The sequence below is a fragment of the Pseudoalteromonas sp. APC 3495 genome (genome assembly GCF_030407645.1).
In the GTDB taxonomy this organism is placed as follows: domain Bacteria; phylum Pseudomonadota; class Gammaproteobacteria; order Enterobacterales; family Alteromonadaceae; genus Pseudoalteromonas; species Pseudoalteromonas tetraodonis.
In genome coordinates this window covers 1-194,214 of sequence record NZ_JASDDA010000001.1, presented here as the reverse complement: position 1 = coordinate 194,214, position 194,214 = coordinate 1, and the positions used below count along the sequence as shown (strand labels likewise).

At 39.9% G+C, this 194,214-nt stretch carries 170 protein-coding genes, 1 tRNA gene, 1 pseudogene and 1 riboswitch; of the genes and pseudogenes, 75 read left to right on the top strand and 97 right to left on the bottom strand.

The window, feature by feature from the left end; translation table 11 throughout:
- The first annotated feature begins 137 nt into the window (after nucleotides 1-137).
- The 3 genes from QL984_RS00865 to QL984_RS00855 all read left to right on the top strand — a co-directional run bounded on the left by QL984_RS00865 (nucleotide 138) and on the right by QL984_RS00855 (nucleotide 3,191).
- Nucleotides 138-1,424 carry a citrate synthase gene (locus QL984_RS00865; RefSeq protein WP_013465014.1) on the top strand — a complete coding sequence of 429 codons (1,287 nt, stop codon included), beginning with the start codon at nucleotides 138-140 and terminating at the stop codon, nucleotides 1,422-1,424.
- A 111-nt stretch (nucleotides 1,425-1,535) separates the two neighbouring features.
- A complete protein-coding gene (locus QL984_RS00860) occupies nucleotides 1,536-2,762 on the top strand; it encodes a SufS family cysteine desulfurase (RefSeq protein ID WP_013465015.1) in 1,227 nt (408 codons plus the stop codon).
- A 12-nt stretch (nucleotides 2,763-2,774) separates the two neighbouring features.
- Nucleotides 2,775-3,191, top strand: a complete 417-nt coding sequence (locus QL984_RS00855; RefSeq protein WP_013465016.1) for a SufE family protein — start codon at nucleotides 2,775-2,777, stop codon at nucleotides 3,189-3,191.
- 36 nt (nucleotides 3,192-3,227) lie between these two features.
- Here QL984_RS00855 and tcdA read toward each other — a convergent pair whose 3' ends face one another.
- The 7 genes from tcdA to QL984_RS00820 are packed head-to-tail and all read right to left on the bottom strand — an operon-like array spanning nucleotide 3,228 to nucleotide 10,688.
- Nucleotides 3,228-4,025 (bottom strand): tRNA cyclic N6-threonylcarbamoyladenosine(37) synthase TcdA, encoded by a 798-nt coding sequence (tcdA, locus tag QL984_RS00850; protein WP_128583837.1) that lies wholly within the window; start codon nucleotides 4,023-4,025, stop codon nucleotides 3,228-3,230.
- Nucleotides 4,026-4,706: a TIGR01621 family pseudouridine synthase gene (locus QL984_RS00845; RefSeq protein WP_016900375.1), complete on the bottom strand. Its 681-nt coding sequence runs from the start codon at nucleotides 4,704-4,706 to the stop codon at nucleotides 4,026-4,028. It lies immediately after the preceding gene.
- Nucleotides 4,699-5,463: a 3-deoxy-manno-octulosonate cytidylyltransferase gene (kdsB, locus tag QL984_RS00840; RefSeq protein ID WP_013465019.1), complete on the bottom strand. Its 765-nt coding sequence runs from the start codon at nucleotides 5,461-5,463 to the stop codon at nucleotides 4,699-4,701. The genes QL984_RS00845 and kdsB overlap by 8 nt, the downstream gene beginning before the upstream one ends.
- Nucleotides 5,451-5,648, bottom strand: a complete 198-nt coding sequence (locus QL984_RS00835; RefSeq protein ID WP_290171870.1) for a Trm112 family protein — start codon at nucleotides 5,646-5,648, stop codon at nucleotides 5,451-5,453. The genes kdsB and QL984_RS00835 overlap by 13 nt, the downstream gene beginning before the upstream one ends.
- Nucleotides 5,638-6,618: a tetraacyldisaccharide 4'-kinase gene (lpxK, locus tag QL984_RS00830; RefSeq protein WP_128583839.1), complete on the bottom strand. Its 981-nt coding sequence runs from the start codon at nucleotides 6,616-6,618 to the stop codon at nucleotides 5,638-5,640. The genes QL984_RS00835 and lpxK overlap by 11 nt, the downstream gene beginning before the upstream one ends.
- Nucleotides 6,615-8,360 carry a lipid A export permease/ATP-binding protein MsbA gene (gene msbA / locus QL984_RS00825; RefSeq protein ID WP_013465021.1) on the bottom strand — a complete coding sequence of 582 codons (1,746 nt, stop codon included), beginning with the start codon at nucleotides 8,358-8,360 and terminating at the stop codon, nucleotides 6,615-6,617. The genes lpxK and msbA overlap by 4 nt, the downstream gene beginning before the upstream one ends.
- Nucleotides 8,361-8,420: 60 nt before the next feature.
- Complete coding sequence (locus QL984_RS00820; RefSeq protein ID WP_013465023.1) at nucleotides 8,421-10,688, bottom strand: DNA internalization-related competence protein ComEC/Rec2; 2,268 nt, start codon at nucleotides 10,686-10,688, stop codon at nucleotides 8,421-8,423.
- Between QL984_RS00820 and QL984_RS00815 the strand changes: the two genes are divergently transcribed.
- Nucleotides 10,668-11,174, top strand: coding sequence for a DUF2062 domain-containing protein (locus tag QL984_RS00815; RefSeq protein ID WP_013465022.1), 507 nt, complete (start codon nucleotides 10,668-10,670; stop codon nucleotides 11,172-11,174). The genes QL984_RS00820 and QL984_RS00815 overlap by 21 nt on opposite strands.
- 97 nt (nucleotides 11,175-11,271) lie before the next feature.
- Here the strand turns inward: QL984_RS00815 and QL984_RS00810 are convergent, their stop codons facing one another.
- The 20 genes from QL984_RS00810 to QL984_RS00715 all read right to left on the bottom strand — a co-directional run bounded on the left by QL984_RS00810 (nucleotide 11,272) and on the right by QL984_RS00715 (nucleotide 40,122).
- Nucleotides 11,272-13,011, bottom strand: a complete 1,740-nt coding sequence (locus tag QL984_RS00810) for a DUF3466 family protein (protein WP_013465024.1) — start codon at nucleotides 13,009-13,011, stop codon at nucleotides 11,272-11,274.
- Nucleotides 13,012-13,022: 11 nt separating this feature from the next.
- Nucleotides 13,023-14,936 (bottom strand): ABC transporter ATP-binding protein, encoded by a 1,914-nt coding sequence (locus QL984_RS00805; RefSeq protein WP_013465025.1) that lies wholly within the window; start codon nucleotides 14,934-14,936, stop codon nucleotides 13,023-13,025.
- A 15-nt stretch (nucleotides 14,937-14,951) separates the two neighbouring features.
- A complete protein-coding gene (locus QL984_RS00800; protein WP_016900376.1) occupies nucleotides 14,952-15,191 on the bottom strand; it encodes a glutaredoxin family protein in 240 nt (79 codons plus the stop codon).
- On the bottom strand, nucleotides 15,184-17,301 hold the full coding sequence (rlmKL, locus tag QL984_RS00795) for a bifunctional 23S rRNA (guanine(2069)-N(7))-methyltransferase RlmK/23S rRNA (guanine(2445)-N(2))-methyltransferase RlmL (protein WP_013465027.1): 2,118 nt from the start codon (nucleotides 17,299-17,301) through the stop codon (nucleotides 15,184-15,186). Before rlmKL ends, QL984_RS00800 begins: the two co-directional genes overlap by 8 nt.
- A 90-nt stretch (nucleotides 17,302-17,391) precedes the next feature.
- Entirely contained in the window at nucleotides 17,392-17,922 is a 531-nt protein-coding gene (locus tag QL984_RS00790) for a cell division protein ZapC (protein WP_013465028.1), read from the bottom strand.
- Nucleotides 17,923-18,053: 131 nt separating this feature from the next.
- Nucleotides 18,054-19,064 carry a quinone-dependent dihydroorotate dehydrogenase gene (gene pyrD / locus QL984_RS00785; RefSeq protein WP_013465029.1) on the bottom strand — a complete coding sequence of 337 codons (1,011 nt, stop codon included), beginning with the start codon at nucleotides 19,062-19,064 and terminating at the stop codon, nucleotides 18,054-18,056.
- Between the two features lie 106 nt (nucleotides 19,065-19,170).
- Nucleotides 19,171-24,012 (bottom strand): NAD-glutamate dehydrogenase, encoded by a 4,842-nt coding sequence (locus tag QL984_RS00780; protein ID WP_013465030.1) that lies wholly within the window; start codon nucleotides 24,010-24,012, stop codon nucleotides 19,171-19,173.
- A 210-nt stretch (nucleotides 24,013-24,222) separates the two neighbouring features.
- The gene (locus QL984_RS00775) at nucleotides 24,223-26,544 is read right to left on the bottom strand and encodes an MMPL family transporter (protein WP_036954630.1); all 2,322 of its coding nucleotides are present in this window, start codon (nucleotides 26,542-26,544) and stop codon (nucleotides 24,223-24,225) included.
- Nucleotides 26,544-27,539, bottom strand: coding sequence for a YCF48-related protein (locus QL984_RS00770; RefSeq protein ID WP_036954627.1), 996 nt, complete (start codon nucleotides 27,537-27,539; stop codon nucleotides 26,544-26,546). Before QL984_RS00770 ends, QL984_RS00775 begins: the two co-directional genes overlap by 1 nt.
- 124 nt (nucleotides 27,540-27,663) lie before the next feature.
- A complete protein-coding gene (locus tag QL984_RS00765; protein ID WP_008112052.1) occupies nucleotides 27,664-29,028 on the bottom strand; it encodes a DUF1329 domain-containing protein in 1,365 nt (454 codons plus the stop codon).
- 13 nt (nucleotides 29,029-29,041) lie between these two features.
- Nucleotides 29,042-31,138 (bottom strand): DUF1302 domain-containing protein, encoded by a 2,097-nt coding sequence (locus QL984_RS00760; protein ID WP_128583844.1) that lies wholly within the window; start codon nucleotides 31,136-31,138, stop codon nucleotides 29,042-29,044.
- A gap of 253 nt (nucleotides 31,139-31,391) precedes the next feature.
- Nucleotides 31,392-31,613, bottom strand: coding sequence for a DUF2835 family protein (locus tag QL984_RS00755; RefSeq protein ID WP_016900377.1), 222 nt, complete (start codon nucleotides 31,611-31,613; stop codon nucleotides 31,392-31,394).
- A 3-nt stretch (nucleotides 31,614-31,616) separates the two neighbouring features.
- Nucleotides 31,617-34,211 (bottom strand): aminopeptidase N, encoded by a 2,595-nt coding sequence (gene pepN, locus QL984_RS00750; RefSeq protein WP_138764348.1) that lies wholly within the window; start codon nucleotides 34,209-34,211, stop codon nucleotides 31,617-31,619.
- 50 nt (nucleotides 34,212-34,261) lie between these two features.
- Nucleotides 34,262-35,725 (bottom strand): Na+/H+ antiporter NhaC, encoded by a 1,464-nt coding sequence (gene nhaC, locus QL984_RS00745; protein WP_171046538.1) that lies wholly within the window; start codon nucleotides 35,723-35,725, stop codon nucleotides 34,262-34,264.
- Nucleotides 35,726-35,904: 179 nt separating this feature from the next.
- Nucleotides 35,905-37,929 (bottom strand): carboxy terminal-processing peptidase, encoded by a 2,025-nt coding sequence (gene prc, locus QL984_RS00740; protein ID WP_138764347.1) that lies wholly within the window; start codon nucleotides 37,927-37,929, stop codon nucleotides 35,905-35,907.
- A 27-nt stretch (nucleotides 37,930-37,956) separates the two neighbouring features.
- Nucleotides 37,957-38,595 (bottom strand): RNA chaperone ProQ, encoded by a 639-nt coding sequence (gene proQ, locus QL984_RS00735; RefSeq protein ID WP_090492478.1) that lies wholly within the window; start codon nucleotides 38,593-38,595, stop codon nucleotides 37,957-37,959.
- Nucleotides 38,596-38,611: 16 nt separating this feature from the next.
- Nucleotides 38,612-38,890 carry a hypothetical protein gene (locus tag QL984_RS00730; protein ID WP_008112039.1) on the bottom strand — a complete coding sequence of 93 codons (279 nt, stop codon included), beginning with the start codon at nucleotides 38,888-38,890 and terminating at the stop codon, nucleotides 38,612-38,614.
- The gene (locus QL984_RS00725) at nucleotides 38,890-39,348 is read right to left on the bottom strand and encodes a GAF domain-containing protein (RefSeq protein WP_008112037.1); all 459 of its coding nucleotides are present in this window, start codon (nucleotides 39,346-39,348) and stop codon (nucleotides 38,890-38,892) included. Before QL984_RS00725 ends, QL984_RS00730 begins: the two co-directional genes overlap by 1 nt.
- 128 nt (nucleotides 39,349-39,476) lie before the next feature.
- Nucleotides 39,477-39,857, bottom strand: coding sequence for a hypothetical protein (locus tag QL984_RS00720; RefSeq protein WP_008112036.1), 381 nt, complete (start codon nucleotides 39,855-39,857; stop codon nucleotides 39,477-39,479).
- Nucleotides 39,858-40,031: 174 nt separating this feature from the next.
- Nucleotides 40,032-40,122, bottom strand: a tRNA-Ser gene (locus QL984_RS00715).
- Between the two features lie 252 nt (nucleotides 40,123-40,374).
- On the opposite strand from QL984_RS00715, the gene QL984_RS00710 reads away from it, so the two are divergent.
- Genes QL984_RS00710 through QL984_RS00685 form a run of 6 tightly spaced genes read left to right on the top strand, consistent with a single transcriptional unit; the run spans nucleotide 40,375 to nucleotide 43,075 of the window.
- The gene (locus QL984_RS00710) at nucleotides 40,375-41,040 is read left to right on the top strand and encodes a Bax inhibitor-1/YccA family protein (RefSeq protein ID WP_128583846.1); all 666 of its coding nucleotides are present in this window, start codon (nucleotides 40,375-40,377) and stop codon (nucleotides 41,038-41,040) included.
- Between the two features lie 55 nt (nucleotides 41,041-41,095).
- A complete protein-coding gene (gene tusD, locus QL984_RS00705; protein WP_036954613.1) occupies nucleotides 41,096-41,449 on the top strand; it encodes a sulfurtransferase complex subunit TusD in 354 nt (117 codons plus the stop codon).
- Entirely contained in the window at nucleotides 41,446-41,802 is a 357-nt protein-coding gene (gene tusC, locus QL984_RS00700) for a sulfurtransferase complex subunit TusC (protein WP_008112028.1), read from the top strand. Before tusD ends, tusC begins: the two co-directional genes overlap by 4 nt.
- Entirely contained in the window at nucleotides 41,799-42,065 is a 267-nt protein-coding gene (locus QL984_RS00695) for a DsrH/TusB family sulfur metabolism protein (RefSeq protein ID WP_028835169.1), read from the top strand. The genes tusC and QL984_RS00695 overlap by 4 nt, the downstream gene beginning before the upstream one ends.
- Nucleotides 42,066-42,068: 3 nt before the next feature.
- Nucleotides 42,069-42,398, top strand: coding sequence for a TusE/DsrC/DsvC family sulfur relay protein (locus tag QL984_RS00690; RefSeq protein ID WP_008112024.1), 330 nt, complete (start codon nucleotides 42,069-42,071; stop codon nucleotides 42,396-42,398).
- Entirely contained in the window at nucleotides 42,398-43,075 is a 678-nt protein-coding gene (locus tag QL984_RS00685) for an rRNA large subunit pseudouridine synthase E (protein ID WP_036954610.1), read from the top strand. Before QL984_RS00690 ends, QL984_RS00685 begins: the two co-directional genes overlap by 1 nt.
- A gap of 57 nt (nucleotides 43,076-43,132) precedes the next feature.
- Here QL984_RS00685 and QL984_RS00680 read toward each other — a convergent pair whose 3' ends face one another.
- Nucleotides 43,133-44,407, bottom strand: coding sequence for a diguanylate cyclase (locus QL984_RS00680; protein ID WP_036954606.1), 1,275 nt, complete (start codon nucleotides 44,405-44,407; stop codon nucleotides 43,133-43,135).
- Between the two features lie 467 nt (nucleotides 44,408-44,874).
- Here QL984_RS00680 and mnmA point away from each other — a divergent pair, with 467 nt between their 5' ends.
- The 5 genes from mnmA (at nucleotide 44,875) to QL984_RS00655 (ending at nucleotide 49,670) form a co-directional block, all read left to right on the top strand.
- The gene (gene mnmA, locus QL984_RS00675; RefSeq protein WP_008113585.1) at nucleotides 44,875-45,975 is read left to right on the top strand and encodes a tRNA 2-thiouridine(34) synthase MnmA; all 1,101 of its coding nucleotides are present in this window, start codon (nucleotides 44,875-44,877) and stop codon (nucleotides 45,973-45,975) included.
- Complete coding sequence (hflD, locus tag QL984_RS00670) at nucleotides 45,975-46,577, top strand: high frequency lysogenization protein HflD (RefSeq protein ID WP_008113587.1); 603 nt, start codon at nucleotides 45,975-45,977, stop codon at nucleotides 46,575-46,577. The genes mnmA and hflD overlap by 1 nt, the downstream gene beginning before the upstream one ends.
- 31 nt (nucleotides 46,578-46,608) lie before the next feature.
- Nucleotides 46,609-47,979, top strand: coding sequence for an adenylosuccinate lyase (purB, locus tag QL984_RS00665; RefSeq protein WP_024603065.1), 1,371 nt, complete (start codon nucleotides 46,609-46,611; stop codon nucleotides 47,977-47,979).
- Between the two features lie 80 nt (nucleotides 47,980-48,059).
- Complete coding sequence (locus QL984_RS00660) at nucleotides 48,060-49,202, top strand: cupin domain-containing protein (protein ID WP_036954602.1); 1,143 nt, start codon at nucleotides 48,060-48,062, stop codon at nucleotides 49,200-49,202.
- A 9-nt stretch (nucleotides 49,203-49,211) separates the two neighbouring features.
- A complete protein-coding gene (locus tag QL984_RS00655) occupies nucleotides 49,212-49,670 on the top strand; it encodes a GNAT family N-acetyltransferase (protein WP_036954600.1) in 459 nt (152 codons plus the stop codon).
- 33 nt (nucleotides 49,671-49,703) lie between these two features.
- On the opposite strand, the gene QL984_RS00650 is transcribed toward QL984_RS00655, so the two are convergent.
- Together QL984_RS00650 and QL984_RS00645 are read right to left on the bottom strand one after the other, a co-directional pair.
- Entirely contained in the window at nucleotides 49,704-50,921 is a 1,218-nt protein-coding gene (locus tag QL984_RS00650; protein WP_016900382.1) for a pyridoxal phosphate-dependent aminotransferase, read from the bottom strand.
- Nucleotides 50,922-51,049: 128 nt separating this feature from the next.
- Entirely contained in the window at nucleotides 51,050-51,394 is a 345-nt protein-coding gene (locus tag QL984_RS00645; protein WP_013465049.1) for an Hpt domain-containing protein, read from the bottom strand.
- A gap of 132 nt (nucleotides 51,395-51,526) precedes the next feature.
- Here QL984_RS00645 and QL984_RS00640 point away from each other — a divergent pair, with 132 nt between their 5' ends.
- Both QL984_RS00640 and QL984_RS00635 read left to right on the top strand, forming a co-directional pair.
- Nucleotides 51,527-52,120, top strand: coding sequence for a tRNA-uridine aminocarboxypropyltransferase (locus QL984_RS00640; protein ID WP_028835164.1), 594 nt, complete (start codon nucleotides 51,527-51,529; stop codon nucleotides 52,118-52,120).
- 25 nt (nucleotides 52,121-52,145) lie between these two features.
- Nucleotides 52,146-52,931: a CLCA_X family protein gene (locus tag QL984_RS00635; protein ID WP_290171869.1), complete on the top strand. Its 786-nt coding sequence runs from the start codon at nucleotides 52,146-52,148 to the stop codon at nucleotides 52,929-52,931.
- A gap of 17 nt (nucleotides 52,932-52,948) precedes the next feature.
- On the opposite strand, the gene dcd is transcribed toward QL984_RS00635, so the two are convergent.
- Both dcd and apbC read right to left on the bottom strand, forming a co-directional pair.
- A complete protein-coding gene (gene dcd / locus QL984_RS00630) occupies nucleotides 52,949-53,533 on the bottom strand; it encodes a dCTP deaminase (protein WP_013465052.1) in 585 nt (194 codons plus the stop codon).
- A gap of 2 nt (nucleotides 53,534-53,535) precedes the next feature.
- Entirely contained in the window at nucleotides 53,536-54,612 is a 1,077-nt protein-coding gene (gene apbC, locus QL984_RS00625) for an iron-sulfur cluster carrier protein ApbC (RefSeq protein WP_290171868.1), read from the bottom strand.
- 177 nt (nucleotides 54,613-54,789) lie between these two features.
- Here apbC and metG point away from each other — a divergent pair, with 177 nt between their 5' ends.
- Nucleotides 54,790-56,814, top strand: coding sequence for a methionine--tRNA ligase (gene metG / locus QL984_RS00620; protein WP_290171867.1), 2,025 nt, complete (start codon nucleotides 54,790-54,792; stop codon nucleotides 56,812-56,814).
- Nucleotides 56,815-56,926: 112 nt separating this feature from the next.
- Here metG and QL984_RS00615 read toward each other — a convergent pair whose 3' ends face one another.
- Nucleotides 56,927-57,568: a hypothetical protein gene (locus QL984_RS00615; protein ID WP_290171866.1), complete on the bottom strand. Its 642-nt coding sequence runs from the start codon at nucleotides 57,566-57,568 to the stop codon at nucleotides 56,927-56,929.
- 224 nt (nucleotides 57,569-57,792) lie between these two features.
- Entirely contained in the window at nucleotides 57,793-57,966 is a 174-nt protein-coding gene (locus QL984_RS00610; protein WP_167380510.1) for a hypothetical protein, read from the bottom strand.
- Between the two features lie 134 nt (nucleotides 57,967-58,100).
- Here QL984_RS00610 and QL984_RS00605 point away from each other — a divergent pair, with 134 nt between their 5' ends.
- Nucleotides 58,101-58,643: a DUF3365 domain-containing protein gene (locus QL984_RS00605; protein ID WP_290171865.1), complete on the top strand. Its 543-nt coding sequence runs from the start codon at nucleotides 58,101-58,103 to the stop codon at nucleotides 58,641-58,643.
- A 14-nt stretch (nucleotides 58,644-58,657) separates the two neighbouring features.
- Here the strand turns inward: QL984_RS00605 and QL984_RS00600 are convergent, their stop codons facing one another.
- The 3 genes from QL984_RS00600 to QL984_RS00590 all read right to left on the bottom strand — a co-directional run bounded on the left by QL984_RS00600 (nucleotide 58,658) and on the right by QL984_RS00590 (nucleotide 60,336).
- Nucleotides 58,658-59,179 carry a DUF2937 family protein gene (locus QL984_RS00600; protein WP_090492458.1) on the bottom strand — a complete coding sequence of 174 codons (522 nt, stop codon included), beginning with the start codon at nucleotides 59,177-59,179 and terminating at the stop codon, nucleotides 58,658-58,660.
- Nucleotides 59,180-59,270: 91 nt separating this feature from the next.
- On the bottom strand, nucleotides 59,271-59,747 hold the full coding sequence (locus QL984_RS00595; protein ID WP_290171864.1) for a nucleoside deaminase: 477 nt from the start codon (nucleotides 59,745-59,747) through the stop codon (nucleotides 59,271-59,273).
- Between the two features lie 58 nt (nucleotides 59,748-59,805).
- Complete coding sequence (locus QL984_RS00590; RefSeq protein WP_290171863.1) at nucleotides 59,806-60,336, bottom strand: heme-binding protein; 531 nt, start codon at nucleotides 60,334-60,336, stop codon at nucleotides 59,806-59,808.
- A 241-nt stretch (nucleotides 60,337-60,577) separates the two neighbouring features.
- On the opposite strand from QL984_RS00590, the gene QL984_RS00585 reads away from it, so the two are divergent.
- Together QL984_RS00585 and QL984_RS00580 are read left to right on the top strand one after the other, a co-directional pair.
- On the top strand, nucleotides 60,578-61,078 hold the full coding sequence (locus tag QL984_RS00585) for a fasciclin domain-containing protein (protein WP_290171862.1): 501 nt from the start codon (nucleotides 60,578-60,580) through the stop codon (nucleotides 61,076-61,078).
- Nucleotides 61,079-61,233: 155 nt separating this feature from the next.
- Nucleotides 61,234-61,947: a flagellar brake protein gene (locus QL984_RS00580; protein ID WP_013465062.1), complete on the top strand. Its 714-nt coding sequence runs from the start codon at nucleotides 61,234-61,236 to the stop codon at nucleotides 61,945-61,947.
- Between the two features lie 74 nt (nucleotides 61,948-62,021).
- Here the strand turns inward: QL984_RS00580 and lepB are convergent.
- The 4 genes and pseudogenes from lepB to aceK form a co-directional block, all read right to left on the bottom strand.
- Nucleotides 62,022-62,630 (bottom strand): annotated as a pseudogene (gene lepB, locus QL984_RS00575) (signal peptidase I).
- Nucleotides 62,631-63,060: 430 nt separating this feature from the next.
- Nucleotides 63,061-63,315: a DUF2999 family protein gene (locus tag QL984_RS00570; protein WP_008113615.1), complete on the bottom strand. Its 255-nt coding sequence runs from the start codon at nucleotides 63,313-63,315 to the stop codon at nucleotides 63,061-63,063.
- 86 nt (nucleotides 63,316-63,401) lie between these two features.
- Nucleotides 63,402-64,364: a zinc-binding dehydrogenase gene (locus tag QL984_RS00565; RefSeq protein ID WP_028835153.1), complete on the bottom strand. Its 963-nt coding sequence runs from the start codon at nucleotides 64,362-64,364 to the stop codon at nucleotides 63,402-63,404.
- Nucleotides 64,365-64,759: 395 nt separating this feature from the next.
- Nucleotides 64,760-66,541, bottom strand: a complete 1,782-nt coding sequence (aceK, locus tag QL984_RS00560; RefSeq protein ID WP_290171861.1) for a bifunctional isocitrate dehydrogenase kinase/phosphatase — start codon at nucleotides 66,539-66,541, stop codon at nucleotides 64,760-64,762.
- A 117-nt stretch (nucleotides 66,542-66,658) separates the two neighbouring features.
- Between aceK and QL984_RS00555 the strand changes: the two genes are divergently transcribed.
- Together QL984_RS00555 and QL984_RS00550 are read left to right on the top strand one after the other, a co-directional pair.
- A complete protein-coding gene (locus QL984_RS00555) occupies nucleotides 66,659-67,606 on the top strand; it encodes a LysR family transcriptional regulator (RefSeq protein WP_290171860.1) in 948 nt (315 codons plus the stop codon).
- A 109-nt stretch (nucleotides 67,607-67,715) separates the two neighbouring features.
- A complete protein-coding gene (locus QL984_RS00550) occupies nucleotides 67,716-68,162 on the top strand; it encodes a hypothetical protein (RefSeq protein WP_013465068.1) in 447 nt (148 codons plus the stop codon).
- 11 nt (nucleotides 68,163-68,173) lie between these two features.
- Here QL984_RS00550 and icd read toward each other — a convergent pair whose 3' ends face one another.
- The 6 genes from icd to QL984_RS00520 form a co-directional block, all read right to left on the bottom strand.
- Entirely contained in the window at nucleotides 68,174-69,424 is a 1,251-nt protein-coding gene (icd, locus tag QL984_RS00545) for an NADP-dependent isocitrate dehydrogenase (protein WP_290171859.1), read from the bottom strand.
- Nucleotides 69,425-69,687: 263 nt separating this feature from the next.
- The gene (locus tag QL984_RS00540) at nucleotides 69,688-70,428 is read right to left on the bottom strand and encodes a glycosyltransferase family 2 protein (protein ID WP_290171858.1); all 741 of its coding nucleotides are present in this window, start codon (nucleotides 70,426-70,428) and stop codon (nucleotides 69,688-69,690) included.
- A 98-nt stretch (nucleotides 70,429-70,526) separates the two neighbouring features.
- Nucleotides 70,527-73,211, bottom strand: coding sequence for a 7TM diverse intracellular signaling domain-containing protein (locus QL984_RS00535; protein ID WP_290171857.1), 2,685 nt, complete (start codon nucleotides 73,209-73,211; stop codon nucleotides 70,527-70,529).
- Nucleotides 73,212-73,226: 15 nt separating this feature from the next.
- Nucleotides 73,227-75,497 carry a TonB-dependent receptor gene (locus tag QL984_RS00530; RefSeq protein ID WP_290171856.1) on the bottom strand — a complete coding sequence of 757 codons (2,271 nt, stop codon included), beginning with the start codon at nucleotides 75,495-75,497 and terminating at the stop codon, nucleotides 73,227-73,229.
- 87 nt (nucleotides 75,498-75,584) lie between these two features.
- Nucleotides 75,585-77,834, bottom strand: coding sequence for an NAD(P)-binding protein (locus QL984_RS00525; protein WP_290171855.1), 2,250 nt, complete (start codon nucleotides 77,832-77,834; stop codon nucleotides 75,585-75,587).
- Nucleotides 77,835-77,854: 20 nt separating this feature from the next.
- A complete protein-coding gene (locus QL984_RS00520; RefSeq protein WP_290171854.1) occupies nucleotides 77,855-78,790 on the bottom strand; it encodes an acetoacetate decarboxylase in 936 nt (311 codons plus the stop codon).
- A gap of 437 nt (nucleotides 78,791-79,227) precedes the next feature.
- Between QL984_RS00520 and QL984_RS00515 the strand changes: the two genes are divergently transcribed.
- A complete protein-coding gene (locus tag QL984_RS00515) occupies nucleotides 79,228-79,371 on the top strand; it encodes a hypothetical protein (RefSeq protein WP_008113633.1) in 144 nt (47 codons plus the stop codon).
- A gap of 122 nt (nucleotides 79,372-79,493) precedes the next feature.
- Entirely contained in the window at nucleotides 79,494-80,327 is an 834-nt protein-coding gene (locus QL984_RS00510; RefSeq protein ID WP_290171853.1) for a transporter substrate-binding domain-containing protein, read from the top strand.
- Between the two features lie 50 nt (nucleotides 80,328-80,377).
- On the opposite strand, the gene QL984_RS00505 is transcribed toward QL984_RS00510, so the two are convergent.
- The 5 genes from QL984_RS00505 to QL984_RS00485 all read right to left on the bottom strand — a co-directional run bounded on the left by QL984_RS00505 (nucleotide 80,378) and on the right by QL984_RS00485 (nucleotide 83,976).
- Nucleotides 80,378-80,959, bottom strand: coding sequence for a YceI family protein (locus tag QL984_RS00505; protein ID WP_013465075.1), 582 nt, complete (start codon nucleotides 80,957-80,959; stop codon nucleotides 80,378-80,380).
- A 1-nt stretch (nucleotide 80,960) separates the two neighbouring features.
- Nucleotides 80,961-81,512: a cytochrome b gene (locus tag QL984_RS00500; protein WP_058154732.1), complete on the bottom strand. Its 552-nt coding sequence runs from the start codon at nucleotides 81,510-81,512 to the stop codon at nucleotides 80,961-80,963.
- A gap of 147 nt (nucleotides 81,513-81,659) precedes the next feature.
- Complete coding sequence (locus tag QL984_RS00495; RefSeq protein ID WP_290171852.1) at nucleotides 81,660-82,502, bottom strand: ScpA family protein; 843 nt, start codon at nucleotides 82,500-82,502, stop codon at nucleotides 81,660-81,662.
- A gap of 2 nt (nucleotides 82,503-82,504) precedes the next feature.
- Nucleotides 82,505-83,125 (bottom strand): L-threonylcarbamoyladenylate synthase, encoded by a 621-nt coding sequence (locus tag QL984_RS00490; protein WP_013465078.1) that lies wholly within the window; start codon nucleotides 83,123-83,125, stop codon nucleotides 82,505-82,507.
- Complete coding sequence (locus QL984_RS00485) at nucleotides 83,122-83,976, bottom strand: PHP domain-containing protein (RefSeq protein WP_290171851.1); 855 nt, start codon at nucleotides 83,974-83,976, stop codon at nucleotides 83,122-83,124. Before QL984_RS00485 ends, QL984_RS00490 begins: the two co-directional genes overlap by 4 nt.
- Nucleotides 83,977-84,421: 445 nt before the next feature.
- Here QL984_RS00485 and QL984_RS00480 point away from each other — a divergent pair, with 445 nt between their 5' ends.
- From QL984_RS00480 to trpA, 6 genes are read left to right on the top strand one after another with little or no spacing between them, the layout of a single operon-like run.
- Entirely contained in the window at nucleotides 84,422-85,990 is a 1,569-nt protein-coding gene (locus QL984_RS00480) for an anthranilate synthase component 1 (protein ID WP_290171850.1), read from the top strand.
- Between the two features lies 1 nt (nucleotide 85,991).
- Nucleotides 85,992-86,594: an aminodeoxychorismate/anthranilate synthase component II gene (locus QL984_RS00475; RefSeq protein WP_058154735.1), complete on the top strand. Its 603-nt coding sequence runs from the start codon at nucleotides 85,992-85,994 to the stop codon at nucleotides 86,592-86,594.
- Between the two features lie 10 nt (nucleotides 86,595-86,604).
- Nucleotides 86,605-87,642, top strand: a complete 1,038-nt coding sequence (gene trpD, locus QL984_RS00470) for an anthranilate phosphoribosyltransferase (RefSeq protein WP_033103348.1) — start codon at nucleotides 86,605-86,607, stop codon at nucleotides 87,640-87,642.
- Nucleotides 87,635-88,999 carry a bifunctional indole-3-glycerol-phosphate synthase TrpC/phosphoribosylanthranilate isomerase TrpF gene (trpCF, locus tag QL984_RS00465; protein ID WP_290171849.1) on the top strand — a complete coding sequence of 455 codons (1,365 nt, stop codon included), beginning with the start codon at nucleotides 87,635-87,637 and terminating at the stop codon, nucleotides 88,997-88,999. Before trpD ends, trpCF begins: the two co-directional genes overlap by 8 nt.
- Nucleotides 89,000-89,006: 7 nt before the next feature.
- Nucleotides 89,007-90,191, top strand: coding sequence for a tryptophan synthase subunit beta (gene trpB / locus QL984_RS00460; protein ID WP_010390233.1), 1,185 nt, complete (start codon nucleotides 89,007-89,009; stop codon nucleotides 90,189-90,191).
- Entirely contained in the window at nucleotides 90,188-91,009 is an 822-nt protein-coding gene (trpA, locus tag QL984_RS00455; protein WP_028835137.1) for a tryptophan synthase subunit alpha, read from the top strand. Before trpB ends, trpA begins: the two co-directional genes overlap by 4 nt.
- A gap of 73 nt (nucleotides 91,010-91,082) precedes the next feature.
- Here trpA and QL984_RS00450 read toward each other — a convergent pair whose 3' ends face one another.
- Nucleotides 91,083-91,661: a type 1 glutamine amidotransferase domain-containing protein gene (locus QL984_RS00450; RefSeq protein WP_024603095.1), complete on the bottom strand. Its 579-nt coding sequence runs from the start codon at nucleotides 91,659-91,661 to the stop codon at nucleotides 91,083-91,085.
- Nucleotides 91,662-91,883: 222 nt separating this feature from the next.
- Nucleotides 91,884-92,153, bottom strand: coding sequence for an HU family DNA-binding protein (locus tag QL984_RS00445; protein WP_290171848.1), 270 nt, complete (start codon nucleotides 92,151-92,153; stop codon nucleotides 91,884-91,886).
- 231 nt (nucleotides 92,154-92,384) lie between these two features.
- On the opposite strand from QL984_RS00445, the gene QL984_RS00440 reads away from it, so the two are divergent.
- Entirely contained in the window at nucleotides 92,385-93,026 is a 642-nt protein-coding gene (locus tag QL984_RS00440; protein WP_290171847.1) for a CPBP family intramembrane glutamic endopeptidase, read from the top strand.
- Nucleotides 93,027-93,080: 54 nt separating this feature from the next.
- Here QL984_RS00440 and QL984_RS00435 read toward each other — a convergent pair whose 3' ends face one another.
- Entirely contained in the window at nucleotides 93,081-94,505 is a 1,425-nt protein-coding gene (locus tag QL984_RS00435) for a sodium-dependent transporter (protein WP_290171846.1), read from the bottom strand.
- 188 nt (nucleotides 94,506-94,693) lie between these two features.
- Between QL984_RS00435 and QL984_RS00430 the strand changes: the two genes are divergently transcribed.
- The 5 genes from QL984_RS00430 to QL984_RS00410 all read left to right on the top strand — a co-directional run bounded on the left by QL984_RS00430 (nucleotide 94,694) and on the right by QL984_RS00410 (nucleotide 97,829).
- The gene (locus QL984_RS00430) at nucleotides 94,694-94,996 is read left to right on the top strand and encodes a YciI family protein (protein WP_016900387.1); all 303 of its coding nucleotides are present in this window, start codon (nucleotides 94,694-94,696) and stop codon (nucleotides 94,994-94,996) included.
- Nucleotides 94,997-95,159: 163 nt separating this feature from the next.
- Nucleotides 95,160-95,420 carry a PepSY domain-containing protein gene (locus QL984_RS00425; RefSeq protein WP_016900388.1) on the top strand — a complete coding sequence of 87 codons (261 nt, stop codon included), beginning with the start codon at nucleotides 95,160-95,162 and terminating at the stop codon, nucleotides 95,418-95,420.
- 3 nt (nucleotides 95,421-95,423) lie between these two features.
- A complete protein-coding gene (locus tag QL984_RS00420) occupies nucleotides 95,424-96,098 on the top strand; it encodes a response regulator transcription factor (RefSeq protein WP_008109187.1) in 675 nt (224 codons plus the stop codon).
- Nucleotides 96,092-97,429 carry an ATP-binding protein gene (locus QL984_RS00415; RefSeq protein ID WP_028835133.1) on the top strand — a complete coding sequence of 446 codons (1,338 nt, stop codon included), beginning with the start codon at nucleotides 96,092-96,094 and terminating at the stop codon, nucleotides 97,427-97,429. The genes QL984_RS00420 and QL984_RS00415 overlap by 7 nt, the downstream gene beginning before the upstream one ends.
- A complete protein-coding gene (locus QL984_RS00410) occupies nucleotides 97,416-97,829 on the top strand; it encodes a hypothetical protein (protein WP_290171845.1) in 414 nt (137 codons plus the stop codon). The genes QL984_RS00415 and QL984_RS00410 overlap by 14 nt, the downstream gene beginning before the upstream one ends.
- 121 nt (nucleotides 97,830-97,950) lie before the next feature.
- Here QL984_RS00410 and QL984_RS00405 read toward each other — a convergent pair whose 3' ends face one another.
- A complete protein-coding gene (locus tag QL984_RS00405; protein WP_013465093.1) occupies nucleotides 97,951-98,301 on the bottom strand; it encodes a VOC family protein in 351 nt (116 codons plus the stop codon).
- Nucleotides 98,302-99,748: 1,447 nt separating this feature from the next.
- Nucleotides 99,749-100,093, bottom strand: a complete 345-nt coding sequence (locus QL984_RS00400; RefSeq protein WP_036954510.1) for a lactoylglutathione lyase — start codon at nucleotides 100,091-100,093, stop codon at nucleotides 99,749-99,751.
- A 297-nt stretch (nucleotides 100,094-100,390) separates the two neighbouring features.
- Here QL984_RS00400 and QL984_RS00395 point away from each other — a divergent pair, with 297 nt between their 5' ends.
- On the top strand, nucleotides 100,391-101,473 hold the full coding sequence (locus tag QL984_RS00395; RefSeq protein ID WP_290171844.1) for an FAD-dependent oxidoreductase: 1,083 nt from the start codon (nucleotides 100,391-100,393) through the stop codon (nucleotides 101,471-101,473).
- Between the two features lie 39 nt (nucleotides 101,474-101,512).
- On the opposite strand, the gene QL984_RS00390 is transcribed toward QL984_RS00395, so the two are convergent.
- Entirely contained in the window at nucleotides 101,513-102,556 is a 1,044-nt protein-coding gene (locus tag QL984_RS00390; protein WP_013465095.1) for an AI-2E family transporter, read from the bottom strand.
- A 168-nt stretch (nucleotides 102,557-102,724) separates the two neighbouring features.
- Here QL984_RS00390 and QL984_RS00385 point away from each other — a divergent pair, with 168 nt between their 5' ends.
- Nucleotides 102,725-103,615 (top strand): TIGR01777 family oxidoreductase, encoded by an 891-nt coding sequence (locus QL984_RS00385; RefSeq protein WP_290171843.1) that lies wholly within the window; start codon nucleotides 102,725-102,727, stop codon nucleotides 103,613-103,615.
- Between the two features lie 135 nt (nucleotides 103,616-103,750).
- Nucleotides 103,751-104,929, top strand: a complete 1,179-nt coding sequence (locus QL984_RS00380; protein WP_138764320.1) for a GGDEF domain-containing protein — start codon at nucleotides 103,751-103,753, stop codon at nucleotides 104,927-104,929.
- A 62-nt stretch (nucleotides 104,930-104,991) separates the two neighbouring features.
- On the opposite strand, the gene QL984_RS00375 is transcribed toward QL984_RS00380, so the two are convergent.
- Together QL984_RS00375 and QL984_RS00370 are read right to left on the bottom strand one after the other, a co-directional pair.
- The gene (locus QL984_RS00375; protein WP_036954503.1) at nucleotides 104,992-105,660 is read right to left on the bottom strand and encodes a DUF2987 domain-containing protein; all 669 of its coding nucleotides are present in this window, start codon (nucleotides 105,658-105,660) and stop codon (nucleotides 104,992-104,994) included.
- Nucleotides 105,653-106,462 (bottom strand): glucosaminidase domain-containing protein, encoded by an 810-nt coding sequence (locus QL984_RS00370; RefSeq protein WP_013465099.1) that lies wholly within the window; start codon nucleotides 106,460-106,462, stop codon nucleotides 105,653-105,655. Before QL984_RS00370 ends, QL984_RS00375 begins: the two co-directional genes overlap by 8 nt.
- 181 nt (nucleotides 106,463-106,643) lie before the next feature.
- Between QL984_RS00370 and QL984_RS00365 the strand changes: the two genes are divergently transcribed.
- On the top strand, nucleotides 106,644-107,936 hold the full coding sequence (locus QL984_RS00365) for an anti-phage deoxyguanosine triphosphatase (RefSeq protein WP_024603109.1): 1,293 nt from the start codon (nucleotides 106,644-106,646) through the stop codon (nucleotides 107,934-107,936).
- A 68-nt stretch (nucleotides 107,937-108,004) separates the two neighbouring features.
- Here the strand turns inward: QL984_RS00365 and QL984_RS00360 are convergent, their stop codons facing one another.
- Nucleotides 108,005-110,161: a prolyl oligopeptidase family serine peptidase gene (locus QL984_RS00360; RefSeq protein ID WP_290171842.1), complete on the bottom strand. Its 2,157-nt coding sequence runs from the start codon at nucleotides 110,159-110,161 to the stop codon at nucleotides 108,005-108,007.
- A gap of 157 nt (nucleotides 110,162-110,318) precedes the next feature.
- Between QL984_RS00360 and QL984_RS00355 the strand changes: the two genes are divergently transcribed.
- Together QL984_RS00355 and QL984_RS00350 are read left to right on the top strand one after the other, a co-directional pair.
- Complete coding sequence (locus QL984_RS00355; RefSeq protein WP_013465102.1) at nucleotides 110,319-110,630, top strand: DUF962 domain-containing protein; 312 nt, start codon at nucleotides 110,319-110,321, stop codon at nucleotides 110,628-110,630.
- A gap of 177 nt (nucleotides 110,631-110,807) precedes the next feature.
- Nucleotides 110,808-113,363: a TonB-dependent receptor gene (locus QL984_RS00350; protein ID WP_096038494.1), complete on the top strand. Its 2,556-nt coding sequence runs from the start codon at nucleotides 110,808-110,810 to the stop codon at nucleotides 113,361-113,363.
- A gap of 328 nt (nucleotides 113,364-113,691) precedes the next feature.
- Here the strand turns inward: QL984_RS00350 and QL984_RS00345 are convergent, their stop codons facing one another.
- The 3 genes from QL984_RS00345 to QL984_RS00335 form a co-directional block, all read right to left on the bottom strand.
- Nucleotides 113,692-114,693: a branched-chain amino acid aminotransferase gene (locus QL984_RS00345; RefSeq protein WP_288369064.1), complete on the bottom strand. Its 1,002-nt coding sequence runs from the start codon at nucleotides 114,691-114,693 to the stop codon at nucleotides 113,692-113,694.
- A 225-nt stretch (nucleotides 114,694-114,918) separates the two neighbouring features.
- Nucleotides 114,919-115,971, bottom strand: coding sequence for an acyl-CoA desaturase (locus QL984_RS00340; RefSeq protein WP_036954487.1), 1,053 nt, complete (start codon nucleotides 115,969-115,971; stop codon nucleotides 114,919-114,921).
- Nucleotides 115,968-117,011 carry an FAD-binding oxidoreductase gene (locus QL984_RS00335; RefSeq protein ID WP_036954485.1) on the bottom strand — a complete coding sequence of 348 codons (1,044 nt, stop codon included), beginning with the start codon at nucleotides 117,009-117,011 and terminating at the stop codon, nucleotides 115,968-115,970. Before QL984_RS00335 ends, QL984_RS00340 begins: the two co-directional genes overlap by 4 nt.
- A 366-nt stretch (nucleotides 117,012-117,377) precedes the next feature.
- On the opposite strand from QL984_RS00335, the gene QL984_RS00330 reads away from it, so the two are divergent.
- The 4 genes from QL984_RS00330 to QL984_RS00315 all read left to right on the top strand — a co-directional run bounded on the left by QL984_RS00330 (nucleotide 117,378) and on the right by QL984_RS00315 (nucleotide 120,049).
- Nucleotides 117,378-118,538: a PQQ-dependent sugar dehydrogenase gene (locus QL984_RS00330; RefSeq protein WP_036954482.1), complete on the top strand. Its 1,161-nt coding sequence runs from the start codon at nucleotides 117,378-117,380 to the stop codon at nucleotides 118,536-118,538.
- Nucleotides 118,539-118,629: 91 nt separating this feature from the next.
- The gene (locus tag QL984_RS00325; protein ID WP_010390276.1) at nucleotides 118,630-118,809 is read left to right on the top strand and encodes a DUF6435 family protein; all 180 of its coding nucleotides are present in this window, start codon (nucleotides 118,630-118,632) and stop codon (nucleotides 118,807-118,809) included.
- A 416-nt stretch (nucleotides 118,810-119,225) separates the two neighbouring features.
- Complete coding sequence (locus QL984_RS00320; protein ID WP_013465110.1) at nucleotides 119,226-119,633, top strand: GFA family protein; 408 nt, start codon at nucleotides 119,226-119,228, stop codon at nucleotides 119,631-119,633.
- Between the two features lie 41 nt (nucleotides 119,634-119,674).
- Nucleotides 119,675-120,049: a VOC family protein gene (locus tag QL984_RS00315; protein ID WP_013465111.1), complete on the top strand. Its 375-nt coding sequence runs from the start codon at nucleotides 119,675-119,677 to the stop codon at nucleotides 120,047-120,049.
- Between the two features lie 68 nt (nucleotides 120,050-120,117).
- Here the strand turns inward: QL984_RS00315 and QL984_RS00310 are convergent, their stop codons facing one another.
- Both QL984_RS00310 and QL984_RS00305 read right to left on the bottom strand, forming a co-directional pair.
- Nucleotides 120,118-120,909, bottom strand: coding sequence for an SDR family oxidoreductase (locus QL984_RS00310; RefSeq protein WP_013465112.1), 792 nt, complete (start codon nucleotides 120,907-120,909; stop codon nucleotides 120,118-120,120).
- A gap of 25 nt (nucleotides 120,910-120,934) precedes the next feature.
- Entirely contained in the window at nucleotides 120,935-121,438 is a 504-nt protein-coding gene (locus QL984_RS00305; protein ID WP_290171841.1) for an Mpo1-like protein, read from the bottom strand.
- A gap of 181 nt (nucleotides 121,439-121,619) precedes the next feature.
- On the opposite strand from QL984_RS00305, the gene QL984_RS00300 reads away from it, so the two are divergent.
- Nucleotides 121,620-122,018, top strand: a complete 399-nt coding sequence (locus QL984_RS00300) for a hypothetical protein (RefSeq protein WP_128583787.1) — start codon at nucleotides 121,620-121,622, stop codon at nucleotides 122,016-122,018.
- Between the two features lie 339 nt (nucleotides 122,019-122,357).
- Here QL984_RS00300 and QL984_RS00295 read toward each other — a convergent pair whose 3' ends face one another.
- Complete coding sequence (locus tag QL984_RS00295; protein WP_290171840.1) at nucleotides 122,358-122,774, bottom strand: hypothetical protein; 417 nt, start codon at nucleotides 122,772-122,774, stop codon at nucleotides 122,358-122,360.
- Nucleotides 122,775-122,899: 125 nt separating this feature from the next.
- Nucleotides 122,900-123,844, bottom strand: coding sequence for a LysR family transcriptional regulator (locus QL984_RS00290; protein WP_290171839.1), 945 nt, complete (start codon nucleotides 123,842-123,844; stop codon nucleotides 122,900-122,902).
- 124 nt (nucleotides 123,845-123,968) lie between these two features.
- Here QL984_RS00290 and QL984_RS00285 point away from each other — a divergent pair, with 124 nt between their 5' ends.
- Nucleotides 123,969-124,916, top strand: coding sequence for a sodium-dependent bicarbonate transport family permease (locus tag QL984_RS00285; RefSeq protein WP_058154774.1), 948 nt, complete (start codon nucleotides 123,969-123,971; stop codon nucleotides 124,914-124,916).
- 317 nt (nucleotides 124,917-125,233) lie between these two features.
- On the top strand, nucleotides 125,234-126,403 hold the full coding sequence (locus tag QL984_RS00280; RefSeq protein ID WP_290171838.1) for an MFS transporter: 1,170 nt from the start codon (nucleotides 125,234-125,236) through the stop codon (nucleotides 126,401-126,403).
- 46 nt (nucleotides 126,404-126,449) lie between these two features.
- Here the strand turns inward: QL984_RS00280 and helD are convergent, their stop codons facing one another.
- Complete coding sequence (gene helD, locus QL984_RS00275) at nucleotides 126,450-128,573, bottom strand: DNA helicase IV (RefSeq protein WP_290171837.1); 2,124 nt, start codon at nucleotides 128,571-128,573, stop codon at nucleotides 126,450-126,452.
- Between the two features lie 206 nt (nucleotides 128,574-128,779).
- Here helD and QL984_RS00270 point away from each other — a divergent pair, with 206 nt between their 5' ends.
- Nucleotides 128,780-130,822, top strand: coding sequence for a methyl-accepting chemotaxis protein (locus tag QL984_RS00270; RefSeq protein WP_290171836.1), 2,043 nt, complete (start codon nucleotides 128,780-128,782; stop codon nucleotides 130,820-130,822).
- A 72-nt stretch (nucleotides 130,823-130,894) separates the two neighbouring features.
- On the opposite strand, the gene QL984_RS00265 is transcribed toward QL984_RS00270, so the two are convergent.
- The 3 genes from QL984_RS00265 to QL984_RS00255 all read right to left on the bottom strand — a co-directional run bounded on the left by QL984_RS00265 (nucleotide 130,895) and on the right by QL984_RS00255 (nucleotide 133,113).
- Nucleotides 130,895-131,602: a pirin-like bicupin family protein gene (locus QL984_RS00265; protein ID WP_290171835.1), complete on the bottom strand. Its 708-nt coding sequence runs from the start codon at nucleotides 131,600-131,602 to the stop codon at nucleotides 130,895-130,897.
- Nucleotides 131,603-131,631: 29 nt separating this feature from the next.
- The gene (locus QL984_RS00260) at nucleotides 131,632-132,582 is read right to left on the bottom strand and encodes a glutathione S-transferase family protein (protein ID WP_290171834.1); all 951 of its coding nucleotides are present in this window, start codon (nucleotides 132,580-132,582) and stop codon (nucleotides 131,632-131,634) included.
- A gap of 78 nt (nucleotides 132,583-132,660) precedes the next feature.
- Nucleotides 132,661-133,113, bottom strand: a complete 453-nt coding sequence (locus QL984_RS00255) for a DoxX family protein (protein WP_290171833.1) — start codon at nucleotides 133,111-133,113, stop codon at nucleotides 132,661-132,663.
- A gap of 124 nt (nucleotides 133,114-133,237) precedes the next feature.
- Between QL984_RS00255 and QL984_RS00250 the strand changes: the two genes are divergently transcribed.
- Entirely contained in the window at nucleotides 133,238-134,137 is a 900-nt protein-coding gene (locus QL984_RS00250) for a LysR substrate-binding domain-containing protein (RefSeq protein ID WP_024601610.1), read from the top strand.
- Nucleotides 134,138-134,211: 74 nt separating this feature from the next.
- Here QL984_RS00250 and QL984_RS00245 read toward each other — a convergent pair whose 3' ends face one another.
- From QL984_RS00245 to QL984_RS00235, 3 genes are all read right to left on the bottom strand, one after another.
- Nucleotides 134,212-134,622, bottom strand: a complete 411-nt coding sequence (locus QL984_RS00245; protein WP_013465125.1) for a hypothetical protein — start codon at nucleotides 134,620-134,622, stop codon at nucleotides 134,212-134,214.
- A gap of 207 nt (nucleotides 134,623-134,829) precedes the next feature.
- A complete protein-coding gene (locus tag QL984_RS00240) occupies nucleotides 134,830-135,675 on the bottom strand; it encodes an HDOD domain-containing protein (RefSeq protein WP_290171832.1) in 846 nt (281 codons plus the stop codon).
- Between the two features lie 179 nt (nucleotides 135,676-135,854).
- On the bottom strand, nucleotides 135,855-137,153 hold the full coding sequence (locus tag QL984_RS00235) for a porin (RefSeq protein WP_013465127.1): 1,299 nt from the start codon (nucleotides 137,151-137,153) through the stop codon (nucleotides 135,855-135,857).
- A gap of 348 nt (nucleotides 137,154-137,501) precedes the next feature.
- Here QL984_RS00235 and QL984_RS00230 point away from each other — a divergent pair, with 348 nt between their 5' ends.
- Entirely contained in the window at nucleotides 137,502-137,747 is a 246-nt protein-coding gene (locus QL984_RS00230) for a hypothetical protein (protein ID WP_290171831.1), read from the top strand.
- 76 nt (nucleotides 137,748-137,823) lie between these two features.
- Here QL984_RS00230 and QL984_RS00225 read toward each other — a convergent pair whose 3' ends face one another.
- From QL984_RS00225 to QL984_RS00205, 4 genes are all read right to left on the bottom strand, one after another.
- Complete coding sequence (locus QL984_RS00225) at nucleotides 137,824-139,167, bottom strand: SPFH domain-containing protein (RefSeq protein ID WP_036954443.1); 1,344 nt, start codon at nucleotides 139,165-139,167, stop codon at nucleotides 137,824-137,826.
- Nucleotides 139,160-139,498 (bottom strand): methanolan biosynthesis protein EpsI, encoded by a 339-nt coding sequence (locus QL984_RS00220; protein WP_290171830.1) that lies wholly within the window; start codon nucleotides 139,496-139,498, stop codon nucleotides 139,160-139,162. The genes QL984_RS00225 and QL984_RS00220 overlap by 8 nt, the downstream gene beginning before the upstream one ends.
- Before the next feature lie 145 nt (nucleotides 139,499-139,643).
- The gene (locus QL984_RS00215) at nucleotides 139,644-140,456 is read right to left on the bottom strand and encodes an alpha/beta hydrolase (protein ID WP_290171829.1); all 813 of its coding nucleotides are present in this window, start codon (nucleotides 140,454-140,456) and stop codon (nucleotides 139,644-139,646) included.
- A gap of 327 nt (nucleotides 140,457-140,783) precedes the next feature.
- Entirely contained in the window at nucleotides 140,784-140,987 is a 204-nt protein-coding gene (locus tag QL984_RS00205; protein WP_138764970.1) for a hypothetical protein, read from the bottom strand.
- A gap of 168 nt (nucleotides 140,988-141,155) precedes the next feature.
- Here QL984_RS00205 and QL984_RS00200 point away from each other — a divergent pair, with 168 nt between their 5' ends.
- Nucleotides 141,156-141,410 carry an ogr/Delta-like zinc finger family protein gene (locus QL984_RS00200; protein WP_256872082.1) on the top strand — a complete coding sequence of 85 codons (255 nt, stop codon included), beginning with the start codon at nucleotides 141,156-141,158 and terminating at the stop codon, nucleotides 141,408-141,410.
- A gap of 663 nt (nucleotides 141,411-142,073) precedes the next feature.
- Here QL984_RS00200 and QL984_RS00195 read toward each other — a convergent pair.
- On the bottom strand, nucleotides 142,074-142,244 hold the full coding sequence (locus QL984_RS00195) for a hypothetical protein (RefSeq protein ID WP_290171828.1): 171 nt from the start codon (nucleotides 142,242-142,244) through the stop codon (nucleotides 142,074-142,076).
- Between the two features lie 330 nt (nucleotides 142,245-142,574).
- On the opposite strand from QL984_RS00195, the gene sbcB reads away from it, so the two are divergent.
- The gene (sbcB, locus tag QL984_RS00190) at nucleotides 142,575-144,026 is read left to right on the top strand and encodes an exodeoxyribonuclease I (protein WP_138764969.1); all 1,452 of its coding nucleotides are present in this window, start codon (nucleotides 142,575-142,577) and stop codon (nucleotides 144,024-144,026) included.
- Between the two features lie 212 nt (nucleotides 144,027-144,238).
- Here sbcB and QL984_RS00185 read toward each other — a convergent pair whose 3' ends face one another.
- Nucleotides 144,239-145,120 (bottom strand): NAD(P)-dependent oxidoreductase, encoded by an 882-nt coding sequence (locus tag QL984_RS00185; protein ID WP_028835102.1) that lies wholly within the window; start codon nucleotides 145,118-145,120, stop codon nucleotides 144,239-144,241.
- Between the two features lie 120 nt (nucleotides 145,121-145,240).
- Here QL984_RS00185 and QL984_RS00180 point away from each other — a divergent pair, with 120 nt between their 5' ends.
- Both QL984_RS00180 and QL984_RS00175 read left to right on the top strand, forming a co-directional pair.
- The gene (locus QL984_RS00180) at nucleotides 145,241-145,783 is read left to right on the top strand and encodes a glutathione peroxidase (RefSeq protein ID WP_028835101.1); all 543 of its coding nucleotides are present in this window, start codon (nucleotides 145,241-145,243) and stop codon (nucleotides 145,781-145,783) included.
- Between the two features lie 88 nt (nucleotides 145,784-145,871).
- Nucleotides 145,872-146,852: a 2-hydroxyacid dehydrogenase gene (locus tag QL984_RS00175; protein WP_290171827.1), complete on the top strand. Its 981-nt coding sequence runs from the start codon at nucleotides 145,872-145,874 to the stop codon at nucleotides 146,850-146,852.
- An 84-nt stretch (nucleotides 146,853-146,936) separates the two neighbouring features.
- Here the strand turns inward: QL984_RS00175 and QL984_RS00170 are convergent, their stop codons facing one another.
- Nucleotides 146,937-148,259, bottom strand: a complete 1,323-nt coding sequence (locus QL984_RS00170; RefSeq protein WP_290171826.1) for a sodium-dependent transporter — start codon at nucleotides 148,257-148,259, stop codon at nucleotides 146,937-146,939.
- A 166-nt stretch (nucleotides 148,260-148,425) separates the two neighbouring features.
- Here QL984_RS00170 and QL984_RS00165 point away from each other — a divergent pair, with 166 nt between their 5' ends.
- A complete protein-coding gene (locus tag QL984_RS00165) occupies nucleotides 148,426-149,184 on the top strand; it encodes a 4'-phosphopantetheinyl transferase superfamily protein (protein WP_290171871.1) in 759 nt (252 codons plus the stop codon).
- Here the strand turns inward: QL984_RS00165 and lysC are convergent.
- Nucleotides 149,161-150,552 (bottom strand): lysine-sensitive aspartokinase 3, encoded by a 1,392-nt coding sequence (gene lysC / locus QL984_RS00160; protein WP_290171825.1) that lies wholly within the window; start codon nucleotides 150,550-150,552, stop codon nucleotides 149,161-149,163. The two genes, QL984_RS00165 and lysC, sit on opposite strands and share 24 nt — an antisense overlap.
- A gap of 75 nt (nucleotides 150,553-150,627) precedes the next feature.
- Nucleotides 150,628-150,800, bottom strand: a riboswitch (Lysine riboswitch).
- Nucleotides 150,801-150,898: 98 nt separating this feature from the next.
- Complete coding sequence (gene nhaD, locus QL984_RS00155; RefSeq protein WP_013465139.1) at nucleotides 150,899-152,146, bottom strand: sodium:proton antiporter NhaD; 1,248 nt, start codon at nucleotides 152,144-152,146, stop codon at nucleotides 150,899-150,901.
- Nucleotides 152,147-152,342: 196 nt separating this feature from the next.
- Between nhaD and QL984_RS00150 the strand changes: the two genes are divergently transcribed.
- The 5 genes from QL984_RS00150 to QL984_RS00130 all read left to right on the top strand — a co-directional run bounded on the left by QL984_RS00150 (nucleotide 152,343) and on the right by QL984_RS00130 (nucleotide 158,113).
- The gene (locus QL984_RS00150) at nucleotides 152,343-153,614 is read left to right on the top strand and encodes a hypothetical protein (protein WP_096038509.1); all 1,272 of its coding nucleotides are present in this window, start codon (nucleotides 152,343-152,345) and stop codon (nucleotides 153,612-153,614) included.
- A 5-nt stretch (nucleotides 153,615-153,619) separates the two neighbouring features.
- Nucleotides 153,620-154,168, top strand: a complete 549-nt coding sequence (locus tag QL984_RS00145) for a hypothetical protein (RefSeq protein ID WP_290171824.1) — start codon at nucleotides 153,620-153,622, stop codon at nucleotides 154,166-154,168.
- Complete coding sequence (locus QL984_RS00140; RefSeq protein ID WP_290171823.1) at nucleotides 154,165-156,957, top strand: ATPase; 2,793 nt, start codon at nucleotides 154,165-154,167, stop codon at nucleotides 156,955-156,957. Before QL984_RS00145 ends, QL984_RS00140 begins: the two co-directional genes overlap by 4 nt.
- Nucleotides 156,958-157,061: 104 nt before the next feature.
- Nucleotides 157,062-157,613: a DUF4136 domain-containing protein gene (locus QL984_RS00135; protein ID WP_013465143.1), complete on the top strand. Its 552-nt coding sequence runs from the start codon at nucleotides 157,062-157,064 to the stop codon at nucleotides 157,611-157,613.
- Nucleotides 157,614-157,813: 200 nt separating this feature from the next.
- The gene (locus QL984_RS00130; protein ID WP_029750492.1) at nucleotides 157,814-158,113 is read left to right on the top strand and encodes a hypothetical protein; all 300 of its coding nucleotides are present in this window, start codon (nucleotides 157,814-157,816) and stop codon (nucleotides 158,111-158,113) included.
- A gap of 395 nt (nucleotides 158,114-158,508) precedes the next feature.
- Here QL984_RS00130 and QL984_RS00125 read toward each other — a convergent pair whose 3' ends face one another.
- Nucleotides 158,509-159,012, bottom strand: coding sequence for a peptide-methionine (S)-S-oxide reductase (locus QL984_RS00125; protein WP_024602958.1), 504 nt, complete (start codon nucleotides 159,010-159,012; stop codon nucleotides 158,509-158,511).
- A gap of 202 nt (nucleotides 159,013-159,214) precedes the next feature.
- On the opposite strand from QL984_RS00125, the gene QL984_RS00120 reads away from it, so the two are divergent.
- Nucleotides 159,215-161,068 (top strand): TonB-dependent receptor, encoded by a 1,854-nt coding sequence (locus QL984_RS00120; protein WP_024602957.1) that lies wholly within the window; start codon nucleotides 159,215-159,217, stop codon nucleotides 161,066-161,068.
- A gap of 371 nt (nucleotides 161,069-161,439) precedes the next feature.
- Here QL984_RS00120 and QL984_RS00115 read toward each other — a convergent pair whose 3' ends face one another.
- On the bottom strand, nucleotides 161,440-161,703 hold the full coding sequence (locus QL984_RS00115) for a YkgJ family cysteine cluster protein (protein ID WP_008109286.1): 264 nt from the start codon (nucleotides 161,701-161,703) through the stop codon (nucleotides 161,440-161,442).
- A 171-nt stretch (nucleotides 161,704-161,874) separates the two neighbouring features.
- On the opposite strand from QL984_RS00115, the gene QL984_RS00110 reads away from it, so the two are divergent.
- The 3 genes from QL984_RS00110 (at nucleotide 161,875) to QL984_RS00100 (ending at nucleotide 167,855) form a co-directional block, all read left to right on the top strand.
- Nucleotides 161,875-163,050: an efflux RND transporter periplasmic adaptor subunit gene (locus QL984_RS00110; RefSeq protein WP_024602956.1), complete on the top strand. Its 1,176-nt coding sequence runs from the start codon at nucleotides 161,875-161,877 to the stop codon at nucleotides 163,048-163,050.
- A gap of 3 nt (nucleotides 163,051-163,053) precedes the next feature.
- Entirely contained in the window at nucleotides 163,054-166,227 is a 3,174-nt protein-coding gene (locus QL984_RS00105) for an efflux RND transporter permease subunit (protein WP_024602955.1), read from the top strand.
- A gap of 173 nt (nucleotides 166,228-166,400) precedes the next feature.
- Nucleotides 166,401-167,855 carry a serine hydrolase gene (locus QL984_RS00100; protein WP_024602954.1) on the top strand — a complete coding sequence of 485 codons (1,455 nt, stop codon included), beginning with the start codon at nucleotides 166,401-166,403 and terminating at the stop codon, nucleotides 167,853-167,855.
- 27 nt (nucleotides 167,856-167,882) lie between these two features.
- Here QL984_RS00100 and QL984_RS00095 read toward each other — a convergent pair whose 3' ends face one another.
- On the bottom strand, nucleotides 167,883-168,818 hold the full coding sequence (locus tag QL984_RS00095; RefSeq protein ID WP_024602953.1) for a LysR family transcriptional regulator: 936 nt from the start codon (nucleotides 168,816-168,818) through the stop codon (nucleotides 167,883-167,885).
- 127 nt (nucleotides 168,819-168,945) lie between these two features.
- Here QL984_RS00095 and QL984_RS00090 point away from each other — a divergent pair, with 127 nt between their 5' ends.
- Nucleotides 168,946-169,602, top strand: coding sequence for a nitroreductase family protein (locus QL984_RS00090; protein ID WP_008109298.1), 657 nt, complete (start codon nucleotides 168,946-168,948; stop codon nucleotides 169,600-169,602).
- Between the two features lie 44 nt (nucleotides 169,603-169,646).
- Here QL984_RS00090 and QL984_RS00085 read toward each other — a convergent pair whose 3' ends face one another.
- From QL984_RS00085 to dapB, 5 genes are all read right to left on the bottom strand, one after another.
- Complete coding sequence (locus tag QL984_RS00085; protein ID WP_013465157.1) at nucleotides 169,647-170,705, bottom strand: S66 peptidase family protein; 1,059 nt, start codon at nucleotides 170,703-170,705, stop codon at nucleotides 169,647-169,649.
- Nucleotides 170,706-170,875: 170 nt separating this feature from the next.
- On the bottom strand, nucleotides 170,876-171,352 hold the full coding sequence (gene greA, locus QL984_RS00080; RefSeq protein WP_010388635.1) for a transcription elongation factor GreA: 477 nt from the start codon (nucleotides 171,350-171,352) through the stop codon (nucleotides 170,876-170,878).
- Between the two features lie 50 nt (nucleotides 171,353-171,402).
- Nucleotides 171,403-174,621 (bottom strand): carbamoyl-phosphate synthase large subunit, encoded by a 3,219-nt coding sequence (gene carB, locus QL984_RS00075; RefSeq protein ID WP_138764355.1) that lies wholly within the window; start codon nucleotides 174,619-174,621, stop codon nucleotides 171,403-171,405.
- Between the two features lie 16 nt (nucleotides 174,622-174,637).
- Nucleotides 174,638-175,774, bottom strand: coding sequence for a glutamine-hydrolyzing carbamoyl-phosphate synthase small subunit (carA, locus tag QL984_RS00070; RefSeq protein WP_016900401.1), 1,137 nt, complete (start codon nucleotides 175,772-175,774; stop codon nucleotides 174,638-174,640).
- Nucleotides 175,775-176,136: 362 nt separating this feature from the next.
- On the bottom strand, nucleotides 176,137-176,934 hold the full coding sequence (gene dapB, locus QL984_RS00065; protein WP_008463955.1) for a 4-hydroxy-tetrahydrodipicolinate reductase: 798 nt from the start codon (nucleotides 176,932-176,934) through the stop codon (nucleotides 176,137-176,139).
- Between the two features lie 571 nt (nucleotides 176,935-177,505).
- On the opposite strand from dapB, the gene QL984_RS00060 reads away from it, so the two are divergent.
- Together QL984_RS00060 and QL984_RS00055 are read left to right on the top strand one after the other, a co-directional pair.
- Nucleotides 177,506-178,819: a Na+/H+ antiporter NhaC family protein gene (locus QL984_RS00060; RefSeq protein WP_013465160.1), complete on the top strand. Its 1,314-nt coding sequence runs from the start codon at nucleotides 177,506-177,508 to the stop codon at nucleotides 178,817-178,819.
- A 118-nt stretch (nucleotides 178,820-178,937) separates the two neighbouring features.
- On the top strand, nucleotides 178,938-179,726 hold the full coding sequence (locus tag QL984_RS00055; RefSeq protein ID WP_024602952.1) for a nucleoside-binding outer membrane protein: 789 nt from the start codon (nucleotides 178,938-178,940) through the stop codon (nucleotides 179,724-179,726).
- Between the two features lie 66 nt (nucleotides 179,727-179,792).
- Here QL984_RS00055 and QL984_RS00050 read toward each other — a convergent pair whose 3' ends face one another.
- The gene (locus QL984_RS00050) at nucleotides 179,793-180,590 is read right to left on the bottom strand and encodes a M48 family metallopeptidase (RefSeq protein ID WP_013465162.1); all 798 of its coding nucleotides are present in this window, start codon (nucleotides 180,588-180,590) and stop codon (nucleotides 179,793-179,795) included.
- A 170-nt stretch (nucleotides 180,591-180,760) separates the two neighbouring features.
- Between QL984_RS00050 and QL984_RS00045 the strand changes: the two genes are divergently transcribed.
- Complete coding sequence (locus QL984_RS00045; protein ID WP_013465163.1) at nucleotides 180,761-181,960, top strand: Bcr/CflA family efflux MFS transporter; 1,200 nt, start codon at nucleotides 180,761-180,763, stop codon at nucleotides 181,958-181,960.
- Between the two features lie 27 nt (nucleotides 181,961-181,987).
- On the opposite strand, the gene grpE is transcribed toward QL984_RS00045, so the two are convergent.
- Entirely contained in the window at nucleotides 181,988-182,599 is a 612-nt protein-coding gene (grpE, locus tag QL984_RS00040) for a nucleotide exchange factor GrpE (RefSeq protein ID WP_013465165.1), read from the bottom strand.
- A gap of 58 nt (nucleotides 182,600-182,657) precedes the next feature.
- On the bottom strand, nucleotides 182,658-183,623 hold the full coding sequence (locus tag QL984_RS00035; RefSeq protein ID WP_016900402.1) for an HrcA family transcriptional regulator: 966 nt from the start codon (nucleotides 183,621-183,623) through the stop codon (nucleotides 182,658-182,660).
- A 338-nt stretch (nucleotides 183,624-183,961) separates the two neighbouring features.
- On the opposite strand from QL984_RS00035, the gene nadK reads away from it, so the two are divergent.
- From nadK to QL984_RS00015, 4 genes are all read left to right on the top strand, one after another.
- Nucleotides 183,962-184,846 (top strand): NAD(+) kinase, encoded by an 885-nt coding sequence (gene nadK, locus QL984_RS00030; protein WP_024602951.1) that lies wholly within the window; start codon nucleotides 183,962-183,964, stop codon nucleotides 184,844-184,846.
- Nucleotides 184,847-185,121: 275 nt separating this feature from the next.
- Complete coding sequence (locus QL984_RS00025) at nucleotides 185,122-185,679, top strand: hypothetical protein (protein ID WP_013465168.1); 558 nt, start codon at nucleotides 185,122-185,124, stop codon at nucleotides 185,677-185,679.
- A gap of 75 nt (nucleotides 185,680-185,754) precedes the next feature.
- A complete protein-coding gene (gene recN / locus QL984_RS00020; protein ID WP_013465169.1) occupies nucleotides 185,755-187,428 on the top strand; it encodes a DNA repair protein RecN in 1,674 nt (557 codons plus the stop codon).
- Between the two features lie 48 nt (nucleotides 187,429-187,476).
- Entirely contained in the window at nucleotides 187,477-187,794 is a 318-nt protein-coding gene (locus QL984_RS00015; RefSeq protein WP_024602950.1) for a hypothetical protein, read from the top strand.
- 222 nt (nucleotides 187,795-188,016) lie between these two features.
- Here the strand turns inward: QL984_RS00015 and QL984_RS00010 are convergent, their stop codons facing one another.
- Both QL984_RS00010 and gltB read right to left on the bottom strand, forming a co-directional pair.
- Nucleotides 188,017-189,432: an FAD-dependent oxidoreductase gene (locus QL984_RS00010; RefSeq protein WP_013465171.1), complete on the bottom strand. Its 1,416-nt coding sequence runs from the start codon at nucleotides 189,430-189,432 to the stop codon at nucleotides 188,017-188,019.
- Between the two features lie 9 nt (nucleotides 189,433-189,441).
- Entirely contained in the window at nucleotides 189,442-193,899 is a 4,458-nt protein-coding gene (gene gltB / locus QL984_RS00005) for a glutamate synthase large subunit (RefSeq protein ID WP_290171822.1), read from the bottom strand.
- Nucleotides 193,900-194,214: the final 315 nt, after the last annotated feature.

The following is a 194,214-nucleotide window of genomic DNA, read 5'->3' as shown; positions in this document are numbered from 1 at the left end:
TATTTATTATACATATGTGCATAATACTTATAAAAATTGACTTTATACCCCTCTTTCACGTTAAAATGTAAAGATGTGCTTAGAATAGATTTTAGAATATAAAAATCAGAATAGTTATCTTAATAGGAGATACATAGATGGCAGATAAGAAAGCCACAGTCCATATTGATGGGCTAGATCCAATCGAACTTCCAATTTATCAAGGTACTGCTGGCCAAGATGTAATTGACGTACGTACACTCGGCTCACATGGTCACTTTACTTATGACCCAGGTTTCATGTCGACTGGTTCTTGTGAATCTACCATCACTTACATCGATGGTGGCAAGGGTGTTTTATTACACCGTGGTTACCCAATCGAACAGTTAGCAGAAAGCTCTAACTACGTTGAGTTATGCTACTTACTATTAAATGGTGAGTTACCAACTAAAGAGCAATACGATGATTTCGCTACAAAAATCACTCGTAGCACTATGCTAGATGAAAAAATCGCAAACTTCTTCCAAGGTTTCCGTTTTGACGCTCACCCTATGGCGATGCTATGTGGTGTGGTTGGTGCTTTATCTTCTTTCTACCATGAAGATCTGGATATCACTGATGCAGTTCAACGTAAAACAAGCGCTATTAAATTAGTTGCTAAGTTACCAACAATTGCAGCAATGGCGTACAAAACAAACATCGGTCAACCATTTGTATACCCACGCAATGACTTAAGCTATGCAGAAAACTTCTTACACATGATGTTCTCTGTGCCTGCTGAAGAATACAAAGTAAACCCTGTCACAGCTAAAGCAATGGATAAAATCTTCATGCTTCATGCTGACCATGAGCAAAATGCATCAACGTCTACAGTACGTTTAGCAGGTTCTTCTGGTGCTAACCCTTATGCATGTATTGCTGCTGGTATTGCATCACTTTGGGGCCCTGCTCACGGCGGTGCTAACGAAGCATGTTTAAACATGTTAGAAGAAATTGGCTCAGTTGATCGCATTGACGAATACGTAGCAAAAGCAAAAGATAAAGCGGACCCGTTCCGTCTTATGGGCTTTGGACACCGTGTTTACAAAAACTTCGATCCTCGTGCAACAGTAATGCGTCAAACATGTCATGAAGTGTTAGCAGAGCTAAACATTCAAGATCCATTACTTGATATCGCAATGAAACTAGAGCAAATTGCACTTGAAGACCCGTACTTTGTTGAGAAGAAACTTTACCCTAATGTAGATTTCTACTCAGGTATTATCTTAAAAGCAATCGGCATCCCTACCAGCATGTTCACTGTAATCTTTGCAATGGCACGTACTGTAGGTTGGATCTCACACTGGGACGAGATGCTTTCTCAACCTGGCCACAAGATCAGCCGTCCACGTCAGCTTTACACAGGTGAAACACACCGTGATTATAAAGCAACTGACAAGCGCTAAGCATTAAGTTAGTTTAAAAGGCCGCCTCTGCGGCCTTTTTTATTACATGTTACTTGAGAATTATCTTAAACAGATTACAATTCCTGCCCACTTGATTAACTTTATGAGCCTATGTCTGTGTCCTCGTTTGATCCTAAAAAAATCCGTAATGACTTTCCTACTCTAAATCAGACAATCAATGGCTACCCTTTGGTTTATTTAGACTCAGCAGCAACAACACAAAAACCACAATGCGTGATTGACGCTACCACAGAGTTTTACACCTTACAGAATGCAAATGTTCATCGCGGACGTCATACGCTGAGTGAGCAAGCTACAGCGGCTTATGAGCAAGTACGTCAACGCGTTGCCGATTATTTTCAGGTAACCAGTAGCGAAATTGTCTGGACCAAAGGCGCCACTGAAGCGATTAACTTAGTTGCTCATGGTTTAAGAAATACATTAACAGCTGCTGACACTATTTTAATTAGCCCAATCGAACACCACGCTAATATCGTGCCGTGGCAAGAACTGGCAGCGCAAACCGGGGCAACATTAAAAACTTTACCACTTAACGCAGATGCTACATTTGATATAGCACAGTGTTGTGAAGTGATTAAGCGCACCAACCCTGCACTACTGGCTATTACTCACGCCTCTAATGCACTAGGCAATATTACTGATTTAGCCCCCTTAATAGCCTCAGCGAAGGCGGTAGGTGCGCTAACCTTAGTGGATGGCGCACAAGGGGCGCTGCATTTAAGACCGGATTTAAAAAAGCTCGATTGTGATTTTTACGTGTTTTCTGCTCATAAAATGGTGGGGCCAACAGGGCTAGGCGGTTTATATGGCCGTTATACAACCCTAAATGCACTATCGCCTTATCAAACAGGCGGTGAAATGATTGAGAAAGTAACCTTAACGCACAGTACTTATCGTGACGCTCCTGCTAAATTTGAAGCAGGAACGCCAAATATAGCCGGCGTTTTAGGTTTTGGCGCTGCACTTGAGTATTTAATGGCGCTTGATCTGCAAACATTACAGCACTATGAACAGCAGTTGTTTATTTATGCAGCGAACGCATTGAGCAAAATAGACGGTATTATTATCTACAGCAATCTCAAATCGAATATTGGCACACTTTGCTTTAATTATAAAAATGAACATCCTTATGATCTGTCAACTTTACTTGACGGCTATGGTGTTGCTGTACGAAGTGGTCATCATTGTACCCAACCTTTAATGAGTCATTTAGACCTAAATGGCTCACTGAGAGCGAGTTTTGCTTTTTATAATACGACTAAAGATGTAGACCAATTTATTGCCGCACTCAAAGAATGCATTGCTTTATTAGACTAATTTGGATAAATAATGACACACACATATCAACTCGTAACTAAAAGTATTCAAAGCAGTAGTAGCTGGCAACAAAAGTACCGTGAAATTATGTTACTCGGTAAAACGCTGCCACCTTTAGCCAATATATTAAAAACAGATGATGCGTTAGTGCCAGGCTGTGAGAGTAAAGTATGGATGTTTGTCGAGTTTGACCTAACCGAGAATGCACTGGTTGTAATTGGAGACTCTGATACTCGCATAGTAAAAGGATTATTAGCGTTAATTTTAGCCCTGTATAACGGTTTAACACCCGAAGAAGTGTTAGCAGTAAATGCTTATGATGAATTTGAAAAGCTTGGCTTAATCAGTCATTTGAGTGCGTCAAGGGGTAATGGAGTAAAAGCCATGGTTGAAACAATACAAACCATGGCCAAACAAAAAGCGCTTTAAGCGCTTTTTAAATACTATTAAACCAAAACACTTTATCTAAGTATTTAGACGCGCACGCTTGTCTAAGTATTTTCGAACCGCTTTAGCGGCAACAAAAAAACCAAAACTACCGGTGATCATCGTCACTGAGCCAAAGCCATTATTACAATCCATATTCATACTGCCATCTGCATTTTGTTTCGCATGGCACACACTGCCATCACTGCCAGGATAAACAAGCTGCTCTGTTGAATACACACAGTCAATATTAAATTTACGTTTTGGATTAGAGCTGAAATTATACTGCTTACGCAAAATATAGCGCACCTTTGCAAGCAATGGATCTTGAGTCGTTTTTGCCACATCTCCAAATGTAATTTGACTTGGATCAGTTTGCCCACCTGCACCGCCCGTGGTAATTATAGGCATTTTATTACGCTTACAGTGCGCGATTAACGCCGCTTTTTCTTTTACAGCATCTATACAATCTATTAAATAATCAAAACCTTGAATATGTTCTTGAATATTATCAAGGGTAATAAAGTCATCAATAACATTAACTATACACTCAGGGTTGATAAGCTCGCAGCGTGCCTTCATGGCGTCCACTTTTGCTTCCCCAATAGTGCCTGTTAACGCATGAATTTGACGATTAACATTGGTTGCGCATATATCATCTAAATCTATTAGAGTAATTTTGCCCACGCCGGTGCGCGCTAATGCTTCTGCAGTCCAGCTGCCTACGCCACCTAAACCAACAACACAGAAATGTGCCTGTTGTAACCATTCAAATTGCTGTTGACCATATAGTCGTTTAATACCACCAAAGCGGATATCAGTTACTTGTTCACTCATTTACCAATCCAATTTCCAAGGCGTTTGCCAAGAATCAAAATCTTGATGTTTAATTAATTGCGCATATTCCACTCCACACTCTGGCAACAGAGTGTGTTGTATTTGTTCCCCAGCCCACTCAAAGTCCAACGCAAATGCATGCAAATAGGTGCGATCAGCGGCACTCCCAGAATAACTAGCATCGCCTAATATAGCGGCACCTATACTCTTTAATGCCACCCTAAGCTGATGGGTTTTTCCCGAATAGGGTTTTAATAGGTAAGCTCTAAAACCGCTTTTAAAGCTAAACGAATAAAAACGTGTAATAGCGGGGTTACTCTGTGAGTTTAATAATTTATACGTGCCACGGCGAGACTTAGCCATATCACCTTTAACCCAGCCTTGCTTTTTTTTAGGCTTAGAATCACTTACAGCTAAATAAAATTTATTAATAGTATGCTCAGTAAACATCTGGGTAAACTTTGCCGCAGCGTCTTTATGCCGCGCTAATATGATCAGCCCTGAAGTCACTTTGTCTAGACGATGAACCGCAAACAATTTTTCGTTTAGTTGTTGCTCAGCAAGAAACACAAAACCAGGGCTTTCTTCTGAATGAAAATTAAGCCCTGCAGGTTTAGTTATAATATAAAAATCATCGTGCGTGTATTGCACCTTTAACACAGGCGTATCTGCTTTATTCACGCGCTTTACTTTGAATATGCGCAACGACTTTAGCTAAATCCTCTGGTGTATCAACCCCAGCATGAGGGGTCACCAGCGTTTGCTCTATTTTAATCGCATAGCCATGGTAAAGCACCCTTAGCTGCTCTAGTGATTCTAAAACTTCTAATGGTGATACCGATAATTGAATATATTGCTTTATAAACCCTGCGCGATACGCGTAAATACCCACATGGCGTTGAAAAGGCGCTAAATTAAGTGGTTGCTGCTCTGCCATCATAGCACTTCTATCAAATGGAATGCTGGCTCTTGAAAAGTACAAAGCATTTTTATTAATATCGCTGACCACTTTAACCGCGTTAGGGTTAAACACCTCATCACGCTCTTCAATGGCAACACTTAGGGTTGCCATAGGCGCGGTTGATTGCGCTAATAATGTAGCCACTTGTGACACGTTATCAGGGGATAATAATGGTTCATCGCCCTGCACATTAACTACGATAGTATCTTCTGATAAATTTAGTAAATCAACGACTTCTGCTAACCGTTCAGTCCCTGATTGATGATCCTCTCGAGTCATCAATACATCATTGGTAAAGTGTTTAGCCGCATCAAATACTTTTTGATGATCGGTGGCAATAACCACTTTACTCGCTCCCGACAAACACGCTTTTTCATAGACATGTTGGATCATTGGCTTGCCACAAATATCAGCAAGTGGCTTACCTGGCAAACGAGTAGAAGCGTAACGCGCAGGAATAACTACTACGAATTCCACTTTTCTACCTCTTCAAGAGACAATTCTCGGGCTTCATTTTCAAGTAATACTGGAATATCATTGCGTACAGGATAAGCAAGCTTTGCAGCTGTACTTATCAGCTCTTGGTTTTCTTTATCAAAGCGCAACTTACCTTTACACACGGGGCAAGCAATAATTTCGAGTAACTTCGTATCAAAGGCCATGATGGATCCCTTTTTCTTTTAATAGTAAATTTAATGTACTTATTACCGCCGCTGTTGGTTGAGCATCAACAGGCAGGTAATACCAATTAGGCTTTGCAAAATCACGGCATTTAACCGCATCTTTTTCTGTCATTAATACACAGTCATCGCCAAATTGAGCGAAATCATCAGCGCTATAAGCATAATGATCGCGAAAATGATGTGTAGACAGTAATTTAATACCTTGTGCTTGCAGTGAAGCCTCAAAACGACCTGGGTTACCAATAGCACTCACCGCATGCGCAGCCTTTAAAGGCGTCGTTATATCCGTGTTATCGGCAACGCGTTTAATAACCGATGGCTGCAAGCGATAACTAAACTCACCCTCAGAGCCATTTTCAATTACTACGTCTACGCTCTTTAATCGAGAGACGGTTTCGCGCAGTGGCCCTGCGGGCATTAGCAAACCATTACCAAATTTTCTTTCGCTATCAACAATACAACATTCTATGCTGCGTGCCATTTTGTAATGCTGCATGCCATCATCAGAAATGATCACATCAAGCTTAAAGTTTGCGTTGAGCTTTTCTATATTGTGTTGCCTATTAGGGCCAACCACTAATGGGCACTGTAAACGGTTAAATAAAAGCACCGGCTCATCACCAGCCTCTCGTGTAGTCGTTTGTGCAGTAACCAATAACGGGTAATGAGTTGCTTGCCCGCCGTAACCTCGACTAATTAAACCAACGGATAAACCTTGGGCGATTAAGTGATCATGCAGCCATAATACAAATGGGGTTTTACCATTACCGCCAACGCTTATATTACCAACCACAATAACCGGTGTTTTGCTGATAAACGATTTAAAAATGCCAAACTTATAGCAATATCTACGCAGCAAAGAAATACAGCCAAAAATAGCGGACAGTGGTAATAGCAATAACGTAATTAAGCTAAAAGGTTTATACCAGCTTTGCTCTATTTTACTCACCCTTGCTCACCAAACTGCATTTTGCATAACGCAGAATAAGTGCCATCGTTAGCAAGTAAATCTGTATGGGTACCACTTTCAATAACTTGACCACTGTCTATTACATAAATGCGGTCACTATTTTCAATAGTCGATAACCTATGCGCAATTACAATAGACGTTTTGTCTTTCATTAATGTATCGAGGGCATGTTGAATGAGTTTTTCTGATTCAGTATCCAGCGCCGAGGTCGCTTCATCTAAAATTAAAATTGGTGCATCTTTTAATATTGCGCGAGCAATCGCGATACGTTGACGCTGACCACCTGAAAGCATCACCCCATTTTCACCAACCATAGTGTTAAGTTGCTCCGGTAAATCTTTAACAAACTCCCACACATGAGCTTGTTTAGCCACAGCATGAAGCTCTTCCATCGATACATCGCGTTGGAGGCCATAACAAATATTATTTGCAATCGTGTCATTAAAAAGCACCACTTGCTGCGATACTAAAGCAAATTGACGACGTAAATCGGTGAGCTTATATTCATTTAAAGCAATACCATCCAGTAATATTTCACTGGGCGCTTCTAAATCATAATAGCGAGGTAATAAGTTTGATATGGTGGATTTACCCGAGCCTGAGCGGCCAACAAGCGCAATGCTCTCGCCCGCTTTAATAGTCATAGACAAATTATTTAATACCGGCTCGTCTTTGGTTGGGTATTTAAAGGTGACATTTTTTACCTCAATATGACCTTTAACTTTATCAACCGATAAGGTGCCCGTGTCTTTTTCTATTTCTTCATCTAGCACTAAAAATACACTCTGCGCAGCTGAAATACCGCGTTGTAAATCGCTGTTCACATTGGCAAGCTGTTTTAACGGGCGTAGTAACATCATCATCGAAGAAATGAGCACTACAAAATCCCCAGAGCTAATACTGTCTATCATTGAGGGCATAGACACCACCCATAAAATAACGGCCATTGCACTGGCGGCTAAAATTTGAATGATAGAGACACTTAACGCCTTAGTCGCATCCATTTTGATACGTTGCTGGCGATTATGATTATTAATTTTAGAAAATTGATCGATTTCTTGAGTTTGACCACCAAAGCCGTGGATCACTTTGTGACCACTGAGCATTTGCTCTGAGCTGCGGGTAACTTGCCCCATCGCAGACTGAATATTTTTAGATATATGACGAAAACGTTTAGATACCACCGCCACTATAATAGCCACTAATGGAATAATAACTAAAAAGATTAACGATAATTGCCAGCTGGTATAAAACATAACTGCAAGTAAAAACACCACAAAAGCGCCTTCACGAACTACAATAAGCAATGCTTTGGTAATCGCTTGCTGTACTTGCTCTGTATCAAAGGTAATTTTTGAAATAAGGTCGCCAGTCGAGTTTTTATCATGAAACGATACTGGCAAATGTAATATATGCTCAAATAGTTCTTGGCGAAGCGCACGCACTACCTGCGAACCAACATAGCTTAAACAGTACGATGACATAAAATTAAATACGCCACGCCCGATCACCAACGCAATAACCACAAATGGCGCATAAGTAAGTACCTGACTATTACGCTCATTTAAACCTTCATCGATAAACGGCTTCATCAGTTGGATAAATAATGCATCCATACCTGAATAACCTATCATTCCAATAATTGCGACGATGGCAACCGACTTATAGGCACCAACGTAAGAAACAAGCCGTTTATAAATTTGTGTAGTACTTTGATCCATAACACTCTCTAAAACCACTGACAGCCTCTATTGTATCCTTAGCAACAGCAAAACAAAACGTCAATCTTTGATAAACCAATAACTTTCCTGCGCCCTCGCTGTAGTAAGCTCAAGGTGCTTAGCATAAAAATCAACTCTAACTTGTCCTACATCACCGGTGCTATATTGTTTGGCGTTTATTTTATTGTAACGCTCAACTACCGCTTTACTTGGAAATTGCCACTGACCTTGATAGGCACTTGAATGAATCACAATCGTTGGGTTTACTGCCTTAATAAACTCGTCACTCGAGGAGCTGTCACTGCCGTGGTGTGGGCTTATCAAAACGGTACTTTGTAAATCATCTTCCTTTTTAATTAATTGAGACTCTCGCGTCTTTGATATGTCACCGGTAAGTAGCACACTATAGTTTGCAGCTGAGATTTTAACGATACAGGAATTATCATTACTATTATTAAATTCCTCTTTAGTAAAGGTTTTAATACTCAACCCATGAAAATCGCGTGTTGTTGCTATACAGTCGTTATATACACCATTTGGATGAAAATAATCAAAACTCCATGCATAACCGGCCGCTTTAAAATGCGCAACACCTCCGGCATGATCGTTATCTTGATGACTGACAATCGCGGTACTTACCGTTAGATTATGGGCGTCAATATAGGGTAGTAATACACTAGGCACACGACTAAAGCGATTAAAGTAACTCGGGCCAAAATCATAAATAAACGCATGTTTGTCTTTTTTTATCAGTACCATTAGGCCATGGCCTACATCAAATACGTTCAACTGCCAAAGACTAGATTGCGTAAAATAATAATTAGACAGTAAAGTCAAAAGCGGAATACACGCCAGTACGCGAAGCTCAATAAAATAAAGTAAAGGAACGACACTATAAAGCAGCACCACAGTGGTTATACTTACCTGACCAACATTAAGCCAACGTATGTGCTGCGGTATTGCCAGCAACATTTGATAAATATAGGTCAGTGGAAAATCATACAACACAATAAACGCATGCCAGTCGGTTAATAACCCCAGCAACACACTTAAAAATAAAGCAGGCATTAATACAAAAGATAAAATGGGAATAGCGACAAGATTTAAAACTAAACCTGCTAAACTCACGCCATTAAAAAAGTATAATGACAGCGGTAATAAGCCAATAAATAATCCCAGTTGAATAATAAAAAGAGTGCGAATATTGGCTAACAATGAATGACCTCGCAGCGGAAACTGTTTTAAAACCATAAAAATAATACATACCGCTAAAAAGGAAAAATACAGGCCAGGATTAAGCAAACTAAATGGATTAACCGCTAGAATAATAACCAACGCATATAAAATACTTCGCCATCTAAGCGCTTGCTTCGCTAAATAATAAAGCAACAAATAACAACCCAACATAATTAAGGCGCGGGTTGCCGAAATAATGAAATCACTCAAGTAAACATAAATAAAAGCGGCAACAAAGCCAGCAGCGCTATAAAAAATAGCAATATTTAATGATTGATTTAGTTCAGGCTTAATCAACTTAAGTAAACAGCGCACTGCAAAATAACAAAAGCCGAAAACCAAAGAGATATGCAATCCAGAAATAGCCAGTAAATGACTTAACCCAAGACTTTGCATTAATTGTTTATGCTCAAAGGTCATTAACGACTTGTCTCCAGTTAAGAGCACATAATATAGCCAATTAAGTTCAGCACTACTTACGAGCTTTTTGACATAAGTCCGGTAAGCCGCGATATGATTATTTTGTGGACGGTTGTAAATCGCTAACTGCTTATTTAATACTGTACCTTTAAACGCTATTTTTTGTGTAAAGGCATAGAGTTGACTGTCGAACACAGTAAAATTTTTAATCCCCCTAAAATTTTTTAACCTAACTTGAGCAGTAAAAGCATCACCTGGCTGAATAGGTTGTGTTGAATTAATACTTAATAAGGCATTAGGTGCTCTAAACTGACTATATTCGCTATCTTCCAAACGGGTTATTTTCACTTTTACGTATTGTGGAGGGGTTGAAGAAATGACCTCTTCGACAACAACATTGACAGAATATGCGTATTTTTCGTGCTGATTAGGTAATTCAAATGAATAAAACAAGATAAAATGTGCTGCTACACAGCAAATACCGAAAATAAAGCCTAACAATACAGTTAAAAACGGCTTAAAATACGTGCTCACAATGAGGATTGAAATTGTGATAACTGTAAATTCAAGGGTTTGGTAATAAAATACGGTAACAACAACTCCGATAACAAACCCAAGACTCATCCACACAGAAGTAAATGGTTGCTTTAAATGGCTAAAAAAACGATCCAACGGTTTTTACCCGATCCAAATAAAATTAGACATCACAAATCGCTAAGAATATTTGGCCGTCTTTTACATGATGCTAACCTTTGGCATTTAAATAGACGTTCGGCACGAGGTGCTTTTGCTGTTGGGCTCTTTTTTGCTTTCATCCCTGTTCCTTTTCAAATGGTGCTCGCGGCTGCCGCAGCGATAATTTTGAGAGTTAATTTACCCATTTCTGTTGCGCTAGTTTGGATCACTAATCCACTGACTATGCCGCCAATTTTTTACGGCTCCTACCTTGTTGGTACATTAGTACTTAATCAACCAGAACAACACTTTGCGTTCGAAGCCAGTTGGGCATGGTTTATAGAAAGCTTAACGACAATTGGCCCTGCATTCTTAGTCGGTTCTTTGGTATGCGCCTCTATCGCCAGTGTCATTGGCTACTTTGGAATAGATCTAATTTGGCGCCGCTCTGTAAGGCGGGCATGGGGAATGAGAAATAATTAGCCTCTCTTCCTTTAAATGCTTACATTACTATAGACAAAAAAAACCCAACTTAACAAGTTGGGTTTTTTAGTCGTTCTGTTTAACGATTTAAGCTCATTTAAAATCTAAATACACGTCTTAAACCAACAAGTGGTAGTAATAATAAACCAAACCAAGAAAAGCTCGCAGAACTGCGTTCGTAAAATTCAGCATCTGGGGCTTTACAATTCTCAACTTCACCATTAGGGATAGGCGAAAGTTTTACCGCAACGGCTACACTTTCATACTCAATATTACCATTTACATCGGTAACAACTCCGCCCAATGAATTTCGTTTTTCAACTGTTTTAGTTGCAACACCAAATACTTCGTTGTTTTCATTAATCGATTTAGCTTCTACCATTTTATAGCTGAAACTGGTTTCACCATCACTGTCATAACAAGGCAGCAATTTATTTAGGTTAGTGATCTTGTCATCGCCAATTTTATAAATGAAGGCTTCTGAACGACGAGTGTTCTCAGATTCACCAATTTCACCTTCACCAACAATGTAACCTTGATTATTAATGTCATTTGCATATGAGCTTGAGCTTATAAAGTAACCTTCAGGAAACACGGTCGTGTTTGTATTTATATCATGGTAAAAAAGTTTGTTTCTTAGCGTGCCTTCTATTCGCTTGGTCGCATAACCTACAACAATATCGTTATCGTTGATAGCAAATGCTTTACCACTTTGCCAGTCATCTCTTTGTTCAATAAAATCAACCACTTCACCATCTTTAAAGTAAACTGGCATCGTTAAAATTGTGGAATCTCTATCAAAGTAACGGGTATTAGAAAAACCGGCCGCAACGCCATTTTTATTAACCGCTAATGCATTACTAATAAATGGGTTACTGTCTTCATCTTCTTTTGGTGTCAGCGCTAAACCTAACAATTCTGTTGAGGTTACATTATAGGCACTATCTAATGTCCACTTAACCGCTGTTTTATTAAATAAACCACGTGTGTTACGACTATTAATTGATTCAATACACGTCATTACAGGTTCATCAAGACCATCACAATTATCAGCAATTAAGGTTTGTCTCTCTGTAGGGATACTCACTGATACATTACCAACAACAACGTAACCCGTGTCAGTGGCAACAATATCAGACGCTTTACTCGTCCCACCATGTTCAGTAAATTCTGGAACAAGCGGCACTTCTACACCGCCTTCAGAAATTAAAATACCACGTTCTATAAACTCTCGGGTAAACCAAGTTTCTTCTTCAGTTTCACCATCTGGTGTAAAAGTGATTTTATCAAACGGTGCACTGCCCCAACCTACGGTCGTACCGTCCTGTGCAACAGCATTATAAAAGTTGCTGGTCGATCGCGTTAATCCATCATAATCAACCGAAGCCACATCAAACAAAGATTGCTCTGTAATTACACCACTGTTGTAATTTGTAGCAACAATTGAGCTAATTTTTTGATATTCAAAGTTAGCAGATAAGTTTGACAAGAAACGAACCATAAAAGTATGCGCATCAGCATTGGTATAAATAGCGTCGTTGTTTTCGATGTCATCAAGTGTAAACGTAATTTCTTTGTCACTTAGTTCAAATGAATTTACTTCATTAGTATAAGCGTTCTTAATTAAACTATCGGTAAAATCAATATAACTAATATCAATTGGGATATTGTATAAGCCATTAGCAAGCCCAATGACATGTCCGTTTTCACTCACATCGGTAACATAAGTATGTTTTGCGTTTTCAAAGTTACCTAACTCCGTTAACGCATAGGTAGCACTTAATGCCGATGTACTCAGTGTTGCTAAAACACTGGCCGCGAGTAATTTATATTTCATTTTATTCCTTACTACTGATTCTTTAATTCTTCAAGTTCTTCCCAACGCTCAAAAGCGGCTTCAAGGTCAGACTCAAGTTGGGCTAAATGGTTCAATTCCTTAGCTGTTACATCACTGTCTTGCTTGAAAAAGTCTTCGTGACTTACTCGTTCTTGTTGTTTTTCAAGCTCAGCTTCAAGTTGTTCCATTTTATTAGGTAGTTGCTCTAGTTCAAGTTTTAATTTGTAAGAGAGTTTATTTGCTTTGTTATTACTTTTAACTGGCGTTGGCTCTGTTTTTTCAACTTTTTTGACTGGCTGCTTTTGCAACTCTTTGTGCTGCTCCGCCAAATAGTTGGTATACGCTTCATAATCACTGTAGCCACCAACTATATCAGTGACTTTGCCGTTACCTTCAAATGCCCATACACTCGAACACGTATTATCAATAAACTCACGGTCATGGCTAACTATCAGCACAGTACCTTGGTATTGATTGATGATATCTTCTAGTAACTCTAACGTTTCTATGTCTAAGTCGTTGGTAGGCTCATCAAGAACCAATATATTGGATGGCTTTAAGAATAACTTAGCCAGAAGTAATCTATTTTTTTCACCACCTGAGAGCGCTTTTACGGGGGTACGAGCACGTGCTGGCGGGAACAAAAAGTCTTGTAAATAACCTAATACATGGCGAGAACGCCCGCCCATCATGACCTCTTGCTTACCCTCAGCTACGTTATCTTGAACGGTCGCTTCTTCATCGAGCTTTTCACGGTATTGATCAAAATAAGCAAATTCTAAATTAACACCTTGCTTTATTTCGCCACTGTCAGCTTTTAAATCACCAAATAGTAATTTTAATAGTGTTGTTTTACCAATGCCGTTAGGGCCGACTAACCCAATACGGTCACCACGCATAACCAAAGTAGAGAAGTCATCAGCAATGATTTTATCTTTAAATGCATGGTGTAAGTGTTTCGCTTCAAACACTAATTTACCTGAACGATCAGCCGTTTCAATATTGAAATCGGTTTTGCCTACTTGATCAACACGCTTTTTACGCTCATTACGTAATTGTTTAAGCTCACGAACACGCCCTTCGTTACGCGTACGACGCGCTTTAACACCTTGGCGGATCCACGCTTCTTCTTCCGCTAAACGCTTATCGAACAATGCATTTTGCGTTTCTTCCACTTTTAAATCATGCGCTTTTTGTTCTAAGTAAGTGGCATAATCACCTGGATAAGAAATTAGTTTACCGCGATCTAAATCTAAAATACGTGTTGCAACGGCGCGAATAAAAGCACGGTCATGCGATATAAATACAATCCCGCCTTTAAACTCTTTTAAAAATTGCTCTAACCACATTACACTTGTCATATCTAAGTGGTTGGTAGGCTCATCGAGTAATAATAAATCAGGCTCGCTCACTAGCGCACGCGCAAGTGCAACTTTACGTAACCAACCACCAGAAAGTGATTCTAGTTTTGCATCGGGGGTTAATTCTAGTTGGGTTAAAACCAGTTGAATACGGCTATCAAAACGCCAGCCATCAGCTGCTTCTAACTTATTTGATAAGCGCTCTAGTTTGTTGAGTAACTGATCAGTACAATCTGTTTGCAATTGTGTACTTACATGATGAAAATCAATCAGTAAGTTAGCAATTTCAGGCATACCTTGGGCAACATAATCAAATACAGTGCCGCTTGCGCCTTTAGGCGGATCTTGTTCTAAACGCGATATTTTTAAACTACCGACTTGGTTTATTTCGCCGTCATCGAGTATTACTTGGCCATCTAAGACTTTCAGAAGCGTTGATTTTCCTGCACCGTTACGCCCTACAATACACACACGTTCACCGCTTTCTATAACCGCATCGGCATTATCTAATAATGGGTGCGTACCGTAGGCTAATTGTGCTTTTGAAATTCTAATTAAATCCATAATTAATCTTTACTCTTATTCTGCTTGCGCTAAAAACTGCTGCGCCTGAGGTGCAGTAAATGGCCAAAACAATTGCTGACCTTGTTGATTTTTTAAAACCGGAATACTGATTTGATACTCTAAAATTAATGAGTCATCGCTCATAATATCAATAAGTTGTAATTCATCAGCTGATGAAAGTAACGGCTTTAACAGTTGCTCTGCTTGCTCACACAAGTGGCAACCGTCTGTGTGATATAAAACCCACTTAGCCATGTTTAATTAACCAGCTATTATGAATTTTTTTATTACGTTTAAAATCGGGAGATAAGGTTTTTTCTGAAATATTTTCCGCTTTTAAGCCTAAGCCCATTAACCCTACTTCGTCCATCACAAAGCCGCGTTTATTGTTAGAAAATATAAGCGTACCCGATGGGCTCAATATTTTTTTAACCCAAGTTAACAGCTTAATGTGATCATTTTGTACATCAAACGCATCTTTCATTCGCTTAGAGTTAGAGAATGTTGGAGGGTCTAAAAAGATCAAGTCGTATTGTCCTTGTGCATGCTCTAGCCATTTTAAACAGTCGGCTTGCTCAAACCGATAACGCGTATTGCTAATATCGTTAAGCGCAAAGTTATCTTGCCCCCATTTTAGGTAGGTTTTAGATAAATCAACGGTAGTAATTGCTTTTGCACCGCCTAATGCAGCATGAACCGACGCTGTTCCCGTGTAGGCAAACAAATTTAAAAAGCGTTTATCTTTTGCATTTTCTTGAATGTAACGACGCGCAAGACGGTGATCTAAAAATAGTCCGGTGTCTAAGTAATCAAATAAGTTAACTTTAAACTTAGCACCAAACTCCTCTACCACCATGGTTCTGTTTTGCTTAGCCATCGGGGTATATTGTTCTTCACCTTTTTGCTTTTTACGTACTTTTACCGCAATGTTTTCAGGTGCAATATCCAGTTGTTGCGCTGTTAAGCTAATAACATCTTGCAAGCGTTTTTCTGAGGTTTTTTCATCAATTTCTTTTGGTGCTGCGTATTCAAAAATAACCGCTGAATCACCATAAATATCAACCGCAACGTTATATTCAGGAATATCTGCATCATACACGCGATAGGCATGTACTTGATTTTGCTTAAGCCAATTTTTTAAGCCTTGCTTATTCTTTTTCAAGCGATTAGCAAAAGCCATTGAGCCTTCAAAGTTTAAAGCCGGTTTGTCATCCGTGGTAAGACTCACTTGCTTGTCATCAAGTTGATACAAGTTTAATTCAACATCAAGTGGACCATTTTTAAATTTATAACGTTTTTGCTTCACCAATTTAAGCAGTTTAAACAAGCTTTCATCCATGCCTAATAAAGCTAGTTTCCAGTGGTTGAAGTGTTTTTTAAAGCCAACACCTAAACTACGATGTAAGTTAACCAGCTCAGCCATAGAGCCAATTCGCTCACCATAAGGTAAGTTAGAAATAACAACACCCGGCAATTTAGCAACCGCAGTCAATTTAGTTGCATCGCTTTGTTTAAACTTAATTACCGTATCAAGTTCTGCGCGCTGCGCATTGGCAATGGCTTTATCAAGGACATTTGCGTCGTAATCATGGCCAATTAGCCATAATTTAGGAACAGTAATATTCGCTAAAAGCTGCTCTTTAAGTTCTTTGAATTTTGCCACTCTAAAGCTTGGTAAACGTTCAAACGCAAAGCCTTCACGAAATAGACCTGGCGCTTCATTACGCGCCATTCCAGCGGCTTCAATTAAAATAGTACCAGCACCACAACATGGATCAAATAAAGGCTGATTAACATTTTCAAGCCAGCCACTGCGCTTAATAATCGCTGCAGCTAAATGTTCTTTAATTGGTGCTTTACCTTGACCTTGACGGTAACCACGCTCTGATAAACGCGGGCCTGAGTAATCAATATAAAGAGAAACACCATGGCGATTTAAACGTGCAACCACTCGCACATTGGCATCTTGCTTATCAACATTTGGGCGCTGTTCATACAGATCATTAAAATAATCAACAATCGCATCTTTAATCACTAACCCTGAAAACTGGGTATTTTTAAGCGAGTCGTTTGTGCCATTAAAGTCAACAGCAAAGGTTTGCGTAGGCCCAAACCACTCTTGCCAAGGTTGTAAGCGTGCAAATTTATACAAGCTGTCTTTGTCATTTACGCCTTCTTTTTCTTCAATAAGCATAAGTACACGCGTAGCAAAGCGTGTTGATAAACACACCTTTTGCGCTAGCAATGAGTCAGCCTCAAAGCGAACAGAACCCACAGTTTGTTTTGACACCGTAGCGCCAAGCTCTGTAAGTTCATCAACCAATAAATTTTCGATTCCGATAGAAGTAAGTGCGATAAATTGCAAAGTAAAAACCCTTAATAGCTAATTGCGCGGGATTATAACATAGGTTTGCGTACAAATACGCCATAAACACGGTGGGAAAACTAAATTAGATTAAGCGGTTTGACTATCGTACTGTGAGATAATAAGCGGGTGAACACGGTTGTTTAATACGCGGATCACTTCAAACTGTGAGAGTGATAAATTATCGTCAAGCGCAAAGGTTTCGCTTAAATTAATACACACAGAAGCATCAGGGCAATGCTCCACAATTAAAAACTCGCCAGTTTGAGATTCAGAGCTCAAGTTGATAACGGCTTCAGTACTAGGTGTTGTACCCGTGTAGGGTTTAAAAAACCAACTCTTAGCTAAAACGGGCTTTAATTGAAACTTAACCGCGGTGGCATTGAGCGCTATTTGACATAATTGCGCAGGATTCCATAAGTTAAACTGCTCGAGGTAATAATATACCTGCTCATAAAAAGCGGCGTCTTCTAAACTAAAGTAAGGGTTTTTAAAGGTGCAATCTGTTAATTGCCTTAGTTTATAAGGGGTGCATAGTTGCATATCGTCATTTAAATCAAGCAGTAAGCGGTTTTTTTCAGCACACGCTATCCACTGCCATTGCTTTGACGCTTGTAACATTTGCTCCTCCCTACTTAGTACTTAAAAAAATAAAATAAGACAATAAGCTTAGAGTATAGCTGCTTTTGACCATTTTTAAAACGTCTTTTTAGAACATTTATCGAACGATCAAAAGCTTACATAACTGATCCTTATAAGTCGTTAATGATCGACTTGACCAATTGTGGTCCTTTATAAATAAATCCAGTGTAAACTTGAATCAAATCAGCCCCTGCGTTCATCTTCTCTTTAGCCGATTGAACGTCATCAATACCGCCTACACCAATGATAGGTAATTGATTATTAGTTAAACGTTTTAGTTCAGAAACAATATGAGTTGAACGCTCTCTAACCGGAGCACCCGATAACCCTCCTGCTTCATCAGCATACTGCTGACCTTGCACTAGGCTACGCTCAAGGGTGGTATTTGTGGCAATCACACCATCAATTTTATTCGTTAATAGTGATTCGCTCACTTGTTCAATTTGAATAGGATCTAAGTCTGGCGCAATTTTAACCAGCATAGGTACATTTTTATTATGCTTGGCAATTAAATCTAACTGCTCATTTTTTAAACTTTGCAATAGGTCATCTAATGCTGCGCCATATTGTAAGTCACGCAATCCTGGTGTATTCGGCGATGAAATATTGACGGTTATGTAAGATGCATACTCAAACACTTTTCGCATACAGTGAATGTAATCATCTTTGCCTTGTTCATTCAGCGTATCTTTATTTTTACCAATATTAATACCTAAAATGCCATCATACTTTGCTGCTTTTACGTTATTTACTAGATTATCAACGCCTTTATTATTAAAGCCCATGCGATTAATAATTGCATTCGACTGTGGCAATCTAAACATACGAGGCTTATCGTTACCTGCTTGTGGACGCGGTGTTACTGTGCCTACTTCGACAAAACCAAACCCCATTTGGGCGAATGCATCAATACACTCGGCATTTTTATCAAGACCAGCGGCAAGCCCTACGGGATTTTTAAATTCGAGGCCTAAAAAGTTCACAGGCTTATTTGCCACGCTTTGTGACCACGCGGCACTTAACGGTGTATTAGCAAAGCGACGTAAGTTATTAAGAGCAAAATCATGGGCCCACTCCGCATCACGGGTAAACATAAAACGGCGAGCTAAATCGTAAAACATGAATATAATCCTCTTAAAGTTGTAGACAAAAAAATACCTCAGACAAGGCTGAGGTATTATATAACAAAAAACTGTTTAACGATTAATTTTAATCAGTTGCAGTTTATTACTTTGCAGAGGTATCACAGTTGTGGCCTAGTAACATAAGCTCTCTAAGTGCAACTGAGAATTTTGCAAAGTCATGACTTTGCGATGTTTTAAATTCAGTTAGCATTTGTTTCCAGCGCTGTAACAACAGATCTTGGCTATCCATCCACTGTTCAATTTGGCCATCAACATCACTACTATCACCTTCAAAGCTGTTTAACACTACTTCAGATAATGTACGTTGTTGCCAATCTAACTCTTCACGATATGAAGCACGCGCAAGTGCTTGCCAATGGTTTGAAACAGGTTGATTAGTAATTTGGTCTAAGAACCAATGTAGCCCCATTTGCGCACCAAGTTTGAAGTAAGTGTGCGATACCATATCGATTTTACGATTAGAGTTTTGCGCAATTTGTGTCAAGTCCATTACAGAGAACAAGCTTGATAACGATACAATACGCTGAGCAATCTCAACCGGAACACCGCTTTGCGTTAGCTCTTCACGTGCACTTTCTATACGATCGCTTTCTGTTTTCACGATGTATTTAGTTAAGTTTTCACTTAAATCGGCAAACGTTGGTGCAAATGCTTCAATTGATTGCTCAATGGTTTGTGCTTTCGTACGATGACGTAAGAACCAACGAGTTGCACGACGAACAGTACGACGTAACTGGTACAACATTTCTGTTTGTACGTTAGACGGTATCTTGTTATCTAAATCACTAATCGATAACCAAGTGTCACGCATTTGGAATATTTCACTTGCGATTGAATAACATAATGCAATCTCAGCTTCGTTTGCACCTGTTTCTTCATTCATACGCACCATAAAGTTTAAGCCCATATCGTTAACAATATTATTTGCTAACTTAGTGGCAATGATCTCTTTGCGTAGTGGGTGATTATTCATAGCATCGTTAAACTTCTCACGTAATGGACGTGGGAATGATTTAACCAATAACTGACGATAGTAAGGGTTTTCGGTAATTTCGTCGGTTACTAATGACTCTTTAAGAACCATTTTCGCATAAGAGACCAACACTGAAAGCTCAGGACGTGTTAAATCTCTGCCTGCGGCAGCACGCTCTGCTAACTCCTCATCCGTCGGAATAAACTCAATCGTACGGTCTAATTTGCCCTCTTTTTCAAGCGCATGAATAAAACGAATTTTTTCTTTAAGCGTTGAAGTCCCTTTTGATTGGGTAATCGATAAAGTGTGTGTTTGACGATAACAGTCTTTAAGCACTAATTCAGATACTTCGTCGGTCATTGAGTAAAGTAACTCATCACGTTGCTTACGTGTTAAATCACCTTCGGCAACTAAACCATTAAGTAAGATTTTAATGTTTACTTCGTTATCTGAACACGCAACACCGCCTACGTTATCGATAAAGTCAGTATTAACACGGCCACCTTTAGCTGCAAATTCAATACGACCTAACTGGGTTGCCCCTAAGTTACCGCCTTCGCCAAAGACTTTAGCGCCAAGGTCTTTACCATTAATGCGCAGTGCATCGTTTGCACGGTCCCCTACATCCGCATCTGTTTCTTTAGAGTGCTTAATGTATGTACCAATACCGCCATTCCACAATAAATCAAACTCCATCATAAGTGAGGCTTTGATCAATTCATTAGGCGTCATGCTGGCTTTTTTAGTGCCCAACATTTTTTTCATTTCTGGGCTTAGCGTAATCGACTTGGCTGCACGAGAGAACACACCACCGCCGCTTGAAATTAACTCTTTGTTGTAATCTTCCCATGATGAACGTGGCAAATTAAATAAACGCTCGCGCTCTGGGTAAGAAGCAGCTGCATTAGGGTTTGGATCCACAAAAATATGTAAGTGGTTAAACGCCACTTGCAAACGAATGTGCTTTGATAACAACATACCATTACCAAATACATCACCGGCCATGTCACCAATGGCAACGGCAGTAAAGTCTGTGGTTTGACAGTTAATATCCATTTCACGGAAATGACGCTTAACAGACTCCCATGCACCACGCGCAGTAATACCCATTTTCTTATGGTCGTAACCTACTGAACCACCTGATGCAAACGCATCACCTAGCCAGAAGTTATATTCGATTGCGATACCGTTCGCAATATCAGAGAAAGTCGCAGTTCCTTTGTCCGCTGCAACCACTAGGTATGCATCGTCTTCATCATGACGAGTAACATCAACAGCAGGTACAACTTCGCCGCGCTCAATATTATCTGTGATATCTAATAAGCCACGAATGAAGATTTTGTAACATTCTTGGCCTTCTTTGATAAACGCTTCGCGCTCACTAGGCAGTTGTTTACATACAAAGCCACCTTTTGAACCAACCGGTACAATTACGGTGTTTTTAACCTGCTGCGCTTTTACCAAGCCCAAAACTTCAGTACGGAAGTCTTCACGACGGTCTGACCAACGTAGGCCACCACGCGCAACTTTACCAAAGCGTAAATGCACACCTTCAACACGCGGCGAGTAAACGAAAATCTCAAACGCAGGCACAGGCAGTGGTACTTCTGGAATTAAACTTGGTTGAATTTTAAGTGAAATGTATGACTTAAACTTACCTTCAGCATCTTTTTGGAAGTAGTTTGTACGCAGCGTTGCAACAATCATATCAACGTATAAACGGATAATACGGTCATCATCAAGATTCGCTACGTTTTCTAACTCTGCATAAATTTCTAAGCCTAGTTTTTCAAGTGTTTTAGCACTTGCAGGACTTTTAACTGAGAATTTTTTAGCAAATAAATTAACGATTTTAGCCGCGATGTGTGGGTAATTAGCAAAGGTACTTTCGATGTACGTTTGCGAGAAAGTAACCCCAATTTGGCGCATGTATTTAGCGTACGCACGTAAAATTGATGCTTCGCGACCGGTTAACCCACCCATTAACACTAAACGGTTAAAACCATCGTTTTCTAAACGATTTGCCCACACACTGGTTAGTGCGGCACGAAAACGTGCGGAAATTTTATCAAAATCGGCCATCCCTTTGCTATCAATCAGCATTGAGAAGTCCATGATCCAATTAATGCCACCATCACTGGTTTTAACTGAGTAAGGTGTTTCACCTACAACACGTAAACCAAAGTTTTCCAGCATTGGCATCACATCTGATAAGTGAATTGGCTCATCTTTGTGGAATAAGCTTAAACGAACAATATTGCTGCTCGCCTCTTCTTGTGGACGATAAAACAACATCTCAAGTTTGTTGTCATCGTTTAGCATTTCTAGCTTTTCAATATCAACAACAGCGGCACTTGGTAGTACTTCTTCTTTGTATGAACGTGCAAAAGCGTTGCAGTATTTACGGTTTAATTCGTTACCACGTGCTTCACCAGCAGATTCGAGTAAGGCTGATTGGAGTTTATCTTCCCAGGTACGAGCGGCTTCAATTAGATTATTTTCTATGTCTTTCACGTTATATTCAATATTGTTATCGGTCACACGAACGGTGTAATGAGTACGCGCCAGTGTTGACTCTGAGAAATAGGTAGTAAATTCGACTTTAACGTCAGAATTAAATGCATTCGCTAAAATAGCCTGCGTTTCGCGGCGCAGCGCCGTGTTATAACGTTCACGTGGTACATACACCATACAAGATAGGAAGCGACCGTATGCATCTTTGCGAACAAATAAACGACACATGTCGCGTTCTTGAATTTGTAACACGCCCATAGCAACTTCAAGTAGCTCATGTTCGCGAGCTTGCACTAATTCGTCACGTGGGTAGGTTTCTAAGATGTTTAATACCGCTTTGTATGCATGTGTACCCTTAGCAAAATCACACATATCCATAATGCGATTAATCTTGCTTTTAAGAACCGGGACATCAGCAGCGCTGTTGTTATAAAAGTTAGATGAGAATAAACCTATAAAACGGTCTTCACCAATCACATTACCTTTGTCATCAAAACGCTTAACACCCACATAATCAATATAGGCTGGGCGATGAACTCGAGATAATGAATTGGTTTTTGTTAAAATTAATAAGTTACTACTACGTGCTTCTTGACGAGCCACTTCAGGTAACTCAGAAAGCAAACGTGTATGCTCAGCATCTGAGTTTTTCATTAACCCTAAGCTGGTATCCATTTTACCTTTTAATTGATAATCACCTTGGACTGGCGAAAGCTCATATTGGCGGTAACCCATTAATGTAAAGTTGTCTTTTACTAGCCAATCTAAGAACTCAACGGTTTCATTTATTTCGTTATCATTTTTATCTTTGTGGCTTTTAGGTAAGCTTTTGCTAACTGCGATTAGTTTTTCGCGAATAGGCTGCCAATCTTCAACCGCAACCGATACATCAACGAGTACAGATTCAAGTTCTTTTTTGAAAGACTCAATAACAGTAGCATCTGTTTGACGGTCAATTTCTATGAAGAATACTGTTTTTGTTGATGTTGATTCTTGCTCTGCTTTTAAGCTTGATAACCCTGATATTTTATCGTTTTTATCACGTTGAATTTTCAGTGGGCTATGTAGAAGTAAGTGAGAGGCAATGTTTTCTCGTGTCATGGCCATACGCACAGAGTCAACTAAAAATGGCATATCTTTAGCAATGATCTCTACAATGGTATGCGATGACTGCCAGCCATCTTTTGCCACTTCAGGGTTGAAAACGCGAATAACTGCGTCATCTGATGTATTTTTTTCTAGCGAATTCCAAAGGCTAAGTGCAGCACCATATAAGTCACTGTCGTTGCGATTTGCCAAATCCTCTTTAGACATATTGCTGTACAAGGCTTTGGCGAATTTCTCAACGAGTAACACATTATCAGCGCGAACTTTTTTCTGGATAAGCTTACAGACGTTATCTAAAATAACCGAGGCTTGGCCTTCATTTCGTGTCATTGTATGTTCCTTAATCTATCACTGCTAGTTTAGCAGAGTATTTGTACAGCCATTTATTAGCGTGGAGTCAGTTAAATTCTAACCCTTTTGAAACTAATAAACAGCCTTTTCGATGAAAACATTTTAAGCATTTCAGCTATTTGGTCATCTATTCACAAAATATAGATATAAATGGCCATTACTGGCCATTTTGGAGCAAATTTATTCACCTTATTTTTTCTGGTCAGTCCAGAGCAAGCTGCCAATTGCAGGTAAAAGTAACACTGCGCCCAACATATTTACTAAAAACATGAAGGTAAGCAGAATTCCCATATCAACTTGGAACTTCAAATCAGAAAAAATCCACGTACTTACACCAATCGCTAATGTAATACCGGTAAATAACACCGCACTACCACGTTCAACTAATGCATTACGATAAGCAATACTCAATGGTACGTTTTGTTTTAACTGCCCCATCATCGATGACAAAATATAAATACCGTAATCAACACCAATACCTACACCCAGAGCAATCACTGGTAACGTTGAAACAGTCAGACCAATCTCAAGCTGTACCATCAGTGCTTGTGCAAGGGTTGATACTATGTACAAGGGTAATACCACCGCAATTGTTGCTTTTACACTCTTAAAACTAAGTAAGCATAAAATAATAACCGCACCGTATACATACAACATCATAGGTATTTGCGCTGCTGAAACAGACTCATTCGTTGCAGCCATAACACCAACTGGCCCTGACGCTAATTTAAAGGCAAGTTTATCTGTGCCCTCTTCATCAGCAAATTGTTTTACTTTTGCAATCACGTTATCAATTGTTTGTGCTTTGTGATCGTCTAAAAATATAATCACCGGCATTACCGAGCAATCACCGTTTAATAACCCTGTGCTTGTTTCCACACGCGACGTTGATTGCACTAAACTGGCAGAATTGCGCGGCAAACTTTGCCACTTTAAATTGCCCTCGTTGTACCCGGCATTGACTGATTGTGCCACTGAACTCAGGCTCACTGCTGACTGCACACCTGCTAAGTTTTCGACTTTATATTGAAAACGCGATATACGTTCCATTACATCATGCTCTGTACAGGCCGCAGGGTATGCTTCCACAATCACTTTTAAAATATCAGACGAAATGGTGTATTTGTCCGATATTAAAAAGGTATCTTGGTTGTAACGTGCATCTTGGTGCAACGATGGCGCACCCGCGTGTAAATCACCAATACGCATTTTATCTGCTTGCCAATAACCTAATGCAAATAAAACCAAGGTGAAACCTATGATCATTTTTGCTGTTTTAGGCTCGGTTGCTTTAACTAATAAATCGCGCATTGCATCGAGTATATTCGGTTTGTTGGCATCACCCGATTGAATATGGATGCTGTTTTCAAAACGCATATACGATGCCCATACAGGCAATAAAATAAGGTTAGTAAATATAATAACAGCCACCCCTAAACTTGCTGTAATAGCCAGTTCACGAATGATGCCGATATCTATGGTTAAAAGTGTTAAAAAGCCAACCGTATCTGATAACAACGCAATCCCACCTGGTACCAGCAAAGCTCTAAAGCTAGATTGACAACACACGGCGGTCGCTTTGCCCTCAGTGACTTTTTTACCAATGGCGTTGATCATCTGCACACCGTGGCTTACACCAATTGCAAAGACTAAAAAAGGAACTAAAATTGACATCGGATCAAGGCCAAAGCCTAAACTAGACAATAAGCCTAACTGCCAAATAACGGCAATAATAGAACACACAATTGGTAAAATAGTGAGTTTCAAGCTGCCACAAAATAGCCATACCATGACGAATGTAAACGCAATCGCGATGGCAAAAAATAAAACAACCCCTTTTGCACCTTCAGCGATATCGCCAGCCATTTTTGCAAAACCGATAATATGAATACTGATATTATCAGTACTTAAAGGTTCACGAATTTCGGTTTCTAATTTTTTTGCAAACGCAAGGGTGTCTAATTTTTCTTGTGTTTGCGGATCAGTCTCTAACAGTTGGGCGGTGACCATGGCACACGAATAATCGCTTGCTATCATACGACCAACTACTTTTGCCTTTTCAATATTTTCTTTTACAACGCCTAACCCTTGCTTGTCTGCTTTAAAGTTAGCTGGAATGATAGGGCCACCGGCAAAACCGTCTTCAACGACTTCAACAAAACGGGCACTGGGTGAAAAGATAGAATTTACTAAAGGACGATTTACCCCAGGAATAAAATAAAGCTGATCGTGCACTGCTTTTAATTGGGTAAAAAATTCAGGATTGAAAATATCTCCGCTGTCGTCACATACAGAAATTAAAATACTATTTGCACCACCGAACTGTTTCTCATGTTTAGTGTATACCTTCATGTATTCATGATTGAGCGGGATATTTTTATTAAATGACGCATCAAGTTGAATCTGTGTTGCTTTAAAAACCAACAAACAGGTAATTAGCACAAAACTTATGAGTACTACTGTGCGGTGCCTAAAAATCGCTTTTTCTAAGAAATCTAAAATTGCTTGCATTAAGGGGTCAACTCCTTCACTTTAATGCCATTTTCTGTCGCCATAATAAGTCTATCTTTAACAATTACACCATCAAGTATTGCTTTACCATCGGCCAATTGCTCGTATGACAGCTCATCACCTTTTAGATGAAAAATAACACCGCTATTAGCCAGTAATAGCCATTGTTTATTGTTGTAGTTGATAATGCTATTAATAGTGGCGGTTTTGTCATTTTCTAAATGCTGCCATTGTCCACTGTCGGTTTTATTTACGAAAATATTACCGCGTAGCCCCGCGACGATTTGTTGCGATGAATCAGAAGCAAAACCAAAAAACGAGCCAGGATAAATTTCATCTATCCGTTGCCATGTTTGGCCATCGTCATCACTTTTTGCCATTAAGCCCATCTCTCCCACTAGTATTAAACCCGTACTAGTCGGTTCTATGCGGTTAAAATGTGGCAAAATAGACGAGGTTTCTATTTCATACCCTTCGGGATCGGTTTCTTTTAAATCGTTTAAGTACGCTCTATCTTCACTAAATAACAGTGAATCTAAAAACCGTTTTTGCCAATGTTCGCCGCCATCACTGGTTTGATAAAACATACCGTAGGCGCCCACGGCATAACCATGTAAATCGTCTTTAAAATAAATATCTAAACAGGGTTTATCAAGTGAGGGCTTTGCTTGTTGTAACTGCCAGTTTTCACCACCGTCGGTGGTATTTATAATTGTGGCGTCATGTCCACATGCCCAGCCGAGAGAATCATTAGTAAATTCAACCGCCGTTAGTAATACTTGTGTAGGCACTGATTGTGCTTGTTGCCAATTGTTACCATCAACACTTTTAATTACCGTACCGTGCTTACCCACAGCAATGAGCCCTGCTGAGGTTTGTGTGATATCGGTAAGGAGTGTTTTATCTGCATTAATCGCGCTAATCGCACTTAAAGGTGCGTCTTGTGCAAAACTCGCACCGCTTAGGATCAGGCTGGCATAAACCAAATACTTCATAAATTAAATTCGCCTTGAACTGAGGATTTGTTTGTCTGTTATAAAGAGGAAAACCTGTGCGTTAATAGACAAACGCGATGTGAAAGAAAAAAGGCACCTAGGAAACTAGGTGCCTGCTTTTATACTATCTACCAGCGCGACGTAAAGCGCTCGATGTGAACTCATTATCATTAAATGACTGAGAAAAATCATACATCTTTTCTTGATTATCTAAACCAATGGCTAAGTAACGACGTGAGTTAAGGTCGTGGTATACCTCAAGCGTACTCCACTGAGTCGGTACTTCGTAGTAGTTAAGGCCATAAGCCATTGCTACACGATACAGTTGGTCGCGATTATCGTATATATCGGTAACATGTACTTGCCAGCTGTCTTCATCAATGTAGAACACACGTTTTTTATAAATATGGCGCGTGTCATCTTTTAAGTTCGCTTCAACAACCCACACACGGTGTTTTTCATAACGTGTATGCTCTGGGTTGATGTGGCCCGGCTTTAAAATATCATCATAGGTTAGCTTATCACTATGAAGCTTGTAGCTATTGTATGGGATGTAAAGCTCTTGCTTGCCTTTTAGCGTCCAGTTATAACGATTTGGTGAGCCGTTAAACATGTCAAAATCATCGGTAGTACGTAAGCTATCTGCTGCTGTACCCGGAGCATCATACGCTACATTAGGTGCACGACGAACACGACGCTGACCTGAATTATACGTCCACGCTTGACGTGGTGTTAATATTTGATCCATGGTTTCATGTACTAACAATGCCGTACCTGCCAAACGTGCTGGCTCTGTCACTTGCTGTTTAAACTTAAACAAAATATTAGAGTCTTGTAGTTCAGCCGGCGTTGCACTTGGATCAGAATATTTAACTAATAGTTGCTCATCAAAGCCAACATAGTTGTACGACCCCGATGCTGTTGGCGCTGCTTGACCACCGAAGCGCTCAATTGATTGACCACGATAGCGAAGTAAATGGTTCCAAATTGCTTCTAAACCCGTTTTAGGAATTGGAAATGGAATACCAATTGCTGTGTTCTTAATCCCGTTACCACCTTCAACTAATTCAGCTGTAGTAGCAAATTTCTTTGTCGCATCGTATACAAACTGTGGGTATGACGCTGAACGACGTGTTTTGTAAATAGGCATTTTAAACGTATCTGGGTACGCTTCAAATAATGCTATTTGCCCTGGGCTTAAATTTTCTTTGTACTTATCAATATTGCTTTTATCTATAGTAAACAATACTTCATCAGTTGCGTAAGGGTCTAAGTGGTGCATACCCGGCTCATAACCTGCTGGTGCAGCAGTAATACCGCCGTTCCACGCTGGGATTGAACCATCTGCATTAGCTGCTTTTTCTGCCCCAATTGGGCTTAGGTCTTTACCTAGACGCGCAGCTTCTTCTGGACTAATTTTAGCCAGTGCTGTGTGACTTGCAAACAAACTACAAAACGCTGTAGCAATGAGGGTAGGTTTTTTAATCATAATAATGTTACCCCTAGATAGAATATTTTAAGTTAAAAGAAACGTAATCTCGGTCAGAGAAAGTGTTGGTGTCGCCACCACCCCAAAATGAGTTGTAACTTACATCTAAAGACCATGCATTTTGGTAATTAAAGCTCATAGTAGCACCGAGTGACTTACGATCTTCAATGAATAAGAACATTGGATCAGGCGTATTACCATTAACATCATGCGAGAACACAAAACGAGGTGAGAAGTTAATACCATTGTAAATATTAAAGTAATCACCTTTGGCAATTAAGCGATAACCCCAAGACGACGCCGTAGCAAACGATTTTTGCTCAGGACCATTTGATAAAGCCACATGCAATGCAGAATAGTCTGAACTACCTGGGCCTTGCATAATACCGCTTCGACCAGTACCAGAAACATTTAAACGCATTTCATCGTATTCAGGCATATTGTTGATGCGAACACCACCAATTTCACCGACAACTGCCCAGCTATCAGCACCTAATGAAGGGCCGAATAAATGCGTTGCCGTAAACTGTAGTTGTGAAGTATTACGTTCAATGTAACCTTTAGCTAGCTCGCCTGGACCTACAACACTTGCAGCATCACCTTTACTCATTTGCGAAATACCCGCAAATTCAGGGCGTAAGCCGGCAATCGCTAATTGCTCAGGCATAGCTGCATAAAGTAATTCTACGTCATCGATTTGCAGTGGTTCGTCTTCACGGAAAGTGAATTCACCTGCAAACGCGGTTTCACCCAGCGAGGTATTAAAACTCAAACCATATAGTTTAATATCTTCAGGGTATTCGTTTGTCGCTTTAGCAAATGCTTTTAAGTCAGAGACGTTATCAGAGGTAATTTCAGTGGTGGCAATCATCGCTAAATCTTGTTGCAATGATGCTTGCGTGAAATTAGATACGCGGCCCGAAATAAGTGGACGGCGGCTGTGATAATTTACATGATAAAGTGCCACTTCTGTATCGTTCCACTCTGGTAAAAACATACCTAAGCGCAGACCATATTGACCGCCATCATCAGGTTCGGTTTTTCCATCATAGCCTTTACCTTTAAGGGCAACCTTAGTTGGGTACGCTAAGTACATATTGGCCAGTAATTGTTGTCCAGCTGCACTTGAAGGGTCAATACCTTGGCTCGCAGCCACTTGGCCATAAGTTGCCATCAGGTTATTCAAGTTATCTGTTAAAAACGCTAAGTCAATATCAGGATTTGAGGTAAAACCAAGCTGTACATTTTGTTGATAACCGTTTTCAGCCGCAAAATCATTGGTAGAAAAATAAGTCCCTGCTGCAGGTAAACGTGTTTCATGCCATTGATACTGATAAAAGCCCTCTAAGGTCATGTTTTCTGTAAGCCCTAATGAGGCCCACAACATACCAACCGGAATAAACGCTTCTTTTAGTTCAGCACCAGGTGCTTTTAATCGGTCAATATCAACCGGGTTTACGTTAATACCATGAGAGATTAATGTACTTTCCCCCCAGTTAACCACTTGTTGACCAACTCGAATAGAAAGCGGGTTTTTGCCTTCATTTAAATCAAAGTTTGCCCACACATACGCATCAAGTAAACGAATGTCAGCACAGCTTTGCTCTTTAGTATCATCATCATCACACGGATCTACACCCTGACCAGATGTTGGATTAACGTAGGCACGATCGCCGTCCATTAATTCAAAATCATAAAAATACATAAAACGAGTAAATAAGCCGTAGTTATCTTTACTTATTGATAGGTCATGCGTGCCTTTTAATAGCTTTGAAAAAGTTTCGCCGCTATCAAAGTTTAAATCGCCTGCATCACCATTATTTGAGTAAGAGCCCGGTTGAGCCCAGACATCTTGAGATGAATAAATTGTATTGATTGCTGGGTTATAACCTGTCCAATCAAATGATGGGTTATTACTTTTACCAATGAGGTTAAAGTCACGGTCTTCTACGCGAATACTTTGCCCATAAGAAAAAGTAGAGTCGAAAGCGATATCAAAACCGCCTACCTCAAATGTTGCAGCCTGTGTCTGTGCTGCTGATAAACCGATAGCCGCAGCTGTTAAGCCGAGTACTATTTTATTTTTAACAAAAAGCGATCTTCTTATCATTTTGGTTCCCCCCTGTCGCGGGTATTTTTTGTGTGATCAAGTTATTGTTTTTAGTGTAATCGTAACGATAGAAGCGAATTAAACAAATTACAAATGGTCGCCTTCAATCAGTTATAAGTTTTTTATTTGTTTAACGTTTACGTATTGGTAAGACGTCATACCAGATAATTTATACACGTAAATTAACAATAGAACAAATCGAAATTAACAAAAAGGCAATATTTGTGTATATCTATATCACAAAAAACAACAGCTAGGCTACTCGTTCGAGACGGATGAACTTGTTTTCATTACTTAAAATAAGTCTAAACCGACCACGAATACCTAAACTAGACATGAAGGGCCGAAGATAATGCGCAGCAAAACGAATTGTTTTGCCGCTATCAGCTGTTACTTGAATTGAGCTATACCGGCCATGGTAATAATCCATGCACTCGTTATAGCTCAAATTTATATAAAAATAATGTTCTATCATGATTTATTGTAAAGCTTTTTCAACCTTTTCAAATAAATCATCGCTTAACCCTTCTAAATTCGAAAGGCGCTCTAATTGCGCTTTCATTGCACTGGCACGGGTTTCATCATAGCGACGCCATGACATAAACGGCGTTAACATACGTGATGCATTTTGCGGGTTAATCGCATTAAGCTTAATTAATAAATCGCCAAGTAATGTATAACCTTGACCATCTAGACGATGAAATTGTGCGGTATTAAAGTGCGAAAAACTCCCCACTAATGCACGAACTCGATTCGGATTTGAAAAATCAAAACATGGATGTGTATACAAGGCCTTAATTTTCTCAATGGCATCATCAGCGCTATTCATTGCTTGTAAAGCAAACCATTTATCCATTACGAGTACATCATGGCGCCATTGGCTGTCAAAATGCGCAAGTAATTGATTTGATAATGGGTGCGCAGCTTTAACTACACTACTCAAAGCGCCAAGCACATTAGTCATATTTGTTGATGCTGCTGCCTGCTCAATTAAGCTTGCCGCCTTAGCACTGTCTGTTTTTGCTAAATAGTGCAAGCAAAGTTGTTTTAAAGCGCGAATAGCCACCGCTTTGGCACTCACACTACCATCATCGGTGATTGCCTGATAACAACTTAAAAACTCAGTATGTAGTTGTTTGGCAATTTGTTGTTCGAATAGCTCAATATTGGCAATAATGTCATCAACCGGAATAACGTCAAACTCCGCAGCTAAAGTATCAAAACTAGGCAGTTTTAAGAGTTCAGCAATCAGCGCTAAATCACCCTCTCGTTGCGATATTAGCACCCTAAGTGCATCAATAACGGCATCGCTTAGTGGTGCATTACTAGCTGAAATAACGTTTGCCTTGAGTGCATTAATAAACAATTGTTGTTGTGCATCCCAGCGTGAAAAGTCACTGCGTGCAAAACGCATAATATGTAATAAATCAGCTTCAGTGATCTGTTGATTCAAAATACACGGTGCTGAAAAATCTTCTAGCAATACGGCGGTTGGACTGTGTTCAATATTATCAAAATGAAATGTTTGTTTAGCTTGAGTAACATTTAATACGCTATCAACCTTTTTACCTTGGTATTGCAATGCAATACTTTGGCCTTGCTGATCTAAAAGTTCAATCGCAAAAGGAATATGTAACATCGCATTATCAGGCTGATTCAGGGGCGCAAGTTGCTCTATAGTGAGCGTGAAGATTTGTGCACTTTCATCATACGCTTTGGTAACGTTTAAACGTGGTGTCCCACACTGATTATACCAACGCTTAAATTGTGATAAATCAATTGATGATGCATCACTCATTGCCGCAACAAAATCATCGCAGGTAACCGCTTGGCCATCATGACGCTGAAAATACAGTGTCATGCCTTTTTGAAAATTTTCCTCACCCAACAATGTATGCATCATACGAATAACTTCAGCCCCTTTGTCATACACTGTAACGGTGTAAAAGTTATTCATTTCGATGACTTTTTCTGGGCGTATTGGGTGTGCCATTGGGCCGGCATCTTCGCTAAATTGATGAGTGCGCATCACTTTTACCGCGTCAATTCTATTTAGCGCACGAGAGCCTAAATCACTGCTAAACTCTTGATCTCTAAATACCGTTAAACCTTCTTTTAAAGACAGCTGAAACCAATCACGACAAGTTACACGATTTCCGGTCCAGTTATGAAAGTACTCGTGGCCAACAATAGACTCAATGGTGTGGTAATCTTTATCGGTTGCCGTTTCTTGATTTGCCAGCACACATTTGCTGTTGAAAATGTTTAACCCTTTATTTTCCATTGCTCCCATATTGAAGAAATCAACGGCAACAATCATATAAATATCAAGGTCATACTCTAAATTAAAACGTGACTCATCCCAAGCCATCGCTTTTTTAAGCGACGTCATAGCATGCTCTGTTTTAGGTAAGTTTCCTTTATCGACAAATAACGCTAGGGTGACATCCTTACCACTGCGGGTAGTGTATTTATCGTGTAAAACATCAAAGTCCCCTGCCACTAGAGCAAACAAATAACTCGGCTTTTTGAACGGATCTTGCCATTTTACAAAATGGCGTCCATCTTGCGTTTCACCACTGTCCACTTGGTTACCATTAGAGAGCAAATGCGGAAATGCCGTATCGGCAATAATAGTGACATCAAAAGTTGAAAGTACATCAGGACGATCCATGTAGTAGGTTATTTTTCTAAACCCTTGCGCTTCACATTGAGTACAATAAGCGCCTCCCGATAAGTACAATCCCTCAAGTGATGTGTTTGTTTGCGGTGAAGTTTGCGTCACTATGCTTAACTGACATTCATCAGGCAGATTATTAATGATTAATTGCTGATTTATTATTTTATAATCTGTGAGCTCTGCACCGTCAATAGATAAAGAGATCAAAGTTAAGTCAATGCCATCTAATACCAGGGGGGCATTTGAATCACCCACGCGTTTAAGCGTTAATAAAGCATTTACTTGAGTCGTTAATGGCTGTAAGTCGAAAGTCAGCTCAGTATGCTCGATTGAAAAATCGGGGGCTTTATAGTCTTTTAAATATTCTGCTTGAGGTTTTTGTAGTTCAGTCATGATCACTCCAAAAAAATAGCCCCTTTTAGTTATAAAAGGAGCTACTTAAATTAAGCCGTTTGCTTAGGCTTGATACGCAGTATCTTAATACCTAAGTAAGCATAAATAACGGCTAAGAAAGGATTTATAAGGTTGAAAAATGCATAAAGTGCATAATCAAACGGATTGATTAATAGGACACTTTGCATATACGCACCACAGGTATTCCATGGTATGAGCGGGCTGGTAATTGTGCCACCATCTTCTAGTGTGCGTGACAAATTAACTGGCTTTAACCCGCGCTTTTTATATTCTTCTTTAAACATTCGCCCAGGTACAACAATAGCAATATACTGATCGGCTGCGATAATATTGGTACCAATACAGGTAGCAATAGTTGAAGCAATTAATGAACCGGTACTTTTTGCGATTTTAAGAATACTTTTAACAAATATATCAAGTAGACCCGTTTTTTCCATAATCGCACCAAACATAAGTGCCGTCATGATCAACCATGTGGTTGTTAGCATGCCTGACATGCCACCGCCACTGAGCAACGAGTCCATTTTTTCATCACCGGTACTAATAATAAAACCGTCAAAAAAGGTGGTCCAAACCAGTTTAAAGTAACCAACAAACTCGCCTTGAGTCATATCTATTTGGTTAGCAATTAAATCAGATTGAAATAACAATGCCCATACAGCCCCTATTACAGCACCAATAGAAATAGCCGGAAACGCTGGCATTTTTCTTATTGCTAAAACTAGTAACACGATTAAAGGCACCAACATTTCTAAACCAATATTAAAGTTTTGTTGAAGAATTGATGTTATTTCATCAATTTGACCCGACTCGCCTGCCGCGGTGGCATTGAACCCCATAAATACAAAAATGATTAATGCAATCACAAAGCTTGGAACAGTTGTCCATAACATATGATGAATGTGTTCAAATAAATCAGCGCCAGCAACAGCCGGTGCTAAATTGGTTGTTTCTGACAATGGGCTAAGCTTGTCGCCAAAGTAAGCGCCTGATATAACTGCACCGGCGGTAACCGTCGGCTCTAGGCCAAGTCCAGAAGCAACGCCAAGTAATGCGACACCTATGGTCGCTGCCGTGGTCCACGAACTACCAATACTCATTGCTACAATGCCACAAATTAAACAACTCGCGGCGTAAAACCAGCTAGGGTTGATAATTTGTAAGCCGTAATAAATTAAGGTCGGAACCGTTCCTGATAATAACCATGTTCCGATAAGTGCCCCCACCATGAGTAAAATTAAAATAGCGCTAAGAGATAAGGTAATTCCCTCAATCATTGCATCTTCTAATTTTTTCCATGTGTAGCCATTTTTTAAACCAATCAGTGCTGCAGCAAAAGTTGCAAACAGTAATGCAATTTGATTCGGGCCTGATGATGAATCATCGCCAAATAGGTACACGGCGGCACCTAACAAACAAATTAATACAGCAATTGGAATGAGTGCATCAAAAAGTGTGGCACTTTTAAGTGGTTTTTCTTCAATGGGCTTCAAAATATAGACTCCTACACACATTCGATGCATGTTGATTATTTTTATTAGCACGTACGCGCATTTATTGAGCAGTGTTGATCTAGCTCAACTTTTGGTAATCTGCGATTATAACAATTTAGCAAATTATCGATAGTAAAAAAGGCGCCTAAGCGCCTTTTTTTTAACGAGCAAAGCCTTAATTAGCGCTTAGCCATACGACCGTATCTAATATAATCTTGCGTTATTAGTGCCGCTTCTTCAAGGAATGGGTCGAGCTTTTCAATCACCTCTGGTACATCGTCAAGGTTTTCTACTGGCTCTTTACCTAAACGTTTTAAACGCTCGTTAGTACGAGCTAATGCACGTGCCTCATTTTCTTCTTTTTCTTTAATACGTTTTTTCTCAACTAAAGAAATCGTTTTACGATCTTTTTCTTCGTTGTAACGGGTAATATCTTCAAATACATAATTAAATTCAGGCTCTGTTTTAATTCGCTCATCATGTTGTTTTTCAAGATGACTGATGACCGGATCTAAACGCCCTATTTGTTTATACTGTGCTTGTACTATGCTATCCCATGGCAATGCATTGTCTTGTTTGCTTTCGCCCCACTCAGCTGGGTCAATGGCAGATGGGAACGTAATATCTGGGATCACACCTTTATGCTGCGTACTGCCGCCGTTAATACGGTAAAACTTAGCAATGGTGTATTGCACACTGCCTAGTGGGTTATCGTATAAATCATAAGCGCGTGCGAGGCCTTTATGCTGCTGCACAGTGCCTTTACCAAAGGTTTGTTCACCAATAATAACTGCGCGGCCATAGTCTTGCATTGCCGCTGCAAATATTTCAGATGCAGACGCGCTGTATCTATCAACAAGTACCGTCAGTGGGCCATCGTAATAGGTAATGCCATCACGGTCTTTTTGCTCTTCAATGCGATTATTTAATGTATGAATTTGTACCACTGGGCCTTGATCAAAAAACAAGCCTGACAATTGCGTCGCTTCATATAGCGAACCACCGCCGTTTTGACGTAGGTCTATAATAATACCGTCAACTTTTTGCTCTTTTAATTTAGCAAGTTCTACTTTTACATCTTTAGAAAGGTTGTTGTAAAAGCCAGGGATTTCGATTACCCCTATTTTACTAGTCAGATCTGAATAGCTGGCTTCAAATACTTCTGATTTTGCTGCTCGGTCTTCCAGACGAATTTTATCACGGGTTATCTCAACTACCTTTGGCGTACCGTGAGCATCTGCACCCTTTAAATATTGTAAACGTACTTTAGTGCCTTTAGGGCCTTTTATAAGATCAACCACGTCATCTAAACGCCAACCAATAACATCAACAAACTCTTCGCCCTCTTGAGCCACACCAATAATGCGATCATCGGCTTTAATCTGCTCAGATTTGTCTGCAGGGCCTCCTGGAACTAGACTACGAATAACCGTGTAGTCTTCATCAGGCGTTAATACTGCGCCAATCCCCTCAAGCTCTAAGTCCATGTCCATTTTAAATTGTTCAGCACGACGAGGTGACAAGTATGAAGTATGCGCTTCAATACTGCGTGCTAGCGAGTTCATTACAATTTGAAATGCGTCTTCAGATTTTGACTGAACAAGTCGTTTTTCTGCGTTTTTATAGCGCTTAGTCAACACCTCTTTAATGCCTGGCCAATCTTTGCCAGTCATTTTTAAACGCAGTGCATCATATTTTACCCGTTCGCGCCAAATTTCATCAAGCTCAGCTTGGGTAGTTGCCCACGGCGCATCTTCGCGGTCATAAAAATATTCATCTTCTTCGTCAAACGTCATTTCGTTTTCAAGTAGCGACAGTGAAAATTCATAACGTTCAAAACGACGTTTAAGGCTTAAGTTGAAAATATCAAACGTAAACCCTAACTGGCCGCTAAGCAGCGCGTTATCAAAACGGTTACGATATTGCTCAAATGAGTCTACATCGCTTTTTAAAAACACGCTTTTATTAAAATCAAGGGATTCGATGTAACGATCAAATACTTTACTCGAAAGCTCATCGTTAAATCGAACGGGTGTGTAATGTGAACGAGTAAATAGATTAGCCACTCGTTTGCTGGCTGTACCGTGCTGACTTTCTTGTTTTAACAAGGGTAAGTCTTCTAATGTTACCGGCTCTACTGCAGCAAATAACGAACCTGAAAACAGCGCAGCAACTAACGGAATGAGCGTAAACTTTTTACTCATACACAACTCCTTAATTTTTTTCGCAACTTAAATAATGTATAAGCTGTCGGCTTTGGTTTTTACTTGCATACCTGTCACTAGTTCAACGTGAACATCGTCTTTGTTTACTTCAGTGATTACTGCATTAACAAGTGCTTGGCCAAGTTTAACTTTAACCTTGTTATTAACCTTGACCTCGCCTGCAGGTAAAGGTTCAACTTTTCCTGAACGCTTAGGCGCAGCGGCTTTGGTAGGTTTTGCTGCAGCTGATGGATTTTTAGCTGAATGCGCTGGCTTCTTCTTAAAAGATTTTGCATCTGAGTCTTGACGTGGGCGTTGCTGCTTTTTGCGCTTTGCCATTTTAGCACGGCTTTCTTCCAACGCTTTTTGTGCGTGGTCGATATGCTCTTGCTCAACTTTCTCGCCTTGATTTCCGTCAAGATCAATACGGAACTCAGATTTAGTAACCGCTTCAAGATAGCGCCAGTTAGATGTGTATTTTCTAAGTGCTTGGCGTACTTGTGTTTTACTAACTTTTTCAGACCCTTCAATACGCTCAGCGATATCTTTAAAGATACCTACTTTAAGCGGCTGAATGCCTTCTTTTTGTTTAAAACATTGTGGAAATTCTTGGTATAAGAACTCCAATACTTCATTAATATCTTTTAGCTTGTTTGTGGTTTCCATTTTAGAACCTATTTAATCACATCTTTTCATCAAGGGCAGAATCAACATAGTGGATGCTCCAATCAACTAACTCTTCAAAGTCAGTTTCAATCACAGCCATATCACCACGTAAATGTTCCCAAATACCATTTATAATTTCATCAATTGAATCACAGTCTAAATCATCAGGTAGACGATCCCAGGCCATGTGAATCAAATCATTGAGCGTTTCCGCTACATGTTCTTCTTCACCTTCCCAATCACCTACATCTTGAACGGCGAATAGGTAATCTTGAACATTTAGCAAATCTTTCATTACAGGCTAGCCTCTAAGCATTTTACAAGTGCTTCAAGCCCTGCTTGGTCATCAGTATCAAATCGGCCAATACTTGGGCTATCTATATCAAGTACCGCAAATACACGGCCGTTTTTCATGATAGGTACAACTATCTCAGAATTTGACGCCGCATCACAGGCTATATGACCGTCAAACGCATGCACATCTGAAATTAACTGGGTTTGCTCGGTTGCCGCAGCAGTGCCACATACCCCTTTCCCTACCGGAATACGAATACAAGCTGGATTGCCTTGAAATGGACCAAGTACCAATTCTGTCGGTGAATCCATAAAATAAAAGCCCGCCCAATTCACATCTTCTAAAGAAGTAAATAACAGCGCGCTAATATTTGCCATATTGGCAATTATGTTTGATTCACCGCCTATCAGCGATTCAGTTTGCTTAACTAATGACTGGTAAAAATCGTGCTTTTGCATACCAAACTACTTCTTATTAAACATACAGTAGCTAAAGGTACTCTTTGTCACTAAAAATTGAAACCTTTTGCGGGTAAAAAAAAGGAAATTACATGGTTTTACGACACACTTGATTAAATATTCTGCAATTAGCTTTGTACCGATTTACGCAAGCCAAATAAAAACAGTCCTGCAGCAAATCCCGACATCACACTATTGATTAAAAATATCTCGCCAGTAGTCGCACTAAGCAGATAGCTAAAAATAGCGCCACCCAGTAAGCCAAGAGTTAATACCCCAGAATAATTCACCTTAGAATACTTAAACATAAGTAAGTAGCCTGGCACCACAAACGCAGCCATTGTTAACCCTACTATGTGGGCATTAGCAATGGCCGTCATCAATAGTCCTAAAAAGATAGACACCGCGTCACCACGCATAGTCAATGCGTAATATATTCCTAGCATACTGCCGATAATAACAGGAGATAATAATGAAAGTGCGACGCTTTTAGCAAGTTGATGTTTCATAGTAAGAACCTTAAATACACAAGCATAAATCTTATTTCTTAGCATGCCCTAAGAGCTGTAGCTTATAAATAGAGACTATGGTCGTATTTTTTAACTAAATATACTTGGTTTTGAGGTTAGGTATAGCGAAAATTAGACACAAAAAAGCCCGCTAATAAGCGGGCTTTAATATAATGGTGGAGAGATAGGGATTTGAACCCTAGAGGGGCTATAAACCCCTGCCGGTTTTCAAGACCGGTGCATTCGACCACTCTGCCATCTCTCCGCACGGCCTGAATAATAGGGAAACCCATGGGCTTTGTGAAGCTTTTTTTTCAATTATTTGTTCAAGTGATTAAAAAACAACTAATTTGTTTAAACATAAAGCAAAAAGGGCGATTCCTATACGCCGAGTGAACTTTTATTTAAATTTAGTTGTCTATTGATCTACAAAGGTTTGCCCAAACATATAAGAGTTGGTAATCTAATTTTAGTTAAATTACAGGAACTACTTAGTTTCACTTACAGGAGCTCTACAATGGCATTTAATCAATCGTACAATACTGCAAAGCCGGTAATGTCGACCATTGAAACAAACAAAGTGCTTAAAAACACTTATTTTCTACTTGCAATGACACTTGCATTTAGTGCCGTCACCGCCGGCATTTCAATGGCACTGCAATTACCTTATTTCATGGGACTAGTGTTCACTCTGGTTTCGTTTGGCCTTCTTTTTGTTGTAAACAAAAAAGCCGACACAGCATCTGGTGTATTTTGGGTGTTTGCGTTTACAGGATTAATGGGAGCTGGTTTAGGCCCACTCCTTAATCACTATGCACAATTACCTAATGGCCCTATGCTAATTATGCAAGCGCTAGGTTCTACGGCGTTAATCTTCTTTGGTTTATCTGCTTATGCACTTAACACTAAAAAAGATTTCTCGTTTATGGGTGGTTTTTTAACTGTGGGCTTAATTGTGGTTATCGTGGCAAGTATTGTAAATATTTTCCTAGGTAGCTCTTTAATGTTTATTGTACTAAACGCAGCTGTGGTATTAATCATGTCTGGCCTAATTTTGTTCGATACGAGCAGAATCATCAATGGCGGCGAAACGAATTATATCCGCGCAACGGTTTCTTTATACCTGAGCGTTTATAACTTATTTACGTCTTTACTTGCGTTACTTGGCGCAAATAATGACTAATTAAATAGTTCTGTTAAAATAGCCCCTTTATTGGGGCTTTTTTATTGGAATAGTTTTGGCACGCTTTGTACTTTCTTTACATACTCCACCATCGGATCACGATACCACACAGCGAATTGTTAAATTTGCTCACGCCTGTTTAGCACAAGGGCATAGTGTTGATGCAATATTTTTATACCAAGATGGTATCTATCATGCTTCAACGCATTTTGAACTTGCCTCAGATGAGCTCAATTTATCCTCACTTTGGCAGCAGCTAGCCGACAAAAATATTAATTTAATGCTGTGCGTTACCGCAGCTGAAAAGCGTGGCTTAGATATGCAAAATACTGGTGTATTCGCTGTAGCAGGCCTCGCTGAATTTGCTATGTTAGCCAGTGAAGCAGATAAATGGATACAATTTAAATGATTAATGTACTCGTTATTAGTCAATCAAGTCCATTTGATGACATGCATATTCGCGATGCACTCGATATGACGCTTATTTTTGCCGCAGTTGATCAAAATATAAGTTGGTTGTTTAGCGGCCCTGCGGTGTTAGCTCTTAAAAAAAATCAAAGCCCGAATAGTTTGGGACTTAAAGATTTTTTTAAAAATATTAAAACCCTAGAAATATATGATGTTGACAATATCTACGTGTGTGAGAAGTCACTCATTGACTACGGTTTAAGTAAAAATGAGCTACTTATTGAAGTAAAAACCGTTAACTTTAATGCCCAAAAACAGTTAATTCAAAATCAGCAGCACGTGGTAACGCTATGAGCACTTTACATATATTTTCAAAACCGCTGAATTACTACAGTGCAAACAGTCTCGATAATCTGATTATGCTAACAGACTCGGTTTTATTAGTGGGTGATGCCTGTTTTGCTAAAGGGCAATACAGGCAATTTGCCGATTCGCTTTATATTTTAAAGGACGATGCAGCGGCGCGTGGTATCTCTTTAAATTTGAATGATAAAGCGATTAGCTATGATGAGTTCGTTACCCTAAGTTTATCATCTAAACAATCAATTACTTGGTGATTTATGCTTGAATTTAATAATCAAACAATAGACACAGATAAGCAAGGTTACCTGCTAGATCATACTGATTGGTCTAAAGAATTGGCCGATGTTATTGCACAACATGAAAGCATTATATTAACCGAGCAGCATTGGGAAGTTGTTAACTTTGTGCGCGCATTTTATCTTGAATACAACACCAGTCCAGCCATTAGAATGTTAGTCAAAGCGATGGCTAAAGCGCTCGGTGAGGATAAAGGTAATAGCATGTACTTGTATAAACTTTTTCCAAAGGGACCGGCCAAACAAGCCACTAAAATTGCGGGCTTACCTAAACCTGCACGGTGTATTTAATGAAACAAAAAGCTAAAAACACGTCATCTTCAACAAGTAAACGCAATACAGGTCGTACATATTCGCGCAGTGCTGTAAAAAAGAGCCCGATAAAAAGAGCAATTAAGCCGCAGATAGCCCAAAGCGATAAAAAAGTTATTTTATTTAACAAACCTTATGATGTCCTTTGCCAATTCACAGACGAGCAAAATAGACAAACACTGGCTAATTTTATTCCTATTAAAGATGTTTATGCTGCGGGTCGCTTAGACAGAGACAGTGAAGGCTTGTTATTATTGACCAATTGCGGGAAATTACAAAATACCTTAACCGCTCCTGGTAAAAAAACCAACAAAACGTACTGGGTACAAGTTGAGGGGGTGCCTACAGAAGCATCTATTGATGCGCTCAGTCAAGGGGTCGAACTCAAAGATGGATTAACCTTACCTGCACAGGTAAAGTTAATCGATGAACCAGCGCTTTGGCCACGCACTCCCCCAGTGAGAGAACGTAAATCAATTCCTACATCTTGGTTGAGTATCACTATAAACGAGGGGAAGAACCGTCAAGTTCGACGAATGACCGCACACATTGGCCACCCAACGTTACGGTTAATTCGCTATAGTATTGGTAAATACACACTCGATGGAATTGAAACAGGTCAATATAAAACCAGTGGACCACCAACCAACAGTTAATACTTTACGTTAGCCTTTGCTTATCTGGTATTAAAAGCAAAGGTTAAACATGCTGTGTTATTCATGCCTTCCTAAGGCAATACAATTTCTGCCCTGCCTTTTTGCATAATACAGCGCACTATCCGTTGCTTTAAAGAAATCGACATGGTTAGTTTTTTCGCCATGTTTTACCGTATGAACTCCCATACTCACAGAGAGAAAGCCAGTAAAACTATCTTCATGAGCTATCGCTAAATCTTCAATAGATTTTTGTATTTGTTCTGCAATAAAGAGTGCACCTTGATTATCTGTTTGTGGGAGTAAAACAACAAACTCTTCTCCGCCATAGCGCGCTACAAAGTCCTCAGGACGACTGACTGTTTCTGCTAGTTTTTGCGCTACGCTATGTAAACACTTATCCCCGGCAATATGACCATACCTATCATTAAATTTTTTGAAATTATCTATATCAATAATGATCATAGAAAGTTGAGTATTTACTTTTATCAGTTTTTTAAATTCAGCATGTAATTTTTCGTCAAAACGGCGTCTGTTGGCAATTTTAGTCAATGAGTCTAAAAAGGCCATATCGCTGAGTATCTCTTGAGTTTTCAAACGCTCCGTCGCATCGTTAAATACAGCAATAAATTCACTTTCTACACTAATACCTGACACTTGCATTATCACTTTTGAGCCATCTTTACATACAATTTGATAGTCATTAGCAGGAATATCGTCATTATTTTTATTTGCCTGCGCTAAAGACTCACCCCACATCGTTTGAGCCGACTCTCTATAACTAGGCTCAGGATACGCGGCTTTCCACCACTGTTTTAAATTAGGGATATCATCAATTGTATAGCCAAATACATCTACAAAGCGTTGATTAAGCTTTAAAATATCGCCGGTTACCATACAAACATTACACACGGGCAAAGGCAAAATAGTAAATAATTTTGCATAATGGCTCAGCTCATGTTTTCGCATTGGATGTTCAGTTGCACTACTAACAAAACGCTGCTGTTCAACGTGTTTCATTTCAAGAGAAGCATTCATAGTGGCAACAAAATGCCATTCTAACCACCACTTTTCTAGCTGCTTTAAAATGACTTGTTGAAAGGGATTAATAAAGTCTAAAGAATGTTCAATGAGTCTAAATAGCGCTGAAATAGGGTTGGGTTCTTCAAAGCGGTAAGGACGAGGAACCCTAATGGTTTGATAAAACAGTTGGTAAGCTGATTCTTTAACGTTATGTGGTAATTGTTCTGCTACTAAGCAATCATCGCGTTGTAACTTTGTTGATAACTCAACAACGTAAGATTTTACCTTTTGTGCTTGAGAAGCATAATTCATATATTCATTCCATTGACTATATTATAAATACTTATTTGAGTGTTTATTCAATTTAAACTCATCTAAAGGTATTGCATAATCATTTGGTTGTAAAGGTTTGTTAATGAACAATAATAAATATATTCTTTGATATTCTATAAACAGTACTAACACCTTAAATAAACAACATTTACTCATCATTTATAACTTAAATGAGTGTTTATAATTTAATGGCCTGACATCTTGGACCTGTTGTTCTTTGCAAATTAAAATGTGTTCAAACAAAGGGGCTATAATAGCACCGCAAAATGTGTAATCTAATCGACTAAGTAAAAATCGACTAACAAGGAGTAAATCATCCCTAACCAACATAAAAAAAAGCAACAAAATCTATTCAATAGCCCTTCCTCTCTTTAAGCACTTACAAAATACATGCTATAATCGCGGCCTTTCCAAGTTAACAGTAATCTGTATAAGCGAAATTATTCATGAGCGAAAATAGTCACATTAAAGTCATCGTTGGTATGTCCGGCGGTGTTGATTCTTCTGTATCTGCATATTTATTAAAACAACAAGGCTACCAAGTAGAAGGCTTGTTTATGAAGAACTGGGAAGAAGATGACAATGATGAATATTGCGCTGCCGCTGAAGATTTAAAAGATGCCCAAGCTGTCTGTGACAAATTAGGTATTGAACTTCATACCGTTAACTTTGCAGCGGAATACTGGGACAACGTATTCGAATACTTTTTAGCTGAGTACAAAGCTGGTCGCACACCTAACCCAGACATCATGTGTAACAAAGAAATTAAATTTAAAGCCTTTTTAGAATTTGCGGCTCAAGCACTTGGTGCTGACTTTATAGCAACGGGCCACTACGTGCGTCGTGAGCTCAGAGATGATAAATATGTTATGTGCCGTGGCCTAGATGATAATAAAGACCAAAGCTACTTTTTGTACACATTGAGTCATGAACATATCGCGCAAACGCTGTTCCCTGTCGGAGATATTGCCAAGCCAGAAGTGCGCCGTATTGCTGAAGAGCAAGATTTAATTACCCACGATAAAAAAGACAGTACTGGTATTTGTTTTATTGGTGAGCGTAAATTTAAAGATTTCTTACAAAAATTCTTACCTGCCCAACCTGGTGTTATTGAAGACACAGATGGTAACAACGTTGGTGAACATGAAGGTTTAATGTACCACACCTTAGGTCAGCGCAAAGGCTTGTTAATTGGTGGTATGAAAGAAGGCTCAGGCGAACCTTGGTATGTTGTAGACAAAGATGTTGAACGCAATGTATTGATTGTGGGTCAAGGTAAAAATCACCCTCGCCTTTACAGTAATGGCCTAAATGCCAACCAATTACACTGGGTAGATCGTGTCGGTCCTCAAGGTACTACTCGTTGCACCGTAAAAACACGCTACCGTCAAGAAGACCTAAGCTGTACCTTGTTAGTTGGTGAAGATGGTATGGCACGCGTATTATTTGATGAGCCACAAAAAGCGGTAACCCCAGGACAATCTGCCGTATTTTACGCTAATGAAGTGTGTTTAGGTGGTGGTATTATTGACTCGGTGATCAAATAATGAATCAACATCAAGTCATGGCGCTTGCTGCCATGTGCCAAGTGGCTAAGCAAGTTCAGAAGGTTGCCCAATATGGCCGCGCTGATGAACAAGATTTATCGATTTTATTATCAAGTATTGTGCAAACCTCGCCAGCTTCCCCAGAAGATGTTTATCAAGGTGAGCATAACTTACGTGACGGCTATAAAACATTGATGGCACAACTGAGTGCCGGTGCTCAAAAAGATGTAGAAATAGTCAAATATGTAGGTGGTTTAATGCAGTTAGAGCGTGCCCTTAGTGCTAACAGTAAAAGCCTCAATGAATTAGGTAAACGTATTGATGATATTCATCGTCGTTTAGATCATTTTGCTATTACCGATGACAGTGTTGTTGCCGGTTTAGCAGATATATACTCGTCGGTGCTAAGCCCCCTTGGGCACCGAATTCAGGTTTATGGTAAACCCGAGTTATTAAAACAGCAGCTCACGCAAAATAAAATCCGCGCATTACTTTTAGCCGGAATTCGCAGTGCAGTATTATGGCGACAAATGGGCGGCAAACGTCGTCATTTCTTTTTTGCGAAAAGAAAAATTCTCGCCATAGCTAAAACAAAAATTTAATTATCGTTCAAACTAAAATTTAGGAGTTATTATGGAGCTTTCAGCGTTAACGGCTATCTCTCCGGTTGATGGTCGCTACGGCAGCAAAACCACTGAACTACGCAGTATTTTTAGCGAATTTGGATTAATCAAATACCGCGTAACCGTTGAAGTGCGTTGGTTGCAAGCGTTAGCTGCAGCAAGCGAGATTAAAGAAGTCCCCGCTTTTAGCGACGAAGCAAATGCGCTGTTGAATGCAATTGTAGATAACTTCTGTGAAGCTGATGCTCAGCGGGTTAAAGACATCGAACGCACGACAAACCATGATGTTAAAGCCGTAGAGTATTTACTAAAAGAAAAAGTAGCTGATAATGCTGAGCTACACGCAATTAACGAATTTATTCACTTTGCCTGTACTTCTGAAGATATTAATAACCTATCTCATGGTTTAATGTTAACTGAAGCGCGTAACCACGTCGTTTTACCTTATTGTGATGAGTTATTAAGCGCCATTAAAGAAAAAGCAATTGAGTACAAAGCCATTCCAATGATGACTCGTACACATGGACAGCCTGCAACGCCTTCGACTATGGGTAAAGAGTTTGCAAATGTTTACATGCGTTTAAAGCGTCAACGTGACCAAATTGCACAAGTAGAAATGCTAGGTAAAGTAAACGGTGCTGTGGGTAACTACAATGCACATCTAAGTGCGTACCCTGACTACGATTGGCATACCCACGCCGATAAGTTTGTAACTAGCCTAGGTTTAACACTCAACCCGTTTACCACGCAAATTGAACCGCATGATTACATAGCAGAGCTTTTTGATGCAATTGCACGCTTTAATACCATTTTGCTCGATTTTGACCGCGATATGTGGGGCTACATTGCACTTAATCACTTTAAGCAAAAAACCATTGCCGGTGAAATTGGCTCATCAACTATGCCACACAAAGTGAACCCGATTGATTTTGAAAACTCAGAAGGTAATTTAGGCTTAGCCAATGCTATCTTTGGTCATTTAGCACAAAAACTACCTGTGTCTCGCTGGCAACGTGATTTAACTGACTCAACCGTATTACGTAACTTAGGTGTAGGTATGGGTTATGCGGTAATTGCATACCAATCAACCCTTAAAGGTGTAAGCAAACTTGAAGTAAACGAGCAACGTTTGGCAGATGAGCTTGACCAAAACTGGGAGCTGCTCGCTGAACCAATTCAAACCGTTATGCGTAAATACGGTATTGAAAAACCATATGAAAAGCTAAAAGATTTAACCCGTGGTAAACGTGTAAATCAAGAAATTATGGCTGATTTCATCGATGGTTTAGACCTACCAGAAGCTGCAAAAATTGAAATGAAAAAACTAACGCCGGCTAACTACATTGGTCGCGCTGTTAAGTTTATTGATGATTTAGTTTAATCACTCAAATCTACTAATAAAAAGCGAAAGGTACCTGCCTTTCGCTTTTTTCATTTAGGTCTTAACGTTATAGGCATTCTATGTATCAATTAAAAATAAATGAATTATCAGAGCAAGCGTTTTTAAGTCAATATTGGCAAAAAAAACCACTGTTGATCAAAGCTGGTTTTAAAGATTTTCAAGATCCACTTGATGCGAATGAACTCGCAGGCCTTGCTATGGAAGACAGCATAGAATCGCGCATTATTACTAACCACAATCAACAATGGCAATCGCATCAGGGACCATTTGACGATTTTGAAATACTCACTGATCAGCACTCGACACTACTCGTGCAAGCAGTGGATCATTGGCACCCAGAAGCTGCTCAGTTACTTGAACCTTTTCGCTTTATACCTAATTGGCGAATAGATGATTTGATGATCAGCTACTCAACCCCAGGTGGCGGTGTTGGCCCACACCTAGACCAATACGATGTATTTATTATTCAAGGTGAAGGTAAGCGCCATTGGCGGGTAGGATTACCCGACCCAACACTAAAACAATTTGCTCAAAATAAAACATTACTGCAAGTTGAAGCTTTTAGTGCAGTAATTGATTGTATTTTGGAGCCCGGTGATATTTTATATATACCACCCGGTTGTCCTCATGAAGGCTATGCGGTTGAGAATGCACTTAACTATTCAGTCGGTTTTAGAGCACCTAATCAACAAGATTTACTTTCAAGTTTTGCTGATCATATTATCGACACAGAAAGCGGCCAAAAAAGGTATACCGACCATACCCTCGCCCTACGTGATTCCAAAGGTGAGCTAACCCAAAGCGAAGTCGATAAAGTAAAAACGTTAATGCAAGCATTGCTAGAAGACGAGAGTTTATTTAAACACTGGTTAGGTAATACCCTTAGCCAACCTAAGCATGATATGGACTTAGCCCCTGAAGAAGACCCATTTAGTGTCGAACAAATACAACAACTGCTTGAAAACCAAGTAACATTTGAGCGTTTAGGGGGCACACGTGCTATTTATCAATGTATGGATGCAGAGTTACTTCTAAGTATCAATGGCGAAAACTACGCTTTACCCTTATCAGATTTAGAAGCGGTAAAACAGCTTACTGATTTTATTGAATTTGATAGCAGCGTGCTTAATGCAACCACACCTAGCCTAGATTTTATCGAAACTTTTACTACACTGGTTAATGAGGGTATTTGGTTTAGCTAGGAGGAGGTCATGGTTTATACCGTTGACAAAGTTGATTGGCAAAGTGAAAAAAGTCAACTGCAACATATAAGGGAGCGAGTGTTTGTATATGAGTTACATATTCCTAAACGTATTGAGTTTGATAACTTAGATGCACTCGCTCAACATATTCTGGTCACCGATAATATGCACTCACCTGTTGCCACAGGTCGATTATGTAATGATGGTTTAATTGGTAGAATCGCCGTATTGCCGCAGCATCGCAACCGTCATGTTTATAAGTCACTGCTTAATTTCATTGTTAAATTAGCAGCGGAGCAAGGTATTGAAGCAATCAGTATTAATTGTATTTTAAACGAAGTAGAACGATTCAAAAATAATGGGTTTACTGTGCAAGGCCACGTCTTTATGGAAGCAGGTATCCCAAGGCAACGTATGCAGTGCCCTATTGCATGCTTTGAAACACGACCATTTACTTTAGTGCATTAACGAAAAAACGAGCCACTTGGCTCGTTTTTTTCTTTATTCTTGTCGGTAATCTTTGAAAAAACGCTGCATTTTCATCATTGCACTCGATAAATCATCTTTATTAGGTAAAAACACCAATCTAAAATGATCAGGCTCTGGCCAGTTAAAGGCGCGCCCATGTACTAACAATATTTTTTCTGCTTTTAACAAATCAAACATCATTTGTTCATCGCTTTTAATGTTGAATTTAGCGGTATCCACTTTAGGGAAAGCATAAAGCGCCCCTTTAGGCTTTTTACAACTAATTCCATCAATCGCATTTAAGCCGCGCCAAGCAATATCTCGTTGCACATATAAACGCCCACCGGGGTCAATTAAGCTATCAATTGACTGAACGCCACCCAACGCTTGCTGAATTGCATATTGTGCGGGCACATTGGCACAAAGACGCATTGAGGCAAGAATATCTAAGCCTTTAATTAAATCTGTCATTAATGCGGTGCGACCACTTAACACCATCCAGCCCATTCTCAGCCCAGCAGCACGGTATGTTTTAGCTAAGCCATTAAAGGTGATGATAGGGAGATCATCGCATAATGAACCAATAGAAGTATGGGTAACGCCGTCGTATAGAATTTTCTCGTATATTTCATCGCTTAACAGCAAAAGCTTGTGCTCTCGAGCAATATTTATCAACTCTTCAAGTAAAGCGTCACTGTAAACGGCCCCAGTTGGGTTGTTGGGATTAATCAGCACTAATGCTTTGGTTTTAGAGGTGATTTTACTTTTAATATCATCAATGTCAGGAAACCAATCTTGCTCTTCATCACACAAGTAGTGAACCGGATTACCACCTGCTAATTTTACCGAGGCTGTCCAAAGCGGATAATCTGGAGCAGGAATTAACACTTCATCATCATTATTCAACAGTGCTTGAGTAACCATTTGGATAAGCTCACTCACACCGTTGCCAATGTAAATATTATCAACGTCTAAATTGTGTAAGCCACGCTGTTGGTAGTGCTGATAAATAGCAACACGCGCAGAATAAAGACCTTTAGAGTCACAGTATCCTTGAGCTGAATATAAATTACGAATGATATCGCGATGCATATCTTCTGGCATATCAAAGCCAAATGCGGCGGGGTTACCTATATTAAGCTTTAATACCTTTTGGCCCTCATCCTCCATTTTTTTAGCTTGCACTAAAACGGGACCTCGGATGTCATAACAGACGCCGTCTAATTTATGACTCTTTTTTATTTCTGACATTGTTACCTCTAAAGAGCAAGTTAGCCATTAGACTAACGCAGTAAAGCCGTGAATTACTAGGAAAATTAAGCGCTTAAAACTGAAAAAAATTCACGTTAACACTCTTTTTTATTACTATTGAAACGCGTTTAGCGCCCAGCTAACCATGCATTTAGTTTTGCTTGTGAACCAGTAACTTGCGCCATTAATCCATCGGCTGCATTAACAGCCTGCTCGTCATTCCCGTTATTTAAATTATATTCAATTAAACGAGCAACTTCGGCTAAACTTGCCGCACCAAATTGAGCGGCGTTTGATTTAAGGCTATGAGAGTGGCGAATAGCAGCCTCTTTATCTTGCCCAAGAGCAGCAATTGCTTCGTTCCCCAATCGCTCAAATTCCGCACAACAAAATTCCAGCGTATCTGGAAATTGTTCACCTAATAGCGATTCCATACTTTCTAAAGCGGATTCGTCAATATTGATCTCTGTCATATTCATGCCCTTCAATACGGTCCATCGATTTTCTTCTTATCTCTTACTCTATATCTAAGCACAAAAAAAACCAACTTTATTAGTGCAAAAATGTATAATTACGGCAAATGTACCAACGAAATAGTGTATTCAATGGCACGTCCTCTTTGTAAACAGTGTAACTTTTCGCTAAGCACTTGTATTTGCAGCGCAATTACCCGTGTTAATAACCAAACACAGGTTATTATTTTGCAGCACCCCAGTGAAGCAAAAGTTAGCAAAAATACGGCGCAGCTATTAGCTTTGGGTTTAACCCACTGTAAAATTATTAGAGGCGAAAATAATCAGGACTTCGCCTGTTTACAAAACCTGCCTATAGAATCGAGCGTATTACTCTACCCAAGCGAGAGCGCCGTAAAATTAGACCGACCGAATAGTAAAGAAAATCTACAAGAGATTACGCATTTAATTGTGATTGATGGTACATGGAATAAAGCCTTTAAAATTTTGCAATTAACCCCGTTATTACAACAGTTTAAAACGGTAAGCTTTAGCCATATTCCCACCAACCGTTATGCTATTCGTAAAGCCCCAAGAGCAGATAGTTTATCGACACTAGAAGCAGTAGCGCATAGTTTATGGCTCATAGAAGCACTAAACCCTGCGCCCTTGTATGGTTTATTAGAGGAATTAATAAAAAAACAAACCCAACACATGCCCGCTCACGTAAAAGCACGTTACTTGTAATGTATGAGCTGAAATAAAATAACCGATGCGTAATACCACATCTCGATTAAAACGCGGATTTTCTCGCCAAGGCCCCGACTATCGTTTTGACGATCAAGTCGATTTTAATGATATAAGAACCACTTTTGGTTTTCGTTCTATGGTGGTTGGTAAATGGGTTACTAAAGAAGAGCGCTTTATTAGTGCCAACTTAATTTATGATGCGCTGGCTGATTTAGCGCAGATTTTGCATTTACCACCCACTGCCATTGGCCTGCGTGGCAAACTTAATTTCGCTTTTGGTCACGGTGGACAAAAAGGCGTGCAAGCACATTATAATGCGTATGACCAAACCTTAGCACTGGCTAAAAATGCAGGCGGTGGCGCTTTAGCCCATGAATGGTTTCATGCTTTTGATCATCATATTAGTGAGCATTTGTTTAAATCAAAAACCCGCTTTGGTTTCGCTTCTAAGTTATGGTTATCACACTCTCCCGACTTAAGCCATCCACTTAATGATGCACTTAATGAATTTTATAAACAGGTGTTTTTAGAGCAAAGCGGTGAACATGCCAATGAATTTGTAAATAAATGCATTGCGTTTGATAAAGCGCATAATCAGCAGTATATGAGTATGCCAGAGGAGCTTGCTGCTCGGTGTTTTGAAGCCTGTATCAACGAGCATCAAACAATCAAAAACAGTTTCTTAGTCGGCGGTTTGAGTAATAATAACTTAATTTATCCTGAGCTAAAGCACACGTTACTCGCCAATGAAGCGCTTAACCATTATTTTCAACTATTAGGTTATGCGCTTCATCAACTAGAAAAATAAGCTATTGTTTAGCTTAGTTATTTATCGTCACTGATACGGCTTGCTACCGCACTATTCTGATCTTTATATTTTGCATCAATGCGGGTGTTATAAGGGCTTTCACATGGACCGGTAAGTGTTTCAAAACTCATTGCGCCAATTTTCATCATAGGTCTGAGCGCAAGCGGCAACTTACCCGAGTTATAAAACTCTAAAACAATATTACCACTCCAACCAGGATCGATTCTGTGTGCTGTAACATGCACCATTAAACCTAAACGTGCCAGCGATGAACGCCCGTCTAACCAACCAACAATGTCTGCAGGTAGGGTTACTTTTTCATAGGTTATTGCCAACGCAAGCTCGCCAGGATGTAGAAAAAACGCTTCGCCTTCAGCTAATACAATTTCGTCGCTCATGATTGATTCTAACGCTTTATTAAGCTGATCTTTTGGACCACTTAAATCAACATAAGCGGCATTATGGGCATGAAATGTTCTAAACTTATTACCTAAGCGAAGATCAGCGGTAACCCCTGAAATCATTTCACTCGTTGGCGCGGGCTCGATAACAATGCGCCCATCGTTTAAGTATTCTTTAATATGTGTATCTGAAAGTCTCATTTTTAATCTTCCGTAATCACAACGTCAATCGCGTTGTGATGTTGTTGATAGTAAAGCGTGCTGGCAATCAATCGTGCGGCCGCGCTGTAAGTTTTGCTAATAACCGCATCTTTATCATCGGCAATCAACTTACCTTGCTCAGAGGATTCTCTGATATCAATCGCAAGCGGAATATGCGAAAGCACAGGCACACCATGCTTAAGGGCTAATTTTTGTGCACCGTCTTTACCAAATACATGGTTGGCCTCGCCGCAATGCCCACAAATGTAATGGCTCATATTTTCAATCAAACCGAGCACTGGCACATTTACTTTATTAAACATAGCAATACCCTTTTGCGCATCAGCAAGCGCTAAGTCTTGTGGCGTCGTGACAATCACGGTGCCACTGGCTGGCACTTTTTGGCTCATGGTTAATTGAATATCACCGGTACCTGGCGGCATATCTACAATTAAATAATCAAGTTCACCCCAATCGGTTTCATTTAAAAGCTGACTAAGCGCGCCTGAGGCCATTGGGCCGCGCCATACGGTGGCATCATCGCTGGGGACTAAAAAACCGATAGATTGCGCTTTAATACCATTGGCATCAAACGGTTGTAATTGTTTATTGTCTTTTGTAACCGGCTCACTGCCAACTAATCCTAACAACATAGGAATTGACGGACCATAAATGTCGGCATCTAGTATGCCTACTTTTGCGCCTTCATTTTTAAGCGAGCCCGCAAGATTAACGGCCGTAGTAGATTTGCCCACCCCACCTTTTCCTGAGGCGACTAAAACAATATGTTTAATGGCTTTAAATTTCGCAGCCTCTTTAAGGTGAACACTAGCCGTTACGTTTACATCAATCTTTAAACGCTCAGTCAAAAATTGAGCCACATGCGGCATTTCAGATTGCGCCGCAAAAGGGAGATTGAGTTTAACCGTAATTGATTTATCGGTGTTTTGAGTGATATCAGCAATGAAATCTTGCTCAATACCCACAGCGAAAGCGGCACTGCGATAGGCCGCTAGAGCAGAAATAATCGGTTGTTTTTGCACCGATTTTGCAGAGAATAGTTTCGACAGTCCAAACATAGCAATAAAATAGCGTTTCTTTGATGAAAAGTGCCACGGAATTATGTAACATTCAGGGCATTAACACCAGTCAATTAGTAAATATCGATAAGCAGTGTGCTCTGTTATCACTTTGCTTATCGATAATGTAATAATTTTCATCTGTTCCTGACTAGGAACGCTTAATTCGGAATGATTATGGCACAGCGAAAGATCCTGATTACTAGCGCATTACCTTATGCCAATGGCCCTACCCATTTAGGGCATTTATTAGAGTATATTCAAACTGATATTTGGTCGCGTTTTCAAAAACTACAAGGCCACGAAGCATACTATGTATGCGCCGATGATGCTCATGGCACACCTATTATGCTTAATGCGCAAAAGCAAGGGATCACGCCTGAGGAAATGGTAAAAAACGTTAGTATCGAGCGCCAACGCGACTTTGCTGATTTTAATATCAAATTTGATAATTACCACAGTACCCATAGCCAAGAGAATAAAGAATTTAGTGAGCTTATTTATAACCGCCTTAACGATGCCAGTCATATCAAAAAGCACACTATTTCACAGTTATTCGATCCAGAAAAAGGCATTTTTCTGCCAGATCGCTTTGTCACTGGCACGTGTCCTACATGTAAATCAGAAGATCAGAACGGGGATAGCTGTGATGCCTGTGGCGCAACCTACAGCCCAACCGAGCTAATCAACCCACGCTCTGTTATGTCGGGTGCTGAGCCTATCTTAAAAGATTCTGAGCATTACTTTTTTGACTTACCCGCCTTTGAAGACATGCTTAAAGAGTGGCTACATTCAGGCACAATTCAACAAGAAATGGCCAACAAGTTAGATGAGTGGTTTGCCGATGGTCTCCAGCAATGGGACATTAGCCGTGATGCACCTTATTTTGGTTTTGAAATTCCAAACGCACCGGGTAAATACTTTTACGTATGGCTAGATGCGCCTATTGGTTATATGGCGAGCTTTAAAAACTTATGTGATAAACAGGGCATCGACTTTGATGCATTTTGGCAAGAAGGTTCAGACGCTGAGCTTTATCACTTTATTGGTAAAGACATCATCTATTTCCACAGCCTATTTTGGCCTGCGATGTTAGAAGGCGCTCAATTTAGAAAGCCAACTAACGTATTCGCCCATGGTTTTGTTACGGTCAATGGCGCAAAAATGTCTAAATCAAAAGGCACGTTTATTAAAGCGCGTACTTATTTAGATAACCTAGACCCAGAATTTTTACGTTACTACTACGCAGCTAAACTTAATAGTGGCATTACCGATTTAGATTTAAACCTTGAAGATTTTGCACAACGTGTAAACTCAGACTTAGTGGGTAAAGTAGTGAATATTGCCAGTCGTTGTGCTGGTTTTATTACTAAAAAGTTCGACGGTAAGCTGAGCAATACAGTTATGCAACCTCAATTGCTTGCAGAATTTCAGAACGCATCAGCGACAATCACCGAATATTACGAGAACCGTGAATACAGCCGCGCAATTCGTGAAATCATGGCACTTGCTGATAAAGCAAACCAGTTTATTGATAATGCCGCGCCTTGGGTGCTTATTAAAGATGAGTCAAAGCAAGAAGAAGCGCATCAGGTTTGTTCACTAGGACTTAACCTATTTCGCGTGTTGATCACTTACTTAAAACCAGTGCTACCAGGCATGGCAAGTAATGTTGAAGCCTTTTTAAATGATGAATTATCTTGGCAGGGTGTGCAAACAGCGTTAGTAAACCACCCTATCAATAAATTTAAGCCGTTAATGCAACGTGTAGAAATGGATAAAGTGAATAAAATGGTTGAAGAATCAAAAGAAAGCTTAGTTGCTGAAAAAGACAAAATCGATCCTAATTGCCCACTTGCAAAAGAGCCTATTAGCGAAGAGATTGAGTTTGATGACTTTGCAAAGGTAGACCTGCGTGTTGCTAAAATTGCCAAAGCAGAGCACGTAGAAGGCGCTGACAAGCTGCTTAAATTAACCCTTGATTTAGGCGGTGAAACTCGCCAAGTGTTTGCTGGAATTAAATCGGCTTACGCACCAGAAGACATTGAAGGTAAATTAACGGTAATGGTTGCTAACCTTAAACCACGTAAAATGCGTTTTGGAATGTCTGAAGGCATGGTACTTGCGGCAGGCCCTGGTGGTAAAGAAATTTACATTCTTAACCCAGACGACGGCTCTGAGCCGGGTATGCGCGTAATGTAATTATTATCGCTTAAAGCCGCTAATATTTAGCGGCTTTTTTTTCATCTGTTATTTAGCTATTCTAATAAGAATTTTTAACGCCGCTATTCTCTGGTTTACTTCCTGAAAATCATTAAGCATTATTGCGATTTTGTATTACTGCAACAACTTTTGCTAAGTGAATCACCAAGCTTTGCGAGCTAATATACACAAACCAGTTTATATAGCGCACTTGAGGGTAAAAGCCTTGCCCCTGATTACCATAAATCCAAAAAGCACCAATAATGGCATCAGCCAATGCAGCAAGGAAAAGCCCTAAGCTCACCCACACTATTGGTTTGGGTGCGTTAATCCCACCATAGGCAACAACTAATACCAGACCCATAAGCCCAACAGACGTTATCACTAAACTATAGACCCCTGTCATAGCTAAAATAGTATCTCCTACCCCCTCAAGATACATAGAAGAGAGCGACGCACTACTTAGCACCAACACAACAACAAAAAAAAGTGCACTTTTTATAAGCGACATCCGGCGTTTTATATTAAAAGCTAACACACAGGCTATAAATAAAAGGCTGTAACCAGGTGCAAAAAATAAGATTGAATCCACTAAGTAATCATGTTTTATCAAGGTACCATAGCGATAATAGTGTTGGGGTAAATTAAAATTAACCACATCACCCGCGATACACAACATAAAAGCGCCACTGCCTAAAAGAGCAATAAAGCGTAATTGTTGGTCTTTAAAACGTTTAAATACCCAAGCTGACATCGTTACACTATTAAACACAAGTAAGCAGAGCGAACTCAGTGACAACAGCATTAAAACACGTTTATTTTCAGGCGCAAGTAGCCCTATTAACATCACAGCTAAAGCGCACAGCCAAGCTATAAAAGTAATAATTTGATGCGGATGTTTTATAGATAACGGATTAATTGCACTATCCAACCTTTAAAATTAATAACGTTAACTTAGCAAGTTTTTATCGTCCAAGGCTATTTTTTGTTTTGCATGTGCTGTATTTCTTTTTGTGTTTTAAGCCGACATTGCGCTAACTGTTCGAGTCGAATTGCTTTAATAGCGGCTAATGGATCTTGTGCATTAAGTCCACCAGCATCATGGTTATTTTGTTGGTTTATTACTTTATTCTCACCGTGCTTATTGTGCATATCTTTTCTCTTGAAACTGTTTATCGATTTTAGGCGCGGTACCTTAAGTAAAAAGTGCTTAAATGCTAAACGATTTACTTGAAAAACACCTGACACCCTGTATATTAGAACCTTCTAATGTTTGGAGGTGTATTATGCGCATTATTTTAATTTTTTCCAGTTTATTTATTTCATCCGCTGCTTTTGCTAGCAATACCGACGAGGCACGACAAACCATTAAGGCATTTTCAAGTGATTTAAAACAGGTACTGGTTAGTACTATGAAACAAAGCGGCCCACTAGCGGCAATAAGTGTATGTAATACAGCTGCACCCGCTATCGCTTCACAACACAGCAATAGTCCTTGGCAAATTAGCCGCAGTGCTTTGAAAACTCGTAACTCAGATAATCAACCCGATGCATGGCTCAAAAATGTTTTATTAAACTTTGAACAACGTAAGCTCAATGGCGAGCCGTTAGCAAGCATAGAATATCAAGAGCAAAGACCCGATGGCTGGTATTTTGTAAAAGCGATTCCTACTCAAAAAGCGTGTTTAGCGTGTCATGGCAGTCAGATTGACCCCACAGTTTCTAAAAAAATAGCGACTTTATACCCTAATGATCAGGCAACTGATTTTAAACTGGGTGACATTCGTGGCGCATTTGTTGTTAAAAGGGCCAGTGAAAATTACCAATGATAACTCATTGACGATCAGCTATTAAATTTTACCGCATCGGATGCAATACGCTTTTTACGCCTAACATATAAAGTATGTGGCAGCATAAGTAATTGATTTAATAAAATAGCTAATACCAATGCAAACAACACTGCACTCGTGGTTAAAGGAATACCTAACTTAAAGTTATCAAGTGTACTTTGTAATCTGTCAACGCGCTCAGGGGAGAACATATACAGCATTTTTTGCACTAAATTACCTTGTTCAAAAATAGCCATCCCTTTTTTTAAATCGGCAAATTGCAGTAATGTTTGCTGTTTTTGATTTGCATCGGCTCTGACACTAGGTTCAGTGTTTGCTAAATGGCGGTTTATCATCGCTTGCGTGCTAGAAAAGTTATATTGCTTGGCCGTTTTTGCATAGCCGTCGACTTGCCATTTTGTTGCATGGTATAAGCCCGCTAAATGTTGTTGGTAATGATCACTCAGCTGCGGTAGTTGCAATGAAACAATAAAAGCGCAAGCAAATATTAACTTATCGAACAGGTTAACGATCATAATAATCCCTTGTGCTGCGTTTAATAAAAGTGACTACCGTTAACTATAACAGGTAGTCGCTTTAGTCTAAATACCATGCGCTGCTGCGCTGTTAATCTGCTTGGTGGAATTGACGATGTAGGGCGTTAACTTGCTCAACAAGTGCTGGTACGGGCCCATAAACAGCGACATTAGGAGCAACCGCTTCAATAGGTAACGGGTTAACGGGCGACTTAGTCATTTTGAGCTCGCTATGCCAGCTAGTTAATTGCGCAGATGAACTGACATACATAATTCGACCTAAACCTACCCATGCGTGTGCTGCGGCGCACATAGGGCAATGTTCCCCAGAGGTATACACAGTAGCCCCAGCGCGTTGCTCAGGGGTCATATTATTTGCTGCCCAACGAGCAATTTCAAACTCAGGATGACGTGTATGATCGCCACTCGCAACACGGTTACGATCTTCCATACATACATTTCCTTCAGCATCAACAAGCACAGAGCCAAACGGTTCATCTCCTGCTTCTAGCGCCTCTTTAGCTAGCGCTACGGTGCGTTTTAAGTGCGCTAAATCAGTCTCGTTCATAATCTGTAAACTCCTTTACTATCACTTTTGGGGATATTTAGTAACGTGATCTGTTTTTCTACTGCGCTAACCATAACGCTTTGATCCCTGCTTTTGCAACACGTACATCCTCACTGCCATGAGCACCGCCAACTCCCACAGCCCCCACCACAGTATCGTTAATATAAATAGGCACCCCGCCATCCAATATTAAAATGTTTTCATCTAAATAACGAAGGTCTGCTGGAATAGTGCCCTCTTTTATGCCTTTTGCTATAACTGCGGTTTCACGCTTTTGCGAATTGGCGGTATAGGCTTTTTTATAACTGGCACGAATAGTATGAACACCGGCACGATGATCACGAAGTACCGCCAGCGTTTGCCCAGATGCATCCACAACGGTTATTGATACAGCTAAATTGTCCTTGAGTGCCGCTGCAGACGCTGCATTGACTATACGCTGTGCCATTTCACCCGTTAATTGTGCCATCATAGCCACATTTTCAAGCTGTTGATTATGAGTATTTATCTGCATTTCAGTTTGTCCAGCAACAGACGCTAATGAAGAAAGTGATGCAATTAGCGCTGTAAAAATAGCCCGTTTTTTCATGGTTTATTTCCTATTGTTAATTAATGACGTTATATCGCTGAACTGGATATAAAAAATTGAAAATAAACAGACCGTGTTTACTCATAAAAGCTTTCACTAGGAGGGTTAATAGCAGGCTTTGCTTTTTATAAAATACTTTTATTGGGATAAGGTAATGTAACCCCCCTTTTTTAAAATGATCGTAAGCTAGCAACTCGGCGTAATATTTAACCGACAACTAATAAATTTAAAGGAAAGTAACATGTTTAAGAAAATAGCGTCTGTTCTGACTTTTGTATTAGCAAGTTTAACCCTATCTTCAGCAGCTCATGCCGATCATCATGGTATGAAAAAAGATATCGTTGATGTAGCTGCTGCCAATGGTTCTTTTTCAACACTCGTTGCAGCTGTCAAAGCGGCAGGCCTCGTTGATACGTTAAAAGGAGATGGTCCTTTTACTGTATTTGCGCCAACTGATGAAGCATTTGCTAAACTACCAGCAGGTACCGTTGAAAACCTTCTTAAGAGCGAAAATAAAGACAAGTTAACTGCAATTCTTACCTACCATGTGGTATCAGGTAAAGTAATGGCTGCAGACGTTGTAAAATTAGACAGTGCAGCGACCGTGCAAGGCCAGTCTGTGAATGTAACCACCAATGACGGCTCTGTTATGATCAACAATGCAAACGTAGTAATGGCAGATGTAAAAGCCAGCAACGGCGTGATTCATGTCATTGATACTGTTTTGTTGCCAAAAGAGTAACAATCTAATCTCCACAGCGGAGTAAAATACTAACTCCGCTCACTATTACAAGCACAAAGTATTATTTTCTTTTACTAAATGCCCTCTTTTATACTAGTGATTTTTACACTATATTAAAAGATAATTAAGCGTCTGTTAATATTGAGAAAGTGTTTGTGGAAACAAATAAAAATAATACTACTGTTGAAGATAAACCAACTGAAGATCAAAAGAAGTTTTTCCTCGATTTACTCCCGGGAAAGCTAATTGATATACAATTTAACAATCCCATTCAGGTTCGCTTTAAACTCACTTTAATCGGCTACGACACCGGTAAATATTTAATATTAAAATACCCTGCTCAAGCAGGTAAAAATGATTACAGCGACATTTTAGTTGAAGGTAATGGGGCTATTGTACGTTATATCATTGAAGACGAACGGGGCGAATGTGTTGCTTTTTCAACCAGCATATTAGCGATTTCATTTCGCCCTGAACGATTAATTTATTTAGCTTACCCTAAAAAAATTGAAAGCCGCCAATTACGTGAAACTAGCAGGTTGCCTACACACATTCCGGCTAAAATTAGTTTACATAAAGGCGATATTGATGCTGATAATAAAAGCTTATTGCACGGTTTAATTATTGATATTTCTCCGAGTGGTTGTCGCTTTGCTATTCACGTAAGCTCTGGATTTGTTGCACTAAAAAAACGTCAAGTTTTTGTGCATATACTTTCTCCATTAGACAACGAGCCTGTTATTATTACGTCTTACATTAGGAATAACCAAATGAAAGGCAACCGCCTTAGCGTTGGTATAGAGTTTGATGCTTCAGAGCAAGTTAAGCTTAACAAGCTGTTAGAAGCTTACTCGATTGATATTGATTAATGCCTTAAATAATCCTACCTGCAAAAACAGCAATGGCTAACCAATCTTGCTTAGCCATTGTAATAGTTAGTTTTTTATTCTAAACGCTTCAAAAACCGGTCACTTCTTGGCAAGTAGTAATCATCATAATCAAGCGAGACAATCACACGCTCTGCCCGACCAAGCAACTCATCACGTGGAACTAATCCAATGACCCGCGAATCCGCACTGTTATCGCGGTTATCACCCATAACCAGATAATGATCTGCTGCTATTGGTGTTGCCGGAAACTGCACTAAGCTTGCTGCCGATTTGGTAAGCCGTATGGTATGAGCATGCCCCTTTAAGTGCTCAGTTTTATCTAGCCACCGAATACTCTCGTTTAAAGTGCTTTAACTTACTTTCTCGCCATTAATGGTCAATTCGTTATTTTGCAATGAAACTATATCACCTGGTGTGCCAATAACGCGTTTTATTAAACGGTTATCCGCCACTTTAGAATCAAATACAATAATATCGCCGGTTTGTGGTTCTGCCAGTCTTAACAGGGATACATGCGTAAATGGTATACGTAAATCATACGCCATTTTATCGGTAAGGATTCGGTCGCCTTCTTCAATAGTCGGTTTCATTGAACCTGTTGGTACTTCGTACCAATCGGCGACGGCACTACGAAACACACTCATTAAAATAATAAAAACAATAGGGCCTGTTGACCTTTGCGGATTGGAATTTGTTCAAACAAGGGGCGATTTAATCGCGGCGCGAGGTTTGTAACCTAGTGGGCTAAGTAAAAACCGAGTAACAAAGAGTTAATCGCCCCTTGGAAGAACCCTTTGGGCAATACCTGTTTGGCATTGATGCTACGTTATCGCCTATTTATGGGGAATAACCACACCACATAGGCTCTGCCTTGCTTAAATACCAAACAGACTACTGCAAATTCAACCTTGAAAGGTTAACAGGCCCTTAAGAACGGTTATTTTTCCAAAATTTATAAAGTCGCTTCATGTTTTGTCCCTGCTATAGGTTAAGTATTTATTTGACTGTATAAATGCAGAGCCGTTCAAATGAGTGTGTAACAAAACATGTTTAGGGATAGAGACATGCATAAAACATGTCTCTAAAGATAGTTTACTGCTGGTTTAACTTGTCTTTCGCTTCTTGTACTTTTGCAAAATCTAAACCTAACTCATCCGTTGCTTCTTTAATTAAATGAGGTTGTGTCATTACTACCGCCATCAATTGCTGAAGTTTTTCAGGTGGTATGCCCAGCTCTTGTACTAATGCCATAGCCATCATTGGGTTTTGGGTAAATGCTTCAAATAATGCCGCTACTTTTTCATCGCTGACATTGTGCTCTTTTAATATTGCAATAATTGGATTCATTATTAACCTTAAAATCGAAATAGTTTGTTAAAGTATATGGCCTCATAAAGGGATTAACAATATTAATCCCTGTGGCATTACTTTTTTCACTCTACCAACAATACAACTTTACCTGAGTTTTCATTACCCTCTAAGATGGCATGTGCCTCACTAGCTTGTTGCCATGGCATGGTTTTATAAATATTAAAGTCATACTTTTGATTGGCAATATCATCATAAAAGCGCGCTACAAATGCATCTCTTAACGCGCGCTTAAACGCGATACTGCGATTACGTAATGTCGAGGCATGAAACGAAATGCGCTTTTGTAATAAGCGTGCAAAATCGACTTCGGCAAAGCGACTATCTAAAAATGCGAGCATCACAATCTGACAATCCATTGCGGCCACTTTGGCATTTTTATTCAAATAGCGGCCAGAAACCGGATCGACTATGGCGTTTGCACTTAAGTTATGTGCCTTCATATATTCAACAAAATCAGTGGTTTTATAATTAATCACATGGTCAGCACCCAAGCTTTTAGCGTGTTCACATTTTTCATCAGACCCTGCTGTTATTACCACCTGTGCACCGGCACTTTTTGCCATTTGAATAGCCGCTCCGCCTACGCCACTGGCACCGGCATGAATAAGCGCCGTTTGCCCTGATTGTAGTTTTCCTAACTCAAAGAGTGCGCCAAAGGCAGTTAAATACACTTCACTAATAGCAGCACCTTGTGCCATAGAAATATTATCTGGCAATTCCATTAATTGCTGCGCATCTACGGCGACATATTCACTGTACGCACCACCGGCACATAGAGTAAAAATACGCTTATCTTGCCATTTAGGGTCTACCTCACTGCCAAGCTCACACACGGTACCTGCACATTCGAGTCCTAGAATAGGGCTATCCCCTTCAGGAGCAGGATACTTACCTTGGCGCTGCATACAATCGGCGCGGTTAACGCCAATCGCTGCTACTTTTACCAATACTTCATTACTGCTAATCTGCGGCTTATCGGTTTGTTCAAACGTTAATTGCTGATCTTGATGTGAAATGTACTGCATAAATCTCCTCGTATTTTATTCTATTTGATTTTCGCCATACTTCGGCTTCAACTAACTCGTTATTTTCTGTGTAATATATTTAAAGTGTGTAGTGGTTAGTAATTTTATTGATGTAACCTCGGGGTTTTAGCACTGGCAAACACAAAGCCTGACAAAAAAGCGAAGCCAACTAATTTAAACTCATAATACTCCTTTTGGAGTTAACAGCGCCTTAAGCACAAAAATTCAGTGCTGATTTAATCAGTTTATTGGCCTTTGTGGACTAACCTTTGTTCAATTTAGACCGAACTCGTTGGGCAGTACATGTTCTGCATTTATGCTGCGTTATCAGCAATTGCAGGGGAAGCATTGCCTAAAAACACAACTTCGAATTTAACTATGAAAGATAAACAAAACTATAAATTATTAAAACGCCAGCTTTGTTTATAAGGATATACATCAGGAAGCTGACCTTGCTCAATACCTTGCTGGGTCATTTGCCAGTACTTTGCCGTAAATAAATCACTATGATAATGATTAAAATGGCTAAAGGCACTGCTACTGGCACTAAAAAACACCTTAAATTGACTCGGGAATATATCATTTTGGTCTATATCAAAATAAGAATGTGAGCTTATTTCCTCTAACGCGTTGTCAGTATTTGGCACTTCTCTAAAATTACAATCAGTAAGAGGGCAAATTTCATCGTAATCATAAAATACCACTCGCCCCCAACGTGTCACACCAAAGTTTTTCATTAGCATGTCACCGGCAAAAATATTAGCACTGGCAAGCTCTTTAATCGCTTTACCATAATCAACCATCACCTGCTGCAGTGATTTACTGGTACATTGACCGATATATAAATTAAGCGGTGTCATTTTTCGCTCAACATAGACATGTTTGAGTATTAACGCTTTGCCCGAAATAATTAAGCTATCACCAATGTGTTTTTTCATTTGTGTAAGCAATTCATCACTAAAACGACTTAAATCAAAGGCTAGGTATCTAAATTCATGAGTATCAACTAATCGCCCTACTCTATCAGCCTGTTTTACAAAGTTATATTTATCTTTTACCTGCTGTTTTGTCGCCGTTTTTGGTGCACTAAATTTATCTTTTATTACTTTGTACACATAGTCTAGGCCATCAATTGTAAAAACAAGCATCACCATACCTGGTGTACCTGGCGCTAAATGATATTTATATTGCTCGGGGCTACTTTTAGTCGTGTCCACCTTATAGCGATAAAATTCTGTTTTCGCATGTTTAATAAAACCTATCGCATTAAACAATTCAAACCGTTGTTTGTGAGGCATTAACACACTTAAGTAATCTACATACCGTGCAGGTTGGTCGGTATCTACCATAAAGTACGTGCGCGCAAAGCCAAATAACAAGCTCAGCTGATCAGCGCCCATCATTACAGCATCAATTGTAAGCCCGTCAGGGGTATTTAAAATGGCTATTGCAAAGGGCATATTATCGCCATTTTTAGCAATACATCGTCCTATTACATAACACGCTTTATTGCGGTAAAAGTGTGAATTGGCGTACTCAATATAGCCGTCATTTAAACTTATTAGCTCATACACTTGTCTGCATTGTTGCTGCGCCCCTTGGGTTAACGTTGCTTGTAGTTTAGCTAAGTCCTCGTTTAAACTTTTAAATGGCACTCTAAACACTTGTTCATTAACTAAGGTTTTAACTGCGCTATCAAACCCTTCTTTTAAGGAAATACGACTCACTAATCCTTCATAAGAACGTGGTTGCCCCCGGTACTTTGCTTTTAAGACAAATAAATGCACCGTACGAATTTTTTTATCATCCCAAATAGCGCCAAAAGTAGAATTAAAAAACGTATGTGCAATTGGCTGGTTTTCATGCTCTTTAACCATTTCGCCATAAATATTTTTTGCACGTTGCCATGTTTGTGGACAGTTTAGTTCATCATAGGCAATCACTTTAACGGCCTCACTCACCTGCTTTACTTGACGCTCATACACTTGCAAGCGCGCTCGCATTGCCGCTTGCACCTCATGATATTGGCGTTGTTCAAAGCGACTTTGTGCCCCTAAGGTAATATTTAAGAACTGTGCAAACATAGCTTCAAAGCCAGCAAATACAGCGCGTGCTAACTTAGTGGCTATGAGTTCTTGTACAGGATTGTGGGTAGACGTTAACGACGTGCTAGGCATAGTATAGGCGCTTCTATTTTTAGCAATTATGCTGATTATTTTTTATTAGAGGTTTACACCTTAGCAAGCACGCTTTAATTTAGATAATTAATACAGCAAATAAATAAAATTGATCATATGAATATAAGAAATGTCGATCTCAACCTACTCGTCTATTTAAATGTATTAATAGATGAAAAAAGTGTGTCTAAAGCGGCCAATAAACTCGCATTAACACAACCGGCTATGAGCAATGCGTTAAAACGCCTAAGAGATTTATTTGACGATCCTTTGCTGGTACGAGCTGCGGGCTCCATGACCCCAACAGCTAAAGCCCTTGCCCTTAAGCCCGAAATTGAAGCGCTGTTAAAAATGGCAGAAGAGATCACGCAGCCCAGTGAGCAGTTTAATCCGGCTACCGCCAACGTGACGTTTCGTATTATGGCAAACGATTATTTAGAATCGACGCTAATTGCCCCCTTTATTTGCGAGCAGCTAGCTAAAAATCCGGGCATTGACTTCGATGTACTTAGCCCCAGCGACGTTAACCTACAGGATATGGAAAAAGGCACTATCGATTTGGCAATAAACCGTTTTAATGGTCTGCCGCGCTCTTTTCATCAAGCTACTGTATGGCGAGATAACTACTGTTGTTTAACCCATCCACATAATCCATTTTTAAACGATGCAAACTTAGACCAATACTTAAAAAGTGAACATATTTGGGTTAATCGAGCCGGCTGGGGCCCCGAACCCGCTGTAACCAATAAATCAGGTAAACAAAAATTAGGCTGGGTCGATGAGGCATTATGGCAATTAGAACAAACACGTAAAATACGCGTATTTACTCGTCATTACATGATTGCCAGTTTACTGTGTCAATCTGAGCAACTTATTGCAACCCTTCCGCGTCGTCAAGCAAAGCTTTTAACTAGCCATACTAATTTAGTGATTAGCCCTGTGCCATTTCAAATCGTCCCCATAGAAATAAAAATGATATGGAGCCCGTTATTACATCATACACCAGCGCACCAATGGCTTAGACGCGAGTTGTTGGCGTTTGCAAATACAGTGATTGATAGGTAAAGAATTAAAATATTGATCAAATCAATATCAGTTATTGAAAACAACAATTTCATTAATATTACACTTAGCGCTACAGTGAAGTTAAGCCAACAAACTAAGAGTAATAATTATGCAAACATCAGCAAGCTTCACACAACAAGACGGATTATTCATTGATGCAAATTTACATCAATTCATTGAACAACAATTGTGTCGTAAAACAACACTTCAAACGCAACACGTTTACCAAGCGTTAGCCACGCTAGTTGATGAGTTTGGGTGTGCATGTCGTAAAACCAAACACCAAGAAAACGACATTCTCGACGTGAATACTTTATTAAATGCATATCAACGTAAAAGTCATCCACATTGTCATGTAGATGCACAAACAACCGCAGCCGTTCTAGATGAATACTGTTGCCAAGTGCCTGCGATTATTGTGGTTGCTTTAATGGATACGCTTAGTGGCACACTCTGTGATGAGCCAAGCGCCCATAAACTTTACCACAGAGCTGCAGAGCTGACAGAGCGTCCATGCGTTCATCGCGAGCAAACAGCTAACGCCTCTGCAGCGTAAAATGCTGCCCTTTAAAAGTGCTCGATAACCTTGTTGGCAAATTGTTTGCAACTTAAGGTTGTCGAGTTATGATTTGATTGAGCTAAATCAAATGTAACCTGTCCACTGGCAAATGTGCTTTCAAGCGCGTTTTCAATTAAACAAGCAGCCTCACTCCATCCCATAAACTTAAGCATTAACACCGCACTCAATAAGCTACTGCTCGGATTTGCCTTATCTTGTCCTGCTATGCGCTCAAATGTACCATGTGTGGGTTCAAAAAACGCAACTTCGGTATTTAAGTTTGCCGTGGGCATAATCCCTACTCCACCGACTTGTGCACTGAGCATATCGGCTAAAAAGTCTCCGTTTTGATTAGTGGTGGCCACCACATCAAATTGGCCAGGATCCATTAAACACTGCTGAAGCATGTTATCGGCAATTACTTCTTTAATAACCAGCGGCGGTAAATCAGCACGTTGTATTTCAAGCCAGCGCCCGTTTTGATGCTCAACGGCAGCGTATTCACGTTTGGCCAGCGTAAATCCCCAGCGCTTAAATGCGCCATCGGTAAACTTAAGTACATTGCCTTTGTGAACTAAAGTGAGTGATTCACTATTATTTTTTAGGGCATAATTAATTGCATAGCGTATTAATCGCTCTGATCCCTCTTTAGAGATATTTTTAATACCTAAACCACATTCTTGGGTAAAACGAAGCCGAGTTACGCCCATTTCTTCACATAAAAAATCGAGCATTTTTTCATTTTCAACACTGCCCGCTTGCCACTCAATTCCTGAGTACACATCTTCACTGCTATCACGTAGCACAGTAATATGCGTGGTAAATGGGTTTTTTAATGGTGACGGTAATGCACTAAATCCTTTAATGGTTCGCATATTTACATACAAATCCATTTCATGGCGAAGCGCGACATTGAGCGAGCGAAATCCGCCTCCAAGCGGTGTTGTTAAAGGGCCTTTAATCGCGATTTTACAATCTCGTACTGCATTAATCGTTTCTTGAGGGAACCAATCACCGTCATAAAGCTTGGCAGCTTGCTCACCATTGTAAACTTGCATCCAATGAATTTTGCGTCTTGCGCCATAACTATGCTCTATGGCGGCATCCACTACTTTTCGCATCACTGGCATGACATCGAGGCCGACGCCATCACCATCAATATAAGCAATAATAGGGTGTTCGGGTATATGCCACTGTCCTTGTTCATCAATAAGTATATGTTCACCATTTTCTGGCACAGTAATATGTTGATATTGCATTGTTAACACCTAGAAAAACATCCTCTTTTCATTAAAGCATGTTCGTTAATAGGTGTCTGTAATTGCATTTTTATAATTGATATCACCGCAGCGAATAACTGCACGGTATTCACTATTAGTAAAAATAAGGGAACGATTTTTTAACCAAGGTGGCATCAGGCATTTTATTTAACACCCGACCAAATAGAACATTACTGAGTAGAGCATAACTGCAGATTAATTTTAACCACCGGATGATTATAAAATTAACCTGCTAAGTGAGATTATTTATAATAGGCAAATAAGTATTTATTAAAGCTATATTGACTTTGTATAACCGCAATAACAAATCCTGCTTTACCATCTAAAAAGCCACGTCTTAAAAAATAATGGCGGATAAAAGCAAAAAAAGCGGAACTACTTGCCTTCAAGAGTGATGGTTTTTTACCCTTATTTACCATTTGCTCTGCACCTATGTGCGCATAATGGTTTCTTTTATTCATATAGCCAAAAATATCTTCATGCTGAAAATGTAATATATTTTCTTTCAACTCAATTGGTTTACAATCAAGCATTACAACAGACTCATGCACTAAGTTTTGGTTATAACCTGTTATTTTTTTGTTGTAGATACGCGCAATACGATCAGGATACCAGCCGCTGTGTCGAATAAATTGGCCACAAAAATACGTTAAACGGTTAAGCTTTAAAATATTTTTCTCATTGCATTTTGCCAATGTCGTTATTATTTCTTCCTTTAAACGCTCACTGACAACTTCATCACAGTCAATTGCAAAAATCCAATCGTTAGTTGCTAATGCTTCTGCTCTTCGTCTTTGCTCACCAAACCCTTGCCAGTCATCACGCACAAATACTTTATCTGTGTATTTATTTGCAATAGCACGTGTTTCATCAGTGCTGCCTGAATCAAGTACAATAATTTCATCTGCCCACTTTACTGACTCTAAACAACGCTCAATTGTATCCTCTTCATTTTTACATATAATACAAACAGATAGCTTCACAGAATTTCCTTTTTAATTACGTTGTATTTGAAAAATAACCTTCGCATTATAAACAGATCATAACCACAGAGGAAATAAGGCTTTTAAAAGGGTATCCATTAAGCTTCTAAAATAACATCAATAGCATTGAGTAAAGCTTCAACTTGGTGTGTATCAAGAACAGCAGGCGAAAGCTTTAAACTCGCTTCCAATCCAACAGCCAGTTGATACAGTGCTTGGCATTCAAACATCCCTGCCGTTCCCTTAATCATATGTACGCTGCGTTTAAAACCGGTTATATCACCCTGCTTAAATTGCGACTGTAATGTGTGTTTTTGTTTTTTTAATCCTTTAATGTATTCTTGCTTGAGCAGTGCAAACTCATCATCAGGCAGCTTAATATTTTCGCATATATCAATATCAAGATAACTTGCGATTTTACTACTAAAACACCGTCTATCGATGGGTTTGGCAATATGATCGGTAAAACCTTGTTTTAAATAACGATCGACTTCATGCTTCATCGTGTTCGCAGTAAGCGCCACAATCGGTGTTGTTACTCCTGTTGCTTGCATAATATTAATTGCTTGTTCACCATCCATAATTGGCATTTGAATATCTAATAAAATTAAATCAAATTGTTCATCAAGTGTCGCTTGTGCAGCATCTCGGCCATTTTCTACTGCCACCACAGTTAAACCCATTCGCTCTAAAATCCGCTTAATCAGCTGTCGGTTTTCTGGGTGATCTTCAGCCACGAGTACCCTACCAATCAAATTTCGCTGGTTACTATTTAAAGGGAGCTCTTTGTTTTGTGACTTACAGATATCGTCAAATGCGTAAACCCATTTTGTATGTTCCGTTGTATGCAGTGCCATAGTAAAACAAAACTCACTGCCGCTACCGAGTACAGAATAAACCGTAATATCCCCATCTAGTTTAGTTGCTAAGCTTTTTGATATGTTTAATCCAAGTCCAGTGCCACCGTATTTACGAGAAATCGACGAGTCAGCTTGATGAAAGGGAGTAAATAGATCTTTTTGCTCACTGTCGGTCATACCAATTCCCGTATCTTTCACTTTAATAATTAGTTGTTTTTTATTACAGCTAACCGTTAGCTTTATATAACCTTGGCTGGTAAATTTAAGCGCATTGGTTGCTAAATTTAATAATATTTGTCTCAATCGAGTTGGATCTGAGACTATCCAATCAGGTAGCGGAAATTGATAATCAACTTTAAATTTTAAGCCTTTATCACGAATTTGTTTTCCTAATAACGATTCGATTTCAGCAATAGTGGCAAACAAGTCCGTTTCAACTAACTCTATCTCTAGACGGTTAGCCTCAATTTTTGACATATCCAAAATGTCATTAATTAAGCCAAGAACATGACGACTATTTTGCAAAATCACCCGAATGCCATGGTTTCTCTCATGAGGCTGTATATCACCTAAAATAATACCATCAGCATAACCAATGATTGATGTCATTGGGGTGCGAATTTCGTGGCTCATATTGGCTAAAAATCGACTTTTAGCTTCACTTGCATCACGAAGTTCTTCAGCTAATTGTTGTAACTCTTGAGTACGCAACTGTACTTTGTGTTCTAAATTTTTAGTCAACTCAACATTCTCATGGTGTAAAATGCTAAATTTATTTGCCACGGCAAAAGCAAGTAGCACTGCATCGAGTGCGGTACCAATGAGCCCAAGTAAATAGAGATCTATCTTTATAGGTTCAATTAGCCCTAAATTAGTTAAATTGCCGACCATATTAGGAATGGCCATCGCCAAATACGCTAAAACAAAATAGCGAGCGGGCTTAAAGCCACTTAACCAACTTCGTATACCAACAATCATACCCAGGCACAAAGTAGCCCCCGTTACTAAAGTAGCCCATATAAAGCCAAAACCTGGCCAAATGATTGCAAATGGAGTACCTGCGGTAGCAATAATGCCCAAGTAAATTGAAAACCGTGATAATTGAGGAGACGTTTCCTTTAATTTAAGTAAGCTGTTAAAAAATAAGATATTTGTGATGGGAATTAAGGTAAAACCTAGCCAATGAAAATGGGCGTTGTAAAAACCAAAAATTTGATGTGGTATATGAAAAAACTGACTCCAAGCTAATACCCAGCACGCGGTAAACAGGGCGTAATACAAATGGGTTTTATCTCTATCACCCAAGTAAATAAGAAAATTGTATAAACCTAATGCAATACCAACCCCAAAGCACAGCAGCATAATCATGTTATCTGATGTTTTTTTCACAAAAAAATCATCATAAGGTGAAAGCACTAATTTAGGTGGGGTGTAAAAGTATTCACTTTGAAATTTTGCAATTAATATGTAGGGCCGATTAGGCGTCAGCTCGATTCTATTACCATAATGAAATGCAAACTCATTAGGGTAAATGCCACCCGTTGTATAACGATTTATTGGCTCATCAAAATTCGACATATCATAAATACGCGTCTCAATTTTTGAAAGCAGCGTGTTATAGGGATATAACACAAGTTCATTTAAATCAGTTTTGTTTTCCAGCTTAATCACAAACCAAAAACTACCACCAAAAAACGATGTTCTCGATTGTGGTTGCTTTTTTTCAAGCCACGTTTCTATATCGCTATGGTCTCGGGGAAAAGCGCCATCAGTGACTTGAAATACACTGCCTTGATTAAGCAAATCAGTATCTTGTTGTTTCAAAGTATAAGCAAAAGGCTCAAGTGCATTTGCCACTGCTAAATTGCTAAAGCATATAAATACACAATATATAAATAGCTTTAGAGCTGCCTTTATTGGCATACTTTGCACCTTAAATTAAAACTGATAACTAATATCCAAGCCAAAACGCCGGCCTTCACCCTTAAAATCTTCAAGCATGCCAAGAAAAGAACTTAAATCAAATTTTAAGTGACTGTATTGAGTACCAAAGAGGTTTTTACCCCAAATGGCAACCGCCCAGTTATCGTGTTGATAGTGTATATTGGCGTTAAAAATACTATAGCTGTCTTGCATCGCATAGGGGTTTTGATTCTGATCAAAATAGTAATCGGATTGATAATCAACTAATAATTGAGTAGTTAGTGGGTGATTAGCCACCTCAAAAGTGTATTCAATACCCGCACTGAGATTCCATTTTGAGGTAAACGGCAAACGATTATCAGTTAACGCATTCCCTAGTGGATCAACATATTCTTCAAACTCTGCATGAGGTATATAACCCATAGCAAACTTAACATTCAAATTATCGGTCAGCCAATACTCAAGATCAGCTTCTAAGCCGTAAATAATGGAGTCAGCCACATTTTCTAATAATTGAATTGGCGGGCTCTGCTCAGATGTTGAAGGCTGATTCATAAAGACTTGTTGATCATTATAATCATAATAAAATGCAGCCCAGTTAAATCGAATACCCTGCTGTGGCCACCAGGACTTTGATCCGATTTCATGTGAGTTTAACCGCTCTTTTTGATAGTCAGCGAGTTGGGCCTGTTCAACCGATGATAAAAAGCCACCGTTATAGCCTCCGCTTTTGGCGCCATTAGCAAAACGATAATAGGCGTAAGTTGAATCATCGACTTTAAAGTTCACTCCTAACTGCCCAGAAATGCCATTATCTGACTGCTCTCCTTGAACACGATAAAATGGAACCTTAACCCCTGTTAAATCGTCAGCATCTATAACAACGTTAAGCTGAGATACTGAGTCGTAGTCTAACGATTCATAAGAGTAACGAAGCCCTGCAGTGATCAACCAATCTTGGTTTAATTGATAATCGAATTGCGTAAACGCGGCCATACTCTTTGTGTTTATTTTATTATTATAAAAAAAAGTAGCGGTTAAATCTGTCGCTAAAATTCCCCGATAGTCCCGTAAAATATCATTTACATTATCTTGAACAATAGACTCATCAGCATAATATATTCCCGTCGTTAAAAAATGCTCACCCAACTGAGATTGCAATCGCAATTCTTGCGTCACCAAATCAGTATTTAACCCTAAGTTGCCCTCACATAACTGTGCGGGAGAGCCATCACAATTAAAAGCATGGTCCCGTTTTAATTTGTTATAACTGCTTAAAAAAACAAGCTCATTGTGTGTGTCTAATTGCCAATTAGCATGGGCGCTAATGCCCTTACCATCTGTTTTATGAGGCGAATTATTATTTACGCTGACTGTATAAAAATCAACACTGGCATCATTAAAGCCAAAATTATCAAAACAGCTGGTTGAACCCGCTTGTGCTGGCGAGCATCGCTCTCCTGTTAGTGGATTAGCAACAATTCCAATACTGCCAACCGGCTGTACTATGCCATCCCAATCGGCAATATGCCCTTTTATCAATAGCTGTACCGTGTCAAAATCAGCTAAAAAAGAAACTCGGCCATTCGTTTGTCGCATGCCAGCTTTCGGTGAGTCGGCAAAAATATTGTTAGTGGAATAATCATAATCTTGATGATTAAGCGCTATACGAACGGCAGTGTTTTCACTAAGTGCTGAATTAAACATAGCATCAATACTGGTCGCATTGTTATTAGCAATGCCAGTGCTTAAATAACCACTTTGTTCAAACTCAGGGCGTTTAGAGCGGATTAAAATAGCGCCCCCTGTAGAGTTGCGACCAAATAAAGTGCCTTGAGGACCACGCAAAATATCAATTTGTTCAATATCAAATAAATTAACAATTTGGTTACTTGCAGAGCCAACAGCAATGTCATCAACATACATCGCCACAGGGGATGTATTCGCCGTATTGTAATCAACTAGCCCTACACCACGAATGTTAACCGCTGGCGGTGTGCCTTCCGCTGCGTTTTGACTAATTTTTAGATTAGGCGCAAATACAGACAACTCTGTCGAATCTTTAACGTGTTGTACTTGAAGATCATTACCTTTAATGGTGCTTACAGAAATGCCAACTTCTTCAATTTTTTGCGCTCTTTTTTGCGCATAAACTTCTATGATTTCCATATTACGCGCATTCGCACTTTCATCATCTACAAGTACTTTCGCCTGCAGCGGCAGTAAAAAGCCTGGTAAGCATATCAACCCTATTTTCTTATTGAGAAGCTTGCCTTTATTTTTCATTTCTTGTGACCTTTACGCTAGACAAATGTAAACAGCATGTTTAATTATATACTAATCAATCGATAATACGGTTATATGAATAATATTTTAATGTTTGAGGGCTGCAAATGCATCTTCGCCACTAATGTGTTGTGGGTAACCTACCATTGCTCTTGCTGTTTGCATACCAGCCATGACAGCCGCTTCAACACAACCCGCATTAACGCCTGTTTTTATCCAGTCACCGGTAATAAAAAGATTGGTAAATTGTGTTTCATCGGTTGCCAGACGATATTGACTTGAGCCTGCAACTGACAAAACATAGCGCTCACTGGGATCCACATTTACTCGCCAGTATTGAGCATTTAATCGTTCATCCCCTGATAACTGAGAGCCATGCAAAACAGACCAGTCAAATTGATTATTTTGATACGCTAATGGCCAAATAGCCTGTATGTTATTTTCTAGCATACCTTTAAGATTAGCTTTTACTTGCGATTTTGCTTGAAAAACAAATTGATGTTCACTTTGTGGCGGGTAATAGTCACAAGGAAAAACACTGCAAAAGTAAGCAATGTTTTTAGGAGAACAATCGATAGGCCATTGCTCTTTGTCGATTAAATTCATCATCGCCGCCCATGTATCAAATGGTTCGCTAAAGCTACTGAGAATGGGGCCTTCTTTGCTAGGTGGCCTATATTGCCAACCTAATTGCTCGTCAGTCTTACTAAGCCACAATTGGGCTGCCTGCGTTGCCACCGTTTTAACTTGCTTTGCTTGAGCTGCAAAATTTGTATCCAATGCAAGTAAAGAAGGACATACATGTTCAAGTGAGGCAACAGATACGCCAAGAATAATCCTGTCAAAGTCATCTTTGTAGCGTAATTCTTTTATTGGTAGGGGCTGCCCAAAATGGTTTTCATATTGAGCAGGCCAGTTAGACCAAAAAGATTCTAAATTAATATTATGCTGTTTTAATAGTGCGGCTTGTTCACTATTAATTTGCGCATAAAGCGGCTCACTTGGCCAACAAGGTAGTTTTTTCACATAAACAAGTGGTTGATATTCAGCATCTGATTTCAAAGTAACTTGTTGCTGTAACTTAATTACCTCAACAAAACGTTCACCCTGCTCATTTAGGCTGGGTTCCAGGTTTTGCAATTGATGGAAATACTCAAACTTAACCCCTCTTTTTTTTAGTAGCTCATACAGTGGAGCAAAAATGACATCGCCCATCCCCGCTTGCATTTTCCACATAACCCCTCCGCGATAACACAGCGCAATACGTAACATAGCTAGTGATGCAACACCGGCTTCAACATTAGGCTTACTGATGTCTCCATCAGCGTAAGCAAATACTAAATCATAAAATCCCCGTATTGGCGCAGAGTTAGCACTGTACTGCTCATTTGCCCCATTTCTTATCAGCCACTGTCTAAAATCAAATTTGTTTATGACCCCAAACCCATCTCGATATACTTTGTCTTTGACCAGGCCAACCAACATTGCAATAGCAAGGTCTGCACAAATATATAATCGTCTAAGCTGCGCATTATTGTCTAATAACTCAATCATTTCGCTATTTAGCCAACGCTTTAGTTTTCTAACTATATACCAAATGACAAGGCCATCTTTTTTCTCTTGTACTTGGGGTTTTAATGTATTGTCAGCGTGAGCAAACTGATTTAATTTACTTATTAATAAGCTGGGAGTAGAGGCTATTTCACTCGAGTATTGTTTTATATCATCAGCAAAGTGTTGCCAAGTTTCCTCTGTATCATCAACCAAGTCCGCTATTTGTTGATGTAAATGGCGTAATAAAGACTGATCACGAGATTTTTTTGTGCTCAAATTTATATTTTTATTGGCTTTTTTTGCGGCTAATTGTAAATCAAGTATCCACTTTGTTAGCCAAGCTAGGGTCATTTTAATAAAGTCCCATGGCGTAATATCCAAACTACCCTCGGCAGGATTTCCAGGTAATAAGGGGAAATCTATTGGCCATGTTTGCCATTGATCATTAATATATTCTTCCAGTGCTATAAAACTATGCGGCTTTAATGCTTGCTGCCATGTAGATAAAGGTGAATCGACTGGGCGTTGTAACTGAGTGTAAACCGTTTCTATTGTTTTAAAGCTATTTACATAAGCACCAAACCATACATGCAAGCCATGCTCTTCAATACGCTGCCCACGAGCCGCATTACGGCCACTTGCGCCTTTACCACCTAAACGCCAACCTTGTTGGTATACAGTAATAGTTCGATGCTGTTGCCAATCACGCTGCTCGGTTAAATACAGTGCAGCAGTCATAGCCGATACACCGCCACCAATTATCACAATTTTTTCTTGGCCCATGATAAATCCTTCTAAGTAATTTAAATCTTAGTTGCGGCTAACTGGTCAAAATCCATTTGAACATAAAATGGTAAGTGCAGCGCTTGACTACCTAACTTCAGACCAAACATATCGGCAAGGGGGAAACTATCTAATTTATTAAGATGTAACGTAAACTCAGGTTTCAGAAATTTAAAGCGATGTATTTTTTTAATCATAGAGGGTGAGTGCATTACGCTTTGGTATACCGCTGAATCACTACTGCCATCGGGAAATTGCTTAAACAATATTTGATCCATTTGTGGATTAACAAACCCACTCAATAGCTGCTTTAATAATGACAAATCAATGCCTAAATGTTTACGAGAAAACAAATTTGCTACTTGCTCGCCAAAATCATCTAGGACAGAGAAAAAGTCATTTTCGTGCCCCTGAGAGTTTATTGTAATTGTAAATAACTCATGCATTTGCAGCTTTGATTCAGGCGAAAAATGATCAAAGCATTCTAAAGATAGTGAAAAATTCGAAAGCTCAGTTACACACTCGGGCATAATGTAATCACATAAATATTTATTATAGCCCCACGTTTCGCGACCATTTATGAGTGCATAAATGTTATTAACGCAGATAAATGCTGGATACCAATATAAGTAGCTTATATCCTCATTTTCAACTTTAGCGACAGGCAACCAAATGATAATATCTGTTTCTTGCATCCAACCATGCTGATCGAAAGGCGGTGTCATTGAGGCTATTTTTTCAATATCTGAAAATGTAATAAGCGCAAACTCGCCAAGTATTTTAAAACGAATATTCCCTTTAACGCCTACGTTTAGCGTTGAATCAATATATCTTTGTGATTTAGCTAATTCTACCTCAGCAAAAAAGCCATACATATTCGCATTGTGCATACGACAAGGCGGCTTTGCTATTGGATTAGATAAAAAATGTTGATATGGCGTAGATAGTGAGCTCATTTGACCCCCTCAGTTAAAAACTGAGTATAGTCAGATATATTCGGGTCTGTTGACCTTTGCGAATTAATATTTACGGCTATATGTGAATTCCACTCGATTCAAAGTATTTTAATAAATTGCTTGCAAAGTAAAATGTTGTGAAGTAGTATCGCTGCTTGGCTATAAAAAGCCCTAGCGGTTAACCTCTTTACCCTGATCCAGTAAGTCCCGCAAAACGTATATTCAAAAGCTAAGTTATTGTACGGCGAGAACCCCTATTAATACCTTGATGATTTATTTTTAATATCATCGTAAAAGTGTCATAAAGATCGTCAACACTGTAATGAAGCTAAACACAATTAGATTATTTATCATCTGTAATGTGCTTTAAGAAAAAGCCCAGAATAAATAACAAAAATAAAGTGAGTTTTATTATGTCATACAAATATAACGGATCTATGATCCAAATAGCACATCCAGTGCAATCAATTTCGGTTAACAAACATCGTGTAATCTTTAGCGATACACAAGGTTTGAAAAATGCATTGTTTCAAAAAGCAAGTGATGCACGTCAATTTGTAAAGTGGCTCAAAGCCAGCTAATTATTATTGATAAGTTAAACACTTATAAATAAATCTAAATGCCAGCGTGAAGCTGGCATTTTACTTTTTGGTGTATTATTGACTACACTTAAATCCTTGTTTATTTATTCGTTGTAGTGCAAATGCGGTTTTCGTGGTTAATACTGTTAGTCTGTGTATTTTTAAGCACAAAGTGTAATGCCAGAACAATAAAATGGTTAACACATGATTTTGCGCCCTACTACATTATAAGCGGGCCGAACAAATCCCAAGGTCGTGACGAAAGTATTATTTCGCTTTTAGAACAGCAGCTGCCGCATATTACCTTTGAAAGAGTGATCATCCCCTCAGGTAAAGTGATTCAGGAACTCGCAAACCTGCAGTCTAATGCCTGTGCTTTGTCGCTCTATAGGAATAAATACCGCGAAGAGCGTGTTTATTTCACACATCAAAGCTCTACAGCAGGGCTTTCGCCATCAATTGCCATGCATACCAAGCTAAGTAGTGCGCTTGATATTGAAGACGCTAAACCGGTGTCATTAACCAATTTATTAGTTAATAAAAAGCTTACCTTAGGTGTATCTATGAATCGCTCCTATGGCAGTGAAATTGATAAAATAATCAACACCACACCCGGTATAAATCTGGTCATTCGACCAACCCGCGATACCCTCAGTACGTTAACATATATGCTTAACCTTAAAAGAATTGATATTTTATTAGGTTACCCAAGTGAACATTATTATTTAGCAAAAACAATGGGGTTTACTGATAATTTAACCCAGCGGATGCTCACTGAAGCCCCAGAAATAAGTTACGGTTACATTGGCTGTACTAAAAACGAGCAAGGTGCAGAGGATATTGCTACGCTTAATCAACAACTCAAACTGATTAAGCAGACTGAAAACTATAAACAGATATTAACTCGGTGGTTACCAAGTCATTTAAAACCCAAATTAGAAGCACATTTACAATAATAAAAAGCTAAGCGTATTACTAATTAGCGCTTAGCTTTTTTAAAATAGTCTTACTGGCGAATACCTTCAATAAATAAACCAATATCAACATGGGTAGATGCTGGGCCTAAGTTATAGTCAATACCGTAGTCGGCCAGTTTTAAGCTAGTTTCTCCTTCAAAACCAACACGGTAACCACCCCATGGATCTTTACCTTCACCAATTTTATCTATTTCAAAGGTAATTGTCTTCGTAACACCGTGTAGAGTAAAGTCACCGGTTACAGTGGCTTCTTCACCGTCTTCGTCAAACTTAATCGCTGTACTCTTAAAGCTTGCCTGTGGGTATTTGCTTACGTTTAAAAAGTCACTACCACGTAAGTGTTTATCACGTTCTGCGTGATTTGAATCTAGGCTTGCCGTATCAATATTTACACTAATTTGAGACGCATTTGGATTTTTAGCATCGTAGTTAAATTTACCATCAAAGGTATTAAAACGCCCATGCAGCCAGCTGTAGCCTAAATGTTTAATCTTAAAGTTTACAAAAGCATGCGCACCTTTTGTGTCAATAACATAATCTGCGGCATTCGCAGTGGTCGCTGTCATAAACATCGCTGCTGATAACGCTGAAGTTAAAAATAATTTTTTCATTTTAATCATCCTTTTGTAATCTGATCATTCTAATTAATGTTTTATCTTTATCGATAAAGTGATGTTTTAGCGCACCTAACACGTGCAATACTACAAATCCAATTAATAAGCATGCGCTATAGAAATGGATTTGCCCGGCTATATCAGCCTGAGAATCAAACGCAAAGTCGATAGCTTTTACATAAAAAAAGCCAAATACTTCTATGGGTCGTCCATCAGCCGTCGAAATTAAATACCCTGACACCATAATGATCAGTAAAAACAGATACATTAAAATATGTGCTGTTTGGGCTAATTGATTTAACTGCTTGTTACTGCCAATCGGACTTGGTTTAACACTAAAGTGTCGCCATAACAGCCTAAAAACAAAAACCGCTGCTAAGCTAAGGCCAATGCTTTTGTGTAGGTCTAATGATCCTTTATACCAACTATCATAATAAGTCAGCTCAACCATATATAAACCTAAACCAAACAGACCAAACACGGTCAGCGCCATTAGCCAGTGTAAAAATATAGCCACCACGCCATAGCTGGTTTTTGAGTTTTTAAACATTCCCTACTGCCAATCTCTTATTTAGTAATAACACTACGATATAATGATTAAGTGGTGATTAAAATAGCATATGCAAACACTCATCGTGCGTATACGCACAGTAAAATGTATAAGGTTAATATAATTGCAAATGACGTTGAGAAGGGATTAGCTAGCAGCTGACTCGTTAAGAGACACGTATATTTGGCTATCAGGTTCAACCTGTAAGCAGGCAATCAGGCCCTCTTTTATTAGTTCTAATATGGCGATAAAACTAACAACAACCCCACTGCGTCCCTCTTCAAGGGTAAATAATTGAGTAAACGCAACAGGCGCTTTTGATTGGGATAAGGTATTTAAAATCAAGCTCATGCGCTCACGCGTTGAAAGGGTTTCAGCGCTAATTAAATGATGCTCGAATGTTTTTGCACGCGCCATGACATCGCTTAGCGCTAACAATAAATCTTTGATTGCCAGTTCAGGTAATGGCTGGTTTTTTTCTGCTAGTTCCGGCACGCTTGCCTGCGCTATAAAGATATCGCGGCCAACACGAGGTAGGCTGTCTATATTTTCGGCCGCTTTTTTAAATTGTTCGTACTCTTGTAAGCGTTTTATAAGCTCGGCGCGGGGATCGTCTTCTTCTTCTAACTCTTCATGAACAGGCAGTAACAGCCTAGATTTAATTTGGGCCAGCAATGCCGCCATTACTAAATATTCACCCGCGAGTTCTAGCTGGAACTCGCTCATCATTTCTACATATTTAACATATTGCTCAGTAATGCTAAAAATAGACAACTCAAGAACATCTAGCTTATGCTTTTTAATTAGATAAAGCAGCAGATCCAAAGGCCCTTCAAAGGTTTCTAAAATAACTTCAAGGGCATCAGGCGGGATATATAAATCTTCGGGTTTATCAACAACGGCTTTACCATGTAAAAATGCCAGAGGCAGCTTTTGCTGCACTGGCATATCAGGTGTTGGCGTTGATGATAGCGTCTCAGACTGTTTCATTGTTATTCAAATGGCGTTGTATCACCGCAACCAACACGAAGAATTTGAATATCATCTTCTGATAAATCAATCACTGTGGTCGCCTGCTCAGGTAAATACCCACCATGAATAATTAAATCCACATGTTTATCAAGGCGCTCTAAAATGTCATCGGGATCAGCTTGAGTAAACTCTTCCCCCGGTAAAATAAGTGAGCACGACATTAAGGGCTCACCCAGCTCAGCTAATAAAGCACACGCTATTGGGTGCTCTATAACACGTATGCCTATGGTTTTTTTCTTGTCGTTTAATAACCGCTTAGGCACTTCTTTTGTACCTTTAAAAATAAATGTGTAAGGCCCTGGGGTATTATTTTTAATAAGCCTAAACATTTGGTTATCAACACGTGCATAAGTAGACAGCTCAGATAAATCACGGCATACCAAAGTAAAATTGTGATGTTTTTCAATACCACGAATACGTTCAATGCGCTCTTTAGCTTGCTTATTACCTAAATTACAGCCTATCGCGTATCCTGAATCTGTAGGATACACAACTACGCCGCCTTGTTTAATAATATCAACAGCTTGAGAGATTAATCTAGGCTGTGGATTATCTGGATGTATATGAAATAATTGACTCATAATGCAACTCCTTCGTGCTTTTCCCATGTTTGCCAAACCCCTTGGCAATCTTTAGGTAAGTATAAATTTTTTCCAAGTTCTAAATAGCTAGTCGGAAAATGAAAATCAGAGCCTTGTGAGCAAAGTAGCTCGTATTCTTGGCTCAATAGCCCTAAAAACTGACGTTCACTTGGCGCCTGCTGCGGCTGAGCAACCTCCATTGCATCTCCGCCTACTGATTTAAATTCCACTAACAATTTACGTAGCCACTTGTTCGACATTTTATAGCTACTTGGGTGCGCTAAAACGGCCACCCCACCTGCGGCATGAATCGCCGCAATAGCTGTTTGCATATCACACCAATTACTTGGCACGTAACCGGTTTTACCTCGCCCTAAATACTTTTTAAATACCCCAGGAAAGTTTTTAGCTACACCACGCTCAATCAATGCTCTGGCAAAGTGAGCGCGAGTAATTTGTGCATTTTCGGCCAGCTCGCGAGCTTGTTGGTAAATACCCTCAAAACCATTTTTATTTAGTCGATGGCCAATCTCTATCGCGCGGGTTTCGCGTTTTTGCTGCTGATCGCTCAGTAATGTATGCAAGGTACTATCTTTGGTATCAATATTTAGTCCAACAATATGAATTTCAAAACTTTCCCACTTGGTTGATATTTCAACCCCGTTAATAAGTTTAAGCGGCAAATTTTCACGTTTGATAAAAGCCCGTGCAGGTTCGATAGCAGCCACCGTATCGTGATCGGTAATAGCAAATACATCAATATTTTTATCGACTGCTCGCGCTAATAATTCCTCAACGGTTAAATGGCCGTCTGAGTGCGTGGTGTGACTATGTAGGTCGTATTTTATCAAATGAAAACTACTTAAATTTAGGGTTTAACGGTGTTTCACCCAGTATAACAAGTTTTTTAACTAAATTGTTTTAAATAAACACTTGACATAAAAGCAGTTGATACGTTTTACTGTAGCCACTTTTAGACATTAAAGAATTAACAACAATGAAAAATACAATTCACAACATCATTTGGTGGTGGCACTCTTAAAATCAAGGGTGATGAATTGTCGTGTCTAAACAAAAAATTCTAACCCGCTACCATGCGGGTTTTTTTATCACTAAATTTTGCAATACAAGATTAACAGGAATTAAAAACATGAATAACGTAAATACTCTTACACATCATTGGTGGTGGCGCCTGGCATAGCGGGACGGTAATGGTCTATCTATAATTTAGACATCGTTATTCAAACCCCGCACTGCTTAGCATTGCGGGGTTTTATTTTTTTTAGGGGATGAGGTTTGATTTTTAGTCATATAACAACAACACCAGGTGAAGTGACCAGCATAACGCAAGTACGAGACTACATAAGTAGCCCACTTGCATTGTATGCCGCACTTGATAAACCTAACTCACTATTACTTGAATCTGCAGAGATAGATTCTAAAGATAGCGTAAAAAGCTTAATACTCGTTGATTGTGCACTGCGTATTGTCTGCCAAGGCAATCAAGTGAGCATAACAGCACAATCAAATAATGGTCAGCAGTTACTCAGTTATTTACAAGCTAATGTAAAAAACTGCGCATCACAGTTATCCGATACCACATTAACACTGGAGTATCACCCAGTAGATGACACCATTGACCAAGCCAGTAAGCTGATTGCAGATAACGCTTTTAGTGCATTACGCAGCTGTTTAAATAGCATTAAAAGTACCACCAACAATCCATTCTCGGTGTTTTTAGGCGGCGTATTTGCCTACGACATGGTGGCTAATTTTGAACAGCTAAGCGATGTACCCGACGGGGAAAACACCTGTCCAGACTATGTTTTTTATTTAGCAGAAACACTGGTTGTTATTGATCATCAAAAACAAACAACGGAATTAATTGGTAACGTATTTAATGGCCCTGATGTACATGCAAACTGCTTTGAAGTAGGCAAACAATTAGAGCGCTTGAATACATTATGCGACCACGCTGCTGACTTTAGCGCACCGAGCCAAACTGGCGACTGCCCAGTGAGTGTTGATATTAGTGATGAGCAATACTGCCAGCAAGTAATTAAGCTCAAGCGACACATAGTCGATGGCGATATTTTTCAAGTGGTGCCTTCTCGTACCTTCTCACTACCCTGCCCTGACTCTTTACATGCCTACAGCCAGCTAAAAAAACAAAACCCTAGTCCGTATATGTTTTACATGCGCGATGAAGATTTCTCATTATTTGGCGCATCTCCTGAGTCCGCGCTTAAATACGAAGTTCAGTCTCAACAGGTCGAGGTTTATCCGATTGCCGGCACACGCCCTCGCGGCAAATTTGCTAATGGACAAATCAACCCTGATTTAGATAGCCGTATTGAGCTTGAACTTAGAAACGATCAAAAAGAACGTGCAGAGCATTTAATGCTGGTTGATTTAGCGCGTAATGATGTAGCCCGCATTAGCGTACCGGGTACGCGCCATGCCAAAGAGCTTTTAAAAGTAGACCGTTACTCACAAGTAATGCACTTAGTGTCGCGCGTGGTGGGTAAATTAAAACCCGAACTAGATGCCCTACATGCTTATCAAGCCTGTATGAACATGGGCACATTAGTGGGCGCGCCAAAGGTAAGAGCTGCAGAGCTTGTGCGCCAAACCGAAGGGAAACGCCGCGGCAGTTATGGCGGCGCAGTTGGCTATTTAACTGGTGATGGTGCAATGGATAGCTGTATTGTTATTCGTGCAGCCTTTGTTAAAAATAATATTGCTTATGTGCAAGCTGGCGCTGGGGTTGTGTTTGATTCAGACCCAATGTCAGAGGCTAACGAAACCCGCGCTAAAGCACAGGCGGTGATCACCGCGATTAAATCGACATATGAGGCTGTATAAAATGAGTGAAGCACACCCTATTAAAATTTACTTTTTAGATAACTTTGACTCATTTAGCTATAACCTTGTTGATGAACTAACAATGCTAGGTGCTGAGTTAGTTGTTTACAGAAATAACATTAGCGCTGAAGTAATATTCAACAAAATGCAGGCAGAGCATAAGCAGGTATTACTGGTTTTATCGCCAGGCCCAGGGGCACCCAGTGATGCGGGTTGCCTAATGGAGTTGATTAGCTTGTGCAAAGGTAAATTCCCGATGCTGGGCATTTGTTTAGGCCAACAAGCACTAACACAAAGTTATGGCGGAGTAATCGGTCATGCTGGTGAAACCGTACATGGTAAATCATCAATAATTGAGTTAGACGATCACCCGGTGTTTAACGGAATGGGAAGCACTATACCAGTGGCGCGTTATCACTCATTAATGGCCACAAAAGTACCTGATAACTTAGCGGTTATTGCAAAGTATCAAGATATTCCAATGGCTATTTATCATCATCAAGACACTGCGCTGGGTTATCAATTCCACCCAGAATCTATTTTAACGCCCAATGGCGCTATGCTGCTACAGCAAAGCGTTGCCTATTTAACGCGTGCCAAATAAAGGGAACATTATGACTACACAATTACAAAACTCGCTTAATGTTCAACAGGCTATTGAGCACGTTATTGCCAAGCAATCATTGAGCTATGCACAAGCAAAAACACTTTTTGATCAAATAATGCAAGGGAATATGAGCGATATTGAGCTCTCTGCACTGTTAATTAGCCTTAAAATGAAAGGTGAAATAAGCGATGAAATCGCCGGTGCTGCGGCCTCAATGCGTGAAAACGCCGTGGCATTTACAACCATTAAAACTCAACTTGCCGATAGCTGTGGTACCGGTGGCGATGGTTCAAACACTATCAATATCAGTACAACCGCGGCAATTGTGGCAGCCGCTGCCGGTGTTAATATGGTAAAACATGGCAATCGCAGTGTATCGAGTAACTCAGGGTCTGCTGATTTACTCAAAGCCTTGGGGATCAATATTGATATGACTCCCACGCAAGCGGCTAAATGCCTTGAACATACAAATTTTACCTTTTTATTTGCACCGCACTATCACAGCGGCGTGCGCCATGCGATGAACGTTAGAACCACTTTAAAAACCCGTACTATTTTTAATATTCTTGGGCCGCTAGCTAATCCCGCTGCTCCAGATGTTCAATTACTCGGGGTATACGATGAATCTTTGTGCCTACCTATGGCGCAAACTCTTCATACTCTGGGCACTAAACGCGCTATGATAGTTCACGGCTCTGGCACCGACGAAATTGCCTTGCATGGCCCAACACAGGTTGTTGAGCTGGATAACGGCAAAATCACCCAATACACACTCAACCCTAGTGATTTTGACCTTGCAAACTATTCACTTGAACAATTAGCCGGTGAAGGCCCACAATACAATGCAAACGCCAGCCTTGCCATTTTACAGGGCAAAGGTAGCGAGGCACATAACGCCGCTATTATTGTTAACGTTGCTGCATTGCTGTACTTAACTGGCCAAGCACAATCGTTAAAACAAGGTGCACAAATAACACACTCATTATTACGTTCAGGCAAGGCCATGGACACACTAAATGCAATTATTGAGGTAAGTCATGGCTAATGTATTAGACAAAATTATTGCCGATAAAAAAATAGAACTCATTGAACGCAAAGCGGCACGCCCACTTGAGAGCTTTAAGCATCAAGCTGAACCGACTGAGCGTAGCTTTTATCAAGCGTTAGCAGCACCTGGCACGCAGTTTATTTTAGAGTGTAAAAAGGCATCGCCTTCTAAAGGGTTAATTCGTCAGCCGTTTGATTTAACAGAAATCACCCAAGCGTATAAGCAGTATGCCACTTGTATGAGTGTATTAACTGACGAAAAGTACTTTCAGGGTAGCTTTGATTACCTTGCGTTTGTGCGCAGCCAAGTAGAGCAGCCACTTATTTGTAAAGACTTTTTTATTGATGAATACCAAGTCTATATGGCACGTATTTATGGTGGTGACGCTATTTTACTGATGCTATCAGTGCTTGACGATGAGCAGTATAAAGCGCTTCATGCCGTCGCCGATTCGTTAAATATGTCGGTACTAACTGAGGTGAGTAACGAAGAAGAAGTGCATCGTGCACTGGCACTCAATGCACAAATAATTGGGATTAATAATCGTGACTTGCGCGATTTAAGCACCGACTTAGCCACAACCGAACGACTACGTAAGCTTATTCCTAACGATAAAGTGGTTATTTCAGAGTCAGGTATTTATACCCATCAAGATGTAAAGCGTTTAGCGCCTTTATGTAATGGATTCTTAATTGGCAGCTCATTAATGGCTGAGGCTGATTTATTACAAGCGTGTCGCCGCGTAATTCTAGGCGAAAACAAAGTTTGTGGATTAACCCGTAATCAAGATGCCATTGCGGCTTACGACAACGGTGCCCTTTATGGCGGATTAATTTTTTATCCAAAATCACCGCGCTTTGTCGATTTAGATTGCGCCAAAGAAATCAGCCAAAGTGCCCCTTTAAAATTTGTTGGGGTGTTTGTTAATGCCGCCATAGCAGAGGTTGCTGAGCACGCTAAACAACTAAAACTGTCTGCTGTTCAATTACATGGCCAAGAAGATGAACATTACATTGCATCGTTACGTAATGAACTACCACGTCATTGTGAAATATGGAAAGCACAGGCCATCAAAGATGCTTTGCCTCAACCTATTACAGGAGCCGATCGCCATTTATACGACACTCACAGTGATTCACAAGCTGGCGGCACAGGCAAAACATTTGATTGGTCGGTACTTCGCGATGCCACGACCCCATTTATGCTTGCTGGCGGCTTAAACCCAGACAATATATGCGATGCACTTTTTCAAGGTGCTCTTGGGCTTGATTTAAATTCAGGTGTTGAAGAGTCTCCAGGTAAAAAGTGTGCAAACAAACTACATCATGCTTTTACAAGTATCAGAAATTATTGAGGTTAAAATGCAAAATCCAGCTTATTTTGGCGAGTTTGGCGGTATGTTTGTACCCGAACTGCTTGTCCCTGCGCTTAAGCAGTTAGAAAACGAATTTAATAAAGCACAGAAAGATCCTGAATTTCAGGCAGAACTAAGTAAATTACTTAACGAGTATGCAGGTCGTCCTACCCCGCTTACTTTAACGCGTAACTTAGTTAAAAACCCAAAAGTAAAACTGTACTTAAAGCGTGAAGATTTACTCCACGGTGGTGCGCACAAAACAAACCAAGTTTTAGGCCAAGCACTGCTTACCAAACGTATGGGTAAAAAAGAAGTGATTGCTGAAACAGGCGCCGGCCAACATGGTGTAGCCACTGCACTTGCCTGTGCGTTACTTGGACTAAAATGCCGCATTTATATGGGTGCAAAAGATGTTGAACGCCAACAACCAAATGTATTTAGAATGAAGCTAATGGGCGCTGAAGTTATTCCAGTAACTGCAGGCTCGGGCACATTAAAAGATGCGGTTAACGAGGCACTGCGTGATTGGTCAGCCAATTATCAAGAGGCTCATTACCTTTTAGGTACTGCAGCGGGCCCTCACCCATTCCCGACTATTGTACGTGAATATCAAAAAATAATTGGTGAAGAAGCAAAACAACAAGTACTTAAAGCCGAAGGCCGTTTGCCTGATGCGGTTATTGCGTGTGTAGGCGGTGGGTCTAACGCAATTGGTATGTTTACCGATTTTATTGATGAGCCAAGCGTTAAACTCATTGGTGTTGAACCTGCAGGTAAAGGGTTAGACACGCACGAACATGGCGCAACTATCTGTAAAGGAACAAAAGGTATTTTGCACGGTACTTACACTTATATTATGCAAAATACAGATGGCCAAATTGAAGAGTCTTACTCTGTATCGGCGGGACTAGATTACCCCGCAGTTGGCCCTCAACATGCCTTTTTGCACGAAACTGGCCGTGCTCAATATGTCGGTATTACCGACACCAAAGCACTTGATGCCTTTCAAGCATTGGCTAAACATGAAGGGATTATTCCTGCGCTTGAATCAAGTCATGCGCTAGCCTATGCCCTCGAATATGCAGAAGAGCAAACGCAAGACAGTATCATTGTTATTAATTTAAGTGGTCGTGGCGACAAAGACTTAGCCCACGTACACAAGGTATTATCAGAGGAAGGTCAACTATGAGCCACGTAAAAACTGACCGTTATGGACAAATGTTTGCCGCGCTTAAAGAGCAAAACCAGGGTGCTTTTGTACCGTTTGTAACCATTGGCGATCCAGGTAAAGCGCAAAGCATCGAAATTATTAAAAGCTTAATTGATGGCGGTGCTGACGGGCTTGAATTAGGTATTCCTTTTTCCGACCCGATTGCCGATGGCCCTGTCATTCAAAAAGCCAATATTCGTGCCTTAAACGTGCATATTAATACGCAAGACTGCTTTGATATTATTAAAGAGATCCGTGAATATAACGCCGACATTCCAATTGGTTTGTTATTATATTCAAACTTAATATTTAAACGTGGCTTAGAAAAGTTTTACACCGATGCAAAAGCTGTGGGTGTTGACTCTATTTTAGTGGCTGATGTGCCATTACATGAGTCTAAAATGTTTAGAAAAGCCGCCATGGCCAATGGTATCGACCCGATTTTTATCGCTACACCGAACGCCAGTGACGATACCCTGCGTGAATGTGCATCATACGGCCGTGGCTACACCTACTTGCTTTCTCGTGCTGGGGTAACAGGTACAGACACCAAAGCACAAATGCCAGCAACCCATGTGGTTACGCGTTTGCAAGAGTACCACAGTGCGCCTGCGTTATTAGGCTTTGGTATTTCAACGCCTGAAGATGTAAAAGCGGCACTTAAAGCCGGTGCTGCGGGGGCTATTTCGGGCTCTGCTGTGGTAAAAATTATTGAAGCAAACTTAGATGATTTAGATGCAATGACCACGCAGCTAAAAACATTTGTAAGCGATATGAAAGCCGCTACTGCACTTTAATAGCAAGCTGTGTTTTATCATTATCAATAAAAAAGGGCATGTAATATGCCCTTTTCTATTTAAAAGCCCACAGCTAATGCGCTTGGTGCTTACCTTCGAGTATTTCTTCAATAAATTTTGCATTAAATGCATCTAAATCTGCAGGGCTGCGGCTAGTGACTAAGCCGTTATCAACACACACTTCTTGATCTACCCAGTGAGCTCCGGCGTTAATTAAATCGCTTTTAATACTAGGGAAAGAAGTCACTTTTTTATCTCTGAGCTTATTAATTTCAGCTAATAACCACGGCGCGTGGCAAATAGCGGCCACGGGTTTGTTTTTTTCTGCGCCAAAAAAGCCATCAACAAACGCTTTGGCATCTGTATTTTGACGTAAGCTATCGGGATTAAACAAACCACCCGGCAGTAAAAGTGCATCGTAGTCAGCGGCATTTGCATCGGCAGCTAATTTATCAACAGCAACTTTTTCACCCCACTTGTCTTCATCCCATGCGGTGATCTGCCCTTCTTTAATAGAAACAACATCTATATCGGCGCCCGCCTCAAGTAATGCAGCCTGTGGCGAGAGTAACTCGCTTTGCTCAAATCCATCGGTGGCTAAAATGGCAATTTTTTTACCTTTTAAACGATTACTGTTATGTAAGTTACTCATTAAATACTCCTTATTTCATTCAATACATAACCGTATTTGCATATCACATACCAAACATAACACGCTGAATATAATAAGATTTTATAAAAGGTAATAAACAAGTAATGTAAATTATTTACACTGATTGCAGATACTACAGGCAAAGGTAATAATGCAAAGAGCCTGTAAGCTACGTAGTAGCTTTTGGGGGAAAAGCGAACTTACAGGCACTAAAATTTTAAATTAAAGGCGCTCTTTTAACGCTTTTGCTGGTTTAAATACGGCTTTATTAGCCCCTTCTATTTCAATCGCTGCACCAGTTTGTGGATTACGACCAGTACGCGCTGGGTAGTAACTAAGTGCAAAAGTACCAAAGCCTGAAATTTGTACCTGATCGCCTTCAGACAGCGACTTTGTAATCACTTTTTGTAAGCTGGTTAACGCAGCTTGTGCGTCTTTTTTTGTTAACTCGCTCGTGAGTGCCATGGCTGTAACAAGTTCTGCCTTATTCATTTTTTGCTCCTAAATACACGCGCTGGCTTTAGCCAACTAGCGTGGCAATACAATGATGTAAAAATAAAAGCAGGCAGGCTAAGGGTTACAAGGAGGTAAGTCAACCTTAACCAAGCCCAAAGTGCATAAGGGGTAATGAGTGGCGTTAAATATAATCAGCTTGGCTGTTTTATAGTCATAAAGATGACTTAATCGCTTGCTAAGGTGAAATAAAAATCACCGTGAGCAAACGTGAACGCTAATCAATACCGCTGGTTTGAATTTACCTTTATTTTTATCATCCTGCCTTTAATTGGCTTTAATATTCGCCAGTATTTATCTAACTGGCTTATTCCAGCACTGATCATTTTAATGAGTGTGTGCTGTATGCTGCTACTAAACGACATTCACTTTAAGCGCTTTAGATTAACCAGTTTGGGGCAGTTTTCTGCTGTGAAGCGCCGTATGTTTAGCTTTTTCTTTATTGGCGCGTTATTTTCAGGGGTGTTTTACAACCTACTCTACCAAGGACACTGGTTTACTTTACCGCGTGAAAACCTCACCGATTGGCTGATGCTATTGCTGCTCTACCCTTTGTTGTCGGTGATCCCGCAAGAGTTAATATTTAGAACGTATTTTTTTCATCGCTATAAGCGCATTATGCCCAGTAAATGGCTACGTATAATTATCAGCGCCAGTGTATTTGCATTAGCACATATTATTTACGCCAATTGGATAGCTGTTAGTTTAGCGTTTGTCGGTGGCTTACTGTTTGCCTATACCTACGCGCAAAGCCGCTCAACTTTTGCCTGTGTTATTGAGCACAGCTTATGGGGCATTTGGATGTTTACCCTAGGGATTGGTGACTACTTAGATTCGGGTGCACTGAATTAACTAACCGCAATAAAAAAGCCGCGACAAGCGCGGCTTTATTAAATTAGTTTTTAATTAAAAACCAAAAATACTGATATTAAAAAACTTGGTCGCAACGGTATTTACAAAAATAAGCAGTAAAATCGCGGGGATAAATGTTTGTAGTGAAAAGTTAACGTACTTTTCCATAAAGCTATTCGCATAATTAGGCGAACCTTGTCTTAGCTCTTCACTTAAACGAACCTTCTTCCATTTATACATTACGAACAAACACACCATTAAACCATTGAGTGGTAAAATAGTGTCGTAGAACACGTCATATACAATATCAAAAAAGCTCTTGTTACCACTGCCGTAGCTAGTAAAAGTAGTTAGGCTGTCAATCATACCAAACGACATAATACACATAATGGTTAATACACCGGTTGATAAGGTAAGTATGCCTAGCGCTTTTTTACGGCTAATGCCTTTACGGTCGCTGAGTGTGGCAGTCGGCACTTCTACAATAGATACCAATGATGTGATCGCAGCAAAAAATACCAATAAGAAGAAAATAAATGCCACGGCTGATGCACCAAAATAGCCAATATCGTGTTGTAACGCTAATAAGATTTTTGGTAAGTACACAAAAATCATTGAAACTGACGAGTCAGATAACTTTGTTGGATCGGTATTTGGGTCAAAGCTAAAAATAGCCGGTAACACCATTAAGCCTGCAACAAAGGCAACTAATGAGTCGGTAATGGCAACCATTTTCGCACTGCCCACAATGTCATCTTTTTTCGAGATATAAGATGCATAGGTAATTAAAATACCCATACCTAACGACAATGAGAAAAACGCTTGGCTCAATGCGCCATTCAGCACGCTGGCATTCATTTTACTAAAATCAGGAATAATGTAGTACTTAACACCGGCCATGGCGTTATCAAGAGTGAGTACGTAACCCACCAATATAATAAGCATGACAAATAAAGCTGGCATTAAAAATTTAGCTGCTTTTTCTATGCCGTCTTTTACGCCACCGACCAGAATTAGGTTAACGATAACCACTACCAGCGCCATATAACCAAACACAGTATAGCTATTTATAAACTCACCAAAGTGTCCAGGGTTTGCCAGCATATCTAAATTACCCAGCGCGGTTTGGCTTAAGTAACCAAAAATCCACACCGTGATCACCATGTAAAAAACGGCAATCATAAATGGCGTTAACACGGCTAAAAAGCCAGCAAACTTCCATTTCTTATCGTTATTGGCTAACGCTTTGTATGCACCAAGAGGATCTTTTTGTGCGTGGCGACCCATAGCCATTTCGGCCATCATGACGGGTAAACAAATGAATGCGACGAACAAAGCATAGACGAGCAAAAATGCACCACCACCATTCTTAGTCGCAGAAACTGGAAAGCCTACTAAGTTACCAATGCCCACAGCAGAACCCGCCGCTGCTAATATAAATCCTAAGCGGGAGCTAAAGTGCTCTCTATTTTCACTCATGTAATAACCTTGTTATTATTTATCTTATCCAAGGGACTCTACCAGTGTTACACAACGCTTTTCAAGCAATTACCGCGTAAAAAAACATTCTTGCTGTAAACATCGCCATAAACACTTTTAATTCACCATTTATCAACGCTATGCTAGTATGCAGTTAATTAAATTTAACAAGTTTTGAGAGTATTTTTATGTTGTATATGATTTATTCAACGGACGTCCAGAACAGCTTAGAGCACAGAAAAGCTGCTCGCCCTGCTCATTTAGCACGTTTACAAACGCTAGAAAACGAAGGTCGACTATTAACAGCCGGACCCCTTCCAGCGGTTGATAGTGAAGACCCTCAAGATGCGGGCTTTACTGGCTCTTTAGTGATTGCTGAATTTAACTCTTTAGAAGATGCCAGAGAATGGGCCGCAGATGATCCTTATGTTGCGGGTGGCGTATATGAAAACTCAATTGTTAAACCATTCAAAAAAGTGTTCCCTGCTTAACATTAACGTGAGTTCCCTTGTTTAACTGCAACCAGTAATTCAGGGTTTGTTCACTCATTTTTAATTAGACTTTGTCTTATAAAAATTTAAATACTCAATAGAGTAATTAAATTTTAGTGGCTTAGTTTTTTAGGCTAAGCAGGTATGTTCTAGGAGTTTCGTAATGCGTGTATTATTAACACTCAATTTAATTGCTGTTTTTTGTTTGGCTAATGTTGCCCATGCAAATAATACTAACAGCACACCCGATAAAATTGAGATAAGCAAAAAGAAAGCAGTAATACTTGCAAAGCAAACCACAGACGGTACAACATTAAAAATTTCAGAAGAAACACAATTTTATACAGTACGAATTTTAAAAGCTGACGGCCACGTCGTCGATTTGAAGATAAACAAAAAAACTGGCGAAGTGAAAAAGGATTAACCAATGCGAATTTTAGTAATAGAAGATGATTTACATTTGGCAGATAATCTGCGCAATGCATTAGAAAAAGAGCGTTACAGTGTTGATTTATGTCACGATGGCGAAGCGGGCCTTTTTCATATAACAGAATACCCTTTAGACATGGCAGTGGTTGATTTAGGCCTGCCTAAAATAGATGGTATAGAGCTTATAAACAAAGCCCGCGCCCAAGGGATCACTATCCCTATTTTAATTTTAACGGCGCGCGATCGCTGGCAAGACAAAGTTGAAGGCCTCGATGCGGGCGCTGACGACTACCTAACTAAGCCATTTCATGTTGAAGAACTCATTGCTCGCTGTAATGCGCTTATTCGTCGAAGTGCAGGTAAAGCAAACCCAGAAATGACAGCCGGCCCTATTAAAATTCATACGCGTTCACAACAAGTGTGGGTAAACGACAAAGAGCTAAGCTTAACCGCATACGAATATAAAGTACTTGAATACTTAATGGTTAACCCGCAAAAAGTAATTTCAAAGTCTGAGTTAACAGAACATATTTATGACCAAGATTTCGATCTTGATTCAAACGTCATTGAAGTGTTTGTATTGCGTTTACGTAAAAAGCTCGACCCAGACGGTGTGCTTAACCCAGTAGAAACACTACGTGGGCGTGGTTACAGGCTTAAAAGCCAGTGGTAGCACCGCAAATTTCGTTAAAAATAAGGCAAGGATTTATCCTTGTCTTTGTTTTATTAGTCGCCTTACCCATTTTGTTTTACTCCATAGGTAAGGCGTATTACGCGTCACTTGTTGATGCCACCGAAAAAAACCTCGAAGCGCACCTGTATTCACTCATCTCCGAGGTTGATTTTACCGAGCGTGGTATTATTATGCCCAGCTCTATTTTAACCCCCGAACTCAACAACTTAAATTCTGATACTTATGCCATGATTTACCGTGACGATGTGCCTATTTGGCATTCTGAGTCTGCGGTTAACGTTAACTTTGTTCCCCAATATATAGAGCCCAAAGCCGGTGCCGCAGATTTTAGACGCGTGGTTTATAACAACACCGCCTATTGGCAGTTAAGCTTAACGGTCATTCTTAATAATATTGACCAGTCAGAACAAGCACGATTTATTTTATTAAAACGCAACGATGCCCTACTGCGTTTAATGGACGGGTTTAAACAAACCTTAGTCGATTGGATGTTTATAATGGGCATTGCCATTGCAGGGTTAATGGCTATTGGTTTTATTTGGAGTGCAAGGCCGCTGCAGCGCCTAGATAAAGAAATAAAAGCTATTGAATCAGGCGATATTCAAGAAATTAAAGGCTTATACCCCGTTGAACTACAAACAATAAAAGCCGACCTCAACCTATTGTTAGAGTCGCAGCAGCGCCAAAAAGAGCGCTACAGAGCCTCACTCAGTGATTTAGCACATGCACTTAAAACGCCGTTAGCTGTATTAAAATCAAGCCCACTGGCCAACGATGCCGACGCACAAGAACAACTTGACCGAATTAATGTGATGATCGAGCACCAATTAAAGCGTGCTGCTACTGGGGCTTCCGATACATGGAAAAAGCAAACCCCCATCAAACCGGTTATCGACTCTATCTTAAGTGCAATGGGTAAGGTTTATCGCGATAAAGACATCATATTTAATTGCAAAGTGAGTGATAAAGATTACTTTTTAGGCGATAAAACCGATTTAATGGAGTTATTAGGTAACTTAATAGATAATGCCTGCAAGGCCTGTCGCTCCCAAGTAAGTATTGACGTTTCACAAGCTAAAACACTTAGCATTAGTATTTGTGATGACGGCCCGGGTATTCAACCAGACAAACGCGAGTCATTGCTTCAACGCGGTACTCGCCTTGATACTTACGAAAGTGGTCATGGTGTTGGCATGGCGATTGTATCTGACTTGGTGAAGTCGTATCACGGGTTGTTAACTATTTCTCAGTCGCAACGTTTGGGCGGCGCAAAATTTATTCTCGAGTTTAATTACCATGAAAAAAAATAACTATATTCTTTGTTTTACTCTAGCTCTGTTATTTGCTTGGGCTGTTCCAAGCGTTGCAGCGCCGCTAGAATGCACACTTGAAAAAAACGCCCTACCCGAACAAATCAAAGCATATACACAATGTTTAGATGCCAAATTAAATAGAGTACAGCAAGAACAAGATAGCTGGATCCAAAAGCGTACCTTTGAACTATCTGCATTAGAAAGCGAAACCGGCAACACCCAAATTTTGTCATTATTTAAACTAAGTATTAACGCTAAAGACAATTACATTCAAAGAAGTTGCCAATGGCGCTACATGCTAAAACAACCTAATGCACAACAAGCCGTTGTTACCTACAAAGAATGTGAAATAGCCATGACCGAGCAATTTATTCAGCAGCTTAAAACGGCTCTTTAATTAGCTCATAGGTAAGCGATGTGTGCTGTGGCTTGGTAATTTAGAGTTCAGTTTATTAGTGTTTTAAAAAGTGCAGCCTCAAAGGCTGCATTTTTGTTAGTTTTTATACTTTGTTATGTGATTACTCTGACCATACCGCAAATTCATTTCCATTAGGGTCGCTAAAGTGAAATCGTCTACCACCGGGAAATGAAAATGTAGGCTTAATTATTTTGCCTCCAGCTTTTTCAATTTTATTTTGAGTCGCTTCAAGGTCATTACTGTATAACACAATTAACGGGCTTCCGTTTTTAGTAGAAACAACTAAATCAGATTTAAAGAAACCACCATCAACCCCTTGCGCGGTAAAACTACAATATTCTGGGCCATAATCTACAAATGACCAGCCAAACACCGTACTGAAGAAAGCCTTTGTAGCTGCAATATTTTGTGCAGGAATTTCAATATAGTTAATTTTATTATTTTGAGTCATTTTAGTTTTTTACCCTTATTCTAGTTTGTATTATTTGCGACTTGAACTAGTAATAAATAAAGATAGCAGCAAAAGCATAAACAGCTGATAAAGTTTAATAAGAATGCGCTTAGACACTATTTATAATTTATACTGAATAAAACCCACTTAGAAAGCATTTGAAAGTACAAAATTAAGGGCTGATTTAATATTAATTATCGTTATTCATACGTTTCTTTTGTTTATTTTCACTAGATCGCACAACCATTCCGTTAAGGATATGAAAAAAAAGAACATAAACAACCCGACGCACCAAGTTACAAAAACCCAAATTGACGGTTTGAGCTCATACCAGCCTTGAATATTAATCGTGGCAAAGTAAAACATCCCTAACGAAATAAATGGCAGAATAAACAAAGAGTAAAAAGCTCCCGTAACAGCATGCAGTAATATTTTCTCACGAATACTTGAGCTATTAGATCCCAAATTCACAATTCCAAAAACACATTGTGTAGCGATAAACAGGCAACAAACCTGTAAAAAGGTCCAGCCTAAAGCTGCCAGAATAGCAACTAACTGAATGTATATTCCCTCACTCATCTTATCCTATTAACGAATACTGGCTTTAGCGAAACATGCATCAACTTTACTCTGTTGTTAATTGTTCTTCATAAAAGGATTATTTTCAGACATAAACTCTATCAATCATTCTCACTGATAAATTAGTCCTGTCATTTTTATCTTTTAAAAAGTTTTATAGTTTAATTTTCTTGGTTAACTTTAGTGGCATCAATGTCGTTTTAAGTTAACAGAACAAGTGCGGAAATTTAATTACTGCCAACCACACTATGTTTAAATATTGCCTTAGTCGTCTGAGACTTAAGTGAAATTACTTCAGCTTCTGAAAAATTAGGAACGATCTTGCTACTAATCTAATGATTTCTTCCTGAGCACCATACTTTCAACCATTGCGATGAGAACAAAAACAAACCCAGAATCCGATAAAAAATAAGTCGAGTTTTCAATACAGACTGCCACGTATACTTGCACCAATAATATTACAATATCGATCCTGATAGCCGTTGCTCTATTTCTTTTTAACTTAACTAAGATGAAGTAAAGATAACACCATCTAAAAAAAGATATAAACATAAAAAACAAAACTAATATCACTCTTCATCTCCATTGAAACAGAACTACTTGTACTTAAATTTGATTTGCATCATAAACGATCATGAGGACGGTTGCTGTTTGTAATGTCTTGCCGCACTGCATAGAAAGATTAACAAAAATTGTTTAAGTCTATAAAATATCAACACTTTTAATGGGTGTTTTCTATTTTTTGTTTTAAATTGGGTGTCTACATTATTTTTATTGAATAATAAGCTCATGGGCTAAAATCCGAGCGAAGCGAGTCAACCCACGTGTTAGCGTCCCAGCGACCAAATGGAGCCACAACAGCGTTTTGTTAGCTGCTCAGCTGCGTGATATGCAACAGTTCACCCACTGGCCCCCATAAATAAAAGATCTTACCCCAAGCTTCTTGTTGGATTGGGGTAATCTTTGTTTTGTGTTCGGATTTAGAGCATAACTCATATGCTTCGTAGATGTCTGAAACGCAGATTTGCAACATAAAATTTTTGGCAAAATCTTCATTGTAAAAGCGCTGCAAAAAGAAAAGACAATCACCGTTTTCAAAAAGTGTGAGATCGTCGGTTACGTACTCTGATTTAAATCCAATTTCCAAGTAGAAAGACTTTGAAATTTCGAAGTCCTTACTTGGGATAAATGTTTTTATATCTATTACATCCATGATTCTTTCCAAAAGCAGCTAACAATTTTATATTGCGCGACTCGCGTATATCTCTACCAGCGCTGCGCTTATTTTTTTTACTACATATAGTTTTAACAAATTAGCTAACACATTGCTATCATTAAGTTTTATTCTTTTAAGTAGTGCTAATTAGCATACTATACGCGCGTCGCTCATTTTCCTGAGTATGAGTGCACACTAAAGCTTACTCACTCAGCCCATAAAACGTTTTGACAAATCTGCATAAAAACCACAAACTACCTACCAGTAGATTGATTTAGCTAAAGTGATTTTAAAATGCATAAACCTGTGGTTATTATTGGTGGTGGCTTAGCGGGCTTATATGCCGCTTACAACCTAAAAAAGCGAAATATTCCGTTTTTATTATTAGAAGCCAAAGCCAATTTGGGTGGCCGAATTGCCTCTCACTTTTTGGCAACTAACAACATCATTGGCCATGATTTGGGCCCTACCTGGATATTTCCGCACCAGCCTAATATTCAACAGTTAGTTGCTGCTTTAAACATCCCTGTGTTTGAGCAATACACCCAAGGCGATGTGTTGTATCAAGCATCGCATACTGCCCCTGCCCAGCAAATTGCAGGGGCGGGTGAAATGCAGCTATTTAGAATACAAAACGGCATGACCCAGCTTATTAATGCGCTTTATCAGCAGCTTGACCCAAACACCGTTAAATTAGAGCACGCTGTTAGCGAAGTAAAAAAGCTCTCCGATGGCTGGCATATAAGCGCTAATTACCAAGGGAGTACGCAGCACTTTACTTGCGATCAGTTACTGTTTGCGTTACCCCCTAGAATGATCGGCCAGCATTTAACCCCGCATTTATGGGCTGATAATGTTTTAACTCAGCGTTTAACGTCGGTGCCGACGTGGATGGCTGGCCAAGCAAAATTTGTTGCCACCTTTGAGCACGCTTTTTGGCGAGATAAAAACTTATCTGGGCAATGTTTTAGCCGTGTTGGCCCGTTAGTAGAAATACATGATGCGTCAGCAAGTGATCATGCTCACCCTGCTCTATTTGGCTTTATTGGCGTGCCTTACTTACAGCGAAGTCAAGTAACTCGCGAGCAATTAACCCAAGCCTGCCTTGATCAGCTTGGCTATTTTTATGGTGAGCAGGCTTATACTGCCACTGATTGCACGATAAAAGATTGGGCTGAGGATGAATTTGTGGCCAACAAGGATGACCAACTAGGTGTATCGCAGCATCCTGAATTTAATTTTTCAGGGCTTAGCGAGCAGCTCAAACAGTTAAAAGTGCATTTTGTGGGCAGTGAGTTTGCAAAGCAGGAGGCTGGCTATTTAGAGGGGGCTATAAACGCCGTAGATAGCGCCTTAGCTAATTTAATAAATACTTAATAATGTTAAAGGCGTGCTTAGGCACGCCTTTGTAAGGTATTAGTCTTCTGATTTAATGACGGTTTCTTCACCTGTGCCAAGCATAGTGGCTAACCAACGCCCTTCGTCACTGGCTTCTAGCGCTATTTTTACAATCATAGTTAACGGCACCGATAACAACATACCCACAGAGCCTAATAGCCAGCCCCAAAATATTAACGATAAAAACACCACTAACGTAGAAAGCCCTAACCCTTTACCCATATATTTAGGCTCAACAATATTACCCATTACGGTGTTTATAGTTAAATAACCCGCGCCAACAAGCCCTGCCACTAAGGGGCCTTGAGTAATAAGCGCCAGTAACAGTGCTGGAACAGCCGCTATGATTGAACCAATGTTAGGAATGTAATTAAGCATAAATGCCAATACGCCCCAAAGTACAAAGTAATCAACATCGAGTATCCACAAGTAAAAACCAGCAATTACACCGGTGGCTAAACTTACTAGGGTTTTAATGGCCAAATAAGAGTTAATAGAGTCTAAAAAGCGGTCAATTTGCTTAATTTTGCTGTCGGGGTCGTCTAGTGCTAAATGAATTTTTTTGCCAAGTATGGGCCCTTCAAACAGCATAAAAACAACCGTTAAAATAATTAAAAACATATTGGCCATTACGCTACCTAAGCCGGTTAACATATTGGTGGCAACATCAACCATTTTACCGGGGTCGAACATAGACAAAATTTGTTCTTTATTAATTAATATATTGTATTGCGACGCCATATCAACCAGCCATACAAATTCTTCTTTTAACTGTGCTTTGTATTCAGGTAACTGCTTTGAAAAGTCATTAACCGACTGCCCCACTAAACCGCCTAAGCTAACACCTAAGCCCATAATAATAAGCACCACAAGCACCACCGCTATGCCTTTTGGAATACGGTAGCGAGCAAAAAAATTAATGAGTGGGCTACAAATAATGGCGATGAATGCTGCCAAAATAAACGGAATAACAATAGCACTTGCGGCTTTAATGCCCGCCAATACAATGACCAACGCTGCAAAAATAATTAAGCTTTTATTTACCCCAGTTAAACTTGCCAATACTCTTATCCTATTGCTGTTATTTGGCTTCAGTGTAAGGCAAAACCCAATAGAATTAAATATTTATGGGTGATCATAATAATGATTAGTACGTATAAATTTGCAAATCGTTGAGCTGGGGAGTATAAATTTTAAACATCCCTCTTTATTTATAATTTTGGAGTTGCAATGCATATATTTTTTACAGGCGCCACGGGCTTGATTGGTAGGCACCTTTGCCCTTTCTTGTTGCACCACCACGACATTACGGTACTAAGTAGAAATCCAACCAAAGCTAAAGTGTTGTTAGGTCACAGAGTAAATGCTGTTAGCAGCTTAGACGATGTCGATTTAAATACGGTCGATATTGTCATTAATTTAGCCGGCGAACCTATCGTTAATAAACGCTGGAGTGATAAACAAAAAGCAAAAATACGTGATAGCCGAATTATTATTACCCAAGCCATAAGCGATGCAATTAATCAGTGTCATACACCGCCACATACGTTTATTTCAGGCAGTGCAATAGGCTATTATGGTCGCCAAGGTAAAACCCAAGTTGATGAAAACAACACAGAACCACACGATGAATTTAGTCACCAACTTTGCAGGGATTGGGAACTCGCTGCATTAAAAGCTGAGTCTGACGATACTCGTGTTTGCTTACTTCGCACAGGCATTGTACTGGCTAAAAAAGGCGGCGCACTTGGAAAAATGTTGCCTGCATTTAAGCTTTGTTTAGGCGGGCCAATTGGCAATGGCGAGCAAGGTATGTCATGGATCCACATTGATGACATGGTGCAGCTCATTTTATTTTTGATTCGTAATCAAGATATCTCTGGTGCTGTAAATGCCACTGCCCCGCATCCGGTGAGCAATAAACAATTTAGCCAATCATTGGGCAAAGCATTGTCACGCCCTGCCTTTATGCCCATGCCTGCAGCTGTGCTCAATGTTCTAATGGGAGAAATGGCAGATCTACTTACAACCGGCCAATTTGTGGTGCCTAAAAAAGCATTAGAAAATAATTACCGTTTTCACTTTTCTGAAATCGATGCCGCATTAAAAAGTTTAGTTTAACGACTGACCTTAAAGGGTTAAGTTTGTAGCAAGGGAGTATAAAGTTAATACTTTTTACTCCCTTGCTATTTTAGTGTTACTACCTAATAATGAGTTAAGCGTTATTTCTTATTCAGCTAAAAGAGCAACTAAAACATGCTTCATTTACCCACATTAATTAGCCTCTGTTTTATTCTTAACTTGTTTATTGCAGTGTTCTTTTTTTCTGTGTATTCATATAAAAAACAACCTAGCTTTTTATTTTTTGCTACTGCCTGCTGCTCGTTTATAACCGCTATTACCCTAATTGGTTTGAGAGGGGTGATTGACTATCCACTTTTAACTTACTTTTTTGCTTACCTGTTTATTATTTTAACCCCACTCCTGCTTATTTTAGGGTTAATACCACAAAGTACGGTGCCTGCAGTAAAGCTAACGCCTTTATATTATGCCTGTGCTATATGTTGCACATTGCTACTTGCTGTGTATCTCATTGATGCGGGGCAAATTATTACCAGTATCATTACTGCCGTACTATTTAGCTACGCGGCCTATTTAATGATCAAAACCCCCAGTGTTGCAAAAGTACAGCAACGACTACTAATTGCCTGCTTTTCACTACACAGTGTAGTAATGCTGTTGCAAGTTGTACTCCTTGTTTTACCCTACTTTAGCCAAATTAGTCAGGCGAAATTAGCCGCAGGGTTACAACTATTATTGGTCTCGCATTTATTTTTAACCACAGCCAGTGCGTTAATTCTGCCGTTTATTGCTTTTGCCAATGAAGAATCAAAACTAATAAACTTAGCGAATCACGATCCGCTCACACAATTATTAAACAGGCGAGGCTTTTTCCGCCTATGTAAAAAAATAACCCACACTGCACCGCTTAACAGCAGAGTGTCGTTAATTATGCTCGACATCGATCTTTTTAAACAAGTGAACGACCAATATGGCCATGAAACTGGCGACGAAGCAATAAAGTGGATTGCACAACATATTAACGAATTGTTTTTTGAAGCAGGCATTACCGCTCGAATTGGCGGAGAAGAGTTTGCTATTTTCCTTAACCAAAAAAATCTTACTCAAGCAAGGCAGTTAGCCCAAAAGCTATGCAGAAGTATTGATCAATATCCCTTTTATTTTAACGGTAATAGTATTGCACTGTCTGTTAGTGCTGGAGTAAGTAGCGCACTTATTCGCGATTTAAATATGCAAGAGCTGCTATTGCAAGCTGATAAACGCCTTTACCTTGCTAAAGAAACGGGCCGAAATAAAGTTGTTACTCATGATGAAAAAAGCGCACTCATGAATAGCCCCTCTGCCATTATTTAATTTAACGATAAAAAAGCGGGGTCAAACCTGACCCCGCTTTATAATCAAACCAATTAATTTTATTACTTACTGATCCAAGGCGTTACTTTAATTACCTCGTTTATATCAGCCAATACTTTGGTGTCGTTTTGCCAGCTGTCTGTTACTTCAAAATAACATACTGATTCTTCGCATGTTATGCGCTCATCATCAAATTGTTTAGGCGCGTTAAAAGTAACAACCACCCCTTTTTGCTCAGGCAGTAAAAACCACATTAGTTTGCTAACAAAAAAGCCCGACAAGTCTGTTAAAAGCGCTTCAAGCTCATTATTAATGGTTAATAATGATTGCTTTGAAAAGGTTAGCCCTTCTAGCTCGTTGGCCTCTATTTGAAGCTTTAACTGACAATCATGAACCGGATTTTTAGGCTGAACCACAATCACCGCTTTGTCAGTATCAAGCTGCTTATCATACGGTAATAACAGTTGCGCTTTGTCAGTGTAATTAAGCGGGTACTCATTTTTTTCAGTTAAAATAGTCCCGCTTTTGATACTACATACTTCGTTAGTACCAATATCGCTAATATAAAAGTTTACGCGGGCATACTGAAAATCGCCTTTGTTTACTACTTTTAAACGGTCGTAAAAACCGTCATACGACATAACAAACTCTTTAGCATAGGTGTTATTTGCCGCTATTGCTAAAAAGCAGGTCGCTATAGTCGTAACTAATTTTAATACTGGTTTATTCATCAAAGTACGCTCGGTTTTGATTGATCATCGTATTTAGCTCTTCAATATACGCTTCACCACGCTCTGAGTAGGACATCAGCCCAAGGGTTAGCTTAGTCGCCTTAATTGGCTTTTGCTGTGCGCGTAAATCTTCACGTATACTGCGTAATTGTTTATAGGCATTATGCGTATTAATATTTCTAAAATATGACGTTACAGCAGCGCGAACCGATTTAAATGCAGCCACTTCATGCTCGGCTTCATTATTACGTCTTCTTGGCACCATGCCACAGCCTTTTTTGTAGCACCATTGGCCAAAAAAGTTTAAGCCTATTCGGGCAAAGCGTGAGGTACCCCATGCCGACTCATTAGCAGCTTGCATTAGGGCAAGTTCTTTAGGAATAATATCTACACGGCGCAGCGCTTGAGTTAGTGTAAGCGTGTCTAAGGTTTCAGGTAAGCGGTATAATTTAAGTATTTTTTTAATATCGCTCGCTTGTTTTTTACTTAACGGCTCGTCGTGTTCTAGCATCATGCGCGCAATTTCAATGTTTGCACGTTGCTGTAAAATCTTTTTGTTTTCGGCTTCTACATGGGGCTTAATGAAGTTAAAAAACGCATGCTTTTTCTCTTTTACATCGGTGTATTCTGAGAATTTTGGCAACTTAACATTGTGCAATGGTTTTTCTTTCTTCTTTTCTTTTTTAATGTCGTCAGCACGTGTTTGTTCATCTGAAACAAACTCATCAGTTTGTATAAATGGATGAGTAAGTGCCCAAATAACAAGGGCGGCTAACAACAACTGAAAAATAGTTTTTAACATGTATTATCTCAATTAAACTCTAAGTTATGTATGGTGTAGTCACATACATACGAACACTCATTATACCTAAGCCACTTTATAAACGCGAATACCGAACAACTGAATAAAATTCATACGCCTATTGTGAGTTATTTATAATATACTAAGCGTTAAAGTCGTAGATATAGAGATAGGTTGTGACATGGATAAACAGTGGCAAAATAGAATAATTGAACAATATAAGCACCGCCCAAACGATAACCGCTCTCCTTGGCAAATAGACCGCTCTCGAATTATTCATGCTGCAGCATTTAGACGCCTTCAAGCCAAAACTCAAATAATGGGTATTGGTTTAAATGACTTTTATCGCACACGTCTTACCCATTCTTTAGAAGTATCGCAAATAGGCACGGGCATATTACGTCACTTAAAAGCCCAGCACCCTCGTTTTGAACATTTTCCATCAACCGGATTACTCGAAACCTTATGTTTAGCGCACGACATCGGCCATCCGCCCTTTGGGCACGGCGGAGAAATTGCGCTTAACTACATGATGCGTGATCATGGCGGGTTTGAAGGTAACGCACAAACACTACGAATAGTCGCCAAACTAGAGCCTTATAGTAATGGCTATGGCATGAACTTAACAAGGCGCACATTATTAGGGTTTATAAAGTACCCTGGTTTTATCGATCAGTTGTGGTACAACATTCCCAAAGTAGATAAACAACGCGCGTTTATAAAAGCCGACGACTGGCGACCTGCTAAAGGTATTTACAATGACGATGCACCTATATTTAATTGGATCATTGAGCCACTGAGTCAAAACGATAAAGCATTATTAACCAGCCAAAATATTGTAGATTCATACCGAGCTAAAACACGCTATAAATCTCTCGATAGTGCCATTATGGAACTGGCTGATGACATTGCCTATGCCGTACACGACCTTGAAGATGCCATAGCCACCGATGTGTTAAGCCTAGACGATTGGTTAACCCATGCATTGCCGCACTTACAAGCACTCAACTATGATTGGTTAAATACGCTACTTAAATCACTTACAGAGCGATTATTTTCAAAGCACGAACATGAACGCAAAGATGCCATTGGTGAATTAGTAAATACCTTTATTATTCATATTCATTTAGACATACAAAACGATGCCTTTGAATGCCCTATTTTAAAGCACACCGCTAAATTAGATCAGCAATACGAAAACGTATTACAAATACTTAAACATTTTGTATTTCAACGCTTGATACGCGACCCACAAATGCAACAAATAGAATTTAAAGGGCAGAACCTGCTTATTGAACTGTTTACCGCATTTGCCAGCGATCCAATGCGGTTATTACCCGAAACCACGCAAGCACTTTACCTAGAAGCCGAAAAACACCATCAAGGCATGCGAATTATTTGTGACTACTTAAGCGGTATGAGTGACGAATACGCTTATAAAACTTATCAACGGTTGTTCTCTCCCATACAATAAAGTAGTGAGCATAAAAAAAAGCCGAGTCACTTAAGTAACTCGGCTTTTCGTTAGCTTATAAAGTCACATTAAAGTGATTTAATGCCCATGTTGTAAAGCGTAAAACCGTACATGTCGGCATAAAGGTCAATAATTTTACTGGTTGGCGTACCCGCACCGTGGCCTGCATTGGTTTCAATACGAATAAGCGTTGGATTAGTGCCCGCTTGCTTCGCTTGAAGCTCTGCTGCAAATTTAAATGAATGCGACGGTACAACGCGGTCATCATGATCGCCTGTAGTGATCATCGTCGCCGGATATTCAACCCCTGCTTTTACATTATGAATTGGCGAGTAGCCTTTTAAGTAATCAAACATTTCTTTACTTTGGTCGCTAGTACCGTAATCGTATGCCCAGCCAGCACCCGCTGTAAAAGTATGATAACGAAGCATATCGAGTACGCCTACCGCAGGTAACGCCACTTGAAATAAGTCAGGTCGCTGGGTCATTACGGCACCGACTAATAACCCGCCGTTTGAACCACCTCGCAGTGCTAGGCGCTTTTTAGAGGTGTATTTTTTATCTTGTAAGTATTGTGCAGCAGCAATAAAGTCGTCAAATACATTTTGCTTTTGCAATTGCGTACCTGCTTTATGCCACTCTTTACCATACTCACCACCACCACGAATGTTTGCCACTGCGTATACGCCGCCTTGCTCAAGCCAAGCCGCTGTTGTAGAGCTAAAGCGAGGTGTTAAGCTTATATTAAAGCCACCATAGCCATATAAAATAGTTGGGTTGCTACCGTCTAATTTAATATCACTTTTGTAAGTAATAATCATCGGTACTTTAGTGCCATCTTTAGAGGTATAAAATACTTGCTCAGAGGTATACTTATCGCTGTTAAAATCAATCCCTGACTTACGATATACTTTTGACTCACCACTTTGTACATCAAAGCTGTAAGTCGTGCCGGGTGTTTTGTAGTTAGTAAATGAGTAATAAAGCGTAGTTTGCTCTTTTTTACCGCCAAAACCACCCGCCGTACCGACCCCTGGTAAACTAATATCGCGGATCAATTCGCCCTGCTTGTTGTACTGCTTCACTTTAGAGATAGCATCAACCATGCAGTTGGCAAAGAATGTGTTACCGCCAAGCGTTACATTAAGTACGTTTTCGGTTTCTGGAATAAAGTCTTGCCAGTTTTCAGGTTGCGGGTTGCTTGCATCAACCGTCACTACTTTTTTATTTGGAGCATTTAAGTTAGTAACCAAAAATAGCTTGCTGCCTTCGTTATCAATCACGCTGGTATCAGAGTCGGTATTACCCACTACGGTAACAAACTCGCTATCTGGCTTAGTTAAATCTTTAATAAATAATTTATTGCCTGAGGTCGATACGCTAGCACTAATAAACAAATAACGGCCATCTTTGGTCGCTTTAGCGCCCACATAACGATGTTTTTGCTCAGCGGTATCGCCAAATACTAGCGCATCCTCGCTTTGGGCTTGGCCTAATTTATGATAGTACACTTTATGTTGATCAGTTTTTGCAGAAAGCTCACTGCCTTCTGGTTTGTCGTAGCTTGAATAATAAAAACCATCATTTGCCAACCAACTTACGCCACTAAATTTAACATCAACCAGTGCTTGCTCTACTTGCTCTTTGGTTTCGGTGTCTATAACAATGATTTTACGCCAATCACTGCCACCTTCCGATATTTGGTATGCTAACAATGAGCCATCTTCTGAAAATGATAAGCCCGACATTGAAGTGGTACCATCTTCACTAAAGGTATTAGGATCTAAGAAAATCTCAGCCTCGCCGCCGTCTTTACTGCGGTATAAAACGTACTGATTTTGCAGGCCATCATTTTTGTAAAAATAGGTGTAATCACCTTCGGTGAACGGCGCGCTGATTTTTTCGTAGTTCATTAACTTTTCAAGGCGCTGCTTTAACGTATCTCTGTACGGTATTTGCTCTAAATATGAAAAGGTTAGGTTATTTTGTGTTTTAACCCATTGAGCCGTTTCATCACTCATATCATCTTCTAACCAACGATACGGATCAGCCACATTTTCACCAAAGTAAGTGTCAACCACTGTGCCTTTTTTAGTTTCAGGGTAATCTAGAGAGTTAACTGCTTTCATTGCTGTTTTTACTTCATTTTGAGAGGTGTTTTCTGCAGGTTGTGAACAACCCGCAAGTGCGATTACAACCGCACAGGTAAGTGTTTTTTTTAGCATTGTTATTTTATTTCCTTGTTGATAATCACTCTAAGTTATTAACTTTTCCTGCTTTTGTCTATTAAGATGCGGTAAACGTCATTTATCGCTGTTAACCTGCGCTTAGTTACGCTTAAATACATTAATGAACAACGTTTAAACACCAATAGGCTAAGTAATGACAGAAACCCAATCCTTTAAAAGCTTTAAACGCTTTTACCCTTATTACTTAAAAGAGCATCGTAATCAAACCTGCCGTAGATTGCATTTTATAGGCAGTAGTTTAGTACTGTTACTGGCAGGTTATGCGTTTTTTAGCTCACAACTTATGTTGTTATGGTTATTACCAGTGATTGGTTATGGCTTTGCGTGGGTTGGGCATTTCTTTTTTGAAAAAAACCGCCCTGCTACATTTAAGCACCCGTTATATAGTTTATGGGGCGATTGGGTAATGTTTAAAGATATGCTCACAGGTAAAATTAAATGGTAAATGGCGACTTACGCTACAGGCTACTCAAATAGTCCACCTGCCGCTGTAAATAAATTGTAGATTGAATGTAATTCAATTGACCTTGGTTGTAAAAATGGTCTACCTTGACAACAGAAATTTCAATTAGTTCATTAACAATTGAATTACCTGTAGAGCATTGAATGAGGGAAACTAATCATGCAACTAAAACAGCTATTTACAGCAAAAAAAACCATTACACTCAGTGTTGCCGCTGCACTACTTGGCTCGTGGTCGGTAAATGCCGCACAGCAAGAAACACAAGCAGAAGAAAATATTGAACAAATTAGTGTAATTGGCTCTCGCCGACTCGGCCGCACAGTTGAAGACAGCCCAGTTCCGATTGATATCATTAGCGGTGATGCCCTAAAAAGTTCAGGGCAAACTGAAACCAATGCACTACTGAGCACTTTATTACCAAGCTTTAATTTCCCTCAGCCATCAATCACCGATGGCAGCGACCATGTGCGCCCCGCTCAACTGCGTGGCTTAGCACCTGATCACACCTTAGTGCTCGTAAATGGTAAACGTCGCCATAGTAATGCACTGCTTAATTTAAATGGTTCAACCGGTCGTGGGTCATCATCGGTTGATTTAAACGCTATTCCAGCCAATGCCATTGAGCGAATAGAAGTATTGCGCGATGGTGCCGCTGCGCAATATGGCTCAGACGCCATTGCCGGTGTGATTAATATTGTCCTTAAAAGTAATAGCAGTGGCGGCAGCCTAGGTGCTGTATATGGAGCAAACATCACCGAAATGCAGGGTGTGCCTCAACTAGAATCCGTTTCTGAAGATGCCAATGGCAACTTAGCCTTTAATGAAGGCAGCGACCGTTCGCTTACCGACGGCCACACCTTAACCCTGCAAGGTAATATGGGGTTTGAATTGGGCGATAACGGCTTTTTAAGTATTTCTACTGAATATCGCGACCGTAGCTCAACGAATCGCTCTGATTATGACCAGCGCGAAAATTACGCCCGCCTACCTGATGGCTCTCTTGATCCGCGTGAGTTCACATGGGATCGTTACAATCATAACTTTGGTAATGGCACCGTTGAAGACTTCGCGCTGTTTTATAATGCCGGTTATCAGTTAACTAACGATGCCGAGCTTTACTCGTTTGGCTCTTACAGCAAGCGTGAAGGCGAAGGCGGTGGTTTTTATCGTCGCGCACAAGACAGCCGTAACGTAACAGATATTTATCCTGATGGCTTTTTACCGGTGATCACCTCAGATATTGACGATTTTTCATTAGCACTTGGCGTAAAAGGTTTTGCTAATGAATGGAATTACGACGCTTCTGCTGTATACGGCCAAGATGCCTTTAACTTTGGTGTTATTGATAGCTTAAACACCTCATATGGACCTAGCAGTCAAACCAGTTTTGATGCCGGTACACTTACCTACGATCAGCTGACTATTAATCTTGATTTTAGCCGCGAGATTGATGCAGACTTTTTAGCTAGCGGAATTAACGTCGCAGTGGGCGCTGAGTATCGTCGTGAAGGCTACGAAATTCAGGCAGGCGAAGAAGCCTCATACGCACAAGGCACTTTTGGCCCTGGTGGCGCAGTAACCGACCCAGTTAATGGCCCATTTGGCTCTGCAGGTTCGCAAGTATTCCCAGGTTTCACACCTGAGTCTGCGGGTGATAACAGCCGCCATAATGTTAGCCTTTACATTGATTTAGAAGCCTTTATTACAGATAACTGGAACGTTGCCGTCGCTGCGCGTTACGAAGACTACTCTGATTTTGGCGATACGCTTAATGGTAAAATTGCCACACGTTATACGCTAACAGAAGATTTAGCATTACGCGGCTCTGTATCAACCGGCTTTAGAGCGCCCTCTCTGCAACAGCAATATTTTACTTCAGTGGCCACCGTGTTTGTTGATGGTATTCCAACACAAACAGGGACGTTTGCCCCAAGTAGTGATGTAGCCGTTGCATTGGGATCACCGGGCTTAGATGCAGAAGAAGCCACCAACTACGGGGTAGGTTTTACCTGGTCAACCGACTTTAATTTCAGCTTATCTGTGGATTATTACCAAATATTAATTGATGACCGTATTGTGTTATCAAATAACCTGTCGGGTGCAGGTGTAGCAAGCTTACTTGAGGGCACTGGAGCTAACCAAGGGCGGTTTTTCTTAAACGCGATTGATAGCAAAACCCGTGGCGTTGATGTGGTTGCCTCTTACAACCTAATGACCGATAACTACGGTGATGTAGCATTTAATTTAGGCTATAACTACGGCAAAAACGAAGTGACTAATATTATTGCCCCACCCGCTGAGCTACAAAGCGTAGGTGTTGAACAAGATAATTTGTTCTCGGGTAATGAACTGCGTCGTTTTGAAGTAAGTACCCCGCGTAACAAATACAACCTAAGCGCTACATGGACACTAAACGAATGGCGTACCACACTTCGCAGCACTCGCTATGGTGAAACACAAGACCCATCAGAAATTCCAGAGCGTAACGAAGTGCTCAAGCCAAAGTGGATCACCGACTTAGATGTTGCTTATGCACTTAATAACAACATTACTCTGAGCTTAGGCGCGAATAATGTGTTTGATGTATACCCAGATCCAACTCGGGATTTAGTGAGCGATGTAACCACTTTCTCTCGTTTGTTCTCTTACTCGGGCTTTTCGCCATTTGGTTTTAATGGCCGCTATGTTTACGGCAAAGTTGAAATGAAATTTTAAGCTGCAGCTAAAAACAAAAAGCCACACTATTTAGTGTGGCTTTTTAATAGATTAGGGTCTGTTGGTCTTTCAAGGTTAAATTTGCAGCAGTCTGTTTGGTATTTAGGCAAGGCAGAGCCTATGTGGTGTGGTTATTCCCCATAAATAGGCGATAACGCAGCATCAATGCCAAACAGGCGCTGCCCGAAGGGTTCTGCCTAGGGACGATTTACTCTTTGTTGCTCGGTTTTTACTTAGCCCACTAGGTTACAAACCTCGCGCCGCGATTAAACCGCCCCTAGTTTGAACAAATTTTAATCCGCAAAGGTCAACAGACCCTAGAACCCGATTAGATTTTAGTTAACCAACCGTGTGTATCTTCACTTTTACCCCATTGAATATCGTTCAATGCTTGGCGTAAACGTGCTGTTGTTGGTCCTGGTTCACCATTACCCACTTTGTATTCTTTATCGTTATGGATAAACGTACCTACTGGTGTTAATACTGCTGCAGTGCCTGAAAGTGCTGCTTCAGTGCCTGGTTTTGCTGCACGCTCTAAAAGCTCAGTTACGGTAAAGTTACGCTCGCTTACCGTCATTCCTAAATCTTTCGCAATGGTTAAAATACTATTACGAGTAACACCATGTAAAAAGGTGCTGTCGAGTGCTTTAGTAATGATTTCGTTGCCATCAATTAATATGAAGTTGGCCGCGCCGGTTTCTTGCACATCGCCACCTGGGCAAAATAAAATTTGGTCGGCTTTATATTTAGTGCGCGCTGCTGATATTGGGCCAAGCGCGCTAGCATAGTTACCACCGCTTTTAATCATACCCATATGCGGGGCACAGCGCATGCCGTCTTCTTCTAATAAAACACGTAACGCGGTAGCACCACCTGAAAAGTAGTCACCCACTGGCGATAATAACGTATAAAGCAATGAGCTCATTGAAGGCGCAGCCGCTTTGCCAATGGCAGCTTCAGTACCAATGTGGGTTGGGCGAATATACATAGAACCAGGAGGAAGCGGCGTTTCATCGGCGTATTCACGAACAATATCGATGATCATTGTTTTTAGCATCTCGCCATCAACCGCTGGTAAACTTAATAATTCAGAACTTTGCTGCATACGCGCAATATTTGCATCCATTCTAAAAATATTTACCGAACCATCTTCATGGCGAAAGGCTTTTAAACCTTCAAAACATGTACTTGAATAATGAAGAACGTGTGCACCTGCATGCAACTCAAGCTTATCGCAAGGAACAATTGAGCTTTCGCCCCACTGATTGTCAGAAAACTTAGCTTGAATCATCTGCGGCATAAACACAGTACCAAATGCGGCCATTTTTATTCTCTCTTGTGTGGTCTATTTTTCTCCATTGTATGACAACCCGCTACTATTTAACCATAGCAAAACAGGCTGTTTTTAAATTAATTAGACGAATTTTTTGCATGTACTGATGATTATTTAATCAAAAAAGCACTTGCTAACTCTTTAATGCAATAATCAGCTAACAATTTAAGGCTAGCTGATTATTTAATGCATACATTATAGTAGCGGCTATTTTATTAACCTCTATTTAAATGAATAACGAAATATACGTTTTAACACCGAGGTATATTGGTGAAAAAAACCGCCGGTGTTGTATGCAATGCCCTGCTTTTGTAAAGCAGCTTGCACTTGTGGTGCTATTTCTTGGTAGCGTGACGATGGCATATCAGGAAATAAGTGGTGTTCAATTTGAAAACTTAAATGCCCCGTTAAAATATGAAACCAACGCGCCCCTTTAATGTTTGACGACCCAAGCGCTTGGCGATAATACCACTGACCCTGGCTTTCGTTTTCACAATCTTGCTCGTAAAAGGTATGCGTTTGCTCGGTAAAATGGCCACAAAAAATAATGGTTGATGTCCATAAATTACGAATTAGGTTCGCCAATAAGTTACCGCTTAGCACCCATAAAAACAGAGGCCCCGCTAAAAGTGGAAACAGCACATAGTCTTTAATTAATTGGCGCGCCCCTTTACTAAAAAAGCGTTTTTTTAACGTACTATGCGCTACAGCCCCTTTGCGGTTTGGCTTCTTTTTACCTATAAACACACGCTCACCCGCCAGCTCATGGTACGACACGCCCCACTGAAATAGCACACTTAAATTTAAATAGGTAATAAACTGCCAAGTATTTTTTAAACGCCATTTAAAGTCATTACTTAATCTTAATAAGCCATAACCAAAATCGCGGTCTTTGCCAATAATATTAGTGTAAGTATGGTGCTCAAAATTGTGTACTCGGTTCCAACTTTGGCCGTCGCAGGCTATATCCCACTCGTATGTTTTTGAATTAAGCTGTTTGTCGTTCATCCAATCGTATTGACCATGCATTACATTGTGGCCAATTTCCATGTTGTCGAGAATTTTAGCCAAAGCCAGTAACAACACACCCGCCACCCACAATAAAGGCTGTACAAAACCAAGCATTAATAAAATGCGCCCACCTATTTCGCACAGTCGCTGCTTGCGGACAATAGAGCGTATATAATTAGCATCCTTTTGCCCTACTTTGGCAAACGTCGACATTTTTATGCCATCTAAATCTTCGGCTAATTGTTGATAATTTATGGTTGTCATAGCTGTAACTCCAAATCACTGACCGCTTGGCTAACACACAGTTGAATTAACTGCTCGCCGTTATCTGATAACTCACCGGTTTTTAAATTGCGCACCACGCCCGTTTTTTTAATGCACTGGCATTGATGACAAATACCAATCCCACACCCTCGCTGCACAGGTAGTTTTTTTGCCTCAAACTGAGTTAACAACACCTCATTCGCTGCTACGTCGTGGTGATCATTATTAATTTTTACAGTAAATTGACTGTCATCATTTAAGCTTGGCAATGCAAGGCCAAAGGCTTCTTGGTAATAGGTTAAATGATGCTGGTTTGCAAAATGTGCAATTTTTTGCATAAACGCTGCTGGCCCACAGCAGTAAATATCAGGATTGTCATCGATGTTTATATGCGTAGTTAATTGCGGGCTCATATCGCGAGTGAGTAACAAGTAAGAAAAATGCGCATAACGCTCTGCTAATGCGGCAAGTTCTTCAACGCATTGGTGCTCATTAGCTTTTGCAAAATACAGTAATTTGATAGTGTGCTGAGTATTTGCTAATTGCTGGCTAAGCATTGCCAGCATAGGTGTAATACCCGAGCCACCAGCAACAAAGGTGCTGGCTTTATGCCAGCTTTTAAATACAAAGTCGCCACTTGGCGCAGAAATATTACACCACGACGGCGCCTTTAATGTGCTTTGCAACTGAGCTGTAAAACGTCCTTGCTCATTGGTTTTAATTAAAACTCGCAGCAATCCGGTTGCTTTGTATTGCGCGGGGCTGCAAGCAATCGTAAATACACGGGTAAGCAAACGCCCGTTGAGCTCAAGCGTTAAACTAATATGCTGGCCCGCAATGTGGGCGCGCCACTGTTTATTGGGTTTAAGCGTTACACTTAAAAACTGACCACTCAACGCGTGTACATCAACAATTTGCGCACGAAAAAAGCCGGCTCGCCATGCAGGTTTAACGACCTGTATTAAAGGCTCTATGTAAGCGGCAAAGCTTTGATGGTGTAAAAACCATTTTGAAAATTGGTCTAATACCGAAGTTAGCATGGTTATTAATTCTCTACTTAAATCGACTACCCATCACTTTGTGTTAAGCGAATTCACGCAAACACATGTGCTGGGCTTTAAATGTTTGAGCCTACACGTGTAAGCTAAACTTTCAGCGCACAAGTGTACGCTCGAATTTTTAAATTTCAACCCTAATAGAGTAATTATTCAATTTTTTTAAAGCGGTCTTTAATTCCTATACCCGTAAAGTTAGTTAAACACCTGAGGGACATAAACAAACTCATTAAGCTAAAAACCAACATTAAAGCGGTTAAATAGCGTGCAATTTCATTCATCCCAAATACTTAACACTGTGATTAATAGCGTGCTAAGGTGGTTAAAATTTAGTTAATTTTGGAAGCCATTATGAACAAAGTAACAACGCGTAAAAAATTTTCTACACTCGCCACAGCCAGTTGTGCATTGGCATTTTCGGCGCTTACCAGCCTTAGTGCTCATGCAGTTGATTTTAAAGAACTAGATAAATTAGCGCTTAATGTAAAACCGGTCACTGTTGCCCAAGGGGTTTCTATTCCCTGGGCTATTGAGGCTCTACCAAACGGTGATTTATTAATAACCGAGCGCAGTGGCACCTTATATTTATTGCGTAAAAATACCACCAGCTTAACTAAAATTTCTGGGCTACCTAAAATTGATGCCAACGGCCAAGGCGGCCTACTTGATTTAGAGCTGCATCCTGATTTTGCTAATAATCAATGGCTGTATATCACTTACTCAAGCAGTGAAGGTGACGGTGCTGGCAGTAACACCGCACTTATGCGCGCAAAATTAAGTAACGATCACAGCCAATTACGCGAGCCACAACAATTATACAAAGGCGAGCATAATTCTAAAAAAGGCCAGCACTACGGCAGCCGTATTGTGTTTGATAACCAAAACTATGTGTATTTTTCGATTGGCGATCGCGGCTCACGAGATATTAACCCACAAGATTTAAGCCGCGATGGCGGTAAAATTTATCGTTTACACGACGATGGTAAAATTCCAACCGACAACCCATTTGTAAACCAAAAAGACGCAAAACCAGCGATTTGGTCATACGGGCATCGTAACCCACAAGGCATGTGGTTCGATGGTGAAAATAATGTATTTTGGGCACACGAACACGGCCCCCGTGGCGGCGATGAGCTTAATATGATTAAACCTAAAACTAACTACGGCTGGCCAGTGGTAAGCTATGGTATTAACTACAGTGGCACCTCGTTTACCGATTTAACCGAAAAATCAGGCATGCAAGCGCCCACATTACAATGGACACCCTCTATTGCTCCTTCAGACATGCTGCTCGTAAAAGGTGACAAATATCCTGAGCTTAAAGGAAAATTTTTAATCGCTTCAATGAAATACGCGTTTATTAGCGTACTTGAAATAGCAGATGGCAATGTCGTTAAACAAAGTAAATTACTGGAAGGCATTGGTCGTATTCGCAGTCTAGCACAAAGTGATGATGGCACTATTTACTTAGGATTGGACGGCCAAGGCATTATGCGCCTTGACCCACAATAATCTTTTAATACGCTATTACAGTAACAGCAAACTTTTTGCGTCTTCACTGCGTATTGTTAATGTAACTAGCTAATAAACAACGAGGGTGTTGATGTTTTCATTTTTAAAGCCAGATCCAATCAAAAAATTACGTAAAGAATACGACGCAAAATTAGAACAAGGCATGCAAGCGCAAAGAAAAGGCGATATAAAAAGCTACGCTATGTTAACCGACGAGGCTGAAAAAATTTGGAATGAAATAGAAGCGCTCGAAGCCAAAAAAGCCAAGTAAACATTAAACCTAATAAGTTTAAACTTATCCCCCGCATTAACAGTGCGGGGTTTGTATTTCCCCGACTAAATAACTTCGATAAACATTTATCCAACTAAGTAAAATTAGATACACTTCTTATAAGTTCACTTTGCATTTCCCCCATCACGTTATTACAGCCCTATTAGTGCGACACTCAAAAGCCATTTTATTTCTCGCATAATCAGTTGTTTACATTAAAGTTAATTAGTGAAATTATTTACCTAATACGACAAGGACTTGATGAATTGTTTGAAATAGCAAACCATTTAAGCGCTAATGGTTATGTGGATACGAGAAAAGCATTTTTAGTGGGGTGTAATCAAGCCATAAAGCGTCAACAATTTACTGGCAAGAATACAATATAACGAACAAATTATATAAACCAAGGAATACAGATGTACACAGGTAGTTGTTTATGTGGCTCAATCAATTTTTCAATTAATGGTAATGTTACTGATATTATCCATTGTCATTGTTCGCTTTGCCGTAAGGCCAGTGGCAGTGCCTTTGCTACCAATGGGTTTATTAATGCCAGCGAGTTGACGTTAACTGACAAAAACGGAACCCTCACCTTTTACCAAAGTAGTGAAGGTAAACGTAAGTACTTTTGTAAAACCTGTGGTGCACCAATTTATAGTGCTAATGCACAATCTCCTCAAAGATATCGCCTTCGATTAGGCGCGTTGACCTGCGATATTACAGAGCGACCAATATCGCACAATTTCATCACCTCAAAAGCTAATTGGGAAGATTTAGATGCTCAGCTTCCTCGTTATGAGGGACATGAGCCAGGGCGAAAGTAAATCGCCATAAATTTATCTATTTTTTTGTAGTGGGAGTTTACATGAAACTGAATCAAGTAACTTTGCCAGTCAAAGATATGAATGAAGCGGTGAGTTTTTATCGCTCACTTGGCTTTACCCAAATTGTTGACACACCTCATTATGCACGTTTTAGTTGCCCTGAAGGTGACTCTACATTTTCATTGTCTCTAGAGAGTGAATTTTTTGAAAATCATTCTGTAATTTATTTTGAAAACGATGACCTTGAGCAATTGTGCCAACAGTTGATCAAAAAGGGGATCGTATTCGAACAGCAACCCACAGAGCAAAGGTATCTATGGAAAGAAGCGATTTTAAGAGACCCTTCAGGCAATAAAATTAAACTCTACAAAGCTGGAGAAAATCGATTAAACCCACCTTGGAAAGTACAAAAATAGCTATTAACTTTACACGAATCAGCATTGCGCTCAGGGGCTCAATGCTGGTGTTTAAGTACTGTACTTAGTTATTTATATTCTACCTTAGCGGTTAATCGATTAAATAAACTAGGGAAAAACCGTTTTATAAACGGTGCCCAACCGCTTAACCCTTGGCCTATTACCACTTCGTCTTTTTTATTATAGATTGCGGTGAGCATTTTCGATGCGGCTACATTTACATTCATACCATTTTCTATTGAAGGCTCAGGTTTGTTTTGTGCCTCTCCTTGCCCGTTCAATGAATTATGGGCAATCGCTGTTTTAATTGAGCCAGGGCAAATAGTTAAGCAATGTATATTGTGCTGCGCGACTTCGGCGCGTAAGCAATCCATAAAGCCTACTACAGCGTATTTACTGCCTGAATAACCCGTTCTAAACTTAGAGCCCACTTTGCCTGCCACGCTACTAATAGCCACTACAGAGCCGCTTTTTCGCGCCACCATTGAAGGTAGCACTGCTTTAGTGAGTGCAATTAAACCAAAGTAATTTACTTCCATGAGTTGGCGGTACACTTTAAAGTCATTTTCTAAAAATAAACTACGCTGTGATACGCCACCATTATTTATTAAAATATCAATTGGGCCTAAGCTATCTATTTGCGCTGATACATCCTGCAGTACAGTTTCGGGCTTTGATAAATCAAGGGGAATAACACGATGCCCCTCGCCTTTTATCTCGTCTTTTACTTGGTTGAGTTTATCGATATTTCGCGCTGATAAAATAACCTTCGCACCTTGCTCTGCAAATTGTTTTGCAAGCTCTTCACCAATACCTGATGATGCACCGGTGATCCACACTGTTTTATTATTATAATCCATGGTTTACCTTATAGTCTTTGACTGATTATGCTTTAGTTGGGCCCGCTATTTCATTAACTTGCTGTTCTAAATTTTTATAAAAACCCATTAAAAATAACAGCTCTGCGGTGACATACAAAGGGCCAATAATTAAACCCACTAAATCATCAACAAAGGCGGGCTTTTTGCCTTCAAAATAATGACCAATAAACTGTAACACCCAGCCAAATACAAACACACCCACACCAATCGTCAGCCAAGATGTAAAGGGCATTGCGGCGATAGGCTGCGCTGCCACTAACAATAAAGTAAAAATGATGCCCATGATTAAACCTAGCGAAAAGCTAAGCATAAAATAGTAAACCACACTGACAAGGACAAAAAGCTGCGCCCCATCGACATTAAAACTCCCTAGAGGAATTTCAACACGCGCTAGTAAGCACAATGCAGCAAATACAATCAGTGGAATACCAAAAAAGTGAGTTAATACGTTACGCTTTGAACGATGATACAAGCCATACTGGCCAAGTTGTTGTTGTAGAGTTTTCATAGGTTGATCCCGTTGTTATTTTTATAAGCAAAGTTCACCTTATAAAAAAGTGCGCACAATAACAACAAATACCGATAGTTATAAATTAAAAGGCTTACTAATGGCTCTTTAATTGGGTATTGATGTAAACTATTTAAAATAAATGTTTAACTGTTGGCCCTTGTAATATAAGGAAATCATCATGTTATTAAAAGCTCTAGCCATAGGCTTATTACTTGCTTTAGGCGAGATAATTAATGGCAACATTCGGGTGCGAGTTCTGCATCGATTATATGGGCAACGACGCGCTAAAACACTTAGTTTACTCTCAGGCATCGCCATTATTTTTGCTATAGCTTGGTTAGCCCTGCCATGGGTTGCCCCTACAAATTACCTAGATTGTTTTAAATTAGGCTCAATGTGGCTAATAATAATGCTTAGTTTAGATATTTTTGTGGGTAGGTATTTATTTAAATATAAATGGCACAGAATTTTTGATGACTTTAATCTCTTTAAAGGCAACTTGCTTAGTGTAGGCATGTTGATACTTTTTATATGCCCAAGCTTGGTTTTTTGGTTGCAGATGAAAGTTATGGTTTAGATCACTTCTCTAAAAGCGCAGCGTCTCTTCGCTCTCTTTGTAAATTGATCATAAAAACAGTATGAACTGAGAGACTTGAATGAGAAGAAAATGAGAAGCCATAAAAAGTATGCTTTAGATCACTGCTCTAAAAGCGCAGCGTCTCTTCGCCCTCTTTGTGCATTGATCATAAAAAACAGTATGAACTGAGAGAATTGAATGAGGAGAAAATGAGAAGCCATAAAAAGTATGCTTTAGATCACTGCTCTAAAAGCGCAGCGTCTCTTTGCCCTATTTGTGCATAATTCACTTAAAATCTATTTAAAGTCAGGAGTAAATGAGCTTGCAACGTGTCGTTATCTAAGCTAACGCGGTTACAAGTTTGCCTTTTTCATGCGTAGGTTGCATGGCCATTCGATCAGTGCCTTTTTCGTATTCTTGCTCCAGCATTTTTTGTAACTCTGCAAGCTGCTCTTTAATGGTGTCTATATCCGCACCTTGCTCTTGAAGTTTTTCTGCCAATGCTTCGATTGCTGCTTTTAACTCAGCAATTTTTTCTTTATCAACCCCTAATCGTTGATAAATAAGCGCCTCTTGCGCATTTTCTAAAAAGCTTTTGTCTTGTGGCTTAGTGCTTGCGATTTGTGTTTGTTCGCTATCGCTGGTTTTAGCTGTTGCCGCAGGGCCAGAAGTTGCCGCTACTTCGTCAGCTTTTGCCGGTTTATTTATTGTACTAACATAAGTATTGTATTGATTTTTAAAGGTTATTGATGTCATCAGCTCAAATCCATTTTTGCGTTAAAATATCTATCTTTAACTATTTTCACTTAGATACTTGTATGTGAATAACTACAGCAACTTTAATACCAACTTATATTTGTTATTCGCTTCGCTTTAACTCTTTATTTTAAATTAAGCCCATTTAGCTCATTACGCACCCATTGCTTATCGAGATATTGCTCTAAATTCAGCTGGGCAAATTTTAAAAAGCTGCGCGCAGCATGAGAAATATGCCTGTCTGTGCGCACTACAAAATACCAATGGCTGGCTAAGCAGGTGTCGGTTACATTGAGCACTTTAAAACTGTTATCGCCTTTTGGTAATACATGATGGGAAAGCACAGCAATCCCCATTCCCGAGGAAACAGCAACTCGTATGGCTTCGTTACTGGCCATTTGCACACTATCACTAAGGACTAAACCACGGCTTTGTAATTCGCTTTCAAAAAGCATACGCGTAGCAGAGCCTGGCTCTCTTAATAAAAATCGATATGGCATTAAATCAGCTAATGTTAATGCTTTTACATCGGCAAGCGGATGATCAAGCGGCACAATAAAAACTAAGGGGTTATGTAAAAAACGCGCAGCTTGGGCATGTTCAAGTGATGGTGGGTGGCTAAACACATAAATATCGTCTTCTCCACGCTCAAAACGCGCTAACACTGCAGAGCGGTTGCCAATTTCCAATGGCAGCTCTACATGGGGATGGGCATTACTGTAAGGCCCAAGTAACTTAGGCAAAATATATTGTGCAGTGTTTACCATGGCAATTTTACAGCGCCCGCGCTCCCCGCCTTTAAGCTCGGCTAAATAGTCTTGGTAATCATCAAAGTGCCCAAACACTTGCTCACAAGTTCTAAATAATTGTAAGCCAGCCTCGGTAACCTGTAATTTTTGCTGTTGCATAACAATTAAAGGCTCATTAACGGCTTCTTGTAAGCGCTTAATTTGCAAAGAAACGGTAGGCTGGGTTAAATGCAATTGCCGAGCTGTTTCGCTAATGGAGCCGGTTTTAACTACACTCATAAAGACTTCGAGTAGTCTAAATGATAGCTGCCTTGTGTTCATTATTCACCTCATAGATTTTTATCTATAAGATACTATCATTCATTTTATTATTTACTATACAAAGATAGGCTTACAATAGCGCCGCTTAACAAATTGAGTAACTAATAACAAAAAGGAGAACAGTGTGCCTGATATCGTAGTGATGTTTTTTATTTTAGGATTAGTGGCGGGGATTTTACGTTCTGATTTAGCAATACCTAAAGCCACTTATGACACGCTAAGTCTATTGTTAATGCTCACCATAGGGTTAAAAGGTGGCATGGTGCTGCATGGTAACTTAAGCTGGCAGCTTCTTCCTGAAATGGCCTCGGTTATGTTACTCGGTGGTCTTATTCCCCTTACTCTTTACCCTATTTTAAAATATGTTGTTAGACTCAGTGTGGCCAATAGCGCCAGTATTGCTGCGCATTATGGCTCGGTAAGCGCAGGTACCTTTGCAGTTGCATTGGCTTATGCAGAGTCAGCTAAATTAGAGGTAGGTGCTGAGGTTACACTGTATTTAGTGATGCTCGAATTACCTGCCATTATTGTCGGTTTAATGCTGTATCGTAAACTCGACAAACAACATAGCCAAAGTAATACACTGTCGCTCAAAGCGCTTTGGCACGAAACACTTACTAACAAAAGCGTGATTTTGTTAGTTGGCGGTGTGATCATCGGAATGATGTACGGCACACAGCAAGGCAGTCAAGTAACCAGTCTTTTAACCAGTAGTTTTAAAGTAGTACTGGCATTGTTTTTACTTGAAATGGGTTTAGTGGCTGCGCAAACTCTGCGCCCATTTCCTTGGCAGCATTGGAGACTCGCTGCATTTGCTATTATTACTCCGCTATTTTTAGGTGCTATCGGCGTGGCTGTAGGCACACTATTAAAATTAGAATTAGGCTCGGTAGTGATACTCGGTAGCTTAGTGGCTAGTGCGTCTTATATTGCAGCCCCTGCGGCAATTAAAGCAGCCGTTCCCAAGGCTGATATTGGCCTAGCTATGCTCAGCTCTTTAGGGGTAACGTTTCCGTTTAATGTGATTGTTGGTATTGGTTTGTACCATAAGCTTGCGCTTGCCATGCACTAAAATAAACACCAATAAAAGCCCATTATGGGCTTTTATTTTTTAACTATATCCCGCCATTACTACGTTATTACCCTCTATAAAAACTCAACAAATATAAAACAAAAACGCTTACTTATTTCTACAATCAGATTGCAATTAAGCGATTAGTTTACGTAAAAAAACATTTTAAAAATTATTTTGATTGAGCAATTAAAAAACACTTTACTTGGTATAAAAAGCAGCATAAATTCGCAGCCAAATTAACCTGCTTCAAATAATCGCGCCACTATCACACCTAAATCAGCAATTATTTAAACCCTTTTTATCGGAATAATCTAATGGTGGAACTTGCCGCTAATAGTAAATCAAATAATCCTTTAGCCCCTGTTATTGGTTTATCTTTTTTTGCTATTGCTTCGGGCTTTTTAATGAGCCTGATCCCGTTATCACTGAGTCCTTTTAAGTTAAGTATTGATCTTGCGCCTTGGCTTGCCAGCGTCTTTTATTTTGGTTTACTTATTGGCGCGCTGTGTATTGAGCGTGTGGTAGTAAAAATTGGCCACCGTATGGCATTTATCGCATTTTTAATGTTGCTGATCATCAGTGTTATTGCACAGATCATTTCCCCTACAGCCACAATGTGGTTAATTGCTCGCTTTGTTGCTGGTATTGCTGTTGCGGGAGTATTTGTAGTGGTTGAGTCGTGGTTGTTAATGGCGAATACACCTAAGGCGCGAGCTAAACGCTTAGGTTTATATATGACCTCTTTATATGGTGGCAGCGCTGTGGGGCAATTAGCAATCACACCGCTTGGCACTGAAGGTGCCGTACCGTATTTATTTGTCGTGGCCCTTTTGGCGTTGGCTATTTTAGCTCCATTATTAATTACCACAGGCCAACCTAATGCTCAGCAATTACAAAAGCTGCCACTTAAAGAGTTAAAAACTCTAAGCCGCCCTGCTATTTTAGGCTGTTTAGTATCAGGATTATTACTAGGCCCTATTTACGGATTATTACCTGTTTATATAACCGCGCAAACTGATCAAGCCCAATATACCGGCTTACTTATGGCGGTGATTATTTTAGGTGGCATGCTGGTGCAACCTTTAGTGAGTTATTTATCAACCCGTATTATAAAAAGCTTACTTATGGCTATTTTTTGTTTTGTTGGTGCTGCCAGCGTAATGGGAATATTAAACGCGCATAGCTTTGGCGGATTAGTTGTAAGTTACTTTGTATTAGGTGCGTGTAGTTTTGCACTTTATCCGATTGCGATTACTTTAGCGTGCGACTCGTTACCTATGGCAAAAATAGTGTCAGCCACTGAAATAATGCTGCTCAGCTACAGTGTCGGCTCTGTATTAGGCCCGTTGTTGGCAACGCATTTTTCTGATGCAAGCCATGGTGTGCTTATTTATTTAGGTGGTTGTTTAATTACCACCTGTATTTATATGCTCATAAAAAGTATGAAAAAAATACCCACAGGTAACACCCCTGTTGCAGGTTAACTAACGCAATAGACCGCTTAAGCTTTTTCGTTTGCCACTAAGCGGTTTATACCTGCGCTACCACTTTACTAGCTATGTTTTTTAACTCTTTTAGCTCAATTTGATGCTCGTTTATGAGCTCGTCAACAAAACAGCTGCGGTTGTTGTCATCACTTATGATAAACACCTTGTGTTTAGCACGAGTGAGCGCCACATAAAATAAGCGTCGCTCTTCGCTATGGGCATACAAATCTTTAGCGGGTAAGAGAGCTTCTAACATTGCAGGCGATGGCTTAGTGCTCGGAAATCCAGATTGCCCGCCATGCATACCTAATATAACTACATAATCGGCTTCTTTACCCTTTGAACCATGAAAGGTATCACACTCAATTTGTAATGAAGAAAAGGTGTGCTGCAAGGCGTTAATATCGGCTTTAGTAGGTAACTGAAAGCGATAGCGTGCCAGTAAATACACAACAGCGGGCTTATTTTTGTTGATAGTGTCGAGTAAATGGGCAAGTGCCCCATTATTTAGCTCAGCTATTTTTGTATTTTTGCTTGAGACAACATTCGCTGTTTTTAATACGCTAATAGCGGGCTTTGTCACTTGTGATAACGAGTTAATTTGCTTAGCTAACTGGGCAGGGTTTTTCATGATAAAACATGAAGCAACCTCACTAATTTTATTATTAAAACGAAACGTAACATCCAGTATGGTTTGTGTGGTAAAACCAAAATGTGCGGCAAATTCTGTGGTCAGGCGCATATCAGCACCACTAAAACGGTAAATAGCTTGCCAGTCATCGCCTACTACAAACAATGAGCTTCTAGGCTTACTATCGCGCAGCGCTTTAACCAGCGCCGCACGCGTAGGCGATATATCTTGAAATTCATCAACCATGATATAACGCCAAGATGATATAAACTTTCCTGTATTAACATAATCGAGGGCTTTGAGGATCATATCGTCAAAGTCTATTTCACCTTGAGTATGTAAATAATGGTTATAGTTGGCTAATAATGGCTTTAATAATTTCCAAGCCTGCTGTATCTGCTTTGAATCGTTCTCAAGCGTTATATTTGCTGTTTTATACACGCTAATTAATTGACTAAATAAAGTCGCTAATTTGGTTAAATAACCGCCAGCTTTTATCTCTTTTAGAAGCGCTATATGATTAGGCTTTGCAGTGCTTAATTCAAACCCACTTTTAACGTCATTAAGATTGTTATTTATATAGTTTACCAATGCTTTAGCATACTGTGGCTTAGCATTAGCAAGCGATTCAAAACACCCTTCAACCCATTTTATTTTAGCTTTTTCGTTTTCAGCAAGTTTAGATATTTTAGGCGTTTTTCTCTCAACCTCACTAATAATTGTTAAACCTAAGCTGTGAAAAGTAGCGGTTTTTATAGCCTGTGTATTCAGCTTAGCTTTAATACGTTCGTCCATTTCACTGGCAGCTTGCTTACCATAGGCGAGTAATAAAATATCATCGTAATTAGCTTGCTCACTGTTAACTAAATAGCCCGCTCGCGCAACCATTACACTGGTTTTACCTGTGCCGGCACCTGCTAATACGAGGTTATTATCGTCATCAATAATGCATGCCCGTCTTTGCTTCTCAGTAAGTGGGTTTGCTTCAACGTTATCGAAAAAACCAGCATAACGCTGCAACTGTGTCTGTGTGTATTTATGCTGTAAAAAGCGAGTTAATGGATCGCTCCACTGACTATATTGTTCGAGCAGTTTTATTTGCGTGCTAACAACAGCCAATGCCTCACTCTTTTTTATCCAAGGTAACCAGCGGTTGTATTGTTGTTTAACGCGCTGTTTTATATCTGCCACATAGGATTGACGCAAAAATTGATGATGTGCAAATTGGTTAATATTTTCTAGCAGCTCATTTAATGGTTCAATATTATTATTGACCCATAGCTGATCCGTCTTAGCTTTAAGTATTCGGTGACTGCCATAAGCCCTCATCCACACTCGATACTGCCCAGACTGTGTTGAAAAACGTAGTGTTTGTCCAAGCACCCCATATTCATAACAAATAGGCGAGGTTAAATCGCACCAATTCAGTGTATCTGTGTGCTTTTTGTTGTTAATGACTAAACCTTGTTGATTAATATCAACAGCGAGGTGTGGGGTAAAAAGGCGGCCAAATACGCTGGGGAAAATAGAATTCATTAACAGCAGAATTCCTTTATAAAAATGAACCAATTAACGCTATTTTAAGGTAATACGCGCTGTAAGGATAATAAATCTGGCGGTAAAATTTTCAACGCGTTAAAGTAGAATAAAAAACAACCAATCAATTTATCCATTTCCTTGGCATAACTCCCTATTGTGACTAATATTTACTCTACATACAGTGATTTAACAAGGATTGAAACATGCGAATTAACTCAATTAGAACCAAAGTTATTTTACCTATTGCTTTTTTAGCACTGATCCTTGCAGGTTTACTTGTTTCAATTGCATCAATTACTTACATACAAGACAACGCGATGAAAAGGCAAACCGAAACCTTTTTTGAAGCTGTTACTGTTATTCTCAATGCCGACAGAGACATATATCAAGCACGTATTGCACTTGAAAATTTACTCAGCGCCGCGGGTGATAGTGAGACGAATAAAGCAGAATTTTTAGAAAACGCAGAGCAAGTAAAGGATCGCTTTAAAAAATACTTAATTTATTTAAAAGATGAAGAGGCATTACTAGCAAAGCATGATTCATTTTCCAACTTTATGCCTTTGTATAATGAATGGGTAAATCATAGTAAAACACTCATTGATACCAACCACTCGCAAGGTAAAATGCAAAGTGATTTAAATAAATCTGAAGCTGAATTTTTACAAATACGAGAAATGATGGATCAAGCAGGTGAAGAGCTTCGCATCCATACCAATAAACAGCAGCAAGATAAAGTCGACTCAGAGTTATTAAGTCGCTATGTAGAAGCAATGGCCGAGGTGCTCAATGCAGATAGAGATATATACCAAGCTCGACTAGCAAAACAAAAAATTGTAAACCAACATGGCGAATTGGCACAAAACCAAAAACTATTTGAAGAAAATGCAGCTCAGGTTATTCGTCGCTTTAATAGTTACCGCAGCTACTTAATTGATGAGCCACAACTGACACAAAAATACGCTAATTTTGATCAACTTTATCAACAGTGGTACGAGAAAGGAAAAGCGTTAGTTTACTCAAGTTCGGCTAATCAAATAGCCTTAATTGATGATAATTTAGCGCAAGCAGATAAAAGCTTTAATGAATTGAGAGAAATACTTGATATAGCGGGCGAAGAAGCGCGAACCTATGCCCGAAAAGTAAAACATGAAGTGCAAGCTAGCATTCAACTTTTTGAAAAAATTGTGTTTATTATCATTATTATTGCCTTTATTGTTGCTTTAGCTGTGGGTTATTACATCCCTAAAAAACTCACCAACAATATAAATAATATTACTCTACGAATCCAAGAAATTGCCGCTGGTGATGGTGATTTAACGCAAAGAATTAATACTACATCACATGACGAGCTCGGTGAGCTGAGTAATGAATTTGATAACTTTTTAGCGCACCTGCAGCAAATAATAAAAAACATTCAGCAGCAATCCATTCAACTAGGTACTGTGACCGGCGATCTTAATAATGTCTCTGATACCGCGATGGACGTGACCCAGCAACTTGCTAATGCGTCTGACTCTATTGTAAGCGCTGGTCATGAAATGGATATGGCAAACCAGCAAATGGCTGAGCTGGCTAAAAATACCGCCCACGAAGCTGATATTTCTAGCGAGCAGGTACAACAAGGAGTTCAAGCCATTGATGTATCGAGTAAAGCAATTGAAGATTTAATCAATGATATTCAATCGGCTTTATCAAATTCTATTGAATTAGAAAGCAGCTCAACCGATATTACGTCTGTACTTGAGGTCATTAGAAATATTGCCGAACAAACTAACTTATTAGCGTTAAATGCCGCGATTGAGGCCGCCAGAGCTGGCGAGCAAGGCCGTGGGTTTGCCGTTGTCGCTGATGAGGTTAGAACGTTGGCTACTCGCACACAACAAAGCACCGATGAAATAGATACAATGATCCAACGCTTAAATAACAATGTAAAAGCGTCATCAGATTCTATTAAAAACAGTCAAACAAATGCTAATGCCACACTCAGTAATTTTGATGCCGTTATTAGTATTTTTAGCAACCTAACTCACGCCTTTGAAAAAGTGCAGCAAATGTCGGCCGAAACCGCACAAGCAACACAAGAACAATCCCATGTAGCAAACGAGATTAATAGAAATTTGGTATCGTTAAAAGAACAGTCAGCACAAATGAAACAAATCTCTGAGCAAACAACTCTGCAGTCAAAAAATGTATCAGCGCTTTACAAGCAAATGAAATCGCAAGTAGATAGCTTTAAAGTATAGTGCTGTAAGTTTTTAAAACAATGGCGCAGTGTTTACTGCGCCATTAAGTTAAACCCAACTAAGCCGAATAGCCTAGGCTAATGTATCAATAATAATTATTTCACACTCTGTTGTTGCAGTTAGCGTGATAAAATCAGCATGAGTGACCTCAGCACCATCCCCTTTGTTCATGGTAATTACACTGCTTTTGTCATCTACAGTAAATACACCATCAGATGCAAGTACATAAGCTTGATGATCAATACGCTGAGTGATGGTGGTACCTTTTGCAATCTTTCCACCATAAATGCGTGCTTGTTGATTGATAAATAAGGTGTTACCCGCATCTTCTGCATAACCCGACACTAAAAGCGTAAGCTCGTTAGCTACGTCGGTCGGAAATTTTTTACTTTCCCAACGCGGCGGCACATCTTGTTTATTACTTTGAATCCAAATTTGATAAAAAGTAAGTGGCTCATTGGTACGATTATACTCAGAATGCACAATACCTGTGCCTGCACTCATTACCTGCACTTCACCTTGCTCGGTTATGCCTTTATTACCCATACTATCTTGATGAGTAATGGCACCACTGCGTATGAAACTAATAATTTCCATATTTTTGTGTGGATGCGCTCCAAATCCCATTTCAGGTGCAACCCAATCATCATTAACAACGCGTAATGTACCAAAGCCCATACGTGCCGGATTATAGTAATCTGCAAAACTAAAATGATGTTTAGATTTAAGCCAACCGTGATCGGCACTGCCTAAACTGTTCTTTGGATAATGATTGATCATGGTCTTTCCTCAAAAAGAATAAACATTAATTAATATGGACGTTCACGGTCGTGTGGAGCATCAAAATTATGCTTTGCACCCAGCGGTACTATTTGTGTTGGATTAATCGTTAAGTGGCTTACATAGTAATGCACCTTTGTGTACTCTAAATCGACGGTTTCTTTAACACCCGGTACTTGGTACAGCTCGTTAACGTAATTGCTAATATGGTGAAACTCGCTTAATTTTTGACGGTTACACTTAAAATGCCCGTGATACACCGCATCAAAGCGAATGAGGGTTGTAAATAAACGCCAATCAGCTTCTGTAATAACATCACCAACGAGATAGCGCTGCTTAGCTAAACGCGCTTCTAGCCAGTCTAAACTATCAAATAGTGCGGTGTAAGCCTCGTTGTAAGCTTCTTGTGTAGTAGCAAAACCGGCTTTATATACGCCGTTATTGATGGTGTTATAGACACGGTTATTCACGGCTTCGATTTCTTCACGAAGCGGCTCTGGATAATAATCATCAGTATTGCCAGTGAGCTCATTAAACGCACTATTAAGCATGCGAATGATCTCTATTGATTCATTATTTACAATAGTTTGCGTTTTTTTATCCCATAAAATCGGCACAGTAACCCGCCCTTCATAACTAGGATCGGCTTTTAAATACAATTGATAGGCGTAATCTAAGTTATAAAGTGGATCGCCCTGCTCGCCAAATTCCCAGCCGTTTTCCATCATGGGAGCTTCAACAATACTCATAGAAATAATGTCTTCGAGCTGCTTTAATTTACGAAAAATAATCGTTCTGTGCGCCCATGGGCACGCTAGCGATACATATAAATGATAACGCCCCGCCTCAGGGGTAAATTTGCTTTGTGGCGCTGATGAAATAGTATCCCTAAAACGGCTGTCTTGGCGTACAAATTTACCGTCGCTTTTTTCGGTGTCGTACCATTTATCGACCCATTCACCGTTAACAAGTAATCCCATGTCCGTCTCCTAAGTATGTAGAATGTGCCAACCTTACGCAGATTGGCAGCTTAAAGTTCAATCAGTTATATGATCAGCTTATTGGTTTAATTTGTTATGAATTTTTCCATCAAGGGATAGCTTTCCAGCTCCTTGAATAAATAAGGCCAAGGTAATTGCCAACAACGATAAACCAAACTCGTAACCGTTGTTGCTCATAAATAAGCCGTTATCTATATGTACGGTAAAAATAGCAACCACCATAGTGATAGCCAGTACAAAACTCGCAGGACGCACCAGCAAACCAGCGATGAGTAGTAATCCACCAAAAAATTCAGCGCCACCCGCCATTAATGCCATTAAATAGCCCGGTGCTAAGCCAATCGACTCCATCCATTGCCCTGTGCCTTCCAAGCCATAGCCACCAAACCACGCAAACAGTTTTTGTGCCCCATGAGCACTAAACACTAATCCTGCAATAAGCCTTAATGGTAGTGTTGCAAAAGACTGTTCAGTTTTTGTGATGGCAGCTGTGATATTTTTAATCGTCATAATGTTTACCTGTATTGTTTCTGTTGATTATGCAGCTATTGTATAAGTTGAATTAAAATTAAATAACTCCTATTATTTGCTTTATATGTTCAAATATTTTGAACATTTAATATTTGGTATGATGATGAATACACCCCCTATTAGCATAGAAGCTTTACTGGTATTAGACGCCATTGAGCATCGTGGCAGTTATGCAGCCGCTGCAGAACAACTTAATAAAGTGCCATCAGCCCTGTCGTATATTGTTAATAAACTTGAAGAGCAATTAAATGTAACTTTATTTCAGCGCCAAGGTCGGCGAGCAGTTTTAACCCCCGCAGGTAAACATTTACTGAGCGAGGGGCGTAAAGTGCTCAATGCTATAAATAATTTATCGGAGCAAACACAAACCATAGCTAATGGCTGGGAGCCTAGAATACGGATTGCTTGTGACTCAATTATTGACGTAACTAATGTTTTTGCTGCTTTGCAACAATTTTTAATTGAACATAAAAGCATTGAAATTGATGTAAAAGAAGAGGTCATGAGCGGTACATGGGAGGCGTTAATAGAAGACAATGTTGACTTAGTGATTGGTGCACCCGCCCCCGTGCCTGCTCAAAAAGGGATCAGAGCAGTGAAAATAACGGATATTCAAAATGTACTTGTGGTTCACCCAACCCACCCTTTAGCAAAAGAGCAAAAACCCATCAAGCCTAGTGAGCTTGGTCAATACACCACAGTGATAGTTCATGACTCTGCAAAACAAAGTATTCCGTGGTCAGCTAATTTAATCGAAGGTAGTCAACGTTTTTATGTAAGCTCCGTAAAACAAAAAATTACCGCTATTTTATCGGGAATCGGGATTGGTTATTTACCAGTAAACCTTATTGCTGAACATATTAAAGCTAAAAAACTTCATGTTGTGGAGCTCATTGAACCACGTCCTATTCAAGACTTATACCTTGCATGGAAAATAACCAACAAAGGTAAAGGATTAAAAAAATTGACTCAACTTTTAATCGACAATAATTTACAGACATGAAATAAGCCAACTACATAAATGCAAAAGCCCATGCTAACTAAATTAGCATGGGCTTTTTTAATCACTAATAGATTTTATAGAGCAAGATCTTGCTTAGCACGTGTTAAATTGTGCGACACTAACTCGTTACCTGATATTTGCTGTGCTTCGTAAAAGTCAGATAACGCTGCGGTTTCGTTTTTAGCCATTAAACGGCCAACACCGCGGTTACTTAAAGCAAATGAAGTCAGCTCACGTACTTTAAAGCGCGGGCCTGTACTTTGCTGTAATAATGTAATTGCTTTTGAGCAAATTTCTTCAGCTTGGCTGTAGTTTTTTGATTTTACATTTAATGCGCAACTGTTAAATGCAACTTCGAATTCTTGTGGGGCTGTTGCAGCCTCTTCAATAACCATTAACTTGTAGTCACTTTGATCAGCCATTACAGCAGCTGAGCAAGTTAATAAAGAGCCAAGAGCGATGGTTTTGATAAGTGAGCGTTTCATGATTAGTTTCCTATTTGGTTAGTCGTGCCTGTTGCCGACAACTAAACTTTAGAGTGTTTACTTAATCTCGACAAACGATTAAAAACAAACCAATAAGTGAAAAAAACTAACCTATAGACTTTAGTCTAATTAAACTGAGCATATTCGTTTTAATAAAAGCGACAAATAACCGCTCGTTTAACTAGGCTGCAAACCCGGCATGATTATTTACTGATTTAAGTAATCAATAACTTCTTCTTGTAAATCAATATATTCATCTTCAGACATATTTAACTTTTTAAGTATAAACGGTTCAAGGTGCTCCCAATCTTTAATTTTTTCATCACGTAAAATACTATTTACTATGCTTTCAGAGAGCTTTAACACACAAAAACAGAGCTGTTGATTAGGATCGGATGTGTCCTCAAGTAAACTTAAATCATGATGGCGTAAAATAAGCTGGCAAATATCTCTTGGTAAATGCCAACTCGATGCTAAGTAATAGCCGATAATGGCATGATTAGCGCCATAAACACGATCTTCAATATCAACTAAACTTTCTTTACTGCTTCTATTTGAACCATGCAGCACATTGACGTAGTCGTCATATTTAATCGCCATGGGGACTATGCCGCAATCATGAAATAAACCGAGTGTGTATAAATATTCAACTGGAATTTTATTTTTTACTCGCTGTCCAACAATCATGTTTACATTAGCAATTTCAGATGCGTTATCCCAAAAACGCTCTAAACTAATACAACATGTTTTTTGTAAAAACATTTGCTTTAATTTAAGCGCAGGAATAAGTGCTTCTATGCCATTCCAACCTAAAAACATGATGGCTTGTTTAATATCAGACACACTACGAACTAAGCCATAAGCGGGTGAATTAACAATTTTCAAAATAGCAGACGCTATAGCCACATCTTTAGCAACGATATCTGCAGCAGCCATTAAAGACGGCTCATTTTGATGTGCTAATCTATCAAGATCATCTAAAATTTGCGGTTTTGGGGGAATAATAAAGTTTTTGTTTACATCAGATAATACCTGCTCATTAACGACAAACATCGATGTCTAGCCTCCAGCTAAGCTATATGGATTATTTATTTAATTCCATTTGAACTTTTATACTAGAAGTTGATTAAAGATTTATCAATTTGTAGGTACTGAAATTAGTAGGGTAAAAATAATTTTTAAAACGATAGGAGCACACGCCCGGTATATAGACGTGTGCTTTGAATATTAGCTTAGAAGTAATAGCCAATATTAATGTTGAAGCGACGCTCAGTTTCGCTGCTATCGCCCGCTAATGAACCACCAACAAACGGCATGTTTTTACCATGAACTAAATCAAAGTAAGTAAATAAACCACCTGCAGCGACCGAGAAACCAGTTACGTTCATCCACGTATCTTTGCTGTTGTCTGATTTGTCGTAAATAGCGCTGTAGTCATTATAAAACTGTAAGTTTGTCACTGCGCCCCATTGCACCGGCACGCTGTATGCTACGTTTGCACTCGACATTGTTGCTTCCGCTGCCATGCTGTCGTAAAACGAGTAAGCGCCTACAGCAATACGGTTTACGTTATCAATATCGTAGTTGTATTCGCCATGTTGTAATTGCAAGTTCCAAGGGCCCATATTACTGTTTAAGTGAAGCGCCCATGCGTTATAGTCACCTGCGCGGTCAACACCATCATGCAAGCCACCAGCAAGCGCTGACACACCAATTTCAGTTTTACCACCCTCATGCTCTATGTGGTAGCCGTAGCGACCTGAGAACGTATTATATTCGCCAATTGGATTGGTCGGCTCAGCGTAAACACCATCACCAGCTTCTCTAAAACCAACAATATCGTATGAGTAGCGATCGCTGCGGTTATCTACATAACCATCAACACCACCTAATTCATCATTTTTGAAAAAGCCTAAATCAAGCTGCCAGTTATCGGCAATTTTACGCTTAAATAACACCCCTAAATCGTGGTCGTCTTCAAGGCCAACGTAATAGTTAGTGCTGAAAAAGTAGTTATGTGAATTGTAAGGCCAGTTACCAAAAGGAACCTGAGTAATACCTGCTTGAACTTGCCAATCATCAGCAAAATCGTAAGCAGCATAGGCGTATTTAACAGCTGTCATGTAATCAAAAAAACGAATTTCAGCGTTTAGTTTTACATCACCCACATCGCCTGAGAAATTTAAGCGAAAAATATCAAAGTCAAAATCGCCGCCGCGATTTTTATTGTCGTCATCATACGAGGTGTGGCTATAGTTGGTTCGAACAGCACCGCCAATTTTAATTCCCTGAGGCTTGTGTTCATGTTTAGCTACTTTAACTTCAGCTATATCTTCTTTCTGTTCAATGGTGCGCTCGATTGTCTTTTCACTTTTTTGCTCTGCTTTTGCAAGTTGCTTTTGCAGCATTTCCACTTGTTTTTGTAAGCTGCTTAATTGCTGCTTTACTTTATCAAGATCTGTATCTGCATGTGCCGGATGTGAAAAAACAACCATAGCCACTGCCAGTGCTAAAGGTTTCATAGGTGTCATAATTTGTCCTTGCTTGCCTTGTTGATATTATTAACTCGAACTTGGTCAGCGTGAGCTAAGTACCTGCTTGATTTTACATGATGTTTTACAATGATAACGCATTTTTACAACTCTTCAATTACACTTTGTAACTTTAAGCAACACAGCAGCAACACGAAAACGTGTTTTTGGCAGAGTAGCCATAAGAACTAATCATCATTTTAATAAATGAAAGCAGCAGCTTGCAAAATTAAAGCTTAAAAAAATAGTAGGATGATCATGTACCTATTTTTAATGTGTTATTATTTAAAAATCATATTTAAAACAGCCAGTTTGTTGCTACATATATAAATTAAGGACTCTCCAAAAATGAAAAATAACGATACCTTTAACACAATTGCTACGTTAATTTTTAAGCATCTTTATAATAACTTTCCAAGCCCAACCCATTTAGATCCTGAGCAAGTAATTAGCGATGCATCAGATAAACAAAGTGAAGAAATTAAAGGCACAATTGCGTTTCTTATGCATGAGGAATATATTTTCTCAACGCCCAGCGCCACTTTTTTGCTAACCGAAAAAGGCTTTAGCCACGCTTTGTGTCCTAAGTTTTAAACTCACCACTTACAAAGCGATACCACAAAAAAAGCCCTAGCAATTAAAGCTAGGGCTTTATAATGATTTTTAACGTTTATTTTTTCTCTTTTTCTAAACGCTTCTTAAGGCTCAATGCCGCGTCGGCCGCCAGTAAGCGCATAAATTCAGAACCATTATTTTGCTCACCCTGCCCTGCACCTATAACAATTTCAGGCACTAAGCGACTGTTACCTAAGCTATTAAATAAAGCCGTTTGAATTTTAACTTCTGCTTTAAGTGTTTCATCAAATACATACTTAGGATCAAGCGCTGCTGATTTTGCGCGTAAACGTGCTTCAGCTAAAACGTCCATACCTAATGCTTCTAAGCGTTGCTGTTTTAAAATTTCTTCTTGCTCTTTTGCAAGCTCCGCTTTAACAGCTACACGTTGCTGGGCAGAAATAATCGCATTCGCTTTTATTCGTTCCGCATCAATTTGCTCTTTAATTTTTAGCTTTTCAGACTCAGCTCTTTGCTTTGCAATCGCTTGTTCGCCTAATGCCACTTCAGTACGTGCTTGTTGCTCTGCTTTTTTAAGGTTTTGTCTTGCCAGTGCTTCATCAGCAGCCGCTTGCTTTTGCGCCTCTAAACGCGCATTTACTTTATTTTCGTAATCAATATCAATAATACTCGCATCAACGACTGTGATCCCGTAAGAGCCTAAAATAGGCGCATTACGTAGCGGATTACCTTCATCATCCATTTTAATATTAATAGTAACGCGCTGTTGCTTACTCAAGTTACTTAAATCATCTGTTTTATCACGCTCACCGGTACTAATAATTTGCTCAGTAACAAAAATACCATTAGTCAGTTGATCAGAAAAATCTTGGCTTAATTGACCATTACCACCTGAATAATGTTGCTCCACCGACATCATACGTGCCGACGCTTTTACATTTTCTGTTGTTGCACGCATTAAAAGGTTAGAGATTAGGGTTTCTTGGGAACCAAATTCTTCATGAATTTTTAATAAACCACGCAAAGCACCCGATTCACTAGCGGGTACGTTGCCAGGTAATCTAAAGCGGGAAACACCGCGTGCCCCACCGGTCGTGGTATCTAAGAACCGAATAGGAATGAGTGGTACAATGGCACTGGCTGTTGCGCTGCTATCGCCAGTAAAGTTAATTGAAATAACTTTTTTATAGGCTGATGTCGTACCAAATGCTTTTAAGTAAGGGCCCGCTTGATTTATTACCGTTAAATTACCGGTAAAAGCTGACTGATGAACTAGCCGTTCATCGGCTTCATTCCATGAAATAACCTGCGACGTTAATGTTGCAATCACTGCTAACACCACGACAACGGATGTTAGTAAAATCACATTACGACGACCAAAACGTGCCATAAATGAGGTGTTTTTTGCCTCAGCGACTGCTTGTTGCTCGCTATCCATTTTTAGTACTCTCCATGTTTAGTTTCTTTTTAACAAAATACGTAATTTCTTGTTCGCTTAAATGTGCACAAAAACTACCCGATCGATGCAAATCTATAAAAGTTGCAAGGATCTCTTGTTTGCCTTTAATTGTTTTTTTCTGGTTTTCTTGGGTTTGGTTTTTCTCGCTAAGTTGAGCAATGAGTTCATCAATAATGGTGTCTTTATCAAATAACACATTATATTCTTTTGACTTTCTTACTCGGCTCTTTCGTATATTGCTGTAAATCACATAAAGCGCCACACACAAAATAATAACAAGCGTACTTAACCCAATAATATAAAAAATCATAACGTCTGCTTATATTAATTGAATAATTAACCCCAACAACAAATGTAACGACTAGGTCACAAATGTTAAGCCGATAATTTTACAGAATAACGACCCAAATAACAGAATTAAAACTTGGCTTGTGTATATTTTTGTAAACTAAAAATTAATCAGTGCGATTAAGTAACCTGACTAGCTGGGTGATCACCATTTCTGGCTCATCATTTTGTGGATAGTGGTAACTTTTACTGGTTAGCACTATCTCACCTTGAGGAAAAGCATTAGCCCAGTTTAAATGCAGTTCTCCCCACATTTCACGCCCTTTATCGGTAAAAAATAACACCGATGGATTTTCATATTTTTTAACTGAGGCAATAACCGTCACGGGAATATCTGCTATTTGTGGATAATCGGGCAAAGGTCGCTTCGACCAAAAGTCTAAATACTGATTCGACATGCCGTTTTTCATATCATCACGTTTTATAGCGGCAATTTCTTTTTCAGCGCGCGGTAAATCAATCTCACGCATAATATCAACATCATGCTCTGAGGCAGGTTCAATTAACATTAACGCTTTAATGTTATCGGGGTAACTTGCTGCAAATACTCTTGCGATATAAGCACCATAAGAATGCGCCACATAAACTACTGGTTCATCAATTTTTAGTGCTTTAAGCAATAGTAAAGCCTCAGCAGCATACTGCTCTGAGCTATAGTTTTTCTTTATTTGCGCTGAGCCGCCATTGCCAATTCGAGAATAGCGAATTACTTTTGCATGCTTAATAAGCGCTTTATAAATGGGATCCCAATCACTAAGCCCTGCAGAGCCACCCGCCTCGAGTAAAATAGTGTGTTTGCCACTACCCGCCATTTCATATTCAATATCAAAGCCATTTACTTTAACTTTAGCAAGCTCAGCAAACACAGCGGTAGAGGTGATTAATACCCAAAATAGAATCGTTTTTATTATTAGTTTCATATTGTTAAAATAGATTAGTAGTTAGTTTAAGTTTATAACATTATAAATAGAGCGAAAAAACCTTAATGGATGAATTAATCATTCTACTCTTTTTGGAGTTTTTCACCTGACATCTTATACAGCCATGTAACCGTTTATGAAAAAAGGTTGGTAGACTATGGGTTATAAAGTCGCGCCCTGGTACTTTGAATTTGTGATAGTAGGCATTGCCGTTTCAACAATTGGGCAAATTCGATTGTTTAGAGCATTTTGGGGTGTCGGGATAAAAAGAAAGCGCTAGTTAGGAGCTAGAGCTTTTACTTTATAGTTCATGGCATATAGGTATTTTTAGCTATTAACTAGAATCCTATATTTAACTAAATCGACATGACTATATAGATTTTTGACACCTTTACCCTCTTCAATGAATCCTACTTCATCGAGGTGTATGCCTGCTGTATTACCTTCTATTACGCGCCCTTTAGCAACTAATACATCATTCTTCATTAGAGATATGATTTTATTATTAAGTTCACCATTCTTATATTCCATTACATTTTCCTTTTTTGATTGAAGATGCAACATATCAGATTAGTCGACATTATAAAAAATAAGATACTTACGTAACCTTAGAAACTTGCGCTGTGCTAATAAGAAGTATGACACCTAATAATAGTTATTTGTTATGCACAAAATGACAGTGTATTTTATTAACGATTAGTGGTTATTATAGCGCGGGTTACTTGTCCAAATTGCGAAGCTAAAGCAACAATTACGTCACGCAAAAAGCAAAGCGCCCATGTGGTTAATTTATATTGCTCGTGTACTAACACTAAAGAGTGCGGGGCTACGTTCCGTATTACCCAATCGTTTGATCACTTCTTAAACCCGCCTTGTAAAACCACTGCGCAATTAGCAGCATCGCTTATTAAAAACCTACCTCGTGAAGAACAATTAGAATTAATTGGTCTATAAACTAAATTCCACACCTGATTACCGTTCAAAATTTCCAATTTTTCAAGTATGTATAAAAAAATAGCAATCAATGATGATTAAAAAAGCAACTAGATTTATTTTTTAAAAGCGTAAATTTAATCTTTCCTTAGTTGATTTTCATTATTATAAATGCTAACAAACAGTATCAGGTTAATACCTACTAACACAAATACGATATCCCAAAGTTATCCACAATGAGAGCGTTTTCTGTCCCTTGCAAAAGATCCTTAATCACATTATCTTGGTGTTGAAGCTGAGATTATCACTACATCTTGTGGTGTTCTTCAGTGGAGGGACTAACACCATACGCCAATATGGTGTTAGTAAAGTCACTTGCTGAGATTCCAGCAAACGCTTATTTGTACGAAAACAGCGTAACGTATTCTGAAATTATCGGCAAGTTAGTTTTATATTTTTTGGAGGGTAAAAAGTTGAAATTCAGCTTATCCTTAGAAATTTCGGAACGAGCAATTATTAATGTTACACACCTAATAATTGCAATCTGTAGCTTGCTAGCAATGTAATTATAAAGGGCTAAAGAAATTTAGCCCTTTATGTTTTCCTTATCTTTATATGATCTTTTCTCTGGAACTGGTGGTTTTTTTAGGTTTAACAACTGAGTTATACACCCGGTTGCGGCGTTTAACGTTTGTGTTTTTCTTTTAGGTCGGGTACCTTTTTAGCTAACCACTTTGCTGCAATATCTGCCATTGTGGGTAAGCCCTTGGCATTGTTTCGCATGAGTTTAAGTTCTAGGCGTGGGTCTTTATCTTGGCTTAACCAATTTTGAAATAATGGGATATAGTCTTGCACTTCTTTAATGCTAAGCCTCGGATAACGCCCTAGCGTAATAATTACCTGTTTACCATCTACACGACAACGGTAGTGCTAAGTGATAGTCCCCTTAGCAGATACCCTTACACTTAAACTATCTCTATGCGATAATACACACGGTGTTTGATTTTTGCCTAGCAGCTTTATTATTTTCGTTTAACTGGTTGCCATTTAATTTTTTATACACAGTTAGCAAAAAATTTATACGCGAATTTATACACACCATGCAAATATTAAAGTGCTTTCTAAAATAGACAATAAATAACAAAAGCAAATAAAACCCACGAATATATAGGGCTTAAAGAAAGAATGAGCGAACCAACATACTACGAAAACCAAGCAACAATCTATTGGCACGACTACGAAACTTGGGGAGCAAGCCCGCAAAAAGATAAGCCGAGTCAGTTTGCCGGTGTGCGCACCGATCTTGATTTAAATATTATTGGCGAGCCGCTTATAGAGTACTGTAAGCCTCAAGCGGATTATTTACCGCATCCTGAGGCGTGTTTAATTACCGGTATTACCCCACAAGTGGCGATGCAAAAAGGCTTAGTTGAGGCAGAGTTTATTGCTAAAATTCATGCCGAATTTAGCGTGCCTAATACCTGTGTGGCTGGTTATAACAGTATTCGCTTTGATGATGAAGTAAGCCGATATAGCTTTTATCGTAACTTTTACGATCCGTACGAGCGTGAATATAAAAACAATAACAGCCGTTGGGACATTATAGATTTAGTGCGTGCCTGCTATGCACTGCGCCCTGAGGGCATTGAGTGGCCATTAAAAGAAGATGGCAGCCCTAGTTTTAAACTTGAGCATTTAACCGTAGCTAATGGTATTGAACATGCCGCTGCGCACGATGCATTAAGTGATGTAACGGCTACCATTGCACTGGCTAAATTAATAAAAGAAAAGCAGCCTAAGCTGTATCACTTCTTTTTTAGTTTGCGCAATAAAAAAGCCCTTGCTGAATTGGTGGACGTGTTTAACATGACCCCATTAGTGCATACCTCATCGCGTATTCCAGCAACCCAGGGTTGTACCACGTGGGTGGCACCTATGAGCTTTCATCCTGTTAATAAAAACGCGGTTATTTGTTTTGATTTAACCCAAAACCCACAGGTATTACTTGATTTAAATGTAGAAGAGCTACGCAAGCGTTTATACACCAAACGTATAGATTTAGCGGAAGGTGATTTACCCGTAGGTTTAAAGCTGGTGCATTTAAACAAGTGCCCTATTTTAGCACCAGCTAAAACACTACTGCCTGAAAACGCTGCTCGCTTGGGTATTGACCGAGAGCAATGCTTGACTAATTTAGCCATTTTAAAAGCCAATACTGAGCTTCGCGATAAAGTCACTGAAGTATTTAATGAGCAAGGCGATTACAGCGCCACTACAAATGTAGATTATTTACTTTATGATGGCTTTACTAGCCATGCTGATAAAGCCAAATTTGCGATTATTCGTGATGCAAAACCTGAAGACTTGGCAAGTTTAAAGCTTGAATTTGAAGACCCTAAATTCAATACTTTGCTATTTAGATACCGCGCCCGAAACTGGCCACAAACGCTAAACCAACAAGAGCTTGATCAATGGCGTCAATATTGTCAAAGCAAGTTAATGCATGGCGAAGATCAACCCTCAATCAGCGCACAAGATTTTATGATCACCCTTGAAAACCTAGCGCATGAACATGATGACAGTGAAAAAAATCTTACAATTTTAAAAGCGCTGTATAACTACGCGCAAAGCATGTAATTTGCTTTAGTGTATATAACCCATGAAAAACGCGACACTTTAGCAAAAAGTGTCGCGTTTTTTGTTACTAGGTAAAAAACCAAAAAACTATCTCAACAAGAGAGGTAAATGAGAAAACATAAAACCAACATTCATTTTTTATGTATATCACTTCCTCTGAAAGCGCAGCGTCTCTTATCCTCATCGTGAACAGTTTACTTTTACCAATTACATTACTTTTTATGCAGTGCTTCAATACGCGCTAGTAAACTTGATGTGTCGTACCTGCCGCCGCCAAGAGCCTGTACATCGGCGTAGTATTGATCGACCGTTGCAGTCATTGGCAGCGTTGCACCATTATTTTTAGCTTCATCAAGGGCAATACCTAAATCTTTACGCATCCAATCTACAGCAAAACCAAACTCGTACTCGCCTGCCCACATTGTTTTGTAGCGGTTTTCCATTTGCCACGAACCAGCTGCGCCTTTAGAAATGGTTTCTATTACTTTTTCGCCATCAAGCCCTGCTTGTTTAGCAAAATGTAAGCCCTCAGCTAAGCCTTGCACTACACCAGCAATACAAATTTGGTTGACCATTTTACATAATTGTCCAGATCCAACTTCCCCTAATAACTGGCTAAAACGGCTAAACGCCGCCATGATAGGTTGTGCTTTAGCAAATACCGCTTCGTTGCCACCAGCCATTACGGTTAATACCCCATTTTCAGCACCTGCTTGACCGCCCGATACTGGCGCATCAATAAAGTCGATATGCTGTAAAGCCGCTTTTGCCGCAACTTCACGCGCTACCTCAGCAGAAGTAGTTGTGTGATCGATTAAAATCGTGTTTTTGTCCATACCAGCTAAAACGCCATCATCGCCGTATACCACTGACCGTAAGTCGTCGTCATTGCCAACACACATAAATACCATATCGGCACCACTTGCAGCTTCACGCGGGGTAGGTGCAAAACTGCCGTTAAAATCTTCAACCCATTTTTGTGCTTTAGCTGCTGTGCGGTTATAAACACATACGCTGTGCCCCGCTTTTGCTAGATGCCCTGCCATTGGGTAACCCATTACGCCTAAACCTATAAATGCAATTTTTACTGACATAAAAATGACCTATTTAACTGATAACTTAGAAATATAAGCTCGATTATGTCAATCGGCCGCTAAAAAAGCGAATGAAAGTCTTTTAAAATTTCCCTCATACGGAAATTAGGTAGGTAATCTATGGATAGTATTTATCAATTTAACGCACCACTTTGTAATAACGATGATTTTTCTTTGAGTCAGCTAAAAGGAAAAACGGTTCTTATTGTTAATACCGCCAGTAAATGTCATTTTTCTGCGCAATTATGCGCGCTAGAAAAGCTATATCAACAATACAAAAACGATGGGTTTACTATTTTAGCCTTTCCGTGTAATCAATTTGATAAAAATGAGCCATTAGAGGGAATGGCCATTAAAGACTATTATCAAAAACATTTTTCAATTAATTTTGAGGTGTTTAATAAGGTCATGGTAAATGGCCCAGATACGCATCCACTGTTTGGTTATTTAAAGTCTCATACACGGGGTATTGCACAAAACCGAGCAATAAAATGGAACTTCACTAAGTTTTTAGTTAATGCACAAGGGCAGCTGGTTGCTCGCTATGCACCGCGAACTAAACCGGAGTCATTACATAATGTAATAACAAGCTGCTTAGAATCAGTGCCCGTTATAAAACCGACGACCGCTCGTTTAGGAGTCCGTTCGGCTGCATTAAAATAATCCTGTCGTAATTAAAACAACAAGAGTGAAGCATCTATAGTAAGAATAGTTTATGGTAATAAAATAATTGATTACTTGGAGCTAGTTAATGGATATTGCTTTTTTTAGTGCTCAGAAATATGAGCGACCTTTTTTTGAGCAAAGTTTAAATGGCTTTTCTAACATCACTATTACTTATTTTGAGCAAAGTTTATCGGCGCAGACGGCAATATTAGCTAAAAACTTTGACGCTGTGTGCGTATTTGTCAACGATACAGTAGATAAAGCAGTGATTGAGCAACTTGCCATATTGGGTGTTAGCGCTATTTTATTACGCTGTGCGGGGTTTAATAACGTTGATTTGCCCATTGCCAAACAGCATAACCTAAGCGTATTACGCGTACCCGCTTACAGCCCTGAGGCAGTAGCTGAACATTGTGTTGCCCTTATGCTCACCCTCAGCCGTAAAACACACAAAGCTTATAACCGCGTACGCGAAGACAACTTTGATTTAAATGGCTTACTCGGGTTTAACTTACATAACAAGACCATAGGGATTATAGGCTGCGGTAAAATAGGCTTGGCACTGTGTAACATTTTAAATGGTTTTGGCGCTAACGTTTTAGTGTGCGACCCTTTTGCAAAACCAGGCAATTACACTATTACCGATTTAAATACCCTACTTGCCCAAAGCGATATAATTTCACTGCACTGCCCGCTGAGCGAAGACACGCATCATTTAATCGATGACGCTGCATTTAATAAAATGAAAACCGGGGTCATGCTCATTAATACTTCTCGCGGTGCGCTGGTAAACAGCCAAGCGTGTATTAAAGCACTTAAATCACAAAAACTGGGGTACTTAGGGCTTGATGTGTACGAACAAGAATCAGAACTGTTTTTTAAAAACCACAGTGACGAAATAAATCAAGACGATATATTCTCTCGTTTAGTGAGTTTTAGAAACGTGTTAATAACAGGGCATCAAGGCTTTTTTACTCAAGAAGCTCTAACCGAAATCGCTAATATAACATTACAAAATGCATTTGAGGTTACTCAAGGAAATAGCTTAACAAACGAAGTGCTATAGCGCGGCTAAACAAAAAGCAAAAAAGCGAACAAAATATAGTGTTCGCTTTTTTGTTATCAATAACACATGAGTTATTAACGCGTTCTAGCCAAACGCAACGTTTGCAAATACTAAGGTCATTAGCACTGGGCAGACAAAACGAATGTACTGAGCAAACCAATAATGTGCACCAGAACTTGCTTGATGAAGCTTATTACCACGTTGCCATAGCCAGCCTACCGTTATAAAGTAAAACAGCCCCATTAACGGCAATTGGTATTGAGTAAATACCATAATCACTAAACCAAATAACCAATCAAAGTTTAAAATAATGGTACTGGCACAAACAAATACAATTGCACTGACTGTCCATGTTGCTTTGGTTCTATCTACACTGTGGTTTTCAACCAAAAATGCCACAGGGATCTCAGTTGATGAAATAGTTGAGGTAACTGAAGCTATCGACATCAATACAAAAAATAATAAGCCAACCAATAAACCAATTTCACCCATAGTGCCAAATAGCTCAGGTAATATGGCAAAAATAAGTTGTCCCTCACCAATTAATTTACCGTTATTAAATACTTCAACGCCATTGTACTGGGCAACATAAATAGCCGGAATTATTAATAAGCCCGCCAAAAACGCCACGCTGGTATCAAGTAGCGCAACACTTGCGGTTAATTTTGGTAAGTTAGCTCCGGGTTTTAAATATGAGCCGTAAATCATCATACAGCCTACCCCAAGCGACAACGAAAAGAACGCTTGCCCCATTGCGGCAATAATTAAATCAGGGTCGAGTATTTTACTAAAGTCAGGCACTAAATAAGCAGCAAACCCTTCGCTTGCGCCATCTAACGTTGCAATATAAATAATAAGCCCAATAAGGAGAACAAGTAAAAGCGGCATTAAACGGCGTGACCAGGTTTCTATTCCCGACTTCACCCCTTTTAAAATAATACTGGCGGTTAAAATAAGCATAAGCGGCGTAAAAATAAAATTACGTAACATAGAGTCGCTATGTAAAAACTCACTCAAGCTATGCAAGCCAAAAAAGCTACTTATAGGCTCTATAGCGTAGGAAAGCATCCAACCGGCCACAATAGAGTAAAAACTTAACATAACGATGGCACCGGCAAGGCCAATATAGCCTGCTGCGGCTCCCACTTTAGGGGCGTGATCTTGCCATGCTTGGCTTAGCGCTTTAACAGGGTTAGCTTGGGCTTTGTAACCTAAATACAGCTCGGTGTATAAAGCAGGTAACGCCAGCAAAAAAATAACGATAAAGTAAACCAGTAAAAATGCGCCGCCACCATGATTAGCAGCCTGCGTAGGAAAACCCCATATATTACCTAAACCTACGGCTGCACCGGCTGCTGCCAATACAAAACCTAGTCGACTTTGAAAACCATCACGCACTTGTGCCATACACCTACAAATCTGTTATTATTTTAACGAATGCGAATTAAACCATATTTAAGAGCCACTGAGTAATAAAAATGTACTTAGCGCTCACAACAACTAACAACCGCTCACAAACTATCCAGCTTTGGGTAATAAATATGTAATCGGTCGTCATTTATAACGAGCAATGATGAGTGTAACTTACTTTGAAAACCAGCTAGAAATCACGCCCGCTTTAGCAAATAACAGCCATTGCATTGCGTTGCTTAACGCGACCACCCTCAATGTGGGTGAATTTGATTTACCCCACTATTTAAGCCCTTTTGAGCTCAATGTTATTAATCGGCGTAAAAATCCACAGGCTAAACAAGAATATTTAGCCACACGTTTAGTGCTTAAATACCTAGTAAAATCCGCTTGTTCTTCTTATGCATCATTAAAGCTGTGTGATATTAGTTCTGAATTTAACCCCGATAACAGTAAATTAGAATTACATATTAAAAATACAACAGGCGTGATCAGTTGCTGTATTTCTCATTCTCATGGTTTTGTAGGTGCAGCGTTAAATGTAGCATCAACTCAATTTGGCTTTGATATTGAAAAAATTAGTTTAAAGCGCCCTTTTAATAAACTCGCTAAACACTTTTACCACCCAGCCGAAGTGAGCTTAATAACCGATACAGATAACTTAACAACTCAAGCACATCATTTCTTTAGGATTTGGACATTAAAAGAAGCGCTGGCTAAAGCCACCACCCGCCCTATTGCTCAGCTATTAAGCCCTAATGTGTTTAACGAACTTAATAACGCCCAGCTTACAGCCTGCAGCAATACCGTGGTTGGAGCACATAACGACATGTTTGATATTAGCGTTGTGGCAAAAAAAAGCACCGACTGGCGGTGCTCAATAATGACTATTAACGATTTACGCAGCGCAATCACTTTCTAGTAATCGACTATGAATCGCTTGAACCACTGCATCAGACTCGCTTTGCTCAACTAAAAAGCACAGGTTGTGTTTACTCGCACCATGGCAAATGAGTCTAATATTAAAGTCACTTAATACTTTCATTAAATTCATTTCATGTTGGCGCAAAACAATTTCAGAGCCAATTAACGCTACCAGCGTTAAATTGTTTTCAACCGATACATGGCAAAATTCAGCGAGTTTATCTAAGCACTCTTGATCTAGCTCTGGGCGTGATGCATTAGGCGCATTATCAAGGGTAATTGCTACACTAATTTCAGAGGTGGTAACCAAATCTACCGAAATATTACACTCACTTAAAATAGTAAATATACGCGCTAAAAAGCCACTGGCTAACAGCATTTCTGGGCTTTTAAGGGTTAATAATATTTGATTTTTACGTTGTGTTACCGCACGAATACCAGGTAGCTGCGATTTTTCACGTTCAATCCACGTACCGCCAAGTTCTGGCTCTGTGCTTGAGCCAACAAACACATTAATATGGCTGCGACTGGCAGGTAAAATAGTTGCCGGATGCAATACTTTAGCGCCAAAGGTCGCCATTTCTGCTGCTTCATCAAAACTTAAACGCGCAATAGGAGTGGCTTTTACACACAAACGAGGATCGGTGCTAAAAATACCTACTACGTCAGTCCAAATATGCACACTTTTAGCGTTAATAGCCTCAGCAAGCAGTGCAGCGCTATAATCTGAGCCGCCTCGACCGAGCGTGGTCGTTAAATTGTTTGCATCGCTACCAATAAACCCTTGGGTCACAATAACGCTATCATCAAGCAGCGGAATTAAATGTGCTTTAGCGGCTTGCGCTGTGGCGGCCACATTTGGTGTTGCTTTACCAAATTGGCTATCGGTTTTAAGCACCTGGCGCACATCAAAACGAGTGGCATTTAAACCCTTTAACCTTAGTACTTGGGTAAATAAGTACGACGATAAACGCTCGCCAAAGCTAAGTAGCTCATCGAAATGCTGCTCAGTATTGAGTGTTTGTGCCGCCAACGTTTGAAATGCATCAAGCGTTTGATTAAACCCAAGGGCTAAATCCTCATCTAACGACAGGTCATTTAAAATAGCCTGCTGAATCGCAAGGACACCATCAATATGCTGTTGGCGTTTAGTGGCTTCAATACCCGCTTTGCAAAGCTCCACTAAATGATTGGTCACTCCGGCACTGGCGCTTACTGCAACAATACGTACATTTTTATCGTTTACGATAATTTCGCTACAACGGCTCATCGCCTCAAAGTTAGCAACGCTGGTGCCACCAAATTTGGCAACAATGTAATCTGATTTTGTGCACTGTGAACTTTGTGGCACTGGTTGGGTAGTCATTTCGTCTCCTTTCGCGGCATCCAAACCGCAATAAAACAAGAAGAACTTGGCAGGAAATAAAGATAAGAAAAATCTACTGCCAGAAGCTCTCCACCTAAATTGGTGACAGTTTTGAGGATTCAGCCCCATAAACCGAAAAACAATGGTAACGACCCATTATTTTCCTCGGCGAGTACTTCCCTCCTTAATGATCGCAGGCTGTCGTTGCCTCACATTAAGTACCTAAGTATCGCACCTCTTCTGAATGTATTATTAACCTGTGGCTAATAAAACAAAACCGCACTAAGAGTGCGGCTTTGAAAGTTATCGTTTAGACGTCTAGCTGTCAAGTCGTTTTACTATAAAATCAAATAAAACTACCCATTAAGTAAGAGCCCGCATAACCAAAGGTGTAACACAGTAATAAATACAGCGATAAGCGAAGGTAACTTGCAAACGTCAGCTCTTTTACCTTACTCATGGCTATAATACCGGCCGCCGAGCCAATGATTAGCATAGAGCCACCTACACCGGTTGCATACGTAAACGACAACCAATGCTGTTGACTCATTACAATGTCGGCTTTTAATAACGCTGCCGTTAGTGGCACGTTATCAACACCTGCGGATAAAATACCCATTAAGTAGTTTGCGTACTCTGGCGCCATTACCGTATACAAATTAGTAAATTGGCTCAGTACCCCAACTTCTTTTAATGCACCAACAAGCAGTAACACACCCACGAAAAACAATAAGGTGTCGTACTCTATATCGCGTATAAAATCGATCATATCTTTGTTGATGTCTTTTTTGCGCATTAAAAATTGCGCGACTAAAAACATAATAGATAAACCCAATAAAAAAGTAAGCAGAGGCGGTACACTGTATAAAACACTCAATGTAAGCGTAGCAATAACCGTAGTGAAGAAAATAACCGCAATGGTTATGTCGGTTTTTTCAATACGTTTAAATTTAGTTTTTTTAAACTCGAGTTGCTTATTCATGCCAATTGATAACAAAGTAGCCAGTAATAATACACTTAATAACGCAGGCACAATTAACAGTAATAAATTGCTAATTGTTACTTTACCATCAAGGAAAATCATAAGTGTGGTTACATCACCCGTGATAAGTGATACACCACCGGAGTTTACAGCAAATACAATAAGCGTGGCGTACTTAACTAGTTTTTTGGCTTCAAGCTTTAATGACATAATCACTGCCAGTGATATTAGCGTGGCCGTAACGTTGTCGGAAATAGATGAAAATAAAAACGCAAAACACCCCACCAAAAACATCAGCTTACGCTCACTAATGCTGGTTGGCATAATCCGGTTCACAACATTTTCGATAAGTCCTTTAGAGTTTAAATAGGCGACAAAGGTCATTGCGGCCATTAAAAACAGCCATAAAGAAGCAATTTCTAAAATATTGTGGTCTAGGAGGGTTTGAATCGTTTCGGGGCTTTGCCCATTAAGAGGAAAAATAAAGGAGATAATCCAACAAAGTGTACCAAAAAATAGTGTCGTTTTTGCTTTGTTTACGTGGATCACATCCTCAATAACGATAAGCAAAAATGCAATCGCTATCAGCGTCAGGATAATCGAGGAAACCATGATATTAAACAACCTTCGGGGTTAAGTAAAAATTGAAACCATGTAAAAAATATACCCACAAACTCTATGTGCCTATATTCGGCGCGGATACTATCACTAAGCGGGTGTAAAAACTATTATTAAATCGTCGCAAAAACGAATACCATATAAGTTCGAGAAATATAAAATAACGAATACTAGGAAGTTGCAACGCCTTATGATCCCAGCTAAAAAGCTACTTAATACCCTAAATGAACACTGGGGTGTATTAGAGCTATTATTTAAGCGCTTTAAAATGGCCGACTTTAGTATTAAAGATCTTCAAAATGCCATTAAGCAAAAGCAACCCACGTGGAATAATGAGCGTATTTATAAAGAAACCAACCGGTTATTAAATCAAGAAATTATTATTCCGCTGGCTAAATCGTCACAACTGGAAATTAACCGCGCCGTTGCCGACTTTGCCACCTTTTTACTGCAAGAAGAACATTTAGGCTTAGCACAAGAAATTAGTGTCTTGGTTGATGATTTGGCCCGTTTAGGTAATCGGCTATCTAATGCCGGTGAAATGGAAGATTTTGATGATTTACGCCGCTTTAGCCGTATTATGGATGATCGGGTGCGTAAAATAATCAAACTGTTTTTACACAACGAAAACGCCATTTTAAATATTGTTGAGCAAGCCAAATCTAATAATGCAGTGCAGTCGCTACAAAAACGCTATAAAGCCGTGATAGAAGCGTTTGATGAATATATAGAACCCATGCTGGAAATGGTGGATATTAGAGGCGACTTTCATGCCTGCTTTACCCTTATTGAGCAACAAATTAGCACCCAAATAGAACATATTGAACGTTCAGGCAAAGCGTACAACGATAAACGCATGCTTGAACAATTGCGTACCCGCATTCTAGAAATGCACCTAGTTGGCCGGATAAGCTTACGTAAAAGTGCCGATATGTTAATGCCACTGCGTGAAGAGTTGCGCCGTAATAACCTTGTTACCCGCCAAGTAGCAAAAGTATTAGGGCTAATACGTAAAAATGGGGTAGATAATATGCTCAGCGCCGTGCAGCCACATTTTGTAAGCGATGCGCAAAAGTATTCATTGGGTCAACAGCGCCATATAGTAGCCTACATGGCAAGCCTGGCTGAATTTGAGCATCATGAATATCAGCTACCAGAGCAAAACGATGTGCCTGCGTTTGTCACACCAAACATTCCTGACTATCACGATGTAAAAGCGCAGTTTGCAAAACGCTTCAAAAAGCAGCGTAAAAAACCACAGCCTCTGCTGCAATTTTTAGACGAAAGCTACCCAGAGCTTGAAGCCGATGAAATGCTGTTTTTGTATCAAAAACTAGTGAGCGATACCACCCTACACATTAGCCAAAGCGATAAAAAAGCCCGCGTTAACATTGCAGGCCAGCACTTTTCTTTGTACCCCTTTAATTCAGAGCCTCAGGCTGATAAAGCCGAGCACGAGTAATGACCATGACACAGATAAACTTAAATGAGCTTTCTCACTTACAAGCCATTAATAAAAAATTAGTCGCGGGTTACCACATTTGCGAACAAGACACCGTAATGTGGCAAGAGCTTGACCAACAAATTGAAGCCTACAGCGCCTTATTCACAGCATTAGGCCATGATTTAAAACACGACAGTCGTGGCTTTTATTATTTTGCTAGCGATGAAAGCACCCCTAATATGGGCAAAATATCGCGCGCGATAGCGCTCACTATTTATATATTAATCGAACACTTTGCCAACACAGGTAAAGACCCAATGCGTGCATTATTTGATGAGCCAAACGATTTAGAGCTAATGCAAACCTTGGTACAACTTAATAAACATTTATTTGATCAGCTAGAAATATTCTCGGGTTCTGATTTACGCAAAGATGTGTATTTACGCATGGTGCGTTTAGGCCTTGCCCGCGAAGTGGAAGGCAGCTTTATGCTACAGGCGCCAATTCATCGCTATATTGATGCCTTAATGGAAGTAAATGAAGAAACCTTTTTAGGAGAGGACGAGGAATGAAAAACTTATACGGACTGAGTAAACTCGCCCTACTTAATACCGCAGGCTATGCAAAGTGTGTGATCCCACTTGATAAAAGCAGCTCTATTTGTGCCCCTAACAACACAGGTAAAAGCTCAGTAATAAATGCTCTGCAATTTCCGCTAATTAACGATTTACGCCTTACCGAGTGGGATGGCCACGATTTAGATGAAACCCGTAAGTTTTATTTTTCATCTGATCAATCGTACATTTTATTGCAAGCCGATTTACCCCATGGCTCAGTTGTCATTGGCGTGGCAGGCTTAGGTAAAATTGCCGGTTATGCACACCAATACTTTTGCTATCAAGGCAAACTTAATTTAGCCCAGTACACCAAAGGCAATACCATTATTAAGTTTACCAAGCTGTTTAATCACTTAAAGCAGCAAGGTTACAATCCGATAGAGCTTAAAGCGCAAGAGTTAAACGCCCTACTTACAGGCGGTGCAACGCAATTTGATGGTGAGATCAATTTAAAAATGATCCCCCTTAACAACGTTCAAGACTCTGCAATATACAAAGAAATATTTCGTCGTATTCTTAATTTACATAAATTAGGTGCAAACGACGTTAAGCGCTTTATGTTACGTGTGTTTGAACGCCACATGTCAAATTCAAAGGTCGACTTTTACGAAGTATGGCGCCGGTCGTTTGATAAAGTAAACAGCGCAAAACGTGAATTAAAAGTCCTTGAGTCAATGCAAGAGCCCATAGCCGCCCTAGAATCTATGCTTGAAAACCAAACCGTTCTTAAAGGTAAACTGGCCGCTTATGCACCAAAAATTGACCAAGCACTGATTGATTTTGATACGTATCAGGAAGAGCAACTAAGCGAGCTCAACATCGCTCTTGAAGATATTGAGCACGAAAAACACGAGTTTGAACAAAAACAAAGCTTATACGTTCAACAATCGCGCGATATAGAGCGCAAACAAACCCAAATTGAACAGTGGTTTTTAGATTACAACGCTCTTAAAAGTGAGTTTGAGCTGGTTAATAAAGCCACGCTCAAAACCAGCTTAACGCAGTTAAAAAATGACTACGAGTCGTTGTCACACTCAATAACGAGTGCACAAGGTCAAAGCCTGCACACCCTTGATTACCGCATTGGCGAAACACAAAAACAAATTAAAAGCTTAAAGTTACAACTTAAAAACTTAGAATTTAATTTATTCACTCGTATGCGTGAAGACTTATCACTGAAAGAAGTTGAAGAAATATCGCGACTATTAAACCCCGATCTTCTCTCCTTTGCTACCACCAGCAATGGCGATATCACTATTGATGATGACGATGCTTTCGGCGAATTTTTAGCGCAGCTTAGTGAAAACGTAAAAGGCGGTGTACTCACCCTGCCCGGTGCCAGTATTAAGCTTAAAAAACTCTCGCCTGTGCAAATGCAAAGCGGCGAAAACAAAGAGCAACTGAGTGCTCAATTAACCGCACTTGAGCAATCATTAAAAGAGTTTAAACAACAGCACGAAGTGGCCGCCAATGTTGCAGATAAGCAAAAAGAAAAAGACGCGCTATACGATGAGCTTATGAGTGCTGAAAGTGCACTTAAACGCTTAGAGCAATTTGAAGTGATGCAACAATCGGTTGACGCCCAAGCAATGCTAAAAGAGCAGCTTTTAGCCGAACGCGAACAAGTTGACGACTACCTACAAGATATTCAAAAAAACAGTGGCTCAATTGCTGATAGACGCTCGTTAATTAAATCAAAACAAGCGCAAATTAATCGTCAAACAGAGCGCCTGCGCCAAGTTAAAACCGAGCGTATTGACCACACGTTAGATTTATACAGTGGTAAAGTGACACCTTACATGATTGATATAAAAATCGATTTTGATAATTTAAGCGATTTAATTCACCACTTTAACAAAGACTGCCAAGAGCTACGTAATTTCGATATAAATGTACGTAATACTTATATGCATATTTACAATGCAGGTATTACCAAATTCGATAACGAAAACGATGAGTTTAGTAAATACCAAAAACTTATTAGCGCGTTTCATAATATTGATAACGAGCGTGATGCCGTTGAGCGCCAAGGTCGCGTTGCCCTCACCGAAGTGGCCGCCACGATTAAAGGCTTACGTGAAGATTTGGACCGCCTACGCCGTGAAATGAATAGCTTTAATAAAGGCATAAGCCAGCATCGTATTTCAAACCTGCAAGCGTTTAAAATTAATATTATCCCGCGCAAAATGTTGGTAGATAGCATTGATACCATTATAAGTACCTCTAACCAAATTGAACAAGGCGATACTCTTGATTTACTTAGCCAAGAGCCGTACAGCGAAAGTGCGGTAAACGACGCAAAAGATCATTTAATTAAACTCGCCTCAGACAAAGCAGGCCTGACCCTTACCGATTTATTTGATATTCGTTTTGAAGTGGTTAACCGCGCGGGCGAAACCGAGCACTTTGAAAAAATAGATTCGGCTGGTTCAAATGGTACGCGTATCACCATTAAGCTGTTATGTGGCATGTTGTTTATTCGTTACTTATTAAGCGATCAGGAACAAAACTTATACCGTATACCTATTTACATAGATGAAGCGGCTGATATCGATCCGCAAAACCAAAAAGCAATTATAGAAACCGCCCTGAGCTTTGGCTTTGTGCCAATATTTGCTTCGGTTAAACCGCAAATAAGTTGTGATTATATTGTGCCAATTCGTTCGGTAAAAAACGGCGCACAAAACTGGGTAGATGAAAAAGATTGGATTGAGGTTGAACATAAAGCCTCTCTACTGGACTAAGAGTTAATTGGCTATTCATCTTAGCCAGTTACACTTATTTTTAGATTTTAAATTACCCTCGCCCATGGTAGTTTAAACAAACGCACTTTATTGGAGCAAACGGTATGAAACATATATTTATTGTCGCAGCACTGGCGCTACTTACCGCCTGTACACAAACGCCCGATTGGGATTACGATAAATCAGCAAACTTTAGTAACTACAAAACGTTTGCTTGGGTAGAAAACGCGAGCCTAACTAAAGACACGAATAACTACCAAATCAGTGGCCTTATGGAAAAACGCGTTCGCAATGCGGTAAACAACCAACTAAGCCAACAGTTAGGTATGCAATTGGTTGACGTAGCGCAAGCTGATGTACTTGTTAATTACCATGCAAGTGTTGATAAAGAGCTAGAAGTAGATACCTTTAATGTAGGCTACGGTGCACGTTGGGGTTACTGGGGCACAGGCTTTAACCACGATGTAAGCGCACGTGAGTATGAAGTAGGCACGTTAGTTATCGATATTATTGATCGTGAGTCAAACCAATTAATTTGGCGTGGTGCTAAAGATGGTCGTTTAAAGAAAAAACAAACACCATCACAACGTGAAGCCGCTATTAAAGAAACGGTTGCCAATATTTTAAGCAACTTCCCGCCTAAAGCGCAGCAATAAATTTTAATTAATATTTAAAAGCCCGCATGTTCGCGGGCTTTTTTATGGCTTAAAAACTGTTTGCCTATAATGTAATAAGTTGCGCATTAACAAGGTGATAGCTCAATGCTATAGTAACCATGTTACAGGGATAAAGCTTAATCAATAAGATGTTTAGTAAACCTAGTGTTTAAAGTTGTGAGGTAAATTAAAGGATTAAAATGAAAGAAACATGCCCAAATTGTAAAAGTAATTTTGCAGCTAAAGATATAAAAAATATTAACAAAAATAGTATTTTTATTGAAAAACAATGCCCTTCTTGTCAAACATGGTTTTGTTTGAATAAAACACTAACGATTATAAAAATTATTGGTATTTTTTTATTGTTAATAACCAGCCTATTAAATATCTTCAATATTAAGAGTGAATACAGTCTGGTTTTTTCAAGCATTGGCTTAGTAGGCATACTAATGGCAATCATTATTACTTTTTTTGGCCAAAATGAAGCAATCAAAAAATAAAAAGAAACCAAAAGTAAAATATGTAGATATAAGTAATACGAGAATGCTATTGAATCAAATCGCATTCTCTTTAGTCTTTTGGGCTTTAGGCCTTTTATCTATTTTATTTGCGATAAAGTTTATACATGATGGCTATATTCTGACCCCAACAGATTACCGGGTCGAATCTGACGTTTATTTCTTTTCAGCGTCGCCGTTTACTTATCTATTTTACCTTTTTCTTTATTTAGGAACTGGGATCTACTTTTTAGCTGTGCCCTACCTTTTTAGAGATATGTTCCCTCGAAAAAAGAAAAAGCCTAATAAATCTAAAAAAAAGCATAAACGAGGTAACAGCTAATTTTAGCTTTATTAGTTACCAGCCTTTTTTATTTAAATACGCATCAATGAAGTTGTTATTTATACTTGTGTAATAAATCAAGTGGGATATGGCAATAATCATCAGGGTGATTGGTTAAACGCTCTTGATGCTCGGGATCGCTAGGGACATAATTAGTCAATGGCGCTACTTGTACCGCTATTTTTTCAGCATCATCACGCTGGCTAATATAGTCTCTGGCGATGTTTAAATGATTACTGTCTTGGCTAAAAATGGCGGTGCGGTATTTTTCGCCTACATCGTTACCTTGTTTATTGATACTGTATGGGTCAATAATCTCAAAAAAATAGCCGATTAATTCATTTAAGGTCACTCCTTGAATATCAAAGGTTACTTTCACGCATTCGGCATAGCCATCGTATTCACCTTGTGTTGTGTTACTAGTGCCATTGGCACGCCCCGCCTCAGTAGTCACTACTCCAGGTAAATACTTCATAAATTCTTGCACGCCCCATAAGCAACCACCAGCAAAATAAAGTGTGTGCTGATTTAATGAATGGCTCGGTTGTTGTGTTTGCATAATAAAGTGACCAATGTAAATAATTTATAGGATGCAGAGTTACTATTTTGTAACGCTAGGTTTGATTATCAAATGCAGTTTTTTATCATTAATGTACAATAGCGCCCAAAATCACCCTAGCTTAGTGAGCTTACCTTATCATGTGATAAAAAGTGATAGGTATTTAATTGTTAGCGCCATTGCATAAAATGAGAATAATGATATGAATCGTGCCCCGCACCTTATTATACCGGCTGTACTAGCCAGTATTTCGACTGTTGCTTATGCAGAACAGAGTAAAGAAACAGCAACCATAGAACAAATAACAATTGAAGCGTCTCCCACTGCCAATACCTTACCCGTTGGTACATTTGATTCACCTATTTCAAATTTAGAGTACGACCCGCGTGTTGACTTGCAATCACGCAATATGGCTGAAGCACAAGCTGATGTAACGATACGCGGGGGTATTTTTGAAAATACCGGCTTTAGAGTCGGCAGTACAACTCTACTCGACCCGCAGTCTGGTCACTACTTTGCAGAAATTCCTATTGCACCACAAATGCTAACGGGTGCCAGCGTATTAACCGGAGCCGATAACGCACTTTATGGCATGAATAGCTCGGTAGGTACTGTGTCGTTTGCTTGGAAACCAATAACAACCGGTGGCAGTGTCTCTTTGGGCGCAGGCTCAAATGACTTTAACCTACAAACAATTCATGCAGGTGTGAGTACTCCAATTGAAGCAAACGCTAATTGGCGTATTGGTTTTGAAGGTGAATATTCGCACTCACAAAGTGATGGTTCAATTGATTTTGGCGATCATGACTTTACCCGTACTTCTGGAAGAGTGCAGTTAACTGGGAGCGATTCACAAACTGATTTATTTTACGGCTTACAAGAAAAGTTTTTTGGTTGGCCAAACCTTTATACCCCCTTTGGTGTAAATGAAACCGAAGACTTAGAAACCCAATTATGGATGCTCAACCATAAGCAAGCCTATGCTACCAACAGTGAATTTGAAGTATCGGCTTATTACCGCAAGCATAACGACCATTATGTTTATTCAAGAGAAAACCCAAGCGCGTTCCAAGCATTTCATGAAACACAAGTAAAATCATTGGCTATTTCAGGTCGTCATGCGCAAACAAAGTCAGTTGCGGTTAATTACTCGGCGCAATATATAGAAGACAGTATTGACTCCACCACCCTTGAAAATAACTTTACTTCACGTAACTACTTTAAGCTTAGTGTATTACCAGAATACACAACAGCACTAGCAAGCAACCAGCAACTAACGGTGCGTTTAGGGGCTGCATTTGATAACACCAGTCGTGATGACTCTGAGCTATCATTGATTGGTGATGTTAGTTTAAATACCCATAATAACGATGGCACTGAGCGTACATTGTATTTGTCGTATGCTGAGGCAAGCCAAGTAGCAGGCTACACCGCCATTGGTGGCAGCGAGACTGGTGGGTTGTTCAGAAGTAACGCTAATCTTGAGCGCGAAACCACTAAAAATTTAGAGCTGGGCTTATTGCTTGAGCAACAAAGCTGGCAGCTTAATTCCGCACTTTTTTATCGTAAAGATAACAACCTAACCGATTGGACATTTAGCTTTGATTCAAGCTCAGCGCGATTTGCACAGCCGGTTGATATTGACACCACAGGCCTTGAGTTTTTAGCCACTAAACAATTTAATAATACAGAAATTGTTGCCAGCTATACCTACTTACATAAAACAGAAACCTATGGCGCTGAAAATGTTGATGCTAGCTTTTATGCCTTAAATTTTCCTGATCATCGTGTAACGCTCGGTGCAATTTGGAACCCGACGGATAAGTTAGAGTTTCGAGTAGATAATGAATGGCGTAAACAGCATAAAAATGCCCTTCGCCGTTCAGATGACGAGGCACTATTTACTCAGCTGACGTTAAAAATAACCCCAGCTACACTGCAAAATTTCTTTATTACTTTAGCAGCGGATAATTTGTGGGATGAATCGTTTGAAGAAATCCCAGGCACGCCGGGTCGCGGTGAGCAATATACGCTGAGCGCCACGTATAGCTGGTAACAATTTAGCTCAGCGAGGGTGTATCCCACGCTGAGCGTGTTTTTTAAATTGAAATAATAAACAGACTAGCAACAAGCTGACTTAAAAATTTCATACCGCAGCTCGCCCTACTTTACGTACTCTAAAAGCCCAGCGCCTCTTCGCCCTCTTTGTACATTTATCATTAAAACCGTATGAACAAAGAGAATTGAATGAGAAGAAAATGAGAAAAACACGACTCACTAAACCAAGTGACTTTGTGTCTAAGTCACTTACTCTTAAAGCGCAGTGTCTCTTTGCACTCTCTCAGTACTACTTTTAGAAAGACAAAGTAAGTGACTACACTTTTCAAGCGTATAAATTGTAAATATATGTGTATTTAATACAATAAATTAGGTTAATTGCTCTAATTCTGTAATTAACGTTAATGCGTGTTCATTGGTTGTCCCGCATACATCTAAAGTGGCGCTAAAATCACTACACACTTTAGGGCGCGACTCATCACCAAATAGCTTACATAAATTACGCTCATCCAGCTGAATACAACGTTCTCCGGCCTTTTTACCATTTGGCATACCCGGTATTGGCGAGCTAATACTTGGTGCAATACAACATGCTCCACAGCCTAAACGGCACGCCATTGATTGTGTTTTCATTATAACCTCAGTAATAAATTTTAATTATATTGTTGCTGCTTTGCATACAAACAGAGCGATTTGTTCTATTTGTAACCGCATTATGCAATGACTTGTTACATCTTCAAACACACTGTAAACACTTTATTGCGTATCATTAGTTCATCAGCACAATTTATGAAGGAATGCCCTGTGGCGACTAAAAAACAAATAATACTCCCTATCGCGGTCCTTGTTGGTGGCATCGCCCTTGCAGCGGGCTTTTCAGCAATGAAAAAACCACCAGAAGAAAAACCAGAACAAGATACTCGCCCATTGGTTGCAGCACAACCTATTCACCTTGATGCAATCACTCTCGATGTTAAATCGTACGGTATTGTGCAACCTAAAGACCGCACTGAGCTGATTGCTCAGGTAAGTGGCCAAGTTATTTCTGTTGCAGGGCAATTTGTTGAAGGTGCCTTCGTAAAGCAAGGAGATATTTTAGCACGAATTGACCCAAATGATTACGAAGCTGATTTAATTGAAGCTGAGGCTGGGCTCGCCCAAGCAAGTTCAGCGCTTGAGATAGAACGTGCTCAAGCGCATGTTGCTAAAGCTGAATGGGAACGCATTAAAGCAGACTCAAGTGATATCACCGCCTCTGCGCTTTATTTACGTAAACCGCAATTAGCAGAGAAAATGGCGCGTTATCGCTCAGCACAAGCAAGTGTAAAACGTGCTAAACGTAATTTAGAACGCACTTATATTAAAGCCCCCTACGATGCAATTATAAACGCGCGTAGCATTAGTTTGGGTTCTGTTGTAAATCCAGGTAATAGCTTTGGCTCACTCAGCGCCACTTCGGTCGCTGAAGTACGTTTACCGGTTGCCGATAAAGAGCTTCAATACTTAAATAATGGCGGTATTGGTGCAACAGTGTTATTTAGTGCGCAGTTCGCGGGCAAAGAAACCACATGGCAGGCTAAAGTGGTACGCAGTGAAGGGGTGATAGATCAAAAAAGCCGTATGAGCTACTTAGTGGCACAATTACCAACCCCATATGCTAACAAAACTCAACCATTGCGTTTTGGCTCCTATGTTAACGCTAGCATAGAAGGTCGTGCAGTTAATAACGCCATTGTTGTGCCACATCATTTAGTCAAAGAAAATAAAATTGCGATATTAAATGACGATTTAACCCTGTCGTTTAAAACTCTCAATATTATACGTGAACAAAATGGCATGGTGATCGCAGACCAAGGGCTTAATGAAGGTGAACAGCTAATTACTTCTGCCCTTGAATACCCTACCGAGGGAATGGCGGTAAAAATTGAAGACGTTGTAACAACCCCAGACGTTACTCAACTTGCATTGAAACAGGAGTAACTTATGTCTACACGTGAAAAAGGCCTAATTGCATGGTTTGCGCGCAACCCTGTTGCAGCAAATCTATTGATGATATTTATACTTATTGGTGGCATTTTAACGGCGTTTACTATTCGCAAACAAATGTTTCCACAATTTGAAAGTAACTGGATCAGTGTCTCCGCGGTATACCCTGGCGCAGCCCCGCAAGAGGTTGAGGAGGGCATTACCATAAAAGTCGAGGAGAACCTTGAGGGTATAGAGGGAATAAAGCGCCTTATCACCTACTCCAATAGAGGCTCTTCACAAGCGTGGATTGAAATAGAAGAGCAGTTTGACCCGCAAGAAGTACTCGATGAAATTAAAGTACAAGTAGATTCAATTAATACGTTTCCTGCGGGTATGGAGCGCCCTATTGTTCGTCGCGATAAATACGAACAAGAAGTAATGATACTTGCGCTTTACGGTGACATGAGTAACTACCAACTTAAAGAGCTCGGAAACGATATAAAAGACGAGCTTCAGGCACTGCCTAATATTAATTTAGTTAACTTTAATGGTGGCCTTAATTACGAAATTGGTATTGAAGTAAGCCCAGACAAACTGCGTGCTTATGGATTAACGTTTAGAGATATTGCCAGTGCAGTGCAAAGCTTTTCTGCCAATATGTCAGCTGGGCAAATTCGCTCTGAAAATGGCTATATTTCAATGCGCGTTGAAAAACAAGCCTACCGTGGTAGCGAGTTTGCAAAACTACCACTGATCACCCTTGCCGATGGCGCGCAAGTTTATTTAGGTGACGTTGCCACCATAAATGATGGCTTTGAAGAAGGCCTGCAATACTCAAAATACAATGGTAAAAACTCATTGTCGTTTGAAGTAAACGCCTCTAAAGATCAAGATATTACCGATGTTGCTAAAGTACTTAAAACCTATATGGCTGAAAAAGAATCGCAACTGCCTGCAGGTGTTAAGCTCTCTCCTATTGTTGATTTAACTTACTACCTCGAAGGTCGCCTCGATATGATGGTCGACAATATGATTTGGGGTGGCTTATTAGTTATGTTGGTATTAGCGCTGTTTTTACCATTACGTTTAGCTTTTTGGGTAATGATGGGTTTACCTGTGTCATTTTTAGGTGCCTTTTTGTTTATGCCAATTGGCTTTTTAGATGTCACCATTAATTTAGCCTCGTTATTTGCCTTTATACTGGTGCTTGGGATAGTGGTTGATGACGCCATTGTTGTGGGCGAATCTGCTAGTGCTGAAATAGAAAAACACGGCCATACACTCGATAACGTAGTACGCGGCGTAAAGCGCGTGGCAATGCCAGCCACATTTGGCGTACTTACCACTATTGCGGCATTTTTACCGCAAACTCTTGCCACAGGCCCTGGTGCGGCTTTTTCTAAAGCCATTGGTGGGGTGATTATTTTATGTTTAATTTTCTCACTGATTGAATCAAAACTTATTTTACCAGCACATATTGCAGCAATGAAAGACCGTAAACCAAATCCAAAAAACCCGCTTCACCGTGCACGTAAAGTAATGGATAACGGCCTAAAAAGTTTTGTTGATAACTACTACACCCCGTTTGTTGGTCGCTGCATTCATTATCGCTATACCGTAATTGTCGGTTTTATGTGTTTACTGATTGTCAGTGCGGGAATGTTTGCCGGTGGTTTAGTTAAATTTGTGCCTAATCCTAAAATACCGCACGATTTTCCTCGCATTGATATAGAAATGAACTTAGCGTCTTCTGAGCAAGCAACGCTTGAGACAGCTAAAAAAGTAGAGCAGCTAATACTGAGCGTTGATAACCAGCTCAAAGAGCAATACGGTAAACCGATGATCCGCGATTTATCAGTTAGCTTACGTGGGCGAACGCAAGCAAACATTATGGCTATTTTAGTTGAACCCGACCTGCGCCCTATTGATACCTTTGCACTGAGTGCCTTATGGCGCGAACAAATGCCTAACTTACCGGGTGTTAAAACCCTAACCATTCAAGACAGTATTATGAACGGGGGTCGAGACGATGGCGATGTAAGCTTTAAACTCGAAGGTAAAAATGCACAAGTACTTAAAGAAGTTGCTGGTAAGCTTAAAACCAAGTTGCAAAGTATGGAAGGCGTAGGCGATGTTAATGACTCAATGCAAAGCGCTACCGATGAAGTACAGCTAGATTTAAAACCACTTGCTTACAGTATGGGCTTAACCCTTGCTGATGTGGCCTCTCAAGTAAGCTTTAGCTATTACGGTCTTGAAGCACAACGTATTCTTCGCGAAGGTGAAGAAATTAAAGTGATGATCCGCTACCCAGAAGATGAGCGTAACTCAATCAGTGATATCGACAGCGTACGTATTATCACCCCAACAGGCGCTGAAGTACCATTAAGTGAAGTTGCTAATATTTCATTAGTTGATGGGGTTAATCGTATTCGCCGTGAAAATTCAAAACGTACAGTAAACGTGTGGGCTGCGGTAAATACTGACCAAGTAGAACCCTTTGCCATTGCACAACAAATTCGTGATGAGTACTTACCTTCATTACTTAAAAACTACCCAGGGGTACAAAGTAATGTGGCTGGTCGTATTCAAGAGGAAATGGATAGCGCTGATGAGCAATTACGTGACTTTGCGCTATCGATGATCATAATTTTTGCATTATTGGCTATTCCTCTGCGCTCTTACTCGCAACCATTAATTATTATGTCGGTCATTCCATTTGGTGTGGTTGGCGCCATGTTTGGCCACATGGTACTAGGTATGACCATGAGCAGCTTATCGATGTTTGGCATTATTGCGGTAGCCGGTGTGGTGGTTAATGATTCACTTGTTATGGTGGATTTTGTAAACAAAGCCCGTGCAGAAGGTGTGGCAATAAAAGAAGCGGTAATGCAAGCCGGAGCGCGTCGCTTTAGAGCGATATTACTAACCTCTGTTACTACTTTTATTGGCGTAATGCCCATTATTATGGAAACCAGTTTACAAGCAAAAATTGTAATACCTATGGCCGTATCACTCGCCTTTGGTGTGCTGTTTGCCACAGTAATTACGCTTATTCTTATACCGTGTCAGTACGTTGCGCTTGAAGATTTGAAACGAGTGATACGTAAATTTCGAGGTAAAGAGTCGACTTCGGATACGAAACTGAGTAATACCATAATGGTAGATAAAACCACCCCTTCTCACTAATAAATTTGTTATCCCAACCAACAAGCCCGAGCTATTTACAACTCGGGCTTTTTATTGCAAAAAATAAAAAAAAACAAGCTGAACACAAAATTGCAACACGAAATAAGTTTACTTTTCATACTAACCACGCTAAAAATTCATTTTAAAACAAACAATAATAATTAAGGAAAATTATGAGTCACAAGACTAGAGTTTGGCTAACTCAATTATTAGCTATGAGTGTACTTTTTATATCTACAATAAGCTTAGCCGCTAATAAAGCCACAGAAATTGATTCTTTCATACAAGGCTTTCATGAGTTAAAACAATTTAATGGTAACGTGTTAGTTGCCAAACACGGCGAAGTTATTTTTGAAAAAAGCTATGGTTACGCAAACTTTGAATGGGATATTAAAAACACATCACAGACCAAGTTTCGAATAGGCTCTATTACAAAGCAATTTACAGCCCTACTCATTCTACAATTGGTTCAACAAAACAAAATACAGCTCGATGCCCCCTTAAGCACTTACCTACCCGGCTATCGTAAAGATATTGGCGATAAAATTACCATTCGCCAAATCCTTAACCATACTTCAGGCCTAAGTAATTATACTCATGCAAAAGCATTTAGAGATGATTACAGCCGCAACCCTTACAGCGTTGATGAGTTTATAACGCTGTTATGTAGTGATGATTTATTATTTGAGCCCGGTACACAATTTCGCTACAGCAATTCAGGCTACTTTATTTTAGGTGCCGTGATTGAAAAGGTCACTCAACAAACATACCAAGACGTACTGCAGCAGAACATTTTTACCCCGCTGAATATGCACAACAGCGGTTATGACTCTCATGAAAAGCTGCTCAAGCAACGTGCATCTGGTTATAACAATAACTTAGACGGTTACACTAATGCCGATTATCTAGATATGTCTATTCCCTATGCCGCGGGGTCTCTCTATTCAACCGCCCGCGATCTCGTAAAATGGGACCAAGCACTTTATACAAATAAGCTAATAAATGAAGAGCTAAAAAAGCAAATGTATACCGTATCGCAGCAGCGTAATTACGCATTTGGCTGGGAAGTTAATCAATTAAGTGCTTATAAATATGGCAAACCACTAACACAAGTACAACATGGTGGAGGTATAGATGGATTTAATGCATTTATTAGTCGTATATTGGAAGATCAGCTACTTATCGTGATTTTAAATAACACTGGCGGAGCTCCGCTCACGCCTATGACGAAAGGCTTAACCAATATTGTTTATGGTAAATCTTACGAGGTAGCAACCGAAAATGTTGATAGCATGCTGTTTCAGGCAATAAAAAGTGGTGGCATTAGTGAGTTAAATAAGAAATACGCAGAATTGGTCTCTAGTGGCGATACTCCTCGCGAGCGCTCAATTAATTATTTTGGCTATGAACTACTCGAAATGAAGATGATAAAAGAAGCCATTGCTGTATTTAAACTCAATGTGCAAACAAATCCAGACTCTGCGAATGCCCACGACAGTTTAGCGGAAGCATATTTAGCTGATGGTAACATTGCAAAGTCACTTGAGTTTTATCAACAAACTTTAGAGCTCGACCCTACGAGTGAAAATGCATCCCAGGCAATTAAAACACTCAGCAGCAAACTTTAAATCAACATGCACTTGGCTGGAAAAACATCATTCAAGTGCACTTTTTGCTAAAACACCTTTATCAACTAACTGTTGTAACAAACGAGTAGCTTTTTCTCTGCACACATCTCTTAGCAATCTCACTGCTGGCGTAATGGATTGGCGGCTTGGGCATATTAACCAAAGTTCGCCACAGGTGTGTTGATAACCAGGCATCAGCGTGATCACGCGATCATTTAGCAAATCATCTGCAATATCTAACGCTGATTTAACCGCTAAACCTTTACCTGCCACACACCAGCGCCTTACTAAATCGCCATCGTTTGAGGCACGTCTGCCCTGCATTTTTACTTTGTATTTTTTTTGGCCATCGGTAAACTCCCATACATTATTGATAATATCTTGCAGCTGATAAAATAACCCTTGATGCTGCGCTAAATCATCAGGGTGCTCTGGCTCACCATATTTAGCTAAATAGGTAGGTGTAGCACAGAGTAGTCGCGGTACGTTGCAAATTTTAAATCCATAAACACTGCTATCACTTGGGGAGCCATAACGCAGTGCAATATCAACCGAATCACGAAAAAAATCGATATTGCTATCGCTAATGTGCGTACGCAAGCTCACACTTGGGTACCTATCCATAATGTCATCAATCCAGGGGATCACTAGGTTGCGCCCTAAATCAGATGAAGTAGCCACCCGCAATTCTCCCTCAATAGCATCATGTTCTCCTTTGAGGTTTTGCCTTGCCGTTTCAAGTACAGCCAGCGCTTGTTCGCATTGGGGTATGTACCGCTCCCCTGCACTGGATAAACGCAAATGGCGAGTTGTTCTAATAAATAATTCGCAGCCAAGGGCTGATTCTACGCGCTTAATAGCCGCACTGGCGGTTGCTGTGCGCATATCTAACTTAGCAGCAGCTAAAGTAATACTTCGACACTCTGCTACTTTTAAAATCAGTTTTAAGTCATCAATCTGCATATTATCTATTTTTATTTGATAATGATTCAATAATTATGCTGTTTATTTTAAATAAAGCAAATTGTATTATGTTGCTCATACACTCAGTGAACACTGTTTATTAGCCCTTTTTTATTATGGAGAGACTATGACTCACCCTATTATTCGCGACCTTGAAAGCCGCCATACTGCTAAACGTTACGACGCGACAAAGCGCATTTCTCAAGACGATTTAACGGTATTGTATGATGCTATGCGTCTTTCTCCTTCGTCAATTAATTCGCAGCCTTGGAAATTTGTAGTGATTGAATCAGACGCTGCAAAAGAGCGTATGCACACTACCTTTGCTAATAAGTTTCAATTTAATCAGCCACACATTAAAGCGGCGTCGCACATTATTTTATTTGCTCATAATCCGCAATATACTCGTGAAGATTACGGACACGTAATTGATGCTGATATAAAAAATGGCCGAACTCAAAAAGAAAACCGCGAGCAAGCTTTTGGCGCCTTTGCGTTTGTTGATTTAAATACCGATGAGCAAGGTAATAATGCCGCGTGGACCAAAGCACAAACCTACATTGCTTTAGGCAATACTATGCATGCAGCAGCACGCTTAGGGATTGATACCACGCCGATGGAAGGCGTTGATGCACAGCTGATTGGTGAAGAGTTTGCAAGCGAATTAGACGGCTACATCTGTGATGTGGCACTTGCGCTGGGTTACCATGATGCAGAAGAAGACTACAATGCTAAGCTGCCAAAATCACGTTTAAGCAAAGAACAAGTAATTCAGGTTTTATAAGTCAAAGCTGCTCACTTTAAATTGTTAGTGAGCAGCTCACTTTATTAGGCTAGTTTTGTGACCACAGACGCACTAATAACTTTGCCTTGATCAACATCTGCGGTAACAGTGCATAAAGCTCCATTGATTAAATTTAAATTAGGAGGGATGTGACCAATATCGGCATCAATGATCACCGGAAATAAACACCCGCCAAAAGCGGCATTTAAGCCTTGGCGATAATCAAACCCCGGATCTTGCCCCTGTAAGGTTACATGGCGGCCAATAATCACCCCGTTTATATCATCAAACATACCGGCTAATTTGAGTGACAATAAAAACCGTGCAACCGTCGCAGGCGTGAGCTCTGCGCTTTCTAAATAAAGCACAATACCTTGCGAGGCATTATGCTTTTTAAACTCATGCAGTGCTAAAAAAGGCGAATCAAGCAACAGCCCAACCGTATCAAGACACCCACCAAACAATCGCCCTGACATTTCGATACTGCGTTTATCGGTGTAATTTAAACATTGCCACTGGGTTGGCGCGCTGTGATCAAATAATACGTTTGGGTTTTGTGCATAATCAGGCTTGCTATGTTGATGGTAAGTCGAGGGGGCTTGCTCAAACTCACTATTAGCCTCATAGCTTAGACTTTCAAAAATTTGTAAACAATACGGATCTTTTTCATCGGGGTGTAACTGAATTAAATTGGCGCTATGCAGTGTTGCCCAATTACATTTTGCTGTCAGTGCACAAGCAATCGTGCTGACATCTGAATAACCCACCAACCATTTAGGTTTGGCATTTTTAATTGCGCCAAAATCAAGTAACGGCAATATTTCCATTGCCAGCTCTCCGCCCATTGGCGGCATAATCGCATCTATTTTATCATCCAATAAAAAGTCCATTAATTGCTTGGCATGCTGCTTAGCAGTAAGTTGAGTTCGCGGCTCGTTTTGACGTAAAAACTCCCCTTCAACAACCTCATAACCTCGATGTTTTAAGCCATTAATGACGATGTCTAACCGTGGGTGATATTTTGATTTGATCCCCGCTGATAAAGAACACACGGCGATTTTAGATCCCACTTTTAAAGGTGCTGGATACAGTATATTTGCCATATTATTTCCTTATTGAAGAATAGGTTACTACCATAACAACATAGTCTACATTTACAAACAATGAATAATAATTGACCGGTATCTAAACCAAATATAAAAACCAAGCATAAAAAAACCAGTGCTTATTGCTAAGCACTGGTTTTTATAAAACGTTAAAGTGAGTTAACTAATTAAATATACTCAACCTCAATGATTTCGTACTCTACATCACCTTTTGGCGTTTTGATAATCACAGCGTCATCCGCTTGTTTACCAATTAAGCCGCGAGCAATTGGTGAATTGACAGAGATTAAATTACTTTTAATATCTGCTTCATCATCGCCAACAATCTGATATTTAACTTCAGCGTCGGTTTCAACATTAACGATGGTTACTGTAGTACCAAAAATCACTTTACCTGTATTAGGCATCTTTGTTACGTCAATCATCTGCATGTTTGAAAGTTTTGCTTCAATTTCTTGAATACGGCCTTCACAAAAACCCTGTTGCTCACGCGCAGCGTGATACTCAGCATTTTCTTTTAAGTCACCGTGTTCACGTGCATCAGCAATATCAGATACAATTTTTGGACGGGTAACAGTTTTTAATTCGTTAAGTTCATCGCGCAATAATTTTGCGCCACGAACTGTCATTGGAATTGATTGCATACTTTTCTCACTTAATCCCAAGGCCGTGGTTACGGCCTTGGCACATTTCCTTAGTTCAATCGCAGGTGTAGTTCTTGAACAGACGTCACTTTACTGCGGTCATCTGCTTGGTTAGCAGTACAGTTAGCAAATGCCGCATTCAATGTCGTAGTATAATTGGTTTTGTGCTGCAATGCACCACGACGTAACACCTTCGAATCTTCAATCGCTTGGCGACCTTCGGTGGTATTAACGATATAGCTATACTCGCCATTTTTGATTCTATCAAGAATGTGCGGACGACCTTCATATACTTTATTTACACGGCGAACCGTAATTCCAGCATCTTCAAGTGCAGCAGCTGTTCCACCTGTTGCATCTAGCTCAAAACCAAGGTCTGTCATGGTTTTAGCTAGTTCTACAATACGTGGCTTATCGCTATTACGTACAGATAGTAACGCGCGACCACCACGTGGTAAAGTGTTGCTTGCACCTAATTGTGCTTTTGCGAACGCTTCGGCGAAAGTATCACCAACACCCATTACTTCACCCGTAGAGCGCATTTCTGGGCCACGGATAGGATCCACACCTTGGAACTTAGCAAATGGCAATACCACTTCTTTTACGCTGTAGTACGGTGGAATCACTTCTTTAGTAATGCCTTGGCTTGCTAAAGATTGACCTGCCATACAACGTGCCGCAACTTTTGCAAGTGCTACACCCGTTGCTTTAGATACAAATGGAACTGTACGTGCTGCACGTGGGTTTACTTCGATTAAATACACTTTGCCATCTTTAACCGCAAACTGTGTATTCATCAAACCAACTACGCCAAGCTCAAGGGCCATATCAGTTACTTGCTTACGCATTACATCTTGTACTTCTTGCGTTAGCGAGTGAGCTGGTAATGAACACGCTGAGTCACCAGAGTGAACGCCCGCTTGTTCAATATGCTCCATGATGCCGCCAATAATCACTTGCTCGCCATCACAGATAGCATCAACGTCAACTTCGATTGCGTTATCTAAGAAACGGTCAAGTAACACGGGTGCTTCGTTTGATGCAGATACGGCCTCGGTCATGTAACGACGTAAGTCTTGCTCATCGTATACAATTTCCATCGCACGACCACCTAATACGTACGAAGGACGTACTACCAGTGGGAAACCAATTTCAACTGATTTTAAAATAGCTTCTTCAGTTGAGGTTACGGTGGCATTTTCTGGCTGCAGTAAATCCAAACGCTCAACAAGTTGTTGGAAGCGTTCACGATCTTCTGCACGGTCAATCGCATCTGGCGAAGTACCAATTACTGGCACACCGTTCGCTTCAAGCTCACGCGCTAGTTTAAGTGGTGTTTGACCACCGTACTGCACGATAACGCCTTTTGGCTTTTCAACACGTACAATTTCTAGTACGTCTTCAAGCGTAATTGGCTCAAAGTATAAACGATCAGACGTATCGTAATCGGTAGATACCGTTTCAGGGTTACAGTTAACCATAATAGTTTCGTAACCGTCTTCACGAAGCGCAAGCGCTGCGTGTACACAACAGTAATCAAATTCAATACCTTGGCCGATACGGTTAGGACCACCACCAATCACCATGATTTTATCACGGTCAGATGCGTTCGCTTCACACTCTTCATCGTAAGATGAGTACATGTAAGCTGTATCTGAGCTAAATTCGGCAGCGCACGTATCAACGCGTTTGTACACAGGCACAATATTGAGTTGATGACGCTTTTTACGGATTTCAGCTTCTGACACACCGGCAATTTCTGCAATACGCGGATCTGCAAACCCTTTGCGTTTAAGTTTACGCAAGAAGTCTGCATTTAAGCCGGCCATACCGACTTCTGAAATTTTAGCTTCGTCTTTTAAGATATCTTCAATTTGTACTAAGTACCAAGGGTCAATCTTAGTTAATTCAAATACATCTTCAACGCTCATACCATGGCGCATTGCATCGGCAATGTACCAAATACGCTCTGCACCTGGCTCACGTAATTCACGAATGATTTTTTCTTTTGCTTTAGGGTCATCAAGTGCCACAATTGGGTTAAAGCCTGTTGCGCCTACTTCTAAACCACGTAATGCTTTTTGTAATGACTCTTGTTGGTTACGACCAATCGCCATTACTTCGCCCACTGATTTCATTTGCGTCGTTAAACGGTCGTTTGCACCGGCAAATTTTTCAAAGTTAAAGCGAGGAATTTTTGTTACAACGTAATCGATTGACGGTTCAAACGACGCTGGGGTTTTACCGCCAGTGATATCGTTTTGAAGCTCATCTAACGTGAAGCCTACCGCTAACTTAGCGGCGATTTTAGCAATAGGGAAACCGGTTGCTTTAGAGGCCAGTGCCGATGAACGTGATACACGTGGGTTCATTTCAATGATAACCATACGGCCATCAACGGGATTTACACCAAATTGTACGTTTGAACCGCCGGTTTCAACACCAATTTCACGCAATACGGCCATAGAGGCATTACGCATGATTTGGTATTCTTTGTCGGTTAATGTTTGTGCTGGAGCCACAGTGATTGAGTCACCTGTGTGCACACCCATTGGGTCAAAGTTTTCAATAGAACAGACGATAATACAGTTGTCTTTTTTGTCACGAACAACTTCCATTTCGTATTCTTTCCAACCAATTAACGACTCATCTATTAATAACTCGCTGGTTGGTGAAAGGTCTAAACCGCGCTCACAGATTTCTTCAAACTCTTCCATGTTGTAAGCCACACCGCCGCCGGTGCCGCCCATTGTGAAAGAAGGACGAATAATACACGGTAAGCCGATACGGGTCATGGTATCGCGCGCTTCATCCATTGAATGGGCAATTTCAGCACGTGGACATTCTAGGCCGATGTTACGCATAGCAACATCAAAGCGCTCACGGTTTTCTGCTTTATCGATTGCATCGGCTGTTGCGCCAATAAGCTCAACGCCATGCTTAGCCAATACACCATGCTTGTCTAAATCAAGCGCACAGTTTAATGCTGTTTGGCCACCCATTGTAGGCAGGACAGCATCTGGCTTTTCTTTTTCAATGATTTTTTCTACCACTTCCCAGTGAATTGGTTCGATGTATGTTGCATCGGCCATTTCTGGGTCAGTCATGATAGTTGCTGGGTTTGAGTTAACTAATATAACTCGATAGCCTTCTTCTCTTAGTGCTTTACACGCTTGAGCACCAGAGTAGTCAAATTCACAAGCTTGACCAATTACAATTGGGCCTGCGCCTAAGATAAGAATGCTTTTTATGTCGGTACGTTTTGGCATTATTACTCCGGTTAAATTAGTGGTTACGCGCTTGCATCAAATCGATGAAGTGGTCAAATAATGGGGCTGCATCGTGCGGACCAGGACTCGCTTCTGGGTGACCTTGGAAGCTAAATGCTGGTTTATCTGTACGGTGAATACCTTGCAATGTGCCGTCAAATAACGATTTATGCGTTGCACGTAGGTTATCTGGTAATGTGGCTTCATCTGCAGCAAAACCATGGTTTTGTGCGGTGATCATTACGACATCGCGCTCAAGATCTTTAACTGGGTGGTTACCACCATGGTGGCCAAACTTCATTTTTACTGTTTTAGCACCTGAGGCAAGCGCTAATAGTTGATGCCCTAAACAAATACCAAAAATTGGCGTATCGGTTTCTAAAAAGGTTTTAATTGCATCAATGGCATAAGTACATGGCTCAGGATCGCCAGGGCCATTTGATAAGAAAATACCATCAGGGTTTAATGCTAGTACGTCAGCGGCAGAGGTTTGTGCGGGTACAACCGTTAGTTTACAACCACGATCTACAAGCATACGTAAAATATTACGTTTAACACCGAAGTCGTAGGCAACAACATGAAACTTTTCATCATCAGCGTGTAAGGTTTTAAACCCTTCGCCTAATGTCCAGCTTGATTCGCGCCACTCAAAATTTTCCTTGGTTGAGACAACTTTTGCTAAATCCATGCCTTTTAAGCCTGGGAAGGCTTGCGCAGCTTCAAGCGCTTTTTTCTCGTCTAGTTCGTCACCGGCAACGATACAGCCATTTTGTGCGCCTTTATCACGCAAAATACGGGTTAGTTTTCTGGTGTCGATGTCCGCAATACCTAAAATATTACGTTCTTTTAAGTAATCATCTAACGATTGCTCGTTACGAAAATTACTCGCTAGCAGTGGCAAATCACGGATCACTAGGCCTTTAGCCCAAATGTGACTCGCTTCTTCGTCTTCGCTGTTGGTACCCGTATTACCGATATGTGGGTACGTCAAAGTTACGATTTGTTCCGCGTACGATGGATCAGTCAAAATTTCTTGATAACCAGTCATAGACGTATTGAATACTACTTCACCGACTGACATGCCGTCAGCGCCGATTGCAGTACCGCGAAACACTGTGCCGTCTTCTAGGACTAACAGAGCGGATTTAGTCAAGTTAAACCTCCTAACAGTAAAAAACGGGAGTAAGCAAATTGCTTAACACCCCGCCAATACTCAGATAATTGGTCAAAACCTGATTTCTGTGAGCTTAAATTGTTTTACGCAGTCTTAAATGATGCCGATGTAAACCACTAAACCTTCATTCATTTTTCTTGCCTAAAACTCTTTTCATTCCCACACAAACCCCGGTTTTGCTAACCATATGAGTATAATTGGAAACACGCATTTAGTAATTTTTGGCAAATTGGCTGCATTCTACATGAAGTTGGCTTTTAGGTCTAACGCTAATTAGTAAATTGCAATAAATAAGTGGTTATAGCAAAAAACCACCCCAAAGCGTTAAAAAAGGAACTTAACTACTTTAAATCTAGCACATCTTGCATGTCATAAAGTCCTGCAGGTTTATTTTTCAACCACTGCGCAGCTCTTATAGCACCTAGCGCGAAGGTCATTCGCGAACTTGCTTTATGGGTTAATTCAAGTCTTTCGCCCATTGTAGCGAAGTAGGCCGTGTGTTCACCTACTATATCACCGCCCCTTAGCACCGAATAACCAATTTCATTTTGTGATTTGGCCTGCTCTATGTTGTTGCGATCATAAACGGCAACCTCATCATGATCCCACCCTTTTGCCTGAGCAATCGACTCGCCAATGGCAAGTGCAGTGCCCGATGGCGCATCAATTTTATGACGATGATGTGCTTCAAAAATTTCTATATCTAAATCATCGCCTAGTTTTGTTGCTGCCGTTTGCACTAAGTTAAGCAGTAAATTTACGCCCACGCTATAATTACGCGCAAATACAATCGGAATATGTTTAGCTGCATCCGTTAATAGCGCCATATCGTCATGAGTTAAGCCGGTGGTGCCAATTACCATAGGTGTTTTTTGCTCAACGGCTGTTTTTAAATGATTTCTCATGCCTTCAGGCAAAGTAAAGTCTATAAGCACATCTACATTTTCAACCTGCTGTTCACTGCTAAACTTAATCTCTTTTGCCGCTGCGCTATTAAGCTGATTAACGGGCAGGTCTAATAACGGTGACTGACTGCGCACATAGGCCGCCGCTAATTGTGAATTTTTATTGATTGTTGCTGCTTCTACAAGTGCCAGTCCCATACGGCCATTCGCACCAAACACACCTACTCGATTCATCTTTTTACAACCTATGTATTTTTTAGTTAGCTAGATTTTATCTAAAACTCATGTAATAGTCAGGAAAGCTTATAAAAAAGCTTCGATTATTTTAGGGTCTGTTGACCTTTGCGGATTAAAATTTGTTCAAACTAGGAGCGGTTTAATCGTGGCGCGAGGTTTGTAACCTAGTGGGCTAAGTAAAAACCGAGCAACAAAGAGTAAATCGCCCCTAGGCAGAACCCTTCGGGCAGCGCCTGTTTGGCATTGATGCTGCGTTACCGCCTATTTATGGGGAACAACTACACCACATAGGCTCTGCCTTGCCTAAATACCAAACAGACTGCTGCAAATTTAACCTTGAAAGATCAACAGACCCTCATAATAATAACAGATAGTCTTTGCATTTAGCCATCTATACATTTAAACTTCTTTTTTTGCGCCGATTTGGTCTTTGGCTTGCGGGCGCTGTTGGGTTACTTATCTGGTTAGATAGTAAAACAAACAACTAAATTCAGCTAAAAGAGGGATGCTTTGGCTGTTTAATATATCAATCGACTTCGATTGCTATGAATAATTAACGAGGATTATGATGCAGCCATCATTTGATAAAAATAAAGCAAGATTTTCTTTGCTTCCCCTACTCACCTTTGTTGCTATTTTTTTAGGCTCAGGCTTATATTTACAATCTCAAGGGGTTGATTACGCGTTTTATCAACTCCCAGCACCAGTCGCTATTTTACCCGCGATTGTTTTAGCCTTTATTTTAAATAAAACCAGCATCAACCAAAGCGTAGAAACCTTTATAAAGGGCGTAGGTAATAACAATATTATTACCATGTGTCTTATTTACTTACTAGCGGGTGCTTTTTCGGCGGTTGCTGGTGCTACCGGCGGTGTGGATGCGGTTGTTAATGCCGGACTTTCACTTATTCCCCCTTCGTTACTACTACCTGGTTTATTTTTAATAGCGGCGGTTATTTCTACTGCTATGGGCACTTCAATGGGAACTATTGGTGCTATTGGCCCAATTGCCTATGCAGTATCTATTAAAACAGGAATTGATCCTGCTTTAATGGCCGGTACCATTGTATCTGGTGCTATGTTTGGTGATAACTTATCAATAATTTCTGACACCACGATTGCTGCTACCCGCACGCAAGGCTGTGAAATGAAAGATAAGTTTAAAGAAAACCTTAAAATTGCTGTTCCGGCCGCCATACTCACTATTGCATTGCTATTATTTTTAACGCCTGCAGCACAAGTAGTTGATACCAAAGACTACGATATTTTATTAGTACTTCCGTATGCCTTTATTTTAGTCCTGGCGGTAATGGGCTTTAATGTGTTTGTAGTGCTGTTAAGCGGTATTGTGTTTGCCGCATTAATGGGCTTTACCGGCAGCTATGAAGGTGCAAGCTTTGTAAAAGATATTTACAAAGGCTTTAGTGAAATGCAGGAAATATTTTTACTGTCTATGTTTATTGGTGGCCTCTCTGAGTTTATTCGTATTAATGGCGGCCTCGACTATATCGCTCAAAAAATTCAAGCTATTACTAAAGTCATTGCCAAATGGCACCGTAAAGTAGCCGATCAGTTAGGGATCGCGGCATTAGTTGTCACCAGTAATATGTGTATTGCCAATAATACCGTGTCTATTATTGTGACAGGCCCTATTGCTAAAAAACTGGCTGATGATGGCGAAATTAGTGGTAAACGCTCTGCCAGTTTATTAGATATTTTTGCCTGTGTAACCCAAGGGTCTTTGCCTTATGGCGCGCAAGCATTATTACTCGGTGCTACATTTAAAATTAGCCCGTGGGATGTTTCAACCTCATCTTACTACTGCTTTATTTTAGCCTTTACTGCTATTGCTGTTATTTGTTTGCGCCGCAATAAAGCATAATCTCCCTTTTTACAGTGTATTAGCTGCGTGCTAATGCACTGTTTATCACAATAAATAATTAACAAATTAACCGTGTTTGCTATAATGTGATATTCAGCGTGTCACATAAAATATGGTTATGAAAATTAAAAACTTACTTCCTCTCGTTGCACTAAGTGCGTGTGCCTTAAGTTCAACAGCTACCGCTGCTAATTGGAGCAATACGGCGCTTCATATTAATAACGGCAACCACAAAAACCCATTTACTGAACAAAAATCTAATACCACGGTGTACTCAATTGAGCATGCTTCTGGGCATGATTATGGCGATAACTTTTTCTTTATTGATTACAGTACCGACAGCAACGATGATGGCTTTCAAGATCAAGACTTTTACTTTGAAGGTTACTCTACCCTTAGTTTATCTGCAGTAATGGACGAAAAAGTAGCGTCAGGGGCGCTTGTTGATGTTGGCCTAACCATGGGTATTAATGCTGCAGGCGATGCCAAAGTAGTTAAATATTTACCAGGCGTAAAATTAAGCTGGGATGTGCCTGGTTTTAATTTCTTTTCAACCCTTATCAGTGCATACATTGATGATAGCGAAGGCGTTGCAAAAGGCGGTGCACCCATTGAAACTAACAGCTGGATGTTTGATGTAGCCTTTGATTACCCGTTCATGATTGGCTCGCAAAAGTTTAACGTAAAAGGACATGCAGAGTACATTGCTGAACGAAAAGATGAGTTTGGTAACGATGTGCGTGCTTGGTTTTTAGCCCAACCTATTATTGTATGGGATATGGGACATGCGCTAGAAATGAAAGAAAATACCTTACTGTTAGGTATGGAATGGCAATACTGGCACAATAAATTTGGTACTGATGTTAGTGAATCAGTACCGCAAGTTCATTTAGAGTGGACTTTCTAATATATAATTGAATGTTTTAATTATAAAAAATAAAACCTGTCATTAGACAGGTTTTTTTATGGCTGATCACAACTTACACTGCGGATTTTTACCTTGTGCTTTAGCTGTTTTTTGCTCGCTAAGCGCTTTACTCATTTGCGATTGTAAATTTGCAATACGGCTCGTTGGTGCTGGGTGAGTTGATAAAAACTCTGGCGTAGCCCCACTGCCCGCTTGGCTCATATTTTGCCAAAGTGTTACAGACTCTTTGGGATTAAACCCTGCTTGCGCCATAAGATCTAAACCAATTGTATCTGCCTCTGACTCATGTGAGCGACTAAAGGGTAAAACCACACCATATTGAGCGCCTAAACCAAGGCCTTGCATAATTTCATTACGGTATTGCACGTTACCCATTTCAAGCGCCGCATTGCCCAGCTGCATACCCGTTTGTAAAATAGAACTTTGTGAGACCCGTTCATTTGAATGCTCAGCAATCACGTGTCCAACTTCATGACCTAAAACAGTGGCAACCTGATCTTGATTTGTGGCTATTTTTAAGAGCCCCGTATGTACACCAATATAACCGCCAGGCAATGCAAAGGCGTTTGCAGATTCATCTTCAAATACCACCACTTCCCAATTTTGAGATGCATATTCTGTAGGAAGCACGGCCACTACTTTTTCAGCAATGCAATTGACGTAACTGTTTACTTTTGGATCTTTATTTATCGGCTGCGTTTTTTTCATCTCTGCAAAACTGGCAGTACCCATTTGAGTCATTTGTTGATCTGAGTAAAGCGCAATTTGCGTTCGCCCAGTTGGTGATGTTTTACAACCTGCTAATACTGCACTGGCTAGAACTACCAAAACCAATTTTTTCATTGTGTTACCCTAAAAAAGTTTGTTACTAAGTATAGAATAGCAAACGCGGTGTTAGTTTAAAATCTTTGCTTTTTGCAATTAAACAATTAAGTTAGCAGGCAAACTAAGTTTATCCAAGGCTATTGCCCTGCTATAATGCTGGGCCTATATTCGTTGTTTTGAGTTTTTAAATGAGCGCTTCGGCTTCTTCTTTTAATACCCGTATTTTATTGCCTTTATTAGCCAGTATTGTCGCGATCACGCCTTTAGCCATTGATATGTATTTACCGGCGATGCTGGTGATTGCCAATGATCTCAATACCAGCATGCCAAATGTTCAAATATCGTTGAGTATATACTTAGCGGGTTATGCATTGGGCATGTTATTTTTTGGCCCCATAGCCGATCAAATTGGCAGGCGTAAACTGGCACGGATAGGTCTCAGTTTATTTGGCTTAAGTTCACTGGCGTTAGCATTTACCACTGAAGTGCATACTTTTTGGCTGTTAAGAGCTGTACAGGCATTTACAGGCGCGGCCGCTACGGTTGTCGTCCCTGGGATCATTAGGCATATATATCAAAAAAATACTGCTAAAGGTATGTCTTACGTGTCTATGATTATGATGATAGCACCGTTACTTGCCCCCTCTATCGGCTCGGTCATTTTAGGCTTTTCGGTATGGTCGACTATTTTTATTGTTTTAGCGACCTATAGCTTTGTTATTTTACTTTTTGTGCAACGTTACTTAATCGATATTCCAATATTTAAAAATGAGCGAAAAGGATTAGCATTATTCTTCTCAAGTTATAAAGTGGTATTAAGTAATACGCACGCCCGCGCCGATATTTTAAGCTCGATGTTTGTGTCGTTTGGCTTTTTTTGCTTTTTAACGTCCGTCCCTTATATTTACCTCGACCTATTTAAAGTATCAGAACAATTGTTTGGCCTGTTATTCGCTTTTAATGTAATGGCGTTGATGTTTGGTAATTTTTTAAATACTCGCGTAGTGCCACGTATTGGCTCACGCAAAATGCTTTATTATGGCTTAATGTGTGGCTTTATCTCTGGCGCAGCATTACTTAGCTTTAGCGTATTAAACTTGTCACTTTACTTTATTGTTGCGGCTATTGCTCCGTTGATGATGAGCCTAGGTATAATAGCAAGTAACGCAGATTCATTGATTTTGATGAAATTTGAGCAAAATACAGGGACTGCAACGGCGGTTATTGGCACCTTACGTTTTGGTAGTGGCGCATTAGTAGGCCCTATATTAGCGGTAATGCATGCACAAAGTGCAGTTCCATTTTCAAGTTTAATGTTCAGCGCAGTTGTACTCACTATCCTAGTGCAGTTAGTTCATTATTTTAAAGACAAAAAAAATGCCTCATAATGAGGCATTTTTTAATTGTATACTTAATTAAGCATCAGCTGCTTTAGATACCATAACCATTGCAGGACGTAATAAACGACCGTTTAATGTGTAACCTTTTTGCATTACTGCTAACACAGTATTAGGCGTCACATCATTACTTGGCTGAATCGACATTGCTTGATGAAAATCTGGGTTAAACTGCTCACCTTGTGGGTTTACAATTTCAACGCCAAATTTAGCCACTGCATCGTTAAAGCTTTTTACTGTCATATCAATACCTTCTAACAAAGGCTTAAGCGTTTCATTTTCTTTATCAGAGAACTCAATAGCACGCTCTAAGTTATCTATAACAGGAAGTAATTCGTTAGCAAATTTTTCAAGTGCAAATTTGTGCGCTTTCTCAACATCTTGTGCAGCACGACGACGCATATTGTCAACGTCAGCAGCAGCGCGAACGACGCTATCTTTCTGATCTGCAATAGTTTGTTTTGCCGCTTCTAACTCAGCATATAACATTGCAATTTCTGCTTCAGGGCTTTGCTCTTGCTCGGCGTGTTGTTCTGCTGCTTCTACTGCAGCCTCAACGTCGGCTTCCATTTGCGCCACTTCTTCGTTCAATTCTACTTCTTGCTCTGGGTTTTGTGTCTGCTCAGACATAAAATATACGCTCCAATTCTTTACAACTGCGGTAATTATGGGGATTGAATAAAAAGATTCAAGAGCCCGATGGCTCTAATAATTTAAATTCTTGGATTATTTTCTCTAATTGCGCTGATTTCGGACAAATAACACAAAAACGACTTTGATATTCCTGATTTTGAAAGTACGGCACAGTGATCACAATGAGATCATCACAAGTACTAAAAGGTAAATTTTCAGCACTGAGTATAGAGACCCCGTTTTTAAATGCGAGCTTATCTTCCACAAAATTTAAAAATGAAACACCAATATTAAGACTTTGCTCACAATCTATTTTTTTATAAAGGTAGTTTTCGCCCACCACAATACTGTTATCTGAGCCTAATTTTTGGCTTAACTCACGCGTCCATTGAGTTAAAGAGTCATGACAATTACGCGGTGCCGTATTTGCCATGGCCTGCATTCTGTATAGCCCTTCAATGAGCGTTTGCTGGCTAAATACAGTGTTAAGCCAAGTAGCAAACTCGTAGCGTTGGCCGTCACTGGGATCATCAGGCTTGTTAATGCAAATATTATGGCTTTGCCCTGCTCTGTCTAAAAGTAAGATAAGCCAATTATTAGCGTCAAAGTCGAGTACTTCTACTCTAAATACCTGCTGAGTTCTAACTTGTGGTAGCCCCACACAACAGCATACTTGATAACGTTGACTCAAGCCATGTGCCAATTCGACTAGCTCAGCCTGCTCAGGCTGCCAATAATTAGCAATAGCACCCAAAGTAAAAAACTCATCAAACCAATAGTCAAAGCCATCATTGGTGGGGACTCGTCCTGCAGATGTATGTGGTGAATACAATAAGCCTATTTTTTCAAGGCGTGCCATCGCGTTGCGAACAGTGGCAGAACACACCGCCATACCTTTTTGTTTTGCAATTTTTGTTGAAGGCACAGGTAAGCCATCACCATTACAGTACAGGCTCATAACAGCGGCAAAAATTTGCTGGTCTCGAGGATTTAATTTCATGTTATCTACATCTTTACGCATGACTGTTATATCGGGGCTAGGTATTATTATTTCAAGTATAAGAAATTTAATAAATCTAAATTTTACAGTGAATTAATTAAATCAATTAGTCACTATTAAGCTCTGTTATTTTTGCGGATTAAAATTTGTTCAAACTAGGGGCGATTTAATCGCGATACGAGCTTTGTAACCTAGTGGCCTAAGTGAAAACCGAAAACAAAAAGTTAATCGCCTCTAGTCAAAACCCTTCAGTCAGTGTCTGTTTCGCATTGAAAGGACAACAGACCCTAAGATCTGTGTTTTCAAACACTTCTGTTTTAGGTTACTCTACCAATACCGAAACTTTCAGTGTATTTATTATGGACTCTCCCTTTAACACTATTGGCTTGATTGGTAAGCCAAATCATCCTAATGCAGCCGCTACGTTACAACGATTACATACGTTTTTATTAGCTTTAGGCTTTGAGGTGATTGTTGAAAAACGCACGGGAGGTCAACTTAGTGATGTACCTGAGGACAAGCTCGTAAAACTCGTTGATTTGGGAGCGCGCGCCGATTTAGCCATTGTGGTTGGTGGTGATGGCAATATGCTTGGCGCTGCAAGAGTACTCGCTCGTTTTGATATTGCGGTAATCGGTGTAAACAGAGGCAATTTAGGCTTTTTAACCGATTTAAATCCAGAAGGATTTGAAGGCAGTTTAGAACAAGTACTCAGTGGCGATTACATTGAAGAAAAACGTTTTTTATTAGAAGTAGAAGTGTACCGTCATAACGAACTTAAAAGCGCTAATTCGGCAGTAAACGAAGCGGTGCTTCATGCTGATAAAGTAGCACACATGATTGAGTTTGAAGCATTTATTAACGATGATTTTGTATTCTCACAACGCTCTGATGGATTAATTGTATCGACTCCAACAGGTTCAACAGCCTACTCTTTATCGGGCGGCGGCCCTATTTTAACCCCAGAACTCAACGCCATGTCATTGGTTCCTATGTTCCCGCATACTTTATCAAGCCGCCCTTTAGTGGTAGATGCCGATAACGAAGTACGTTTAAAGCTTAGTTTAGAAAATACCGATAGCTTACAGGTAAGTTGCGACAGCCATGTTGTACTTGCCGTATTACCCGGTGATGAGGTCGTTATTCGCAAAGCAGATAGAAAATTACGGTTAATTCACCCAAAAAATTACTCTTATTATAATGTGCTTCGTAAGAAGTTAAACTGGGGTAGCCGTTTATACTAAAAACGGTTGAGCTTTTAGGACTGAGAGTTGTTTAATTGAGAGGCGATGTAATCGCAGCAAGAGATAGTTAATCGAGTGGACAAAGTAAAAAGCGATTAAAACTACTGCGCATGCTCATATCCCTTGCCTCTAAACAGGTAGGCAAGGCTGAGTCTCTTTGAGTGTGCATGTTTCACCCCAAAAGATAAACAATCTCTCAGTTATTGCCAAACATGCAACTTTAGAGCAAAATATCGGGCTAGATTATTAATCATCACCATCAGGAAATTGTAGCAATGACTTATGTAGTATTTCTTGCTTTATTATTGTTAATTACTTTACTTGGCAGTTACTTACTCATTGAAAGTAATCGTAAAAAGACTATTGAAGCAAAGAAAAAGCTGTTTAACGAGCGCGTTGCAAGTACTCAATCACGTTTAAAAATAAAACTTAACGAGTTACTTGATGCAAAAGTCATTAGTGCTAAACACCTTCCTCGAATTCAAGCCGTTGTCAGTAATTTTTTTGTGGTACAGCCACACACTGATGAAAATTTAAATAAGCTAGAATCGCTATGCGATTTACTTATTAATATACTTAACGAAGAACTAATAAAAACCTATAAAAATAATAACAGCCAAGCTTTTTCCGATACCACTCAATATTTCATAGCAGAGTTACCAGCTCAAGGTATTTTATATAATAAAAACTTTTATCAAGAAGTCCTTCCTACGCTAATTTTAAAGTTAAAAACTGAAGACATAGCGCAACCAGTTGATAGTATTGACCTTAACGATGAAAACCTCCCTATTGATGAAGAAAAAAAAACATTAATTGAGTCCAGCCTTGCTTAAAATATAGAAATTTAATTTGCAAAAAACCAAAACACTGTATAAATTAACAGTTAATTCACTGGATGGATGAACAGTATGTTAATTGGTTTAGAAATTAAAAATTTTGCAATCGTAAGTAATTTAAGCACAGAATGGCATTCGGGTATGACCGCTATCACCGGTGAAACGGGAGCAGGTAAATCAATCGCCATTGATGCATTATCATTGTGTCTTGGAGAGCGAGCAGAAGCGTCTGCTGTGCGCCCAGGTACTGATAAAGCAGAGGTAAGTGCACAATTTGATTTAAGCAATTTACCACTCGCTCATGCTTTTTTAGAAGAGAACATGCTTAATAACGACGACAACGAATGTTTACTTCGTCGAGTTGTTTGTAAAAATGGTCGCAGTAAAAGCTACATTAATGGCAGCCCAGTTACCGCTGCACAACTAAAAGAGCTAGGCCAATATTTAATTTCTATTCATGGTCAACATGCGCACCAGCACCTATTAAAGGCAGAGCATCAGCTACAATTACTCGATGCATATGCAGGCCATCATAATCTTGTTAATGCTGTAAGCCAGCGTTATAAACAATTTGCTGACTTACAAAAAGAATTTAAACAGCTAGAACAACAGCAGCAGCAACAAGCCGCACAAAAGCAACTATTGGAGTATCAAGTCGCAGAGCTTGATGAATTTGCATTGCAGGCAGATGAATTTGAGCAAATAGAAGCCGAACATTATAAACTCAGCAATAGCCAAACTATATTGCAAGTCTGCCAGCGCGAGTTGCAGCATTTATATGAAAATGATGAACAAAATGCGTGTTCCATTATACAGCACAGCGCCCAACAATTTACTGAACTTGCACAGTATGATGAAAGCTTAGCCAGTGTGGCAACATTATTATCAGAAGCCGCTGTTCAAGTTGAAGAAGCAAGCCGAGAAGTTCGTAATTACACTGAACAAGCCGACTTGGATCCTCAGCGATTAACTGAAGTAGAAAATAGACTCAGTGGTGCAATGGACTTAGCCAGAAAACACCATATAAAACCCCAAGAGCTCGTTGGATTTCATCAAACTATTGCACAAGAGCTTGAGTCGATAAGTAATAACAGCTCACGTCTTGAGCAACTTGAAGGTGAAATTGAACATGCCCTTGAGGATTATCAAAACGCCAGTGAACAATTAAGTGCAAGTCGCCACCAGTATGCGAATACATTAAATGGATTGATCAGCGAAAGCATGGCTAATCTATCTATGGAAAATGGCGTATTTGAAATAGCATTGACTGCACAAAACGATCGCGCTCCAAATAGCTTAGGCTTTGATAATGTTTCGTTTTTAGTATCAACAAACCCAGGGCAACCATTGCAACCTTTAGCAAAAGTAGCCTCGGGTGGTGAGCTATCACGCATTAGTTTGGCTATTCAGGTTATTATTGCGCAAAAAGTCACGACCCCTACGCTTATATTTGATGAAGTGGATGTTGGTATTTCTGGCCCAACAGCTGCTGCTGTTGGTAAACTACTGCGCCAACTAGGTAAGTCTACGCAAGTAATTTGTGTAACCCATTTACCGCAAGTGGCCAGTAGCGCTCATCAGCAGTTTTTTGTTGCCAAAGAAATTGCAGACGGTGAAACATTTACGCATATGCTGGCATTGAATAAAGATGGTCGAGTAAATGAGATTGCTCGATTACTGGGTGGTGATAACATTAGCAAAACAGCTAAAGCAAATGCAAAAGAGCTTATAAAAGCGCACGGATAAAGTGAATCGCTTTATAGTGCGTTACCTTGATACGATGAGGATACATTAATGCAAACGACGGTCATTTATTTTGGCTTAGCAATTAACTGGCTGCTACTGATTGTCAGTATACTTTTGGCTGTTTTTAGTAAGTTTAAACATACACAATTTAAGCAGAGCTTATATCGCTTTTTAAATGTGGCATTAATTGTACATATTGTTATTGCTGTTATGTTAGTTTTTAGCCGCACAGCTATTAGTGGCTTAATAACACTAAGTTGGTTAGTTATTGGCCTACAGCTTGTTTGTAACGTTATTTGCTATAAAAGTGTGAAACGCCGACAAGCCAGAGTGAAACCGAGCCTAGATCACTTCTCGATGGATTAACTAACAGCGCGTTTAAAAAAGCCCACAATCTATGTATTGCGGGCTTTTTTATTTGTAAAATCTTATAATTGTAAATAGCTAGGTCAAAACCTACGTCCCTTTTTGTAGACCTTAAACACCGACTATGGAACCATAAATATTTACCTTTGTTTGTAAAACTGAGGAAATAAAAAAAGCAAACCCGAAGGTTTGCTTTTGACTCCATTCTAACAAAAGCATTATTTACACTTTTAAATAATCCATAATGCCTTCTGCAGCGTTACGCCCCTCAAATATAGCGGTGACCACTAAGTCTGAACCACGAACAATATCGCCACCAGCAAATATTTTAGGATTAGTGGTTTGATGTGTAAATTCACCTTGCTCGGGTGCATTAATACCACCCCAGTGGTTAATTTCTACGTCGTACTGCTCTAGCCAATCCATTTTATGTGGCTTAAAACCAAATGCCATAATCACTTGTGTGGCTTCAATAATATGCTCTGAACCCGGTACTTCCTCAGCGCGACGGCGGCCGTTTTCATCTGCCTCGCCAAGCTGAGTTTTTACCATTTTAACACCGGCTACAGCACCTTTGTCATCAAGCACAATCCCTTTAGGCTGAACGTTATAAGTAAAAATGACGCCCTCTTCTTTGGCATTTTTTACTTCGCGTTTTGAACCAGGCATGTTCTCTTCATCACGACGATAAGCACACGTTACTTTTAACGCGTTATGACGAATAGAGGTACGCACACAGTCCATTGCTGTATCACCACCACCTAGTACCACTACTTTTTGGTTTGCCATATCAATGCAAGCTTGTTTAGACTCATCGTAACCCATAACACGATTAGTGTTACCAATTAAAAATGGCAGGGCATCATGTACTCCCGGTGCATCTTCGTTCTCAAGCCCCGCTCGCATACTCTGATAAGTCCCCACGCCCAAAAATACAGCGTCATACTCATTAAGTATTTCATCCATGCTAATGTCTTTACCTACTTCGACATTAAGCTTGAATTCAACACCCATTTCGGTAAATATTTCGCGACGTTTTTGCATGACTTCTTTTTCTAATTTAAAAGAAGGAATACCAAAGGTTAACAGCCCACCAATTTCAGGGTGACGGTCAAATACCACAGGCTTTACGCCATTACGCACTAAGATATCTGCACAGCCTAGGCCCGCAGGCCCTGCGCCAATAATGGCAACTTTTTTATCAGTCCATGTCACATAGGACATGTCTGGTTTCCAGCCCATTTTAAACGCGGTGTCGGTGATGTATTTTTCAATATTACCGATTGTTACTGCACCAAACTCTTCATCTAATGTACATGAGCCTTCGCATAAGCGGTCTTGCGGGCATACTCGTCCACACACTTCTGGCAAACTGTTAGTACGGTGCGATAGCTCAGCGGCCTCTAAAATACGCCCTGTACGGATCAGTTTTAACCATTGTGGAATATAATTATGTACTGGACATTTCCACTCACAATAAGGGTTACCACAATCAAGGCAACGATCCGCTTGTGAATTAACCTGATTTTCTGAAAAGGGTTCATAAATTTCTACGAACGATTTTTTACGCGACGAGATTGGTTTTTTGCGTGGGTCTACACGCTGCACGTCTATAAATTGATATACATTTTCGCTCATACTGCCCCCTTATTGCGCCTGAACACGAAGTTCGGCGCTACTGCGAGCGCGGTGCCCGAGTAAACTTTTTACGTCACTTGATTTAGGTTTTACTAATTTGAACATCGGTAAATAAAGTTCAAAGTTAGCTAAAATAGTTTCTGCTCTGCATGAGCCTGTTAGCTCTAAATGATCAGCAATTAAGCCGCGTAAATGCTCTTGATGTGAACTTAAGTCATCTAAAGTAACCACTTCAACCAACTCTGGGTTAATGCGTTTCTCAAAATCACCTCGTTCATCTAAAATGTAAGCGAAACCACCGGTCATACCTGCACCAAAGTTCACTCCTACATTACCAAGTACACACACAACGCCACCGGTCATGTATTCACAACCGTTATCACCTACGCCCTCAACAACAGCTTGCACGCCTGAGTTACGTACAGCAAAACGCTCGCCTGCACATCCTGCTGCAAACAATTTACCGCCGGTTGCACCATATAAACAGGTATTGCCAATAATTGTTGCTTTATGACTTTCAAATGACGAACCCAATGGTGGGCGAATAACTAGCTTACCGCCAGCCATGCCTTTACCAACGTAATCGTTAGCATCGCCAACCAAAGTCATTTCAAGGCCACCGGCATTCCATACACCGAATGACTGACCAGCTGTACCATGTAATTCAATAACTACCGGATCTGCGGCCATGCCTTGATTACCGTGTTTATCAGCAATACACCCAGAAAGCATGGCACCTACTGATCTGTCGGTATTACAAATACGACTTACTAATGAAATGCCGCTTGAGTTATCTATTGCCTCTTGTGCCTTACCAAGTAAGTTCTCATTTAACTCACCTAAATAATGCGAGCTATTTGGTGCACTGCAAAACAAAGTTTCACCCGTTGGATTATTTGGCTGAGCGATAACCGCTGATAAATCTATTTTTTGCTGCTTCGCTGTTTTGCCTTCAATGGCTTCGAGTAAGTCTAAGCGACCAATTAAATCGGTTAGGTTTGCAACCCCTAAACTTGCCATAATTTCGCGCGCTTCTTGAGCAATGAACTTAAAGTAATTCATCGCCATTTCTGGCAGACCATGATAATGCTTTTGACGTAATGTTTCGTCTTGTGTTGCCACACCTGTCGCACAGTTATTTAAGTGACAGATTCGTAAGTATTTACAGCCTAATGCAACCATAGGCCCTGTGCCAAAGCCAAAACTTTCGGCGCCTAAAATGGCCGCTTTGATGATATCAAGGCCGGTTTTTAAACCGCCATCTGTTTGCAGGCGAATACGATGGCGAAGGCCATTTTCTACCAATGCTTGTTGTGTTTCAGCAAGTCCCAACTCCCATGGGCTGCCAGCGTATTTAACTGAGGTTAATGGACTTGCACCTGTGCCACCATCATAGCCTGAAATAGTAATTAAGTCGGCATACGCTTTTGCTACACCGGTTGCAATTGTGCCAACACCCGGTTCAGATACCAGTTTTACTGAAATCAATGCATTCGGGTTTACTTGTTTTAAGTCAAAAATCAGCTGGGCTAAATCTTCGATAGAATAAATATCGTGATGCGGCGGAGGTGAAATAAGAGTCACACCCGGTACCGAGTAACGAAGCTTGGCAATATAGGGAGTGACTTTTTCACCCGGTAATTGTCCGCCTTCCCCAGGTTTAGCGCCTTGTGCCACTTTTATTTGAATAACATCAGCGCTACGTAAGTAATGTGGGGTGACACCAAATCGACCCGAAGCTACTTGTTTAATACGTGAATTTTTTTCTGTACCGTAACGAAGTTTGTCTTCGCCACCTTCACCAGAGTTTGAGCAGCCACCTAAACGATTCATGGCAATTGCAAGTGCTTCATGCGCCTCTGGTGATAATGCACCAATACTCATGGCGGCTGAGTCAAACCGTTTATAAAGCTCAGTGGCAGGCTCTACCTCATCAATGCTTATACCCTTTTCTGGCAGTTTTAAAGCCAACATATCGCGCAGAGTCGCGACTGGACGGTGATTAACTAGCTTTGCGTATTCGCTGTAATCACTGTACTCGCCGCTACGTACTGCTTTTTGTAACGTTTGAATCACATCAGGGTTGTAAGCATGGTACTCGCCGCCGTGTACGTACTTAAATAAACCACCATGGCTTAATAATTTACGTTTACTAAACGCCAGTTTATGCAAGCTTTGCTGATCGTCATCAAAGTCGCTAAAACACGCCCCTTTAATACGACTCGCCACGCCTTTAAAACACATCTCAACAATAGCGTCCGATAGACCAACGGCTTCAAACAGCATTGAACAACGATATGAAGCCACGGTACTAATGCCCATTTTAGACATGATTTTGTACAAGCCTTTATTAATTGCTTGACGATAAGCCAGTGTAACTTCACAGTATGACTTATTAATTACCTTGGTATCGCTCATAGCCACAAGTGACTCGTACGCTAAATACGGGTAAATTGCGGTTGCACCAAATCCAAGTAGTACCGCAAATTGATGCGCATCGCGAACGCTGCCAGTTTCAATAATAATATTTGACTCACAGCGTAAGTTATTATCTACCAAGCGTTTTTGTACCGCACCCACCGCCATAGCAGCAGGGATAGGTAATTGATTGTCATCAAAGTTACGATCCGTTAATACCAGCATAATGCAGCCAGATGCGGCTTTTGCTTGTGCTTCATCACAGATGCGCTTAACCGCATTCTCAAGGCCTTCTTCTACGGTGTAAGTAATATCAATCTTACAATAGCTGTAGTGCGCTTCATCGGCGTTAAGTAGCTGCTGCATATCAGCGTACATTAAAATAGGCGTATCAAATTGCAGGCGTTTAGCGTGCCCTGTTGTTTCATTAAATACGTTTTGCTCACTGCCAATACACGTTGCAAGCGACATTACATGGTTTTCACGTAACGGATCAATTGGCGGATTAGTAACCTGAGCAAACTTTTGACGGAAATAATCATAAAGTGAACGGTGCCCTTCACTCAGTACGGCAAACGGCGTATCGTCACCCATTGAGCCAGTGGCTTCTTGCCCATTTTCACCCATGACACGAATGACGCTGTCTAGCTCTTCGTTAGTATAGCCAAACATCTTTTGGTATTTGACAAGGGTTTCATCATCAAATGAGCGATTGCCCGCATCTTGCTCGGTAAGTGCTTCAAAAGGCGTTAATCGTTTAACGTTTTCTTCTAACCACGACTTATAAGGGTGGCGTGATTTTAAATCTTGGTCAATTTCATCTGAATGCCAAATTTTACCCAATTTAGTATCAATAACGAGGAGTTCGCCCGGGCCAACACGTCCTTTTTCGACCACTTCGTCAGCGGTGTAATCCCATATACCCACTTCAGAGGCTAAAGTAATAAAGCCATCTTGAGTAATAATATAACGCGCTGGACGTAAACCATTTCGGTCTAGGTTACAGGCTGCAAAACGCCCATCCGACATAACGATGCCTGCAGGGCCATCCCACGGTTCCATATGCATCGAATTAAAATCATAGAATGCACGTAAGTCGTCATCCATAGCACGGTTTTTTTGCCATGCTGGCGGCACTAGCATGCGCATCGCACGGAATAAATCCATACCACCAGCTAAAAACAGCTCTAGCATATTATCGAGGCTAGATGAGTCAGACCCTGTTTCATTAACAAACGGCGCTGCGCTTTGTAAATCAGGAATAAGCGGCGAAGCAAATTTATAAGAGCGTGCACGGGCCCACTGGCGGTTACCTTCAATAGTATTAATTTCACCATTGTGCGCTAAATAACGAAATGGTTGCGCTAAAGGCCAGCGAGGCTGTGTGTTTGTAGAGAAGCGTTGATGAAAAACACAAATAGCACTGGTCATGCGAATATCAGCAAGATCGAGATAAAAATTTGGCAAGTCAGCAGGCATCATTAAGCCTTTATAGATGGTGACTAGCCCAGATAAGCTCGCAATATAAAATGATTCATCATCCATCAAGCGCTTTTCTGCACGACGACGTGCAACATATAAACGTCGCTCTAAATCTTTAGAACGCCACCCTTCTGGCGCACTAATAAAAATTTGTTCAAACCCAGGCAATTGCTTTAGGGCTATAGGTCCTAACATTGATGGATCGGTAGGGACAACACGCCAACCTAAAATATTAAGCGTTTCTTTTTCTAGTTCTTCGCTTAAAACATCTTTAGCTGCTTGTGCTAATACCGGATCAGCATTGAGGAAAATCATCCCAACGGCGTAATTTTTACCTAAATGCCAATTATTTTCAGCAGCAATAGCACGAAAGAAGCTGTCTGGTTTTTGAAGTAACAAGCCACAACCATCACCCGTTTTACCATCAGCAGATATACCGCCGCGGTGCTGCATGCGATCTAAACCGGTGATCGCCGTACGGATGAGTCGGTGACTCGCTTGGTTATTAACTTGGGCTATTAAGCCAAAGCCACAATTATCTTTTTCTAGTTTTGAGTCATATAACATGGACCCCTCCCCTTGCTGCACTGTTAACGTGGATGAACGGCTCGACGATTTGCTAACAGACGATCAAAATTAGCGTTATTCCTAACCTGAGTCAATATCTTTCTGAATACATATTCATTATATTGAATATATTTCAACTTCATTAAAAATCATAAAATAATGCTAAATATTAACATTTGAGTAGATATTGGATCGAAAACTTTAATGACACCGGTGTTATTTTTAAGAACTTGTAAATAACCCCCCCCTCAATAGTCAGTTTACGTAAACGTAAACCATGCAAATAATGAATAATTATTCATAGCCGTATTTTAT

Excerpts from the sequence above, each read along its gene's own strand:
- QL984_RS00780 (WP_013465030.1), bottom strand. The coding sequence starts at position 24,012 with ATGACACGAAATGAAGGCCAAGCCTCGGTTATTTTAGATAACGTCTGT.
- QL984_RS00300 (WP_128583787.1), top strand. The coding sequence starts at position 121,620 with ATGTTATTAAAAGCTCTAGCCATAGGCTTATTACTTGCTTTAGGCGAG.
- QL984_RS00150 (WP_096038509.1), top strand. The coding sequence starts at position 152,343 with ATGATCCCAGCTAAAAAGCTACTTAATACCCTAAATGAACACTGGGGT.
- QL984_RS00060 (WP_013465160.1), top strand. The coding sequence starts at position 177,506 with ATGCAGCCATCATTTGATAAAAATAAAGCAAGATTTTCTTTGCTTCCC.
- QL984_RS00600 (WP_090492458.1), bottom strand. The coding sequence starts at position 59,179 with ATGATCGTTAACCTGTTCGATAAGTTAATATTTGCTTGCGCTTTTATT.
- QL984_RS00370 (WP_013465099.1), bottom strand. The coding sequence starts at position 106,462 with ATGTTAAAAACTATTTTTCAGTTGTTGTTAGCCGCCCTTGTTATTTGG.
- QL984_RS00695 (WP_028835169.1), top strand. The coding sequence starts at position 41,799 with ATGAGCACTTTACATATATTTTCAAAACCGCTGAATTACTACAGTGCA.
- QL984_RS00810 (WP_013465024.1), bottom strand. The coding sequence starts at position 13,011 with ATGAAATATAAATTACTCGCGGCCAGTGTTTTAGCAACACTGAGTACA.
- QL984_RS00365 (WP_024603109.1), top strand. The coding sequence starts at position 106,644 with ATGGATAAACAGTGGCAAAATAGAATAATTGAACAATATAAGCACCGC.
- QL984_RS00500 (WP_058154732.1), bottom strand. The coding sequence starts at position 81,512 with ATGTTTAAAAACTCAAAAACCAGCTATGGCGTGGTGGCTATATTTTTA.
- QL984_RS00055 (WP_024602952.1), top strand. The coding sequence starts at position 178,938 with ATGAAAATTAAAAACTTACTTCCTCTCGTTGCACTAAGTGCGTGTGCC.
- QL984_RS00775 (WP_036954630.1), bottom strand. The coding sequence starts at position 26,544 with ATGCAAGCAATTTTAGATTTCTTAGAAAAAGCGATTTTTAGGCACCGC.
- QL984_RS00765 (WP_008112052.1), bottom strand. The coding sequence starts at position 29,028 with ATGATTAAAAAACCTACCCTCATTGCTACAGCGTTTTGTAGTTTGTTT.
- QL984_RS00645 (WP_013465049.1), bottom strand. The coding sequence starts at position 51,394 with ATGACAGAGATCAATATTGACGAATCCGCTTTAGAAAGTATGGAATCG.
- QL984_RS00350 (WP_096038494.1), top strand. The coding sequence starts at position 110,808 with ATGCAACTAAAACAGCTATTTACAGCAAAAAAAACCATTACACTCAGT.
- QL984_RS00315 (WP_013465111.1), top strand. The coding sequence starts at position 119,675 with ATGAAACTGAATCAAGTAACTTTGCCAGTCAAAGATATGAATGAAGCG.
- QL984_RS00255 (WP_290171833.1), bottom strand. The coding sequence starts at position 133,113 with ATGACGATTAAAAATATCACAGCTGCCATCACAAAAACTGAACAGTCT.
- QL984_RS00555 (WP_290171860.1), top strand. The coding sequence starts at position 66,659 with ATGAATATAAGAAATGTCGATCTCAACCTACTCGTCTATTTAAATGTA.
- QL984_RS00760 (WP_128583844.1), bottom strand. The coding sequence starts at position 31,138 with ATGATAAGAAGATCGCTTTTTGTTAAAAATAAAATAGTACTCGGCTTA.
- QL984_RS00475 (WP_058154735.1), top strand. The coding sequence starts at position 85,992 with ATGAGTGAAGCACACCCTATTAAAATTTACTTTTTAGATAACTTTGAC.
- QL984_RS00570 (WP_008113615.1), bottom strand. The coding sequence starts at position 63,315 with ATGAATCCAATTATTGCAATATTAAAAGAGCACAATGTCAGCGATGAA.
- QL984_RS00720 (WP_008112036.1), bottom strand. The coding sequence starts at position 39,857 with ATGAAACATCAACTTGCTAAAAGCGTCGCACTTTCATTATTATCTCCT.
- QL984_RS00730 (WP_008112039.1), bottom strand. The coding sequence starts at position 38,890 with ATGAAAGATTTGCTAAATGTTCAAGATTACCTATTCGCCGTTCAAGAT.
- QL984_RS00050 (WP_013465162.1), bottom strand. The coding sequence starts at position 180,590 with ATGAAAAAATTGGTTTTGGTAGTTCTAGCCAGTGCAGTATTAGCAGGT.
- QL984_RS00180 (WP_028835101.1), top strand. The coding sequence starts at position 145,241 with ATGGATAGTATTTATCAATTTAACGCACCACTTTGTAATAACGATGAT.
- QL984_RS00635 (WP_290171869.1), top strand. The coding sequence starts at position 52,146 with ATGCGTAATACCACATCTCGATTAAAACGCGGATTTTCTCGCCAAGGC.
- QL984_RS00395 (WP_290171844.1), top strand. The coding sequence starts at position 100,391 with ATGCATAAACCTGTGGTTATTATTGGTGGTGGCTTAGCGGGCTTATAT.
- QL984_RS00125 (WP_024602958.1), bottom strand. The coding sequence starts at position 159,012 with ATGCAAACACAACAACCGAGCCATTCATTAAATCAGCACACACTTTAT.
- QL984_RS00120 (WP_024602957.1), top strand. The coding sequence starts at position 159,215 with ATGAATCGTGCCCCGCACCTTATTATACCGGCTGTACTAGCCAGTATT.
- QL984_RS00340 (WP_036954487.1), bottom strand. The coding sequence starts at position 115,971 with ATGACAACCATAAATTATCAACAATTAGCCGAAGATTTAGATGGCATA.
- QL984_RS00805 (WP_013465025.1), bottom strand. The coding sequence starts at position 14,936 with ATGGATTTAATTAGAATTTCAAAAGCACAATTAGCCTACGGTACGCAC.
- QL984_RS00015 (WP_024602950.1), top strand. The coding sequence starts at position 187,477 with ATGCAAACGACGGTCATTTATTTTGGCTTAGCAATTAACTGGCTGCTA.
- dapB (WP_008463955.1), bottom strand. The coding sequence starts at position 176,934 with ATGAATCGAGTAGGTGTGTTTGGTGCGAATGGCCGTATGGGACTGGCA.
- carB (WP_138764355.1), bottom strand. The coding sequence starts at position 174,621 with ATGCCAAAACGTACCGACATAAAAAGCATTCTTATCTTAGGCGCAGGC.
- QL984_RS00175 (WP_290171827.1), top strand. The coding sequence starts at position 145,872 with ATGGATATTGCTTTTTTTAGTGCTCAGAAATATGAGCGACCTTTTTTT.
- QL984_RS00295 (WP_290171840.1), bottom strand. The coding sequence starts at position 122,774 with ATGACATCAATAACCTTTAAAAATCAATACAATACTTATGTTAGTACA.
- proQ (WP_090492478.1), bottom strand. The coding sequence starts at position 38,595 with ATGGAAACCACAAACAAGCTAAAAGATATTAATGAAGTATTGGAGTTC.
- greA (WP_010388635.1), bottom strand. The coding sequence starts at position 171,352 with ATGCAATCAATTCCAATGACAGTTCGTGGCGCAAAATTATTGCGCGAT.
- QL984_RS00590 (WP_290171863.1), bottom strand. The coding sequence starts at position 60,336 with ATGAAAAAACGGGCTATTTTTACAGCGCTAATTGCATCACTTTCTTCA.
- QL984_RS00515 (WP_008113633.1), top strand. The coding sequence starts at position 79,228 with ATGATCCAAATAGCACATCCAGTGCAATCAATTTCGGTTAACAAACAT.
- QL984_RS00550 (WP_013465068.1), top strand. The coding sequence starts at position 67,716 with ATGCAAACATCAGCAAGCTTCACACAACAAGACGGATTATTCATTGAT.
- apbC (WP_290171868.1), bottom strand. The coding sequence starts at position 54,612 with ATGTTTGGACTGTCGAAACTATTCTCTGCAAAATCGGTGCAAAAACAA.
- QL984_RS00565 (WP_028835153.1), bottom strand. The coding sequence starts at position 64,364 with ATGCAGTACATTTCACATCAAGATCAGCAATTAACGTTTGAACAAACC.
- QL984_RS00855 (WP_013465016.1), top strand. The coding sequence starts at position 2,775 with ATGACACACACATATCAACTCGTAACTAAAAGTATTCAAAGCAGTAGT.
- QL984_RS00585 (WP_290171862.1), top strand. The coding sequence starts at position 60,578 with ATGTTTAAGAAAATAGCGTCTGTTCTGACTTTTGTATTAGCAAGTTTA.
- QL984_RS00450 (WP_024603095.1), bottom strand. The coding sequence starts at position 91,661 with ATGAGTAACTTACATAACAGTAATCGTTTAAAAGGTAAAAAAATTGCC.
- QL984_RS00420 (WP_008109187.1), top strand. The coding sequence starts at position 95,424 with ATGCGAATTTTAGTAATAGAAGATGATTTACATTTGGCAGATAATCTG.
- QL984_RS00290 (WP_290171839.1), bottom strand. The coding sequence starts at position 123,844 with ATGAACACAAGGCAGCTATCATTTAGACTACTCGAAGTCTTTATGAGT.
- QL984_RS00375 (WP_036954503.1), bottom strand. The coding sequence starts at position 105,660 with ATGAATAAACCAGTATTAAAATTAGTTACGACTATAGCGACCTGCTTT.
- trpCF (WP_290171849.1), top strand. The coding sequence starts at position 87,635 with ATGGCTAATGTATTAGACAAAATTATTGCCGATAAAAAAATAGAACTC.
- QL984_RS00770 (WP_036954627.1), bottom strand. The coding sequence starts at position 27,539 with ATGAAGTATTTGGTTTATGCCAGCCTGATCCTAAGCGGTGCGAGTTTT.
- QL984_RS00495 (WP_290171852.1), bottom strand. The coding sequence starts at position 82,502 with ATGAAACAGTCTGAGACGCTATCATCAACGCCAACACCTGATATGCCA.
- QL984_RS00685 (WP_036954610.1), top strand. The coding sequence starts at position 42,398 with ATGAAACAAAAAGCTAAAAACACGTCATCTTCAACAAGTAAACGCAAT.
- QL984_RS00205 (WP_138764970.1), bottom strand. The coding sequence starts at position 140,987 with ATGGAATATAAGAATGGTGAACTTAATAATAAAATCATATCTCTAATG.
- QL984_RS00520 (WP_290171854.1), bottom strand. The coding sequence starts at position 78,790 with ATGAGCTCACTATCTACGCCATATCAACATTTTTTATCTAATCCAATA.
- QL984_RS00035 (WP_016900402.1), bottom strand. The coding sequence starts at position 183,623 with ATGCGTAAAGATGTAGATAACATGAAATTAAATCCTCGAGACCAGCAA.
- QL984_RS00025 (WP_013465168.1), top strand. The coding sequence starts at position 185,122 with ATGACTTATGTAGTATTTCTTGCTTTATTATTGTTAATTACTTTACTT.
- QL984_RS00865 (WP_013465014.1), top strand. The coding sequence starts at position 138 with ATGGCAGATAAGAAAGCCACAGTCCATATTGATGGGCTAGATCCAATC.
- QL984_RS00425 (WP_016900388.1), top strand. The coding sequence starts at position 95,160 with ATGCGTGTATTATTAACACTCAATTTAATTGCTGTTTTTTGTTTGGCT.
- QL984_RS00385 (WP_290171843.1), top strand. The coding sequence starts at position 102,725 with ATGCATATATTTTTTACAGGCGCCACGGGCTTGATTGGTAGGCACCTT.
- QL984_RS00815 (WP_013465022.1), top strand. The coding sequence starts at position 10,668 with ATGGCTAAAAAAACGATCCAACGGTTTTTACCCGATCCAAATAAAATT.
- QL984_RS00535 (WP_290171857.1), bottom strand. The coding sequence starts at position 73,211 with ATGCCAATAAAGGCAGCTCTAAAGCTATTTATATATTGTGTATTTATA.
- QL984_RS00400 (WP_036954510.1), bottom strand. The coding sequence starts at position 100,093 with ATGGATGTAATAGATATAAAAACATTTATCCCAAGTAAGGACTTCGAA.
- QL984_RS00270 (WP_290171836.1), top strand. The coding sequence starts at position 128,780 with ATGCGAATTAACTCAATTAGAACCAAAGTTATTTTACCTATTGCTTTT.
- QL984_RS00490 (WP_013465078.1), bottom strand. The coding sequence starts at position 83,125 with ATGAGTCAATTATTTCATATACATCCAGATAATCCACAGCCTAGATTA.
- helD (WP_290171837.1), bottom strand. The coding sequence starts at position 128,573 with ATGAATTCTATTTTCCCCAGCGTATTTGGCCGCCTTTTTACCCCACAC.
- QL984_RS00330 (WP_036954482.1), top strand. The coding sequence starts at position 117,378 with ATGAACAAAGTAACAACGCGTAAAAAATTTTCTACACTCGCCACAGCC.
- QL984_RS00250 (WP_024601610.1), top strand. The coding sequence starts at position 133,238 with ATGAATACACCCCCTATTAGCATAGAAGCTTTACTGGTATTAGACGCC.
- recN (WP_013465169.1), top strand. The coding sequence starts at position 185,755 with ATGTTAATTGGTTTAGAAATTAAAAATTTTGCAATCGTAAGTAATTTA.
- QL984_RS00140 (WP_290171823.1), top strand. The coding sequence starts at position 154,165 with ATGAAAAACTTATACGGACTGAGTAAACTCGCCCTACTTAATACCGCA.
- QL984_RS00135 (WP_013465143.1), top strand. The coding sequence starts at position 157,062 with ATGAAACATATATTTATTGTCGCAGCACTGGCGCTACTTACCGCCTGT.
- QL984_RS00615 (WP_290171866.1), bottom strand. The coding sequence starts at position 57,568 with ATGTCAGCTTGGGTATTTAAACGTTTTAAAGACCAACAATTACGCTTT.
- QL984_RS00505 (WP_013465075.1), bottom strand. The coding sequence starts at position 80,959 with ATGAAAAAATTATTTTTAACTTCAGCGTTATCAGCAGCGATGTTTATG.
- QL984_RS00605 (WP_290171865.1), top strand. The coding sequence starts at position 58,101 with ATGCGCATTATTTTAATTTTTTCCAGTTTATTTATTTCATCCGCTGCT.
- QL984_RS00355 (WP_013465102.1), top strand. The coding sequence starts at position 110,319 with ATGACAGAAACCCAATCCTTTAAAAGCTTTAAACGCTTTTACCCTTAT.
- QL984_RS00045 (WP_013465163.1), top strand. The coding sequence starts at position 180,761 with ATGAGCGCTTCGGCTTCTTCTTTTAATACCCGTATTTTATTGCCTTTA.
- QL984_RS00405 (WP_013465093.1), bottom strand. The coding sequence starts at position 98,301 with ATGACTCAAAATAATAAAATTAACTATATTGAAATTCCTGCACAAAAT.
- QL984_RS00230 (WP_290171831.1), top strand. The coding sequence starts at position 137,502 with ATGAAAAATAACGATACCTTTAACACAATTGCTACGTTAATTTTTAAG.
- QL984_RS00640 (WP_028835164.1), top strand. The coding sequence starts at position 51,527 with ATGGCACGTCCTCTTTGTAAACAGTGTAACTTTTCGCTAAGCACTTGT.
- QL984_RS00305 (WP_290171841.1), bottom strand. The coding sequence starts at position 121,438 with ATGAAAACTCTACAACAACAACTTGGCCAGTATGGCTTGTATCATCGT.
- QL984_RS00860 (WP_013465015.1), top strand. The coding sequence starts at position 1,536 with ATGTCTGTGTCCTCGTTTGATCCTAAAAAAATCCGTAATGACTTTCCT.
- QL984_RS00310 (WP_013465112.1), bottom strand. The coding sequence starts at position 120,909 with ATGGATTATAATAATAAAACAGTGTGGATCACCGGTGCATCATCAGGT.
- QL984_RS00010 (WP_013465171.1), bottom strand. The coding sequence starts at position 189,432 with ATGAGCGAAAATGTATATCAATTTATAGACGTGCAGCGTGTAGACCCA.
- icd (WP_290171859.1), bottom strand. The coding sequence starts at position 69,424 with ATGCAATATCAACATATTACTGTGCCAGAAAATGGTGAACATATACTT.
- QL984_RS00595 (WP_290171864.1), bottom strand. The coding sequence starts at position 59,747 with ATGAACGAGACTGATTTAGCGCACTTAAAACGCACCGTAGCGCTAGCT.
- QL984_RS00430 (WP_016900387.1), top strand. The coding sequence starts at position 94,694 with ATGTTGTATATGATTTATTCAACGGACGTCCAGAACAGCTTAGAGCAC.
- QL984_RS00835 (WP_290171870.1), bottom strand. The coding sequence starts at position 5,648 with ATGGCCTTTGATACGAAGTTACTCGAAATTATTGCTTGCCCCGTGTGT.
- QL984_RS00800 (WP_016900376.1), bottom strand. The coding sequence starts at position 15,191 with ATGGCTAAGTGGGTTTTATATCACACAGACGGTTGCCACTTGTGTGAG.
- QL984_RS00650 (WP_016900382.1), bottom strand. The coding sequence starts at position 50,921 with ATGTCAGAAATAAAAAAGAGTCATAAATTAGACGGCGTCTGTTATGAC.
- msbA (WP_013465021.1), bottom strand. The coding sequence starts at position 8,360 with ATGGATCAAAGTACTACACAAATTTATAAACGGCTTGTTTCTTACGTT.
- QL984_RS00170 (WP_290171826.1), bottom strand. The coding sequence starts at position 148,259 with ATGGCACAAGTGCGTGATGGTTTTCAAAGTCGACTAGGTTTTGTATTG.
- QL984_RS00215 (WP_290171829.1), bottom strand. The coding sequence starts at position 140,456 with ATGAAACTAATAATAAAAACGATTCTATTTTGGGTATTAATCACCTCT.
- sbcB (WP_138764969.1), top strand. The coding sequence starts at position 142,575 with ATGAGCGAACCAACATACTACGAAAACCAAGCAACAATCTATTGGCAC.
- hflD (WP_008113587.1), top strand. The coding sequence starts at position 45,975 with ATGAATCAACATCAAGTCATGGCGCTTGCTGCCATGTGCCAAGTGGCT.
- QL984_RS00100 (WP_024602954.1), top strand. The coding sequence starts at position 166,401 with ATGAGTCACAAGACTAGAGTTTGGCTAACTCAATTATTAGCTATGAGT.
- QL984_RS00225 (WP_036954443.1), bottom strand. The coding sequence starts at position 139,167 with ATGGATAGCGAGCAACAAGCAGTCGCTGAGGCAAAAAACACCTCATTT.
- QL984_RS00680 (WP_036954606.1), bottom strand. The coding sequence starts at position 44,407 with ATGAATTATGCTTCTCAAGCACAAAAGGTAAAATCTTACGTTGTTGAG.
- QL984_RS00335 (WP_036954485.1), bottom strand. The coding sequence starts at position 117,011 with ATGCTAACTTCGGTATTAGACCAATTTTCAAAATGGTTTTTACACCAT.
- QL984_RS00220 (WP_290171830.1), bottom strand. The coding sequence starts at position 139,498 with ATGATTTTTTATATTATTGGGTTAAGTACGCTTGTTATTATTTTGTGT.
- QL984_RS00320 (WP_013465110.1), top strand. The coding sequence starts at position 119,226 with ATGTACACAGGTAGTTGTTTATGTGGCTCAATCAATTTTTCAATTAAT.
- QL984_RS00660 (WP_036954602.1), top strand. The coding sequence starts at position 48,060 with ATGTATCAATTAAAAATAAATGAATTATCAGAGCAAGCGTTTTTAAGT.
- tusC (WP_008112028.1), top strand. The coding sequence starts at position 41,446 with ATGATTAATGTACTCGTTATTAGTCAATCAAGTCCATTTGATGACATG.
- trpA (WP_028835137.1), top strand. The coding sequence starts at position 90,188 with ATGAGCCACGTAAAAACTGACCGTTATGGACAAATGTTTGCCGCGCTT.
- mnmA (WP_008113585.1), top strand. The coding sequence starts at position 44,875 with ATGAGCGAAAATAGTCACATTAAAGTCATCGTTGGTATGTCCGGCGGT.
- prc (WP_138764347.1), bottom strand. The coding sequence starts at position 37,929 with ATGAGTAAAAAGTTTACGCTCATTCCGTTAGTTGCTGCGCTGTTTTCA.
- QL984_RS00165 (WP_290171871.1), top strand. The coding sequence starts at position 148,426 with ATGAGTGTAACTTACTTTGAAAACCAGCTAGAAATCACGCCCGCTTTA.
- QL984_RS00655 (WP_036954600.1), top strand. The coding sequence starts at position 49,212 with ATGGTTTATACCGTTGACAAAGTTGATTGGCAAAGTGAAAAAAGTCAA.
- QL984_RS00410 (WP_290171845.1), top strand. The coding sequence starts at position 97,416 with ATGAAAAAAAATAACTATATTCTTTGTTTTACTCTAGCTCTGTTATTT.
- QL984_RS00130 (WP_029750492.1), top strand. The coding sequence starts at position 157,814 with ATGAAAGAAACATGCCCAAATTGTAAAAGTAATTTTGCAGCTAAAGAT.
- pepN (WP_138764348.1), bottom strand. The coding sequence starts at position 34,211 with ATGACTGAACTACAAAAACCTCAAGCAGAATATTTAAAAGACTATAAA.
- QL984_RS00690 (WP_008112024.1), top strand. The coding sequence starts at position 42,069 with ATGCTTGAATTTAATAATCAAACAATAGACACAGATAAGCAAGGTTAC.
- QL984_RS00445 (WP_290171848.1), bottom strand. The coding sequence starts at position 92,153 with ATGAATAAGGCAGAACTTGTTACAGCCATGGCACTCACGAGCGAGTTA.
- nadK (WP_024602951.1), top strand. The coding sequence starts at position 183,962 with ATGGACTCTCCCTTTAACACTATTGGCTTGATTGGTAAGCCAAATCAT.
- QL984_RS00095 (WP_024602953.1), bottom strand. The coding sequence starts at position 168,818 with ATGCAGATTGATGACTTAAAACTGATTTTAAAAGTAGCAGAGTGTCGA.
- trpD (WP_033103348.1), top strand. The coding sequence starts at position 86,605 with ATGACTACACAATTACAAAACTCGCTTAATGTTCAACAGGCTATTGAG.
- tcdA (WP_128583837.1), bottom strand. The coding sequence starts at position 4,025 with ATGAGTGAACAAGTAACTGATATCCGCTTTGGTGGTATTAAACGACTA.
- nhaD (WP_013465139.1), bottom strand. The coding sequence starts at position 152,146 with ATGGTTTCCTCGATTATCCTGACGCTGATAGCGATTGCATTTTTGCTT.
- QL984_RS00090 (WP_008109298.1), top strand. The coding sequence starts at position 168,946 with ATGACTCACCCTATTATTCGCGACCTTGAAAGCCGCCATACTGCTAAA.
- metG (WP_290171867.1), top strand. The coding sequence starts at position 54,790 with ATGGCACAGCGAAAGATCCTGATTACTAGCGCATTACCTTATGCCAAT.
- QL984_RS00755 (WP_016900377.1), bottom strand. The coding sequence starts at position 31,613 with ATGATAGAACATTATTTTTATATAAATTTGAGCTATAACGAGTGCATG.
- QL984_RS00245 (WP_013465125.1), bottom strand. The coding sequence starts at position 134,622 with ATGAAACGCTCACTTATCAAAACCATCGCTCTTGGCTCTTTATTAACT.
- lysC (WP_290171825.1), bottom strand. The coding sequence starts at position 150,552 with ATGACTACCCAACCAGTGCCACAAAGTTCACAGTGCACAAAATCAGAT.
- QL984_RS00325 (WP_010390276.1), top strand. The coding sequence starts at position 118,630 with ATGTTTTCATTTTTAAAGCCAGATCCAATCAAAAAATTACGTAAAGAA.
- QL984_RS00790 (WP_013465028.1), bottom strand. The coding sequence starts at position 17,922 with ATGTTACAAGCGTCAAAGCAATGGCAGTGGATAGCGTGTGCTGAAAAA.
- QL984_RS00145 (WP_290171824.1), top strand. The coding sequence starts at position 153,620 with ATGACACAGATAAACTTAAATGAGCTTTCTCACTTACAAGCCATTAAT.
- purB (WP_024603065.1), top strand. The coding sequence starts at position 46,609 with ATGGAGCTTTCAGCGTTAACGGCTATCTCTCCGGTTGATGGTCGCTAC.
- QL984_RS00240 (WP_290171832.1), bottom strand. The coding sequence starts at position 135,675 with ATGTTTGTCGTTAATGAGCAGGTATTATCTGATGTAAACAAAAACTTT.
- QL984_RS00265 (WP_290171835.1), bottom strand. The coding sequence starts at position 131,602 with ATGATCAATCATTATCCAAAGAACAGTTTAGGCAGTGCCGATCACGGT.
- dcd (WP_013465052.1), bottom strand. The coding sequence starts at position 53,533 with ATGAGACTTTCAGATACACATATTAAAGAATACTTAAACGATGGGCGC.
- QL984_RS00510 (WP_290171853.1), top strand. The coding sequence starts at position 79,494 with ATGCGGTTTTCGTGGTTAATACTGTTAGTCTGTGTATTTTTAAGCACA.
- QL984_RS00725 (WP_008112037.1), bottom strand. The coding sequence starts at position 39,348 with ATGCAAAAGCACGATTTTTACCAGTCATTAGTTAAGCAAACTGAATCG.
- QL984_RS00380 (WP_138764320.1), top strand. The coding sequence starts at position 103,751 with ATGCTTCATTTACCCACATTAATTAGCCTCTGTTTTATTCTTAACTTG.
- QL984_RS00105 (WP_024602955.1), top strand. The coding sequence starts at position 163,054 with ATGTCTACACGTGAAAAAGGCCTAATTGCATGGTTTGCGCGCAACCCT.
- QL984_RS00525 (WP_290171855.1), bottom strand. The coding sequence starts at position 77,834 with ATGGGCCAAGAAAAAATTGTGATAATTGGTGGCGGTGTATCGGCTATG.
- QL984_RS00280 (WP_290171838.1), top strand. The coding sequence starts at position 125,234 with ATGGTGGAACTTGCCGCTAATAGTAAATCAAATAATCCTTTAGCCCCT.
- aceK (WP_290171861.1), bottom strand. The coding sequence starts at position 66,541 with ATGCCTAGCACGTCGTTAACGTCTACCCACAATCCTGTACAAGAACTC.
- grpE (WP_013465165.1), bottom strand. The coding sequence starts at position 182,599 with ATGTCTGAGCAGACACAAAACCCAGAGCAAGAAGTAGAATTGAACGAA.
- QL984_RS00235 (WP_013465127.1), bottom strand. The coding sequence starts at position 137,153 with ATGACACCTATGAAACCTTTAGCACTGGCAGTGGCTATGGTTGTTTTT.
- QL984_RS00710 (WP_128583846.1), top strand. The coding sequence starts at position 40,375 with ATGGCATTTAATCAATCGTACAATACTGCAAAGCCGGTAATGTCGACC.
- QL984_RS00185 (WP_028835102.1), bottom strand. The coding sequence starts at position 145,120 with ATGTCAGTAAAAATTGCATTTATAGGTTTAGGCGTAATGGGTTACCCA.
- gltB (WP_290171822.1), bottom strand. The coding sequence starts at position 193,899 with ATGTTATATGACTCAAAACTAGAAAAAGATAATTGTGGCTTTGGCTTA.
- QL984_RS00610 (WP_167380510.1), bottom strand. The coding sequence starts at position 57,966 with ATGCACAATAAGCACGGTGAGAATAAAGTAATAAACCAACAAAATAAC.
- pyrD (WP_013465029.1), bottom strand. The coding sequence starts at position 19,064 with ATGTTTTACGATTTAGCTCGCCGTTTTATGTTTACCCGTGATGCGGAG.
- QL984_RS00260 (WP_290171834.1), bottom strand. The coding sequence starts at position 132,582 with ATGGGATTACTTGTTAACGGTGAATGGGTCGATAAATGGTACGACACC.
- QL984_RS00085 (WP_013465157.1), bottom strand. The coding sequence starts at position 170,705 with ATGGCAAATATACTGTATCCAGCACCTTTAAAAGTGGGATCTAAAATC.
- QL984_RS00115 (WP_008109286.1), bottom strand. The coding sequence starts at position 161,703 with ATGAAAACACAATCAATGGCGTGCCGTTTAGGCTGTGGAGCATGTTGT.
- trpB (WP_010390233.1), top strand. The coding sequence starts at position 89,007 with ATGCAAAATCCAGCTTATTTTGGCGAGTTTGGCGGTATGTTTGTACCC.
- QL984_RS00360 (WP_290171842.1), bottom strand. The coding sequence starts at position 110,161 with ATGCTAAAAAAAACACTTACCTGTGCGGTTGTAATCGCACTTGCGGGT.
- QL984_RS00435 (WP_290171846.1), bottom strand. The coding sequence starts at position 94,505 with ATGAGTGAAAATAGAGAGCACTTTAGCTCCCGCTTAGGATTTATATTA.
- QL984_RS00530 (WP_290171856.1), bottom strand. The coding sequence starts at position 75,497 with ATGAAAAATAAAGGCAAGCTTCTCAATAAGAAAATAGGGTTGATATGC.